Source organism: Chryseobacterium sp. SSA4.19, from assembly GCF_022601875.1.
In the GTDB taxonomy this organism is placed as follows: Bacteria; Bacteroidota; Bacteroidia; order Flavobacteriales; family Weeksellaceae; genus Chryseobacterium.
This window is the reverse complement of record NZ_JAKVIP010000001.1, coordinates 115343-300060: the sequence shown is the minus strand read 5'-3', so window position 1 is coordinate 300060 and position 184718 is coordinate 115343. Positions and strand designations below refer to the sequence as shown.

The following is a 184718-nucleotide window of genomic DNA, read 5'->3' as shown; positions in this document are numbered from 1 at the left end:
TGCAACTCTAAGATAGCTTTTTTAGAGATAATCTCAACAAAAAATTGAGGCTGACCAAACTTTTTGGACAGCCTCTTTTATTTTGGAAATTATTCTTCAATCGTTCTGAAGGTGAGATTGATCCTTGGGGTTTTCACTTTTGTAGTCGGCGGCAGCCGGTGCAGCCAATGATCTTGTGTTTCGCCTTTCATGACCAGCAAGCTTCCGTTTTCTAAAAACAGTTCTATTTTCTCTTGAGTCGCTTTATGTTTGAACAGAAACTTCCTTTCCGCCCCGAATGTCATAGAAGCAATGGCACCATGTTTTTTCAGATCTTTTTCGCCGTCGCTGTGATAGGCCATCCCTTCGCTTCCGTCATGGTATAAGTTGAGAAGGCAGGAATTATAGTTTTCACCGGACATTTCTTCACATTTCTGTTTGAGCTCTAATAATTCGGGTGTCCACAGCTTAGCATATTTCGTCCGTTTTGAATAGGTATATTCAAAGGGTTTCTCGCCGAACCATGCCACTTTTCTTTTCGTTATGATCAGTTTTCCGAAAATTATTGCTTCATCATGTTCCCAGGGAATTTGGTTCAGTAAATAATCATAATAAAAATCGGACTTTTCCTTAGAAAAAACTTTCCCATAATAATGAACGGTGCCGTCTTTGGGAAGAAGATTAAGCGGATGATCTGATATATCTTCGAAAAGGTTCATCATTACTTTCGGTTTAAAATTATAAGTCTGAATAAAGTTTTATGGCAAAATAGAATTTTCAGAATACACCCATGCACTTTCCCATCCCACAATCAGTTGCTTTCTGTCGCTACCCCACCGGTAACCTCCAAGTTTTCCTGATGACTGGATTACCCGGTGACAGGGAATTAAAAAGGCTACCGGATTGCTTCCAATGGCTGTCCCCACAGCTCGTGAAGCCTTGTCATGTCCTATTTTCCCGGCTAAACTCCCGTACGTTGACAATTTTCCCATGGGAATGGACAGAAGACTTTCCCAGACTTTCAGTTGAAAATCTGTTCCTTTTAAATGTAATTTAATGGTATTGAGTTGGGTCCAGTCTTTATCGAAAATGGACAACGCGTTTTTCTGAAGCTCGTCCTGCTTTTCAAAAAAAACAGCGTTGGGAAATTTACGCTTTAAATCTCCCAATGCTGTTTCTGTATCATTCTCAAAAGCCATGTAGCAAATTCCTTTTTCCGTGGAAGCGGTAATGACATTTCCGAAAGGACTTCCGGAAAAACTGTAATTGATGCTCAGGCTTTTTCCTCCGTTTTTATATTCTGCCGGAGACATCCCTTCAATTTTTACGAACAGATCATGCAGTCTGCTTGTACTCGAAAGTCCTGTCTCGTAAGCCGTATCGAATAAGTTTGTTTTTTCTTCCTTCAATAAACCTTTCGCATGTTCAAGACTGATGAACTGCAAAAATTTTTTAGGACTTGTTCCTGCCCAGTCAGAAAACATCTTCTGGAAATGAGCCGGACTCAAATTAATTTTTTCTGCCACTTCATCCAAACCCGGCTGAAGCCTGAAATTACTCCGGATATATTCTATCGCTTTGGCTATCCTTTCATAATCGATCTTATCTTGTATAGACATACATTCTGTTTTACCTTACAAATTTCCACAGAATTTCTGACAGAAAAAATCCGAATCCTGCGAAGTTTTAATCCCGGTTAATGTGATAATAAGCAAGCATTTTATAATATAATTTAGCCGCCAGGAATGCACTTGGTTTTGAGTAGGCAGAATCCATCAGTTCAACAATATCGAAAGCGACAACATTACATTTTTCGAAAACTTTTCTTAGCAGTTCCAGAGTCGGATACCATTGTAAGCCGCCCGGTTCAGGAGTTCCTGTTGACGGAGCAATAGAAGGATCGAACGCATCAAGGTCAATGGTGATATACACATTTCCTGAAACCTGTTCCAATACGTCATTCACCCAGTTTTCATTATTAGCAATCTCGTGGGCAAAAAACACTCTTCCTTCCGGTAAATATTCCGCTTCTTCAATATCCATGGAACGGATTCCCACCTGTACCAGATTATGCTTTTGGTTCGCTTCAAATACGGCACAGGCATGGTTGGAAGCAGATCCGTGGAATTCAGGACGAAGATCGGTATGAGCATCCAGCTGAAGAACCGTCAGGTTCTCATATTTTTCCCCAACTGCACGGATTGACCCGATAGAAACCGAATGCTCTCCGCCAAAAAGGGTAAATAGCTTGTCTGTTGCCAAAAGCTCTTTTGTTTTCTGATATACGGCTTCCGTCATCGCTTCCGGTGAAGAATTTTCAGAAACTTCTCCAGCCATATAAACACCTTCCAGGTAAGGCTCAGTCTGAGTTTCAATATCGTAAAGCTCCATGTTTTCAGAAGCATCCAAGAATAATTCAGGGCCTCTATCAGCTCCTTTCCCCCAGGTCGAGGTTCCGTCATAGGGAACAGTGACCAAAACTACTTTCGAGTTCTCCAATGATGCATTTTCTTCAGGAATTCCTGCGTATGTTTTCATATATAATTATTAATTAAAAATTAAATGATTGAAAGATTAATAGATTTCACAAAGATACAAAATACTCTCTGAGTTATAAATAACGAGTGATGCGTTATGAATTTTTAACTGTATTCTCATTTTAAATACTTTAATCTTTACATTTTAAAAACTATTTTTGTTTAAAATTTAATTTTATGTCATTAAAAGCTGTGCTGTTCGATATGGATGGCGTTATTGTGGACACAGAACCCTTGCACAGAAAAGCCTATTTTAAAACGTTTGAGGATTTGGGAATCCAGGTTTCGGAAGGAATGTACACTTCTTTTACCGGTGCTTCTACTAAAAGAGTCTGCGAAACCCTGATCAACGAGTTTAACCTCAGCCAGACCCGCGAAAATATTGCTTCAATCAAACGGAATTATTTTAAAGATTGTTTTTATAATGATAATGAATTTGATTTAATTCCCGGAGTAAGAGAACTGATTCAACACTACTATGAAAACGGAATCACTTTAATTTTAGCTTCTTCTGCCACGATGACGACCATCAATATGGTGTTTGAAAAATTCGGGCTTGAACAATACTTCAAAGGAAAAATAAGCGGTGCCGATTTAAAGGAATCCAAACCTCATCCTGAAGTTTTTCTGCTGGCTGCGGAAATGGCCGGCGAACCTGCAGAAAACTGCATGGTCATTGAAGATTCCACCAACGGGATCCTGGCAGCGCACCGGGCTCATATTTTCTGTGCGGCTTACAGAAGTCCGCATTCCAAAAATCAGGACTATACTCTGGCAGACACGGTAGTTTCGGATTATACGGAACTGGAGCTGGATAAGATTTCAAAATATTTTTAAATAATAAAGCTCTCAACATTGAGAGCTTTATCTATTTTATAAAGGCTAAGCCTAAATTTTAATGTGGTATCTATTAATATCCTAAAAGCTTCAGTACATCCTGTGGTTCCTGTTTTTCACGGAAAATTTCGTATTGCAATTCACCGTTTTCATCTTTCTGGATTAGGATATGTCTCGGCTGAGGCATCAGGCAGTGATGAACTCCACCATAACCTCCGATGGTTTCCTGATACGCTCCTGTATGGAAAAAACCGATATAAAGAGGTTTTGTATCACTGAAAACCGGCAGGTAGATCGCATTGGTATGCTGTTCGGAATTATAATAATCATCTGAATCACAAGTCAATCCGCCTAAGAAAACCCTTTCGTAGGTATCATCCCAACGGTTTAGCGGAAGCATGATAAAGTGTCTGGAAATCGCCCAGGTATCAGGAAGCGTAGTCATGAATGAGGAATCGATCATATTCCATTTTTCCCTGTCGTTCTGACGTTTCTGAGAAATAATTTTATAAATATTCGCACCGCTTTCCCCAACGGTAAAGCTTCCGAATTCCGTGTAAATATTAGGTTCTTCCACACCTTCCTCTTCGCAGAACTTCTTGATCTGGGAAACAATTTCCTCTACCATATACTGATAGTCGTAATCAAACTGTAAAGATGTTTTAATTGGAAAACCGCCACCGATATTCAGTGAATTTACTTCCGGAGCAATTTTTTTCAAACGTGCGTACACACGGAGACATTTGTAAAGTTCATTCCAGTAATACGCCGTATCCTTGATTCCTGTATTAATGAAAAAGTGAAGCATTTTCAGCCTTGCATTCGGGTGTTCCGCTATTTTCTGGCTGTAATAAGGAATAATATCTTTATATCCGATTCCTAGCCTTGAGGTATAGAATTCAAATTTAGGTTCTTCCTCAGAAGCAATCCTGATTCCGATATCGAAAGTAGTATCAATGCTTTCTGTAAGTTTATCAAGCTCGCGGTAATTATCTAGAATAGGAGTAATATTTTCAAACCCGCTGTTGATCATATCGGAAATTTTTGCCAGGTAATCATCTGTTTTGAATCCGTTGCATATCACCTCGATATTTTTGTCAACTTTACCTTTATGATAAAGCGCTTTTACAATATCCATATCGTAGGCCGAAGACGTTTCCATAGAAATATCGTTCTTCAGCGCTTCTTCAATCACAAAATTAAAATGGCTGGATTTCGTGCAGTAGCAGTATCTGTAATTCTTTTTATAGTCGGTTTTCTCAAAAGCTTCTTTAAACCAGCTTTTTGCTTTCTGAATATTCTGAGAAATTTTCGGGAGGTAACTTACCTTTAAAGGGGTTCCAAACTTTTCAACAACATCCATCAGAGGAATATCGTGAAACAACAAATTGTTTTCAGAAACATTGAATTCTTCTGTCGGGAAATACAATGTCTGATCAATAAGTTCCGAGTATTTTATTTTCATTTCTAAACAAGTGAATTAAGAATACAAAATTGCTAAAAAAGATTGGTTTTTAACGTTAAATCTATTATAAATTTCTATCCTTACCACATGATAAAATCACGGAATGAGCAATAACAAAGTTCTCATATCATTATATTCCAAAATCTCAATATCTTTTAAATATAACCCTCTGTTAAACAGATATTTTTAATCATTTTATAAAATCAGTATACGATTAAACGGCTTTAACCACCTTCCTTTTCAGGAACGGATATTGATAAAAAATTTAAATCACTATAAATTATCGCTTTTTTTACCAATAAAAATCAGCAGGTCTCCTTTTTCATATTCCACGGAAACTTCATCATCAATAGCAAAATTCCTGGTCCCGATTCTCGAGGTCATACTTAAATTTCCGTTAGTAAGCGGCCAGTTCAGGCCTTTTGTAGTAATATTTTCAACCATCGGGAAGGGATATAAGGAAACCATTTTACCTTTAATATCTTTTACCGTAAATTTTTTCGGGATAAAATAATATTCAGAGAATGCATCATAAAACCGGATGCTCACTTCATCTTTGAACCCGAAAGCTACAGTAAGATTCCCTAAAAAATGGTCCTGTTCGCCTCCGCTTCCTCCTAACACATCAACCTGAACAAAACCTTTTCCTGTAATAATCTCCAGGGCTTTCTGAAAATCCGTTTTGTCCTGGTCCGGCGTATAAATGAATTTTTCATCATACACATCATCATCCTTACCGGAGTGTGAATCAAAATCACCTGAAATAAAATCCAGTTTATCCAGTGGAAAATTCAAATTTTTAAGATAATGGAAAGCACCGTCTGTACAGGCGATCAAGCCATATTCTTCAAGGCTTGGGAAAGATGCGGGAGGATCTCCATTAATGAAAAGTAATGCTTTATCTTTCATTCGGATTCCAGTATTCTTCCGGTTCGTTGTTGAGTTTTGAAATATATCTTGCCAGAACAAACAGATAGTCTGAAAGCCTGTTCAGGTATTTAATGAGTTCCGGGCGGACTTCTTCTGATTCATTTAAGAATACAAGAGAACGTTCTGCCCTTCTGCAGATGGTTCTTGCCGCATGTAAAAAAGTTGCTGCCTGTCCGCCACCGGGAAGAATGAAATACTGCAACGGTTCCAGCTGCTCTTCAAAAGCATCCATCCAGTTTTCCAGTTCTTCGATTTCAGTCTCAGAAATAATTACAAGGAGACGGGATTTTCCATTCGCCAGCATCAGCTTATCAACCGGCGTAGCCGCTTCAGATCCCACCGTAAATAAATCAAACTGAATTTGCTTCAATTGCTTAAGCACTTCTTCGTCGCTGATATGGCTTTTTGCTATTCCGATGAAGGTATTCAACTCGTCTATATTGCCATAGCTGTCCACTCTTGCACTGGCCTTTGAAACCCTGGTTCCGCCGTATAATACAGTCTGGCCCTTATCTCCTGTTTTGGTATAAATTTTCATAGGACTAAATTACTTTTTTATCATAAAGCTGACAAGTTATTTTGTTAAGCCTATTTTCAGTTAAAATTCAAAATAAATTCCTTTCGAGCTTTAATATTTATGTTTGCTAATCTATTGTTTATAAGTTCTGAGCCTATTTAAACACAGATGTAGTCGGACTGCGTAGATGATTATTTTTTGAGACTTAGTTAGATTTTCTTTGTTTCAAAAATATTTTTTAATAACTCAATTTAAGGAAGGTTGCCTATCTAAATCTAAAAACTATATTTTTAAATGATCCTGATTTAGTTAAAATATAATGGATATCATTAAATATTTAATCCTGAACTTTTTACTTCCGTTAATAGAAATAAATAATTAAATGATATTGGGTACCATGATATTTTTTAATATATTTGGAATAGATAGATCCTTGCTTTTCTTTTTAAGAAATGATGATGTTTCGTCATCGATGGAAAATTGCTTAGCATACTGCACTACATACTATCTTTATGGTGAAATTGGTACTAGTGCGTGCCTTTTCAGTTCATTTTCCGGGAAAATAAAGGTACGCACTAGTACCCATTTCTGGAGTTGATAGATATAGTCCTTAGAAGATACGAAGGTATATCAGAACAAAGCCCTATTTACCGGTAGGGCTTTTTATTTAAAAAAAACACCAAATGTCACAAAATCTTAGCAGACAACAGATTTATGACCGTATAAAAGAATCCTCCAAAGACAGTTATATTCTGGAGGAAATGAAAAGACTTGGTTTCTGGCAGGAAACTTCCACGCCTTCCCTGCCCGAACAGCTGATCAAAAGAGAAGCCGTTCTACAGCAGGAACTGCAGGAATTATTGGCAAAAGACAGAAAATACGGCAATCAGGAAGCCATGCTTCGCGAAATGCGCAAACAACGTATGCAGGAAGCAAAAGCCAAAAGGGAAATAACCAAACAAAAAAGCGAAAAAAAACAACAGGAAAAAGCTGATTACTGGAAGAATTTACAGCAGCAGCAAATCATTTACCTTGGAGAAAATGTTTCGAAAGGCCTTCATAAAAGCGATTCAGATACAGCAAAACTGCTTCAGTTTTCTCTTCCTGTTTTTGAAAATGTCTTGGATTTCAGTCAAAAATCAGGTTTCAGCCTTTCAGTGATCAAATACCTGGCTTTTCACAGGAATGTTTCAAAAAAATCTCATTACCACGTTTTTGAAATTCCAAAAAAATCGGGTGGAAAAAGAAAAATTTCTGCTCCGAAACCTCAATTGAGATATTTACAGCATTGGATTTTGGAAAATATATTAAATAAAATCCCTGTGGGAGAAATGGTCCATGGTTTCGCCATAGAAAAATCAATTGTCACTAATGCAGAACCGCATCTTAAAAAAGACATCGTCATCAATATAGACCTTCAGGATTTCTTCCCGTCGATCAGCTATAAAAGAGTGAAAGGCCTGTTTTCAAAACTGGGATATTCCGAACAGCTGTCAACTATCTTTGCATTGGTCTGCACACAGGCTCATACCGAAGAAGTATTGCTCGATAATGTTAAATATTTTGTTCACAAAGGAGAACGGTTTTTGCCACAGGGATCACCTGCCAGTCCTGCCATCAGCAATATTATTACTTACAAACTTGATAAGAGATTACAGGGATTGTCCAAAAAATACGGGTTTACCTATACGCGCTATGCAGATGATCTTACTTTTTCTGCCGCTCAGGATAACGAACATAACATCAATACGCTTTTATACTTCGTAAAACAGGTGATCAATCACGAAGACTTTACGATCCATCCTGATAAACTTCATATCATGAAAAGGAAGCATCAGCAGAAAGTAACGGGAATTGTGGTCAATGAAAAACTGAATGTCGAAAGAAAAAAGCTAAGGAAATTCAGGGCACTTTTACACAATATCGAAGTCAACGGATGGCAAAATCAGACTTGGGGAAAAGCGTTTCATCTCATCAATGCAATTGAAGGTTATATCAATTTTGTGAATATGGTGAATCCGCCCAAAGCGTTGGCTTTCAAAGAAAAACTCAACACGATCATTGCAAAACACGGCAAACCAGTTGTAGAAATCAGAAAAACAGCTCCTGAAATTGCAGAAACAATTAAAGTTTCTGAAGACCAAGAAGAAATTATAACACCAGCAGAAGAAAAAACAGACTGGTGGAATATTTTTTAGCCTGAACCCAACACATACTAGCAACCATCTTAATCAATAAGATAGATGAGAATTATCAAACAGACCAAACTGTTTTTCCACGAAGGAAAATCGGATAAAGTTTACGAAATAGACCTTTGTGAAGTCAATCCCGATGCTTTTATTGTCAATTTCCGTTACGGAAAACGCGGGACGGCATTGAAAGAAGGCAGTAAAACTCCCGAATTTGTCTCCAGGGAAAAAGCGGAAAATATTTTTGACCAACTTGAAAAAGAAAAAAGAAACAAAGGATATCAGTCTGAAATCGAAGTATTTGTAGAACTCCCTTCATTAGACACGGTAAATATGAATTCGGCGGAAGGCGTTATATTGAAACGCCTGGAAGATGCCACACAGGGAATCAACTCCTTCAAAACGGAATGGAAAACTTCCCGCGTGATATGGAAAGCCGCTCAAATGAAAATCAAAGAAGCCATTCCTTACATCCTGAAACTGGCGACAAAAGGTGATGAAATGCAGCTGTATGCTTCCATTTTTGCAATCAGAACCTTAAAAATTACCCAGGCTTCTGAACTTCTTCACAGCATTGCACACAGTACAAGGCACAAACAATATATCAGGAATGTAGCTTTTGATGCGCTTTTGACAATTAACGAAGGCCAGGAACTGGAAAAAACGGTTTCGGAATTATTGGAAATTCTGCCTCCCGAAATAAAGTATGCCATCGATAAAGGCGATTACGGCAGTCTGAAGAAGCATTATTCCGAAAAATTCGAAAAAAAAGAAAAAGCAGACGAACTGGCTTATCTTTATCTTTTATCAAAAGCCTACCCTTCTCTGATTCAGGTCATTGAAGATATTCTAGGGCAGATTTCGTTTGAATCGCCTTATTTCAGGAACATCCGTGCGATTTATAAACTCGCCCGTTTCAGAGATGATGCTCAGGTTTTGGGTATGCTTTCATTTTTGTTTGAAAAGAAAACACCGATGTTCAACAGAACGGCCAGCCTGGACAAAGAAGCATGGAATCAGGACCAGTACTTTTATCAGTTCGGAGATTCCGTTAATGTAAGAAAAGAGCTTTCCGATAATGAAAGCAGGCTTGCATTTTCAAATTTTACCAAACTTTATTTTCAGAAGAACGGGTTTTACTATTTACAAGAATTGGGAAAACAAAATAAAGCAAAAGAATATTTAAGATTTGCAGTCAACGTCCTTATTCAATATTCTGATGCAGATTATACTCCCGAAAACAAAAGGCCCTTAAGCACTTACGGAAGATATGACTGGGAAAGCAGACAATATTATTATACGGTGGTCGATTTCCCTGAATGTTACCAGTCTTTGCTTCTTACAACCTTACTTTTCGGAAATGATAAAAACCGTAAAATGGACTCCAAGCTTCAATTCTATTTCAAAAAAGAAGAATTTTGGAGTACCGATTATTATTATCAGGAAAATAAAGTCAATAAAGTAGAGCCAGGAATCAATGGAAACTCAATTCCTTCCGAAAACCCTTCCGTTAAAAATCAACCGCAGGGAGCTTTAGACAATATTATCAGTACATTTAAAAATATTTTTGGATCAAATAAAGAAAAAGAGGCTGTTCCTCAGCCTAAACAGAAAGAATACAGGATAAAGCCTCATCCAGAACCGTCAAGACCTCAATTGTATCCCGGATTCTGGGACGAAATGCCCGAAGCTTATATTCAGCTTTTGATGCAGGCAAAAATGGATCTGGTCATGAAGTTTGCTTACGAAAATGTTTCCGTTCATGGGGATTACGAAGATTTGCTGCACAAAATAGAGCCTGAAATGATGATCCGGCTGCTCTCCAAATCTTCAAAATATCCCCAGAATTTAGGTTTTGATGCTTTGAAAAAAAGACAGGAAGAATTAAAGCAAAATGAAATTTTTGTGGCACAAATTTTAATTTCCGAAAACGAAGAAGCAAGAAACTGGGCAAAAACAACCATCGAAGACAACACACAACATTTTCTTTCTTCCACAGAATTCATCACGATTCTGGTGATGAACTCACGAAAAGAATCCAATGAATTTATCAATCATTTACTTCAGAAAGCATCTTTGCCGGAAGATCAGCAAAAAGCCGTGCTTGGAAAAGTAATTATAGAACTAATTTCTCTGGAAAATAATGAAGAAAATAACAAAATTGCAGAATCTGCCACAAAAAAACTTAAGATAACGGCTTTCTCTAACTTTTCAGAGATCAGTTGGGAAATTATCGCCCAATTACTGACTTCCCCGTTGAATAATAACCGGTTTCTGGCAAGTGAAATTCTGCTTTCCAAATCCCAAAAATACCCCGTAACGGAAACTCCTCTTTCCATTATTGAATTGTTGTTAAACAACGAAAACGAATCCATCAGGCAAAACGGGATCAGTCTTTTAAATCAATATCCGAAAGAAGAAATTGCGAAAAACTGGCAGGAAGTTCTCAGACTGCTTTCTTCCGGTTACAAAGAAGTAGCAGAAAACATACTTTCTCTGAACGATCGGTTTGAATCTCCATCTGAAATTCAGATGCAAACCATTGAAAAGCTGTTTGAGGTATTGATGACCGGGCAAAAATTTGAAAACTCCCATCAGCTATTCAGAGAGTATCTCGAAAAAACAGCTCCGAAATATAGTACCGATATCCCTGTAAAACGGATCATCAGATTACTCTTTGCCAACAGTGTGAAAAACCAGCTTTTCGGCTTCGAACTCCTTAAAAAGGTAAATGATGACAGCAGATTTACTTTGAAACAGGTAATTTCTCTGGCCAGCCACGAATTTCTGGCAGTAAGGCAATGGTCATGGAATTTTTATAAAAATAATGTCCCAAAAATCAAATCGGACCGTAACCATGCCCTGGGAATTCTGGATGCCAAATGGGATGACAGCCGGGAATTTGCCTTTCATTTTTTCCAGACCGAATTCAAAGACGAAGACTGGGATACGGATTGTCTGGTCGGAATTGTGGATTCAGTGCGTCCTGATGTGGAAAATTTCGGCAAAAACCTCATCATGAAATTCTTCAAAAAAGAACACGGATTGGAATACCTTACCAAACTGAGCCAGCATCCGAGTCAGAACATCCAGCTTTTCGTGACCTCCTATCTTGAAGAATATGCAACAGACAATCCTGAAAAACTTAAGGAATTGGAGTTTTATTTCCGTTCCGTGCTTTCAAGGGTAAACAAAGCGAGAACTGCCAAAAACCGGATTTTCATTTTTCTGGAAAAAGAAGGAAGAAAAAATACGGAATCAGCGGAAACCGTCAGTAAAATTTTAGACGATTTATCGGCAACTACAGCACTTCAGGATAAGGCAAAGTGCATCAATATCATTTCCGACCTGAAAATGATCTATCCCCAACTGAATGTTCATCTCAAACTAATCTCTTAAGCCATGCTATTCGATTATAAATTTCATAAAGATACAGCCGTTACAAACTCTGCCACGAGCACGCAAATGAGCTTCTCACCTGATCTGAAAAGAGATCCTACATTTTTTGTAGGTAAACTCAATAAAAGGATTCCTTTCAGGGAAGCCATTTCGGCATTGCATGACGTGGTGGTTTCCGATCTCTGTTTCAAGCCGAAAGACAAAACCGAATACAAGGAATGGGTCGCTGAACAGGAAAAACTCTGGCTCAGCGACTACATGGCAGAATTCCAGATAGAGGAAGTCCGACAGAGAATGGCCGAAGTGAGAGGGGAACTTGGCCTGGTGTATAAAGAAAAAAACCGGGTATTAGGTCCTTTCAATACCGCTAAAAAGACTTATTTCGATTACCTGTACCAAAAAGACAAAGATGCCTGGTTTGTTCTCGATCCTGTCATTACGGTTCATCCTGATGAGGTTTTCTTTGAATGCTTTAGCCAGGACGAATCCACTTACGGAAAATTGAGCAGCAGTTATAATGTTTTCACGGAAATCAGTGAATTCAAGTGTGGGACGACCAATATTGATTATTCGGCTGCGCTTTACAATGAATTCCAAAAAATAAGAGACTATAAAGACACGGAATTTAAAATTGACCCTTCAGGTTTTGAGGCGATTACCACAAACGAAGAAGTGTACAAGGAAGAAAAAATAGATTTGCCCGATTCCTGGGTTCGCGGATTTTTACAGGTGAGTTCTGCAATGACTTTACCGGCAACGACTTTCGATCTTCATCCGATGGATATTTTCAGTATTTGTCAGTTTCTAAGGAGATTTAAGGAAAAAAAAGGACCGAGGGCACTGCGTTTTATTCTTGAGCCCGGAAAACCGGTTCAGGCAGTTTTTGAGCCGTGGTACGAGACATTAACTTTTCACCGTTCCATTTATAAAGGACCGGAAAGTAAAACGATCAGGATTTGGGGGAGAAGAAGGTTGTTGATTCTGGAAAGATTGATTCCTATTGCCAAAAATTTCAGGGTGGTTTTATTAGGAAACGGAATGCCTTCATTTTATATTGCGGATCTGGGAGATATGTCCTTTACTCTGGGACTTTCAGGATGGACCACCAATGATTGGAGCAGGGCAGGAAATTTTGATCTGATGGCTCCGAGAAGCCATGTGGATTTACTGACTCAGGAAAAAGTTTTCAATGCCTTAAAGGAAACATGGTTCGGAACCACTGCTGAACTTTCAAGAAAACTGAATCTCGATACCGCTGCCATTTCATCTTCGCTGACATCTTATACCCAAGCGGGAAGAGTAATTTATGATCTCAATTCGGGATTGTACAGAGTCCGCGAACTGACCCAGGAACCTTTGGACATGAAGCAGCTCCGTTTTTCGAGTCCGCAGGAGGAGAAAGCGGATCAGCTGATTTCGGAAGGCAAAGTGAAAATTGATTACAGTGTGAAAAATGATGTTCTCCATATCCGCGGAACGGTAAAAGAAAATAATTCCACTTACAAAACGGAAGCTTATATCGATAAGGACCAACGATTGACCGACGGAAATTGTCAATGCGGTTTTTACAAAACCAATGGTTTAAAGCAAGGTCCCTGCGAGCATATTCTGGCAACCCGGATGATGCTTAACAGGAAGTAATATTAGAATTTCTACACAAGGATATTAAGCGATATTTATTTTTGTTTGCTAATGATTTAGTAATGCCAGCAGTATAAAAGAGTTCTGGATTTGTATATTTTAAAGTAAATAATTTTAAGTGTTGAAAATCCTGCTGACAAACTGTTGTCACACTCCTGTTTTACCTTTGTCTCAACAATAACAAACAACATTAAAAATTATGACAACTACAGCAATCAACACAAAAAAATTTATGACTTCCGAACAAATCCTGGAACATTGGCAGGGACACAGAAATCTTACCCGAAGAGTAATCGAAGCTTTTCCCGAAAAAGAACTTTTTGAATTTTCAATTGGAAAAATGAGGCCTTTCTCGAAACTTGCCCTTGAACTGATCAGCATAGGCGGACCCGGGTTAAAAGGTATTGTTGAGAAAAATACGGAAGCCTATAATGAAGAAGCATTCAATCCGAAAACAAAAGAAGAACTTCTGAAGAAATGGGATGAAGAAACCGAAACCATTAACAATTATTTTACACAGATTTCAGAAGAGCGTTTCCAGGAAAGCTTTAATTTGTTCGGGCAGTATGAATTTCCGGTTTATCAGAATATCCTCTATTTTGTAGATAATGAAGTTCATCACCGCGGACAGGGATATGTGTACCTGCGGGCATTGGGGATTGAAACGCCTTTCTTCTGGGAGAGATTTTAAGATGGACAGCATTAAAAAAAAGAGCTTTCAGGATTTTCCGAAAGCTCTTCTTTATTATTATTTATTCAGGAAGAATATTTTTAAAGAATCTGATGAGGTTGCCTTTAAGCTTTGTAAACATTTCCGAAGTTCCGAACTCTTTATTGTCGTAGCCGATCGGGAATCCTTTTTCCACATATTCGTTGTTTTTACTCAATGTTAAGATTTTAAAATCTTTATTGACTTCTCCCAGGCTTTCAGTATGAATATCTAAGAATTTCACCGAAGAATTTTTAGAAAAATCCAGTTTTTTAATATCAATTGTTTTTACTTCTTTTTTTAAATCTGAACGGAAAGTGAGGTTCATATTTTTTAGGTCAATAACGGTCTGCCATTCTCCGGGATGAATCGAGTTCAGAATATTCCATGCATAATTTACAGGCTTCCGATCGTACTTATAATTTTTCAGCATATAATAAGCACGGTTGTAACGGTCTTCCCATTTTCCCTGATTTGCGAAATCAAACTTTTCGTCACCACCTAAAAAATCGAATTTCTGAGCCCCCGCAAAATCTTTTTCATATTGATTATTACACAAAATCGGCATCGGCATATCTTTATCGGTCAGTACTTTATACTTCCCGTCAAGCAGAGCAATAGTAGCTGTATTTCCTGCAGCATCGCTCAAAAAGAAATGGCTTCCGGCTGCATTTGGCCACCAGTCGATGTTGGGACCTTCATTCAGATGATCTACCACTTCCTTTACTGATTTATAATGATCCAGCTGGTATTGAATCCATTGTGCCCAGAACATATTCGGTTGGGAAGGGTTTTTAACTTTTGAAGTTTCTTCCAGGTAAAGTTCTACCAGGAAAAGCCCTTTTTCATTAACGCCATAGCACGGAAAATCATAACCCAGAAGATTAAAGCTTACAGAACCGTATTTTGAGATCCATTCCTTTTGGTACTTTGAATTGTCGGTCGTCAGGTTTTCCCAGCTGATATTCCTCTTCTGCACATCACGCTTATTCACTACAATCATTCCAGGCATCGTTTTCCAGTTTTCATTAAAACCGACTACGCAATAGTCTTTCCCTTTCAACAGAAAAGCAGAACAGGCAGAAACAGCCGTTGAATACATAATGACACTTAGTAACAGGCAACGTAAAAGTAAAAACTTCATCATTTTGAATAAATATTTTAGATTTTTTTCAGAATGTCTGCAATCAATTTCTTAACGCTTTCTTTTAAAAATTCAGGCTCCAAAACTTCTGCATAATCTGCAAAGGTAATCAACCAGCGCGGAAAACCCTCATCAATCCAGTCGGTTTCGAAAATAAGTTCTACATTGTCTCCTCTTTCTATCTCTTCAATGAGGCCATAATATTTTTTGGAATTAACCAGATGCCCGATAATTTTTTTCTCCACCAGAAGCCTGACTTTGGTTTTATTCCCGTTCGGGGTTTTGCGGTAGTCGTTAATCTGTCCGTATTCCTGTAAAAACGGATGTTCCGTGATCGAAATTTTCAAAATCCGGTCAACCCTGAATTGCCTGAAGTCATTTCTCAGGGTACAGAATGCCATGATATACCAGAAATTAAACTCAAAGAATACTCCTACGGCCTCAATAGTTCTGACGGATGTTTTGTTATCAACCGTTTTATACTCCATTAACAGCTGCCGTTTTTCTGCAATGCTTTCCAGAATAGTCGGGATCACATTTTTGATAGGCTCTCCGGATTGTGGCTGGTAATTGTAAATATCAATCTGTTTTTCAATATGCTGAATCAGGTTCTTGTCTGAATATTTTAATACGGAACGCAGCTTTTCCATGGCCGTCCTGTAATGGTTTCCTAAGCTCTGATGGGAAAATGTTTCCATTAATTTTTCAGCGGTAATAAAGCTCAGCACTTCTTCTTTCGTAAACATCACAGGCGGAAGCTTATAGCCTTCCATGAGTGAATATCCGCTTCCTGCTTCCCCCACAACAGGAATTCCTGCATTTTCAAGGGTTTTGACATCACGGTAGATCGTTCTTATACTGACATCAAATTTTTCGGCAAGATCCTGTGCCCTGACCAGCGGCTTAGATTGCAGCTGGGTAAGAATCGCTGTTACACGATCGAGCTTTTTGAGATAGTGATCATTCATTATTAAGACTGACAGTTTGAAGTTTACAGTTTAATTACTTTTTACTTTTTACTTTTTACTTTTTACTTTTTACTTTTTACTTTTTACTTTATATCAATTATCTTTATAAGTATTCACGAGTTTGTCAAGGTTTAAACTTCTTGCAGACGCGTCAAAAATTTCCCGGTAGGTTCCGTTGAGCTGTACCAGTTCATCATGGGTTCCATCTTCCACCACTCTGCCTTTTTTCATCACATAAATTTTATCAGCATCTAAAATCTGCGATAAGGAATGGGAAATAATAATGACCGTGCGTCCTTCTTTTATAGCATCCAGAGAGTTTTTAATCTGTTCTGTCGAAATAGCATCCAGGCTTGCCGTAGGCTCATCCAGGAAAATAATCGGCGGATCCTTCAGGAACAACCGTGCAATCGCAATTCTTTGCTGCTGACCGCCGGAAAGCTGGGTGGCATCATGCTGGTACTGATCCGGGAGGTCAAGAATCTGCTCATGGAGATATGCCTTTTTTGCCGCTGCTTCGATTTCCTGAAAAGTGGCATCCATATTGCCGTAGCGGATATTGTCTTCGATACTTCCCTGGAAGATATGGTTTTTCTGAAGCACCAAGCCCAAATCACTTCTTAAAAAGGTATTGTCAAAATTATTCAAATCTACATCATCCAACAGGATTTTCCCTGAATCGGGAAGATAAAATTTACATAAAAGATTAATCACCGTTGATTTTCCGGCACCGCTCAGTCCTACTAAAGCTGTTGTTTTTCCGTTTTTAAATTTCATCGAAACATGATGCAAAGCCTGTGTTCCGTTCGGATAAGAAAAATTAACATCTTTCAGTTCAAAATTTCCTCTGATGTCTTTTTCTACAAAATTCCCGCTCGGTTCTTTCTCATCGTCGGCATTCAAGATATCAAAATAGCCTTCCGCATAGATCATCGCATCATTCATATCATCATAAATCCTGTGCAGCTGCCGGATCGGTGCCGAAACATTATTGAAAAGCATAATATGCAGCATAATGGCACCAATCGTCATTTGCTGGTCCAAAACCAGATACACGGTCAGGAGAATGATCAATACCACACCGAACTGCTCAATAAAGGTTTTCAAACCGTCATAAATGAAATTTGTTTTCCGGGTAAACATCTGGCTTTCCATAAGCTGCATCTGAAGGTCGTACTGCTTTTTCCCCTCGAATTTCTCACGGACGAAACTTTTGATGACCATGATGGAATTAATCAGATTCAACAATCCGGAAGTTTTCTGTTCGCGCTGGTTCCTTAATGTCCTTCTTACTCCGCTCAGTTTTTTTGCCTGTAATGAACTTATGTAAAAATAAATGGGAACAATGATTGTGGAAACCATCCCTACATAGGCATTCTGCATATACATAATCACCAAGGCGATCATTGAATTGGAAAACAGTGGCAGCATATCAATGAAAAAGTTTTGCACCAGCCTTGTCAAACTTTCAATTCCCCTGTCAATTCTGATCTGAAGCTTGCCGGATTCATGGTTTTCATCGTTGAAATAAGCGACCCGGTAAGTCAAAATTTTATCAATTGCCGACTGCGCCAATACGGAACTTACATTGATCCTGATTTTTTCACCGTAAAATTTCTGTCCGAAATTGATAAAAATATTTAACAGTTCTTTCCCCAATAAAATGACGGAAATCAATATCAGAACATGAATTCCTTCAGACATTGGATTCGGAAGATGCGTAAGATTGGTTACTTCATCAATTGTATATTTCAATACAAGCGGATTGACCTGCGCAGCAAGAGCTCCTAAAAAGGTAAGGAATAAAGTTCCGTAAATCATTAACCGGTAAGGCCTGATAAACGGAATAAGCTGCTTATAAATGCCGAATAAAGTAAGTGTTCTGTTAAAAGGCTTTGCCATAAGAACGAATTTAACTAAAAAACGTACCGTTTACAAAAGAAAAGGTACGTTTTATTGTATTTTTAGGCAAGTTTGCCTGTTAATTATCCTTCATAAACATAGGTAGTCACATAATGCAGTTCAGGTTTTGCCGCTGCTTTAGAGTCTGCTTCTGCCTGTTCGAGTGAGTACTGGGTATTGATTTCTTTTTTCTGGAATACGAAAGAATTATTCGCATTTTTATCCACCACATCATTGAAAATATGCTGGATTTCTGAATTCCCAAGTGATGCAAAGCTGATCTCTTCAAATCCATACATCAGTCTAAGGTCATCGAACTGAGCAAAATTTTCATCAACAAAACTTTGAAACTGAGCTTTTGAATCAAAATTTCCAGCCCAGATATTATACGCGTAACTTTTCTTTTTAGGTTTATCTAAAATACTCTGGTAAACAAAATTCTCACCCAGATAAGCTTCCCTTACCTGAGGGTCGTTGGCCAGTTCTTCGGGAAGCCCCTCTTTAAGGATCCTGCCCTCGAACATGATATAGGTTTTATTTGTGATGGCAAGGGTCTGCTGAACATTGTGATCGGTAATTAAGATCCCGATATTCTTATCCACCAGGCTTCTTACAATTTTCTGGATATCTTCCACAGCAATCGGGTCTACTCCGGCAAAAGGTTCATCCAGAAGAATAAAGCTCGGATCAGTAGCCAGACATCGGGCGATTTCCGTTCTTCTCCTTTCCCCTCCGGACAAAAGGTCTCCACGGTTTTTACGGACATGTTGAAGAGAAAATTCTTCTACCAGTTCATCACACTTCATCTGTTGTTCACGTTTTGAAAGCTTGGTCAGCTGAAGAACCCCCATGATATTTTCTTCCACTGAAAGCTTACGGAAAATAGAAGCTTCCTGAGCAAGATACCCGATTCCTTTCTGCGCCCTACGGTACATGGCATCGGTGGTAATTTCCTGTTTATCCAGAAAAATCTTTCCGGAAGTGGGCTTAACCAATCCAACAATCATATAGAAGGATGTGGTTTTCCCCGCCCCGTTCGGACCTAACAAACCTACAATTTCCCCTTGCTGGACCTGTACGGATACACCTTTTACTACTTTTTTGGGACCGTATTCTTTGATTAAGTTTTCTCCGCGTAAAATCATAAGAGCAAAGATAAAGTATTTTTGAATTTAATGTTCAGATTAAAAAACAGTCTTTGAATTTTTATGAAATTTTAAGGCATGAATACGCTTATTTTTTAAATATACGCTCACATATCTAACAGATTCAACAAACCTTTATTTAAATTGATATCTGCATAATCACTACAATCAGCGAGAGACTATATTCCCATCTAAATTTAACCAGACTTTTACTATAAATTTCTGAACGTTCATTTTATTTGACTAATTTTATATCAACCAAAACACTTGTATTACTATGGAAAACAATCAACAACTGACCGAGCTTCTGGCTCTGGATCTGGGAGTGAGTATCATCAACCGGAGGCCTTATGCCAAAGAAGTGTTCAAATGGCAGGATATGGATCTCCTTCCGCATTCTTCCACAGATACGCTGCTCTGTGAAATTTATGAATGGAACGGCAGGAACTGGCGTACCACCAATAATAACCTGATCGGGTATCTTTTTACAGGAGACCCGTTGAATACGGTCAGAAACAAATTAATAAATGTACAGAAGTTTCCGGCACTGATTCCTGATTTTGAGTTTAATAAAGACAGCATGATAGAATTCGGACTTTCCCTGCCATCCCTTTTTAATATCGGAATTAACGGGAATATCAATGGTGTGAATAATTTTTCAGTCCGGGTGAACGGAGTGACAAAATCCAGAATCACCAATATTGACTCGCCGGGAATTGAAATTTTAAGAAAGTATTCTGAATTCACACAGGACCAATCAAGATCATATAGGAAAAATATTAAGTTCAACTATCTGAGTGCTTCTTTATTTTATGCGGAGAGTGTGGAAATCTATCTGGAAAAGGAATCCGGAATTAATTTAAATATTAGCTTTCAGACTCAGGATGTAGACGTGGAAGCTAAGGTGGATACGGATACTAAAAAGCATTTTATATTGAAATATAAAGGTAACCAGGCTCCTTTTGCTGCAAAATTTACAAAAGGAAAAGACTTCAATATTATGTAATCTTAAAGCATTTGCTGATATATCTATCTCATGTGATAAATTTTTATTACTTTAGAGATTGTTAACCAAATACTTATTGATCATGAAAAAATTAACAAAAAAAGATCTGATGAAGATCAACGGCGGAAACATCCGTCCGCCGGATGCCAACGGCAACTGCCAGCCGGGCTGGTATTTATGTCCGTCGAATATATGCGTATATGACAAAGGAGGAGAAAACCCTATTGTTCCCGGATCTCCCCATTACCATGCGTGTTTCGGATAAATGGAAAAAATAACACCTCAGATTGAGGTGTTATTTTTTTAATTATTTATTTAAAAGAATGGCTGCTTCTTTCGCAAAATATGTAAAGATCATATCTGCTCCGGCTCTTTTGAAACATGTTAAGCTTTCAATAATGGTTTTGTCATTATCCAGCCAGCCGTTTTGTGCCGCCGCTTTTACCATGGCATATTCCCCGCTTACATTGTATACGGCAATGGGAAGATCAATTGCTTCACGAACTTTGGATACAATGTCCAGATACGGAAGTCCCGGTTTGATCATGATAATATCAGCTCCTTCTTCGATATCTTTGAAAACTTCATTCAGGGCTTCCCGGGAATTGTGGAAATCCATCTGATACGTTTTTTTATCCTTCGGAATTTCCATGTTGTCTTTCGGCGCACTGTCTAATGCACTTCGGAACGGCCCGTAAAAAGAACTTGCATATTTTGCAGCATAGCTCAAAATCCCGACATCAGTAAACCCGCTGTCTTCCAAAGCTTCACGGATCACCTGAACTCTGCCGTCCATCATATCGCTGGGCGCCACAATGTCAGCACCGGCTTCTGCATGGGATACGGACATCCTGGCCAGCGCGTCATTGGTTACATCATTTACAATTTTTCCATTCTCAATAATTCCGTCATGCCCATAGATGGAATAAGGATCCAAGGCTACATCAGGCATAACCACCATTTCCGGAACGGCATCTTTAATAGCCCTGATCGTATTTTGCATCAGCCCGTTTTTGTTCCAGGCCTCTTTCCCCGTATTGTCTTTCAAATTCTCAGAAACTTTCATGTAAAGATTAACCGCTTTCACTCCTAAAGAGAACAGTTCTTTACATTCTTTTACCGTCAGATCCATGCTTCTCCTGAAAATCCCGGGCATTGACGAAATGGGCTCTTCTTTGTTTTCGCCCTCCATGACGAAAACAGGCATTACAAAATCATTTGTTGTAAGGGAGCATTCTCTTACCAGGCTTCTGACTGAATCACTGACTCTAAGCCTTCTGTTTCTTGAATATATCATTTTTGGAATACTTTTTGAATAAAATTTAATACAAATTTACTACAAGTTCTGCGAAAAAAAATTGCAGGCAATTGCAGAATTGTTTATTTTTGTTTGATTATAGTTAAGAAATTTTAATTTGATGAAAAAACTTTTACTCTTATTTATATTTTTAGGCACTTTTGTTGGATTTTCCAGCAATATGAAAGCTCAGATTAAAGAGCCTAATTCTTTCTCACAAAAATCTGATGACGGAGTATTGGTAGCCTACCCTAATCCTGCAAAGGATTTTCTTATCATCAAGGCTAAAGAGCCTAACCTTAAAATAAAAAGTGTTACTTTTTATTCAATTCTGGGTACACAGGTGGCCAATTATGCTGTAAATATGAATTCAGGCGAGATCAACATTGAGAAGCTTAAACCTGGAAAATATCTTATCCGATATATTTTAAGTGATAATACAATGAAAGTCACTCAAATTGTGAAACAATAAATTAAATCCTGATAAACATCAGGATTTTTTCTTTTAGCTTATTTGTGTTTTAATAATTCCGTAACTTTCGGCACTTTATCTTTTAAAATAAGAAAAACCAATTTAATGCTAAAAGCTGAACATATACGAAAGACGTACAACGCCGGAAAAAAGATAGCTTTGGATGATTTCAGCATCCATGTTCCGAAAGCAAGTGTGTACGGACTTTTAGGTCCGAACGGAGCCGGAAAAACTTCTTTCATCCGCATCATCAACCAGATAACCCAGGCGGATTCCGGAGAGATCACCATTAATGGAGAAAAGCTCAATCCCAATCATATCAAAGACATCGGCTATATGCCTGAAGAAAGAGGCTTGTATAAAAATATGACAGTCGGTGACCAGCTTATTTATTTCGGGGAACTTAAAGGAATGAGCAAGAATGATGCTCTGAACGAAGCGAAAAAATGGTTTGACAAACTTCATATCGACCAGTGGTGGAAGAAGAAATTATCTGAACTTTCAAAAGGGATGGCCCAGAAAATCCAGTTTGTTGTAACTGTTCTTCACAGACCGCATTTGCTGATTCTTGATGAGCCTTTTTCAGGTTTTGATCCCGTAAATGCAAATTTGATTAAAGACCAGATTATCGAACTTAAAAATAACGGAACCACTATTATCCTTTCTACGCATCGCATGGAAAGCGTAGAGGAAATGTGTGATTATGTAGCTTTAATTAATAATGCTGAAAAAATTATCGACGGAAGGGTATTTGACGTAAGGGAAAAATTCAAGAAAAATATTTTTGGAATTACTCTTTCTGAAGTTAATGAACCGAAGCTGGAATATTTCAGGAACACCTATGACATTTCCAATCTCAACTATGAAAACAGCCTGGTTTCTTTCGACTTAAAAAATGAAGCCGACCAGAACCAGATTCTTCTGGATCTTGTACAGGTAGGAAAAGTAAGGTCATTTGACGAAAAAATCCCTAGTATGAATGAAGTCTTTATTAATGCGGTAAGCAACAACTCTTAATCATGAATCATATTTTTTTAATTACCAAAAGGGAATTTCTTACGCAGGTCAAGAAAAAATCTTTTATAATACTGACTCTTTTAGCCCCCATTATGCTGATTGCTTTCGGAGCAGTGGTCGGCCTGATGTTTAAAGCCAATGAATCCCACAGCGTTATTGAAGTAGTAGACAGAAGCGGGCTTTTTAAGGATAAAATGAAATCTACTGATAAACTGAATTATGTTTTTGTTTCGGAAGCTGATGAGAAATCAAAAATTAAAAATTTAAAAGGCAATGAATCAACTGATGGGATCTTAATTTTACCGGAGTTAAGAAACCAAAACTTTACTGAGTTACAACAGGCTGCAAGGCTGATTATTAACAGTAAAATAGGGTTTGATACCAAACAGAAAATAGTTTCGGATATTACTGACGTCATTAAGAAAGAAAAAATCAAACAGCTTGGTATCGCTGAAACCCAGCTGAATGATCTTGATAAAGGCTTTAGTTTAAAAACAATCAACGTCGCTGAAAACAACAAGGAAGATTCTGATCTTGCTTTAGGCGTGAAAAGCGGCTTAAGTATGCTTCTGATGTATGTAACCTTCATGTTTATTATTATTTATGGCGTGAGAGTGATGCGGAGTGTGCTGGAAGAAAAGAATAACCGGGTCGTGGAAATTATTATTTCTTCTGTAAAACCTTTTGAACTGATGATGGGCAAAATCTTAGGGGTAACGCTGGTTGCCCTGACCCAGTTCCTGGTATGGATCACGATGTCTGTAATTGGAGCACTGGTTTTGAATACCGGGTTTTCATCCATTCAGAAAAATATTCCTGGCGGGAATGAAGAGATGGCAAGCAAGCTTGACGTAGCCCAAATTGCCACACAGGTTTCCCACAGCTTACTGGAGCTGAACTTTCCCCTGATTATTTTCGTTTTCATCGTATTCTTCCTGTTAGGCTATATTTTTTACAGCTCGATTTATGCTGCCATCGGTTCTGCAGTGGATAATGAAACTGAAACTCAGCAGTTCACATTATTTGCGATTCTGCCTTTGATGCTGGGGATGTACGGAAGCATTTCTTTAATGAACAATCCGGACGGACCACTTGGTTTCTGGCTGTCAATCATTCCATTTACTTCACCGGTGGCGATGATTGCAAGAATTCCTTACGGAGTTCCGGCGTGGCAGATTGCCCTCTCCATCGGATTATTATTGGGAACCACTATTTTTATGATCTTCGTAGCCGGAAAAATTTACCGTGTCGGGATTTTAATGTATGGAAATAAAGCTACTATGAAAGAGATCTGGAAATGGATCAGAAATTAAAATATTAATTCAATATAATACAAAAATCCCGGAACTTTTCAGTCCGGGATTTTTTATGTTTTAAATGAATAGATCTTAACCTAAAACTTTTGCTACAGTAGCACCAATATCAGCCGGAGAATCTACTACGTTAATTCCGTTTTCTCTCATGATCTGCATTTTAGCCTGAGCAGTATCTTCATCACCACCCACGATTGCTCCTGCGTGTCCCATTGTTCTTCCTTTTGGAGCAGTCTGGCCTGCAATGAATCCAACTACCGGTTTTGTAGAACCGCTGGCTTTGTACCATCTTGCCGCCTCAGCTTCAAGACCACCACCGATTTCTCCGATCATCACTACGGCTTCAGTCTCAGGGTCATTGATGAATAATTCCAAAGCTTCTCTGGTCGTCGTTCCGATGATTGGGTCACCACCGATACCGATTGCCGTAGAAACACCGAAACCTGCTTTTACTACCTGATCAGCTGCTTCATACGTAAGGGTTCCTGATTTTGAAACGATTCCCACTTTTCCTTTTTTGAAAACGAAACCTGGCATAATACCAATTTTAGCTTCTTCAGAAGTAATGATTCCTGGACAGTTCGGGCCGATCAGCCTGCAGTCTCTGTCTGCGATATATGATTTTACTTTTACCATATCCGCTACAGGAATACCTTCAGTAATACATACGATTACTTTGATACCTGCTTCAGCAGCCTCCATAATTGCATCAGCAGCAAATGCAGGCGGTACGAAAATAATACTCACGTTAGCCCCTGCTTTTGTAACAGCATCAGCTACCGTATTGAATACAGGCTTCCCTAAATGCTCGCTTCCTCCTTTTCCCGGAGTAACACCTCCTACAACGTTGGTTCCGTATTCGATCATCTGCCCTGCGTGGAAAGTACCTTCGTTCCCTGTAAATCCTTGTACAATTACTTTAGAATCTTTGTTTACTAAAATTGACATTTTATTATAATTTTAATTTATTTATTATTTTTATTAATGCTCACAAATTTACTTATTTTTCTTTGATTAAAGATCAATCTAAACAATTTGTTTATTTGAGATTCCTCAGCTTCACCTCTTTTTTCAGATAGGTTTTGAAATCTTCTGCAAACATGCCGATATAAGTCCCTTTTTCAAGATCCCTGTTAACTCCTGTTTTACCTAAAATCACAGACCCACTTTCAATAGCATTTCCTGATGCAATGCCAACCTGTCCCCATAAGGTCACTTCATCACCGATCACACAGCATCCTGCGATTCCCACTTGGGAAGCAATCAGGCATTTTTTACCGATCACCGTGTCATGGCCGACCTGAATCTGATTATCCAGCACGGAACCTTCACCGATTATGGTAGAATCTGTAACACCACGGTCAATGGTACATCCGTTTCCGATTTCAACATTATTTTCAATCACCACATTTCCTACGGAGATCAGGCGGTCAAAATTACCGTTCAGTTTCCTGTAATAAAATGCATCTCCGCCTAAAACGGTATTCGACTGAATAACAACATTGTCCCCGATAACCGTTCGGTCACCAATCACAACGTTGGGAAAGATTAAGGTGTTTTTTCCTATGGTTACATTATTGCCGATTACAGCGGAATGATGGATCTTTGACCCTTCGCCGATTTCTACATCATGCAATTCTTCGGTAAAATTATATATTCGTGTAAAATGGGTATTGATCTTATTAAAATCCCTGAAAGGATCATCAGAAACCAACAGTGCTTTTCCTTCCGGACAATCCACTTCTTTATCAATCAGGATGATGGTAGCGGCAGAATTTAATGCTTTGTCGTAATATTTCGGATGATTCACAAACACGATGTCTCCCGATTTTACCCTATGGATTTCATTGGTTCCCAGCACTTCAAAGTTTTCAGGACCAACAAATTTTGCACCGATCAGATCGGCAATGGTTTTCAGTTTTTGAGGAGCATGAAATTTCATAATAACTGATTTTCTTTAAATATATTAATCCGTACCTAAGCACGTTGTAAACTTATTATAAAAATAAAATTCGGAATGCGTGTGCAAACCGAATTAGTGTAAATTTTATCTATAATTTATTCTTTTACTCTTTCTAAATAAGAACCGTCTTCTGTACTTACTTTGATTCTGTCTCCCGGTTCAATGAACAAAGGAACCATTACTCTTGCTCCTGTTTCAACGATGGCATTTTTAAGAGCATTCGTTGCGGTGTTTCCTTTCACACCCGGATCAGCCTCAATAACATCAAGATAAACAGATTGCGGAAGCTCTGCAGAAAGCGGAGTTTCATCAGCTTCTTTCATAATGATCGTTACTTCTTCTCCTGCTTTCATCAATTGAGCATTCTCAATCATCTCTTTGTTAAGATAAAGCTGGGAAAAATCGTCATTGTTCATAAAGTGGAAACCGTTCTCATCATCATAAAGATATTGGAATTTCCTGGTAATCACCTTTACCTCATCAATCTTATGACCTGCAGAAAAAGTATTATCAAGAACTTTCCCGTTGGTTACTGATTTTAATTTCGTTCTTACGAAAGCAGGACCTTTTCCCGGTTTAACGTGAAGAAATTCGATTACTTTAAAAATGTCATTGCTGAATTCTATGCAAAGGCCTTTTCTTATATCGTTACTTGTTGCCATTAATTTTGTATATGTTTATTTTCTTTTTTTTATTTCAATTCCCTGTCCTTGAGGTAACATTCTGTTAAATGAATTATTATTGAATGTATTTACATTATTCTGCAACCGGTTTACATTCATCTGAACATCAGAGTTATATTGCTGAGTAGTTCCGAAAAATGAACTGCTGCTCTTCTGTTTCAATAAATTATTTACATTATTCTTAGCTATACTGTCCTTCGATTTTTCAGGAAGTTTTCTTTCCATAATGGAGGCACGGGTTGTTTTTTCGGTTTTTAATCCTTCTGTCTGCTGTGCCGACAAGAATAATGAAGCGGAAGGCATGATCAAGAGGATTAAATTTCTCATAACAGCTGACTGATGCTTCTAATTACTGTCTTTGGCAGTTCCGTATCCTTTAACGATTCCTCTTGGAGAATTCTGGATAAACTGCAGGATTTCATCGCGTTCAGCAGTTGGAAGCATTTCCTTTTCAATAAGTGAAATAGCCTGCGAAACATTCATTTTCATCTGGAAAATAGCTCTGTAAATCTTCTGAATTTCAAAGATTTTTTCATTGGTAAACCCTCTTCGTCTCAGGCCGACAGAATTAATTCCTGCGTATGACATAGGCTCTCTGGCCACTTTTACGTAAGGCGGAATATCTTTTCTTACCAAAGTACCACCGGAAATCATCACATGTTTCCCGATTTTACCAAACTGATGGACCGCTGATAAACCTCCCATTACCGTATAATCTCCAATTTCTACATGTCCGGCAATACCACACCCGTTAACAATGATCACATGATCTCCGATAACACAGTCGTGCGCAATGTGTGTAGTGGCCATGATAAGGCAGTTCTTACCGATTTTAGTATAGCCCAGCGCTTTAGTTCCCCGGTTTACTGTGACACATTCCCTTATGGTTGTTTCATCATCGATAATAACCCGGGTATCTTCACCATCGAATTTCAGATCCTGAGGAATCGCTGAAATAACAGTTCCCGGAAAAATCCTGCAGTTTTTACCGATTCTCGCACCATCCATGATGGTCACGTTAGGACCGATCCATGTTCCTTCCCCGATTTCCACATCACCCGCAATGGTAGTAAAAGGTTCTACGATTACATTTTTGCTGATTTTCGCACGCTTATCTACGGCTGCTAATTGATGAATCATTTAATCAACTTTATTTTTTGCGACCTGAGCCATTAACTCTGCTTCTACGGCTATGCTGTCGCCAACATATCCATATCCCTGCATATGAACAATCCCTCTTCTGATAGGCTCAATCAATTCAATTTTAAAAATAAGCGTATCTCCCGGAACTACTTTTCTCTTGAATTTCACTTTATCAATCTTGATAAAATAGGTAGAATAATTTTCAGGATCAGGAACACTTGCCAATACCAGAATTCCACCGGTCTGTGCCAATGCTTCAACCTGTAAAACACCGGGCATTACCGGCTCTTTAGGAAAATGTCCAACGAAGAAAGGTTCATTCATCGTTACATTTTTAAGACCTACAACGTGGGAATCTGAAAGCTCAAGGACTTTATCGATTAATAAAAACGGCGGCCTGTGAGGCATTAATTTCATAATTCCGTTAATATCGAAAACAGGTTCTTTTGTCAAATCAAAATCGGGAACATTTTTCTTCTTCTGCAATTTCCACTGACGGTTCAGTTTTTTTGCAAACTGGGTATTTACATAATGTCCCGGTTTATTGGCAATGACCTTGCCTTTTATTTTTACTCCTGCCAATGCCAAATCACCGATTACATCCAGTAATTTGTGTCTTGCGGCTTCATTAGGATAATTTAAGTTCAGGTTATCAAGAATTCCGTTTGGCCTGATAGATACTTCATCTTTACCAAAGGCTTTCTTTAATTTTTCCGTAGTTTCAGGCGTAAGGTCTTTATCTACATACACAATCGCATTGGAAATATCTCCGCCTTTGATCAACCCGTGGTCCAAAAGCATTTCCAGTTCGTGTAAAAAGCTAAAGGTCCTTGCTGAAGAAATCTCATCTTTAAATTCGGAAATATGCTTAAGGGTAGCATTCTGGGTTCCCAGAACTTTAGTCCCGAAATCTACCATGGTCGTCACTTCATATGTATCTGAAGGGATAATTGTGATTTCTGATCCTGTAGCCGGATCATTGTAGGTAAGCACTTCTTTAACCACCAGATATTCTCTGGCAACATTTTGCTCGGCTACGCCTACACTTTCAATCGCTTCTACAAAATATTTTGAGGATCCGTCTAAGATCGGAGGCTCTGAAGCATCCATTTCCAAAACCGCGTTATCAATATCACAGCCTACCAATGCCGCCAAAAGATGCTCACAAGTGGTAATTTTTACGCCTAGCTTTTCTAATGTCGTTCCTCTTTCTGTAGCGGTTACATAGTTAACATCAGCTTCGACCTGCGGGTGTCCCTCAAGATCTGTTCTTACGAATACAAAACCTGTATTTTCTTTTGCAGGTTTCATGGTTAGCTTTACTTCTCTACCAGTATGAAGTCCGATTCCGGAAAGTGTTACTTCTTGCTGAAGCGTTTTTTGCATATCACTCATTAGTTTTATCTTTTGAGTTATTCTCAAGATTATTTATTCTGTTAACAATTTCAGTGAAATTCCTGAAATGGACGTAGTTTCTAAGGTAGTCATTATAGCTGATTGCCGGCGAACCGTATAAGGTTTCTTTATCATTAACGCTTGAATTCACTCCGCTCTGGGCCTGAATTTTCACCTGATTTCCAATTTTGATATGGCCTACTACCCCAACCTGGCCACCAATCTGGTTCCAATCTCCAATGGTAGTAGATCCGGCAATTCCTGCCTGTGCCGCAATCACATTATTTTTTCCGATTTTTACATTGTGTGCAATCTGAATCAGGTTATCAATTTTAGTCCCTTCACCAATAACAGTAGAACCGATAGTCGCCCTGTCTATGCTGCAATTTGAACCGATTTCAACATGATCTTCAATAATCACATTTCCTAACTGAGGAATTTTCTTAAATCCTTCAGGTGTAGGCTGGAAACCAAATCCGTCACCGCCGATCACTGTATTGGAATGAATAATACAGTTGTCACCGATGATACAGTAATCATATATTCTTGCTCCGCTGTCGATCTTACAGTTTTTCCCGATCTTCACCCCTTTGCCAATGTAAACCTGCGGGTAAATCTGAGATCCTTCTCCTATTTTTGCCTTTTCAGAAACATAGGTAAAAGCCCCAATATATACTTTATCACCAATGACAGCCGTTTCATGAATGGAAGATCCATCCTCAACACCTTCTTTTCTGCCCTGCATTTCCTGGTAAAGGTTCATCAGGATCTGAAAAGAAAGATAAGCATCTTTTACAGCGATAATTGTAGAGTTATAGTGGTCTTTCGTTAAAAGGTCTTCTGAAACGATGATTACAGAACACTGTGAAGCATCCAGGTAATGTATAAACCGGTCTTGTGCTATAAAGGAAAGGTGGCCTGCTTCCCCGCTTTCGATAGGCGAAACTCCCGTAATAAGTGCATTTTCGTCACCTATAATTTTTCCATTGATAAAACTTGCAATTTGCGAAGCTGTAAATTCCATATTCTGCAAAGATAAGAAATTCTGTAATTCGCAAACATTTTTTAATTTTAGGATTGCGAATTTTATTATTCTTTAAGAAATTATACCTGACTCGTCTCTGGGAAAAGTGAGGATGTACCGGGTCGTTTTATTTACCATCAGGCCGGACAACAGCTGGTCTTCCGATTCCTCAAGCCTTATTTTTCTTCCGTTTTTCTGCAACAGAAAGATAGGCTGTTTTTTGGTATCATAAGGAAGTAGTTTCCGCTTGATTTCGTGTACAAGCTCATTACCATTGTCGATTCCGAAAAGATGATTGGTTTTTTTTATTTTTTCTTTAACAAACCCAGCATCAAAAGAATGGGATGAAATAATGGTTTTCGGAAGGTTTCTCTGTATCACGCATCTGCACCAATAGGACAAAATCATATCATCCGCATTCTGCCAGCCTTTCATGGCCTGAATGATATCATTGTCATCGAGTCTTGTAAACCTCTGTATATCTTCATCCGTGGCAGCACTTTTCCCCCTGTATAAAAAATAAGTGAGGTTTTCAGTAGCTGGAAGATCGACTCCCTGAGAAACCAGATACTTTGCCCTTTCCAAAATCTTGACCAGAAGAAATTCCGCCAGCGCCGATGTTTTATGATAATATACCTGCCAATACATAAACATTCTTGCCGTCAGGAAGTTCTCAATAGAATACACTCCTTTTGCATCGATAACCAGTTCTCCCTCATCACAAACATTCATCATGGAAATAATCCGCTGGGTGTTGATGCTCCCTTCAGAAACACCGGTAAAGAAACTGTCCCGTTTCAGATAATCCAAACGGTCAACATCCAGCTGGGAAGAAATCAACTGATTAAAAAACTTTCTGTGATATTTTCCCTGAAACATTTCAATAGCACAGGATAATTCCCCGTTGAATTCATCATTCAAACGGTTCATCAGTAACAGCGAAAGGTTTTCATGATGCCAGTCGTCCATCAGCATACATTCCAAAGCATGGGAAAACGGCCCGTGACCGATGTCGTGCATCAAAATTGCCAGCATCGCCCCTTTTTCTTCCTGTTCAGAAATTTTCACACCTTTCTGTTTTAATGTTTCCAAAGCAGTAAACATCAAATGCATGGCACCCAATGCATGATGGAACCTTGTATGCGTTGCACCCGGGAAAATAAGATTCAACAGTCCGGTCTGCCCGATCCTTCTCAATCGCTGGAAGTAAGGATGCTCAATAACGTCGAATAAAATTTCATGGGGTATTTTGATGAATCCGTGAACCGGATCGTTGATGATTTTAAGTTTATTCTGCATTGAAACGTCAGTATTAGTAAACAAATTTAAGGATTTTAAATTTTAACTTAATTAGCTGTACATTGATGTTTTTAAATTATCTTTGATACCATATTAAGTTCTTTTACATTGAAATTTAACCCTGTATAATTTACGTTTAAATTAATAGATATAAAGAGCTGCGAACCGCCTTTTCTCTTAACTAAGATTTAACTATTAAGCCTCTGTTTTTGGGAAGTTTTAAAAGAAATTGGTCAGTAATTTGATACAATAACCATGTAAAAAATAAATTATGTCGGAAAAGATATTATGGATAGATGATGAAATAGATTTACTAAAACCTCATATCGTATTCTTAGAAAAAAAGGGTTATCATGTAACCCCGGTCAACAATGTGAATGAAGCCCTGGAACTCATGGATTCTGAAAAATTTGCGTTGACTCTTATTGATGAAAACATGCCCGGAATTTCAGGGCTTGAAGCTATCCCGATGATTAAAGAGAAAGATAATTCCCTTAAAATCGTTATGGTTACAAAAAGCGAAGAGGAGCATATTATGGAAGAAGCCATCGGATCACAGATTGCCGATTACATACTGAAGCCTGTTAATCCCAACCAGATCCTATTATCATTAAAGAAAAATCTTCAGGAAGATAATCTGGTGGAACAGAAAACAATCCTACAGTATCAGCAGGAATTCAGAAACCTTTCTATGGAACTGTCTTATTTAAGAACTTATCAGGATTGGGCTGAATACTACAAAAAGATCGTTAACTGGGAAATTAAATTTGATAAGGTAGCAGATAATGAATTTGCAGATCTTCTGCAATCGCAGAAAGAGGAAGCGAATATCCAGTTTGCCAAGTTTATCGAGAACAATTATGAAGACTGGCTCCATGATTCTGACAAGCCGATTATGAGCCATACTCTCTTTAAAGAGAAAATAAAATCTGAAGTTGAAAAGGAAAAAGTTCTTCTTTTAATGGTGGACAATCTTCGCTATGACCAGTGGAAAATGATTGAGCCTTTGTTTACAAAATATTATAATAAAATTTCAGAAGATTATTATTACAGTATTCTTCCTACCGCTACGCAATATGCAAGAAATTCCTTTTTTGCAGGATTGATGCCGTCTGAAATTGAAAAACGTTTTCCTAACAAATGGTTTAATGACAACGAGGAAGGAAATAAAAACGAATACGAACGTGATTTCCTTGAAGACCAGATGAAAAGGATCGGATTGGGCTCCAAATCCATGAAATACCTGAAGGTGTTAAACGCTGATTTTGAACGCAAAATCTACGATGATTTTAATCAGCATAAAAACAATGACCTATTGGTAATCGTTTACAATTTTATTGATATTCTCTCTCACGCAAAGACAGATAATCATATTGTAGACCAGCTGATCCGTGATGATAAAACGTTCAGATCTTTAACGTTGAACTGGTTTGAAAACTCGTCATTAATCAAAATCATCAAACTTGCAGCCGAAAACGGCTTTAAACTTGTGATTACGACAGACCATGGAACTGTTTATGTAAAAAAGCCGAGTAAAGTAGTCGGCGACAGGGAAACATCAACCAATATCCGCTATAAAACAGGAAAAAGTCTGACGTATGATGACAGCGATGTATGGGCAGTTACCAATCCTGAAAAGCTGTTTTTGCCTAAAGGAAATTTAAGTTCAAAGTATATTTTTGCGAAAAACAATACCTTCCTGGCTTATCCTAAGAATTACAATCACTTTGTGAATTATTATAAAGAAACCTATCAGCACGGAGGAATTTCACTGGAGGAATGTATTATTCCGATAAGTATTTTGGAACCAAAATAATTTTAATATCATTTAAAAATATAAGGAACGGAAAAAATCTGTAGATTTTTTCCGTTCCTTTTTTAATGTTCCTATCTTCGCAAAAAAGATGAATCTTGATTATTATCAACATAGTAGCGTAATCGTACAGAATTTTATTATCAAATATCATAACCAGTTAAATTTTATATAAGACAATGAAATTAATCACCTATAACGTAAACGGCATCCGGGCAGCCTTTACTAAAGACTTTTTAGGTTGGCTGAAAACGGCTGATCCGGATATCATCTGCATTCAGGAAAGCAAAGCCGGAAACGATCAGATCGATATTGAGAGTCTTGAGAAACTCGGCTACCACAGCTATTGGCATTCTGCCGTACGAAAAGGCTACAGCGGAGTCGGAATTGCATCGAAAATAAAGCCTGACCACGTGGAATTTGGCTGCGGGATTGAAAGCTATGACAATGAAGGCAGGATTATGCGTGCAGACTTTGACGGGTTCTCTGCGATCTCTGTATATGTACCTTCTGCATCCAATATAGAAAGACTCGATTTTAAGATGCAGTTTTGCCATGATTTTTTAGATTACATTAAAAATTTAAAAAAGGAAATTCCAAATCTTATTATTTCCGGGGATTTCAATATTTGCCATGAGGCTATTGATATTCATAATCCGGTAGGTTTAAAAAATACTTCCGGGTTTTTACCCATGGAAAGAGAATGGATGACCCATTTTATTAATGAATGTGAACTGATCGACAGCTTCAGGTTCTTTAATAATGAGCCTGACCATTATACCTGGTGGAGCTACAGGCAAAATGCAAGAGCCAACAATAAAGGATGGAGACTGGATTACAATTTCGCTTCTTATAGCCTAAAGGATAAGCTTACAAGAGCGGTTATCCTGAAAGAAGCCGTACATTCTGACCATTGTCCTGCCTTAGTGGAACTTGATTTATAAAAGTAAAAAGCCAGCTCTCAAGGCTGGCTTTAATATAATCATAGATTAATCGACAATTTCATATTCCACCGGAATAGTACCGCTTCCTGCTCCCCCGATTTCATCGAACGCTGCTTTAGACATATCCAATGCTCTTGAAGAATGGTAAGGTCCTCTATCATTAATCTTCACTATTACCTCTTTTCCATTATTCAGGTTGGTTACCTTGATATTTGTTCCGAATGGAAGCGTTCTGTTTGCTGCAGTAAACTTTGAATTGCTGAAAATTTCTCCGCTGGCTGTTTTTTTACCGTTAAACTTATTGTGGTAGTACGATGCATAAGTTGTTTTTTTTGCATCTATGACATTATTTGTAAATGAATAAATACCAAGTGTTGAAATCATCATGATGATTACGAGAATGAATCTTTTCATCATTTTAAACATTTATTTGTTTGACTGGGCAAATGTATCAGGAATCTTATAAAACACCTATCATAAATGTTAAATTATGTTAATAAATATAAAAATTTATGTTAATAATTATCGTAAAGGCTTGATATTAGGCATCTTATTACACCTTGTTAAAAATTGTTAAAATACAAATATAAAAGTTAATAGAATTAACAATTGTAAGGTAAGTTAAGAAATAACAAAATTTTAACTAATTGAATTCAAATTAATTATTAGCTCTCAACATATGAACTTATAGTCAGAGAATCAAATAAGAAACACACTATTACATTATAAGTAATGACACTTGCATTGTGCATTAAAAAAACAAAAGCTAATGAGTATTCTCATTAGCCTTAATTATATTGTAATAAAAATGAAATTAAATTAATTCCCCATACAAATCAAATTCTTCTGCGGAAGTAATCATCACATCCGCAAATTCACCGATTGAAATATAGGTATTCTCAGCAGAAACCAAAACCGTATTGTCTACATCCGGAGAATCATATTCCGTTCTTCCGACAAAATAGTTTCCTTCCTTACGATCAAAAATACATTTATAAATCTTACCTAATTTCTCCTGATTTTTTTCCCAGGAAACCTGGGATTGAATTTCCATAATTGCTTCTACCCGTGCTTCTTTTACTTCCTGAGGCACACTGTCTTCCAAAACATATGCCGATGTATTTTCTTCATGGGAATAGGTAAAGCATCCCAGTCTGTCAAATCTCTGTTCCTTCACCCAGTTTTTAAGTTCTTGAAAAATTTCTTCGGTTTCTCCGGGATAACCAACGATAAGAGTCGTCCTGATCGCCATATCCGGAACTTTTTCTCTGAATTTAGACAAAAGAGCATCTGTCTTTTCATGGGTGGTTCCTCTTTTCATGGACTTCAATAAGTCAGAATTGATATGCTGAAGAGGAATATCTATATAATTACAAACTTTAGGTTCTTCACGGATAATATCCAAAACATCTTCCGGAAAACCGCTGGGAAAAGCATAATGAAGACGGATCCATTCAATTCCTTCCACTTTTACCAATTCTTTCAGCAGGTCTCCCAATGCCCGTTTTTTATAGATATCAAGACCGTAATACGTAAGGTCCTGAGCTATTAAAATCAGTTCTTTAGTTCCTTTCTTTGCCAATTTTTGCGCTTCAAGTACCAGTTTTTCAATAGGAGTGGAAATATGCGAGCCCCGCATTAATGGGATTGCACAGAAAGAACACGGCCTGTCACAGCCTTCTGAAATCTTAAGATACGCATAATGCTTCGGGGTTGTAGTCAGTCTTTCACCTACCAGTTCATGTTTGTAATCTGCGCCCAGATGCTTTAACAGGATAGGCAGATCACGAGTTCCGAAATATTGGTCAACATCAGGAATTTCTTTAATCAGATCCGGCTTGTATCTTTCGGAAAGACAGCCCGTCACAAAAACCTGCTCTACTTCTCCTCTGTTTTTAGCCTCTACATAATCCAGAATGGTATTAATCGATTCTTCTTTGGCATTATCTATAAATCCGCAGGTGTTAATAACAACAATATCACCCCTGTCTTCATGAACCACTTCTTTTCCGTTCGCTTTCAGCTGGCTCATCAATACTTCTGAGTCATATACGTTTTTGGAGCAACCCAGAGTGACGACATTAATTTTTTTCTTTCCTACCGATTTTGTACGCATCTTTTTGATTTTGAGTTTGCAAAGATACAAAATATTAAAAAGTCCCCATAAAAAATAAAAACTACTTGAATGAAGTGGTTTTCAATAGCTATTAAAAATTTTTCTCACTAAATAAAGAAGCATTTCTATCTTTTTCCGATAGGATCATATCCTTTTCTTCGAGTTTCCAATCCACCTGAAGTTCCGGATCATTAAAAAGTACATTTCCCTCCGATTCTTTACTATAGAAATTGTCACATTTATAAGAGAAAACAGCATGATTACTCAGCACAGAGAAACCGTGACCAAAGCCTCTCGGCACATACAATTGTACTTTATTTTCTGCGGTAAGCTCGATCCCAAACCATTTCCCGTAAGTAGGTGAATCTTCTCTTAAATCTACTGCAACATCCCAAACTTTGCCTTCTAAACATGAAACCAACTTTGCCTGAGCATGTTCTCCTTTTTGTAAATGCAGGCCTCTCAGCACCCCATAAGAAGATTTTGAAATATTATCCTGAACAAAATGTCCATTCATTCCCGTTAGTTCTTCAAACTTTTTTTCATTAAATTTTTCAAAAAAATAACCTCTGTCATCTTCAAATACAGTAGGTTCGATGATATAACAATCTTTTAACGGGGTTTCTTTTATTTTCATAAATAAGTTCTTAATTATTACAGCATTTTATTTATTCAAGTCCTATTATAATTAAATATAATGTTAAATAAATAAGTGATAAGAATACAATTACAAACCTAGTTACTATTCAGAGTAAAAACAATCTTTATGGTTTTAAAGACAATAAGTATGTCGAATAGAAGAGAATAATTTTTGATATAAAACAAATCGTATTCTAATTTTTCAAGGTTATCCTCAGGGGTGGCTTTAGGAAGATTGACCTGTGCCCAGCCGGTAACACCCGGTTTTATTAAATGCCTGAGATCAAACATCGCATTTTCCTCATTTGAAATCTTAACAAAATGAGGCCTTTCAGGGCGCGGACCAATAAGGCTCATATCCCCTTTTAAAATATTCCATAATTGAGGAAGTTCATCAATTTTGGTCATCCTTAAAAATTTTCCGATACGGTTTACCCTGGCATCATTATTTGTAGTAAAATGCCCGTTATGGGATGAAACCATTGTTCTTATTTTGTAAATCGTAAAAGTTTTAGAATTTTTTCCTACACGCTCCTGAGAAAACAAGACATTTCCATTTGAGGAAAGCTTCACTAAAATAAATCCTAAAATGACCAAAGGAATTACTCCGGGCAACAGTAATAAACTTATGGTAATATCAACCAGCCTCTTTATATTAAATTTTTCCTGCTTTTGCCCAATTGTAAAGATATCATCCGCAAGATAAACATTGCTTTCAAGTCGCACGAGAGGAATCCTTCTATTTACGATTTCATAAAACTCATGGGCTTCATACACTTCAATACCATTTTTACGTGCTTTTACAATCTCGTTTGCAACGTCTTTATGCAAATGACTGATATTTGATGTCTCTAAGACAATGCATTTAATATTGAATTTTAATAAATATTCACCAACACTTATCCGTGAGTGGTCGGAATTATATACAATGGGTTTGTATTTACTTTTGAATTTCCTATCGCTAAAGAGTTTTAATGAAATATCACTAATGTTTATAAATAAACAAACCTTTAATAATCCGTTTACTTTAAAAATCGTTCTATCTCTTCTCATTCGTATGGCAATGTTGTTCACGGTATTCAATTTTTTCTCTTTCAAATGTGCGATAAATATACAAAATAGATTTATTCTGTAATACAGAATAAATACCTATAAAATTTATTCCGCGAAGCTAAGAAAGTTTTTTCCCAATAACCAAATTTAAAGGTTTTTTTATTGCATTAGTAACCCATTAAGTATTATTAACAAATAGATCATATTTTTTGTATTAAAAAATAGTGAATAATTATTTGAGTTATTTATTATATTTCATATATGCGTGTATATTCTTCAACCATTACATCTATAGTCAGGCTTTTATTAAAAATATCAAAAGATGCTTTGGAGAACTGGTTATGGATTTCAGAATCCTCTAAAATATAGTTTATTTTTTCTGCAAAAGCAACATCTGAATTATCCAAAACATATCCATTATGATTATTTAATACGATTTCTGAAATGCCACCCACATCTGATGAAACAACGGGTTTTCCATAACTTAAAGCGTCAATCACTACAATCGGGACTCCCTCGTAATTGGTAGGAAGAACAAAGATATCAGCTATCTGTAAATATTTTTTTGCATTGGGAAAGCCCATTAAGCAAAAAACATTATCCGGAAGCCCATCATATTTTTTTTCAGCACCGATCCAGACAAAAGCATAATCAGGAAGCAGTTTTGCAATTTCAATATAGCTTTCAAACCTTTTTTGAGGAGATATCCGGGCAATGCACATGACCACTTTTTTATATTTATCAATTCCGTCTATGTGTAAGCCTGCTTCTTTTTCCGGTTTACAGACACCATTATATACTATATAGAGATTCTTTTTAATTCCTTCATTAATTATATTCTTCCTGTCATAATCACTTGCTAGCACAATAGCTTTACAATGATTTTTGAGCAGTTTTTCGAGCGGAAGAAATTTTCTGTATGCAATTCTGATAGAATCAAATCCATGAACCGAATAAACGACTTTCTTTTTAGGAAATGCGAGTCTTCCCAAAACTCCGATCTTCGAAGAATGAAGATGGATAACATCCGGATTCAGCGTTTTATTTATTTTATAAAGTTTGAATAATGCAATTATATCCTTTACCGATACCTGCCGTACAATTTCCTCTACCTTTATTTTTCTCACCCTATGATCCAATGCCCGCCACATAGGACCATCTTCACCTGCAACCACGGTAACTTCGTGATTGGCGCACATAGAATTTGCAAGATTGATCACTACCGTTTGAGCGCCTCCCAGATCAGAACGTGTGATAACGTGCAGTATTTTCATAAGTTTCTATAATTTAATCTTTGACATCAATGCTAGAATCTTTTTTAAATGTAAAAGCGGTAGCTTTTTTTATCCAGCTTTAATTTATTTCTTTTCTGTATAAGAATATGCTCCAGACCCAATACATTAAAAATATAATACAACATACTTGCAATTAAATATTTCAGGGCAAACATTGAATATTTAATGGAATACCGATGCTTTTTAAGCATATAAAATATCCCGGGTAAACCCTGAAAATATTTTTTATAATACTTATCGCCTATTTCCCTGTAAAAAAGCAGAGGTTCTGATGTTGATTTAAAAACATATTTATGATGGGTTCTTAACCAAAGCTCTGAATCTTCTACCCGTAAAGCGAGCACATCATAAGGATTCTGTAAAAACCATTCCGTTTTTGCAATAATCGTAGGATGTGTAAATGTAGTTACAGAAATGAGAGGATTACCTGAAATCCCCATTCTCTGCCCAACAACATTATTATTTTCATCAATTGAATATGCATTGGTTCCCAATACATCAATATCAGGATTGCTTTTTAAGATGTTTAATTGTTTTTCAATTCTTTGCGGGTGCATGATATCATCTGCATCCATTCTGGCCAAAAATTCGGTTTCTGTCATAGCAGGGATGCTATTGAGCCTATTCCCCAAGTTTATATTTTTACCGTCTGAAATAATTTTAACTCTTTTATCCGACAGGTATTTCTGTGCAATCTTTAAAGATGAATCAGTAGATCCGTCATCAATTAACAATAACGTAAAGTTATCAAATGTCTGAGACAATACAGAAAGAATGGCCATCTCAAAATAGGCTTCAGCATTATAAAACGGTATGGCAATGGTTATTTCCGGCATTAGTTGTTATAAATATTAAAGTCAAATATAATTCTGTGACAAAAGAAAACAGAAATAGAGTCCGCAGCAGAAGAATACACTCTTTTTTTCATTTATTAATTTTTTCACATGCCCTGAGGAATTGCTCTGCAGAAGCTTCCCAACTTTTTTCTCCTGAAAAATACGTTTTTTCTATATTATGGGACATTTCTTCCAACAGGTTTCTGTCGTCATAGAGTGTGGATACAGCATTAACAATAGCTTGAGAATCTTGAGGTTTTATGATAAGTCCTGTTTTCTGATCTTCCACCATTTCAGGTAATCCTCCAACGTTAGTAGCAATAACCGGCTTTTTAAATGCAAAAGCCGACATGATGACACCGCTTTGCGTAGCATCAATATAGGGGCAAACCACTACTGAAGACTGAGATATGAGATTTGCTAATTTTTCAGGATAAATATATTCATTGAGAATTTTAATTTCAGGATATTGTCTGTAAATCTCTATGTCAAAATCAAAACTACCGCTTCCGGCTATGGTAAGACTGATATCAGGATATTTTCCAGTCGCTAAAAGATATGTAAATGCATCTAATAAGAATCTGATTCCCTTATAAGGTGATATCCTTCCAAAAAACAATATATTAAATTCGGAAGAAACAACCTGCTTATCACTCTGATGATATCTTAAAAAATCATAAATACTTAGAAAAGAAGTGTGAATATGATCCGGATCAAAATGATAATGTCTGATAAAATCATTCTGTTGGTTTTTATTTAAAAGTATCTTGTGTTTAATGAGACTGAAGTGGATATTTCTCAAGTACCTGTCAACAACATAATTCTCTCCTGAATGCAAAAAAGGATCATGTACGATCATCAGCATCTTTTTCCTGAACATTAAGGTTGATACAAAATATGTAAGCATGTAATTATCGATAATAATTACATCAGGATTTATCTTCTTGATATACCGGTTAATCTTATATGAGATATAAAGTTTCCTCAGAATATCAACATTTCGTGTCCCTTTGATAACATATGTTTTATCTAATGAAATAAAATCACGAAAACGCTGCAGGTCTTCAACTTCTGTCCCTGAAGTGATGGTTTTTTTTAACTTCTCTTTATCCAGGAAATTATTAATTTCATATAAAGCTTCAATAAAAAAATAAACATCACACTTTTTACTGAGTGCATTAATCAGAGAAGCGTTTGCATCCAGCGCAAATGCGGATAAGAAAGCGATTTTCATGATAATCTAATTAATTGTTTATTTTTTGGGACTTAAAATCTTATCAAGATGTTTATTAATGATATAATAAGCTCTTGTAATGGTAGGTTTATCCCACAAAATATTTTCGTATTTTCTTATAATATTATTGTTGGAATTATACATTTTGTAAAGACCGAACAGAAGCAAAATAAAAGTGAAAACCATTTTAAACATTTTTTCAAGCACCGCATATACATAAGGATATAATATCCAGTAAGACATTACAAAAAGGGTTGTCATTCTGTCTAACAATATGGAATACTCAGACAAAAACAGGTAAGTTACCGTAAATAGAAAAAACAGATTAAAGAAGATATTGAGCAACTTTTCATCTTTTATTAATTCTCCAATCTTAACATATGATCTGTAAAACAGGATGAAAGTAAGAACCTTTTCTATATAGCCCATGGTAATTCCATACCCGGTACTGTATAATTTATTTTCCGAATAGGCTTCTGCCATCAGGGAATAAATACCACCCACCATATTTCCTAAAGCAATAACAATAGGGGTAATAAATTTAATTTGCCCTAAATATAAAACGTTTCCTACAATAAAGGCTCCCCAGACAAACTGATGCGGAATTTTTTTATGCAGAAAGAAATAGAGAGGAAAATAAAAGATTGCAGACGAATGAAAAAACAAACCAATCCCATTGCATATAAAATATTTAAGCGCATTTCTTTCCTTTATGAATTGTAAGGAATAAATAAACAGAAATATCGTTTTTGAATTTCTAATCAAATTAAACTCTATAATGAGACCTGAAAATATCAAAAACATGATAAAACCCAATACATATTGAGGAGAATATTTCTTAAAGAAATAATTCAGAAAAATACAATCTATTAAGGAAGATACGAACTGAAGAAAAAAATAATCTTTTGAAATGCTTTTAAGAATAACCACGAAAACCTTAAACCCTGGTTCCACCTTTAAAAGATAATCTTCAGTAACGTGGGTAAAAAACCGTATCACTCCGCTTGTATCATCAAGGGTGGGTGCTGAATCGTATATTGGATAATAAACAACAAAATCGGTATCCATATACCCTCTAAGACCGAAAAAACCAACAAAAAGCAGCATACAAACGTACCTGATCATGGTGATGCTTCCGTCATTCTTTCTTACTCTGTTTTCCCACAAAAAAAGAAGAAAAAACAGTAAGATAAGAATAAGATATGGTGTTGAATAACTGTAGCTAAATGTAGGCTCCATTAATTATTCTGATTTATTTTAATTTTATTGCAATAATATATCTATTGCACAGGTTTATTATTTAGATATAGCAGCCACCCTTCCTTGTAAGCATTCAAAGCTATTTTCCATTGTTTTACCGGGTACCTGAAAAATAATACAATGAGAATATATAAAAAATTATATACAAGAACATATCCTGCATACAAAAGGTTATAATTTTTTAAAGCAAAATAAACAAGATTCCTCCACAGATACCGTATTGAGAAATCACTCATTTTACCCGTTGAGCTGGATTCATTGTGAGATATTACAGAATCTGAAATATACCATAATGTTTTATTGTTTTTGTTTAATGCTCTGTACACGAAATCTGTATCATCATAATAAACAAAATAATTTTCGTCCATGAACCCTACACTTTCAAATACCTCTTTTTTAACAAGCATAAAGCAGGTAGGAGCATAATCTACTTTCTGATCTCTGTTAAATTGTCCTTTATCTTCCTGATCTTGTCCGTAATGTACGGTAAGGCCATTTTTTTTAATAAAGCCGCCGCCTGCAGCCCAAAGGACCTTAGTTTTGTAAAAATAAATTTTCGGTACTGCTAAATCTGCATGATTACGCTCCATACCAGTCATTAATTTTTCTATGGCCTGATCCTCTAATGCCACATCATTATTTGAAATCAGCAGTAAATTACAGCCGTCTTCAAGCGCTTTTTTTATTCCGATATTATTTCCTTTGGCAACGCCGTAGTTTGCTCCATTTTCAATGATAACCGTCTCAAACTGATATTTTTGTGCTAAACTTTTACTTATAGCAAGTGAAGCATCAGGTGAAAGATTGTCTACGACATACAAAATAAAATTTTTGTAAGTCTGTTTGCCTAAAGTTTCAAAAAACTCTGAGAGAACGGATTCACTGTTATACAAAACAGTAACGATTCCTATTTTGTTACTCATTTGTAAAGCCCTTTGTTTTTCATTTCCTCAATAGATAATTCATATTTATCTTCCGGAATTTCCTGTTCATTAACCCAATCGGTAAAAGCCTTTATTCCTTTATCAAAATCCCATTGGGGCTCAAAACCCAACTCAGATTTTATTTTGCCAATATCTGCAAAGTTATGTCTTATATCGCCCAATCTGTAGTTTCCTGAAATTTGTACCGGAATTTCCAGATTATAGAATTTTGATAAGGTATTAGCTACTGTAATCACGTCAGTTGCACATCCCGTTCCTACATTATAGACCTGCCCGTCCGCTTTTTCGTTTTCTAATCCCAAGAGAGTTGCCTGAACTACATCTTCAATAAAAACAAAATCCCTGGTTTCCTGCCCATCTTCAAAAATGTTGATCGGATTTCCATTTTTGATCCTTGTGGAAAAAATGGATAATATACCTGTATATGGATTTGATAAAGACTGGCCGGGTCCGTAGACATTTTGGTATCTGTACGCTACAGCTGCAATTTTCAAAGATTTGCATACAGTTAAAACCATTTGCTCCTGGTTCTGTTTGGTAATACCATACACTGACGTCGGATGAATTTTGCTGTCTTCAGTAGTGGGCAGTAAAGATACGGTCTTGTTACAGACCGGGCATTTACAGGAGAAATCACCTTCTGCCATTTCCTGATCACGTCTTTCGGTGGGATAGACAATTCCGTGATCCGGACATTCATATCTTCCTTCTCCGTAAATAGCACGGGAAGAAGCCACAATCACTTTTTTAATATGATGATCGTTATTTGCTAAAATATCCAGCATCAGCCCCGTACCTCCAATATTAACATCAATATATTTTTGGATTTCATACATTGACTGCCCTGTTCCTGTTTCTGCAGCCAGGTGGATAATTGCATCCTGTCCTTTGATAGCACTTGCCCAATCTTCTTTTGACGTCACTGTACCTTTGATAAAATTGACCTTGTCAAAAATACTTTTATATAATGGAGAAGAAATTTCCGGATTTTCACCATGAATCTGCGGTGACAGATTATCCAAAACCGTCACTCGTAATCCTTTATCCAATAATTTAAGGGCTATATTGGAACCGATAAATCCGGCCCCTCCCGTAATCAATATATTTTTCATATCTCAATAAAATTCCCTTTGTCATCAGTTTTAATCCAGGCCTGTTTCTCAACTGAATAACGTTTTATAATTTTCGCAGGCGCACCCACGGCTATGCAATAATCAGGTATATCTTTTGTAACCACCGAATTGGCACCAATAATGCTGTTTTTACCAACACTTGCACCGGAAATGCATACATTTTCACCAATCCAGGAACCTTCTTTTATAATAACATCAGCAAGCTGAACAATCGGCTGATCGATAATGGGGCGACTGATATCTTTAAACCCATGCTGATTATCTGAAATATAAACCCGGTCTGCAATAAGCACAGAATTTTCTATGGTTATACTTTTTGTACAGTAAATATGAGCAGAATTTCCAATATAAGTATGATCCCCGATCTTCAATTTGCAATCAGAATGTCCCGTAAGCGGATTTGCCGCTAACCATGCATATTTTCCGATAGACACTTTTTTGCCGATAAATATATTTTTTGGTTTTTCTATACGGATCGCATGGTTAAGACTCGAACGATCTCCAAAAGCTCCAAATTTCCTTTTATTTAAAGGAGATAATATCAGGCGATCATATAATGAAGATAAAATCATTGCAATACTGAATTTAATTTAATAAAATTTTTTATGTCAAAAAGGCTATCAGCATTTGATTCTATCCACTCATCTCCTTTATTCCACCATTTAAAATCCAGCAGAAAATTAATTTCATCCTCATTAAATCTGTATTTTACTAATTTTCCGGGGATACCGACCATAATAGAATACGGTGCAACATCAGAAGTTATTACGGCATTTGCACCGATTATTGCTCCGTCACCAATGCTGACACCATTAAGAATAAGAGCGTTGGCCCCTATCCAGACATCATTTCCTATAGTAATTTCTTTCTTATAATCATAATTATCTTTGGCAGAAAAATTTTTCAACAAATTGGAAGGATTGGAATAAACCGAAGGATGTGTCGTCACGAACGTATGGGTAGGGTGCTTTCCCGGCCCGGTTCTCACATTAGGCCCTATTGAACAAAACTTACCAATGATGGTTTCATTAATCACAGATCCATCAGAAACATATGAAAAATCTCCGATAGACGAATTCATAACCGTAACATTTCGAGCAAGCATGTTGTATCTTCCGAAATTCGCATTCACCAATTTCGACATGTATCCTATTCTCAAATAATCGTATTTTGACTGATACCTGATTTTTGTTTTCAGCCATCTCAAATATTCGAAAATCGGATTTTGCAAAAAGGACCTGTCAAACATTGCTTTCTTTTTTTTTGATAACAGACTTCAGCTGCCTGATATTGTCATTTTTAATAATTACCGGTAAAAATAACAATAAAGACAAAAAGATAATAATTAATTTCATTCCCAGACCCGCTGAAGACAATAACTGAAAAACAACGGTATTGATGCCTATGATCGCTGCACTTATTATAAATAAGCTTAGGTCCTGTTTTCTGAACATTTGTGAAAACCTGATGTTTATTGCCTTGTTGTAATTTAAGATCAGTGCCAAAGAACCTCCGGAAAGTGCGATTCCCCAGGCAATAATGATCCCATGACCTCCGAATAGCTTACCTAGAATGAGCCCTAAAATAATATTCACGATTGCCATGCTTATATGGACAATAACCAGTACATTAAGCCTTCCTTCTCCTAAAGCACTAAAATATGAAGGCCCGCACATCACATTAACAAAGGTCATCGCAATCAAGATGAACATGGAAAACATAAAATCATCATTAAAGCTCCCCAACCATATCAGGGATATAAAAGGTGTGGCAAGGATTAAAACTGTCGATAAGGGTAAAGTAATTAAAAGCAGGATACGATTCATTCTCACATAAAAACTCTGTAGAAAAGAAGAACTGCCTTCTTTGGATTTTTCTGCAATCACAGGAATAACGACCTGGTTGGCATTTGTAAGCAGGGCCCTAAACTGATTTACTGCTTTTGTTGCCATTTCGTAGTGTCCTAAAAGGGCAAGCCCTCCATATCTGCTCAAAAGTAATTTTGTAGCCGGTTCGTATAATAATTGGCTTATGGAAACAAGCTGAAACTTATAACCGTAATTAAATAATTCTTTAAAAGATTCTGAGCTCCACTTCCAGTACCGGATCTTATTATCCTGGTTTATTTTTACCGTAAATAACAATGCGGTAACAAAAATGAAGATGGATTGTATAAGTTGTGCAATAGCGACCCCTTTAAGCTGATATATCGGAGTTAATAAAACCGTTCCTCCGAACATGATAATTCCCGAAACAATATAAATAAAGTTTCTGATATAATTTTTCTGATGACCTTCCAAAACAGAGGTAAACACGCCTCCTACGGCATTAATACAAAGAGACCCCAATGAATAGGGAAGTATTTCCAAAGCAATATTTAAAAATTTCTTTTCTACCACATATCCGAGGAAAAACTGTGCAAACGAAAGAATTATCAAACTTAAAACCCCAAATAATAGAGACATTGATAAGGTTGAAGTAAAAATAAGCTTACCAAGTTTGGTCTTATCTTTTTCTAATAGATATTCTGCTACGAACTTTACCAATCCTGAAGTTAAACCCAGATTGGCCAGGTTGGCAATGGATGAAAATGATAATATGAGAGACCAGACTCCTAACTGCTCTACTCCTATTTTGGCAAGTAGATATTTATATAAAAAAAAATACAATAAAGCTGTAAAAACAACCTGTAAAACAGCCGAAAGGGCATTTATTGTAAGTTTTTTTGAAGAAAAATTCATTTAAGGGTTATTAGAATTATCTGAATCAATATTAGAATAGTTTTTTTTGCCACCATTTTTTTTGATCTGCCTGGTAACCATACCCGAATTTATTTCCGTATCCAAAATTAGACTCATTCACTCCATTTAAGACAATTCCAACATTTTTAAGCTTATGATCTTCAATCGCATTATTCAAGAACTCAAAATAATCTTTTTCTGTTACTTCAGATCTCGTAACGTACAGGATGGCATCACTCTTATCAGCAATCAGGAAGGAATCTGTCACTAATAAAAGCGGAGCCGTATCTAAAACAATATATTTATATTTATTTAAATTTTTTAATGATATCAAAAGTTCATCTAATCTGCCATTTTCCAAAAGATCTGTCGGGTTCGGCGGTATAGATCCGGAATAAATAAAATCACAGTTATCATTATAACCACTTGGATGAATGATATTATCTATCGAAATTTCTTCACCACTCAAAAACTCTGTAAGCCCTTTTGCCGATTTCATCGCAGGATTGTAGCGCTGTAACTGAGGGTTTCTGATATCTGCTCCCACCACCAATACTTTATTACGCGCTGAAGCCAGAATAATGGACAGGTTGGTTGAAACAAATGTTTTGCCTTCTCCCTTTACCGATGACGTTACCATAATTGTATGTGCCGTATCTTTTGCGGGAAGCATAAACTTCAAATTAGTAAGTAATATTCTGAAAGATTCAGCAATTGGTGAAGCATCATTGAAGCTTACCAATATGTTATCTTTACTCTTCAATTTTGGAATTTCTGCAATGACCGGAAGCTTTGTAAGTTTAGCAATATCTGCACGGGTAATTATTGTGCTCTGCAAAAGGCCTCTTAAATAGATAATCGAGAACGGAATTAACATCCCAATTAATAGAAAAACCCCTAAAATCACCACTTTTCTCGGAGCCACAGGCTTTTTAAATATAAAGGCTTTGTCTATTATTCTGGCTTTCTCCGCAGTTATTTCCATACTTATTGCCGCTTCCTCTCTTTTCTGTAAAAGGAGCAGGTAAAGGCTTTCTTTTATTTGCTGCTGTCTTTCTATGGTTCTGAATAATTTTTCCTGAGTCGGTATTTTACCGATCATGTTTTCAGAACCTCCAAGCTGTACTTCTACTTTTCTTTTTCCTAATTCTAAAGTAGTTGCATTTTTCTGCAAGGTTTCAGACAAAGAAGACCTCATTTCATCGATCTGCTTATCAAGATTTTTCACCACCGGGTTATCCGGAGTTGCTTCCTGCAAATATTTATTCCGCTGCAGCACGAGTGCATTGTATTCCTGAATAGATTTGGCAGCAGTCTCGTCGTGTAAACCAATATTAAAAGGCAGAAGGTCCCCGGTTCCCTTTCTATTCAAAGCATTACGCAGAATATTGTTAAGTTCCAATTGAGTTCCTATCTCTAATATCTGAGACTTGCTCTGTTCTTTTAACTGAAGGTTAATTCTGGCTTCAGTAGACAGATCAACAATATTATTGTTCGATTTATAATCTTCTTTCTGAGTTTCGACATCTCCCAATTCTCTTGAAATAAGAACAATCCTTTTATCTATGAAATCTTTGGTTTTCTTAGATTCGATATTCTTATCATTGATTGCATAAACATTGTATTGCCTTACCAATCCATTTAAAAAGTCTTTCGCCCTGTCTTTATTCTGGAAATCCACTGATAGGGTGATGATGGTTCCGTCTTTGTCTAATAAATCCACTTTTAAAGCTTCCTGATAATCATTAACAGCATTATCAAAAGTTGTATAATGAAAATATACATCGGACATATCAACCTTGTAAGGTGCCTTATAGGAAGGATTTTTGCTTATCATAATGATAGCAAAAGGCAGCGTGGTCGTTTTGTTAAAAGTAGTGGTAATATCCTTCTCCCATTCATCGGAAGACAGAATAATCTGATTCCCTTTGCTTTTTATAAAGATGGGTTTTTTGGGTAAATCGATATTCTTTTTTTCCTGAATGACATTCAATATATAAGGATTGGTTTCACCGTACAATTCAATATTGCTGAATGTCTGTTTTGTGTAAAATGTAGTTTGAAAATTCAGGTCTCTCAAAACATCTTCCACAATGCTTTTAGATTCAAAAACACCTACCTCATTTTCAATACTGCTGGTTCCCATCCCGTTAAGGCCTCCCAAGCTTTGAAGTACGCCGATATCACCGGACGCTGCAGACATTTTTTTAGCATCTTTAATTAAAACGGAAGTCTGTGATTTATATACCGGGGCTTGTGTTTTTATATAATAAACTGCCAATAACGCCATCAGGAAAACCATTCCGGCAAAATATTTCCAGTTTTTCAGATAGGGATTTAAGAGTTCTTTAAAATTAATTTCTTTATTGTTCTTTTGATCCATTGGTTGGACTATATTTTGATAATTAGAATTTTCAGATTTAATAAAACTTTGCAAATATATCCATATTTTATAAAAAGCAGGTGTTATTCTTCATTTTTAATTATTATTCTAAAATCAAAACTCGCTTTAGCCTTTTACTGCCCCATCATTCCAATATCTTTTAATCCAACTTATATGTTATCATGACTCCGCCTCTGGTCGGTAGGGTCTCTCCGCTTTTATTCCACTGTTCCGCACCGTCGTACCGTTGATTATTGTCTTTAAAGTATCCTTTATAGATAGACTGGCTGTTTCCGATCCCTGCATAAATATCCAATCCCAGCTTTTCATTGACTGTAAAGTGATATCCTCCGCTTATTCCGATGATAAAAGTAAGGCCTTTCTGATACCTCTCCGTGATCCGTACCTTTCCATCCGCTAGAAGCTGAGGGCTTCCGTCAGCATTCAGGACTGCTTCGGCTTTAAAATAGTTCCATTTCTGAAAATTGTATGCTGCAATACTTCCGTAAGCACCAATATACCAACCTTTCATCATTTCTTTAAAATAATACCTTCCTTCCAATGTTCCCATATAGATCTGGAGATTCTTTCCTGCAAATGATTTCCAGGGTGATATAAAACCTTCTGCCTGCAAAGAAAAATTCTTATTTAAGGATTTTTCGGCGGCGATATTGAACATTCCTACAGGAAGGAAAGCGGCATTTACTTTGATCTCCGCCTGGGCGCTTATTTTCAGGAAGAAAAAGGGAATGGTGAAAAACGTAATTTTAGAAAACAACTGCATAGTACACTTCATATATTTCAGATTAACCTTATTTTTCATAAGGTGGGAAACATGTTAAGCAAAATCCGTGCACTTATTATCAGAGATCTTATGACAGCAGTTCAGATTCATTTTAATTTTCACGAAAAAAACCTGTTATACTGCAGTATGCCGTCTTATGACTTACAATACTATTTCTGGAACGATTTTATTTTCTGAGGATTAAAAATTATGTTATTTTCAATTAAATGATATCATACTCCATATTATAAAATCAGAGGAGCCCCTATAGACTCCTCTGATTCCGGATATTTAATCCAGTTAAAACTTTATGATTTAAAAATTTTTATACCTATTGAAAAAAATCTTTTATCACGTTCTCGATTCTTATTCTGTCCTCATCAGAGAGATTGGATCCCGACGGCAGACAAAGACCATCATCAAATAATTTTTCAGCGACATCAGTTCCGTAATACGGAGCTTCTGCAAAAACAGGCTGAAGATGCATCGGTTTCCACAGGGGCCTGGATTCTATATTGTCTTCTAAAAAAGCAAGTCGTAAACCTTCCCGGTTCTTTCCTGTGATCCTTTCATCGATTACGATGGCTGACAACCAATGGTTGGAATAGAATTCTTCTGTGGGCTCAGTAAATACTTCAACACCCTCAATATTATTGAAAACCCCAACATAGAAATCATGCATTTTTCTTCGGGCTTCTACCCGATCATTTAATACTTCCATCTGTCCTCGGCCAATCCCTGCCACAATATTGCTCATACGATAATTGTATCCGATATGGGAATGCTGATAATGAGGAGCATTATCCCTGGCCTGAGTGGACAGGAAAACAGCCTTATCTTTATCTTCCTGATTATGGCAAACCAAAGCACCGCCACCCGAAGTGGTAATAATCTTATTTCCGTTGAATGAAAGAATCCCGAAACGTCCGAAAGTCCCGCATGCTTTGCCCTTATAAGTAGAACCTAATGCTTCGGCGGCATCTTCAATCACCGGAATCTGATATTTATCTGCAATTGCTGTAATCTCAGCCATTTTTGCAGGCATTCCGTACAAATGAACAACAATAACGGCCTTTGGCTTCTTGCCTTTAGAGATTCTGTCCTGCACCGCTTCCTCCAAGGCAACAGGACACATATTCCAGGTGTCTTTTTCCGAGTCTATAAAAACCGGCGTGGCCCCACAGTAAGCAATCGGGTTGGCAGAAGCTGAAAAGGTCATCGACTGACAAATGACTTCATCGCCATATCCCACTCCACATTCAATTAAAGCCAAATGCAAGGCTGCAGTTCCCGCAGAAAGAACGGCTACCTTCACATCATCATGTAAAAATTTTTCCAGGTCTTTTTCAAAACCATCTACATTGGGGCCTAAAGGGGCTACCCAATTGGCATCAAACGCTTCGTGTACGTATTTTAATTCGGTTCCACCCATATGTGGAGAAGAGAGCCAGATTTTTGTATTCATTATTTTTTTACAAAATTAAAGTTTATGATCTATATAAAGGGAAAAAAGAAGGATGGGTTTTATCTTTTGACAGCTCATCATAAATTTCTTGATCTACTATAAATTTCCATACTGAAAATTGTTTGAAATTTTTTGAGAAAGCAGATTTAAATCTAAACAGCGAATCATCATCCTGACCTCCTACACCGCCTCCTAAGTGTAAATCTTCAGCAGTGGTCTCGTTTCCTAGTAAGCGGGCTTCGTTTAAAATTAATTTCATAGGTGTTTCCGGAATAAACTCTTCTGTTGTCCCGGCCAAATGATATTGCATAATTTTTTCTGTCAACGTGAAAATGGCTCCTGCAATCACCTTTTCATTTTTGACAGCAATCAATAATTTGGATTTAAAATCAGGATTATTTAAAAACTCATAGAAATATTCTTTAGAAAAGTAATAGTTAGAAGCCGCATGTACCCTATCCATTGTTTCATAATAGATTGAAATAAATTGATCTGTTTCTTCCTGACTATCTGCTTCTTTTACATAAATTTCCTTTCTGCCCAGTTGGTTGAGCTCCGATTTTAAAGACTTCCGGTATTCTTTACGCTGTTCTTCAGCAGATTTTTTTAAATCTATAGATACTGTTTTGTTTAAATCTACAATTTCTCCAAGACCTTCAAGAATTGTCTTTTGATCAATGAGCGGATGCAGTCTTGAAAATACTGAAACTATATTGTGTTCCTTACAGAAAGCAACAAAATTTGTTTTAAAAAATAACAACAGCTCCACAGGATCATAACTCTCACCGAATTTATGAACAGGTCCGGCATATCCATATACGGAAGTGACATCAAAAAAAGCAGTATCTTGGATAGGCCTTATAACAATCGGTAAGGCTATAAAATGATCACCATCGGAAAAAAACAATAGTTTTGAAGTAAAAGCAGTATCAATTTTATGAAAATATGATGTGTGATGAAAATCATAAACAGCAGCCTGATTAATGATTTCTTTCCACTTTTCAGAACCGTTCTCAATTATTTCAAATTTAAACATTGTAATGTATTTGTGATTTGTGAAATTTTTCCTTTCATTCTTATAGAGGAATCGATCTCTGAATATTGCATGTATTCATCTTTAGAAGATACCAAATCTCTGCCTTTGTATAGTATATTTTTTTGAGCAGTATATTTTAATGCTATTTTATCATGGGCAATAATGTAAGAGTCATTAATAATAGTGGCGACCTTTTTATTATTATAGAATACACTATTAAAGTTATTATCGTCAACAGCTATTTCAAAATTTGGGTTAATCGTCTTGTTAATACTAATTTGATTTACAAGATACCAAGTATCTTTATTTATTTCAAAGAGGCCTAATTTATCATACCATCTTTTTGCGTTAGGATTTGATTCTAAAACATCAAGTTCCAAAAATTCGAAACCTTCTTCTCCAATAAAAGGCTGATGCAGAATTTTATTTAATACAGAAGTTCCAGTGCCTTTTCCGCGAATCTTCTCATCTATGAAAATATTATTTAGGAAAAGAGAATTTTCATATTTCTTAAAATGTAAAAAACCATTAATTTCACAATCAAAGAAAATTCCAAAAATGTATTGATTTTCATACAATAATACTTTTCGAAAATATTCCCGGAAATTCTCATCAAAATAAATCAATTTATCCTGAAGCGCTGTGTTCAGAAAAATCTCTCTGTGCATCCTGACCAAACTATCTAGTTGGGAATCATCATGCAATTTTTTAATTGTGCATTCTTTCTTCATCTAAATCTTTCATTATGGATCTTGGATCAACAACTATATCTTCTGATTTAAAAACTTTTTTAAATGTTGAGAAAATAATTTTAAGATCAAATTTTAAAGAAACGTTTTGAACATATTGAATATCATAAGACAAACGATCATCCCATTTTAAAGTATTTCTCCCTTTCAGCTGTGCCCATCCAGTAATACCAGGTCTTAATGAATGCCTTAATTTTTCTCTTTCCGTATAGTATGGCAAATATTTTTCAAGCAATGGCCTTGGACCAATCAATGACATATCTCCTTTTAAGACATTGATTAACTGTGGCAATTCATCCAATGACGTTTTACGTATAAAAGCTCCAACAGGAGTAAGTCTTTCTGCATCAGATAATAGATTTCCGCTTGCATCTTTCTTATCATTCATTGTTTTAAATTTGATGATTTTAAAGATTTTTTCATTTAAACCCGGTCGCGCCTGAAAAAAGAAAGGTTTTCCATCATTGGCAAAATATAAGCAAATGGTTACTATTACGAAGATAGGACTTAAAATTAATAACCCTAAAAATGCAATGGTAAAATCTATCCATCTCTTAATAAAATTTTTATACATTTTAAAGTTTTTCTATAATTAGATTAAAAGATTTTTCAACTAAATATTCCTTTTGCAATAACTTCTCTGCATTATTTCCTAATTCATTCAGGTTATCTTCGGTAAGCAACTTCTTAAGTTTTGTTTGCATCTCAGGCTGATCACCTGCGATCACTTTATATCCACACTGCGCATTTTCGACAATATCACCCATATCTGTATTGGGATCCGTTGCAACAATTACAGGCATTTTCATTTCCAGATATGATAATAGCCGGGATGGGAAATTGGGGATCAAAAAGTTTTTATCTAAAAATATCAACCCCACATCACAGGCAGCAAGCAACTGATCATAATCCTCTTTTGGCAGCCGCTGAAGAAGCTTTGCATTGACAGGTTTTTCCTGAGAGAACCAGTTTTGAATCCTTGGAAATTCCGTTCCGTTTCCCACAATCAGAAAAAAGGCATTTTCAATTTGGGTTGCATGAATCGTTTCCAATAAAAAATCCAAACCCTGAGGCTTCCCTAAATTTCCACCGTATACAAGCACTTTCTTATCAGTTGGAACCTGATATTTTTCTCTTATGCTTATTTTCTCTTCATCAGAATAGCTAAAAACCACAGGTTCTATTGTATTGGGATTTATTTCTATTTTTCCGGGGTCAACTTCAGGGTTGTATTTCAATACAAAATCAACATTCGCCTGCGACATACATCCGATCGTATCTGAAATATGATATAATTTCTTTTCCTTTTTTACAAACTGTCTATGTAAAATCCCGCCTTTCTTAAGCATATTCATATCCACGGCATTCTGCGGAAAAATATCTTTCAGCAAAAGATAAGATTTTGCATGGTCTCTTTTCTTCAGATACTCAATTACCTTTACCAAAGTAATGGGTGGTGTCGAATATAAAATAAGATCAAACTTTTTATGAGAAGTAAATCTTTTGATGGCAGAAAGATACTGATATTCTATAGCAAGTGTCCCGATTCCTTTCTCAACAACATTGGTTTTCTGAATATTGAGGGTCTTTACCTGAAGAATGGACACCCCCTCTTTTTTAATGAAATTAGTGGAAATCCCCCTTCTTCTTTCCACCGGAGTTACAATGGTTACTCCATGACCTTCATCACGGAACTTCCGCAGCAGATCCTGATAAATTCCCCGCTCTTCAACAGAGTTCACTTCGGCTAAAGTCAAAAAAATAATTTCCATTTTTCTTAAATTTCTTCTGACCAAACCGTTCTTTTAATGTAATCTGTATAAGAAATGATGATACGGACTACTTTTTCGGATACATTCGGCATAGAATAATCAGCGACCGGTCTGAAGTTTCTTTCTTTTCCCACTGTCTGATGTAAAACCTGCGTGAGACCCTGTAAAATTCTTTCGGGAGAAAGGCCTACCATCATTACGCTGGCCTCCTCCATGGCTTCAGGTCTTTCATGGGCCTGGCGGATATTTAATGCCCGGAAGTTTAAGATTGAGGATTCTTCTCCAATTGTACCTGAATCCGATAATACCGCATAAGCACGTTTTTGCAGGGCATTATAATCATGGAAACCAAGTGGCTTTAAAAACCGGATCTCAGGGCGCATTTCGATCTTCATCTTATCGATCATATTTTTCGTACGCGGATGTGTAGAAACGATAATCGGGTACTGGTATTTTTCTGCAATTGCATTTAAAGAATCCATCAAGCCCCTGAAGTTTTTTTCAGAATTGATATTTTCTTCACGGTGAGAAGACACTACGAAAAATTTCCCTTCTTCAAGATTCAGTTTTTCCAACACGTTTGAAGCTTCAATCTGAGGCAGATAATGATGTAAAACTTCAAACATCGGAGAACCCGTTTTAATAATCCTGTCTGCAGGAAGCCCTTCTCTTAAAAGGTATTCTCTGGCAATATCCGAATAGGTTAAATTAATATCTGCCGTATGATCTACAATTTTACGGTTCGTTTCTTCGGGAACTCTCTGATCAAAGCATCGGTTTCCTGCTTCCATATGAAAAATAGGAATATGTCTTTTCTTGGCAGGAATTGCACATAAGCATGAATTGGTATCTCCTAAAACCAAAAATGCATCAGGATCTACTTCTTCCAGTAAAGGATCTATTTTAATTAAAATATTTCCTACCGTTTCTGTGGCTGTCTTCCCGGCAGCTTCCAGGAAATAATCCGGCTTGCGAAGTCCCAGGTCTTCAAAAAAGATCTGATTGAGTTCATAATCGTAGTTTTGGCCCGTGTGTACGATAATGTGTTCCACTGCTTCAGAACGGTCCAAAGCCATTAATACTCTCGACAATCTTATGATTTCGGGACGGGTTCCTACCACCGTCATTACTTTTAGTTTAGTAATTGGTGATTGGTGATTAGTTATTAGTTGTGAATTATTTGTCATTTTGACTTTAAATATTTTATTAATCCATTTAACAGTTTTCCTACTGTTTCTATTTTTAAAACAATCTCAGCATATTTTTCTTCCGATATATATTTCAGATTTTTAGCAATTAATAGCTGAGTATCTATTTCCTGCTGACTGCCTAGCGAAATATATAAGAAGTGTATAAATTCCTTTGTAGAATTTCTTGCAGCACCTTCTGCTATATTACTCGGTATCGATATTGAAGCTCTTCTTATCTGATTGGTCAAACCAAAGATTTCATCTTTAGGAAAATCTCTTGTTAATTCATAAATTAAAGTAACTAAATCAACACTAAACTTCCAAGCATCTAAATCTTTATGTGTTTTCATATCTCAAATTACATTTTACCAATCACTAGTTACTAATTTATACTTCCAGAAAATAAGTATCTGCACTTTCAGGATTGAATGCTTCATTAATCCAGAAAATCGTGTATAGCTCCTCTTCACCAATGTTTTTAATATTATGAGTATACCAAATAGGCATATCGACATAGGCGGGCTCATTTCCATCCAGATAAAAGTCCAGGACTTCATCCGCATCGATCTTTCTTAACTGAATCAATGCTTTTCCTTTAATAACGGCAAATCTTTCAATTTTCCTGGTATGGTAATGATTTCCTCTGGTAATTCCGGGAACGGTTGTTGAAAATGAACACTGCCCCCCAATTCCCAAACGAACTACCTCCACAAAAGCACCACGCTGATCTGTATGCTGTTTAAATTTTACCGGATAATGAGTTTTATATTCAATGTACGAACGATAGGTATTGAATAAATTATGTTCAAACGAATCATTAAGAACCGGTATTTCTCCGTCATCAAAATATTTTATTTTATAATCGTTGAGCAATGTTAAAACCTCAGATACCTTTTTAGTGGCTGTCGGCTGAATAAGAAATTCAGGTTTACTCCTGCCTTCCCTTATTTCATTAATGATTACTTCAACCAACTCCTGAACATAAATCAATTTCACCTCACCGTCATTGGCAATAGTAGGAGTTTCACTATGTGTTAACTGATAACAGAAAGTGGAAATAAATGAATTGTAAAATGGTTTTCCGAAAGCCCCGAAAACATTTGGAATGATAAGCCCTGTTATTTTCCCCTCATTCTCTTCCGCCCATCTTGCCAAAGCTTCTCTTCCTTCTTTTTTGGACCTCCCGTACAAATTATCTCTTTCTTCCTGAGTGGAGGATGAAATCATAACATGGGCTTTTGAATGTGTTCTTTTCAATGAGTTCACCAGCTGTTGTGCTAAACCTACATTGGTTTCAAAGATAACCTGTTCGCTTTCATGACGGTTCATTGCTGCAAGGTGTATAATGACGTCACACTGTTGTACAAACAGGTCTAACATATCCTGATTTTCAAAATACTCTTTTTTAAAATCAACCTGTTGAAACTCTCCAGGAAACAACTTTAAAGTGTTGTACAAATGTCTTCCGACAAAACCATTCTGACCGGTAATCCCGATTTTTTTCATTCTTATATGCTTTTGACAGTTGGCTGATGACTTGTTAGCTATCAGACTGCTGTTTTTTATTTAAAATAATCTAAACTGAATCTGTATTCATCATTTACTTCCCTCAGACGGTGATCAGATAATACCAATAATTTACTTTCTTCCAGCCTAGCATCAATTGCGGTGATACATCCCGGAGGAATATGGAGATAGGTTAAAGCATCATCAGCTAAAATGTACTTTCTAACTGTAAGATCTTTGGAAGGATTTTCAAAATCATCTACTTCAATAACAGAAATTTCAAAACTTCCTTTCATACAGGCAAACCAACGCTGTTCAACCTTATGGCCCTGCCAGCCACGTACCCGATTTTTAAAATTGTTTTCTATGGTATAGATTCTTTTGATCTCTGATGCATCAAAATTATTATTATAGGTAATTATTCCCCGGCTATCCTGGTGTTTTTTCCCTTCTAACAGCATTGATCTCAGTTTATTTTTTACTTTTATTTAATAAGGATACTGCATTACATTTTCACCGAAAACTTCTTTTCGAATAAGAGGCAGCGTAGAAATCAATTTTTTCAGACCTTCAACACCCTGCTGCTCGGTATTATGTGAATGATAGTCTTCAATCTGTGCTATTTCTTCTTCACCTTCAGAGAAATACTGTGCATAATTCAGGTCACGGTTATCTGCCGGTACACGATAAAAATCTCCCATATCTTCAGCTTTTGCCATTTCTTCGCGTGTACAAAGTGTTTCGTATAATTTTTCGCCATGACGTGTACCGATTACTTTTACCGGAACCTCTTTTCCGGTAAGCTCAATTAAAGCTTTTGCCAGATCACCAATGCTTCCTGCAGGAGCTTTGTTTACAAATAAATCGCCCGGATTCGCATTCTCGAACGCGAATAATACCAAGTCTACCGCATCATCTAATGACATAAAGAAACGAGACATATTCGGATCTGTTATGGTAATCGGTTCGCCTTTCTGGATTTGATTTAAAAATAAGGGTATTACAGAACCTCTGGAAGCCATCACATTGCCATAACGTGTAAGACAAACTACGGTTTCTGTAAGGCTTCTTGATTCTGCAACCGCTACTTTTTCCATCATTGCTTTGGAAATCCCCATAGCGTTAATAGGATATGCTGCCTTATCCGTTGATAAACAAATTACTTTCTGTACTTTATTGGCTGCCGCTGAACGGATGACATTCTGTGTTCCTTCCACATTGGTTTTAACTGCCTGCATTGGGAAAAACTCGCATGAAGGAACCTGCTTTAACGCCGCCGCATGGAAAATGTAATCTACTCCTCTCGTCGCAGGTTCTACACTTGAAAAATCCCTTACATCGCCGATATAATATTTGATCTTATCGTTTTTATATAAATTTCTCATGTCATCCTGCTTCTTTTCATCGCGGGAAAAAATACGGATTTCCTTGAAATGATCAGTTTGTAAAAAACGGTTAAGAACCGCAGTTCCGAACGAGCCTGTTCCGCCGGTAATGAGAAGGGTTTTATTTTGAATTTTCATTTTTATAAATATTAATCCATTTATCTATTTGAGTATTGACATTAAATTCTTTATCTACAAGAAGTGTGGCATTTTCACGCATCTTGTCATATATATTTTGAGGCAGATCAATCATGACATCAATAGTGTCAGCAATGTCCTGAGGCGTATTACTGATATGAAACCCGCACTGATATTGTTCCAAAACCGACCATGGAGTCCCTTTAGAAGCCAATACAGGAGTTCCCTGATTAAGCGATTCGACCACTACATTTCCAAAATTTTCAGTTTCTGAAGGCAGTATCAATGCATAAGATTCAGCATAGGCTTTTTCTTTTTCATCTCCAATCAAATGCCCTCTCCACTCTATTTTATCATATAATCCTTCAGTTTTAATTAATTCCAATAGCTCTTGATAATAATCTGAATGCCTTTCTTCATGCTTTCCAACAATAATAAGCTTAAAATCCGAGTCCATAAATCTTTTGCTTTTCGAAAAGCCCTCAATCATTTTATGTATTGCCTTGATCCTATGAATCCTCCCAAGATATAAAAACTGTTTTTTTATAGTATCTTCTCTTCTTTTACTCGGTTCGATAAAGTTAGGAATTTCTACAATTTTTACATCTCCGAAAACTGATTTTATTTCTTGTGTTTCTTTTTCAGAGGTGCTATGAAAAAGGATATTTTTGGTCATTTTTTTATATAAAAATAAAAGCGGCTTTTTTTTTGCTCGACTAAATTTGAGAGCATTTGGGCTTAATTCTCCTCTTATCGACCATATTATTTTCTTTTTTGGAGAAAAATTTTTGATATAAAAAAAACTGATTATTGAAAGTACATTAAACAAACTATTAAGATGCACCACATCGGCAGATCGAATGCCTGTAAAAATTTGTTTTGCAACTGCCTGAGAAATCGATAAAGTCGAGCCGTAAAATATCGATCCGCATTGTTTTTCCAAGACCTTATCATATTCTATCGTTCCATCTTTTATGCCAAGAGAAGTTGTGGTAATATTGGCATCAATACCGTGGGATTTCAACGCACAAGTATGCCAAAAAAGAGTATTGCAGGGTCCTCCGATTTGTGACGGGTAAAAAGCACCGATTGGGAAATATATTTTCATCTGCCAGAAAAATTATTATGAAGGTTTTGTTTTTTTAAAATCATTTCAGATTTTACGAAGGTCATTAAAGCGATTACAATCCACGAAATTAAAAATACGATCGAGGCAAACTCTATCCCGTATTTCTGTAAAAACAATAAATTTAATCCTAAACTTAGAACCATCGATGAAAATGAAAAAATAGCCAAATACCAGTTTTGCTTGTGATAGATAAGTATCGTAGAATTGAGCCAGTACAACAATTGAAAAAAATTCCCTAAAATAAGCCATTTTAATAATGGTATTCCCTCTGCATATTTTTTACTAACAATGAGTTCGAAACTATAAGAAAGACCTATATAAAATACAATACATACCAATAAGAATGTGGTGGCTGCTGCCAACTGTACTTTTTTCAGCTTTGTGGGGTTTATTTTCTGTTCTAATTTGGAGTATACAAACGGCGTCCAGGCGGTATTAAAAGAAACTGCCAGTATTTGAAGAATTGAAACCAACTGAACGGTTGCATTATATACACCCACACTTTTGGTATCTAGCTCGTTGGCCATTATAAACCGATCTGATAATGAAAAAATATAAGCAAATAAGCTATTGGTAACCAGCGGTAAACAAAATAAAAATGCCAGCTTCAGTAGTTTTTTGTCGTAATAGAAGGTGGCTCTGTATTTTTTGGTCAGCAAAACAATACTTACCAAAACAAACAAAAGAAATGTAGATAGTTCTACGTAAATCAACAAATCAAGCTCTATTTTATGCAAGAAAAATAAGGCCATTACTCCTATGAAAAACGATAAAGTCTGCCCGATCACCAAGATCGAATACAATTTTGTATTATTTTCGCTTCTCAATAAATTTCTTTCGATATTGTTTACAGAAGTACAAAGTGTAATAACTGTGGCAATTAAAAAATATTTTTTGTGGATATGAACAAAATCGTAAACCATATCACCATTAATAAGTGAAAATATAGAAAAAACCAATATACAAACCACAATATTTACCATTAAGCTAATGGAGATTTTCTTACTTAAAGGATATTCATCTTTGGTAAAGTAGTTTTTCATCACATACTCAGAAAGATTGAAGCCGATAAATGGAAGCAATAAACTTGTGGTAGCTCTAAACAAGGCATATTCTCCGTAATCATGAGTCGACAGGCTTCGGGTAAGAATAGGCAGCAAAAAAAACGGAAAGCCTTTATTGATAAAGCTTATTAAGGTATAAATAACGCTATTCGAAAGAAGCTTATTGGAAAAAACCGCTTTTATTCTTTGTAACATGAAGTCAATTTTCATTTATAATTCGATAGAAGAAATCAGGTGTAAATTTTTGTTTTTCAAATAGCTTTCGTAGATATTTTCTACAATTTGAGGGTTCATCAATATTGTTTCTTTTTCAAATCTTATAATGTTCAGCTTTGGCAGGTTTTTATATTGCTGCGATATATTATCCAAAATAGGAGAATAAAACGAATAATAATGTAAAGGCGTATAATTCAAACTTTTATAATAAAATTCAAAAGGTATATTAGATTGAATTATCTCAATGCCTAACTTTAATATTTCGTTTAACTTTTCCGCATTTTCGTTTCTGTGCTGATAATAATATACTTTTTTATCATTAAATTTTTCTCTAATTTTTTTGATAATTTTCATATAATTATCTTTGGTAACAACCCCCACTTCCGCTACCGAGCTTCCCAAAATAAGAGCCGCGTTTTGATCAAACTCTATTGGCTTTTCATCTTTGGTAAATTGATATTTAATAACATCATCTTTATCTGTATTAATATCGAAATCATATTGCGTGTAATAAGTGATTTTTTCGGGAAAATTAATCTTTCTTCTGTAAACAAGGGATTTTATAAGAAATTTGGGATCGAAAGATTTTACAGTTTTTCGTTCTTTTGATACTTTAAAGCTCGCCGTTCCTTCGTCTAAAAGATATACTTTTTCAGGTTTCAAAAATTGATATGCCAATAGTGAATAATCTGTATAATATTGGCTTATATAAAGGTTTTCACAATGCTTCAGCGATTTTAAATATTGTATGTATTGGGAATGCTTTGCCGAAGAAAATATTTCTTTAAAATTCCAATAACTGAATGTTTTATAGTTTTCGTACCCGAATAATTTTAATATCTCCAAAATTGTTTTTTTTGAGGTTTCATTGGTAAGAAAAATAATCGGAACTTCTTTTTTAGGCAAACCTATTTCTTTCACCACAGCTTCCACCTGAATGAGATGATGGATGGCAGATATTACAAAAATATTTTTCATCATTAATGGAATTTGCCTTGTTTTTTAAGTTCATCGTATCTTTCTATATCTCGATACATAATTACTTTTGCTGGGTTTCCGCCTACAATTGCACATTTAGGAACATCTTTGTGTACCATAGCACCTGCCTGTATAATTGCTCCTTCACCAATGGTAACACCACCCAGGATAATAACTCTAGCTCCCATCCAGACGCAATCTCCTATTATGGTTTCTTTTGCCACATGCGTAGCATCGTAAGGTATTTTGTCTCCTTTATAATTATGATTGGAGGTAATCACCAAACATTCCGGACCCGAATGAAAATAATCGCCGATGGTAAGCTTGCCAATTCCGGAAACGATCATCCCATTAAAACTTGTGTTTTCGCCTAAAAAAGTATTTTTGGTAAGTCTGGTTTTCCCGCCTACAAATATTCCGCCTTTATAGCTTCCTACCGTTTTTTTTACTCTATATGCCCTTAATTTGATAAGAGACTTTGCAAGATATTTTTTAATTAAGGTGATCATGAAGTAGTTTTTTGTTTTTTTTATATATCAATGCTTTATTTTCGACGATGCAGATCAAAACCACAATACAGCTTATCGGCCACGAATTGACAAAACCACTGTTGATAAATAAATCGTTCCCCGTCATTCCAATTAAGAAAAAACCAATAAGCCCCAGCCGCAAAGAATTCAGGATTCTTTTATCGATTTCGGAAAGATTGAATGTTCTTTTAAGCCTACCGATTTTCCTGAAAATATAAACTAGCATTCCCACTAAAAAGGCAATTCCTATCAAGCCTCTTTCTACGAGAATATTAATATAGATATTGTGAGCATTAGAAAATCCCATCTTATTGATATGATTAAAACTGCTTATTCCGTTTCCTAAAAATATATTAGAATTTTTAAAAACCTCCAAAGCTTCACCATAAATCGATATTCTTCCGTCTCCTTCGATCGTTTCTGCTACCGAGCCTTTCCCATGAAATCTTGTTTCGTACATTTCAATTAAATCAAAATTCAGTTTTGCCGATAAAACATAATAAGATACCACTAAAAACAGCATTCCTCCGGTGACTAACAACATTTTATTCTTTGCTTTCAATAAGAAAAACAACATCATAAAAGCATATACAAATAAAGCGGTTCGGCTTAAAGAAACCGTGAGAAGTACGAAAAACAGTATCAAGGCAATAATTCTGAAAATATTCAATTTTTTTACAGGATTTTTAATAAGTAGCAACGGGAAAAACAACGCCAAAACCTGCGTAGAAACATTAGACAGCCAAAGCCCACCGCCCGTTCTGTTAAAACCCTCTTCTACATCAGCACCACCAGATGATGTTTTATTATACATTACAAGCCCAATGCTTATGAAAGTGATAATGCCTAAATAAATAGAAAACAGCACATTGCTATTGTTCCCAAAAAAATTTTCGCCCAAAGACATTAATGTTAAATAAAGCAGAATAGGAATAATTACAGAAACTATAAAAAGTGCAGCAGAATTCTGAACATCTATCGAAAAAATCACGTTAAGCAAATGAAACATGATAATTGTAAAGAAAAAAATAAAATGATTGCTGAGATGAGATTTATTCTTAGGATACATCAAAAGAAAAATAAATGTAGCACCCATAATTATATTCGTCTTCAGCCGATCAATTCCATAGACCATATAAGAATCACCAAACATCGTAGGATCTGTAAGTTTTTGGAAAGCAGGTTCCATAAACAACACGACCAAAATGCCCAATAAGTAAAACTTATTCAGCTTTTTTGAGTGATAGGTTATGACTAAGAAAAAATTGATGATTATGAAAACGAGTAAAAACATCCGTAATGATATTTTAATGTATTAACAGCTTTTTGAATACCAATTTTTTAATTTGGCTGCTTATTTCGTTACACATTATTCCTGTTTTGTGTACCTCATTTGGAAATAATATCAAAAAATCTCCCGGTTTCAGATGTACTTCGTGAAGTTTTTCTCCGGCAAACAATTCACAATCGTCTTCATATTCTTTCGTAGAAACCATTGCTTCAATATCGTTTATCAACACGGTTTCTTCTCCTTCTAAGATATAATGTATATCAAGATATTTCCTATGCGCTTCCCAAACCCCGTTTTCACTATTTGAAGTAGGGTAAGACAAACCTATGGCAAAATGATCCTCACCACCGATTTCAATTTTTCCAGGCTGGAATGAGAGGTTTTCTAAAAATTGTGTAACAAATTCTAAATCAATATCATATCTATTTATATTGGTAAGTTGGTCAAAAATCATTTTTCGTAAATTTTTAATTTGAGGTCTAAAATTTTATCTAAATTATCAATGTAAAATTGATTTATTCTTTGCAATACTTCAGGATCCAAAGCCATTTGCTTTTTTTCGGCATTGATCTTCAAAATCTCCGGCTTGTCGTGTAGCAATTGCAAAACACTTTCTAATGATGGGGACGAACAGTGCGGAAACTGATTAAAAATACAGGTCATCATATGAAAATCTTCCTGATAATCATTAGTTAATCTTAAATTAGGAATTTGAAGATAGGTATTGGCTTCAATTCTTTGAACCTTGAAAACTTCAGGCTGATTTAGCAGCGGTCCCCAGATTTCGGTATCTATTTCAGATTTTATTTCGCACACCAGCTCCAATGCTTTAGATTTTATTCCGTACACCGCGCAGCCTATCGGCAAATGATCGATATAAGTAAAATCTGCTTGATTGGCGACCATTTTATCAATCAAAATATTAGCATAATCTACAGAAAACAAGGGGTTTTCGCCTGTGATGCTTACAATATAATCTAATCCAAAAAATTGGCTACAATCATTCAATCTCTGTAAAACGTCTTCTTCCGATCCCAAAAAAGAGTATATATTATTTTCGAGTGCTACTTCTACCAACGGCCTGTCTTGCTTGTTGTTTGAGGTGCAAAGTATAATTGCATCAACATTTTTTATGGTTTTGGCTCTATTGATTACATGCTCGATGATAGAATAGCCATTCAAATCTTTTAATAATTTAAATGGTAATCTTGAAGATTTTAAACGTGCTGTAATTAATAATCCTATTTTCATTACGATTTAATTTTTATCAGACACAAAAAACTGGTCGAAATTTTGTTTTTTAAAAGCATATTCTACATTCATATTGGTAAGCAATGTGTCTTGGGCTATATCTTCCAGCGCTATATTTCCCAATATTTTATAAATATCTTTTTGCAGCAGCGGGCTCGAAGCCGTTGTTCTTTTAAAGGCAATATCTTCTTTAGTGATTATTTCTCCTTTCTTTATTGGTTTTCGGGCAACTAATGCTTTTTTCATAGGACCTGTATTTCCATAATTAAGCTCTGCTTCAGAAAAATTTAAATTATCGCTGCCCAAACTTTGATTTAATGTATTGGCAAGGCGAATGATATTTCCCATCGTTTCTATGCTTACAGCTGCTTGGGCATCTATTCTTTGTTCGCTAAATTTATTGGTAACGTGTTTTTCCAAAATCTTTACACCATTCATCACCGGCAAAACCGAAATTACTTCATTATTAGAATCTTTTGGATCTGTATGGTCTGCATAGCCTATCGGCAGCCCAAAAGCATTAGAAAGCATTTCGATTCTTTTAAAATTAATATCATTATAATTGGTAGGATAACTTTGGAAACCATGCATCAAAACAATATTGTTTTGCTTTTGTGCTTTTAAGAAATCTACAGCAAACTTCACTTCGTCGAAAGTAGAACCGCCTACACCCAGAATAATATCTTTTTTGAAATTCGCAGCTTCTTCTAGCAGGAAAATATCATTCAAACCGGTAGAATGAAGCTCTACAGCGTCGATAGGATATTGGTTTTGGATACTGTTTACAAACTTCAAAGACTTCAAATCGTTGCAAAGCAGAACGATTTTTTTGCCGGTTTCTTTCATATAATCGAAAACCTGAAACCAGCTTTGTTCCGGGATAGAAATTTTTCTTAAAACTTCTTCGGCAGGATGATTTTTAATAATATAATCTTCTAAATCGAACAGTAAATGGAATTTAACGGCATTGATTTCGAGACATGAAATGTCTTTCACCAAATTCATTAAAAACTCCACATCGCCTTCATGATGAAAAGCTGTTTCTGCTATAAAATATATTGAATTGTTTTTGTCCACTTTTTTTAAATTTTTATATGTTTTATGTCTTCTTGTGCTTTAGCAAAATCTTCGTACTTACCGATATCTAGCCAATAACCGTTGATTGGATAAGTTACTAAGTTTAAATTCATTTCAATCATTTTATCCATCAAATCGGTAATATCGAAAAACGTATCCTGCGGAATCATTTTTAATATTTCTTTTTTGATGAGGTAAATTCCTGCATTCGAAAAATACGTATAACGAGGTTTTTCTTTCAGCGATTTCACTTGATTAGTACCATCTATTTCCAAAACAGCATAAGGGATATCTACATGATAAGAAGTGGCAGCCACCGCCATATCTGCATTGGTATCTTTGAATAACTTATAAAAATCTGCATAATCTATATTGGTAAGCAAATCGCTGTTCATTACAATAATATCATCATGCTTGAAGTCTTCTACCAGCAAAATAGAACCTATGGTTCCTAATGGTTTTGTTTCTCTAGCATATCTGATGTTCAATCGTTTACTCGATCCGTCACCAAAATACTTAACCAGTTGATCTCCCAGATAATTGATGCTTAAATTGATGTTTTTAATACCTACTTTAGCAAGCCTATCAATATTATATTCAATAATTGGTTTTTCGCCCACTTTCAAAAGAGGCTTTGGTGTATTTTCCGTTAAAGGTCTTAATCTTTTTCCTTCGCCGCCTGCCATTAATACGGCATCGGCAGGAATCACGGTAGAGGTTTCCCTAAAATTGATAATATCAACAATTTTTTTATCTGAATTTAAAACCGGAACGATCTTAAAATTTTTAGCTTTATAAACGGCAAGCTTGTCTACGGCATCTTCTCCTTCGAAAACAAAAGAAGGGTTAGATTGTACAAATTTCAGAAGCGGATCTTCAAAGCCTAAACCTTTTATAAACCCTCTTCTCAAATCGCCATCTGTAAGAGAACCCAATAAAGTCATACTATCATCCACAATAAACAATATGGTATCAAAGGCCAATTGATCTAATTTCACCAATGCGTCTCTTACGGAAAAGGATTGATCTAAACAATGTTTTTGAATATTACTCATATTAATCTGTACTTTTTAAGTCATAAAATTTTTTGATCAGTAAAGTTTTAAAGTTTGTTTTTTCGAGAATTTGCATTATTTTTTGTGTCGCATGCCCTTCTCCGTAAGGATTACTGAAACTGCGCAATGTATCTCTAAATTCCTGATTTTGGGTTTTCTTAATAGCTCTTTCTATTTCATCTATATTTACAGAACAATTAATCACAGACGGAGCTTGTGTTCTGCCTTTCTGCCTGTTCCCGATATTAATGGTGGCAATAGCGAAGGACGGAGCTTCTATAATTCCGCTTGAACTGTTTCCTATAATTGCATCGCTTTGGCTCAAAACCGACAAAAACTTCAAGCTTCCCAACGAAGTGTATACCTTTGCAAGATCCGGATATTTGCCTGCAAAATCATCAATCATTTTATTAATACCCCTGCCATTGGTATCTGCATTAGCTTTAGTAAAAACAAATAAGCTGTCTTTTTGGTTTTTAATAACATCCAGCAATATCTGAAACTGATTTTCCGCTGAAATATCTGCCAAGGTTTCCGGATGGAAAGTAACCTGATAGTTGTATTTCTTAAACTTCAAAGCAAGCTCGGTTTCCAGTTCTTGCTTCGATAATAGTTTTAATTTTTTAATATTGTCAATCCCTATCGCTCCAACATTGAAAACTGTTTCGGGCTGTTCTCCCAACTGAATTACCCGGTTTCTATAATCTTCTGTAGAAGTAAAATGCATGTGGCTGAGCTTGGTAATTGCATGTCTAAAAGCATCATCATAAGCACCTTCGGTAATCTCGCCACCGTGAAGATGAATAATAGGAATTTTCATGACCGAAGCCGCCGAAGCCACCGCCAGCATTTCGTATCTGTCGCCCAAAATTACAATAGCATCTGGCTGTAATCTGGCAAAAACATCTGCAAAACCAATTAAAGCCACGCCCATTGTTTTTACAACCGAACTTCCCGAATCGGCAGATAAAAGCATTTCTACTTTTTCTGTGATAATGAAACCATCTTGCTCAATTTGGGTATATGTATTTCCAAATTCTGGAGACAAGTGGGCACCGGTTACCAGCAATTGAAATTCAAAATCGGGATGATTTTGAATTTCAAGCATTAATGGCCTCAATAAACCATATTCTGCTCTTGTACCAGTTACAACACAAATTTTTTTCATCATAATATTTCTATTAATTCGTCTTCATTAAAATCTCTAATGGCTATAGTTCCTATTATTTCATCCCATTTCATGGGCGAAATTCCGTTTCCGGGTCTTTTCACGGTAAGATTTTCTTCTGTTAAAATTTCTCCTTTTTTTATATCTAGACTTGCCACAATACTCTTTCTGGCAATTTCCATATTTTTTAATTCTGACGGACTTGGCACTTTTAAACCCGATCCCGAAATAGCTTTTTCTATATTACGGATGGCAGAAACCATTTGTTTCAATTCATCGGGCTCTAATGAAGCTGCATGATCAGGCCCTTCCATCGTATTGTTTAAGGTAAAATGTTTTTCGATAACCGAAGCACCTAAAGCCACCGCTGCCACGGGAACTTCTATTCCTAAAGTATGATCGGAATACCCTATTTCTGCATCAAATTTCTGACGGATAGAAAGCATGGCTTTCAGATTTACGTCGCTCATCGGCGTAGGATATTCTGTATTGCAGTGAAGAATCGTTATATTTTCTTTTACAATTCCTTCTTTCAAAAAAACATTTAGGGCAGCTTCAATATCTTCCATAGTGCACATTCCTGTAGAAAGAATCACTTTTTTGAATAATTTTGCTGCCTTTCTCAAATAAGGAAAATTGGTGATTTCTCCGGAAGGAATTTTTACCAACTCTAAACCTATTTCTTTTAAATATTCTAAAGATTCCAAATCGAAAGCAGTCGAAAAAAATTGTATGTTTTTCTGCTTACAATAGTCGATCAGCAATTCGTGATCTTGGTGGGAAAGTTCTAGTTTTTTCAACATTTCATACTGAGAATCTGTTGAATTTCCTGTATTCTGAATTTGATATTCTGCTTTTTTGGCAGATTTAGCAACTAAATTTTCAGATTTAAATGTTTGAAACTTAACATAATCTACTCCTGCTTCTACCGCAGAATCTATGAGTTTAAAAGCATTTTCTAAATTTCCGTTATGATTAACGCCGGCTTCGGCAATGATTAAAACCTTTCTCATTTACTTAATTTTTTTCGCAGGATTTCCTGCCCATACTTCATGATCAGGAATATCTTTAATAACAACACTTCCGGCACCTATAATGACTTCTTTTCCGATCACCACGCCTTGTTTCACTACAGAATTAGCCCCTACAAAAGAATTTTCTCCCACCGAAACATTTCCTGCTAAAACCGCTCCGGGCGCAATGTGTACCCCGTTTTCGATGATACATTCATGTTCTATAATGCAGCCTGTATTCAAAATACAATAGTTTGCAGTTTTAGCAAAGGCGTTTATCGTTGCATTTACAGCTACAAAATTCCCTATTCCTATTGATGCATAATTGCTAATTATCGATGCAGGATGGAGAATATTCAATATCTGCTTTTTTTTCGATTGCAGAAGTTTCGCTATTTTCTGTCGAATTTTATTGTCTCCGATGCCTAATATAAAATGATCTACAGCATTCCAATCAAAAGAACTGCTTCCTTCATCTCCCAAATAACCAAGATGGAAGGGGTTATCAGACGATTGTTTTTTTTCGCAATAATAAGCAACATTCAGGTTCATTAATTCTGCAGCCTCCAAAACAACAAGAGAATGCCCCGAATATCCTATAATTGCACTATTTTTTTTATCTGGCACTACTTGGGATGTTTACAATTCTTTCTTCTAAATATGCTGCATTTTTTTGTGCATCACGCTGGCAATGCGCATACATCGGAAGGCGATACATCAAATTCCAAATTGGCCGAGTCATTACCCCACAATCGTTTGTATTTTTCAAAAATTCTTCTCTTTCTGTTTTATTGTTAAGTTCCACGCACATCAACCAGTAATTGGCTTTTGTATAGGGTATTTCTTGTCTGAATTTAATTCCTGAGTCTTTAAAAAAACTGGTATATTTTTCGGCTAAAATTCTTTTGTCTGCCAAAAAACCTTCTAATGATTCTAATTGAGCGCAAGCTAAAGCTGCATTTAAATTAGGCATCCTGAAATTGTATCCCATATCATCATGGAAAAATTCGTAAGGATGAGGTTTTTTCGCTGTTGTGGTAAGGTATTTTGCCTGTATTCCCAACTGAATATCATTGGTTACAATGGCACCACCGCCACCGCTGGTTACCACTTTGTTTCCGTTAAATGAAAATCCACTCACCAATCCAATGGTTCCTGTATGTTTTCCTTTGTAAAAGCTTCCTAGAGATTCGGCAGCATCTTCTACCAATGGAATTTTCCATTGGTTGCAAACTCTTATCATTTCATCCAAATGCACCGGAAAACCAAAGGTGTGCATAGGCATACAGGCCGCAATTCTTCTTCCTGTAGATTTATTGTAGCAACCGTTTTCCCGCAATTCGCCGTATTCTTCCAAGAAAGCTTTTACTGCTTTGGGAGAAAGCCCCATTGTATCTAGATCTACATCCAAAAAAATAGGAACCGCGTTATTGTACGCAATAGCATTGGCCGTTGCTATAAAAGTAAGTGCTTGTGTAATAACTTCTTCGTCCTTTTTTACACCTACCAATCTTAAAGCAACTTGCAAAGAAGATGTTCCATTTACTACGGCTACAGATTTTTCCGCACCTGTAATGTTTTGCATCATATTTTCGAACTGATCTACAAAGGTACCCACAGAAGAAACGAATGTAGAATCAATAGTTTCTGCCAAATATTTTTTTTCGTTGCCTCTAAAACGTGGTTCGTGGAGTGGAATGAATTTATCTGAATTAAAATGTTCTCTCACGAAAGAGATCATATCTTGAATACTTTCCATAGTTACATTTTAGAATCTAAATACTTTCCTGTTTCTTTATGCCCAAAATCTGGAATCATTTCGAAGAATAAATCTACAATTTCTTCTTTATTCCATTTTTTAGCAGATTTTAATTCATTTATCCTTGTTTCAAATAAATTAAGTTTTTCCTCTTCAATATTTAGATCATTTTTAATGATACCTAAATTTTCGAAACGGTTCATATCTAAAATCTCTTTATCAGTAAAAAATTCTTCGAAATCTTTCTCGCCAGTTGTATCACTTAAAGTGAATAAACAAGGCCATTTTCCTTCTTGTGGTAAAGTTTCGATTAAAGCTCTTGCTTCATCCTCATCTTTACATAAATAAGGTTTATATCCTATTTCTGCAAGATATTTCACAGCAATTTCTGCAAAAGTAATCAGGTGTAAATTTTCGCTTAATTTAGGAAAGAAAATATCTCTGTTTTCTCCAAAAATGCACGACATTAAACATAACTCACCAGATTCTTTTGGAGTCACAAAATAACGTTTGATATCATTAGGCGCTACAATAGGCTGTTTTTTTTCTATTCTCTTATTAAATCCGTGCAATAATGAACCGTCTGAAAATGCTACATTTGCAAAACGAGCAGTGGAAATTTTAATATCTGTGCTTTTCCGCATTAAAAACATTTCCATAATACGTTTGGAAGCTCCCATCATATTTACCGGATTAGCAGCTTTATCAGTTGAAACACAAAAATATTTTTTCACTCCTTTCAGAATAGACTGATCTAATGTTTTGTCTGTATTGAAGACATTTACATCTATCATTCTCATTAAAGTAAAAGGATCTTTTTCACTTCTTACATGTTTAAGAGCCGATAAATTCAAAACGTAGTCGTAATCACCATCTGAATTCCAAAAAACTTCATATTCTATAGAACCAATATCTAAGGAAAAAGTTTGAAAATCACCATTAATGTAACCATAAGAACTCCGAATATCACGTACTAATTCTACCATATTGTTCTCACTTATATCAACAATATGTAATTTTTTAGGATTACGTTTAAAAATTTCTTTAGTGGTTGCTGCACCAATTGAACCTGCGCCACCAATAACTAAGAATTTAGAAGAAGAAATTATTTTTTTTAGTTCTTCTTCATATTTATTTATATCATTTGAGAACAATTCGGTTGTTCTGCCAATTAGATTTAAAATGTTCATGATCAATTTTTTTAATGATCTATAGCCGATTATCAAATTTACTCAAAACACCTTTTACATCATACATGACACCGTTATTTTTTAAATATTGAGCCCACTCAACATTTAAAAACTCCTCATGTGCCACTGTTAGAATAATTGCATCAAATTGAGAATTTTCAACTTTGTCTAAAACTGACAAAAAGTTTATATCATACTCATGATTTACCTCAACCTGACTTGCCCAAGGATCATAAGTCACTACTTCAGCCTCATATTCTTCGAGCGATTTTATTACATCAACAGCTTTTGTATTACGTACATCGGGACAATTCTCTTTAAAAGTAATTCCAAGATTTAAAATTTTTGCACCTTTTATTTTAATGTCATTTTGAATCATCAGTTTAATAACCTGAGAAGCCACAAACGATCCCATAGAGTCATTTAATCTACGTGCTGCCAGAATAAGTTCTGAGTAATATCCTACTTCCTGCGCTTTTTGTGCAAGATAAAAAGGGTCTACTCCGATACAGTGTCCTCCTACCAAACCTGGTTTAAATTTAAGAAAGTTCCATTTTGTTCCGGCGGCTTCAAGAACGTCATGCGTATCAATACCCATTAATGAGAAGATTTTTGCTAACTCATTTATAAAGGCAATATTAATATCCCGTTGCGAATTTTCAATCACTTTTGAAGCTTCCGCAACTTTAATAGTTGGTGCTAAATGTGTTCCTGCGGTTATTACTGAACGATAAAGATCATCTACAGTTTTGCCAGTTTCTGGTGTTGAACCAGAAGTAACCTTTAGTATTTTATCAACGGTATGCTCTTTATCTCCGGGATTAATACGTTCCGGAGAATAGCCTACAAAAAAATCTACGTTAAACTTTAGACCAGAAACTTTTTCTAAAACGGGAACGCATTCTTCTTCAGTCACTCCAGGATAAACTGTAGACTCATAGATAACAATATCATTAGGTTTTAAGACTTTTGCTACCGTTTCGCTCGATTTATATAAAGGAGTGAGATCTGGACGGTTATTTCTATCTACGGGTGTAGGTACAGTAATAACATAAATATTTGCTTCTCGTATGTCATCTAAATCTTCAGAGCAGTATAACCCGTTATCTAAAATATTTTTTACAGGATTTTCGGATAATGTAACATTTTGTAAAATATCATTATCTACTTCTAAAGTAGAATCTACACCCAGTTTTAATTCTTCAATTCTCTTATGATTTATATCGAAACCAACCACTGGATATTTTGTAGCAAATAATCTTGCTAATGGTAAACCTACATATCCTAAACCGATAATAGCAATTCTTTGTTTTTCTTTCATTTCTTTTTATATGAAAAGTCAATTAATATTAATTATGATTTAATTATTCTTTTCCACCATGGTTCATTAGAATCGGCATTGTAGCCATATCCATATTTATAGCCATATCCATATCCGCTGTTCATTTTACTAACATCATTCAGCATCACACCTACATTTTTAATTTTCTTCTCACTCACCTGTTTATTGATAAAGCCTACCAATTCTTTTTCGGTATAACCGGAACGGGTAACATATACGGTAACATCTGCCACATCAGAAATTAAGAATGAATCTGTAATTAACATCAACGGGGCAGTATCCAATATGATATAGTCATACGTTGATTTTAAGCTTTCTACTAGGTTTTGGTACCTTCCGTTGGATAATAACTCTGTAGGGTTTGGAGCAATAGCCCCTGAATAAATCACATCGCAATAGGGATTAAACGTAGTAGAATGGATAATGTCTGAGCTGCTCATCTTATCATCATACATAAATTCCGAAAGACCCGTTAATCCTCTTCTGCTTTCATTATATCTCTGCAACTGCGGATTCCTGATATCTGAACCGATAATGATTACTTTCTTTCGGGGTGTTGCCAATGTGAGGGCTAAATTTACCGATATAAACGTTTTACCTTCCCCTTTCACAGTAGAGGTTACGAAAATAACATTTCCTTTTTTATCTTTAGGCAACATGAAATTAATATTGGTAATCAAAATTCTGAATGCTTCCGCAAGCGGGGAAAGATCATTCAGCTGTACCAGTTCAGGTTCCCCTTTTTCCAAGCTAGGAATTTCTCCTGTTACCGGTGCATCTTTTAACAGCTTTTCAAGATCGGATTTAGACTGTATCTTATTATTAAGCAATTCTATCAGGTAGATGACAGCAAAAGGTAATAATAAACCAATTATCAAAGCTCCTAAATAGACCATTTGTTTTTTAGGAGAAACCGGTGAAGGTGCCGTCAAAGCATCATCTACAATTCTTGCCTTTGGTGCGGCAATAGCCAGTGAAATAGCAGCCTCCTCTCTTTTTTGTAAGAGCAAAAGATATAACTGTTCTTTGATATTCTGCTGCCTTTCAATGCTTCTGAACATCTTTTCCTGAACAGGAATTTTAGAAATCCTTCCGGACAGCCTGTTCTGTTCACTAAGAATATTATTCCTGGCAATCTGAAGGGCAGACCTGCTTTTTTGCAGGCTTTTTATCACCGAGCTGCGCATGCTGTTGATCTGGCTGGTAATATTCTGAACTACCGGATTCGCATTGGTTGAATTTTCCAGTAAACGGTCTCTTTCAATGACCAACTGGTTGTATGAAGCAATATCTGATGACGTATCTGAGTCTGAAAGACCTACATTCAGTGGTAATACCTGATAAGCTCCCTGTCTGTTAATTGATCCTAATAAGCTATTTATCAATTCAAGTTGAGATTCATTTTCCAGTTGCTTCTGGCGTGAATCTGCTGCTGTCTGTAAAGACAACTCGGCTTCAGCCTGAATATCTGCAATGTTATTTCTTACTTTAAAATCTTCTTTCTGGGTTTCAACATTACCCAGCTCCTTACTTATTAAAGTTATTCTTTCATCAATAAAACTGGCCGTTTTCTGAGCTTCAGAATTTTTATCGAGATTAGCCTCACGGTTATAATTAACCGCTAAACGATTCAATATATCTTCTGCCCTTTCCGGCACAGGATCGGTAATTGCTATTTTAAGCACGGTAGCCTCTTTTTGAGCCAGGCTGATATTAAGTTTATTAAGATAATATCTTGCCCTATCCATTCCGGACATAAACTGAAGCTTATACTTCTTCCCGGAAACATGATTTGATTTAAACTGAGGATTCTTTTGAAAAATCACAACTCCAAAAGGCAGACTAACCGATTTGTTGAAAGAGGTTTCAATATGCTTAGCAAAACTTTCAGATTCAATAATGATCTTATCTCCTTTTATGGTAACGTTTACCTCTTTGGCCGGATATCTTCCTTTTTTCTTTTCGTTGATCACCCTTACTAAAAAAGGAGAAGTTTCTTTGTAGAGTTCCGCATCTTTTACATTTGCTTCGGCATAGACATTGGTTTCCAATGCCAGCTCCCGCACTACAGAAAGCATAAGTTTTTTAGATTTCAGGATTTCGATCTCATTATCTACTGAATTGGTCCCCATACCACCAATTCCGCCAAGTTCAGAAATCACAGACATTTCAGGCTGTGCAGAAGCGGATTTTTTCACTTCTTTGATTAATAATGTGGACTCGGTACTGTACACCGGAACACTATATCTTAAAAAGAACCATGCAACAACAACTGCCACGATACAACCTATAATAAACCAATACCATCGTTGGATATACGGTTTTATTATTTCTCTGATATTTATAGACCCTTCCTGAGTCTCATCCTGTATTTGATTGTAATCCAAAATAAATCTTAATATTAATGTCTGTGAATTGATTGATTGATTATCTTCTGATCAGAGCAAGAATCCCTATGGTAAGAGAAGCAATAACGGATGCTACAGAAATATAAATTCCCGTATTAGGATCAACTCTGGCCGCCTTTTCCCTGTTTTCATTAGGCTGCACATAGATAACATCGTTCTGTTTCAAATAGTAAAATGGTGTGTTTATAAACTGAGCGCTCGTAAGATCTACCCTGTTATGGGTAATCTGCCCATCCACATTTCTGATAATTAATACATTCTGACGCACCCCGTATGTTGTGAGATCTCCTGCTAATCCTAATGCCGACCATACTGTGGCATTACCGTCAGGAACCACGTAGGTGCCGGGTCTTGCCACCTCGCCCACCACGGAAACCCTGAAATTTATCAGTTTGGCATCTACCACAGGATCTTTCACGTATTTTCCGATAAGACCTTCCAGCTTTACTCTCAGACTTTCTATATTCTCATTCTGTACACTGACTTTTCCTATCTGGGGAACAACAATGTTATAATCCGTATCTACCCTGTACGTAGGGCCTGATACAGGCATTTGTTGTGGAAGATTATTTGAACTGGGTGTTGAATATTGGGTTATTGTTGTACTTGATGAGTATACCTGGTTAAAAGGCTTGACTACATCCATATCTTTTGCAGTTACCGTAATGATCAGCTGATCTCCTGGCTGCAAAGTAATGCGGCTGTTTTTTACCGAATTATCCAATGCAATACTTTCGATGTCCTTCATATAATTAATCTCCTGTCTTGGAGTACATGAAAATAGGGCAACACTTAAAAAACCGTAAATAAAATATTTTTTTAAAATCATTTCTGATAAATTTTTCACAAAAATAGAATTAATATTCTTTAAACAAAATTTGCTTGTCACGATAAAGCGGTTTCCACTTTATTTTAAATTGATGACTAAACAAAAGTACTTATTAATCCTTGACACTATCGATAATCAATTTTTCTTTATTATCTAAAATTTCGAATTCAGAATTATTGCTGATAAATTCAGGAACAATTTCCTTTAAAAGCATTACCACCTGCAGTTTATCTCTTTTTACCGCAGATTTAATAATTTGCTTACAAAGGATTTCCACTTCATCAAATCCTAAAGAAGGATCTTTTGAAATCATAATTTTTTCATGATGCGTAGGAATGGTTGTTGCGTTATTACTCAATAATTCCTCATATAATTTTTCTCCGGGCCTTAATCCGATAAATGTAATTTTCATATCTACATCAGGAGTATATCCTGAAAGCCTGATCATTCTTTTGGCCAGATCCAGAATTTTCACGGGCTCACCCATATCAAAAACATAAATCTCACCGCCATTCCCCATGGTACCGGCCTGAAGAACCAGCTCACACGCTTCAGAAATAGTCATAAAATAACGGATGATATCCGGATGCGTAATCGTTATCGGTCCTCCTTTTTCAATCTGTTTCCTGAAATGCGGTATCACAGAGCCGTTTGATCCCAATACATTTCCAAAACGGGTTGTGATAAATTTAGTACTGTTTCCAGGTGAATTTTGAAGCGACTGTACAAATAACTCTGCCGCTCTTTTGGAAGCTCCCATCACATTGGTAGGATTCACCGCTTTATCGGTAGACACCATTACAAAACGGTTGACTTTATATTTTTTAGCCAGCAGAGACAAATTCTTAGTTCCTAAGACATTAACAAAAATAGCTTCGTGAGGATTTTCTTCAATCAGAGGTACATGTTTATAGGCTGCAGCATGGTACACCATAGAAAACTGATAGGTTTCAAATAACTTCTCTAGTCTGTAGCTGTTTGAGATGTCAGCAAGAACAAATTTAAATTTCTGTTCCGGAAACTTTTCGTGCAGTTCCAGCTCCAGCTCATACAAAGGAGATTCCGCCTGATCCAGCACCACAACAAGTGACGGATTAAATTGTGATACCTGCCTTACAATTTCACTTCCTATAGAGCCTGCTCCCCCTGTCACCAGTACAACTTTTTCAAAATGCCTTTTTCTTACTTCTTCGCTTTCTATCTTAATAGGTCTGCGGTTCAGTAAATCTTCGATCTGAAGCTGGCTGATGCCACCCACAAGATCCGAGTCTCTCATTTTGCTGAGTGACGGAGCTTTCAGTACTTTTAAGCCTTTGTCCAGTGCCAGTGTCATCCATTCTTCAATCTCCTGCTTGGTCATGATCTCTTTGATCAATAATAAGGCATCAAATTGTTTTAATATTTTTTCATTACCGAAAAATTGCGTTTTGGTATAGATTTTATGGCCTAATAATATGGCTTTACGGGAATCTGACCTATTGGTAACAAAACCTTCAAGATGATAAGGATAATTAGGATTGTGCTTGATGGCTCTTGCCAATGCAACAGACACATCTCCTACGCCTACTACCCCTACCCTTACTTTGGAAGAAGGTCCTTTAATATCGATCAGTGCATTAAAAAACTGCTTGGTGACCATTCTGAAAAAAAACATAATGGAAACCGAAATAAGAAAATACAGAAAAAGATTGGGATACAGGTATAGAGATTTATCCAACTCTATTTCACTCATGTAATTAATAAAAAGAAGTGTAAAGAGAGTACTTCCTGAAGATAGAATAATCTTAAAAAAATCAAAAAAAGTAGAATGCCTGATGATTCCAGCATAGGTTTTGAATATATACATAAACAAAACATTTACCAGGACAATAAGAAGCCTTTTTTCCATGCGGTATTCAGGAAAATTAACTTTTACATCCAGATTATCTAAAAATATCCGCGAAAGAAATATAGAAAATAAGACAATAAGAATGTCGATTGTAATAACCAGCCATCGGGGCACGTACCTCAATTCTGTGATTTTCACAATATTATCTCCATTATAAAGAGCACTAAAAGCATTATATAGCTTTTTCATCCAGTGTTAATTGGTTTTAATTAATGATGTAAAGTTAACTGATATTATTCAATTTTTACAAGGTGGTATATGATTTATTTTTTAACAGATTATTTTTTAATTAAAAATCGTGCTCAGAAAATCCCAGAACGGTATGCATTAATCGTGCCATCATGTCTAAAAAATAATTTTTTATCCTAAAATATTATATGCGCATCTTCCCAAACCCAAATATATCATAATTCAATGAATTATAAAGACTAATATATGATAATTACCATTGCTGCAAAACATTTATAATCACCTCATACTCAAAACCCTTACTGATCAAATACTGTATGGTCTTCGATTTTCTCTGATATTCTTTCACTCCTTTCTGTTTTTCATAGTAATTATCAAATATTTTCTTTATGGTCTGTTCATAATCTTCTTCATCAATTTCATCAAAGCATTTACTGATTAATTTTTCAGGAATATGCTTTTGTTTAAGGTTCATTTTAATCTTATTTTTTCCCCAGTGTTTGATATAAAACTTCCCCCGGATGTAACTTCGGGTAAACCGTTCTTCATTCAGATAATTTTCCCTTAGAAGATAGAGCATAATCTCTTCCTTTGCTTCATCGATCAGCAGAAACTCCCTCATTTTCTGTTCCACTTCGGCATGGCAGCGGTCCTGGTACACGCAGTAGTTAACCAGTTTCAGTTTTATTTCATCAAACGTATACGATTTCTTTTCCATACTGATAAAAAAAGAATGGGCAAAAGCCCATTCCTATATTTTGATTCAAAGAAGAATATTAATAATTGAATAAAGCTTTCCCTTCCATCAATTCATTTACTTTCTTTCTTACAGAAGCAATTACCTCCTCATTTTTAATATTGTCCACCACTTCAGATATTAGTCCTGCAATGGTATCCATATCATGTTCCCTTAATCCTCTTGTTGTGATTGCGGCAGTCCCTAATCTGATCCCTGAAGTAGTAAACGGAGACTTGTCATCAAACGGCACCATATTTTTGTTACACGTAATATCAGCAAGAACCAAAGCTTTCTCAGTTTCTTTACCGTTTACGTTTTTATTTCGAAGGTCAACAAGCATCAGGTGATTGTCTGTTCCGCCACTGACAATATCAAACCCTCTGTCGATCATTGATTTTGCTAAAGCTCTGGCATTGGACTGAACCTGCTTGGCATACGTTTCAAACTGTACATCCAAAGCTTCACCGAATGCAACTGCCTTACCGGCGATCACATGTTCCAGCGGACCTCCCTGAATTCCCGGGAAAACAGCTCCATCCAGAACCTGGCTCATCATTTTAGTCTCTCCTTTCGGCGTTTTATGGCCATATGTATTTTCAAAATCCCTGCCCATCATGATCATTCCGCCTCGCGGTCCTCTTAAGGTTTTATGCGTAGTGGTGGTTACCAGATGGCAATGTTCAAACGGATTATTTAATAAACCCTTGGCAATCAATCCTGCAGGATGTGCAATATCCGCCCAAAGGGTCGCTCCGATTTCATCAGCCACTGCCCTGAACTTTGCATAATCCAGATCTCTTGAATAAGCTGAGAAACCTGCAATCATCATTTTAGGCTTTTCTCTCAATGCCACTTCTCTCATCTGATCGTAATCGATAAGACCGGTTTCCTGCTGAACGCCGTAAGAAACGACCTCATACTGAATACCTGAAAAATTAACTGCAGAACCGTGGGTAAGATGCCCTCCCATAGAAAGATCCATTCCCATGATTTTATCTCCGGGCTTCAAAACGGCAAGATAAATGGCGGCATTTGCCTGTGAGCCGGAATGCGGCTGTACATTTACATAATCCACTCCGAAAAGCTCTTTTGCCCTGTTAATGGCTAAGGTTTCAACCTCATCTACAACTTCACATCCACCGTAATATCTTTTCCCGGGATATCCTTCTGCATATTTGTTAGTCAGTACGCTTCCCACTGCTTTCATTACATTCTCAGAAACAAAATTTTCTGATGCAATCATTTCAATTCCATGGGTTTGTCTTTGTCTTTCTTTTTCAATCAGGTCGAAAATAATATCCATTATACTTTTAGTTTTTGAAATTTTCCACTCCAAAAGTACGAAATTTCCTTTTAGTGAGAACAGGTAAAATCTGATAAAAGCTGATCATTAAGATAAATCAGCTTTTACATCTTTTTTATTCCGGAAAGGATGAGAATTCCTCAACAGAAAGTTCCCTGTTTACAATAGCTCCGGACATATTTCCCTGTGCCACAGCATTGGCCACGGACCGCATCATAGAAACATTGTCTCCGCATGCAAAAACACCTTCAACATTGGTTTTGTGGAAATGATCAATATTAATGAAGCCATGTTCTGTCATTTCAAGATTCAGATCCCCAGGATTTATATTTTGTTCAAAAGCAATCTTTGCGTACAAAGCCTCTAAAGGGAATTCTTTTCCATTTTTAAAAATCAGCTTCTGAATCTGTCCGTTTTTATGGATGACCTTATCGATTTCATCTTCTACAATACGGATTTTATTTTGATTGAACCGTTCAGCCTGTTCCGGAGTTAACGTTGACATTCCATTTGTAAATAAGGTCAGATCTTTTGTCAGATTGAAAACAATCTTTGAAAACTCAAATGCCATATCCCCGTTAGAGAGAATCCCGGTTGTTTTACCTTTTACTTCATACCCATGGCAATACGGACAGTGAATAACGGAAATCCCCCAGCATTCTGAAAACCCTTCGATATCCGGCATAATATCTTTAACTCCTGAAGCAAGAATTATTTTTTCAGCATACAGTTTTTCATGATGTTCCGTGGCAATTTCAAAACCTTCATCAGTTTTAGAGATTTTTATGACTGTTCCTTCGTAAAATTTCACAGTATCGTATTTCAGTACCTGTTCTTTGGAAAGATCTGAAATTTCTTTCGGCGTATTTCCATCCTGAGTCAGGAAATTATGGGAATGCGGCGTCTGCCGGTTACAGGGTTTTCCACTGTCTATAACCAAAACATTCCGTAAAGACCTTCCCAAAGCCATTGCTGCGGACAATCCTGCATAACTGCCTCCGATGATAATCACATCAAATTTATTCTGCATACTATTAATTTATTGTTAGTGTGAGGTATATGAATTCCGTAATAAAGTATCATATACCGCAAAGTTAAAATAAATTTCTTTAATGCGATATGATCGCAATAATAATTTTATATTTGCTGAATGATAAAAAGAAATACCGTTTCCAAACAAATGATCCTGGAATTTTTAAAAAAATCCAAATCAGCGGTAAGCCCGGATACTTTACAGAAAGAGCTGGGAAAGGCAGTAGACCGGGCAACAATTTACAGGGTACTGAACAGTTTCTGCGAAGACGGAATCATTCATAAAATACCGGGTGACGACGGAAAATTTTATTTTGCGGTGTGTATAAACTGTTCAGAAAAAACACACAGGCATAACCATTTTCATTTTAAGTGTATCGCCTGTGGAAAAATAGAATGCTTGCCTCATGAAATGGAAGTCCATGTACCGGAAGGTTATCAATCGGTTACTTTCAACGGATTGATTTCCGGATATTGTAAGGAATGTTCAGATCAGTAATGTGAACTTACAGCGTATAAAATTCTGATGACCATTTCTGTTTTTTATCTTTAAAATTTGTCCTGTCCGATACTTAACTCTTTCGTTTATCGGAAAATTCTGCTTCGTTTATATCTCGACAGGAAATTAAATGATGTGATATTCATCTGAATATTTTTCAGATATATCTCATAGTCTTTGATTTTGAGAATATAATTAAATTGATTTCAAAATATAATTTTCCACAGATGATAATGATGATGATGATGACGTGGATTTTTAATTTTTAAAAAATTATGGAATTATACATATTTTATTACATTTATTTATAGTTACTGAATTTACAATCAACGGGAACAGAGTTAAAAATTAAGCTTTAAAAGATTCATAAATTTTTGCCGCCGGGAATACATACATATTTTCCATAATAATGTTTATTAATCAACTGAATTACAAAGTTTTTGAATAATCTACCATCTCCGTATCATTACCGACTATCTGCTATTTCACCATAGGGTATACCGGCATTCATACAGCCAGAATTTCTGCCGGTTCTTATCCAGAAGCTTGAAATCCCCAGTTTACGGAATCCGAAAATAAATACACTTTAAATTAATGATTCATCAATAGTAGAAATTAAAATTCCCGTTAGAGATAACCTCCAAAAATGCGAGGATAGTTAAGGTTTTATTCGACACTTGTTCGGTAGTTCTTCGGAAAAAAGATGTTTTTTCCGAAGAACTACCGAAGAAACCCCGAAGCGCTTCCGAAGAAATGCCGGATGATACCTGTCATAGGCTACCAAAACCTGCCAAAACCGGACACAAGCTGCCAAAAACTTTCCGGGCCATTGAAAATTAAAAACCCTGTTCTATCTTCGTTTCGTTAACCAAAAAAAGCAACACCATGGCAAGAATCACAAAAGAAATCATTGAAAGGTTCTCAGCAAGATCAGGAACGGTAGCAGGTGCTAACCGGCGCAGACAGAACATCACGGCGACTGCGCAGTCAGGCATCATTAGGCTGGTGTCGCAGGACAATTCTGCCCTGGGTAGTACTTCGGCGGCGGACAAGACCAAAGCGTTGTGCTACAGTGAAGACCCGGGCATATTTAAAATCTCCGGACCAGTTGCGGGCAGGAGAAACCTTAAAGAGAAGTCACATAAAATCTGCGTGACTGCCTTCATCTGGACGAGCTAAACAGCATCTTATTAAAGTTTAAAACTGATTCTATTACCAAATAGTAGAATTATGGCAAAGTCCTGTCGATGGTTGAAGGAACATCTCTTTTGAAAAAGACGACAACGGTAAACGGGAAACAGCTTCTAAAGAAAGCAATTTGCAGAGGAGAAGATAATAAAAAAGCCCTGAGAACTTCCCAGGACTTCCGCTTACCGCGTATCATTTAGTTTATTATTTTTTGCCTTTTTCTTTCAACTCTTCTTTGTCCTTATCTGAAGGATTCCAGACTTTGATTTCAGAGTCTTTAGTAATTGGTGAGCCGGGAAGAACCTGAACGTTAATTCCATCGCTGGCCCCCAGTTTCACATATATTTTTTTGAACTTGCCGTCTTTTTGTTTTACCTCTACAAACGGAACATCTTTACCGTTTTTCTTTTCATACTGAACTAAAGATTCATCCAATAATAATGCATTTTTCTGGGAATTTAATACAATCTCCCCGTTAGCAGAGAATCCGGCCCTGATGTATTCATTGTTCGGATTATGCACATCACCTTCCACCGGGAATTTGATAGTTCCGTTATTATCTTTTCCTTTCGGTGCGATCATCGTCAGTTTTCCGGGAAATGTTTTATTCTGAAGGGCACCGATCACAATATTCATCTCCATTCCCTGCTTCAGCTTTCCAGCCTGTGCTTCATCAATTTCACCCTGAAAAATAAGCGAGTTAAGATCTGCAATTGAACAGATGGTAGTTCCGGCATTAAATGAATTGGCTTCAATTACCTGGCTTCCTACTTTTACAGGAACTTCCAATACGGTTCCGGATGCTTTGGAACGGATCTGGGTGGTCGCAAGGCCCTGCAGCTCAGGAATAGCTCCTGTTTTCGCAATCTGCAATGCTTTCTGTGCCGTTATCAGCTGCTGGTTTGCATTTTTAAGTGCCTGCTGCTGGGAAAAAAGCTGCTGCTGGGAATTCAGGTATTCCTGTTTGGAAATAACACCCTGCTTGAACAAACGCTCCTGCATTTCGAACTGCTTGCGCATGTTTTCAACATTCATTTTAGCATTGCTGATCTGCAGCTGGGCATTCTGAACGTTCTGCTGGGAATTGTTGACATCCGCCAAGTTCGGGACAATTCTTACCGTGGCAATCAGCTGTCCTGCCTCTACCCGGTCCCCTTCCTCCACTAAGATTTTATCAATAATCCCTGCTATATTCGGTTTAATTTCAATTTCTTCTTTCGGAACAATTTTTCCTGTTGCCATCACCTTGTCATCCATATTCTGAATGGTAGGTTTCCGGGTAAGGAAAGCCTCGCTCTCCTTAGAATTGGATTTCACAAGATACCTGATCCCGGAGAATAAAGCCACTGCAAATAAAAGCCCCAACACAATATAAACGGCTTTTTTCCAAGTGAATTTCTTTTTCATATGTATAGTTTATTTTTTATTTAAATGATATAAAAATTTAATTATTCAAAAATTACGCATTATAAAACCAATGCTCATAACTTCTTCTTTATTCCGTTCTCAGCGCTTCAATCGGCCTGATTTTCACAGCCCTCTGCGCAGGAATCATTCCGATGATCAGCCCTAAAACCACCATTACCGCCATTGCGGCAAAAACATTCCCGTAATTAACGGTGGGATTATAGAAAGGAAACGAATCCTGACCTTGGGTAATCATATCCAGGATCATAAGGACAAAAATTCCGGACATGAATCCGAGCAATCCTGATGACAGCGTAATCACCACACTTTCCAGCAGAATCTGGTTTCTTACTTCTGAAGGTTTCGCTCCTAAAGCTCTTCTGATCCCGATCTCTTTGGTTCTTTCTTTCACAGTGATCAAAAGAATATTGGAAATGGCAATTACCCCTGCAAGAATCGTCAATGTTCCTACGATAATGGTAAGAAGCTGCATGCCGGTTAAAAATCCCGTCAGCTTTTTAAATTCTTTTCCGAGGTTAAAGCTTCCGAAAGCATTGGTATCTTCGGGAGATACTTTATTTTTGGCTTTTAATTCAAGTTTAACTCTTTCTTCCACTGAATTGACACTGGCATTCGGCTTGCTGACAATCGCAAACATATCGATCTGATCTGCCGCATTGTACATTTTAGTATAGGTAGAAAGCGGAATAAATACCGTCTGGTCATTTTCAAAACCTCCTCCTTTCTTCACCCTGAAAACGCCGACCACATTAAAGAAAATTCCCTTGACATTAATGGATTTCCCTAGCGGGTTCTCATTTTTCTTGGCATCGAAAAAGTTTTTATAAATCTCTTCGCCGATTACCGCTACATTTTTATTTCCGGAAACATCCGCATCATTGATATAGCGACCGTAAATAAGTTTTTTCTCAGAAATTTTATTTCCTACAGGATAATCCCCCGTTAATGAATACGTTCCGTTCTTTCCGTTTCTGGACATGGTCTCTCCCGGTGTCCCGGTAAAGCTTCCCCGTGAATTCTGGGGAGAAATGTAATCGATATCCGGAATCTTTCTCTTGAGCATATCGATATCGGAAAGCCGAAGATGTACCTGCCTGCCTTTGGGAAAACCTTCGTAAGGAATCGAAGTATTCTGCGCCCATAGGAAAATAGAGTTGGTGGCAAATCCTGAAAATAATTTATCGAACCCGTTTTCCATTCCTTTGGCCGAACCCAGCAGGACAACGTACAGAAACATACCCCAGCCTACACCGATCATGGTAAGGAAGGTCCGGAGCTTATTATTTTTCAATGAATAATAAATTTCCTGCCAGGTATCTTTTTTAAGTAGTATGTTCACTTTATCTGATTATAAATGATGGTTTATCAATGTTCTTTGCCCGTCAGCTTTTCAGCTTGTTCCAAACATTATTCTGTTCTCAGTGCTTCAATCGGTTTAATCTTGGATGCCCTGTATGCCGGAACAAATCCTGCAATCAGTCCGGAAAATACCAATGCAATGAATGCCATAAAGATCGTTCCCCAGCCTACGCTCGGGCTTTTAATAAAATATTCTTCCAGGTTATCACCAATCAGGTGTAAAGCCAGTACACCCAATCCGACCCCTACAAATCCCGATATGACGGTAATCACCACACTTTCCTGAACAATCAGTGCGACAATGCTTCGGGGTTTTGCTCCGATGGCTTTCCTTACACCTATTTCTTTGGTTCTTTCTTTGACAATATATACCATGATATTGCTGATTCCGATAATTCCCGCCAGCAAGGTTCCCATACCGATAAACCCAACGATTGCGGTAAGAACAGCCATGAAAGTAAAGGTATCGTTCATATTCTGGGCGTTATTCCAGATCCGCACCCCGTTTTCATCCTCAGGGGAAACGTTTTTCCTTGATTTTAGTCTTTCTTTAAGCTCATCTCCATATTTGATGGCCTGTTGCGGATCCAGCTTTTCATCATAAGCAATGTATACGGTACTCACGGTATCAGATCCTTTTTTCATCTGTTGCAGGGTAGAAATAGGAACGGTAATATGCCTTTCGTCCCAGTCTCCACCGTCATCAGAAAAAACACCGACCACTTTAAACATGGTTCCGTTGATATTAAGCTCTTTCCCGACCGGGCTCCCGTTCTTAATCAAATCCCGCTGTACCATTCTTCCGATAACGGCCACATTCTGTTTGTTAGCCATATCGTTAGGTGAAAGGTATCGTCCGTCCAGGATTTTACGGTTCTCGATGTACTGCTCATCCATATTGGCGCCATTGATCTGGTAATTCCCGCTTTCTTTACCATATTTAACCAATAAATTGGAGGTATATCTTGGAGTTGAATTCCCTACTTTCTTCTTATCGACATTGACAAGGAAATCATAATCGTCATTGTTCATGGTAACCACCCTGTCTGACTGAAGCCCTTTGTAGGCCACGGTGGTTTTACCGGTGAAAATGGAAATCAGGTTCTGGGCATCCCTTGCAAATCCCTGTGTAAAAGCATTCTGCAGTCCCGTTCCGATACCGAAAAGCACGATGAAGATAAATAACCCCAACGCCACGGTAAACCCGGAAAGTACCGTCCGTAACACATTGCTGCGGATGGAACTGAATATTTCCTGCCAACGATCTAGGTCGAACATAGTTTTTATTTTTTTTTAATATTGTAAAACAGATTTATTACAATATCAATTCTTTCTTTAAGATTCTCTTCAAAGCCCAACTGAATGTGTACAATTTGCTTATAAAACCAGTTGCTTGATGAATTCATCACTTTCAATAATACCATCACGAAGGATCACATTCCTTTTGGTCTGGGCAGCTACATCAGGCTCATGGGTCACCACAATAATTGTTTTCCCTTCGTTATTGATATCCTGAAGAAGCTTCATGATGTCATGCGTCGTTTTAGAGTCCAAAGCTCCCGTAGGCTCATCGGCAAGCACCACCTTAGGATCTGTGATTAACGCCCTGGCAATGGCAACTCTCTGTTTCTGGCCTCCCGACAATTCATTCGGCAAATGGCCCGCCCATTGTGCCAGACCTACTTTTTCAAGATATTCCATTGCTTTTCTTTCGCGTTCTTTTCTTGGTACGTTCTGGTAATATAAAGGTAACGCAACATTATCCAGTGCCGTTTTATATCCGATAAGATTAAAAGACTGGAAAATAAAACCTAAAAACTTACTTCTGTATTCTGCCGCTTTTACTTCGGATAAATGTTCAATCGGGACATTATCCAGTTCATAAATACCGGAATCTTTCTCATCAAGAATACCAATAATATTAAGCAGTGTGGATTTTCCGGAACCGGAACTTCCCATAATCGAAACAAACTCACCTTCGGAAATATTAAGATTAATTCCCTTCAGAACATGAAGCTTGCTTTTTCCTGTGTCGTACGATTTATGCAGATCCTGAATTATTAGCATTAATGATAATATATATGATGTTTATACGTAATAAGTAGATGATACTTCCGATTTGTTACAAGAATGAAAATTTCTTTACATGAACTATTGTTTAATAGTATTCCTTCTTATTAACAGATGATTATAAAATATTGTTTAATTCCGGAGTACTTATAATGTATATTTTTTTACAATAATCCTGTGTAAGTCAATATCTAAGCGGCATTCATGTAAATGTGGAAAACTTTTAAGGTTAAAATTCAGTCATTTAGTGTTTCGTACTTTCAAATACAGTTCCTGTTGTCTAACTTTGTACTTGTTCATTAAGGATATGTCTAAAATAGTTCAGGATAGCCATCTTGATCCGTAAGCATCAAACAGTCAAACTGTTGGGTATTTTTGAGCATATTCACTTTAATGCAGTATTTAATTTAAGACCTTCTACATATGGGAATTTTTGATAAGAGAGTAAGTTATAAGCCATTTGAATATCCTGAGGTCCTTCAGTTTGTGGAGGCTATCAACAAATCATTCTGGGTACATTCGGAAGTGGACTTTACTGCGGATGTCCAGGATTTTCAGTCGCAGCTTGAGCCACACGAAAAACATGCTGTAAAAAACGCACTTTTGGCGATTGCCCAGATTGAAGTTTCTGTAAAATCTTTTTGGGGAAACCTATACAACCATCTGCCGAAGCCTGAGCTGAATGGTTTGGGTTCTACATTTGCAGAATGTGAATTCCGTCATTCGGAGGCCTATTCCAGATTGCTGGAAGTATTAGGCTATAACCAGGAATTTACCCATGTGGTAGAAGTTCCTGCCTTAAAGAAGAGAATCGATTTCTTATCCAATGTTCTTAAGCATGCCAATTCGGCAACTCCTAAAGAATATGTTTCTTCGCTTCTATTGTTCAGTATCCTTATTGAAAATGTATCGCTGTTTTCTCAGTTTGCAATCATCCTTTCATTCACAAGGTTTAAAGGGTTTATGAAAAATGTCTCTAATATTATTGCCTGGACTTCCGTTGACGAGCAGATCCATGCAAACGGAGGCATCTACCTGATCAATAAAATCCGTGAAGAGCAGCCGGATCTTTTAACAGACTCTGACATTGAAGATATTTATACTTTGGTAGATCAGTCCGTTGAACTGGAAGGCGAAATCCTTGAATGGATTTTTGAACTGGGTGAACTGGATAAATTCTCTAAACAGGATCTGATCAACTTTATGAAATACCGTGTTGATGAAAGTCTGGAAAAAATCAATATGGAAAAACGCTATAACACCACTGCAGAACAATACAGTCCGATGAAATGGTTTGAAGAAGAAGTTTTCGCCAATTCCATGGACGATTTCTTTGCAAAGAGACCTGTGGATTACACGAAGCATGACAAGAGCATTACAGCGAATGATCTGTTTTAATTAAAATCCCTCTAAATTTTATTTAAATGCAGGCGGCAAACAGTTAGCAAAAACTTGTGTATTAAAAATTGTCGAAACATTTAAATGATTAAAATCATTATTCATTAAAATCATAAATACAAAATTCCGGAGTATCAAACGTACTTCGGAATTCGAAAATATAACATCTATGGACGAACAAAACAACAATATATGGTGGCTCAATGAAGAGTCTGAGCAAATGCTTAACAGAGGCTACCTTCTTAAAGGAGAAACCGTAGACGGCGCTATTGACAGAATCACGACCGCTGCAGCAAAAAAATTATACAAACCTGAACTTCAGCCGGCTTTCAAAGAGATGATCATGAAAGGCTGGATCAGTTTTTCTTCTCCGGTTTGGGCGAATATGGGAACGCAGAGAGGTCTTCCAATCTCCTGTTTCAATGTTCATATTCCAGACAGCATTGAAGGAATTACCCACAAAATGGGTGAAGTGATTATGCAGACGAAAATCGGAGGCGGAACTTCTGGGTATTTCGGGGAACTTCGTAACAGAGGAACAGCTGTAACCGATAACGGTAAATCTTCAGGAGCCGTTTCGTTTATGAAATTGTTTGACACTTCTATGGACGTTGTTTCACAAGGTGGTGTAAGAAGAGGAGCTTTTGCAGCCTATCTGGACGTTGACCACGGTGATATTGAAGAGTTTTTATCCATTAAAGATATCGGAAGCCCGATTCAGAACCTTTTTACCGGAATTTGTGTACCTGATTACTGGATGCAGGATATGATTGACGGTGATGCCGATAAACGTAAAATCTGGGCAAGGGTTTTAGAAAGCCGCCAGCAGAAAGGTCTTCCTTATATTTTCTTTACGGATAACGTAAACAGAAACAAACCTCAGGTATATAAAGATCTCGGATTAACCGTGAATGCAAGTAATCTTTGTTCGGAAATTATGCTTCCTTCTACAAGAGAGGAATCTTTCATCTGCTGTTTATCATCTATGAACCTTGAATTGTACGATGAGTGGAAAGATACCAACGCGGTACAATTGGCAATCTATTTCCTTGACGCTGTTTTGTCTGAATTTATCGAAAAAACCGAAGGAAATTATTACCTGAAAGGAGCAAGAGACTTTGCCATGCGTCACAGAGCCCTTGGTTTGGGAGTTTTGGGTTACCATTCTTACTTACAGAAAAATATGATTCCTTTTGAAAGTTTTGAGGCCACGCAGTTTAATGCAAGAGCTTTCAAACACATCAGGACACAGGCAGATATTGCTTCGAAAGAACTGGCTAATATTTACGGAGAGCCGGAACTGTTGAAAGGATACGGAATGAGAAATACAACGGTAATGGCCATTGCTCCTACCACTTCAAGCTCCGCAATTTTAGGACAGACATCTCCGGGAATCGAGCCATTTGCCTCCAATTATTATAAAGCCGGTCTTGCCAAAGGAAATTTCATGCGTAAGAATAAATACCTGGCAAAACTCCTTAGTGATAAAGGTCTTGACAATGAAGAGACATGGAGAACCATTATGCTGAACCACGGTTCCGTACAACATCTGAAAGAATTAACTGACGAAGAAAAAGCAGTATTTAAAACGTTCAGAGAAATTTCCCCAATGGAAATTATTTCACAGGCCGCCCAAAGACAGCAATACATCGATCAGGCTCAGTCGTTGAACCTGCAGATCCCTTCTACCATGCCTGTAAAAGATGTAAACTATCTGTATATCGAAGCATGGAAAAAAGGAGTAAAAACCCTTTACTATCAGAGAAGTTCTTCTGTTTCTAAAGAAATGATGGTAAATTTTGTTACTTGTTCTGCATGTGAAGCTTAGTCATAAACAATATTTAAAATACATTCTAAAACCATAGCCTTTATGTTATGGTTTTTATTTTCCAAACAAATGTAAAATAAACTTTACATATTGTAAAGTATTTATTACATTTACATAATTAAAAATTACAGATATGAATACAATGAAACTTTTTCCTAACCGCTATAAAAGAATTGGCTGGTTTATTTTTATTCCATCATTTATTTTAGGACTCTTATCACTTTCGAATATAATCCATTTTCCGGAAGTATCTTTACCTGTTTTCTACAATTCAGGATTTCCTTTAAGCAATGAAGAGACAGGACTGTTTAAAAATACAGCAATAGATTTTTTTCCGAATCTTTTTGGAATCTTAACAGTTATAGGAGGAATACTTGTAGGATTCTCAAAAGAACAAATTGAAGATGAGTATATTTCGAGCCTTCGTTTGAAATCAGTATTTTGGAGTCTTATTGCGACCTACTCTATTCTTCTGATTTTATTTTTAACGGTTTTCGGAATGCTTTTCTTTACTGCCATGATTCTGATGATGTTTCTGCCTCTGATTTTTTACATTTTAAGGTTTAATTATTTACTGCTTAAAAAATGAAGAATACCATTAAAATTGAAAGAGCTGTAAGAAATATCACACAGGAAGATCTCGCAAAAACAATCGGTGTTTCAAGGCAGACCATTAATGCGATGGAAGCCGGAAAATATGTACCTTCTACAGTACTCGCATTAAAGATTGCCAAACATTTTAATAAAAAAGTGGAAGATATATTTGAGCTTGAATCCGGTGACTAATGAATAGTATCGAAAACATTAAAGACCAACTACAGAAATTTTCTGTAGTTTTTGTTTTATATTTGTTAGAACACTTAATTACTTAAGACTTCACAAACATATGAAATTCGGAAAACTGGAAGATTCCTCTAACATCGATTTTACATTGCCTCAAGACCATCCTGATACAAAGAATGTTCTGAGCAGTAATACAAAAGGTCTTGGTTATATCTCAATCGGGTGTGCCAAATGGAGTAAAACAGACCTGAAAGGCTTCTATCCTAAAGGAACAAAGGATGAACTTTCCTATTATGCTACGCAATTCAATTCCATAGAGCTGAATGCCACTTTTTATGGAATGCCGGCTCCTGCACAGATTCACACCTGGAAAGAGAAAACGCCTGAAGACTTTAAGTTTTTCCCGAAAATCCCCAATACGATTTCCCATTTCAGAAGGCTTATTGATGTAACCGATCCGGTAACCCAGTTTGCTACCTCCATTATGAATTTTGAAGAAAAATTAGGAATGGCTTTTCTGCAGCTCCACGACAATTTCCAGCCAAAAGATTATGAAAGACTGGAAAAATTTGTTAAGGAATGGCCGGAGGAAGTGCCTTTGGCGATAGAACTGAGAAATATAGAGTGGTTTACAGATGAAAATATGTTCAATACTACATGCGAACTCTTTAAGAAGCATAAGATCACCCATATTATTGTAGATACGGCAGGCAGAAGGGACGTTCTTCACATGCGCCTCACCACACCTGATATTTTCATCCGCTATGTAGCCGCCAATACCGAAACTGATTACCGCAGACTTGACAGCTGGGTGGAACGCCTGACCCAATGGAAAGAACAGGGCCTGCGGAATATCTCTTTTTTTATTCATCAGGATATTGAAGCCGCATCTCCGCTTTTATTCGCTCACTTTATCAGAGAGATCAATAAAAAATGGAATACAGATCTTCACATTCCAAAAATGGTAACAGAAAGTACAGGAACCTTATTTTAGGGCTTATTCATTTTAAAAATCTGTCAAAAAGATATGGGAAAGAATCTTAAGTCTGTCGGCTTGGTTCATCTCAGTTTAAATGTAAATAAGCTTCCGGCTTGCTTTGCAAGCCGGAAGCTTATTTTTTTCTTCTGATTAACAATACCACATTCAGAAATAACAGGAGAAAATCCAAAGTGATCCAGATTCCCACTTTTATATTTTCATAATTATAGGCTTCCACCTGCTTTTTAGCCAGATCGGAGAGCTTTACGCTTTGATTGATGTAATTCTGAATTTCAATAATCTGATCTATATTTTTATTCGGAAGAGCGTGCTGTGAGAAATAGACGAGGTTTTTCTTTCCCAGATATCCTACAATCCAGTATTCATCAGACTTATCCATTTTCAGGTATTCTATTCTGTAGTATTCAGGACGTATATTTCCGATATGCTTTGTTTCAATGATTTTACCGGTATCAGAATCGTTTAAAATCACCACATAAAAATCCAGAGGCTGCGGAAGTTTATTAATGACCTGTAATGCCACGGAATCTTCAACAATACCAACAGCACTTTTCTTGATAAACCAGTAAGTAAAAATGGAAATCGAAAAAGTAATGGTAACAATGCGGAACAATTTTGCCCATTCAGCAGCTTTTCCCTTTTTTATTTTTGATAAAAACAGAGAGAAAATTAGCGCCCAGAAGATAAGCAGAATTACAAATGTCATATTGCAAAGATACTTATTTATCTATATTTTTGCACCTAATTTAAAAACGTTCAACTATGAAAAAAATTCTTGGAATTATCTTATTCTTATTTGTATTTTTTAGCTATGCTCAAGTAAAATTTGAAAAGGGCTATATAATTACAAATGAAGGCGAAAAAAAAGAGGTGATAATTAAAAATTTAGATTGGTCAGATAATCCTAAAAGTTTCATTTATAGAGTCGATGATAAATCTTCTGATATAATCGGCACTCCATATAAAATAAAAGAGTTTGGAATTTACGGCTTTGCAAAATATCTAAGCTACACAGGTCCTGTTGATAATTCTTCAGATGATATAACTGCATTATCCAGCACTTATGAGCCTGAATTTCAAAATGAAACAATTTTTATAAAAGAGCTTGTTTCAGGTGATAAGAATTTATACTCGTATAAAAAAACTACCACAAAATATTTTTATTCTGATTCAAAATCTGATATCCAGCAATTAATATATAAAAAATATAATCCGGAAGGTAATCAATCTAAAATTGCAACAAATGAAACATATTTGAATCAATTAAAACTTATTTTTAAAGATGATGCTAAGGTTATAGCTATAATTCCTAAAACAAGTTATACTACAAATAGCTTGACAAAAGTTTTCATGGCTCATAATCAGCAAAATAATCTTAACGATTCAAATAATCAATTTCAACAAAAAAAGCATTCTGCAAAATTTAACCTAATTATAAGACCGGGTATCAACTTTTATTCAGGCTTAAAAACAAAAAATTTGCTTAATGCAGGTGAATTTCCATCTAAAACCAATTTTAGAATTGGATTGGAAGCTGAGCTTGTATTACCATTCAACAAAAATAAATGGTCAATAATATTTGAGCCCACATATTCTTTTTACTCTAATAAAAAAATAAGCATTCCGTCGGGTGATAAATTATATACTATAAATATGGATACTTATTCTTTTATAAATCTCCCTGTAGGAATAAGACATTATATGTACTTAAATGATAAATCCAAATTCTTTATTAATGCAAATGTTAATGCTCTTCATTTAAAATCTGGAAAAGCAAAAAGTATAGATATGGCTTATAATGATCAAACATTTGATAAAGCAAACCTGGCGTCAGTTATTGCATTTGAAAGTTTTTCTTTCGGCGCTGGCTATGTTTATAATAATAAATTTATGGTTGAAGCGAGATATAACAGCCAATTTAATATTATAGATAATAAAGCTTCCCAAAGTGCAGCAATGAGTTATACTTCTATAATTTTAGGATATAATATTTTTTAATCAACATTCCATTCTTTGTAAAACTGGTCGAGGAAGTTCAGCATAAAATCATGTCTTTCCCCGGCTATTTGTTTCCCTTCTTCCGTATTCATCAGATCTTTTAGCAACAATAGCTTTTCATAAAAGTGATTGATGGTGGTTCCGTTCGATTTTTTATATTCTTCTTTGGACATGTTCAGTTTAGGCTCAATATGAGGATCATACATCAGGTTGTTTTTAAAACCGCCGAAATTAAATGTCCTGGCGATACCAATCGCACCAATCGCATCGATCCGATCTGCATCCTGAACGATTTTAAGTTCAATGGGAATATTCTCAGGAACTTCTCCCCTGTTTTTGAATGAAATATTTTTAATGATATAAATAACCTGTACAATCACATTTTCGGGAACATTTTGACCTTCCAGGAATTCCCGGGACACATGAAGCGCAATCGTCTCGTCTCCGTTATGAAATTTAGGATCTGCAATATCGTGGAGAAGGGCTGCCAGTTCTACAACTTCTACATTACAGTTTTCGGTTACGGCAATTTTTTTTGAAAGTTTCCATACTCTTTCGATATGAAACCAATCATGCCCTGCTTCAGCACCCTCCAGTTTTTTCTTTACAAATTCTACTGTATTTTCAATCAGATTTTCCATTTTCATTTCTATTCAATTCAATTTATTTAAAACAATATGCCAGAGCCCTTTATTATACGTTCTGAAAAAATTGATGTGTCCGATCTTTCCTTTCTCCGATTCGGAAGCCTTAATCAATCTGTACGTCGGTTTAAGATTCGGATAGGTATCATCCAATAAACTCCTGACTCCTTTTTCAGTTAACCAGACATCATCTTCCGCACGAAGAACAAAAACTTCCTGAGTTAAATTTTCAGAATAATCATCCGTTTTCTCCAGCAGCCTGTTGGTTGATTTTTTGTTTAAAATTAAGGTTCTCCAGTCATATGCACAATTTTTCGGCAGACTTTCTCCCAATCCGAACCAATGTGAAGGAAAATAGCCCAGCCATGCAGTAGTAAGAGGCTGCGCAACTCCAAACCCCAAATAGGCTTCAATTTTTGTTTTACATTTTAAATTTCCGGCAAAAGCATTCTGAGTAGCTACGAAAATGAACTTCTCAAACATTTCAGAGTCTTTATTCATTCCCAGAATCAATGCTCCTACCGAATGTCCAAGGCAATATTTCCGGTATCCTTTAAAATGGGCTTTAACGTAATTTGTCACCGCCTGATAATCTTCAGTACCCCAGGTTCTCATAGAAGCTTCAAAACCACTCAGTTTCTCAGGTTTTGAAAGTCCGATTCCCTGGTAATCATAGGTGATAACCGTAAATCCCTGTTGACAAAAATACTGTGCAAAAGAAAAATAAACCTGCTGTCTGACGCCTGTTGCAGAATTGATAAGCAAAAGCCGGCCATCATCTTTTTCAGGATAAAAAACATGGGCCGTAACCGGAAAATGATTTGTTGTAAGGAGTACCTTTTCCATAAATGAAAGAAAAAATTCCACTGTAAAAGTGGAATTTTAAATTGTATTACCGATTAAGTTTTGATCTTTTTGATATGCGGAAAATAGCTTAAGAAAAATCAGATACTCTGGGAAGTCCCGTCTGAGATCCTTTTTTACCGGACACACGGGATGAAACCTCATTACCGAATTTCACACATACTTCAATAGAATTTCCGTGGCATAATGCAATGGAAAATCCCGATGTAAAAGCATCTCCCATCCCCATTTTGTAAGTATTTTTTTCATTCTCATTCCTGCAGTATTTCATTTCTGTTCCATCGAAATATACGGTAGAGTTAATATCATCCCTGACAAAAAGCTTATTAAAATATTTCTTAAGAATATCCTCTCTCTGATCTTCACCAAAAACAATATGAAGCTCATTGCTTTTTACAACAATGAAATCAGCAGCTTCCAGCACCTCAGTACTTAATTTTTGTGCAGGGGAAGCATATAAGCCAATCTTTTTATTATATTTTTTAGCTTTTCTGACGGTATATTCAATAACTTCCATGGATACTTCAAGCTGAAGAAGAACGAGATCCGCCATATTAAAATGTGCATCTGCTGCCTCAACATGTTCAATGCTTAAATGATTATTGGCTGCAGGCACTACGACAATAGCAGCGTTTCCGTCTGACGTTGTCACGTAAGCTGTCCCTGTTGTTGCATGATCGGTTTGAACTACAAAATCAACATGGACATTTTCGCTAACCATATTTTTTACAACCTGTTGGCCTAAAGCATCCATCCCAACACATCCGATAAAGTAGACATCAGCTCCTAACCTGGCTGCTCCAATAGCCTGGTTAGCTCCTTTGCCTCCGAAATAACTTCCAGAACTGCGGGCAATAACGGTTTCGTTTCCGCACGGAACTTTTCCCGTTTCTAAAACAAGATCAATCGAGGAACTTCCTACTACGATGATTTTTGGCTGTCTGGATGAGAAATTCATTGCGTTTCGTATTCGTTGTTATTCTATGCTGAATATCATTCATATTTTACTGCAGACCATATTACATATAATCAGCTGATTTCAATAAACTCAGTAATTATTTTTACCGGTGCTCCGTTTTTATCATAAGCAATATAGCTTGCGTAAAAACCTTCACCGTATCCGGTTTCAAACGCAAAAATGGTTCCAGCTTCTTCTTCAGACGGCTTTAAAAAAGCATACTGGTCGATAGCCCCGTTCTCATCAAAGAAATGTTCATGAAAAAACTCTTCATAAATTCCCATAAAATCCACCCCTTTGCTGTGATACAGTTTCTGTTCAAGTGCATTCAGGCTTTCTTGGGTTTCAACATCCATAAAACATCCCATCCCACTTTCCACAGGATATCCAAAAATTTCACCTTCTGCCAGATCTTTAGTCTGCTGTCCTTCCGTTGTTGCCAGTTTCCATTCTGAAACGTCAGAGCTGCTGAATATAATTTCAGCATATGCCACACAATTGCTTTCCCTTTCTTTATGAAGCAAAACAGAAAACGTTCCTTTTGGAAACACCGTAGTAAAAGGCTGCATATCATTGGTAATGACAGGATCACAGGCCACTAATTTCCCACTGGAAAGATAAACTTTTCCCACTTCAAAACTTTCCAGCAAAGGATTCTCTACAAAATCCTTTGAGAATAGTTTCTTTATATTTTCTAAGTGTGTCATTTAATTTTAATTAATCTTTACCATTTAAAGTGATGTCTATATTTTCGTTTCCCACATTCAGACTGAACAAAATATCATTTAGTTCGTCATCTTCACTTTCTATAATAATCAATTGATAAATTTTGGAATCATTTTCAATTTCAATCTCTTCAATGGAAGAAATTTTTGCTGACACGGCCAAGGTTGTGTTTAAAATAACATTAATATAATAATCTACCTTCAAACTCCCTTCCAGCAATTCTCCAATCAGATAAAACTCTTTTTTTCTTCTGATGGTAAAACTGCTCATGACCCGGAATGTTCCAACTTTATCTTTCTGATCCATTACAAACTCTTCAGCTTCTCTTCCAAAATGGCAATTTTATCCTGGGCGTCTTTCTGCTTTTTGCGTTCCACTTCCACTACTTCAGGCTTTGCATTGGCAACGAACTTTTCATTAGAAAGTTTTTTGTCAACAGAAATCAAAAATCCTTTTAAGTATTTTATTTCTTCTTCCGTTTTGATTTTTTCTTCTCCAAGATCTAAGTTTTCACTTAAAGGAATAGAAACTTCAGTGGACCCGACTAAGAACGTAAAGCTCGGCTTATCAGTTTTCTCGCCAAAATAAATTTCAGAAACATTGGCTAACTTTTTAATTACTGCTTCATTTTCAAATTGGGCCGAACTTGTATATACTTCAACCGTTTCTTTAGGTGAGATGCCTTTCGTCTGACGGTAGTTCCTGATTCCCGAAATGATTTCTTCTGCTGTTTCGAAGTTTTTAATGATTTCTTCGCTGAAAGCTTCTGCCTTTTTCTGCTGAGCAATGATTAATGCTTCATCCAGATTTCTTTGAGAGATCAGCTGCCAGATTTCTTCTGACTGAAAAGGCATAAACGGATGTAATAATTTCATCAGTTCTTCAAAGAAAATAATGGTTTTGCCATACACTTCCCTGGAAATTCCATCACCGTAATTTGGTTTGATTGCTTCCAGGTACCATCCGCAGAAATCGTCCCAGATCAGTTTATAGATCAAATGCAGCGCATCAGAAATTCTGAATTTCTCAAACTGCTGATCAATTTCTGTAATCGTTTTGTTTAACTTCTGTTCAAACCATTCAATCGCCTGTACGTCTGCAATATTCGCAGGCTTATCTTCGTGATTCCACATGTTGATCAATCGGAATGCACTCCAGATCTTTGTCATAAAGTTTCTTCCCTGAAGCATTAAATCTTCATCAAAAAGAAGGTCGTTTCCGGCTGCGGAACTTAATAAAATCCCTACACGAACTCCGTCTGCCCCATATTTATCCATCAGTTCCAAAGGATCCGGTGAATTTCCAAGAGATTTTGACATCTTCCTTCTCTGCTTATCTCTTACGATTCCTGTGAAATAAACATTTTTAAACGGAACTTCTTTTCTGTACTCCAATCCTGCCATAATCATTCTCGCTACCCAGAAGAAAATAATATCCGGACCTGTTACCAAGTCAGAAGTCGGATAGTAATAATTAATGTCCTTATTTTCAGGATCCAGCACACCGTCAAAAACGGACATCGGCCATAACCAGGATGAGAACCAAGTATCAAGAGCATCTTCATCCTGTCGAAGATCCGAAATTTGAAGATCCGGATTCTGGGATTTTTCTTTTGCTAAAGTTAAGGCATCAGCAATATTTTCAGCAACAACGAAATCATTTTCTCCTTCTCCATAATAGAACGCAGGAATCTGCTGTCCCCACCAAAGCTGACGGGAGATATTCCAGTCACGGATATTTTCCATCCAGTGCCTGTAAGTGTTTTTAAACTTTTCGGGATAAAACTTTACCTCATCATCCATTACGACATCCAATGCCGGTTTTGCCATTTCAGACATTTTCAGGAACCACTGAACCGAAACTTTAGGTTCGATTACCGCACCTGTTCTTTCAGAAGTTCCTACTTTATTTACATAATCTTCTGCTTTTAATAAAAGATCTTTTTCTTCCAGCTCTTTCGCAATCTGCTTTCTTACATCAAACCTGTTTTTTCCGGCATAATGCAAACCATAATCATTCAGATTTCCGTCATCATCCAAAGCATCAATCATCTGAAGATTATGCTTTTGCCCGATTTCATAATCATTTACATCATGGGCCGGTGTAATTTTCAAAGCACCTGTTCCGAATTCAATATCCACATATTCATCTTCAATAATAGGAATTACACGGTTGACAATCGGTACAATAACTTTTTTGCCTTTCAGGTGAGCATATCTTTCGTCATCCGGATTAATACAAACGGCAGTATCCCCGAAAATGGTCTCGGGACGCGTTGTCGCCACAGAAAGGAATTCTTCTGATCCTTCAATAGCATATTTCAGAAAATACAGTTTCCCGTTCTGCTCTTTGAAAATAACTTCTTCATCAGAGATATTGGTCTTTGCTTCTGGATCCCAGTTAACCATCCGGTATCCTCTGTAGATCAGACCCTTGTTATATAAATCAACAAAACTTTTTATAACCTGTTGGGAAAGCTTCTCTTCCATGGTAAACCGGGTTCTGTCCCAGTCACATGAACATCCCAGTTTCTTCAGCTGATCCAAAATAGTTCCACCATATTTATCAGTCCATTCCCAGGCATGCTTTAAAAACTCTTCCCGGGTAATATCAGATTTATTGATTCCTTCAGATTTCAGTTTGGCAACCACCTTCGCTTCCGTAGCAATGGAAGCATGATCCGTACCCGGAACCCAGCAGGCATTGAAGCCCTGCATTCTTGCACGGCGGACAAGAACATCCTGAATGGTGTTATTCAGCATATGTCCCATGTGCAGGATTCCCGTAACATTTGGCGGAGGAATGACAATCGTGTAAGGCGGCTTGTTATTCGGTTCTGAATGGAAGTATTTGTTTTCCAACCAGTAATTGTACCACTTCTGCTCTGTTTCCTGTGGATTGTACTTTTCTGAAATCTGCATAAATTCTATTACTTTACTTTACAATTTGCAAAAATAGTCTAAAGAAAAAAAATTTTGAGTATGAATTAAAATAATTTTTAACTTTGTTTCTCAAAATTTATCTAACAACATATTTAATATTCAAGAATATGAAAAAATTAATTGCAGGGATTGCATTATTCGGAACATTTGCATTTGCATCTGCACAAACCATCACGTTTGATAAAACCACTTATGATTACGGTACAATCAAACCAAGCTCAGACGGTACAAGATTCTTCACGGTAACCAACACCGGTGATAAGCCTTTGATACTGTCTAATGTAAAAGCATCTTGCGGATGTACAACTCCTGAATTTAAGACAGATCCTATTATGCCTGGAAAATCTGCTCAGATTAAAGTAGGTTATAACACAGCGATCAACGGAGGATTTAATAAATCAATCGAAGTATTTTCTAACGACCCTGTTAACAACAGAACCGTAATCTTCATCAAAGGAAACGTAGATCCGAACGCTCCGGATCCAAAACCTTTAACTCCTGCTGAATTGAAAGCTAAAGCTAAAGCTGACAAAAAAGCAGCGAAGCAGGCTAAAAAAGTGGCTGCAGTGAAGTAATCTCTACTCGAAAAAATAAAGAAACCGTCTCGTTTGAGGCGGTTTTTTTATTATATTTATATTGTAGGTTCTGGATTAAACCAAATCTTAAATATTTAATTAAAAAATGGATACCAATTTCTCAGACGACTTTTTAGTCAAAGGAAAATTTTCAATCAAGAAAGCTTTAACGGAATATAAAGGAAAACTAACTAAAGAAGAAGGCACGCAATTGCTCATTCAGGAAAAAGAAAAGCTCAGGGAATTACAGGAAAGATTGTATGCAGATGGCAGCAAATCTCTTCTGGTAGTTCTGCAGGCCATGGATGCGGCTGGAAAAGACAGTATGATAGAACATGTTTTCGGTGGCGTAAACCCACAGGGATGCAATGTAACAAGTTTTAAGACACCAAGCTCCCGTGAATATTCTCATGACTTTTTGTGGAGGCATTATCTGGCTTTGCCCCAGAAAGGCATGATCGGGATTTTCAACCGGTCACACTATGAAAGTGTACTGGTCTGTAAGGTACATCCCGAATATAATTTAAATGAAAAAACATGGAAGTCTGTTAAAGATTTTGATAAAACATTCTGGGAAAACCGCTATGAAAGCATCAGGAATTTTGAGAAACATCTTACCCAAAACGGAACAACCATTGTCAAAATATTTTTAAATGTATCTAAAAATGAGCAGAAGAAAAGGCTGATCGACAGAATTGACGAACAGGAAAAAAACTGGAAATTTTCAGCTGCAGACCTTCCTGAAAGAGCCTTATTCGATCAGTACATGGATTGCTATGAAACAGCCATTAATGAAACCTCGAAAGATCATGCCCCATGGTTTGTCATTCCCGCAGACAACAAGTGGTTTGCACGGGTTGCTGCCATACAGGTCATTATTGACGCTCTGGAAAAAATGGATTTGAAATATCCCATATTATCCGAAGAAGATAAACTCGGTTTGAAAGAAGCTAAAAAACAACTGGAAAGTGAATAAATAAAATATGACAATTTGGAAAGCAATTATAGTATCAATAATATTAGCATTTTTTAGTACGCTAATTTATTCTCTACTAGACATTTTAAAATTGTTTATGAATTTAGGCCATTATCAATATAAATTTTATCAGATATTTACGAATATAGTAGCACAAACATTTTCTTTTCTTATTATAAAAAAAATATTTTTTTCCAAAGAAGAACTTTCTTTAAAGAAGGTTCCTGTTAATATTTACATTTTCATTGTTCTAATTTTATTTGTATTTGGAGATATTTTTTTTCAATATGGCTTTAACAATATTCAGGATATTATTTTTAAAACGAATGTTATGGGAAATAAGAACGGAGGAAATATACCTTTTTCTTATTTTGTAATTAGATTGGTAAAAGGGTGTTTAGTAGCACCATTAGTTGAAGAACTATTCTTTAGAAAGTTTATTCAGGAAAACTTGGCTAAAAGATATTCTTATATATTTGCAGTAATTAGTGCTAGTGTTTTATTTTCCCTCTATCATAGAGATTTAGGGTCTTTTTTTCAAATTTTTATTTTTGGAATAGGTTTAGGAATGGTATTTCTGGAAACCAGAAGAATTGAATATTCTATTATTTTTCATTCCGTTTCAAACTTTATGATATATTCGTTCAACTATTACTATAAAGATGAAAGTATTCAAAATAATTCTAATAATTTGATCTATACAGCAATAGGTTTAGCAACAATAATTACAGGAATATATATTTTAAAAAGAAAAAATAATTTATATTAAAAACCACGAGAAAATCTGTAAGCCGGATTTTGTACTTTCTAAAAAGTGCCTGTTATTTATCTGCGTTTTACATTGCTGCAAAACTTGAGCTGATTACCCCTCGGCTTTCAGGACGAGCCGCCCCTATTTTCATTGCTGAAAAGAACCGATATACTTATCATTGCACCGCAAAGAGTTTACCTGGTTTCACTACAGCCGAACTGTACCTGCTTTCTGTTGCACTTGTCCTACCCTCACGGGTGACGGATGTTATCCGCTTTGCTGCTCTATGGTGTCCGGACTTTCCTACCCTTGCCGAAACAAGAATCAACAGGCCGACTTTCTCGTGGCTGCAAAGATAATTAAATATAACAATGAATCAGTGTAACAATTTACCAATTAGAATAAATTTCTGATTTTTAAAATTGTTACGCTGTTAAATTTTTAAATTGTTACATTATATTATTATCTTCGTGCCTAGTTTATTACACCAGCATTGACTTCAAAAGAAAAGGAATTTGCGCAGCTTATTAAGGATAATCAGGGTCTGATTATCAAAGTTTCGCGTTTATATACCAATTCTCTGGAAGATGAAGAAGATCTTTTCCAGGAAATTGTCCTTCAGTTGTGGAGAAGTTATGATTCATTTAAAGGGAATTCTAAAATTTCTACCTGGATGTACCGCGTCGCTCTCAATACAGCCATTACTCTCTTCAGAAAGAAAAGCAAAAGCCTTCCTACGAACGAACTCGATGTTAATTATACGGACTATATAGAAGATGATGACGAAAAACAGCAGCAGGTATCGCTTTTGTATACGGTAATAAAGACCCTTCCCAATGTAGAAAGAGCAATTGTCATGATGTATCTGGACGACCTGCCTTACAGAGATATTGCAGAAAACCTCGGAATTACCGAAGTAAATGCCCGTGTAAAAATGAACAGATTAAAGAAAACCCTTAAAGAACAGATGGAAAAATATGCCTGAGTTTGATTTAGACAGCTTTAAGAAAACATGGCAGGAACAGCCTGTTCAACAGAAGTACGACAGCCATGAGATTCTCCAGATGTTGAATAGAAAATCACGGAACTACGTGAAATATATCTTCTGGATCAGTGTGGCAGAATTTTTATGCTTTACACTGATCGGATTATTCTATATTATACAGGGCAATGAATCTAATTCAATCATTAATATTCTTGAAAAGCTGGGCATCCAAAAAACATCTGAGTTAGAAATGACTTTTGATCATATTTACCTTACCATAAAAATACTGAGCTTATCGATAACAGCCTATTTCGTCTATAAGTTCTACCAAAACTATAAAGGCATAAAAATTGAGGAAAACCTGAAACGGTTTATTCTTAAAATCATCCAGTTTAAGAAAACCGTTAATGCTTTCATTTTAATTAATATTGCTCTATTAATTACTTTTACTTCCATATTTACCGTCTTTGCCTTTTATATTATCAACACCCAAAATATAGAAGTTACCAATTCGACAATTGTAGGATTTATAGCAGGACTTATCATCAGTACCGTTTTTACAGTGCTGATCGTCTGGCTGTATTACAGGGTTGTGTATGGGATCATTATTAAAAAGCTGGACAGAAACTTAAAGCAATTAAAAGAAATAGATTCACAGGAGATATAGCAGAAAGACAAGAATTTCAATCAGAGCTTTCGCGATAATAAAATATTATACTAGGCTAAAATAAAAAAGCATTTCGATATGAAATGCTTCTTTTTATACTATTTAGAGTTCTTTTCTAAGCCTCGCCACCGGAATATTGAGTTGTTCACGGTATTTGGCAATCGTTCTTCTTGCAATATTATACCCCTGTTCTTTTAGGATTATGACCAATGCATCATCCGTTAAAGGCTTTCTTTTATTTTCCTTATTGATCACTTCCTGCAGATGCATTTTGATCTCTTTTGTAGAAACTTCTTCTCCGTCATCATTTGTCAGACTGTCTGAGAAAAGATCTTTTAAGTAAATAATACCATTTGAAGTATCTGCGTATTTACTTTTTACAACTCTTGATATGGTAGAAATATCAAAACCGGTAATATCTGCAATATCTTTAAGGATCATCGGTCGTAAAGATTTCTCGTCGCCAGTAATAAAGTAATCTTTCTGAAATTTCACAATAGCGGTAATGGTCTGCAATAAAGTATTCTGACGTTGATTGATCGCATCAATATACCATTTTGCAGCATCGAGCTTTTGTTTGATAAATAATGCCGCCTGCTTATGCTCGGAAGAGTTTTTATCGTGAGAATAAGTGGTTAAAATATCTTTATATTCTTCCGAAACCCTTAAAGTAGGTGCATTTTTGCTATTCAGCATAGGAATAACCTGACCGTCTTTTACCTGAATAACAAAATCCGGAATAATTTCCTGGTTGATGGTAATGGTCTGGGTATCAAAATTTCCGCCCACTTTGGGTGATAATTTAGAAATTTCCTCCAACGCATCTTTCAGGTCTTCTTCTTCGATATCGTACTTCTGGATGATCTTGTTATAATGCTTATTCGTCAATGCATCAAATTGATACCGAAGAATATTGGCAGCCAGAGAAACCGCTTTATTGGCACTCACCTTTTTTTCAATCTGCAACAGCAGGCATTCCTGAAGTCCTCGGGCACCTACTCCCGGCGGATCCAGCTTTTGAACGTAATTTTCAAGAATATCTTCAATTTTTTCCTTTGTTGTATAGATGCCCTGCGAAAATGCAAGGTCGTCAACAATTGATTTTATTTCTCTTCTTAAATAACCGTCCGTATCAAGATTTCCGATAAGATATTCTGCAATTTTTTCGTCCTCAGTACTTATATTGATCAGGCGGATCTGCTCCAGCAGGTAATCATACAGAGACTGCCCTTCCGTTAAGAGGCTCTCATTGTCAAATTCTTCGTCATCAGGAGAATAGTTGCTGGATGCCGTCTTATACGTCGGCTCGTCATCATAAAGATATTGGTCAACATCAAAATCAGTTTCAATACTATCTGTACCTTCGCTCTCGAAAGATTCTTCCAATGAAGAATACTCATCCTCCTTAGATTCTTCTTTTGCAATTTCCAGAGCAGGATTTTCTTCTAATTCTCTCTCAAGTTCCTCCTCAAATTCCAGAGTATGGAGCTGGATCAGCTTCATCAATTGAATCTGTTGAGGGGCCAGCTTTTGTCCTAATTTGAGTTGTAAGTGTTGTTTAAGCATATTTTACTAGATGGTGTTAACATAACATGTGCCACGAATTTAATAAATAATTTTGAAAAAATAACATTTTAGCACGATTTTTGTACTATAGATGCAGTAATAATGACGATTTACATTAAATAAAAAGCCTTACATTAATGTGTAAGGCTTTTTTTATCTAAAATTCAGCATTTTTCGGAGTCCTTGGAAATGGGATGACATCTCTTATATTGGTCATTCCCGTTACAAAAAGAACCAATCTTTCCAATCCCAATCCAAATCCTGCATGTGGTACGGAACCGAATTTACGGGTATCCATATACCACCAGAGCTCATGTTCATCGACATGCATTTCTGACATTTTTTGCTTCAATACGTCTAATCTTGCTTCACGTTCGGAACCACCGATAATTTCACCGATTCCGGGAAAAAGAACATCCATCGCCGCCACTGTCTTATTGTCATCATTCAGTTTCATGTAGAACGCTTTAATCTCTTTTGGATAATCGAATAAAACAACCGGGCTTTCAAAATGTTTCTCAACCAGGTATCGTTCGTGCTCAGACTGAAGATCGGTTCCCCAGTTTTCTACAGGATACTGGAACTTACCTTTTTTATTTTCTTTTGAATTTAATAAAATCTCAATAGCTTCCGTATAAGAAACTCTTTTGAAACGTTTGGCCACTACATTTTCAAGTTTCTCAATAAGTCCTTCTTTAGCTCTTTCTTTTTCCGGCTTTGTTTTTTGTTCTTCTGCAAAACGTTTATCAAGGAAATCAAGATCATCTTTACAGTGGTCTAAAACATACTGAATGACATATTTTAAGAAATCTTCTGCAAGATCGATATTATCTTCAAGGTTGTTGAACGCTACCTCCGGCTCAATCATCCAGAATTCGGCAAGGTGCCTTGTCGTGTTGGAATTTTCTGCACGGAACGTAGGCCCGAAAGTATAAATCCTTCCCAATCCCATCGCTGCTGTTTCTCCTTCCAGCTGTCCCGAAACCGTTAAGTTGGTCTTCTTACCGAAAAAATCCTGGACAAAGTCAATATCGCCCTGCTCATTTCTCGGAATGTTATTTAAATCAAAATTTGTTACTCCGAACATTTCCCCTGCACCTTCGGCATCAGCTCCGGTGATTACAGGTGTATTGATATAAAAGAACTGCTTCTGGTTAAAGAATGAATGAATGGCAAAGCTTACCGCATGACGCACTCTGAAAACCGCTCCAAATAAGTTGGTTCTGAATCTCAGGTGGGCCTGTTCTCTCAACACTTCCAGCGAGTGCTTTTTAGGCTGAAGAATCGTTTTGTCCCTTTCTTCTGTAAAGTTATCCCCTAAAATAACAATCTTTTTAGCGATAAGCTCAACGGTTTGTCCGGCTCCCTGGCTTTCCACCACTTCACCCACTATTTTCAAAGAAGCTGCCGTACTTATTTTATTAATAATTTCTTCGTCGAAATTTTCAAAATCAACAACGATCTGCAAATTATTAATCGTAGAACCATCATTAAGCGCAATGAAGCGATTTGAACGGAATGCTCTTACCCAACCGTAAACCGTAATGTCATGATGTAATACTTTCTTATAATCCTGTAGGACTTCTTTAATCGTCTGCTTTTTCATGTGCTGATAATAAATTTTTATATAAAAATTAATGTTTGCAAAGTTACAAAAAAACAGCGCAATATGATGATTGCGCTGTGCTTTTACAAAATCATTTATCAATTATTTAATCAAGAAAACTGTTTATACAGGATTTAATTGAAGAAAACCGTCTTTTTTCTTGATCTGCCGTTGCGGATCCTCCAGGCATGATAGGAACTGGGAACATCATATTGCCATTTCGGAAGCAGCAAAACAATAAGAATAACATCCATATGGGAAATAAGCCCTAAGCCTATGGCCAGATAAAAAGCCCAGCCTGCCTGTTGAAAGCCTATTAAATAGGTAAATGCAATCAAAAGGCTCAGTCCCCACATTTTTGACAGAAAGGCATGGGTACAGGTTTCTTTTCCGAATTTCAGAAAGCTGATGAGATAACAAAATGCCTCCATAACAAAGATTAAAACAATTCCTTCCCATTCGCTTTTTATTAATTCAGGATGTAAAAAATAGGAAGCACATCCCAGAGAAAGCCAGAAAACCAGATCGGTCTGACTGTCCATCCGTCTCAGTTTTTCAGATGAAACGCCAACTTTTCTGGCGATAATTCCGTCAAAAACATCTGTTATTAATCCGAGATACATTAAACTTAAAATTAAAAATCGGGATTCTGAACCTTTGAAATAAGCAAGAATAATAATGATGGGAGCCAATAGAAATCTGGTGGCAATTAAAATATAGGGTATTATTTTCATGGTAATTTTATTGAATTCTTTTAAACTTTTCAGCATAATTAATTGTATAGCCTGCCCACATAATGAGTAAAGCTGCTCCAGAATTATCATAATAATCCTGAATCAGAAGATTTTTCTGATCTGTAAGACCAATTCTGCTTTGAAAACTTTGACAACCTCCAAATAAGAAAGGAATTCCATGACATTTTGAAGTATAATTACTTAGTGTAACCAGTCCATTTTTAAGTTTTCCCTGATATTTAAATGCATATTTTACAGAATCATTCTTCGACAATTTAAAATCAAATTCATACGTTCTTTTTTTCTTCAGAGAAGTCGATTGTATAATCACTTTATCACAATCGGCAATTCCGGTATTTTTTAAGGCCATCATTCCTGCAAAATCTCTTGTCTCCAAAGATTTCTTATTTCCGGCATTTACATGTTCATATCCTTTAAACTCATATTGCCCGTCAATCATCGAAATATTTTGTTCTGTGATAATTGACAGATCATCTTTAATTGTTTTCCGTTCAAAACTGACACAGGAGGTAAGCATTAAAACTAATACTGAAATAATAACAGACTTTTTCATAGCATCTATTTTTAAAATTATACCTCAAAATTATCTGCAGAAATCACAAAACTAAATGTGAAAAGAAATTAAAATAAATCAATACATTTGTGAAAATCGCAAAACATGTATGAGAACCTTTTGCTCAGAGAAATTCGTAAGAAGATCGGAGAAAAATCTTTGAATGATGAAGTTGCCAACATTTTGAACATAAGCTATGATGCAGCGCACAGAAGAACTTCATTAAAAGCAAAATTCAGTTTTAAAGAAGCAGTGGAACTGGCAAAATATTACCAGATTTCTTTGGATCAGTTTCTGACTTCGGAGCATCAGATTTTAGTGCAAAAAACTTCGGCAGTGATCCAGACAGAAGATCTCCAGTCTTTTTTCGCGAATAACCTCAGCATCTTTGAAAACCTACCTCTTTCTGATGAAATGACGATTTATTATTCAGCTAAAGATATCCCGTTTTTTTATACGCTTTCAGGCACTCTGCTTTCCCGTTTTAAAATTTATGTCTGGATGAATCTGCTGAATGCGAAACAGGTTTTCAGACCATTCCTTCATTTTTCTCCGCCATACTTTGAAACAGACACCAAAGAGCTAAAGAAAAAATATGAAGCACAAAATGTGGTGGAATTATGGAATGACATGACCGTTTCCAGCATTCTGCAGCAGATTTCTTTTTATTATGACACCGGACTGTTACAAAAGAATGAAGCGAAAATTATTCTTGATGAACTTAAAGAATTAATAGAATATATTGAGCAAAAGACGGAAAGCCATCCGAAGTTTCATTTATATGAAAATGAGTTGATGCAACTTTCCAATGACATCTTTTTTCACCATCCGCAACAGTCGCTTTTCGCTTTGCCCACCAATATGTTCGGATATGTTTTGATGAATGATCCTAAAACCTGCCATGAAACCCTGAACTATTTTGAACACCAGATTAAAAATTCAAAATCACTAAACACCTCAGGAAACCGGGACAGGAAAATATTTTTCAATAAAATGTATCGGCAGATTGAAAATTTAAACCAAAACCTATAAGATGAAAAACCTGCATAACGGTGAATTTTTCGGACAAACAAACGAAACCCTCAAATTCGAGGGTTTAACTTTTACAGATACGGAATACACGCATTCTTTTGTCGATTGGCATTACCACGAAAATCCGTATTTTACGTTTCTGTTACAGGGAAATATGATAGAGGGAAACAAAAAGGAAAGTTATGACTGTTCAGCCGGGACCTTATTATACCATCATTGGGAAGATGCTCATTACAACCTAAAGCCAGAGGTTTTTACACGAGGTTTTCACATTGAAATTACAGAAAGCTGGTTTCAAAATTTTCAGCTTTCTAAAGATACAATTGAAGGAAGTTTTAATATTAAAAATCCCTCATTAAAATTACTGACATATCAGATTTTTAAAGAAACAAAATTAAATGATGATTCTTTTGCACTAACTGTCAATCAATTATTAGTAAATATTTTCAGTCAGTTATCCAATCAAAAAAACAATTCGGAAAAGAAACCTGCCTGGGTAAAAAAAGCACATGAAATCCTTCATGAAACCTTTACGGAAAAGTTAAGCCTGCATGAAATTTCAAAAGTACTGGACATTCATCCCGTTCATTTAAGCAGAGACTTTCAGAAATACTTTCAATGTAATTTAGGCGAATATGTAAGAAAATTAAAAGTTGAGAAATCACTAACCATTTTAAATCAATACGAATCTTTATCTGAAGTGGCTTTAGAATGCGGTTTTTCTGATCAGAGCCATTTTATCCGATGCTTTAAAGATAATATGGGAATTACTCCTTTGAAATATAGAAATATTTTGAAATAAATCTGATGTAACGATACAATTAATTGTACAGAAAATTACGGCTTATCATTTATGGAAAATCGTAAACGTTAATTCCATTCTATTTTTTATCACAGCAGAGGCTTACTTTTATGCTGATAAAATAGTACTATGAAAACAATCCTTTTATTTATCCTTATTTTCATTTCTGGCTTTTCTTTCAGCCAAAATATCGTTGAACCTGAAAGGATTGATCATTCTGTTCAGAAAAACCATTTAAACAAAATTGTTTTTTTAGATAAAGTGACTCCTTTGGAAAATCTCAAAGAAACTGACCTTGCCGAAACGATGGTGTTTCAGGAAGATAAAGATTTCGATATCCGGGTTTTTATGGATAATTCTTTGGTGAATTACTTACATCAGCTTGATTCTTCTTTATCCGCTGATGACTTGCTTAAAAAAGGAAATTATCAGTTCAGTTTTATTGTCGACGGAAAATTAATATATACAGAAAATCTAAACTCAGGAGCCGGAACTGCAGACAGTAAAAAGTTTAAAACAACCTTTAGAATTCCGTTTCTCAGTTCAAAAAATGAAGATTCCTGGGGAAAATATATGTGGATGAGATTTTATCTGGCTCATGGCGGAACTGATGCTATGAATGAAGGAAATCATACGATAAAGATTGAAATCAGGCCTTACTTAAAAACTTCATCAGTAAAAGTAGGAAACATAATTGCCGCCGGTGAAATTCACTTAACTGTTCCTCATAAAACCATTTCGGAGAAACAAATTGCCGTGCAAAAAATCCAGCCTGATAGGGATTGGAAAGTTTCTGATGAACAATTTGATAAGGAAAAGATCAAAGCTTTAAATCAAAAAATTGCAGAAACCAGATTCCGTGATATTACAGGAATTGTAGTGATTAAAAATGGAAAACTTTTGGTAGAAGAATATTTTAATGGCTATAAAAGAGACAGTTTACATGACACCCGTTCTGTTGGAAAGTCTTTTTCTTCGGCTTTGATGGGAATTGCTATAAGAGACGGTTATATTAAAAATGAAAATCAGAGCCTGAAAGAATTTTATGATGTAAAGAAATTCAGTAATTATTCTTTTAAAAAAGACAGCGTTACGATTAAAAGTTTACTTACGATGAGTTCCGGCTTTGATGGAAATGATCAGGATGAAGATTCTCCCGGAAATGAAGAAAATATGTATCCGACAGAGAATTGGGTGAAATTTGTTTTGGATTTACCGATGACAGAAAATAAAATAGGTAAAATATGGAATTATTTTACTGCCGGAGTTGTCTTGACAGGAGATATCCTGGATATATCTATTCCTGAAGGATTACAAAATTATGCCAATAAGAAGCTGTTTCAACCTTTAGGAATTACGAATTATAAATGGCAGTTAACACCTCAGCAAAAACCTTCTCTGGCAGGCGGATTACGCATGAATGCTTTGGATTTCGCCAAATTCGGACAGCTTTATAAAAACAACGGAACCTGGAATGGAAAAAGAATTTTAGATAAAAACTGGATTAAGAAATCATTCACTAATTATTTTACTGGTTATAAAGACTTCGAAGGGTATGGATATCTGTTCTGGAGAAAAGTTTACAAAGTCGGGAATAAAAGTTTTGAATCGTACCAATCCAGTGGAAATGGCGGAAATAAGATTATTGTATTTAAAGAAATTCCTGTTGTGATTGTTGTTACTGCAAAAGCCTACAATAAACCGTATGCTCATGTACAGGTGGAAAAAATAGTGGAGGAATATGTATTGCCGGCGATCATTGAGTAACAGGTTATGCTTAAAAAATATCGAATATATAATTTCGGATTTGATGAATGGGAAAAAATGTATCTTTAATAAAAACTAAGAAGATCATGCTTATCTTATCGCTTACCGTATTATCATCTTGCTGTAGTCCCAAAACAGATGTAGAAGAAGATAAATAGGCAAGCTGACTATTTCTGAACAATGGAGCAAGATACCGAATATCAATAATCTTGCTTTTATAGATGATAGAGGTAACCTATATGCCAATAACCGGAAATATATCGCTCCGGATTTCTGTCATAAAAAATTCTGCCTTTTTATGATACGGATGATATCATAAAAAATATGAGCATCTCTTTCATACAGGAGAACCTGAAAAAGATTCTGCCTTATTAAGAAAAATAGTGGCTGAAAAATCTGCTTTTCAACAAATGATTTTGGATAAGACGGATAAGATTCTGTTAGTCTCAGATGAAGTAAGAACAGGAATTTTGAATTATGCAGATTATAGAGACAATTACCTAGGCAACCCTGAACAGGAAGATCCCTATTTTATTTCTTCAAATGTTCTGAAATCCCTTGAAAAATTCTCTGAAGAAGATGATCCTTTATATATAACGCTTCATCCTAAGATAAAGCTTTCCCAGAAAGAGAATATCTTTTCAGCCGACATCCGGAAGGAAAACAGGGATCCTTTATTTTTCAAAATAAAGGATAAGATCGTCTCGGGCAATCAATGGTTCAGTACCGGAAATCACTTTGTAGGATCGTTCGGCTATAATCCTATATATATGTATTATTATGATGTAAAACTTGGCAATAAATCGATTTCTACCAAAGTGGACCATACCAAAATAATTACGTCGGATCCTATAAGGACCGCAACAGGAAAATATTTTTTAGTAAGTAATGTAAAAGAGGGGAAATTTCAGATCTATTATCTGAAAAGTGATAAATAAGATTACTCGTCTTTTTTAGACGGAACCAGAAAAACATCAATAAGACCTTCAGGAAGCTGCATTTTAATGAATCTTTCATCCCTGTTCACTTCTAGGATCCAATCTTTGATCATAGGAATTACTACTTCTTTTCCATCAAGATTCGTAACGAAATACACCTGGGCCGTCTGATCATTTACCGATCTGATAACACCACAGTCATTATCATTTTCGTCAAGGATGCTGTATCCGATGATTTCGTGATAGTAAAATTGTTTTCCTGAAAGTTTTGGAAGAGAAGTCAGGGGTAGGTAAACATCTTTGCCTAAAGATTGGTCTACCAAAGCTTCTGTAGAATTTTTAAAGGAAATATTCAGAGCATCTAATTTGCTCCATGATGACCTTTCAATAAAAAAAGGAACCAATAGTCCGTTGATTTCAACGAATATTGATTCCAGTTTATTGTAAAGCTCGGGCTGATCGGTATCCAGTTTAAGGATAACATTTCCCGCAAGTCCGTGTCTGCGTGTGATTTTTCCTAGTAAATAGCAATCTTCTTTACGCATACGGTTTTGTTTTTAAGCTTCAGTGTTTTCTTCAGCAGACTCAGCAGCAGGTGCTTCTCCTTCCGTAGTTTCTTCAGCAGGTGCGTTTGCAGCTTCTTCAGCAGCTTTAGCATCCGCTGCAGCTAGGTTAGCAGCAGCAATTCTACCCTCGTTTACTTTAGTTTCAGCATCAAAAGCAGCTTTTTTAGCGTCTGCTTTAGCAGTTGCCAAACCTTCTACTTTACCTTGTACTTTTGAATCTTTAGCTTCTACCCAAGCATTGAATCTTTTTTCAGCTTCAGCCTCATCAAAAGCTCCTTTAGCAACACCACCTTGTAAGTGTTTTTTGTAAAGGGCACCTTTGTAAGAAAGGATTGCTCTTGCAGTATCAGTTGGTTGAGCACCATTGTTTAACCACTTTACAGCAGCATCAATGTTCAAATCAATAGTTGCAGGGTTAGTAATTGGGTTGTAAGTTCCTAGTTTTTCGATGAATCTACCATCTCTTCTTGCTCTAGAATCTGCAACCACGATGTGGAAGAAAGGCTTACCTTTTTTACCGTGTCTTTGTAATCTGATTTTTACTGACATAATGTTTGAATTTTACGGGAACTCGTCCCAGTTAAATATTTTAAGAGTGCAAAGATAATCAAAAATTCCAATGCAGCAATCAATAAATGCAACAATTTATCAATCTACATGGTGAGTGTGATGATGAATATTTCATTTAGATACACCTATAGGAATCACCCGTTAGAAGGCTAAGTTTCACCCATGTAAAACAACCCCAAACATTTCTGGTTTTCCTCAATGGTTAAGGATTCTTTCAGATGATCAACGATTTTAGGAGAGCTCCAGTAACAGCCGATACCATTTGCAGTACAGGTCAGATACATGTTCTGAACCGCCATGGAAACGGCAGCAATTTCTTCCCATTCGGGAACCATTCCGCTGAAATTGACCATAATGGAAACTACCGTGTCCGCTTTATTGATTTTAAAGCCGATGTCATTGTATTTTTTTTCCAGGAAAAGATGCCCGGGCTGGGAAGCTTTATAGATAGCCTGCATTTCCGAAGCCAGTGCAGACTTCTCTTCGCCTCTGAATATTTTAAAACGCCATGGTTTCGTCCGTTTATGGTTAGGTGCACAGATCGCTGAATTCAGAATTTCATCAATAAGATCCTGAGGAATTTTTGCATCTGTATAATCTTTTGGGAAGATACTTCTTCTCTGCTCTATGATTTCTTTTAAAATTTCTGCTTTGTTCATGGATGCAAATTTACAGGATGTAATTAATTTATCACATACTTATCATGTTAAGCATTCAATATTAATTTCCGATTTCTATATGCCCTGTAGTTACTTACAGCAAAAGTAGCCAGAACAAGCAAAGCCAACATCACGGAAAACCATTTTGCATAGATGTTTTCATTGACATTCCCCATGAGGCAAAGCATTATAAAACAGATAGCATAAATAACTCCCGAATTCATCCATAAGCGTGAAGGCTCGGAAAAATCATTCATGACATATTTCTGATTAATGATTGGCAGCAATTTATGCTTATCCCAAATCAGCAGGATGACTACCGCAATCATCATTAAGGAAGTAATGATCCAGGTTCCGCTAAATGATAAGCTTAGGGTGATGATCCAGATATTTGTCAGAATGGCAAAAAACATAAGGGCTCCTAAAGTAGCATACCGTTGGGTAATCAGCAGTATTCCGGCAATAACCTGGGCCCAGCCCAGAAAATTCCAGTAAGCTCCCGACTGATATAAAGCCTCAAAGAAATATCCTACCGGATTATCTGCATGGATGGTGGTGAATCTTTCTCCCATTAGTTTTATCAATCCAGACGGAATGAAGGCAAATCCTACGAGATAGCGCAAATGGATTATGACCCACTGATTCATTTTACTTGTTCTTAATTGTTGAAATGTCATAGTTTAGTATTCTGCATTGCAAGGTACTAAATAAAAATAAAAGCCCAAATTAAATTTGAAGTTTTTAGTATAGAAAGAATTTTATAATACTTCTACGATTTTCTGGTAAATATTGTTTAAAGTAAATTCATCACCGGATGTCATTCCCATCATTGTCCTGGCCATAGGACTTTCAGGGGAAATTGCATAAAAACGGTCGCCCTCAAAAAAAAACTCTCCCAGGGAAACTGAAATATAAAACCGGGCTTTGTTGGTAATTACCAGAGATCCGAGCTGAACTCTTTCGGTTGAGTTATTCAGTACTTTTGCCATATTTCTTTTCAAATCATTTAAAGCTGCCAGCTGACGTTGCATCTGGTAAATTTCCTCCTGCATCTCTTCTCTCATGCTGTCGTATTTAGGAGTTTTTTTAATATCCCGGCTTGCTTCAAGGGTGAATTCCATGAAATTTTTAAGTTTCTGAATTTTTTCAGCAATGACGGCTTTTACATAATTTCTTATATTATTTTTTTCAAATATTATCTTCTCCATGAATCTATTCTTTATCATAAAGATAATATTTTTTAAATAACTATAGTTACTATCTGAGAAACCAAAAACACTACTGCAATATAAAGATAATGAGATAATAATGTATACCGGTTTGATATATGGAATTAAAGTATTAGCCTACATCTGATAATTTTTGATGAAGAATTTATTTTATTTTGCTTCTGCCAGTATTTTCAGGTTATTCAGACCTTCCTGATAAGATTTGCCCATCTGATAATCCATCATCGGTCTTATTATTTTCATCATTGCATCCTGTTCGGTATCCATGGTCCAGGTTACTTTGGTGGAATTTCCTTCAGAAGATAAGATAATTTCAGAAGTTGACTCCCCTTCAAAAGGTCTTATAAAAGTCATCTCTGTTTTTTGTTTCTCATTTAAAACCAGATCTTTTATTTCCTGACAGCCCGCTCCCGCGTCATCATTTTTACTGTCCCAGCAATATTTATCTCCCACTTGTCCGGAATTTCCGGTATAAACAATTTTCATGGACTTATCTAATTTCATCCACGGATTCCATCGGTTAAAAGCTTTCATCGAATGTATATTTTGCCACACTTTCTCTCTGGGAGCATTTATCACCAAAGATTTTTCATAGTGATAATTTTTACCGAAGGCCAGCATGGCAATTACTGCATACACAATAATCAAAAGAATAAGAATACCCAGAATCTTTAAAATGGTTTTCATAGTTTACATTGTTTTAAATTAAAATTTTACATTGACAGAGCTGTTCAGCCTGTCTTCCAAAATTAACTATTTGAAGCCTGACTTTACTTTTCCTATGACAAGATTTGTGATCACCAACCATTTTGTCATATCTTTTTGCCAAGGCATTATTTTTGAGCCATTGAACTGTCGGATAAAAACGATTAATTACATTTACTATAATTAAAACATGAAACATGAATATTTTAAAAGAAACGTTTACTACCCCATATGATTCAGCTCCATTTAGCTCCATTAAAAACGAAGATTATCTTCCGGCTTTCAAAGAACTGATTGAAAAATCTGAGCAGGAAATCGAAGCCATTGTCAGCAATCCGGAAGAGCCGACTTTCGAAAATGTGATTGAGAAACTGGCTTATTCGGGAGAACAGCTGGATAGAGTATCCAACATCTTTTTCAACCTGAATTCGGCAGAAACCAGTGATGAGCTTCAGCAGATCGCTCAGGAAGTTTCTCCTATTTTAACGGAATATTCTTCAAAGATTTCTCAAAACGAAGCTTTGTTTAATAAAATTAAAAAAGTGTACGATGAAAAAGAGAAATATAATCTTAATGAAGAGCAGCAAATGCTTTTGAATGAAACTTATAAAGGCTTTGTAAGAAGCGGCGCCTTGCTGAATGAAGAAGATAAAGAAAAGTTAAAGAAAATCAGCATGGATTTATCTTTAAAATCACTTCAGTTCGGACAAAACGTACTGGCTTCAACGAATAATTATTTCAAACATATTACCAATCAACAAGATTTGGCAGGCATTCCTGATGCGATTCTGGAACAGTATGCTGAAGAAGCCAAAGAAAGGAATCTGGAAGGCTGGGTGGTCACCTTACAGTATCCGAGTTATATCCCATTCATGACGTATGCGAAAAACCGTGAACTGAGAAAAGAACTTGCCCTGGCGAACGGTAAAAAATCTTTCGACGGCGGCGAGTTTGACAATCAGAATTTAATTATGGAACTTCTTCAATTAAAACAGCAAAAAGCAGAATTATTGGGTTATACCCATTATGCAGATTTTGTTCTGGAAGAAAGGATGGCCAAATCCCCGACAAAAGTGATTGACTTTTTAAACGAACTTTTGGTGAAGGCAAAACCTTATGCTGAAAAAGAAATTGAGGAATTGAAATTACTGGCTAAAGAAGACGGAATTGAAGAAATTCAGGGCTATGACCATGCTTTTTATGCGGAAAAACTCCGCAAAGCCAAATATGACCTGAATGATGAAGAACTGAAACCTTACTTTCCTTTACATCAGGTCCAGGATGCAGTTTTTGGCTTGGCAAATACCTTATTCGGACTGGCATTTGAAGAAAGAGATGATATTCCAAAATACCATGAAGACGTAAAAGTGTATGAAGTAAAAGAAAATGGCACATATAAATCTTTACTTTATGTCGATTATTTCCCTAGAAAAGGCAAAAGAGCCGGCGCATGGATGACGAGCTATAAAAGCCAGTATATATTGAATGGTGAAAATTCCCGTCCCCATATTTCTATCGTCTGCAATTTCAATAAACCAACGAAAGACGCACCGAGCCTTCTGACCTTCCAGGAAGTGACCACTTTATTCCATGAATTCGGCCATGCGCTCCACGGAATATTGGCAAATACGCAATATCCTTCTCTTTCCGGAACTTCCGTAAAATGGGATTTTGTTGAACTGCCTTCCCAGTTTCTTGAGAACTTCTGTTATGAACCGGAATTTTTAAAAACATTTGCCAAACATTATAAAACCGGAGAAATACTGCCAGATGAAAAAATTGAAAAAATAGCACAGTCCAAGAATTTCATGGAAGGTTATCAGACCATGAGACAGATTGGATTCGGATTGCTGGATATGAATTATCATTCAAAAGTTGAAGAACTTGATCATAAGAGCGTAAAAGAATTTGAAGACCAATATACAAAAGATACGCAATTATATCCTTCCAATCCTGAAACTGCTATGAGCCCGAGTTTTTCGCATATTTTCCAGGGTGGATATTCCGCCGGATATTATTCTTATAAATGGGCTGAAGTTCTGGATGCAGATGCTTTCCAGTATTTTAAAGAAAATGGAATTTTCAATCCTGAAATTGCTGCTAAATTCAAAACCCTTCTTTCGTCGGGTGGTACAAAAGACCCGATGGAACTGTTTAAAAACTTCAGAGGCAGCGAACCAAAAGTAGAGAGTTTGCTTAAAAGAGCGTTCGGATAATCATATTAAGCTTCTGGTTTCAGAAGCTTTTTTTATATCCATGCATGAGAGGATTAATTTTTGCATTGAGAATCTTAAAATATATTCCATGGTAAAACGAATTATTCTCTACGTATTTCTTTATGCAGTATTGATTACGACACTTACACTGACCATGTCACAGACAGGTGACACGTATCTGATTATCATTACTCTCTCCGGGCTTGTTCTGGGAGGACTGATTGTCCGTGAAGTTTATAAAAAATATTTTACGGCAGCAATACCTAGAAATAACAATCTGGAATACGGCACTTTTAATTCCGGAGAGCGATATAAGATTTCCGGCAAGCCATTTTTGTTCGGCTTTGAAAAAAAGATAGTCTCTGGAGATGATTTTTATTTTGATGATGATTATTTTTATGCTGTCAATAAGAACCAACAGGCTGCAAAGTTTGATTTAAAAGATATTACGGAACTCAGCAAAACATCCTATCAAATCAATAACAGCAGGATTTGGCAGGTGAAAATTAACAATATCGGTGAAGAAGTCGCTTTTAAATTTGCCCATAACTATTCAGTCTGGAATAAGAATTTTCTTAATTTTTATAACAAATTAAAAGAAATAAACCCATCTGCAGTACAATCAAAATGGAGTTTATGGAGCATGTAACTTTTAAATGTAAATTATCAATATTATGATAAAAAAATTTACAGATACATTTTTTACGTTCTTAGGATTTGTAGTGATTGCTGCCTTAATGATATTTATCGTATTTATAGAAAACCCTGTAACCTATTTTTTATATGCTTTCTTGATCACCCTTGCTGTTAATTTTAAGAATTTAAAATATTTAAAAAGCAGCTTTCTGTATGTTATCAGAAAATTTTCAATAACTTTAATTGTTGTTTATCTGGTGCTTATTATCGTGATGTCTCTTTCCCCCTTTCTCAGGATTCAGGAATTCAAAATATCCCACTGGAACTGGAAAGCGATTCATCCGAAAGAAATAAAAGCTCTTCCTGACTGGGACAGCGGTTATAAACGTATGGGAAATTCTTACGTGGATATCCAATATGAATATCAGTCTGGCGGAAAGTTATATAAAAATAAAGAATCTGAAGTTTTAAAAAAATATTATCCTTTCTGGAACGGAACTGAGCATGATAAGCTGGTTAGTGAATTTTCTAAATCAGTTTCAGAGAAAATTGAACAGAAAGATTTTATTGCTTTCTATACTCCTGAACATCCGCAGAAAAGTAAATTCTTTTTATCAACGGATTTGTTTTATTTTCAGGGATCCTTATTTTACAATTTCGTCACGAGCTTTGTTATGGTAATCATGGGAATTGCAGGACTAGTTCTTCTCATTATTCTTTCGCAAATAAAAAAATCGAAATAAAAAATCACAAAGAGAAAATAATTACCGGAAAAAAATGATAAGGAATATGAATTACGGAAAAGAAATTCTCTTAGCATGATATTTAGCGTTCTGATTTTATCCTAATTATGTGCCTCATTTTATTACGGATATCCGACAGAATATAATATTTCATCCCTTTAAAAGGAATAATGAAAATGAAATCATTAACAGAAAAATTCTGAATAAAAAGTTCTTGAAGTATTGCAACATGGTTTATGAAAATCTGATTTTTTAAATAACAGAAATGATAAACCTGGGAAGTCAATATTTTAAACAGTTACAAATGATACCTTAATTCATGAAAAATAAAATCAACCTCTTTATCAGCTTTTCTTTACTTTTTATGCTGAACAGCTGTTCAATGCCATTCTATTTTTATATTCAGAATTTCACTTCTGAAGATCAAAAAATAACATTAACATTTTATAAAGATGTCAACAGTGAAGATTTACAACATAAAATCCAGCTTATCTCCAGTAAGGTTACTCAATTCAGAGATTTCAGAAAAGCAAATGATAAAGCAAAGCTGAATTATATTATTGAGGATTACAATAAAATATCGGTTATACTTCCCAGGAATTCTTTAACCTATATTGATTATCGATCTAACAATTACACCAATGTAACCGGGATTGAATATATCAAAAATAAAGTACCTGTACAGATATCGAAAGACCAGCTTATGATGAAAGCAAAATACGAAAGAATGTCGCTTATTTTTGAATTAAAATAATGTCAACAATCTCAATCTTTAGATAACTTTATAAATAATTTGGGTTATATTTTTAATAGCAGATAAAATTTAGAAATAATAAGCATTTACATTTTCGTAATTTTACATCATGAATACGATTATCAAACGGTTAGAAAACGTAAAGAAACTTCAGGCGAAGAGATGGGATCATGAAGATCACTGGGATGCCATCAATGATCTTCTGATTAAGGAATTAGGTGAAATTCTGCTTATTGAGCCTCAGAATACGGCTGCTTTAATTAATATCGGTGCAGTGTATTCGGATATGGGAGAAAATGAAACGGCACTGGAGTATTTAGAGATGGCCTTAAACTTCGGATCGGAAGACAGGAATCTGTTTATCAATCTGTCCATCGTTATGGTTTATATGCAAATGCATCCGGAAGAATACCATGAATATATTGAAACGGCAGAAGAAAAAACGGAAGATCCTCTCACCTTTAGAGCATATTTTGATCCTCAGTCACATTAAAGACATTTCTTTTTGGTTCATAAAACAGCATATTAATTTAATTTTAACATGCTAAAGCCTTACCATTATTCACTTTATGTAGAAAAAAAAAGGATTACTAAAATTATCAGATCCCTGCTTCTGTTCTATTATCTAAATTTTTCGCTACCTTAGTCTTGGAAATACTGTCATAAGAGGTATACAATAGTATGGAAGAAAAGCTCTATTTCATAAAAGTTAATCCTGTTGCTGCAAAGATCAATTTGTATAACAAGCTTTGCCGTGAAGAGGATCAGGTTCTGAAATTTCTTGAAGAAGACAAAAAAACAAGCCTGGAGCTGATCCGGAAAAAAGTTCATGAAAATATAGAAAGCCTTTCACAAGACGAACTGCTGAGTATTTTTAATTGGTTTGATTCAAAATATTCTTCAGATAAGGAAGAAATGAAAATCCAGCTTTTCATACACGGAATTGATCTCTTTTATAAAATCACCTCTTCTGCGAATATTCAGCAACTACAGCAAATCCTTTCAGACTACGAACAACATGGCAAGCTTAACAGCAGCCATGTTATTGATTCTGAAAACTTCAATAACTTCTTAATTTACGGAATATTTTTTACCGCTTTAATGGATAAAAAAACAGAAGAAGATTACATTTTAGCCGATTTGAAATATCAACATACAGATCTTTACTCCTTTGCAGAAGACCAATGCCGTACAAAAAATTCAGAACAGCCTGTTTATAATGACACCTATGAATATTTCAAGAAATTATTTGATTGTACGAAATTTTATAAAGGCTCAATAATCAAACTTGAGCATAAAATCTAATTTCAAATGTTTACTAATAAGTATACGGCACCAAAACATCAATAAAATTGTCCGTTCGGTGCGGTTCACCGATGGCACGGAATTTCCAGTCGCCATTATGACGGTAAACTTCTGCAAAAACCATTGAGCACATTCCATTCATGCCGGCATCACCCGAAAGGCTGAACTTTGTAATCTCTTTCCCTTTTGCATCGACGGCTCTTATAAAGGCATTATCAATCATTCCGAAATGCTGCCTGTTAAGATTACCCTGATAAATGGAAACCACAAAAACAATTTTCCGGTAACGTTCGTCCAGCTGATCCAATTTTACAATAATCTGTTCATCGTCGCCGTCACCTGCACCGGTTCTGTTGTCCCCGGTCAGCCATATCTTTCCGCTGGGATGCCGCATCGAATTGAAATAAATAACATCGCTCTGGTACAGCACCAATTCCTTTCCATGAGCTGAAGGCAAGGTTTTTCCCATATTCGCAACTTTCCCGTTTTTATCCAAAAGGAAAGCGATAGCATCCAGATCATATTCAGCATCACCGCTGCCGTTAAGTAATCTTCTTAAAAAGCCGCCCTGTTTCCGAACATCCCAACCCAAACCGATTGTGACACTTGAAAGATCATAAACAGTATCTCCACTCTCGTTTTTACGAAGGTTAATCGTCTGTCCTTTTTGTAAGTTGATTGCCATCGTTATTTAATGATTTGACCTTTGTAATATTTTTCAAGAAAAAAAGCAAGATCTGCGCGGTAGCCGATCCCGGAAGCTTCAAATTTCCAGCTGCCGTTCCTTTTATACAGTCTCCCGAATTCTACTCCCGTTTCAATAGAGAAATCTTCATCCAGTTCATATTTTGCAATTTCCTGATGGCTGATATTGTCAATAATCCTGATGTATGAATTTCTTACCTGTCCGAAATTCTGTTTTCTTCTCTCAAAATCTTCAATCGTTACCACGAAAAGAATTTCATCCACCCTCTCGTCCACTTTTTCAAGATCTACAATAATGGCTTCATCATCGTCACCATCACTATTTTTACCACTGGGATCATCACCTGTATGGGTAAGTGCACCATCCGGGGAATGTAAATTATTATAAAAAATAAAATAGTCTTCACTAACGAGCTTTCGGTCTCTGTCAATCATAATTGCCGAAGCATCAAGGTCAAAATCATAACCTCTTCCTTCATTCGGATCCCAGCCAAGACCAATGGTCATTTTGGTAAATCCTATTTCTATCCTTTGTCCTTTCTGTAAATTAATCGCCATAATACTATTAATGTTATCTATGTTGCTTCATCTAAGGTATGGCGGTTTTAGAAGTTTTCCAAAATAATTTGACATGAATAATAATGTAAATTGTAAATAACATTAAATTTATTGGTATATATTCAGGTCATAAAAAATCCGGCCTTACAGCCGGATGTTGTATCGTTGAGAAGATTAAGAGAATTTTTAAAATTTATTTTCTACAACCCTGCTGTTCCTTGCTTTTGCCAGCATAGGAATAGAAATAAGGCCCATTGTAAGCATAATGATAATCTGTAATGGCAAAGAAATAAAAGAGTAAGTCAGGCCTATTTCGCCGCCTGCTTCACCGCTTTTTCCCATAGAAATAAACAGTGCCATAAAGCCGTATTTCATTGCAAGATTAAAAGCTCCGATACCCCCGCTGGCAGGAATGATCATCCCAAAAGTACCCACTGTAAGAATAAGGAAGCCGTCATCAAAAGTAAAGCCCGAGGTTTCAGGTAAGGCAAAACATACCAGATAGGCTGCAAAATAATAGGAAATCCAGATGCCTGCCGTATAGAAAATGAATCTGCCTTTCTGTTTTAATTTAAATATAGAGGTCAGGCCTTTAATAATTCCCTTCCCGAAATCAATTAATTTTTCTTTTTTAAATGTATAGAGAAGAATAAGACCTGTAACAATCAACATCCCTATTATAATTTTCAAATAAAAATAAAATATGTCAAAATCATGTATTCCGATTTTCATGATTTGCCTCTCAAAAAAATTAGGAACAAATTCTGACTTTTCTTCTTTTTTTTCCATCACAAAATGATAAAAAGAAAGAATAGTATCATACTTAAATATCACCGTTAATCCTAGAAAAACAGCCATACAAGCCAAATCCACAACCCTTTCCAGAATAATGGTTCCGAAAGACTGGTCAACAGGAACTTTTTCTACTCCATATAATGCTGTTGCACGGGCTACTTCCCCGCTTCTGGGAATAGTGAGGTTCATTAAATATCCAAAAGATATGGACCAGAGTGAATTTGAATTTGAAATCTGGTGACCCATAGGTTCCAGCATCAGGTTCCAGCGGATTGCCCTAAACCAATAGGCCGAAATACCAAAACATGCGGCCAGTAAAACCCACCAGTAATTGGCTTTTGATATGGATTTCTGAAAGGATGCGTAATCAAAATCCTTAAGTGCCAGCCATAAAAAAAAGCCTGCAAAAGCAAGCGAGATTACTATTGTAAGGATTGATTTTGCAGGATTATTTTTTTTCTCCATTGGTTACGTCAGAAGATTGGTTTTTTCATCAGGAAAAACAATTTTCGGCTGAAAATTCTGTGCTTCTTCAAGAGTCATCTGAGCGTAAGCAATTATGATTATAATATCATCCCTTTGTACTTTTCTGGCGGCCGGGCCGTTAAGGCAAACTTCTCCGGACTTTCTTTTCCCTTTGATGACATAGGTATCAAAGCGTTCTCCATTATTTACATTCACGATATATACCCTTTCCCCGACTACCAGCCCAGCTGCTTCAATAAGGTCTTCATCTATCGTTATGCTTCCAATATAATTAAGGTCAGAAGCCGTAACTCTCACCCTGTGAATCTTAGACTTAAAAACTTCTATTAACATCCTGCAAATTTATTAATAAAAATTAATAAAACCGTTTTTTCACAGGAATTTAAAACTGACAGAAACACAGCCATTTAATTTTATTAAATACAATCTTTACATATATTAATTATTAAATCTATAATATTTTGCAAAAACCATTAATGGTTTACACAGAATTCAGGATTTAATAAATATAAAAAATAATTCTTTTTTATTGCTAAAGTCAATAAACATAAGCATTTGGCATGATTTTAGTGGCTTGTAACGTAGATTTTTCGTCAAATGTTAAATTATCATATTTTAACCAATTTAACAAAAAAACAAAAAAATTATTTATTTTTTTTCATATAAATTGCACATTTACAAAATAGTATTATATTTGCTATAATTACGAACTAACTTTAATATTAAAAAAATTATGAACAAGTCTGAATTAATCGACGCAATCGCTAAAGATGCCGGTATCTCTAAAGTTGCTGCTAAAGCTGCATTAGAATCATTTATTGATAATGTAATGACTACATTGAAAAAGAAAGACGGAAAAGTATCTTTGGTAGGATTCGGTACTTTCTCAGTAGCAGAGAGAGCTGCAAGACAGGGTATCAATCCTGCAACTAAAAAGCCGATCAATATCGAAGCTAAAACTGTTGCCAAGTTCAAGGCAGGTGCTGATTTATCTGCTGCTGTTGCTTCAGCTAATGCTCCTGCGGCGGCTGCCGGAAAAAAGAAAAAATAATCCATTACAGATTATAAATAAAGCTGCTTCAATCGAAGCAGCTTTTTTCGTCTTATACTATTAGCAAAATATAACTTGTTTTCTCTGTCACAAATTATTAACAGTTATCTTTCATAATTTCATTTACATTAAGGAGCTAACCGGGAAACTTTCCAGTCCAAACCCTCCAATTGGTAGACAATCCTGTCATGCAGACGGTTAGGCCTCCCCTGCCAGAATTCAATCTCATAGGGTTTTGCAATATATCCGCCCCAATTTACAGGTCGTGGAACTTCAGTATTTTCGTACTGCTCCTCCATTTGTTTCAGTTTTCTTTCCAGGAATTCCCGGTCGGGAATCTCCTGACTTTGCGGGGAGACCGCAGCGCCAAGCTGGCTGCCTTTCGGCCTGGAATGGAAATACCCATCACTCAGGTTTTCAGCAATCCGTTCAAGATGAGCTTTTATAATAATCTGCCTTTCTAAATTCGGCCAAAAAAAGTGAAGGCATGCCGTATGGTTTTTTTCTATTGATCTTCCTTTTTTACTGTCGTAATTGGTATAAAAGATAAATCCTTCATGGGTATATGCTTTAAGCAAAACCATCCTGGTACGCGGACAGCCGTCTTCTTCCACTGTAGAAACCGACATGGCATTGGCTTCAGAAATATCAGGATTTTCCCCGGCTTCCAGAAACCAGTCGCGGAACTGCTCGATGGGATTTTGTTTTATCTCACTTTCAATAAGTTGGGATTTATCATACACTTTTCTTTTATCGTGCAGGTTTTCCATAAATATTTTTATTAAATTTGAGTATGAATTATTCATACAAAGGTAAAATATTAATTTCCACACCTGACATTTCCGGTGATATTTTTTCCAGATCGGTTGTATTGGTGGTTGAGCATAATGAACAGGGTGCGTTTGGCTTAATCTTGAATAAAAAAAACAGCCAGATGAGTAGTAAGTTCAAAGAATTTTTCGATTTCAAAATTGAGGTATATGACGGCGGGCCTGTAGAAAATGATAAGGTATTCTTTATCGCCAGAGGAAAAAAAGTGACTGAAAGTTTCACTGACATTACTCAGGAATTTTACCTTACAGAAGATATAGAAAATATCATCAGCTCCGTTCTGAACGGTGACCTTAGCATCAATGATGTAAAAATTTTCTCAGGATATTCCGGTTGGTCATCTTTACAGCTGGATGATGAAATTCAGAAAAAAGTATGGACCGTCGTGGATATTTATAACCTGGATTACACACTGCCGAATGATCAGACCTTATGGAAATCAATCATGCAGAATTTGGGTGGCGAATATTTGCTTTGGGCCAATTCCCCTGAAGATATTTCTTTAAATTAAGAACAGGTTATAAAGCCTGTAAAACTTTAACTGATTTTAAGATTGCGTTAACTTAATTTAAACCAGCAATTTCCGTTATTTGTTAAACCAAAATTTAATGATATGAAAGGAATTAAACTCTTTGCTTTAGCTGTATTTTCAATTGGATTTCTATCTTTCGCTCCCCCTCCTAAAAAGATCATTGTTATTGATGCCGGACATGGCGGAAATGATATTGGGGCAAGACGTGATGGATTGTACGAAAAAGAAATCACCTTACAGGTTGCAAAAGAAATCCAAAAATACAATGAAAACCAAGATGCGTTTGAAGTAGTTCTTACCAGAGATTCCGACAATGATCTAAGCTTATCGGAAAGAGTTACAAAAATCAATGAATTACAGCCGGAAATGGTTATTTCTTTACACATCAACAGCAGTCCTCAGCAGGAGACTTCTAATGCAGGACCTGAAATCTATACCCAGAATTCACACGAATCAAAAAAGCTGGCTGAAAAAATTTCTACAAAATTTGCGGTTCGTGGCATTCAGGAAAAAAATCTTCATATTTTAAGAGAATCCAAAGTCCCGGCGGTTTTGGTAGAACTCGGATTTATAAATAACACCCAGGACAGGAACTATATTTCCAGTGAAAAAGGAAGAAAAGAAATCGCCCAAAAATTTACTGAAGTTTTCAGTACTTACAATTAGACGAAGCATGATACAATTTCTGATCTATTCAGAATTAAAACCCGGTAAAGGACTTTAACATGTTGTTTACCGGGTTTGTCAATTTTATGAGAAGCTTTTTGTCCAGGCTTCCGTCAGCTCTGCGAAACGATTATTGCCAAATGTTTTATTTCTTATTTTCCCCACGGTAAACAACCCTTTTTCATCGGAAATCAATAAAATTTCTTCCGCCTTTTGGGATTCAAATGCTATGATTTCATGCTCCTGAATATCGGCAAGGTTATTCTTGTGTAAAAAAGTTACAAAATTCTCCATCAGAGGGGAAATGTAGGCGCCTTCAGTCTGTTTAGGGACTTTGATGATATTGCCTTCCAGGAAAAGGAGGTTACCGGAAGTCGTACGGGCAATTCTTTTATTAGGGTTTAAAAGAATGACATCATCCAGATCATTTTCCTGCGCATAAATTCCGGCATAGATATTTTCAGGACTGTGAACCCGGATATTGCTCAGCAGATTATTATTGACATTGATCTCTTTAATCAGATCCAGCTCTAAAGGTCTTGAATGTACCGCAAGAACATCCGTCATTTCAGATACTTCATAAAAGTAAGATACAGGAGCTTTTGATAAAATAATACCATCAGTATTCCGGAAAACCTGAAAATTAATGATCCCGTTTCTGATTTGTTTTAGTTCAATAACTTCTTTCCTGAAAAGAGACTGGAAAAATTCCAATGTATACGACAAGGGAATATTCATTCTCATTTTCCTCATAGAAGCCATTAGGAAGAAATAGCATTCTTCATCCATTATCAATTCAGCATTTCTCACAAAAAAAGCAGCTTTTACTGTGTCGCCCAAAAGAAATGCCCTGTTTTTTACCGGTATTTCGCCAGATGTGAAATATTGATTTTCCAATTTTAATCTGATTTATTTATAAAAAAATAATGAACGATAAATCGTTCATCAGTTTTATCATTCAGTACAGCTTACGTTTAAGCAGCACCTAATTTTATTCTAAGATTCTCAATAAGATTCTCCCAATACAGGGCGTTTTCCTGCTCATCTCCTTCTTCACAGAAATCGGTTATATTGAGTGCTAAATCTTCCGTAATATCATCGATTATAATCGTCATTTCAAAGAAGTTTTTGGTCCCTTCATCTTCTTCCCATCTGAAACGTACGAAACCTTCAGGCTTATACCTGATTAAAGTCGCTTTCTCCGCAGGCCCGCCACCCCAGCTAAAAAAGAAATCATCGCCTTTCTCTATTACATCATCCGCAAACCATTCAGACAATCCTTCAGCAGTGGCCAGATATTCATATAAAATCTCTGATAAACAGTGCATTGGAAATTCGTAATGGACTTTATGTTTCGCCATATAATCTTTGTTTTATCGTCCCGCAATATATAAATTAATTTTTTTATTACACAAAAATGTGTTTATTTTTTTATATATTCTTCATGATATTTATCAGAGAATTTTAAATAAGCGTTTAATAATAACTCCAATAAAAGAATATAGGGTTAGAAACCATTAAAGTATTCAATTTTAATGGTTTATTTCATTAAAATCAACAACTAATTTTTTGAAAAGTAAATTAAACACATCAACAGAATGAATCAGAATATGATATTTATAAATTTTTAAGTAAATATTTTATTATCACGGCAACTCATTTAAAACTTCAATAATCATTTTACAGCCTTCCGTAATCTCTTGCTTTGAAATCGTAAGTGGCGGGGAAATCCTCAGGTATTCATTTCTATACAGCTGCCAGAAAACAATGATTCCTTTTTCCATGCATTTTTTTGCCACTTCCAGCGTATATTCCGGCGAACCCAGGTTTACAGCCAACATGAGGCCCTTTCCATTGATATTTTTTATTTTAGAATGAACTAAAAGTTCCCGGAACAGTTTTTCTTTTTCATCAACCTCTTCCATCAGGCCGCTTTCCAGAACTTCCTTTAACGTAGCATGGCTGGAAGCTGCAATAAGAGGATTGCCGCCAAATGTAGTAATATGACCCAGCTTCGGAGAATGTGCGAGTGTTTCCATAATCTTGCGGGAACTCATAAAAGCTCCTACAGGAACTCCGCCTCCCATTCCTTTGCCCATAACCAGAATATCAGGAACTATTCCGTAATGTTCAAAAGAAAATAATTTTCCGGTTCTTCCGAATCCGGGCTGAATCTCATCGAGAATCAATAAAGCTCCTACCGCTTCACATCTTCTTTTTAATTTAATCAAATACTCATCTGCCGGCACCAGAAAACCCGCCGCCCCCTGGATGGTTTCCATAATCACACAGGCTGTCTTTTCAGTGATCTTGTCAAAATCGTTTTCATTGTTGAATTCAATGAAGGAAATCATGGGCAGCAAAGGGCGGAACTCTCTTTTATGCGTTTCGTTTCCGGAAACACTAAGAGCTCCATGGGTATTCCCGTGATAAGAATTTTTAAAAGATACAATCTCTTCTCTTCCCGTATATCTTTTTGCCAGCTTCAGACTTCCGTCGATAGCTTCTGCTCCGCTGTTTACCAGATAAGTAATTTCTAAAGGATCAGGCGTCGCTTCAGCAAGCAACTTACATAAGGCAACCGGTTTCTCCTGGGCATATTCACCGTACACCATCACATGAAGATATTTTTCTGCCTGTTCTTTGATCGCAGCCACAATTTTCGGATGGGAGTGTCCTAATGTATTAGCCGAGACTCCTGCTACAAAATCCAGATATCTTTTTCCATCAGTTCCATAAATATAACTGCCTTCCGCTCTTTCCACTTCAAAACCCGCAGCAAATCTGGTGGTTTGTGCCTGATATATAAAAAAATCGTTTTGCATGTCTGTTTTCATTTGAAAATTTTAGCAAAACTAAAAAAGATTCACCAAACCCGGAAATTAAACTGAAGAGAATAAAAAAGCCGCTTGCAGTAATCTGCAAGCGGCACCACCAAATCACAAAATATTAATATAATTTCAATTAAATTATACGGTAAATATATAAAAAAAATGAATTCAAATACATATTCAATAAAAAATATTAGCTAATAGCAATTAATAGCTACATAAATCCTATAATAAACCTATAATTAATCACATAAAATACCACATATACCATTTATTTCATATTCACCAATATTTGAATAATTATTTCAAAATATTTTTGGACATGTATATATTGTTTTAAATAATCTTTATTAATAGGTATAAAAATAAAATTCACCACCTTCCATAATAGAAAATGGTGAGTTATTTGTAATAAAAACTTTGTATAAGTTACCTTCTTACCCGCTTTGGTTTTTTGGCTTCTTCTAAGGCTTTTTCTTTTTCAACAGCTTCTCTGGCTTTATCGTAAAGTGTATTGTCAGATTCATATTGAATTTCAGGATAGTTTGGTGTATCAACCAGGATATCCTGCCACTTTAGGATCCTGTCTTTTGTATTCCAGTTAAAATCCGGGAATTTGCGTCTTTCAGGCTCTATTTTACTCATCGGATATGTATCTGAAGCAGCACCGATATTACAGGCAACTATATACAAAGCCTTTTCCTCAAAAAGCGCATCAATAATCCCGCAGGACGTTAATGAAATTCCAATCCTTTCTTTTTTCTTTGTCTGGTTATTGACATCATCAGAATAGGTAATGGACTGTGCGTTCCCTATTACCTTTGCTTCCTTAATGCTGTTGTCTGCTCCATAATAAATGGTCATCAGCTTTCCTTTGACCTGATTGAATTCATCTTTCATGTTAAGGGAATCCACCTTACTGATGGCAAAAGCATTTCCTAAAACTTTTAGTGAATCAATACTTTCAGTCTGTGTATTGAAATATGCTTCCACTTTATCTCCTGTTACCTGTTTTCCGTTACTCCAAAGAATAGGACTGGTATACATATGGAGAACACCGTCAGTTTCATTAAAAGCAATAGAGTCAGCTCTTCCCTGAGCATTGGATTTATAAAACCTGCCTTTCCTGAAGGCCCGGAGAAAACTCTTCTTTACTTTAATATCTGCAGGATCCTGTTTCTGGAAAGAAATGATTTTTTCTGCCGCAAAATACATGGAATCTTTTTCCAACGCTTTTACCGCATATGGGTTTTTCGTCATCATGGCAGAATCTTTTTTCTCAAAAATTTCTCCGTAACCTCCTTTTATCCATCTCCTTTCTTTGGGATCGTCCAACGTGACGTTTCCTGCAGCTTTTCCAAAACCTGAAATCTGGTTATAATACATCTCATCACCGGTCAGGATTTTGTCATTGTAATGAACTCTTGAATTCTTGTATAGAAATGCTTCTTTAGAATTCATATTGTAATTTCCCTTTTCGGTAAAAATATAATTTTTCGGATTTTTCTTATTGGTGATGGTTGTCGGTCCGTTAATATCAACAATATTGGTATTCTGATTCTGGATTACATTCCTGCCTTCCAGCGTATAGTCCTTGTCTTCAATTTTCACATTTCCGGTAAGATCTATCGTACGGGTCGTCAGAAAATAGGTAGCGGACTTGGCGTAGGTTGTACTTTTACCATCGTTAATGGTACCTCCTGTATTGTAATAAGCCTGATTGGAAACCCTGTCATAATACATAGTTTCTGTTTTAATAACGGTTCCTTTCGGATCTGTAAGGACAACATTCTTCCTGGCAATTCCCCGCTGCGTATTCCCGTCATACTCCATTTCTTCCGCGGTTATTACAGAACCGTCTGTATTCTGAAGCTTGACATTTCCTACTGCCTTTACGAAGTTTTGGCCTTCATAAACAATTACCAGGTCAGCATTCAGTAATGACCCCTGATGCTCGAACTGAACATTTCCTGAAAAGTAGTTATTTCCATCGTATTTTTCATCCTTACGAAGCTGGTCAGAGTGGATATGCTTCACTTTTTCTGCAGGCGGAGCATTTTTCTTAGGAACCGCTGTAGGGTTGAAATAGGGATCTTTTTGCAAAGGCTTTTGGTTGTCCTGAGCAAAAATAAACGTAGAAAAAGAGATTAATAAAGCAAATAGCAGCCTCATGAAAAACCGGTTAGTCATTCTTAGTGCCATAGAAATACAGCGAATGGGAATCAATTTTAACACCGAATGCCTCTTCGATAGCTTCTTTAATCCCCTGAATTCTCGGATCACAAAATTCTATTATTTCTTCAATTTCCTTGTCTGAATCCTTTTTGTAAATCACCAGGTGGTCATGTTGTTTATCAAAATAAGATTTCTCGTAAGATGAGGAAGTTAGTGTCTTTTCACCGAACTGGTGCTTACGGATAAGTCCTGCATCAAGGAAAATCTCTATCGTATTATAAATAGTAGCTTTGGAAACATGGTATTTTTTCTGCAGCATAAGAAGGTACAGATCATCTACGTTAAAGTGATGATCCATACTATAAATCTCTTCCAGTATTGTATATCGTTCAGGCGTATTACGGAACCCTTTTTCCAATAAATAGTTCCTTAAAACGTCTTTTATCAGTGTAATATTTTTTTCTTTTTGTATTGTATCCATCAAAAAATTTATCTACAAATTTATTGATTTTTATTTAAATACCTATTGTACTTCACTGTTAAAGAATTTAACTGTTATGACGGATATACTCGCACTGCTGAATTTTAGATTTACCGACACAGTCTTCCGTCATAGGCGCAGATTCTACGACTACGTTATGGGAAGTAATCCCCCAGGCCTTGAAGTCATCACTACCCACATATTTAACAAAATTATAGATATTCATGATAATTTTCTCCTTTACGGTAAGAAGTATATCGTTAATATAGGTATTATCTATAATCACATATTTAAGATCAGGCGGAATATTATGGGCTCTTAGAGAAGGATGGCTGCTTCGTGAAGGAATAACTCCATCGGCCATTAAATCTCTTAATACCATGTCAAAATAATCATTAATCCTTCTGTCCATTTTAAATCCAAGCATGAAATTGATTTTATATATCGTTCCTGGAAGCACTTCATCCACTGAGTATGTAAAGGTATAAGGATCTTCCTGATTCGTAATGCTTAAGATGAAATAATGATCTGCTCTTTTCGGCTGTTTTTTAATAATGGAATAGATGATTTTCGATTCTATTTCATCGTTTCTTTTGGCCCTGCTCAGATAAGCCAGATTGGTAGCGTATTTAGGAATCGTTTCATCAAGCTTCATATCCTTGATAATCGGAATATAATTTTCCAGTTTAATGAATTTAATGAATTTTGTTTTAATAAGCCTTCCGTTGAACCATGCATACATACATACTCCGATGAATCCTGCCAAAATAACGGTAATCCAGCCTCCGTCAAAGAATTTAATAATATTTGCACTGAAGAATCCAAGCTCAATGGCCATGTAGACCAACGCAAAAACAAGGATTAATCCTTTATTAACTCTTCGTTTTAACAACCAGAATACGAGCAGAACAGTGGTCATCAGCATGGTTACAGTAATAGAAAGACCATATGCGGCTTCCATTTTACCGGATTCCCTGAAATGGAGAACCACTACAATGCAGAGCAACAAAAGGCCCCAGTTAATTCTTGGAATATACATCTGCCCTTTCACCCCGGAAGGGTAATCAATTTTTTGATTGGGCCACAGATTTAGCGACATGGCTTCAGAAAAAATGGTGAATGAGCCGGTAATCAATGCCTGACTGGCGATAATCGCCGCTGCTGTTGCCAGAATAACTCCCGGAATTACCATCCATTCTTCCATAATCCCAAAGAAAGGGTTAACTACTGAAAAACCGGGTTTATTATAATTGGTTAAAAGCCAGGCTCCCTGTCCAAGATAATTTAAAATCAACATGATCTTTACAAATACCCAGCTCACCCTGATATTTTTTGCGCCACAGTGTCCCAGGTCGGAATAAAGTGCTTCCGCTCCTGTTGTACACAAGAAAACCGCACCTAAAATCACAATAGCACTTGGTGAGTTAGCAATCAGTTTGTAACCATAGTATGGATTAAAAGATCTTAAAATTTCGAAGTTCTCACTCAGATGTGACAATCCTAATCCACCTAAAACCAAGAACCAGACAACCATCACAGGACCAAAGAACTTTCCGATAAAGCTGGTCCCGAACTGCTGGACCACAAAAATGACAATTAAAATACCAATGGTAATGGGTACTACCGGAGTATGAGGATTATATATTTCCAATCCTTCAATTGCTGACATCACCGTAAGTGAAGGTGTAATCACACCATCTGCAATAAGCGCCGCAGCTCCTACGATGGCAATCAGATACAACCATCCTTTTTTAAGATTCTTAACCAGAGAAAATAATGCTAGAATCCCACCTTCGCCTTTGTTATCTGCTCTAAGGGCAATAATAACATATTTAATGGTGGTTTGAAGCGTAAGTGTCCAGATAATACAGGAAAGCGCTCCTTCTATATATTCGTTGAAAGGCATCGTGCTTCCGCTTTCTCTGGCGTTAACGATTGCTTTCATTACATAAAGCGGTGAAGTACCTATATCTCCGAAAACAATCCCAAGAGAGACCAGAATTCCAATGAAAGAAAGCTTTTTAATGTCAATATGATGACCGCCTTCCATACCTTCTGCCATATCAGCTAATTTTATTTTTAAATGCGCAAATTTAAATCAAATTTACAATCCCATGAATTTTTATTCATGAATATAATAAATGAAAAAACTTCCTTTCGGAAGTTTTTCTCTATAATCGGTACCTACTTTACGTACATTGCTTTTTTAATTTCTTCTTTTACTTTTTCAAGTTTCGGGAACCATTCGGCGAATAAAGCAGAAGAATAAGGAGCAGGAGCATCAGGCGTTGTAATTCTCTTAATAGGAGCATCCAGATAATCAAATGCTTTCTGCTGTACCATATAAGTAATTTCAGAGGCTACTGAACCAAACGGCCATGCTTCTTCCAATACAACCAAACGGTTTGTTTTTTTAACCGAGGCAAGAACGGTATCATAATCTAAAGGACGAACTGTTCTAAGATCGATTACTTCTACAGAAATACCTTCTTTAGCCAAATCTTCAGCCGCCTGAATAGCCAGCTTCATAATTTTTCCGAAAGAAACCAAAGTAACATCAGTTCCCTCTCTTTTGATATCTGCTTTTCCGATCGGCAAGTAATATTCTTCTTCAGGAATCTCCATTTTGTCACCGTACATCTGTTCAGATTCCATGAAAATAACCGGATCATTATCCTGAATAGCGGTTTTCAGCAATCCTTTTGCATCGTAAGGATTTGAGGGAACCACAACTTTAAGGCCCGGGATATTGGCAAACCAGTTTTCAAAAGCCTGCGAGTGCGTTGCTCCCAACTGTCCTGCTGAAGCAGTAGGGCCACGGAAAACGATAGGACAATTCCACTGTCCGCCGCTCATCTGACGTATTTTAGCTGCGTTATTGATAATCTGATCAATACCCACCAGTGAGAAATTGAAAGTCATATACTCTACAATGGGTCTGTTTCCATTCATTGCAGCCCCTACAGCAATCCCTGTAAAACCAAGCTCGGCGATTGGCGTATCAATTATTCTTTTAGGACCAAATTCATCCAGCATCCCTTTGGAAGCTTTGTATGCACCATTGTATTCTGCCACTTCCTCCCCCATTAAAAAGATGGATTCGTCTTTACGCATTTCCTCGCTCATTGCCTGTGCAATTACCTCACGAAAAGTATATTCTGCCATATTTATTTGAAAAATTTAGACTACAAAAATAGTGTTTTTTATTATTTTATCACAAAAAAAGACAACTCATTACTGAATTGTCTTGTATTTAATACCGATCGTCTGTTTCTTAATCTACCTTGTGCCAGGTTTGCGTTTTCATAGCAATCCCCAGAACAATAGCTTTCACTTTCAAAGTATTTCCTTCTCTTACGATTTCATTTTTGTAGCTTTTACCGTCTTTAGGATTGGTAATGGTTCCTCCGCTGAATTCATTTCCGTCTTTAGATAAACCTCTGATAATCTCCAGACCAATTAAAGGTTTGTTCTTTCGGTCATCTTTACATTTTACACAATTGTTATTTTCAGGCTTAATCAAAAGCTGAACGATTTTACCGTAATACTTACCATCGTTTTTTTTGAAAATTTCCACAATAGATTTCGGCTTTCCGGTTTCGTCATCTATTGTTTTCCATTTTCCTTCAATCTGAGCGAATGACAAAACACCTGCAAAAGAAAGAACGAATGTTAATAATAATTTTCTCATATTCTTATAGTTTTAATTGTAATACACCAATACGTTTGTCTATATATTGCTAAAAATATAAAATAATTTCCAGATACAAAAGAATTTTATTATCCTGAACATATATTACAATAGATAGACTTTAAGTCAAATAGTTAAAGATGGATACATTAATTTTAACATAACTAATACAGCTTCCTGCCAACGACCCTTTTCATATAATCCTGATACCACGCTTTGGCAGTCAGTATTCCTTTTTTGACTTCAGGATTATTTTTCAGCTGATCCATCATGTTTTTTTCCATTCCTAAATCTTCTTTATCAAAAATGCCCACTACCTCTTTTCCGTCAAAACGGTAAATATAATTTCCGATGATAAACTGTTCTACAGTACCGTCTGAATTGGCAATAATGGGAGCATATTGCTTATCACTTACCAAACTCCTTCCCCAGCTTCTTATTTGTTTATTATACCCGATCAGGTCTGCCAATGTTGGGTAGATATCGATCTGTTGCGCAAATTCATGACTGACCCCTTTTAAGTGGTATTCAGGATTCGGGGAATACAATATCAGCGGAACGGCAAAATGGTTCATGGTCTTTTCATATTCCTGATAATACACCTCGTTGGTATGATCGCCCGTAAAAACAAAGATCGTATTGTGAAACCACGGCTGTTTTTCAGCAGTTTCAAAATACTTTTTAATTGCATAATCCGTATATTGAATGGGCTCGTGCATCTGGTTTTTCCCTTTTTTGAACTTTCCGTTGTATTGTTCAGGGATTTTAAACGGATGATGGGAGGATGCTGTAAAAACCGTTGCCATAAAAGGTGTGGTTTTCCCTACATTTTTTGCGAAATACTGTAAAAAAGGCTCGTCCCAGATCGCCCACATTCCGTCAAAATCTTTATCATTGTTATATTCTGTCTTGCCAAAATAATGCTTGAATCCGAGAATATTTCCAAAACCCAAAAATCCCATCGAACCGTTAGGAGCACCGTGGTAAAAAGAAGTATCATACCCCATTTCATTACAGACTGAAACAATAGACTGTATTTTCTGGTTGGCATATGGCGAGCTGGTAAATGCATCCGTCAAACTGGGTATTCCCGCCAATACGGAACTCATCCCGTGAATCGATTGCCTTCCATTGGCAAATGTATTCGGGAAAATCAGGCTTTCATTCGCTAAACTGTCAATAAAAGGAGTATAGGAAACGTAATCCTTGATATTTTTTTCCTTATTAAAAGCTCCGGAATACTCCCTGCTGAAAGATTCTACGATAAAAATCACGATATTGGGTTTATCGGCCACTTTCCTGTTATACATCTTATAAGGATGAATCTGATCATCAATGAATTTTTCATCCACGAAATGAACTTCCTTAAAATTATTGGTATTTAACGTCCTGAAGAATGAAAATGTACTGTTCAGCACCATATTTCCCTGAGAGGGAAGCTTAACAAAACGGTTGGCATCTACCAGATTAATGGGTCTTGTACTATGTCTAAAGTCGCCGCGAATCCCGCCGACTGCTAAAACAGCCGTCAGACAGAGGGTAAGTACCGACCAGATAAAATAGGGCAAAAGTTTTTTCGGTGTATTGGCCTGAACATTCACTTTTTTGTACAGGAATATCCAAAGTGCCATCAGAACCAGAAACCATATGAGAACAAAAGGATTCTGCACCAGTGAAGCAGTAAAGACTTTAAAAATATTATTTTCATGCTGTGCTACCTGAAATGCGGCAGATGTTAATCGGGTCTGAGAAAATCTGAAATAAACAAAATCCCCGAAATTCATGGCATACGCAATCCCATTGGTGATAAAATAAACCCAGAAAAGGACTTTTTGATAGGCTTTTTTGGTATTGATGATCACCGGGATGATGCTTAACAAAATAAACAGTGCATTAACATATAAAATCGCTGTCGTATCAAAGGCAATTCCATGGTAGGAAAGACTGAAATAATCTGACACAGAATCGATCTTTATTAATCCCCTATTGAAATACCAAAACAGAAACCTTGCAATCTGATAAAAAAAGTACGCTAAAAAAATCCGGTACAACAGTACCAGAACTTCCTGTGTTCTAAATTCTTTAAACAATTTCATGCGGCAAATTTACATCAAATTCAAATAAAATTAACGCAACCCTCTGAAAATGCCATAATAATTGATACATGATTACATAGGCATATTGCTACATTGATATATTGTCTTAATTTTGCAGGTATGAGTTTTATTAAAAATAATTTTGCCAACGCTATTACCTTAGGAAACCTTTTTTCAGGCTGTACAGGTGCGATCCATCTTATTTTAGGAAACTATGAGATCACGGCAATCTGCCTGATATGTTCACTGATTTTAGATTTTTTTGACGGTTTTGTAGCAAGAGCCTTAAAATCGAATTCCAATCTGGGTGTGCAGCTGGATTCTCTTGCCGATATGGTAAGTTTCGGATTGGTGCCGGGTTTAACGATGTTTAAAATTCTTGAACCATTCGGAAGCCATCTTGCAGGACTTTCACTGCCTTTCGAGATTAAATACTTCGGTTTATTAATCACTTTATTTTCCTGTCTCAGGCTGGCTATTTTCAACCTGGACGAAGAACAGAAATATTATTTTAAAGGATTGAATACTCCTTCAAATACGATTTTGATTTTCGGATTATATTATGCATTCAAAGAAAATCAAAGCTTTGATTTTTTACTAAACAGCGATATCTTATTGATTATTTTAACCATTGTTTCATCCTGGCTTTTGATCAGTCCCATTAAAATGATTGCCATGAAATTTAAATCGATGAAACTGCAGGACAATTATCCTAAACTTGCCTTATTAATAGGTTCTGTTATTATTCTGGTTATTTTTAAAACAGTCGGAATTCCGCTGGTTATCCTATATTATATCTTAATTTCGATTATCTTTCAGAAACAATTGAATAAATAAGGCTGCAGGATTAGAAAAGCCTTGAAACCAAACATTCATAATTATACATTCCCAATTTTTTCAACTTAAAAAATGAACTTAAAATTATATAAACCGCTCTGCATTTTTGATTTAGAAACCACAGGAACGAATATCGGGAAAGACCGGATCGTAGAAATCTGTATTTTAAAGGTAAATCCTGATGCTTCACGGGAAAGCAAGACCTGGAAGGTCAATCCTGAAATGCCGATCCCGAAAGAATGCAGTGAAATTCACGGAATTTATGATGAAGATGTAAAAGATGCACCTACTTTCAGAGAAATCGCACCCAAAATACTGGAGATGATTACCGGTACGGATCTCGCAGGATATAATTCGAACAGATTTGACGTCCCGTTATTAGCCGAAGAGCTGCTTAGGGCTGATTTCGATTTTGATTTGAACAAATTTAAACTGGTAGATGCACAAACAATCTTTTTTAAGAAAGAACCGAGAAACCTGGGGGCTGCCTATCAGTTTTACTGTGGAAAAACATTAGAAAACGCCCATTCTGCAGAGGCTGACGTTATGGCCACTTTTGAAGTGCTGGATGCCCAGGTCGGGAAATATGATGATGTTCCAAAGGAAATTACTGACCTAAGCGAATTTTCAACCCAGAATAAATTTGCAGATCTGGCAGGTATGATTCATTTCAATGAAAAAAATGAAGAAATTTTTGCTTTCGGAAAATACAAAGGCCAAAGCGTGAAAGCCATTTTCAAAAAAGATCTTGGCTATTACGGATGGCTTCAGAATGCCGACTTTCCTTTATACACCAAGAAAGTGTTCACCAAAATTCAATTATCCAGTAAATTTTAAAAATGAGTGAGCTTGTTAAATTCAAATTTTATGAGAACGCGCTTCAGGCCAACAGGGATAAACAGATCCTGGCTGAAAGCGGCATTAACAGCTTTATTGCGAATGAACAGCTGATTCAGTCGGACTGGCTGCTTTCGCAGGCTGTAGGTGGAATCCAGCTGCAGGTTTTTGAAGACGATCTTGAAAAAGCGCAACGGGTTTTACAGGATTATAAGGAAAACGAAGAATTCCCATTGGAAGTGGAACATACGATTGAAAATCCCGCTTTCGATTTTGTATGCCCGAAATGCGGTTCCAATCATATTTACAGAGACGACAGTGCCACAAGTTTCTTTGGAATCTCGATTTTGACGAGCCATAAATTCGTCTGCTATTACTGCGGTAATGAGTTTGAGCATTAAACATCCTTTATAAACGAAAATTTCCCTTTATTGTATAGGCGGCGAAAATTCGGATTATTTTGATGAGTGATCAGCATAGTCATTTCTTAGCCCCGATAGGAACGGTTACCCCGCAGCAGGCGTTGGAAAAATATACCCGCGCGAGGAGTAAAAGTGGATAGCGGGAAAAAGCTTCAAATAAAAAATAAATACATATGAAAATAATCTGCATAGGAAGAAACTACAGCGAACATGCAAAAGAACTGGGAAATGAAATTCCTGAGAAACCTGTTATCTTTATCAAGCCGGATACAGCCGTTCTGAAAGGGAATGATTTTTATATCCCGGAATTCTCTGATGACGTTCATTATGAACTGGAAGTGGTCGTGAAAATTTCAAAAGGCGGGAAATATATCCAGAAAGAAACTGCGCCTAAGCATTATGAAGAAATCGGTCTTGGAATTGATTTTACAGCCAGAGGCCTTCAAAGCGAACTGAAATCCAAAGGACTTCCCTGGGAGCTTGCTAAGGGATTTGACGGTTCAGCTGTGGTAGGAAGTTTCTATAAAAAAGAAAATTTCAATCTTGAATCTTTACATTTTAGCCTGTTGAAAAATAAGGAAAGGGTTCAGGACGGAAATACAAAAGACATGATCTTTACGATCGATGACATTATTGCTTTCGTCTCCCAATATTTTACATTGAGAGTGGGAGACCTGATTTTCACAGGAACTCCGAAAGGTGTCGGAAAAGTAGCAGAAGATGATATCCTTGAAGCCTACCTTGAAGATCAAAAGGTTCTTGATATCCGGATATTGTAGTATTTAATCTCTTTTTCATTATAATTTTCTTATCTTTAGTAAACAAAATTAGAGGTCATGATAAATATTGTATTACCCGTGGATTTTGGGGACAGAACAGAAGAACTCGTAGATCGGGCGGTAAAATTTGCAAAACAGATCCAGGGAAGGATTTTTCTTATCCATGTTGCTCCTTCGGATATCGGTTTTGCCATTGGGGATATGGGCTTCCAATATTTCCCGGAAGTTGAAGAAAATGAAATCAGGGAAGAACTCGTACAGCTGAACAATATACAGCAACGTATCCTGGCTCAGGATGTAGAATGCGAGCATATTCTGAAACAGGGAATTGCAAAAGATATTATCCTTGAACACTCCAAGGCTAAGAATGCAGACTTTATTGTTATGGGCTCCCACGGAAGAAGCGGGATCTATGATGTATTCGTAGGAAGCCTGACCAAAGGAATTACCAAAGATGCTGATATCCCTGTGTTGGTACTTCCGATCCATGATCATAAATAAATTACGTTCAGCACAAATTATAAAAAAGCCGATCAAATAATTTATTTGATCGGCTTTTTACTATATAACCAATTAATTAACCTTCTCTTTTGTAGATATTCGGATCATAGTAAGGATTCTTACCTTCTGTTGGAGAATAGTAGTCTTTATCTTTATCTCCACCCAGGGTAACTACTAAAACGTAGCACCAATACGTAAATAATACGCAGCAAACGATAAACAGAATCCAGTTTAAAACATTACCGAAAGTATCAAAGAAACCGAAAGACCATTTGAAAACTTTGCTTAAGAATAGAAAGAAAGACGTCATTATTTTCCTTTTTTAAATTAACTTTGTACAAATTTATAAAAAATGTTTAGATTACTTTCAAAAGAAAGCAATATTTTTTCAATCCCTGTTTATATTGGCTTTCTTCTGTTAATAGTAATATCTTTTAACTTTCTGAATTTCAATACCTATGAAGCCATTGTTGCAGGAATCACTTTTGTCGGGATTGCTTTGGGATATTTTTGTTTTCACAGTATCGCATTGAATTATCAGAGCCACCTTCCTTTATTTTTATATACATTTTTTATTTTTGGACTATACCCCGGCAAGATGGATGTCGGACTTGCCGTTTCGCTGCTTACGAATTCCTTTCTTTTGCTGCTTCTAACCAGCACCAATGAAGATATAAGAAAGAAATCATATGTTTTGGTAGGGTCTATCGTAGCACTTAATTTTATTTTTCTTCCGACTACATGGCCGATGGCTGTTTTCGTTATGATCCACGTCGTAGCAACCTCTGAAAGAATCGGCCTGAATATCTTCAGGTTCTTACTGGGAATTGTTTTAATTGCATTCAGTTATTTCTCCGTTATGTTTTTCATCAATTACACCTCCTGGAATACAGATTATTTTCCTTTTGGAAAAATGAAAATGGTAACCGATTATGAAGAGTTAATCCCTTTGGTGCTGATTGCATGTATGCTGATCTATGCGGTATACGACCATTTTAAGAATTACAATAAAAAAAGCCCGGTAAGCAGATATAAATATACCTTCTTACTGGTTTTCTCCATAGCGCAGCTTATTACGATTATTCTTTACATGAATAAAAGCTATGAATATTTGCTGCTTCTCGCTTTTCCTTCTACCATTATCATCAGCAGAATGCTGCGGTTCTTACCTAAATACTGGATGCAGGAAGTGAGCTTATGGGTAATTATTTTCAGTTTAATCGGTTTTAAAGCCGGAACTTATTTTGATTTATTTTAAAGATTATGATTCAGATAGACGATAAATTGATCTCCGAAGATATTTTTTCTGAAGAGTTTGTGTGCAACCTTACCAAATGTAAAGGAGCCTGTTGTGTGAAAGGAGATGTAGGAGCTCCGTTGGATAAAGAAGAACTGATCATTTTAGATAATATTTATGATAAAATTAAGCCTTATCTAACTGAAGCAGGAATTAAAGCATTAGATGAACAAGGGACATGGACAACAGATCCGATGGACGGAATGTATGTAACGCCTATGATTGAAGGCGCAGAATGTGCGTATGTTACTTTTGATGAAAGAGGAATTACCAAGTGCGGAATTGAAAAAGCCTATGAAGACGGTGCTGTAGACTGGCAAAAACCGATTTCCTGCCACCTGTATCCGATCCGGGTGACGGAATATTCTACTTTTACTGCATTAAACTATCATGAATGGAGTGTGTGTAATGATGCCTGTACACTAGGAAAAGAATTACAGGTTCCGGTTTATAAATTCCTGAAAACACCGCTGATCAGAAAATACGGTGAAGATTTTTATAATGTCATGTGCGAAGCAGCTGAAGAATGGAAGGAAGAGTATGGCTCTTAGTTGATTTGAGCTTTTGAATAACATTAAAAAAGAAACCGCAGAAAAAATTTCTGCGGTTTCTTTTTTCATTGAAAGTGGTTAATTTGCCGTTCCTACTGTAACAGCAGTTGGCTTTGCCTCTTCTTTTTTTGCTTTTTCCCAACCGTCTTCCGGCATCAGGGTAGCAACAATTCTTCCTTTCGTAAGGTATTTTTTACCTACATCCTGAAGATCTTTTACAGTTAAAGCTTTTACTTTTTGCTCATAATTAAGGATTTCATATTTGTCGCTGCCGTCCATCTGGTTTTTAGTCAGGGCATTCATCCAGAACATATTGTCTTTCAGGCTTGTTTTAAGATCATTGTATTCTCCTTCCTTATATTTATCAAGATCTTTCTGCTCCGGACCTTTATCAATCAGTTTCTGCAGCTCAGCCATTGCGCTTTTTGTCAGTTTTTCAGCATTTTCAGGTCCGCATGGGAAACTGATGCTGAAGCTGTAATTGTTATAAGGAACCCGTGACATTCCGCCTCTTGCGCCGCCACCGTAAATTCCGCTTTCATCTTCTCTCAGCTTCTCAATAACTTTAATCGTCGCCACTTCACCTAATGCTTCTAAAGCCAATGCTTCTTTTTCATTGTATGGAGCTTCTCCCAGATAGGAAATGGTCACCATACTTTTAGGATCTTTTCCTTTTTTATACGTTTTGGTGAAATCTCCTGTCATCTGCCGGTATCCTGTATCTTTAAAACTGGCTATTTTTCCAGTCGACGGCAGGCTTGCAATATACTGTAATACTTCACTCTTGAATGCAGCTTCCTCGATATTCCCTACAAAATAGAAATGGAAGTTTCCTGCATTTGCAAATCTTTCTTTATAGACATCATATGCCTTCTTATAATCCGTTCTGGCCCAGTCTTTTTCCATTGGAATCAGTCCAATAAACCTCGGGTTTTTCTGATTCATAAATTTCGCATGTTCGCTGGAAAAGTAAAATTGCGGATTAGACAATAAGTTGTCCAACATTGCAGACTGCTTGGTTTTATAGGCATTGAATGCATCAGGATTGTAATTTAATCCGGTAAAGTAAGCATACATGAGTTCCATTGCCGTACCCAGATCTTTCTGACTGGTTCTTCCTGAAATCCCTTCATATAATGAACCTATGGAAGGATTTACATTTACCTGTTTTCCTGCCAGATAATTGGTAAGATCTGTTTTTGAGAAGCCATTGACTCCTGCTTCAGTCAGCGCCTGGAAAGCAAACTGGGTGGTTGCAATATCCGCATCCGATACTAAAGAGCTTCCTCCCATACTCCTTGCAGAAAATACAACCTCATCATCCTTGAAATCTGTTTTTTTGAATGTTACTTTTGCTCCGTTGCTCAGGGTCCAGGTGGTTGTTCCTAATTTTGCGTCAGTTTCAGTTTTAGCAATTTTGCCTTCAGACTTAAATGGCTTAACTAGATTTTTAATAGCTGCTTTTTCCTGGTAAGGCTTAAGGTCTGCCATTTTTACATCTTCAAAAGTGTTTAAAACCATTGCTTCTGTAGGCATGGTCACATTATCTTTTTTAGGTCCGGTAATAACCACTACCCGGCTGTCATCTTTTACAAAGCTTCTAATAACATCGTTGGTCTGAGCCAGTGTTACGGTAGGTAAAAATTTCTTCGTATCCTCATATTCCCAGGCAATTCCAGGCATAGGCTCCTGCTCCAGGAAATTTCTGACGTATTCATCCACCAGCATATCACTTTCCGTTTTATCACGGTTGTTGTAAGATCTTTCAAGATTTGAAAGCACCTGAGCTTTTGCACGGTCTAATTCAGTTTGGGTAAATCCGAATCGTTTTGCTCTTTCCGTTTCTTCCAGCAGCACTTTTAATGCATTAAGCTGATTACCGTCTTTAACCATGGCAAATCCCTGAAACCCTTCTTTGCTTCTGGCATATGTCCCACCGTGATATACAGAGCCGTATGTAAAAGGAGGATTGGTAGAATTCACCAGTTCGCTTAACCTGTTATTTAACATCGTAGAGGTAAGACTTTCAATAATACTTTGATTGTACTGCTCTACTGTAACATCCGGCTGGTAAGCTTCGGAATCTTTCATAATAAACTGAACCATCGACCTTGTAGCATCAGGATCCGTTTCTACCGCTACTAAAGTTTCTTTATGGTTTGGCAGATCGAATACCTTTCTTTCCTTCGGCTTTGACGGATTCTTATATTTGCTGAAATTGTCTTTGATTTTCTTTTCCACTTCATCTACATTGATATCTCCTACGACTACAATCGCCATTAGATCCGGTCTGTACCAGTCTCTATGAAACTGCCGTATCACTTCCGGCTTGAAGCTCTCCAGTACCTCTTTCTTGCCAATCGGAAGCCTGTTTGCATATTGGGAATTGTATAATAACTTCGGAAGGTATTTATCTGACATCCTTTTGTCAGCACCCAATCCAAGTCTCAATTCTTCCAGCACAACTCCTCTTTCCTTATTGATCTGTTCGTCTGAAAGTGTTGCATTGAATGCCCAGTCCTCCATTACTTTTAGCCCGGCATCCATATTTCCCGGCTTATCCAAAGGAACCGGAAGCATATACACCGTCTCATCAAAACTTGTATACGCATTAAGGTGCTGTCCGAATTTTACTCCGATCGACTGCAGGAAGTCTACCAGTTTATTATCCGGAAAATTTTTAGTTCCATTAAAATTCATATGCTCCATAAAGTGGGCCAGACCTCTTTGATTTTCATCTTCAAGAATAGATCCTGCGTTAATGGCAAGCCTGAAATCGACCTTCTTTTCAGGTAATGTATTTTTCTTAATATAGTATTTCATTCCGTTGGCAAGAGTCCCTGTTTTTACAGAAGGATCTGTAGGAATGTTTTGCGCGAAACCATTTGCAGATACTAAGACCAGTACCGCAAATGAAGATAGCATTTTTCTCATATGGTTTTGATTATTAATTTTTAAATAAAATTTAAATTATTTATTATAAAGGACATACAATAAATGGAATTTTAAGTCCTTTTTATATAAGGCTCATATTGAATTTTTTGAATCAGGAAAATTCAGGTTTTCAGAAGGTTTGTTCTCATTATTTGTTTTTTATGGTATGTTTTTGACAAAAGTATACATTATCACAAAATGATAGTGATTTTTTTAGTTAAACTTGCGTTAAAATATGATATTAACAAAAAAGCCGAGCAAAGCCCGGCTAATTATATTATGACATCATTATTTATTTAAAATCTGCATCCGTAACACCATCATTCAAGATTACTTTTGTTGTTTTAATCGTAATCTTCTGTCCGTTGCCTTCAGCTTCGATTTCCTGTGGAAATTTTATTCCGTCTACTGTCATATAACTTTTTACCACTGCACTTCCTTCAGTTGCAGAAGATTTATATAACAATCCCGTAGCCGTGTCAAAATAAAATTTTCCTTTATTGGAATTCAGTACATTATATTCTTTTCCGTCCAGTTTTTCAACGGTCACACTGGTGTAATCAGCAGGTTCATATGCTAATGCGTCGATCACCTTACTTTTCTTTAATTCAGCAATTTTATCAGCAGGGATTTCCTTCTTATTTCCCATCTGATCAAAATATCCTTTTTCACCATCAAAAAGCTGGATCATTTTCTGCCCCATTACAGATTGTTCAGATCTGAATTTATTGCCCATTTTTTTTGTTATCATGGTAACTTCTGAAGGCAGCCCGGGTATAGTCAGGGTATTTTCAATAACAGTAGTCTTAATGGCCTGGAGCTTATCTTTACCACCAAGAGCCTTCATATAATTATCAATCACTTCTTTCGGAGAAAGTTTGGATTTTACAGTTTCCGTTTTAGCAGAAGCTGAAGTAGCCGTCTGTTGTGCTGTAGCGGAGGCTGAAAAAAGTACAGCGCAGAAAAACGGGATGATGATCTTTTTCATATATTAAGTTTAGATCGTAAATATAGGAATATTGACTGATAAATATTTATGATTTTTCAATAAAAAACCACCGGATAACCGGTGGCTTTCAAATATTTATAGAAAAATAAGATTATTTCTTAAGTTCTTCCAAGAACTCATCGTGAGAAATAGCCGTTTCTTTCTTCGTTGCTTTCTCCAGGATAACGTCTTTTAATTTCGTCATCGCCACTTCAGAAGAGATCTGTCTTACCTGCTCCTGGTCTTTCAGCATTTCAACCGCATATTTCTGGATTTCCTCATCACCTAAATGGTGGATTCCATAAATTGCTAACTGGTTTCTTACCAACTGTTCTGCCTGACCTAAAACATCTGCATAGTCTAACTGGATGTTGTTGTCCGTCATTAGTTTTCCTTCGATGATCTGGTGCTTCAGCTGGTTTTTCTCAGATTCAAGGATTTCTTTAGCCTGCTCTTCAGACTGGATATTCTGGTTAGAGAATAATAACCATTTTACAAGAAATTCTTCAGGAAGCTGTACTTCTTCTTTTTCAGAAACCTGCTCCAATACTTTGTTCACAAAGTGAACGTCAGCATTTTGCTGGAAGTATTCATCCAATTCCGATTTTACTTTTTCCTTAAGCTCTTCTTCAGACTTGATATTTCCTTCTCCGTATACTTTATCAAAAAGATCCTGGTTAAGTTCTGAAAGATTTAAAGAATAGAAATCTTTTACTTTAACTTCTACTTCGTTATGATGTAAATGCTCAGCTTCTTCTTTAAAGAACCCTAATTGTTTAGCTAATTCTTCATCACCGGCAAGCGTTTCTTTAGACACTTTTACAGATCCATCCATTTTCAGACCCTTTACCAATTCGAAAGCCTCTTTGTTTTCGGCAGTAACGGTAACATTTTTAGGCTGGTGGTGGTGCTCTCCTTCAGCATCTTCTTCAACAACCTGAGAAACTTCCAGAACGATATAAGAATCGTCAGTAATTTCATCCTGAGGAACCTGCTCTGCAAAACGCTTCTGCATGTTCTCGATACTTTTGTTGATTTCTTTTTCAGAAGCTTCCACTTTGTAATGTGGCGCTTCATATTTAGCTAAATCTATAGTGAATTCAGGCTCATACCCTACTTCGAAAGCAACTTCCAACTGATCAGCATTGTAATCGAACTCGTTTACTGGCTGGGGAACAGGCTGACCAACTAACCTTAGCTTGTTGTCATTAACATATCCATTCAAAGCATCAGAAACCTGCTTGTTGATTTCTTCGAATGCAATACCTGCCTCATATTGTTTTCTAACCATACTCAAAGGCACTTTTCCCTTTCTGAAACCAGGAACCTGTGCGTTTTTAGCATAATTAATCAATTGCTTTTCTACTTTATCTTTGTAGTCAGATTTTTCCAATGTTACTGTAAGCAATGCACTTACATCATCATGGTTTTTTGCGGTAACCTTCATTATTGATTAAAATTTTAGGTTGCAAAAATATGAATTTTTTATGAAAATCTCTCATTTAAAGTCAACTTAAAAGCTAAATAGTGTTAAAATAAAAAACCACTGAATGATCAGTGGTTTTACTAACAAGATTAAAGGTTATATTAATTGATAATATTATAATTTGCCTGGGCATCAGTTTCACCTCCGGTGTGGGCTCCGTACACCACTCCATTTCCGCTTACTGAAGAAGCTTCATAAACTGTTACCGGTTCGTGATAAAGCGTAAGAACAAGCTGCGCAGGGGCAGAAGTATTTTTTATCGCTGTATTGACTACCCATTGTGTTTTTAATCCCACATGCTTTCCGTCTGCTCGTGTGGAAGATGCATCATCCGTACGGGTAAGGGTAATATCTGAGTTCGGGAAATTATAGACTAAAAAGTGTTCGTCTTTGGCATCCCTGATTTCCTGCGTCGCATCTTCGTCCCCGTTTTTGAAGATCACCTCAACGTTATACGTATGACCATTAGTCAGTTTCACATTAGGATTCGTAGTGCTGTTCACCTGATAATCATACACCATGGAGGTTCCGGTGGATGCGTCCGTTACTTTAAGAAGGACATCAGACAGTTCTTCCTGAGGAAGATCATCCGCTTCATCGTCGCTTCTGTTACAAGATGTTAAGCTGAAAGAAGATGATAAGAATAATAGTCCTGCGATAAGTGTTGTATTTTTAAAAATATTTTTCATTTTTTTGATTTTAATAATTAAAACTGGTATTTAAGAGTTAAGATAAAATTTCTTCCCATATCGTTGGCAAAGAAACGAAGCCTGTTCAGATAATCTCTGTACGGCTTATTGAACATATTGCGGACTGAAAAATCTACTCCGAAATTTTTGGACAGTCCCACGCCGGTCTGAAAGTTCCAAAGCGAATATCCGTTTGGAGGCGTGGAAATATCCACTTCCTGATTATACGCATTACCATTTGAATCAAATAACCTGATCGGAACATTGTAAACAGGGAATCTCGTTTGCTTCAGGTAAGTGTTGTTGCTTACATTAAAGTAAAAGTTTTTCCATTCTTGTTTATTGAATTCCAATGTATTATTAAAATTCGGAGGCATCATCATAATCAGAGGGACATTATGGGTAAGGTCCTGCCCGTAAACAGAGGCCGCACTTCCTTTGTAGGTCAGATTATCATTGATTTTAAGTTGGACATCCAGGTCCACGCCATACATTTTCGCATCAATCTGCTCATATTTGTACACGACAAAAGCACCGCCCCATTGCGTATTCTGATATCCCGAAGGAATTTCATTAATAAAATTTTTGGTGTAAAAGAAATAAGGATTCACAGAAACATTCAATCCTTTTAAAAAATCGGCTCTGAAATCAGCTACCAAGTTAAACTGATTTCCTGTTTCATTTTTAATTCTCATGTCTCCCCTTTCAATAATGGCTGCCGAATGATGCAGTCCATCCGCAAAAAGTTCAGCCACATTAGGAGCCCTTGAAACCCTCGCATAATTGAATTTCAGGTCAAAATTCTGTGAAGGCCGGTAAACGATCCCTGCATTTGCCGAAATGTTGTTATAACTTAACGACGGCTTAGTAAGGATCCTGTTTTGGTTTATCCTTACTACAAAATCTGAATAATCTGAAGCATAAAGCTTATTCCAGTCGCTCAGGTCATACCATTTGGTAACTTCATAATGATCAAAATCATATCTTCCGCCTGCTTCCAGATCAAGATTAGGACTAAGTTTATATTTAAAAACAGAATACATTCCCGCATAATACCTGTCATAATTCGGCACAAGACGTCTTGCTTCAGTTTCCGTATTGGAATAATTATTCTGATATCCGATATTTATCCCCGATTCAAGGTTCCATTTTCCTCTTTCGATGATATGATCAATAGTAAGATCGTTGGTTATCAGTTCCAGGTCCAATGCAGGCTTTTTGCTGAGTTCTTCACTCCGTCGGATGTCAAACTCTTTTCTGTGATTATACTGGAAGCTGTAGGTAGCTGTAATTTTCCCGAAATCTTTGAATCTCTGATAGGCTGAAATTTTAGCAATATGGTGCTCAATATCCTGTTTCGGGTTATCAATACTATAGCTGAAATCCCTTTGATAGATCGGTTCCGGAGAAGTAAGCGCAAGATAAAGGTCTTCTGAATTTCCGACGTGAGAGCTTCTCAGAATTCCTATAGAGCTTTTTGTAAGATAATAATCAAAAGAGAAACCTCTGTTAAACGTCATCTTCTGAACTCCGAAATTAAATCCCGAACTCTGCAATCCTGCGTTCATCAATCCGTACATCGGCGAATCAAGATCTCCAAGTTTCTTGAAACTTCCATTGGTTTTGATGGCCCATCCGTCTTCCCAGGTTTTCGCCAATTTGACATTGAGGCCTGCACCGCGGCCATTTGAAATCCCCGAGAGTGCAACCGCACCCATGATTGTATCTTTCTTCGGCAGAACCTGCGGCTGCAGCACGACCACTCCTCCTACGGCACCACTCCCATATTTCAGGGCAGAGGCTCCTTTAACAACGTCAATGTGTTCAAAATTATTGACATCCACGTTAGGAGCATGCTCAACACCCCATTCCTGTTCCGCCATCTTAACACCATCATTAAGAATAACTACACGGCTTCCATACAGACCATGGATGATGGGTTTTGCAATATTATTTCCGGTTTTTAAAGTATTCACTCCGGAAATATTGGTGAGCAGGTTACCGAGATTTTCGGTAATATTCCGTGAAATGGTAGATTTATCAATTGTTTTCACGACCATGCTTCCATTATTTTTATGGCTTCCATGAACCGTAACGGTCTCAATATCTTGGATGTGGTGCTCAAGCGTTATGGCCAAATGCAGATCCTTTGTAACTCCTATATTTTCAGTATAATCATTACAGTCAGGATGTTTGGCAGTAAGTATATAGTTTCCTGCGGGAATTTCACCGAACGAAAACTTACCATTTGAATCTGTCCTGGCAGAAAAATTCCCGATTTTCACCACCGCATCTACCAGCATGGTTTTATCGTGAAAATCCTGAATAGTTCCTTCTACGGTATAATTCTGCTGTGCATTTACGGCTATAAATCCGTAAAAGATCAGCATAAAGCTGTATATCAATTTCATTATTAGATAGATTGATGAGATACTTCTGTGAAGTATTTTTTTGTAAAATTTGTCAAGAGAATTTTTGAGACGTATACCATATCATGGGTTTAACATGAATATTGTATCATGCTTAATGATTCTCAATATCTTACTAATATGAGGCTCATTAAAATCGTTACATCTTAAGAATGTAAGTCCAAAAATCCGAAAAGAATCTATATTATGAAATGGCGGGCGGACCGCGAAGCTGAAAAGTAAATTTTGTCTGAGACCAGATTTTTTCCTGTATAGCAATGATCTGACGTACTTCATGCGTGTAGCTTTCAAGAGAAAAGCTGAATTCTTCAGGAACCAAAGTATGACCGGTAGCCAAGAAATGACAGGCCAGACAGTCTCCGGCTTTTTCTTTAGCCAGAGATTTTGAAATTGTATTTTCTGTCTTTTTAAGATTAAGATCTTTAAAAATTCCTACTGTGTCGTGGTGGTGAAAGCTTTGGGAAAACAGCGCCAGAAAGTAAATTCCAAACAGGAGTTTGGAAATAAAACTTTTCAGATTTCTGCTTTCTTTAAAAATCATGTGTCAAAATTATAAAAATAATTTATAAAACCGTATTAAAGTTTCCTTAAAATGCTTTTATGGGTCGTTGATATTATATCTTAAACAAATATGCTTTATTACAAGGCAGGATGACCGTATGATAACTTATATAAGCTGGGTTCCCAGATATTCCCATTCCTGTAAGGCTACTTCAAGCTCTTCTTTGGTTTTGTTATATGATTCCATAATTGTATCAGAAGGGTTTTCCTTTGTAAAAGAAACTTCCATTTCTTCTATTTTAGATTCAAGTTCAGAAATCTTTTCTTCTACTTTTTTTATTTTGTTCTGGATGTTTTTCTGTTCTTTACTGATAATCGGCGAGGACTGCGCGGTATTCTCAGCAGTTTTTTCTTGAACTTTTGCTTTTACCTCAGCTTTTGGTTCTTCATGAAGCTTTGCTTTTTCGGCAGAAATTTCCCTGATGCTTTCTTTTTGTCTGTATTCCAGATATTCATTGATATCACCCAGGAATTCTTTCATGTGCCCGTCACGGAATTCATAAATTTTGTCGCAAAGGCCCTGTAAAAATTCCCTGTCGTGAGAAATCACAATCAGCGTACCTTCAAACTTTTGAAGCGCCAGCTTGATGATTTCTTTCGATTGGATGTCGAGGTGATTGGTAGGCTCATCCATGATTAACGTATTGAATGGGCGCAACAACAGCTTACAAAGTGCCAGACGATTTCTTTCTCCTCCGGAAAGCACTTTTGTTTTCTTATTTACGGCTTCACCCTGGAAAAGGAAAGAACCGAGAAGATCCCTCACTCTTGGCCTGGTTTCTTCGGTAGCAGAATCTTCAGCTTCTTCCTGGACGGTTTTATTGGGTGTTAAAACTTCTTCCTGATTCTGTGCAAAATACCCGATATTCACATTATGTCCAAGATTCCATGAGCCTGAGTATTCCTTAATGTCTCCGGCCAGAATTTTAGCCAGGGTAGTTTTTCCCTGCCCGTTCTGGCCAAGAAGCGCAATCCGGTCTCCTCTCTGAACAATGAAATCCACATCATCAAAGATCTGTTTGTTTCCGTATGCTTTTCCTAATTTTTCTGCTTCAAAAATAATTTTTCCGGGAACCTGCGACTGTACAAAACGGATATTGAATTTCGATACATCTTCGTTATCCACTTCAATACGCTCAATTTTATCCAGCTTTTTAATAAGCGACTGTGCAAAAGATGCTTTGGTAGCACTGGCACGGAACTTATTGATGTTATCTTCCATCTGCTTGATTTCCGCATCCTGATTCTTTTTTGCTTGAATCAGTTTTTCACGACGGTCTTCACGCATCACCAGGTATTTGGAATAATTGGCTTTATAATCATCCACCTTTCTGTTATTCACATCAAAAGTACGGTTACAGACCGCAGTCATAAACTGCTTGTCGTGACTCACCAAAACGATGGCTCCGGGATAATCTTTCAGAAAGTTTTCCAGCCAGATGATGGATTCCATATCCAGGTGATTGGTAGGTTCATCGAGAAGCATGATATCATTTTTCTGAAGAAGCAGTTTTGCCAGCTCAATTCTCATTCTCCAGCCTCCTGAAAATTCATCGGTAATCTTCCGGAAATCGTCAGCTTTAAAGCCAAGACCAAATAAAACTTTTTCAATATCCCCTTCCAGATTATAAGCATCATGGTGCATCAAAAGGTCATTCAGTTCCGTCATCCTGTTAATGATATCGGTATAGGCATTACTTTCATAATCGGTTCTGGTAGCCAACTGGTGATTCACTTCTTCCAGTTCATTTTTCCAGGCATTAATCTGTTCAAAGGCCTGCATGGTTTCATCCCAGACTGTTCTTCCTTTTACAAAATCAAGATCCTGTTTAAGGAAACCAATTGTAATACTTCCTTCCGGAACCACATTTCCTTCGTAAAACGTAATTTCTCCCGAAAGCATTTTCAGCAAAGTGGATTTCCCTGCTCCGTTTTTACCGACCAAACCGATTTTATCATCTTTTTTGATAGTGAAATTTACGTTTTGAAACAGATAGTTCCCTGAATGATGTAATCCTAAACCTTGAACCGAAAGCATGTGTAAATGATAATTAAAAGTGAATAATGTCTACTGAATATTTCAAGGCGCAAAAATACGGAAAAGAAATGAATCGGAAAGATTAAGATCTTGATCTGCCTGGAATTCATATGAAGAAAATAAAAAGAGCTGCCTGTAACAGACAGCTCCACACCTAAATTTAAAACTGAAAAAGTACTAATATTTATTAAAAACTTTCTTTAAGCAATATGGTACGACTCCAATTATCGTTATTGGGAATATTCATTCCGTATGCATAATCCACCTCAGAATTTTCTATGTGGTGAATCTCTGAGTATAATTTTGACTGATTTGTACTGAACTGGCCATCAGATTGCGTAGCCACATTCAATCTATTATTAATCAATTCTTTATTAATCCGGGAATTTGATTGTATTCCGCCCTTGAACAATCCGAAATTAGCCGAAATATGCATATACTCCACGAGATTTTCATAGCTGTAATCAGGCTTCATTTCCGGAGAAAGATTTTCTGCATATGCTGTAAGCTTTTGATAAAGCTTTATCAGATACGGATGATTTTCAGCATTTATTAAAAAATCAGACTCCTCAAAATCAGTTTTAAAAACCTTATGGTTTTGATTGGATTCTTCCAGCATTAATCTTCCATACATTTTAGACATCTCACTGTAAACACAATCTCTTTCAATATATGCCTGTGGGAAAACATTTCCGTTACCCAGTTTTATGTGCTCCAGAAGATAATCCCAAAAACTGCTTCCTTTCTTAACAGCCGCAGTTTTCCTGATATTCTCCACATAGGAAAAAAGCTTTCCATTCATAATTTCCGGAGAAATATATACCGATTCTGAGCTTTCCAAATATCCTCCGCCAACATCTGCATGAGCTCCCGGCACAAAAATTTCTTTCCATATATGATGTTCGGTCTCATATTTTGAATCGTTCATCTCCCTGGAATCTTCAAAAAAGCCAGTTAAAGGAAAAAAATACCGGCATTCATCCTTAGCACAAAGATGAAGCGACCTTTGCACCATTGGTAAAATGGTAACACTATAATCACTGAAGGCACAGGATTCCACCGTATCAAAAACTCCCAGAAACCTGATGGTGATATCTGCCTGCACAGAATCTTCCGATTTCAGCAATTCATGACAAAAGTGCCTTGCCAGCATGGCCCCTCTGCTGAATCCGTAGATATACAGTTCGTATTTCCTGCTCTTATCAGCTACTATTTTTTTGATAAAAGAAAGACCCTTATTCAGTTTGTCATCAGAAGAATAACCCTCGAGTTTTTCAGGATTCCGGCAGGTAGCCATAGCAAAATCGCTGTCTTCCTGACCCATAACAGTTCCTATTCCTTCAATATACAGCTTTTCGTCACCGCTGAACAGCCTGAACAATTTATAAATATTGGTTATATTACTGTGATAGCTTTCGTTATTCGTCAATGGTTTCCGGTAAGCCGTCGCGTTAACCCCGTTATTTCCGGTTCCGTCAAAGAAAATACCGATAGAGATAATGTTGTTTTCCATGCCACTTTGTGGTTTATCTTAACCCTTCCTATTAATAACACTCTGCTTATTAATGAATTTACCAAAGTAACGATGGAAAAAGACGGAATGATAGAGTAAAAAGTACCAAATAAAAAATTCCGTATTTCTACGGAATCAGATTTTTTCTAAGGAATATATATTATTGATAATTGCATAGATTACGATTCCTACCGTATTCTTAGCGCCTATTTTTTCTGCAATTCTCTGTCTGTGACTTTCCACTGTTCTCGGGCTTATAAACAGTTTCTCTGCAATTTCATGATTGGTGCATTCCTGGCATATCAGTTTTACAACATCTTTTTCACGGTCAGACAGCTCATCATCCATATCAAAAAGTGTCCTTTTCTTCGTTGGACTGTTCATATAGGAAAAAATCATCTGATGATCTTCCGGTGTGAAGAAGATTCCGTTTTTATAAACAATGGTAATTGCTTCTATAAAGGCATTCCTGTTCGAATTTTTAGGAAGAAAGGCAGATACACCCAACTTCACCATGTATCCCAGGATTGTGGTTTTATAATGTGAAGAGAGGATGATGATCTTAAGATCCGGATATTTTTCTTTCAGGATCTCCACGAGCTCGAAGCCGTTCATGGGCTGCATCTGGACATCCACCAAAGCGATATCGGGGAAATCCTCCTTAGAAGTATGCTCTAAGGTTTGTAAAAAATCCGGCCCGTTGTTGGAAGTAAATCCTACTGTGATATTCTGTTCGGATGACAATAACATCTTTACACCTTCAACGATCAGTTGCTCGTCATCAATCAGTGCTATTTTGATCTGGGAATTCATTGCTGTATGGAATTTTAATAATTAAACGGCTGCCTTCATTCAAAACATTCTTCCATTTGTGAGCCGCATTCATAGATTTTATTCTGGATTCTATATTTTTAATTCCCATCCCTTTTTTCACTTCTTCATAATCAAAGCTTTGACCGTTATCGGAAATAACTACTCCAAGATGGTTTGTATACTCTTTCATATAGATCCTTACTTTTGATGCTTCCGAATGCTTGAGAACATTGGTGGTAAACTCCTGAATAATTCTGTATAACTGCACTTCTATAAAGATATTTTTCTTCTGAAATTTCGGGCTTACCGTCAGTGAGATATTGATTCTGCCTGAAAGATTAGCAATCAGTTCTTCTATATATAATACCAATCCTACAGCTTCCAGATTCACAGGATATAATGAGTGCGAAATGCTTCTTGCAGAATCTATGAGAGAAGACATTTGCGTTGTGATATTTTTCTTGATCAGCTCATCACCTTTTGTATCCAGGTTATTTAACCATAGTGAAAGAATATTAAGCCGGTTCCCGATATCGTCATGAATCATTACTGCAATTCTTTTTCTTTCAGACTCCTGAGCCTTAATATTTTCCAGTGCCAGCTTTTTCTGGTGTAACACTTCAGCTTCATACTGTGCATCCTTTTCTCTTACAATCCTCTGGATAAAGCTTCTGTATGCTAAAAGAATAAAAGACATTATGATCACCAGAACGACAATCAACACAATAAAAAAGGTAATATTTAAGGTTATTTCTTTAATTTTAAAAAGGTATAAATAATTGATAAATACAGAAAGCTGCAGAGAATATTATTCATCCCCCAGATAATTTTGGCTTCTTCCTGTCCGAATGCCGGAAGCTGACGCAGAAGGAAAAACAGAAAAACCGAAAGTGCATAATACAGAAAGATAAAACTGTCCGCCAACATAAAACGATCATTGATTTTACTGTTTTTAATTTCCATAAGTAGTGCAGAACCTGCAAAACAAATCACCACAATATTGGATATTACTTTCTTTACCTCATTGGTAATACCATTGGTATCAATTAAGAAATAACCTGCCATTAAAATGATCGGGATATACCAATAATATGACATCCTGAGTTTCCTGATAAACAAAATCCCCAATAGCAGGAGTTCTCCTGAGACAAAATAACGAAAAATAAAACTTAAATCTTGTACCTTAAACTGGTAAAGAGCAATTTTAACAATAGCTTCTATCAAAAAAAGAAAAATGATATAATACACATACCATTTTTCTGTATTTTTAAAATATTTGTACTTGAAAAGTCCGATAAAAGCACAAATTACAAGTAAACTATTATTGAGATAAATTATGGTCTGATAAATATCCACAATATATTAAAGTTAAAAAATTAGTTTTACTTACAAAGCGGCGGACATGCTTCTGACCAGTCGTAAGTATTTGAGATCGTCTGGACGCTTCCTGAATTTTGAAGATCTTCATAAAAGGAGATAAAAATAAGGGTAGGCAAAAGTCTCTGGTAAACATCGGAAAACTTAAGACCGAATGAACACACAACATGAGTAAATCCGCTTTTTGTAGCAGTGATATCTTGAGTTGGAACAAAAAACCTTTTGAATATCCTGCTCCCCTTAAACTCAGTACACTCTCTGTAAAACCAGATCATTGCTTCATCTCTCCAGGATTCTATAGCGGTAACCGCTTTATCCTGTTCCAGCATAGGTTTGCTGGAAACGGGAAGATAAGTATCTGAATTATCGTCAATTCTCTGTAAATCTTTTGAAAGAACAGCATTTTTTACAACGATATACTCTTCTGTTTCCATTAGCCTAAGATCTCTATCCAATTCCTGCAGTGGGCTGTAAGGGAATTTGTCTACAACAAGCCTCTTCCCACTACCATCTAACGGGCATAATATAGCGACAAGCTGACCCTTATACACGCCTATTTCAGTACAAAACTCTTTATACCTATTCAGGTTTCTCATCCAGTCCATCTGTTCAGCATCGAAAGTAAAAACGTGATTGGTGGGAATAATTTTCGTGATTGCGTAAAAGTCCGAACAACTTGTGATCCATTGTGCTACAGCTGCATCAAATTGTTCCCTGGTGAATGTATTCATATTTCATGGTTTTTAAAGTGCCATAAAATTAAAAAAACTAAATTATCTGTGCAACTATATCACGTATAATCGAAAATCGGTTAATAGTTTTTTACCGTTATATGAAAGCAGCTCTGCTGTTTTTCTTTAATATAATAAATCTTTCCCGCATTGGTGTAATATTCTAAAATCTTCTCCAAAGCTTTCTCCAGCTTAGCATTATGTTTTAAAACATCATTAAAACGGACATATGAAATATCAAAAGAGTTTCCGTAATTATGCGAACTGATCCCTAAAGAGGCATTCGTATTAATTTTTCTTAATCTGCACTGGTCCTCAAGTGTCCTTGTAAGGGAAGAAACGGTAAAGGTGCTGCCTTTCGTATCCCTGCTGAAACGTGCACCTATTCTTTCCAGCATCAGTTTGCCTTTGGAGACCATCCATGGCCTGCTGTAATCAAGTTTATGTATGCGGTATCCTTTCCCGGCTTTTTTTATTTTATGGAGTTTTCCGGTATTGATATACTTCGTTATTGATTTCTGGTCCTGCAGAAGTTTAATCCCGAACTTTCTCGAAGCATCCAGATGCGGTTTATAGAGAGGGGTTGGCGTTACTTTTAAGATTTGTGTCAGATCATAGCAGGGTACTGTTTCTTTTCTCACCTGGGAAAAATAAGACCCGTGAATACATGATGCAATAACCACACACAAAAACTTTATCATTAAAGCGCTTTTTTAAATTCAACTAAAAATAATGATTTTTATGTACCCATCAACTATCCAAATGGTAGATCTGTCAATTTTTCAATTATTCTAACCTCAATCAAAAGCAGCTATCTACAGTATTGAATATACACGATGTGGCATCAGCTTGTAAAAAAACCGAAAAAATTTATTTAAGCTTTTTGATATCAAAAGGATTTCTGAAAATCAACTCATCCTGTTTTCCTTTGATTTCCATTTTCCGCTGTAGTAAATTCAACGCCATTTTGCGCATAAAAAAATCTTTGTCGATAAGCTTCCAGTAAGAATCATCATGCACACGTTTAGGATGCCGGATGATGTAAAATTCCGTATCCCAGGAATCCACATTATGATAAAACTCTATGATCCCACAATATTCAGGAATCAGCGAATGGTCTACCATTCCCATCGGAAGAAGGAAACTAAAAGCATTGCATACATAATCTCCACAGCATATTTTGTCATGCTTCAGAAATTTCTCCCCTGTACTGATGTTGGTGTATGATTTTTTAAAATCATTTTTAAAATCGCTTTTTGAGAGTTTGATTTCTATTTCATGGCTGAAACCTTCAGGGTCAACAATCAGGATATCCGCTTCCCAATCAGCATGAAAGTGGTTAGTTAACACAATCTCTTTTTCAAAATTGCATTGAGAGTGAATAAAGGCATGGACTAATTCTTCAATTTTTAATTTCATAAATTTTACCTTACATTATGAAACCAGCAGACTGCACCCCCGAATATCCGAATGGTCTATCCGTCCCAATACCTGGAATTTATTTCCTGTTAGTTTTCCCAGATCCTGTGTTGCGATAAATGCACACGAATGAATATTGGCCAGATCAATGATATTGATAGCTCCTGTTCTTTCCTCTTTTTCATACGCCAGCGGATCTTCGGCATTTCGTACCATGATTTTCATCCATTTAGGACATTCATATTTATTATTTCCTAAAGAATAGGCCTGCGAGAGCAGTTCCGTCATAGAATATTCAGAATAAATTTTATGGGTTTTAAAACCTTCCTGCAAAATTTTCAGCAGTTCATTTTTCGTCATTTCTTCTTTCCTTCCTTTCATTCCTCCTGTTTCAATAACGATCAGATTTTCAGTAAAACTTAGAGATTCTCCATTTTGTGTACAGTAGTCAAGGAAATCTAATAATGCAAAGGAAACTCCGAAAAGAATTATCTTTTTATCTTTTAAAGTATTCAGCAGCTTTAGTAAATCTGAATGATTATACAGAAAATATCCGTTTTCCGGCCGGGCAGATTTTTTCATAAGATAATCCACCATATAAATCAGGGAAGAATGTTGCTTTTCCAGATAACTGGGAAGCAGCCCTAAAAAGATAAAATCTTCAGGCCTTCCTATAAACTGCTCAAAACTTTTATAAATGCTTTCTTGATAGATGCTTTCATCAGCGATCCAATGGGTGGACAGGTTCATTTGCGTAGTTCCGGAGCTTCGGAAAAACAAATCCGCTGTTATATTTTTATCCAGAATCTGATGATTTTTAAACATTTCAATCGGCAGAAACGGAATTTCTGCCAGACTGTTGACTTTTTTAGGGCTGACTTTTAAATAGTCTACAAACTTTCTGTAAATCCCAGAGTTTTCGTATTGATAGTGAAAAGTCTCCAGCGAAGCTTTTAAAAAATCCTGTTCTGTCTGTATATTGAATATATTTTTCACTTCTTAAATAATAAATTTTATATTCTTATTACCAATCAGTTAACCGATGACCTCATATTTTTTATTCTTTTTTAATGTAAAAATAAATTTTGGTCGAATTATTGTAATTGAATATGCGGAATATGGATTAAAAACAAGAGCGGACTTCGGTTCACTCAAAGAATTATCTCTTTATGGGGTAATTCTTTTTGCATTATCTCCAAAGGTTTTAAGCTCAAATTCATGCTCGAAAACGCCGTACGTAAAGTAAGATATCCAGTCTCCGAGATTGATATATTTTGCATTCTGCCCCAGATCAAGAACCATAGGAAGATGCCTGTGTCCATAAATAAAATAATCAATCTGCTGTGTTCTGAGCTTTTCTTTGGAATAAATAATCAGAAATTCTTTGTCTTCCCCTAAAAACTCTTTGTCTTCATCTCCTGAAATCATCTTGTTTTTCTGGGACATGTATAAAGCAATTCTCATAGACACATCCGGATGAAGCCATTTGAACAACCATTGCGCTACAGGGTTTGTAAATACTTTCTTCATTCTTTTATACCCTTTATCACCAGGTCCCAAACCATCTCCATGGGCCAGCAAAAACTGCTTCCCGCCCATTTCAAAGTATTGTTTTTTATAGAAAACAGTACATCCTATTTCTTCTTCCAGATAATCTTTCATCCAAAGATCGTGGTTCCCTACAAAAAAATAAATATGAATCCCGCGGTCCTTCAGCTCTGCGATCTTCCCTAAAACCCGCACATACCCTTTTGGGATCACATGCTTCCATTCATGCCAGAAATCAAAAAGATCACCCATTAAAAAAAGTACCTGAGCATCATGCTTTATTTCATCCATCCAACGGATAAAGCGTTCTTCACGCACCTTACTTTCCTTTGGTGTAGGGGCACCGAAATGCTGATCTGAAGCAAAATATACTTTCTTTCCCGGCTCTAAATTAATGGTCGTTTTTAACACGTTCTTCTATTTTTACTGAATAGAGTTACTGATTATCTTCTGCAAACCATTCTCCGTAAGAATTTTCGGTTTCATGAAGTTTCAGGTAGGCAAGAGAAATTCCTTCCGGAAGGCTCCGCTTTATTTTTGAGGCAATGGCATACAGCATATTTTCACAGGTCGGCTGAAAGCTGCAATAGATTACTTTATGTCCTTTATTTTCCAGGTCTTCCCCAAGCTCCCGATGGGGAGTCAGCGCATTGATCAATACGGCATGATCCCAAACATCTACGATCTCGGCTTTTACAATGCTCTTGATATCTCCGAAATCTACTACCATCCCATTTTTGGGGCTCTCCAAATCATTAATCGGTTTTCCTTTCACCGTTACAAACAGTTTATAGGAATGTCCGTGCATATTTTTACATTTCCCATCATAATTATACAACACATGAGCGGTCTCGAATGTAAAAATTTTTGTAATACGTATCATGATACAAAGATAGGGAATTTGGTTTGTTTGAATGATCTATTTAGAGATCGTGGTATATTTTCGACTGCAACAGTCATCATTAGATACCGTTATTTTAAAATGAAACTAATAACTTTATTATTACTGACAAGTTTAATTTCCTGCATAGAACAAATTCCAGAAGCCAACGGAAATTTTATTCCGTTATTAAAAACCCGATAATCTTCATTTTCAATAAAGCGGCATTGTCAAAGAAATCACCAAAATGATTGATGAAGCAAAAGCAGACATTATTTTGAAAATATTAAATGAATAATTACAGCTTATCCAGCCAGTCATTCTCCAGCCTTTTAATTTTCTTTGTTTCTTGATCTATAAAAACCCAAAGTGTCAGTGAGTCCACAACCAGCTCATCATTACAGTAAAACTCAACTTTTCTCGGCTGACGGATTCCTTCCGGAGGTTTGGGATAGGTTATGATCGTAATAAGATCACCCAGATACACCTGTTTTTTATATTGAATATGATGATCGAGAAGCATCCAGACATCATCAGGATAATCCGTACTGTCTTTTACAAGATCCCAATGTTCTGCGGCAGCCTCCTCTACCCAATGGACATACTGAACATTATTAACATGATTATTTTTGTCAATATGCTGTTCTGTTACAGTTACCTTTTTTTCATATATCAAACCCATTGTCAAATATAAAAATTTTAAATATAAGTAATTATCTTACATGATACAGCTAGCAAAATACAAACCAGAAAAAGGAATATTTGATAAGATTACGCTCATCATTAAGGGAAAATATTTATTTTAGCAACAAATACACATCGATGATTCTTGATATCTTCTTCCCGAACCGCTGCCTGGAGTGCAGCCGGATTATTGACGGCAGTTTATTAGTCTGCAATCTCTGCTTTGAACATATTCACTTTACCCACAATTCGTATGCTGATCACAATTATATGCAGGAAAGATGCCGGCTGATGTTTCCCGTAGAGCATGCTTTTGCACTGATGCATTTTGAGAATGAAAATGTCAGCCGCAAAATCATTCATGAATTAAAATATAAGAGCAGGGAAAGAACCGGGAAGATCCTTGCAGGCTGGACGGCTGAACGAGTGGATTTTCAACATGAAAAGCCGGATCTGTTCGTGACGGTACCGCTGCATCCGAAGAAATTAAAAGAAAGAGGATACAACCAGCTGCATCTGTTTACGGAAACGTTATCTGAATTTTATAATATTCCGTATGATCATGAATTAATCAAAAGAAACCATTACTCAAAAGCTCAGGCGTTGAAAGATAAGCAGCATCGCCTGGAAACCCAAAATACATTTTCTACCACGAAAAACATTTCCGGAAAACATATTTTACTGGTTGACGATGTTTTTACGACTGGGAATACAATTGCTTCAGTAGCATGGGAAATCCTGAAGGTAGGAGACAATAAAGTAAGTGTTCTGGTAATGGCTGTAGATGCATAACCGCTTTAAATATGAATTGAAATCTTTTTCTTAATTTTCAATAAAACTAAAATTATGCTGAATCTTATTTTATTGCATGGGGCATTAGGTCACAGTGATATTTTTAATCCTTTTCAAGAAGAGCTTTCAAAATATTTCACGATTCATACGCCTTTATTTTCAGGACACGGCAATACTGAAATTCCGGAAGACGGGATTACCATTGACAAATACACCCATGAATTAAAAGAATTTATTGAGAAAGAAAATTTAAAAGACGTTTATATTTTCGGACACAGCATGGGAGGATATATCGCTCTCTGTTATGCAATCAAGGATCCTTCAAGTATCCATTCAATCATGACTTTGGGAACAAAATTTGAATGGACAGAAGAACAGGCTCTGCGAGAAAGCAAAATGCTGAACCCTGATATTATTGCTGAAAAAGTCCCTAAATATGCTGAATTGCTGGAAAATCAACACGGTTCTAAATGGAAACAGTTATTACCCGGCATTGCCGGAATGATGATTTCTTTAGGTAAAAACCCGCCTTTAAAAGATCATTTATCAACGATACCCGTTCCTGTTCAGATTATGGTCGGCGATCAGGATAACATGGTGACTCTTGAAGAAAGTATTGAAGCATATAAAAGCCTTCCGGAGGCAAGGCTGGCTATACTTCCGGGCACGAAACATCCTTTGGATAAAGTAAGACCCGATATATTGTTAAACTTAATGAAAGATTTCTGGAACCTTTCTTAATTTATCTTTGAAGTTTTTCTCCATAACTTAAATCCCCGGCATCGCCCAGACCTGGTGTAATATATCCTTTAGGAGTCAGATCTTCATCAATGGCTCCCAACCAGATTTTTGCTTGCGGATATGCAGTTCGGATGGTTTCAACCCCCTGCCTTGATGCAATGGCGGAAACAATATGAAGCTGAGAAGGATTTCCGTTGTTTAAAAGATCTTTGATAGCTTCAATTAAAGAAGCACCTGTTGCCAGCATCGGATCCGCAACAATTAAAGGTCTCCCCTCGATATTGGGGCAGGTAAGGTAATCCTGTTTAATTGAAAAATAATCGTTCGCTTCATGTTTTCTGTACGCCGCTACGAAACCGCAGTCTGCTTTATCAAAATAATTTAAAATCCCTTCAAATAAAGGAACTCCCGCTCTTAGAATAGTCGTAATCACAGGCTGAACAGCGATTTCTTTCACCTTAATTTTATCCAAAGGCGTCTGGATTTCAATTTCTTCCTGTTCAAGGCTTTTGCTGATCTCGAAAGCCGCAATTTCCCCTATCCTCTCCATATTCCTTCGAAACCTCATCCGGTCCTGCTGAATTTCAACATTTCTGAGTTCGTTGATCCAGGAATTGACAAGTGAAAACTGTTCTGATAATATAACGGTATGCATGATTTTGAAAAGCTTAATCTAAAATTACAAAATTTAACTGAGAGTAAAATCCCTTTTAGAAAATCTAAAAGGGATCATATTATTATTTTTGTCTGAAATACACTTCAATCGGAACGCCCGTAAACCCGAATTCTTTTCTCAATTGGTTTTCAGTAAATCTTTTATACGGTTCTTTTACATATTGCGGCAGGTTGCAGAAAAATACAAACTGCGGCGATGGTGTCGGAAGCTGTACACAATATTTGATTTTTATATACTTTCCTTTATTTGCCGGCGGCGGTGTGCCCTCAAAAATAGGAAGCATGATTTCATTTAATTTTGAAGTCTTGATTTTCTTTTTGCGGTCTTCGTATACTTCCATGGCCACTTCAACAGCCTTCAGGATTCTCTGCTTCGTCAATGCTGAAATAAACAAAATCGGAATATCATTAAACTGCCCGATTTTATCTTTGATATGCTTTTCAAAGTCGCGCATAGTATTGGTTTGCTTGTCTTCAATCAGGTCCCATTTATTCACCAGGATGACAATTCCTTTCCTGTTCTTCTGAGCCAGTCCGAAAATATTCATATCCTGAGATTCCCAACCTTGGGTAGCATCCACCATGATAATTACCACATCCGAATATTCGATAGAACGGATGGAACGCATCACGGAATAAAACTCCAGATCTTCATTCACTTTGGACTTCCTTCTCATTCCTGCGGTATCCACCAACACAAACTCATGACCGAATTTATTATAAAGCGTCTGGATACTGTCTCTTGTAGTTCCAGCCACATCCGTTACAATGTTTCTTTCCGTATCAAGCAGTGCATTTGTTAAGGTAGATTTTCCTACATTCGGACGGCCTGCAATGGTAATTTTAGGCAATCCTTCAAATGGATCTTTATAGTCTGTTGTCGGGAAATCTTTAACGATATCATCCAGTACTTCTCCTGTTCCGGAACCTGTTGCAGAAGATAAAGTATAATATTTCTCAATTCCCAACTGATAAAATTCTGTGGCAGCGACTTCTTCTTTTGAAGAATCCACTTTATTGATGACAATATAAACAGGTTTATTGGACCTCCTCAACATTTCATGAATTTCATAATCCGTATCGGTAAGGCCTTCTTCCACGTTAAGCATAAAGATAATTGATGTAGCTTCATCAATAGCCAGTTGAACCTGTTTTGAAATTTCTCCCTGGAAGACATCATCGTTATTTACATCATACCCTCCGGTATCAATTACGGTAAAATCTACTCCGTTCCAATCGGATTTCCCGTAATGACGGTCTCTGGTAACTCCGGCAGTAGAGTCTACGATAGCTTCTCTTCTTTCCAGTAAACGATTAAAAAGTGTGGATTTTCCTACGTTGGGGCGCCCAACGATTGCGACAATATTCGACATAAAAATGTTTAATAATCCTTCGACGGTGCTCAGGATGAGTTATTAATGGGTTTCTCCAACTTTTGGAGCCCAATTTTTTGCAAAGATATGATTTTTATTTAAATTGATTTTCAGCGATAAAGAATCTGTTATCCAAACATCTTCTTAATTTGTAATGTCCACTATGTATTGCCGCATAAGGAAAACTCTAATGTGAAAATTTCCCATTTTTCAATTTTAAAATTTTTGTTAAAATAATTCTTTGACTATCAATAAATAACATGGCAGGCTATCTATTTTCGTAAACGGATATCAGCTTTTGGCTTTTATATGTAAAATAATTTCTATAATTTCGCACTGTTGAACACAGACCCATGGTGTAGCGGTAACACTACTGATTTTGGTTCAGTCATCTGGGGTTCGAATCCCTGTGGGTCTACATAATAGGAGAAATGGTACTATCATTCCTCCCGTTTTTTTTACAACTTGTTATACATCCGTGGAATATGATGAGCCATGATATTAATCGGGTAGTGCCAATACCTATTTCCGACAAATTCATTTTTTTGGAAAATAAAAATTAATAATTTACATTTATCTCAGCCGTTCATTCTTAATACAATTTGAAAATATTTATCAGATTACAACAGCTTCTCAATGAGTTTTGAATATTCTTATCGTTTGTACTTTATTGAATCCAGATTATGCACAAAAGTTGAGGACTAAGCAAAAATTTTTGTTAATCTGAACAGAAAGAAAATTCTGTCTTTCACTTCCGGAGCTGCATCCTGAAGTTTTAATTTTCGCATTGAAAGATTCAGCAGCTTCATTAGTGCTTCTTTGATTAAAAATAGTTTAAAATATCCCCGTAATGATTCTTAATTGTTTTTATTAAAGTAAAAAAGATTTAAAGTCTGATTCTTCAACCTCGTTGAACCAATGGACAAACTTGATCACGGCCAAATTGTTTTGGAATATTCTGGTTATAAATCTTTCGAAGTCATAGGTCCATTGTTACGCTTTTTCCAGATCCGGATATTGAGCAAAAAGGATGAAGACTCTTTGTCTTTGGGAGCGTGTCCATTTTTCGCGGCTTTTATAAAGCAGATACCTGCTTCCGGCCAAAAGTTGTTTGCGGGAATCTCTGTTTTCAAATATTCCCATACCTGGAATTTGTTCTCCACCCACTGCTTCCATTATCTTATTTATTGCGTTCCAAATGATTCTAAGATTATATTTGCTTTTTCGATTATCTAAAGGTATTTTTAATAAATTCCATTGATTGTCAGTAATGTTTGTAGGATATTTTCATGTAGCTTAATTGATTAGACGCCAAAAATTCAAGAAAATGAACAGCATAAAAAAAATGACAATCAATTCATTATTTTTATTCGTTAAGTTTGAAATATATTCATAAACATTTTTCTGATTTAATTTTTAAACAGGCCCATATATTAGTCATGGTCGGAAGAAAATGCCGGCCATTTTTGTATTTTTAAGTTTTAAACACTTTATCGGGATCACCACCTGCAAAAACGATTAGAATTGCTGTTATCATATCCCGAAGTTCCATTCCCATATGTATTTTTGCTGTTTTGTAGCCTAAATTATTTGCTTTTTTGTAAATCAAAAGTAACATGGAAGCAATCATTGTCATGTAAAGCATTACTTCAATTCTATTCTTGTTGAGGGAAACAAGATGGCTTAAAGTCAGCTCCTGTTTCATAAATCTGAAGAACACTTCAATATCCCAACGTTTTTTGTAATAATCTGAAATCTCTTTGACAGAAAGTTCAAACTCATTCGTTAAAAACCAAAATTCTTTGTTCGTTTTTTCATTTTTGATGACTATCATCCGAAAATCCGTTTCTACTTTTTCTTCCCGATGATAGATGTTTCCGCGTTTGTTTTGTATAGGTTTTCCGGTATAAAGTTGTACTTTGCTGTCTTTAATAACTTCCCAGTCATCCTATTTTACAGGAGTTGCTACTGTAAGAAAAGATTCAATCTCTTCAAATTTTCTGTTTTCTTTGGAACGAACAATAAATTTGATACGCTTTTCTTCAAATTCTCTCATCGTTCTTGTAGACTGCAAACCTCTGTCTATAACATAAATATTATCATGATGTTCTTCTTTTTTCAACTGCTTTAAAACAGCCTCAGCAAGGGCATTATCTTCTTCCGAATATTTCTGTCCTGATACTCCTCCATGACAAAATCATGCTGAGAAAAAGAGCATTAATTGAATCTGTAAATGATGAGCTTAAGAATATCTGCCAGGTAGAGAACACCAGGCACAGAAGCGTTGATAATTTTGTTTTGAATATTATATGCACTCTGGCAGCGTATTCTTTCTTTGATAAAAAACCTTCTATTAATTCCGGTAAGGATATCATCGATAAAAGTAGAATTATAGCTGCTTAGACCGAACTCACATTAAATAACACCTATTTAAACATCACATGAGATTCTCGGTCATCTAAATGGTACACATATAGAGTATAAAGATAATTTATTAATATAGATTCAGGTTTTTCAAAACTCTACTGAACTAGAAGAAATGCAGGAATATAAAAATAACCCCTCAACGGAGACATAAACTATGAATATATTTTAATCACAAGTTTTATAGAAGAATGTTTAAGATAGGACGAGGAACAACTACCTAGATAATTTTGAGGCTTTACTGATAAGATATGAAACAAAAATATCACATAGACCAACCTTATATTACTGTTAAAAATTAATGGAATATGTTTGACATGAAATTTTTATCACAAAATATAGATTTTTTTTATATATTTGGCCCTGTTATTTCTATTGAATCTGTGATTAAAATTTTCACTTCATCAATAGGAATAAAATTTTTTTTATATTAACATTGGATTTTTCTTAACAATTTTAAGAAGAAGATAGAAAAAATTATAACAGATCGTTCCTAAATATTGCTTTTGCAACTTTGATTGACAAGAATAAAAATAGAAGAAACGTCTCGATAAAAGAATTCTGTTTATAAATTTTTCCAATTAAATAAATATTAATTATTAAAAACTATTTAAATGAAAACATTATTCAAATTTATGTTATCTGCAGTTTTATTGACTGGATTATCTTGTAATACGGATAATAGCTATGCTGATATGGATCAAGCTAACGCTAAAATTGTAATGGCATCAAAAGCAGGAACATCAAATCCTTTCGATTATCTGGGTGAGTTACATAACAATTTTATGACGGATATGCATAATTTAAAACCTTCTAAAGATAAAATACCCGACTTAGCCTTGAATTTTGTTACGGAAAACGGTTATGAATATGATACATCTGTATTTAACTCAAATACTGTTTCGGAAATTATGAATGAATCAATGACAAGTGAATTTACAGAAGAAAAAATAGATGAATTAGGAAAAAGATTTCAATATTCTGATGAATATAAGAAAGAACTACATAAATTATCTAGCTTTTTTAATGCAGATTCTTATGAAAATACAAATGATATTGTAAATCAATTAAATGAAATCGAAGCAAGCTATCTCCAATCCAAGTTATCGGAAAAAGAGAAAGATCAATTATTAGCAACAATAGCAATTGCACGTCATAGTGCGGACTATTGGATTTCTTTTTATCCAAATGATTCCAACTCCAATACTGTAGCTTCAAATAGAATCAGATGGTGGGCTCGTATATTTGGAGGAATTGTAGCTGACACAATGGGAGCTGTAATAGGCCTAGCGGGAGGTCCTGTGGGAGCCGTTATAGGAGGAGTAGCAGCTTCTGCAGGAGTTCAGACTCTAGTTGATGATAATTTATAAACAACAATATTAATCTATTTACAGAAAAAGTCGCCAAATTGGCGACTTTTTCTGTAAATATTTGAAGACAAAGCAATATATACCTCTATGATTCAAGATTTCTTTGACTACATAATAGAATAAATAACTATTATTATTTGTTATTTTTTAACATTGGTCAATATTGCGTCAGTAATTATAATCTAATTTAAAATAATAAATTACTAGTTCTGAAGCATATAAATAATATCAATCTGATTAATAGTTTTCCAGATTAATATTTATTCTAGCACTTAAATATCTAATGGTTTAAATTTTCAACAATATCAGTCGAAGCTATTACCGTAAGTATAAATCACTACAATTAGTAATAATTAGTAATAATTATCAATTTTTCTTTTAACTCGGTAGAAATTATCAATATTTCTGATAGATTATGTAAGTATTAAAATAATTCAAATAAAAAGATATAAATTTGCAAAAAATTGCTATTTATTTTATGCGGAAAACGTTACAACTCCTACTTATTTTAAATTTTTTGATTCTTTTAAGCGCTCAGAGCAAATCTGCACTTAGCATAAATTCAGGTTCTTTACATGTTCTGGCAACAGATTACCGGAAAATATATGTGTCAACAAAAGAAATTATTTCAAACCTGTTGGCTGATAGCAAAAGCCATGAAAATACAGCGCCTTATAGTTTTGCAACAGCAAATGTTTCGCTGACTCATGATGTACTTGATATCTCACACGATAATTCAGCAAATAAAAATACTCTGAATATCAACTGGATTTCTGAAGTTAATTATAATTTCAGCCCGGGTTTTTCAGATGATGACAATATTTTTTACCGTGCAAGGGTATCGTCGGGATTAGACTGGCTGGCTTTAGGAGAAGGGAGTTCAAAAAACCAAAGGATACAGAACTCATTAAATGAAAAAGCCAGAAAGATGAATGTTCTGGAAAAGCTGCAATATAAAAAAGAAATAAACTACAGGGAAAACCTGGATGCAATCAAAATGCTCTTTGATGAAAAAAGAATATCCATTTTGGCTGATTATGAAAAAATCTTAAAACTTCTGAATGAGTTTGATATAAAACAAAATAAAAGCGGAATTGCCAATGATACTGAACTGGCCAATAACAGATACCGTTTGGAAAAAGTGTCCATTGAAAAAAAATCATTGGAAAACCTGCTTAAAAGCTCATTCACAACCTCTTTTGGCAAAGAAATCTTAAATGCCTCCATTCCTGATCTGACTCCTGTTGAACAAATAGACCTTAACGTCCTGGTAAAGGATAAAGAGCAGGCTCTAAAAATGGAAAAAGAAATGCTGAGCATCAGAACCAAAAGAGACCGGCAACCTGACCTGAGATTAAAATTACGGTATAATTACTACTCTGCGTTATCAAGAGACAGAAATTTTGCCAGCCTGGGCGCTTCCCTTAACCTGCCAGTCAGCAGAAGCAAGAGCAATCTTGGCAATGAAGAGGATCTGAAGTTTAAAGAAAACATGCTGAATGATTTACAGCTGATCTACCGTGACAGGCTGAATGGTATTTACAGAGACTATTATTTGTTAAAATCAGAAATAGATATACTGCAAAGGGAAAGTGAGTACCTGGAATCTGAGCTCAAACTGAAATCAACCAATGAAAACAGCAATACCTTCAGCCCTGCCGGATATTTGGGTACAGCTGAAAAGTTCCTGAATAACCAATTACAGATTTACGATAAAAAATCTCATTTATACGAAAAGTATCTTGAATACAGAATGACAGCAGGCATAGATTATAAAACAGAACAGCTGCAGAACAGAACCGACATAGATAATGCAGGACACGAAACCTATATCTGGAGTGCCTTATTTAACAACTACTCAAATGCTTATATCATCGATCTGATGAACCACTGGCATATCAACAGGGTTTTCCTGTCTATCGGGAAAGTTCCTGATATGGTAAAGGTTGAAGATTTCAAAACACAGGCAGCAGCAAATAATATCCAGGTATACCGATTAATAGGAGAAAACTCCTATGCAAAAACAGATGATGGATTTACAGATCTGCAGCAAGCCCTGATCGATGCGAAAAATATGGGTTTCGCCGGAGTACATCTTGATATTGAGCCTCATACGTTTGACGACTACAAGGAAAATATTGATGTTTATTCGCAAAGACTTATCAATCTTTTTACCAATTCAAAAATATGGTGTGACCAGAATAACATGGATATGGGGGTAAGCATTCCGATGCACCTACCCTTAAATGTAGCCACTGCATTGAATGACAATAATGTAATGAGCTATATCATGGCATATGACGTTCTAACTCTTGAGAAAAAGATGAATAAAACAGCTGCCATAAGAAATATTCTGGGAACCAATTATGTATGGGTATTCAGGATTAACGATTTCCAGACTTTCAGCAATTTACTGGATGCCGAGACAACTGTTCAGAGCAACGGTATTTCAAAAATAGGATATTATGACCTGTCACAAATGAATAATTTTAAGCCCTAATGGAGATCAATTTCAATAATGATAATTTAACAAGTGAAGTCTATGAAAAACCTGTTAAAAAAAGAAAATGGGACCGATGGATTTATTTTGCCATTTTACTGTTGATTTTATTTTCTTTACTCCGATGGATCATATCATCATGGATTTTTGACTATGCTGACGGCTTCCTGAAACAACAGCAATTTGATGTTAAATTTACAAATGACATCAGTATTCTCAATTATAATATCAAGGAAGGATCGACCGTAAAAAAAGGTGACACCCTGTTCAGTTATGAATTTTTCTCTGATGCCAATGCCCGTAAAAAGTCTGAGCAGGACTCTATAAAAAGTCTGATAGACAACACAACCTTTGAAAACCGCCTAGCCTCAATTGATGCAGAAATTTCAAAAAAGAATTTTCTTCTGAATGATCTCCGCAAAAGAATACAGTTCTGGAGAAGTGAAAAAGTCAGAAAGGAAAAACTTGTCTATATCAATCAAATTACCCCTAACGAGCTTGCCAATGTAGACCGGTCAATCGATGACGTGCAATATGCACTTCAATCTGTACTGGCAGATATTAAAGCATTAAATAATGAAAGAGCAAAAATATTATCCATAAATAAGGTTAAAAACTCCCTACTTACTGAAGACAATAAAATTTCTAAGGTCCGGAACTATTACATCTCACCAGTAAGCGGAGTTGTGGACCGTTTCCGTATCGCGAATGGTCAGGTGGCCTATAAATCGGATATAGTCACTTCGCTTATTCACGAAGGACAGTTTGTAAGAGCTTATGTAGATATCAATGACCTTGATGAATTTAACGAAGGAGACCACGTTGAAATAAAACTGCCGTACGGCTTCAACAAAACCCTTAAAGGCAGAGTAAGAAAAATTTATTCGCTTTCAGAATTAAAGGACACTTCGCTGCTTAACAAAAACATAACCGATAATAAATATGGAGTTGTAATCGATATAGTACCTCTCGATGGAAAATCATGGAAAGCTGTAAAAATAAGTAACATCCCGGTAAAAGTAAAAAAACTAAAATTTTCATAAGGAGAGTTATCATGTCAGACAAAATTCTAACACTGGACAACGGGATCACGGCTTTAATGCTGGAAGAACAGATAGATCATAACGAAGTGCCGGATCCGGATCTTGCAGACATCTGGATCATTAATAATGATAAAGCATGGAATGTGAGAAAATTCTTAGTGCATATGATCAGGCATCACGATCCAAAAGTTTTCCTCAAACCTGTTTTTTTACAGAAAAGTTTTAAAAAAACCTATAAAGAATATAAAAATTATAATCTTAAGCATCTTTGTGACGGTTATATTGATGAACTGGATTTGAAGAGCAAATCAGGATACATCAGGTTCATTTTAGACTTTATAAAAAAAAGCCATCTGAACCCGGCCATCTTTCAGGACAATGATCTGCTTAAAAAAATCATAACCTACTATTATTCAAGGGATAAAAATATTGAATTTCATGAAAGTCCCAATTCGCTAAGCGGATATTCCTATCCGCGCATTGAAGCCTATTATGACAGTGCCGCGGATGCTTATGAATATACACGGTTGATTCTGAACAATGCCTATAAAAATGATTATCTCAGCAGACATTATGTAGATACCTCGCACATTTGTAAAAAGTGCAGTTCCGGTTTCCTGAATTACAGAGAAGAATGCCCAAAATGCAGAGAACATAATTTGCAGGCAAGGGTCTTATTACACCACTTCAGGTGTGCCTTTGTTGCTACGGAAAATACTTTTCAGCAGGATGACAAATTAATATGCCCAAAATGTAGCAAAGAACTTAGAAATTTGGGCGTAGATTATGACAAGCCCGGGAAAATATTTTACTGTAAAAACCATACATGCGGACATGAATTTCAAAAACCTTTAATAGGTGTTCATTGTATCAACTGCAAAACGGAGCAGGCACCTTCAGAATTAAAGCTGGAAAAGATTTATAATTATGAGCTGACCCATAAGGCAATCACTGAAATATTAAATTAAAAGGAAAGTGGATAGTCTTTGGGAAATGATTTTTTCTAATCTGCAGTATTCAGACTGGAACAAAATTCTGAATTGGGGATGGTATGTATTTATTATAGACGTACCCAGATTTCTGATTCTTGAAATTATTGTCCTGTTCGTAAGCTTGAGAAATCGTTTTACCAATCAAGGAGAATGGAGGACTGCCCGGGAAAAACTAATGAAAGAATTCCCGCTGGTCACTATTTTGGTTCCTGGACATAATGAAGGAAAGCATCTGCATAAAATGATTACTTCCATGCAGAAGCAGACCTATAAAAACATTGAGATCATTGTTGTTGATGACGGTTCCACAGATCACACGAAAATCATAGGCCAGTCTTTTGAAAAAATGGGTGCTATCTCAAAATTTTTAAGATCCGGAATACGTGGAGGCAAAGCTTCAGCTGCCAATCTGGGCCTGAAATATTCAAGAGGTAAATATATCGTTCATATTGATGCAGATTCCTCTCTTGATAATGATGCGATTGAAAAAGCATTGTTGCCATTTTATATGTATGAAAATATTGGAGGTGTTGGAGGAAATTTAATGGTAAGAAATGATGACGATTCGTTGGTATCAACAATGCAGTATTTGGAATACCAGCAGTCCATAAGCATTTCCAGGATTGTCCTTTCAAAACTCGGCATTTATAAAATCATATCCGGGGCATTTGGGGTTTTTCCCAAAAGAATATTGGATCGCGTGGGCGGATGGGACGTAGGGCCCGGCTTAGACGGTGACTTAACCGTTAAAATCAGAAAGATTGGCTACAAGATATTTTTTGAAGAAAATGCAGTCTGTAACACCCATGTCCCCGTAGAATGGGGCAAATTAGCTAAGCAAAGATTACGCTGGTCCCGTTCTCTTATCCGTTTCAGGCTCAGAAAACACAGTGATGTATGGTTCCCCAATAAAAATTTCCGGCTTTCAAATTTCTTCGCTTTTTTTGAAAATGTCTTCTTTGGGCTAGTTCTGGATATCACCTGGTTATTTTACATGCTAAGAATAATAATTGAGAATCCGGAATTTCTTCTTTTTTGGTTGCCATTCAAATATTTACTATATTTGCTGCTGTATTTTATGCAGTTTTTAGTCTGCTTGATAATTGTGAAGAATAAGAAGAAATTTTTGTCTAAAATTATATACATTCCGCTCTATCCGATATATATGGGATATTTCATGCGAATTGTAAGGACAATTGCCTATATGGACGAATTATTTTTTTACGATTCTTATAAAGATCCCTGGAACCCTCAAAAAACGTCTAGAAAAGCAAAAGAGTTTGGCGCCTGATCCGCGTTATTCTCTTTCTACTCCATTAAAATTTACAATAATACATATTTCATTAATGATTAAAAAACTAACCGCTGCAATAGGTATTTTAGTGCTTGTTGCTTCAACCGGATGTTCTTCAGAAGATAACTTAATGTCTGAGAACAACGAAAGCTCAAATTCCATAACCAATGGAGACATCACCCTTCGGTATGGAGGTGTAGAACTCAGCAAAAGCATTGAGTTAAAGAATACCAAGGTTAATTTCATAACATTTGATCCGGGTGTTCAGAAATTATCTTCTGCTCAGAAAACAATTTCCTATACGCCAAATCTATCAGGAGCTATTGCTGCTGTAGGAAGCAACTGGTACAACATCAATAGCGGAGAAACTTACTATATTCCTGAAGGAACCACTTTTACCGGTGGATTTAATTTTAATTCCGCTGGGAAAATCATCGTCTTGGGTAATCTTGGAGGTTCAAACTGGATTAATGTTCCTAACGGAGGTAAAGTGGAAGTTGGTACCAACGGTCAGATCCTTAGCTCAGCTAATTTTCATCTTAACTCTGGAGGAACACTTAACAACTATGGATATGTGGATTATACTACTTCATCTGTGGATGGAATCATCAATAACTATAACAACATTAAATTTACAAAAGATATCAGCTTAAACGGAAGTTCTACTGTAAACAACTATTGCCGAATGGTTTTTGAGATGCAGAATAATTATCTGAATGCTACTCTTAGTAACGAAGGATACTTAACATTCTCAAAAGGCTTCCATATCAACGGTTCAGGAGTACTGAATTTAAAGCCACAGTCATTCACTGATGTGACCGGAGGTTCTGTTTCGATTGATGGCAAAATCAGCAATACAGGAAGCAGCTTTGCAAGAATGGATTTTGTTAATATGTCTTTTGGAAACATGAATGCGTCGCCTGCAGTAACAGGACTTATTGATCTGAACTTTACCAATACCTCTTATTCGGTATTACAGAACAATAATAAAATCAATAATCAGGTTACATTAAATGGAAATACATTTATCCCTGCTGAAGGGTGCAGACCACAAAAAGGTATTTCTCCTTGTACGGACAGCCAGCTCCAGTTCACACTTGTAGCGAACGCGGTAAGCCCTTCTATCAACAATAATGTACTGAGCGCAACCGGTGTTACTGTAAATAATGGTTTTGCTTATGTCTCTTATCATACCAATGACGCTGCTTTCGGAAGCGATACTCAGGGAGCCGTTAGAATCTTAAATGTTTCTGATTATAATGCTCCAACTCTAGTAAGTGAAGCATTGTTTAATAATGTTGAATTTAATAATGTTGATGTTGCTGATAATAAAATATTTGCGACAGGTGGAGATAAAAACGGAGCAAGATTGATCACGGCGCCGCTTTCTAACAATGTATTCAATACACAGGATTTATCATTATTCTCCAGCTATAAGCTTCCAAGCTCTACGGCAAAAAATTCTTATTTTTATAATAATTCCCTGTATGCAGTAACAGGAACAACAGGAGGTGGTTTCTTCAAACTTAATCCTGCTAACGGATATTCTGTATCTGACCAGTTTTATTCTTCAGGTGAAAGAGCAAAATATATTGCACATAATAATACCTATCAGGTATTTTTAGCCACCGAAGCTACCGGCACTTCATTGAGAATAGCAAATGTAGACGGAAGCAATCCGAAAACATACACTTACAATACTCTTGTACAGTCTGTTACTGACGGAAAGAATGTCATTACTTTAGATGATGAATATGTATATCTTGCTTTAAGTGATAAAGGGGTTGCGAAGATTAAACTCAGCAATGGACAGCTGATGAATACTTTCGTTCCGAGAAACTTCAAAGTAAATAACCAGAATGTATTCAGTCAGACAGGGCTTACCAATGCAGTAGCTGTAAATAACTGCTATTTGTATCTGGCTAATGGTACAGACGGTGTGATTGTTCTGAATAAAAATACCTTCAATGTAGTAGGATATTATAAACTTAACGGTTCAGCCAACTATATATACATTAATAACAACCTTGCATTTGTTGCTACAGGGAAGGCAGGATTGAATATTTTAAAGATCAATTAATCCTTAGAATATACTTCATATAAAAAATAAATCCGGAAATGTACATTTCCGGATTTATTTTTTACCACACAAAGGAAGAATGGATGTAACTGATCGGATAACTGATTATTCATTAAGATTACTTAAGCCACAAAAAAGAGAATATTATTAATATCCAGGCTCTTATTTATCAATAGCTGTTGAGTCCTAAGTAATATAATTATTAAACAGGCTTTTAATAGATATTCTTTGTACTGTACGCATTCTTTATTTTCTTCCATTTAATTATCAAACAAAAAAAGCAGATAACAATAAATGTCATCTGCTATACTTTAAATAAAGAAAAAGGTTACCCTTTCTTCAATTATGCTATGCGCACGTTAACTGCATTAACGCCTTTTGCACCGTTTTGTAATTCGTAAGTTACGACATCATTTTCACGGATAGTATCTACTAAACCTGAAGTGTGTACGAAAACATCCTGACCACCGTTTGAAGGTGTGATAAAACCAAATCCTTTGGTATCGTTAAAGAATTTTACTGTTCCTTGTTGCATTGTTAATGTATTATAAAATTATTGTATTAATAAATTTTGACTATTGTCATTGTACTGATCATTGGACCAAAACAATCATAATCTTATTTGTTAACAAAAAATGATGTGGGTATTTTTAGAATCTTGAGATGTTATATTCAAGTTGAGAAAAGATACTGCACCTGTTATTGATGACAAAATTAGCGTCTGAAAAAGCAATAACTGAATAAAGAGCAAACTCAATGGTTTCAGCAGAAGCAGTGGCAGTAGCCTGATTATTTTACAAATATACACATAATTTATTGGAAATAAGGAATTTTATTTATTTTCTGGATAACAAGCGAGTCCCGGTGCTATTTATTTTATCAATTGTACTTGTTTAAAAAGGTAAGTAAAGTATTAGTATTTTCCTAAATGTACATTTTCATACGCTAGATAAAAAACAATAAAAAAGACAGCATTTCGCTGTCTATATAAATGATCTGTATATAAATAATCTGTGATCACCTATTTTAAATCAAACCTATCGGCATTCATAACTTTTACCCAGGCAGAAATAAAATCATTTACAAATTTCTCCTGAGCATCAGAACTTGCATAGACTTCAGCAATGGCTCTCAGCTCAGCGTTTGAACCGAAAACAAGATCCGCACGGGTGGCTGTCCATTTTTTTTCTCCTGTTTTACGGTCTGTTCCTTCATACAGTTCGTTATCAGGAGAAGCCGCTTTCCACTGAGTACTCATATCTAACAGATTAACAAAAAAATCATTGGTGAGCACACCCGGACGTTCTGTAAAGATGCCATGTCGTGAACCATCAAAATTT

General features: G+C 36.2%; 177 protein-coding genes, 1 tRNA gene, 1 other RNA gene and 3 pseudogenes (1 of these 182 cut by a window edge). 55 read left to right on the top strand and 127 right to left on the bottom strand.

All coding sequences use genetic code 11. The features are described from left to right. Nucleotides 1-89: 89 nt before the first annotated feature. From MKJ01_RS01430 to speB, 3 genes are all read right to left on the bottom strand, one after another. Nucleotides 90-698, bottom strand: coding sequence for an alpha-ketoglutarate-dependent dioxygenase AlkB (locus MKJ01_RS01430; RefSeq protein ID WP_241632429.1), 609 nt, complete (start codon nt 696-698; stop codon nt 90-92). Between the two features lie 39 nt (nt 699-737). Beyond that, nucleotides 738-1598: a methylated-DNA--[protein]-cysteine S-methyltransferase gene (locus tag MKJ01_RS01425; protein ID WP_241611168.1), complete on the bottom strand. Its 861-nt coding sequence runs from the start codon at nt 1596-1598 to the stop codon at nt 738-740. 67 nt (nt 1599-1665) lie between these two features. After that, the gene (gene speB, locus MKJ01_RS01420; protein WP_241611167.1) at nt 1666-2517 is read right to left on the bottom strand and encodes an agmatinase; all 852 of its coding nucleotides are present in this window, start codon (nt 2515-2517) and stop codon (nt 1666-1668) included. A 176-nt stretch (nt 2518-2693) separates the two neighbouring features. On the opposite strand from speB, the gene MKJ01_RS01415 reads away from it, so the two are divergent. Next, complete coding sequence (locus MKJ01_RS01415; RefSeq protein ID WP_241611166.1) at nt 2694-3353, top strand: HAD family phosphatase; 660 nt, start codon at nt 2694-2696, stop codon at nt 3351-3353. 73 nt (nt 3354-3426) lie between these two features. Here the strand turns inward: MKJ01_RS01415 and MKJ01_RS01410 are convergent, their stop codons facing one another. The 3 genes from MKJ01_RS01410 to MKJ01_RS01400 form a co-directional block, all read right to left on the bottom strand. Next, nucleotides 3427-4818 (bottom strand): hypothetical protein, encoded by a 1392-nt coding sequence (locus MKJ01_RS01410; RefSeq protein ID WP_241611165.1) that lies wholly within the window; start codon nt 4816-4818, stop codon nt 3427-3429. Between the two features lie 273 nt (nt 4819-5091). Then, nucleotides 5092-5727 (bottom strand): thiamine diphosphokinase, encoded by a 636-nt coding sequence (locus tag MKJ01_RS01405; protein WP_241611163.1) that lies wholly within the window; start codon nt 5725-5727, stop codon nt 5092-5094. Further along, nucleotides 5717-6286: a cob(I)yrinic acid a,c-diamide adenosyltransferase gene (locus MKJ01_RS01400; RefSeq protein ID WP_241611161.1), complete on the bottom strand. Its 570-nt coding sequence runs from the start codon at nt 6284-6286 to the stop codon at nt 5717-5719. Before MKJ01_RS01400 ends, MKJ01_RS01405 begins: the two co-directional genes overlap by 11 nt. A gap of 662 nt (nt 6287-6948) precedes the next feature. Between MKJ01_RS01400 and MKJ01_RS01395 the strand changes: the two genes are divergently transcribed. From MKJ01_RS01395 to MKJ01_RS01380, 4 genes are all read left to right on the top strand, one after another. Next, entirely contained in the window at nt 6949-8463 is a 1515-nt protein-coding gene (locus MKJ01_RS01395; RefSeq protein WP_241611159.1) for a retron St85 family RNA-directed DNA polymerase, read from the top strand. A 45-nt stretch (nt 8464-8508) separates the two neighbouring features. Beyond that, nucleotides 8509-11853 carry a WGR domain-containing protein gene (locus MKJ01_RS01390; RefSeq protein WP_241611158.1) on the top strand — a complete coding sequence of 1115 codons (3345 nt, stop codon included), beginning with the start codon at nt 8509-8511 and terminating at the stop codon, nt 11851-11853. A gap of 3 nt (nt 11854-11856) precedes the next feature. Continuing rightward, on the top strand, nt 11857-13494 hold the full coding sequence (locus tag MKJ01_RS01385) for an SWIM zinc finger family protein (protein ID WP_241611157.1): 1638 nt from the start codon (nt 11857-11859) through the stop codon (nt 13492-13494). Nucleotides 13495-13693: 199 nt separating this feature from the next. Next, the gene (locus MKJ01_RS01380; protein WP_241611156.1) at nt 13694-14185 is read left to right on the top strand and encodes a DinB family protein; all 492 of its coding nucleotides are present in this window, start codon (nt 13694-13696) and stop codon (nt 14183-14185) included. Nucleotides 14186-14246: 61 nt separating this feature from the next. Here MKJ01_RS01380 and MKJ01_RS01375 read toward each other — a convergent pair whose 3' ends face one another. The 4 genes and pseudogenes from MKJ01_RS01375 to lptB all read right to left on the bottom strand — a co-directional run. Further along, nucleotides 14247-15350, bottom strand: a complete 1104-nt coding sequence (locus tag MKJ01_RS01375; RefSeq protein ID WP_241611155.1) for a linear amide C-N hydrolase — start codon at nt 15348-15350, stop codon at nt 14247-14249. 14 nt (nt 15351-15364) lie between these two features. Next, nucleotides 15365-16315, bottom strand: coding sequence for a YafY family protein (locus MKJ01_RS01370; RefSeq protein WP_241611154.1), 951 nt, complete (start codon nt 16313-16315; stop codon nt 15365-15367). A 93-nt stretch (nt 16316-16408) separates the two neighbouring features. Next, entirely contained in the window at nt 16409-18136 is a 1728-nt protein-coding gene (locus MKJ01_RS01365) for an ABC transporter ATP-binding protein (protein WP_241632427.1), read from the bottom strand. Nucleotides 18137-18636: 500 nt separating this feature from the next. Beyond that, nucleotides 18637-19362 (bottom strand): annotated as a pseudogene (gene lptB, locus MKJ01_RS01360) (LPS export ABC transporter ATP-binding protein); the annotation flags it as partial. Nucleotides 19363-19639: 277 nt separating this feature from the next. Between lptB and MKJ01_RS01355 the strand changes: the two are divergent. Continuing rightward, nucleotides 19640-20368 carry a hypothetical protein gene (locus MKJ01_RS01355; protein WP_241611150.1) on the top strand — a complete coding sequence of 243 codons (729 nt, stop codon included), beginning with the start codon at nt 19640-19642 and terminating at the stop codon, nt 20366-20368. 82 nt (nt 20369-20450) lie between these two features. Then, a complete protein-coding gene (locus MKJ01_RS01350) occupies nt 20451-20633 on the top strand; it encodes a bacteriocin (RefSeq protein WP_027385722.1) in 183 nt (60 codons plus the stop codon). Nucleotides 20634-20675: 42 nt separating this feature from the next. On the opposite strand, the gene hemB is transcribed toward MKJ01_RS01350, so the two are convergent. Then, nucleotides 20676-21665: a porphobilinogen synthase gene (gene hemB / locus MKJ01_RS01345; RefSeq protein WP_241611149.1), complete on the bottom strand. Its 990-nt coding sequence runs from the start codon at nt 21663-21665 to the stop codon at nt 20676-20678. Between the two features lie 121 nt (nt 21666-21786). Between hemB and MKJ01_RS01340 the strand changes: the two genes are divergently transcribed. The 3 genes from MKJ01_RS01340 to MKJ01_RS01330 all read left to right on the top strand — a co-directional run bounded on the left by MKJ01_RS01340 (nt 21787) and on the right by MKJ01_RS01330 (nt 24467). Next, the gene (locus MKJ01_RS01340) at nt 21787-22137 is read left to right on the top strand and encodes a T9SS type A sorting domain-containing protein (RefSeq protein WP_241611148.1); all 351 of its coding nucleotides are present in this window, start codon (nt 21787-21789) and stop codon (nt 22135-22137) included. 105 nt (nt 22138-22242) lie between these two features. Beyond that, nucleotides 22243-23154, top strand: coding sequence for an ABC transporter ATP-binding protein (locus MKJ01_RS01335; protein WP_241611147.1), 912 nt, complete (start codon nt 22243-22245; stop codon nt 23152-23154). Nucleotides 23155-23156: 2 nt separating this feature from the next. Then, nucleotides 23157-24467, top strand: a complete 1311-nt coding sequence (locus MKJ01_RS01330) for an ABC transporter permease (RefSeq protein WP_241611146.1) — start codon at nt 23157-23159, stop codon at nt 24465-24467. A gap of 75 nt (nt 24468-24542) precedes the next feature. Here the strand turns inward: MKJ01_RS01330 and sucD are convergent, their stop codons facing one another. The 8 genes from sucD to MKJ01_RS01290 form a co-directional block, all read right to left on the bottom strand. Next, a complete protein-coding gene (sucD, locus tag MKJ01_RS01325; RefSeq protein ID WP_241611145.1) occupies nt 24543-25415 on the bottom strand; it encodes a succinate--CoA ligase subunit alpha in 873 nt (290 codons plus the stop codon). 91 nt (nt 25416-25506) lie between these two features. Continuing rightward, nucleotides 25507-26409, bottom strand: a complete 903-nt coding sequence (locus tag MKJ01_RS01320; protein ID WP_241611144.1) for an LpxD N-terminal domain-containing protein — start codon at nt 26407-26409, stop codon at nt 25507-25509. Between the two features lie 116 nt (nt 26410-26525). Beyond that, nucleotides 26526-27092, bottom strand: coding sequence for an elongation factor P (efp, locus tag MKJ01_RS01315; RefSeq protein ID WP_241611141.1), 567 nt, complete (start codon nt 27090-27092; stop codon nt 26526-26528). A 15-nt stretch (nt 27093-27107) separates the two neighbouring features. Next, a complete protein-coding gene (locus tag MKJ01_RS01310) occupies nt 27108-27440 on the bottom strand; it encodes a hypothetical protein (protein WP_241611139.1) in 333 nt (110 codons plus the stop codon). Nucleotides 27441-27458: 18 nt separating this feature from the next. Then, a complete protein-coding gene (gene lpxA, locus MKJ01_RS01305; RefSeq protein ID WP_241611137.1) occupies nt 27459-28253 on the bottom strand; it encodes an acyl-ACP--UDP-N-acetylglucosamine O-acyltransferase in 795 nt (264 codons plus the stop codon). After that, nucleotides 28254-29651: a bifunctional UDP-3-O-[3-hydroxymyristoyl] N-acetylglucosamine deacetylase/3-hydroxyacyl-ACP dehydratase gene (locus MKJ01_RS01300; protein ID WP_241632416.1), complete on the bottom strand. Its 1398-nt coding sequence runs from the start codon at nt 29649-29651 to the stop codon at nt 28254-28256. Further along, nucleotides 29644-30675, bottom strand: a complete 1032-nt coding sequence (gene lpxD, locus MKJ01_RS01295; RefSeq protein WP_241611133.1) for a UDP-3-O-(3-hydroxymyristoyl)glucosamine N-acyltransferase — start codon at nt 30673-30675, stop codon at nt 29644-29646. The genes MKJ01_RS01300 and lpxD overlap by 8 nt, the downstream gene beginning before the upstream one ends. Nucleotides 30676-30747: 72 nt before the next feature. Next, nucleotides 30748-31974 carry an HD domain-containing protein gene (locus MKJ01_RS01290; RefSeq protein ID WP_241611131.1) on the bottom strand — a complete coding sequence of 409 codons (1227 nt, stop codon included), beginning with the start codon at nt 31972-31974 and terminating at the stop codon, nt 30748-30750. Between the two features lie 271 nt (nt 31975-32245). On the opposite strand from MKJ01_RS01290, the gene MKJ01_RS01285 reads away from it, so the two are divergent. Both MKJ01_RS01285 and MKJ01_RS01280 read left to right on the top strand, forming a co-directional pair. Further along, nucleotides 32246-33790 (top strand): bifunctional response regulator/alkaline phosphatase family protein, encoded by a 1545-nt coding sequence (locus tag MKJ01_RS01285; RefSeq protein WP_241611129.1) that lies wholly within the window; start codon nt 32246-32248, stop codon nt 33788-33790. A 176-nt stretch (nt 33791-33966) separates the two neighbouring features. Next, nucleotides 33967-34731, top strand: a complete 765-nt coding sequence (locus MKJ01_RS01280; RefSeq protein WP_241611127.1) for an exodeoxyribonuclease III — start codon at nt 33967-33969, stop codon at nt 34729-34731. A 45-nt stretch (nt 34732-34776) separates the two neighbouring features. On the opposite strand, the gene MKJ01_RS01275 is transcribed toward MKJ01_RS01280, so the two are convergent. The 46 genes from MKJ01_RS01275 to MKJ01_RS01050 all read right to left on the bottom strand — a co-directional run bounded on the left by MKJ01_RS01275 (nt 34777) and on the right by MKJ01_RS01050 (nt 83839). Then, nucleotides 34777-35148, bottom strand: a complete 372-nt coding sequence (locus tag MKJ01_RS01275; RefSeq protein WP_241611125.1) for a septal ring lytic transglycosylase RlpA family protein — start codon at nt 35146-35148, stop codon at nt 34777-34779. A 397-nt stretch (nt 35149-35545) separates the two neighbouring features. Beyond that, the gene (gene rimO / locus MKJ01_RS01270; protein WP_241611123.1) at nt 35546-36847 is read right to left on the bottom strand and encodes a 30S ribosomal protein S12 methylthiotransferase RimO; all 1302 of its coding nucleotides are present in this window, start codon (nt 36845-36847) and stop codon (nt 35546-35548) included. Nucleotides 36848-36938: 91 nt separating this feature from the next. Next, on the bottom strand, nt 36939-37484 hold the full coding sequence (gene rfbC / locus MKJ01_RS01265; RefSeq protein WP_241611122.1) for a dTDP-4-dehydrorhamnose 3,5-epimerase: 546 nt from the start codon (nt 37482-37484) through the stop codon (nt 36939-36941). 98 nt (nt 37485-37582) lie between these two features. Continuing rightward, nucleotides 37583-38317: a sugar transferase gene (locus MKJ01_RS01260; RefSeq protein ID WP_241611121.1), complete on the bottom strand. Its 735-nt coding sequence runs from the start codon at nt 38315-38317 to the stop codon at nt 37583-37585. 470 nt (nt 38318-38787) lie between these two features. Further along, entirely contained in the window at nt 38788-39813 is a 1026-nt protein-coding gene (locus tag MKJ01_RS01255) for a glycosyltransferase (RefSeq protein WP_241611119.1), read from the bottom strand. 44 nt (nt 39814-39857) lie between these two features. After that, nucleotides 39858-40670, bottom strand: a complete 813-nt coding sequence (locus MKJ01_RS01250; RefSeq protein ID WP_241611117.1) for a glycosyltransferase family 2 protein — start codon at nt 40668-40670, stop codon at nt 39858-39860. A gap of 88 nt (nt 40671-40758) precedes the next feature. Beyond that, a complete protein-coding gene (locus tag MKJ01_RS01245; RefSeq protein WP_241611115.1) occupies nt 40759-41904 on the bottom strand; it encodes a glycosyltransferase family 4 protein in 1146 nt (381 codons plus the stop codon). A gap of 18 nt (nt 41905-41922) precedes the next feature. Then, a complete protein-coding gene (locus MKJ01_RS01240; protein WP_241611113.1) occupies nt 41923-43143 on the bottom strand; it encodes an EpsG family protein in 1221 nt (406 codons plus the stop codon). 41 nt (nt 43144-43184) lie between these two features. Further along, on the bottom strand, nt 43185-44087 hold the full coding sequence (locus tag MKJ01_RS01235; RefSeq protein WP_241611111.1) for a glycosyltransferase family 2 protein: 903 nt from the start codon (nt 44085-44087) through the stop codon (nt 43185-43187). Further along, a complete protein-coding gene (locus tag MKJ01_RS01230; RefSeq protein WP_241611109.1) occupies nt 44084-45220 on the bottom strand; it encodes an NAD-dependent epimerase/dehydratase family protein in 1137 nt (378 codons plus the stop codon). Before MKJ01_RS01230 ends, MKJ01_RS01235 begins: the two co-directional genes overlap by 4 nt. After that, entirely contained in the window at nt 45217-45813 is a 597-nt protein-coding gene (locus MKJ01_RS01225) for an acyltransferase (RefSeq protein WP_241611107.1), read from the bottom strand. The genes MKJ01_RS01230 and MKJ01_RS01225 overlap by 4 nt, the downstream gene beginning before the upstream one ends. Beyond that, nucleotides 45810-46490, bottom strand: a complete 681-nt coding sequence (locus MKJ01_RS01220; RefSeq protein ID WP_241611105.1) for a CatB-related O-acetyltransferase — start codon at nt 46488-46490, stop codon at nt 45810-45812. Before MKJ01_RS01220 ends, MKJ01_RS01225 begins: the two co-directional genes overlap by 4 nt. After that, nucleotides 46483-47982: a lipopolysaccharide biosynthesis protein gene (locus MKJ01_RS01215; RefSeq protein WP_241611102.1), complete on the bottom strand. Its 1500-nt coding sequence runs from the start codon at nt 47980-47982 to the stop codon at nt 46483-46485. The genes MKJ01_RS01220 and MKJ01_RS01215 overlap by 8 nt, the downstream gene beginning before the upstream one ends. Before the next feature lie 31 nt (nt 47983-48013). After that, nucleotides 48014-50365, bottom strand: coding sequence for a polysaccharide biosynthesis tyrosine autokinase (locus tag MKJ01_RS01210; RefSeq protein ID WP_241611100.1), 2352 nt, complete (start codon nt 50363-50365; stop codon nt 48014-48016). Nucleotides 50366-50525: 160 nt separating this feature from the next. Continuing rightward, nucleotides 50526-51188: a DUF3575 domain-containing protein gene (locus tag MKJ01_RS01205; protein ID WP_241632413.1), complete on the bottom strand. Its 663-nt coding sequence runs from the start codon at nt 51186-51188 to the stop codon at nt 50526-50528. A gap of 292 nt (nt 51189-51480) precedes the next feature. After that, on the bottom strand, nt 51481-52614 hold the full coding sequence (locus MKJ01_RS01200) for an aminotransferase class I/II-fold pyridoxal phosphate-dependent enzyme (RefSeq protein WP_241611096.1): 1134 nt from the start codon (nt 52612-52614) through the stop codon (nt 51481-51483). 22 nt (nt 52615-52636) lie between these two features. Beyond that, nucleotides 52637-53650: a peptidogalycan biosysnthesis protein gene (locus MKJ01_RS01195; protein ID WP_241611094.1), complete on the bottom strand. Its 1014-nt coding sequence runs from the start codon at nt 53648-53650 to the stop codon at nt 52637-52639. Beyond that, a complete protein-coding gene (locus MKJ01_RS01190; protein ID WP_241611092.1) occupies nt 53632-54381 on the bottom strand; it encodes an N-acetyltransferase in 750 nt (249 codons plus the stop codon). The genes MKJ01_RS01195 and MKJ01_RS01190 overlap by 19 nt, the downstream gene beginning before the upstream one ends. Further along, nucleotides 54359-54973, bottom strand: a complete 615-nt coding sequence (locus tag MKJ01_RS01185; protein WP_241611090.1) for a sugar transferase — start codon at nt 54971-54973, stop codon at nt 54359-54361. The genes MKJ01_RS01190 and MKJ01_RS01185 overlap by 23 nt, the downstream gene beginning before the upstream one ends. Nucleotide 54974: 1 nt before the next feature. Continuing rightward, nucleotides 54975-56171: a glycosyltransferase family 4 protein gene (locus MKJ01_RS01180; protein ID WP_241611088.1), complete on the bottom strand. Its 1197-nt coding sequence runs from the start codon at nt 56169-56171 to the stop codon at nt 54975-54977. Nucleotides 56172-56176: 5 nt separating this feature from the next. Continuing rightward, nucleotides 56177-57316 carry a non-hydrolyzing UDP-N-acetylglucosamine 2-epimerase gene (gene wecB / locus MKJ01_RS01175; protein ID WP_241611172.1) on the bottom strand — a complete coding sequence of 380 codons (1140 nt, stop codon included), beginning with the start codon at nt 57314-57316 and terminating at the stop codon, nt 56177-56179. Between the two features lie 38 nt (nt 57317-57354). Further along, a complete protein-coding gene (locus tag MKJ01_RS01170; protein ID WP_115951740.1) occupies nt 57355-57711 on the bottom strand; it encodes a four helix bundle protein in 357 nt (118 codons plus the stop codon). Nucleotides 57712-57748: 37 nt separating this feature from the next. Continuing rightward, nucleotides 57749-58867, bottom strand: a complete 1119-nt coding sequence (locus MKJ01_RS01165; RefSeq protein ID WP_241611087.1) for an NAD-dependent epimerase/dehydratase family protein — start codon at nt 58865-58867, stop codon at nt 57749-57751. Nucleotides 58868-58923: 56 nt separating this feature from the next. Beyond that, on the bottom strand, nt 58924-59328 hold the full coding sequence (locus MKJ01_RS01160) for a WxcM-like domain-containing protein (protein WP_241611086.1): 405 nt from the start codon (nt 59326-59328) through the stop codon (nt 58924-58926). A gap of 27 nt (nt 59329-59355) precedes the next feature. Next, the gene (locus MKJ01_RS01155; protein ID WP_241611085.1) at nt 59356-60390 is read right to left on the bottom strand and encodes a polysaccharide biosynthesis protein; all 1035 of its coding nucleotides are present in this window, start codon (nt 60388-60390) and stop codon (nt 59356-59358) included. Next, nucleotides 60374-61498, bottom strand: coding sequence for a glycosyltransferase family 4 protein (locus tag MKJ01_RS01150; protein WP_241611084.1), 1125 nt, complete (start codon nt 61496-61498; stop codon nt 60374-60376). Before MKJ01_RS01150 ends, MKJ01_RS01155 begins: the two co-directional genes overlap by 17 nt. Next, on the bottom strand, nt 61495-62778 hold the full coding sequence (locus tag MKJ01_RS01145) for a lipopolysaccharide biosynthesis protein (RefSeq protein ID WP_241611083.1): 1284 nt from the start codon (nt 62776-62778) through the stop codon (nt 61495-61497). Before MKJ01_RS01145 ends, MKJ01_RS01150 begins: the two co-directional genes overlap by 4 nt. A 15-nt stretch (nt 62779-62793) precedes the next feature. Next, nucleotides 62794-63780 carry an alpha-2,8-polysialyltransferase family protein gene (locus MKJ01_RS01140; RefSeq protein WP_241611082.1) on the bottom strand — a complete coding sequence of 329 codons (987 nt, stop codon included), beginning with the start codon at nt 63778-63780 and terminating at the stop codon, nt 62794-62796. Next, complete coding sequence (locus MKJ01_RS01135) at nt 63780-64286, bottom strand: acyltransferase (RefSeq protein WP_241611080.1); 507 nt, start codon at nt 64284-64286, stop codon at nt 63780-63782. Before MKJ01_RS01135 ends, MKJ01_RS01140 begins: the two co-directional genes overlap by 1 nt. Further along, complete coding sequence (locus MKJ01_RS01130) at nt 64270-65601, bottom strand: O-antigen ligase (RefSeq protein ID WP_241611079.1); 1332 nt, start codon at nt 65599-65601, stop codon at nt 64270-64272. Before MKJ01_RS01130 ends, MKJ01_RS01135 begins: the two co-directional genes overlap by 17 nt. Before the next feature lie 13 nt (nt 65602-65614). After that, a complete protein-coding gene (locus MKJ01_RS01125) occupies nt 65615-66052 on the bottom strand; it encodes a YhcH/YjgK/YiaL family protein (RefSeq protein ID WP_241611077.1) in 438 nt (145 codons plus the stop codon). Next, nucleotides 66049-66849: a hypothetical protein gene (locus MKJ01_RS01120; protein ID WP_241611075.1), complete on the bottom strand. Its 801-nt coding sequence runs from the start codon at nt 66847-66849 to the stop codon at nt 66049-66051. The genes MKJ01_RS01125 and MKJ01_RS01120 overlap by 4 nt, the downstream gene beginning before the upstream one ends. A gap of 6 nt (nt 66850-66855) precedes the next feature. Continuing rightward, a complete protein-coding gene (locus tag MKJ01_RS01115) occupies nt 66856-67926 on the bottom strand; it encodes an N-acetylneuraminate synthase family protein (RefSeq protein ID WP_241611073.1) in 1071 nt (356 codons plus the stop codon). Between the two features lie 5 nt (nt 67927-67931). After that, nucleotides 67932-68981 carry a nucleotidyltransferase family protein gene (locus MKJ01_RS01110; RefSeq protein ID WP_241611071.1) on the bottom strand — a complete coding sequence of 350 codons (1050 nt, stop codon included), beginning with the start codon at nt 68979-68981 and terminating at the stop codon, nt 67932-67934. A gap of 1 nt (nt 68982) precedes the next feature. Next, nucleotides 68983-70152, bottom strand: a complete 1170-nt coding sequence (neuC, locus tag MKJ01_RS01105) for a UDP-N-acetylglucosamine 2-epimerase (RefSeq protein WP_241611069.1) — start codon at nt 70150-70152, stop codon at nt 68983-68985. After that, nucleotides 70149-71162 (bottom strand): N-acetylneuraminate synthase, encoded by a 1014-nt coding sequence (neuB, locus tag MKJ01_RS01100; protein WP_241611067.1) that lies wholly within the window; start codon nt 71160-71162, stop codon nt 70149-70151. The genes neuC and neuB overlap by 4 nt, the downstream gene beginning before the upstream one ends. Next, entirely contained in the window at nt 71163-71789 is a 627-nt protein-coding gene (locus tag MKJ01_RS01095; protein ID WP_241611066.1) for an acetyltransferase, read from the bottom strand. After that, on the bottom strand, nt 71779-72921 hold the full coding sequence (locus tag MKJ01_RS01090; RefSeq protein ID WP_241611063.1) for a LegC family aminotransferase: 1143 nt from the start codon (nt 72919-72921) through the stop codon (nt 71779-71781). Before MKJ01_RS01090 ends, MKJ01_RS01095 begins: the two co-directional genes overlap by 11 nt. A gap of 2 nt (nt 72922-72923) precedes the next feature. Then, nucleotides 72924-74111: a UDP-N-acetylglucosamine 4,6-dehydratase gene (locus MKJ01_RS01085; protein ID WP_241611062.1), complete on the bottom strand. Its 1188-nt coding sequence runs from the start codon at nt 74109-74111 to the stop codon at nt 72924-72926. A gap of 19 nt (nt 74112-74130) precedes the next feature. Beyond that, nucleotides 74131-75432 (bottom strand): nucleotide sugar dehydrogenase, encoded by a 1302-nt coding sequence (locus MKJ01_RS01080; protein WP_241611061.1) that lies wholly within the window; start codon nt 75430-75432, stop codon nt 74131-74133. 32 nt (nt 75433-75464) lie between these two features. Next, on the bottom strand, nt 75465-77840 hold the full coding sequence (locus MKJ01_RS01075; protein WP_241611060.1) for a polysaccharide biosynthesis tyrosine autokinase: 2376 nt from the start codon (nt 77838-77840) through the stop codon (nt 75465-75467). A 40-nt stretch (nt 77841-77880) separates the two neighbouring features. Further along, nucleotides 77881-78690 carry a polysaccharide biosynthesis/export family protein gene (locus MKJ01_RS01070; protein WP_241611059.1) on the bottom strand — a complete coding sequence of 270 codons (810 nt, stop codon included), beginning with the start codon at nt 78688-78690 and terminating at the stop codon, nt 77881-77883. 112 nt (nt 78691-78802) lie between these two features. Further along, complete coding sequence (locus MKJ01_RS01065; protein WP_241611058.1) at nt 78803-80767, bottom strand: nucleoside-diphosphate sugar epimerase/dehydratase; 1965 nt, start codon at nt 80765-80767, stop codon at nt 78803-78805. A gap of 253 nt (nt 80768-81020) precedes the next feature. Next, nucleotides 81021-81485, bottom strand: coding sequence for a regulatory protein RecX (locus MKJ01_RS01060; RefSeq protein ID WP_241611057.1), 465 nt, complete (start codon nt 81483-81485; stop codon nt 81021-81023). 58 nt (nt 81486-81543) lie between these two features. Continuing rightward, nucleotides 81544-82812, bottom strand: coding sequence for a serine hydroxymethyltransferase (gene glyA, locus MKJ01_RS01055; RefSeq protein WP_368366189.1), 1269 nt, complete (start codon nt 82810-82812; stop codon nt 81544-81546). A gap of 112 nt (nt 82813-82924) precedes the next feature. Continuing rightward, nucleotides 82925-83839 carry an NAD(P)/FAD-dependent oxidoreductase gene (locus tag MKJ01_RS01050; RefSeq protein WP_241611053.1) on the bottom strand — a complete coding sequence of 305 codons (915 nt, stop codon included), beginning with the start codon at nt 83837-83839 and terminating at the stop codon, nt 82925-82927. Between the two features lie 120 nt (nt 83840-83959). Between MKJ01_RS01050 and MKJ01_RS01045 the strand changes: the two genes are divergently transcribed. Beyond that, entirely contained in the window at nt 83960-84340 is a 381-nt protein-coding gene (locus MKJ01_RS01045; protein WP_241611051.1) for a Fur family transcriptional regulator, read from the top strand. Nucleotides 84341-85176: 836 nt separating this feature from the next. On the opposite strand, the gene MKJ01_RS01040 is transcribed toward MKJ01_RS01045, so the two are convergent. Next, nucleotides 85177-85338 (bottom strand): hypothetical protein, encoded by a 162-nt coding sequence (locus tag MKJ01_RS01040; RefSeq protein ID WP_241611049.1) that lies wholly within the window; start codon nt 85336-85338, stop codon nt 85177-85179. A 249-nt stretch (nt 85339-85587) separates the two neighbouring features. Between MKJ01_RS01040 and MKJ01_RS01035 the strand changes: the two genes are divergently transcribed. Next, a complete protein-coding gene (locus MKJ01_RS01035; RefSeq protein WP_241611046.1) occupies nt 85588-85728 on the top strand; it encodes a hypothetical protein in 141 nt (46 codons plus the stop codon). A 4-nt stretch (nt 85729-85732) separates the two neighbouring features. Here the strand turns inward: MKJ01_RS01035 and MKJ01_RS01030 are convergent, their stop codons facing one another. From MKJ01_RS01030 to MKJ01_RS01015, 4 genes are all read right to left on the bottom strand, one after another. Next, entirely contained in the window at nt 85733-86935 is a 1203-nt protein-coding gene (locus MKJ01_RS01030; protein ID WP_241611044.1) for an efflux RND transporter periplasmic adaptor subunit, read from the bottom strand. An 88-nt stretch (nt 86936-87023) separates the two neighbouring features. Next, a complete protein-coding gene (locus MKJ01_RS01025) occupies nt 87024-88295 on the bottom strand; it encodes an ABC transporter permease (protein ID WP_241611042.1) in 1272 nt (423 codons plus the stop codon). 68 nt (nt 88296-88363) lie between these two features. After that, nucleotides 88364-89593 (bottom strand): ABC transporter permease, encoded by a 1230-nt coding sequence (locus MKJ01_RS01020; protein WP_241611040.1) that lies wholly within the window; start codon nt 89591-89593, stop codon nt 88364-88366. 99 nt (nt 89594-89692) lie between these two features. Beyond that, nucleotides 89693-90382, bottom strand: a complete 690-nt coding sequence (locus MKJ01_RS01015; RefSeq protein WP_241611038.1) for an ABC transporter ATP-binding protein — start codon at nt 90380-90382, stop codon at nt 89693-89695. Nucleotides 90383-90808: 426 nt separating this feature from the next. Here MKJ01_RS01015 and MKJ01_RS01010 point away from each other — a divergent pair, with 426 nt between their 5' ends. From MKJ01_RS01010 to MKJ01_RS00990, 5 genes are all read left to right on the top strand, one after another. After that, complete coding sequence (locus MKJ01_RS01010; RefSeq protein WP_241611037.1) at nt 90809-91783, top strand: ribonucleotide-diphosphate reductase subunit beta; 975 nt, start codon at nt 90809-90811, stop codon at nt 91781-91783. Between the two features lie 133 nt (nt 91784-91916). After that, complete coding sequence (locus MKJ01_RS01005; protein ID WP_368366188.1) at nt 91917-93611, top strand: ribonucleoside-diphosphate reductase subunit alpha; 1695 nt, start codon at nt 91917-91919, stop codon at nt 93609-93611. A gap of 133 nt (nt 93612-93744) precedes the next feature. Beyond that, a complete protein-coding gene (locus MKJ01_RS01000) occupies nt 93745-94200 on the top strand; it encodes a hypothetical protein (protein WP_241611035.1) in 456 nt (151 codons plus the stop codon). Beyond that, a complete protein-coding gene (locus MKJ01_RS00995; RefSeq protein ID WP_241611034.1) occupies nt 94197-94397 on the top strand; it encodes a helix-turn-helix transcriptional regulator in 201 nt (66 codons plus the stop codon). Before MKJ01_RS01000 ends, MKJ01_RS00995 begins: the two co-directional genes overlap by 4 nt. A 100-nt stretch (nt 94398-94497) precedes the next feature. Further along, nucleotides 94498-95388 (top strand): DUF72 domain-containing protein, encoded by an 891-nt coding sequence (locus tag MKJ01_RS00990; RefSeq protein ID WP_241611033.1) that lies wholly within the window; start codon nt 94498-94500, stop codon nt 95386-95388. Between the two features lie 118 nt (nt 95389-95506). Here the strand turns inward: MKJ01_RS00990 and MKJ01_RS00985 are convergent, their stop codons facing one another. Then, nucleotides 95507-96100, bottom strand: coding sequence for a hypothetical protein (locus MKJ01_RS00985; RefSeq protein WP_241611032.1), 594 nt, complete (start codon nt 96098-96100; stop codon nt 95507-95509). A 56-nt stretch (nt 96101-96156) separates the two neighbouring features. Between MKJ01_RS00985 and MKJ01_RS00980 the strand changes: the two genes are divergently transcribed. Further along, nucleotides 96157-97392 carry a hypothetical protein gene (locus MKJ01_RS00980; RefSeq protein ID WP_241611031.1) on the top strand — a complete coding sequence of 412 codons (1236 nt, stop codon included), beginning with the start codon at nt 96157-96159 and terminating at the stop codon, nt 97390-97392. On the opposite strand, the gene MKJ01_RS00975 is transcribed toward MKJ01_RS00980, so the two are convergent. From MKJ01_RS00975 to MKJ01_RS00950, 6 genes are all read right to left on the bottom strand, one after another. After that, nucleotides 97389-98033 (bottom strand): HD domain-containing protein, encoded by a 645-nt coding sequence (locus MKJ01_RS00975; protein WP_241632425.1) that lies wholly within the window; start codon nt 98031-98033, stop codon nt 97389-97391. The genes MKJ01_RS00980 and MKJ01_RS00975 overlap by 4 nt on opposite strands. A 12-nt stretch (nt 98034-98045) precedes the next feature. Continuing rightward, nucleotides 98046-98882 (bottom strand): alpha/beta fold hydrolase, encoded by an 837-nt coding sequence (locus MKJ01_RS00970; protein ID WP_241611027.1) that lies wholly within the window; start codon nt 98880-98882, stop codon nt 98046-98048. An 88-nt stretch (nt 98883-98970) separates the two neighbouring features. Next, nucleotides 98971-99858: a PfkB family carbohydrate kinase gene (locus MKJ01_RS00965; protein WP_241611025.1), complete on the bottom strand. Its 888-nt coding sequence runs from the start codon at nt 99856-99858 to the stop codon at nt 98971-98973. A 71-nt stretch (nt 99859-99929) separates the two neighbouring features. Then, on the bottom strand, nt 99930-100565 hold the full coding sequence (locus MKJ01_RS00960; RefSeq protein WP_241611024.1) for a DUF4241 domain-containing protein: 636 nt from the start codon (nt 100563-100565) through the stop codon (nt 99930-99932). Between the two features lie 10 nt (nt 100566-100575). After that, nucleotides 100576-100890, bottom strand: coding sequence for a hypothetical protein (locus MKJ01_RS00955; RefSeq protein WP_241611023.1), 315 nt, complete (start codon nt 100888-100890; stop codon nt 100576-100578). Beyond that, complete coding sequence (locus MKJ01_RS00950; protein ID WP_241611022.1) at nt 100890-103505, bottom strand: valine--tRNA ligase; 2616 nt, start codon at nt 103503-103505, stop codon at nt 100890-100892. Before MKJ01_RS00950 ends, MKJ01_RS00955 begins: the two co-directional genes overlap by 1 nt. A 128-nt stretch (nt 103506-103633) precedes the next feature. Here MKJ01_RS00950 and MKJ01_RS00945 point away from each other — a divergent pair, with 128 nt between their 5' ends. The 3 genes from MKJ01_RS00945 (at nt 103634) to MKJ01_RS00935 (ending at nt 105846) form a co-directional block, all read left to right on the top strand. After that, nucleotides 103634-104101, top strand: a complete 468-nt coding sequence (locus MKJ01_RS00945; protein ID WP_241611021.1) for a DUF1573 domain-containing protein — start codon at nt 103634-103636, stop codon at nt 104099-104101. Between the two features lie 106 nt (nt 104102-104207). Continuing rightward, nucleotides 104208-105077 (top strand): polyphosphate kinase 2 family protein, encoded by an 870-nt coding sequence (locus tag MKJ01_RS00940; protein ID WP_241611020.1) that lies wholly within the window; start codon nt 104208-104210, stop codon nt 105075-105077. A 7-nt stretch (nt 105078-105084) separates the two neighbouring features. Then, complete coding sequence (locus MKJ01_RS00935) at nt 105085-105846, top strand: CPBP family intramembrane glutamic endopeptidase (protein WP_241611019.1); 762 nt, start codon at nt 105085-105087, stop codon at nt 105844-105846. 2 nt (nt 105847-105848) lie between these two features. Here the strand turns inward: MKJ01_RS00935 and rnpB are convergent. Beyond that, nucleotides 105849-106172, bottom strand: an RNA gene (gene rnpB / locus MKJ01_RS00930) — RNase P RNA component class A. Between the two features lie 149 nt (nt 106173-106321). On the opposite strand from rnpB, the gene MKJ01_RS00925 reads away from it, so the two are divergent. Both MKJ01_RS00925 and MKJ01_RS00920 read left to right on the top strand, forming a co-directional pair. After that, entirely contained in the window at nt 106322-106813 is a 492-nt protein-coding gene (locus MKJ01_RS00925; RefSeq protein WP_241611018.1) for an RNA polymerase sigma factor, read from the top strand. Then, nucleotides 106806-107480, top strand: coding sequence for a hypothetical protein (locus MKJ01_RS00920; protein ID WP_241611017.1), 675 nt, complete (start codon nt 106806-106808; stop codon nt 107478-107480). Before MKJ01_RS00925 ends, MKJ01_RS00920 begins: the two co-directional genes overlap by 8 nt. A gap of 102 nt (nt 107481-107582) precedes the next feature. On the opposite strand, the gene rpoN is transcribed toward MKJ01_RS00920, so the two are convergent. The 4 genes from rpoN to MKJ01_RS00900 all read right to left on the bottom strand — a co-directional run bounded on the left by rpoN (nt 107583) and on the right by MKJ01_RS00900 (nt 111960). Beyond that, nucleotides 107583-109046 carry an RNA polymerase factor sigma-54 gene (rpoN, locus tag MKJ01_RS00915; protein ID WP_241611015.1) on the bottom strand — a complete coding sequence of 488 codons (1464 nt, stop codon included), beginning with the start codon at nt 109044-109046 and terminating at the stop codon, nt 107583-107585. Between the two features lie 157 nt (nt 109047-109203). Continuing rightward, on the bottom strand, nt 109204-110652 hold the full coding sequence (asnS, locus tag MKJ01_RS00910) for an asparagine--tRNA ligase (RefSeq protein ID WP_241611013.1): 1449 nt from the start codon (nt 110650-110652) through the stop codon (nt 109204-109206). Between the two features lie 134 nt (nt 110653-110786). After that, entirely contained in the window at nt 110787-111386 is a 600-nt protein-coding gene (locus MKJ01_RS00905; protein WP_241632424.1) for a CDP-alcohol phosphatidyltransferase family protein, read from the bottom strand. A gap of 7 nt (nt 111387-111393) precedes the next feature. Continuing rightward, nucleotides 111394-111960 carry a hypothetical protein gene (locus tag MKJ01_RS00900; protein WP_241611009.1) on the bottom strand — a complete coding sequence of 189 codons (567 nt, stop codon included), beginning with the start codon at nt 111958-111960 and terminating at the stop codon, nt 111394-111396. Nucleotides 111961-112065: 105 nt separating this feature from the next. Between MKJ01_RS00900 and MKJ01_RS00895 the strand changes: the two genes are divergently transcribed. From MKJ01_RS00895 to MKJ01_RS00880, 4 genes are all read left to right on the top strand, one after another. Beyond that, a complete protein-coding gene (locus MKJ01_RS00895) occupies nt 112066-112992 on the top strand; it encodes a hypothetical protein (RefSeq protein ID WP_241611007.1) in 927 nt (308 codons plus the stop codon). A 1-nt stretch (nt 112993) separates the two neighbouring features. Beyond that, nucleotides 112994-113794 (top strand): AraC family transcriptional regulator, encoded by an 801-nt coding sequence (locus MKJ01_RS00890; protein WP_241611005.1) that lies wholly within the window; start codon nt 112994-112996, stop codon nt 113792-113794. A 129-nt stretch (nt 113795-113923) separates the two neighbouring features. Beyond that, nucleotides 113924-115561, top strand: a complete 1638-nt coding sequence (locus MKJ01_RS00885; RefSeq protein WP_241611003.1) for a serine hydrolase — start codon at nt 113924-113926, stop codon at nt 115559-115561. 410 nt (nt 115562-115971) lie between these two features. Further along, a complete protein-coding gene (locus MKJ01_RS00880) occupies nt 115972-116499 on the top strand; it encodes a hypothetical protein (RefSeq protein WP_241632411.1) in 528 nt (175 codons plus the stop codon). A gap of 2 nt (nt 116500-116501) precedes the next feature. Here MKJ01_RS00880 and rimM read toward each other — a convergent pair whose 3' ends face one another. The 6 genes from rimM to MKJ01_RS00850 form a co-directional block, all read right to left on the bottom strand. Further along, nucleotides 116502-117044: a ribosome maturation factor RimM gene (gene rimM / locus MKJ01_RS00875; protein ID WP_241610999.1), complete on the bottom strand. Its 543-nt coding sequence runs from the start codon at nt 117042-117044 to the stop codon at nt 116502-116504. 12 nt (nt 117045-117056) lie between these two features. Further along, a complete protein-coding gene (locus MKJ01_RS00870) occupies nt 117057-117614 on the bottom strand; it encodes a 30S ribosomal protein S16 (protein WP_241610996.1) in 558 nt (185 codons plus the stop codon). Between the two features lie 170 nt (nt 117615-117784). Further along, entirely contained in the window at nt 117785-118294 is a 510-nt protein-coding gene (locus MKJ01_RS00865) for a nitroreductase (protein WP_241610994.1), read from the bottom strand. Between the two features lie 47 nt (nt 118295-118341). Then, complete coding sequence (locus MKJ01_RS00860) at nt 118342-118941, bottom strand: DoxX family membrane protein (RefSeq protein WP_241610992.1); 600 nt, start codon at nt 118939-118941, stop codon at nt 118342-118344. 111 nt (nt 118942-119052) lie between these two features. Next, entirely contained in the window at nt 119053-119502 is a 450-nt protein-coding gene (locus tag MKJ01_RS00855; protein ID WP_241610990.1) for a hypothetical protein, read from the bottom strand. Nucleotides 119503-119673: 171 nt separating this feature from the next. Beyond that, on the bottom strand, nt 119674-120210 hold the full coding sequence (locus MKJ01_RS00850) for an SRPBCC family protein (protein WP_241610988.1): 537 nt from the start codon (nt 120208-120210) through the stop codon (nt 119674-119676). Nucleotides 120211-120425: 215 nt separating this feature from the next. Here MKJ01_RS00850 and MKJ01_RS00845 point away from each other — a divergent pair, with 215 nt between their 5' ends. The 6 genes from MKJ01_RS00845 (at nt 120426) to MKJ01_RS00820 (ending at nt 125882) form a co-directional block, all read left to right on the top strand. Next, on the top strand, nt 120426-122444 hold the full coding sequence (locus MKJ01_RS00845) for a M3 family metallopeptidase (protein ID WP_241610986.1): 2019 nt from the start codon (nt 120426-120428) through the stop codon (nt 122442-122444). Nucleotides 122445-122532: 88 nt separating this feature from the next. Continuing rightward, a complete protein-coding gene (locus MKJ01_RS00840) occupies nt 122533-123093 on the top strand; it encodes a hypothetical protein (RefSeq protein WP_241610984.1) in 561 nt (186 codons plus the stop codon). A gap of 25 nt (nt 123094-123118) precedes the next feature. Beyond that, entirely contained in the window at nt 123119-123823 is a 705-nt protein-coding gene (locus MKJ01_RS00835) for a hypothetical protein (protein ID WP_241610982.1), read from the top strand. A gap of 319 nt (nt 123824-124142) precedes the next feature. Further along, nucleotides 124143-124577, top strand: coding sequence for a hypothetical protein (locus MKJ01_RS00830; RefSeq protein ID WP_241610980.1), 435 nt, complete (start codon nt 124143-124145; stop codon nt 124575-124577). A gap of 109 nt (nt 124578-124686) precedes the next feature. Next, nucleotides 124687-125070 (top strand): tetratricopeptide repeat protein, encoded by a 384-nt coding sequence (locus tag MKJ01_RS00825; protein ID WP_241610977.1) that lies wholly within the window; start codon nt 124687-124689, stop codon nt 125068-125070. A 188-nt stretch (nt 125071-125258) separates the two neighbouring features. Continuing rightward, the gene (locus MKJ01_RS00820) at nt 125259-125882 is read left to right on the top strand and encodes a hypothetical protein (RefSeq protein WP_241610975.1); all 624 of its coding nucleotides are present in this window, start codon (nt 125259-125261) and stop codon (nt 125880-125882) included. A 13-nt stretch (nt 125883-125895) separates the two neighbouring features. Here the strand turns inward: MKJ01_RS00820 and MKJ01_RS00815 are convergent, their stop codons facing one another. From MKJ01_RS00815 to panD, 4 genes are all read right to left on the bottom strand, one after another. Then, a complete protein-coding gene (locus MKJ01_RS00815; RefSeq protein ID WP_241610974.1) occupies nt 125896-126567 on the bottom strand; it encodes a TerD family protein in 672 nt (223 codons plus the stop codon). A 2-nt stretch (nt 126568-126569) separates the two neighbouring features. Further along, nucleotides 126570-127145, bottom strand: a complete 576-nt coding sequence (locus tag MKJ01_RS00810; RefSeq protein WP_241610972.1) for a TerD family protein — start codon at nt 127143-127145, stop codon at nt 126570-126572. A 186-nt stretch (nt 127146-127331) separates the two neighbouring features. Next, complete coding sequence (locus tag MKJ01_RS00805; protein WP_241610970.1) at nt 127332-128405, bottom strand: lysylphosphatidylglycerol synthase transmembrane domain-containing protein; 1074 nt, start codon at nt 128403-128405, stop codon at nt 127332-127334. Between the two features lie 3 nt (nt 128406-128408). Beyond that, nucleotides 128409-128759, bottom strand: coding sequence for an aspartate 1-decarboxylase (panD, locus tag MKJ01_RS00800; protein WP_241610969.1), 351 nt, complete (start codon nt 128757-128759; stop codon nt 128409-128411). Between the two features lie 400 nt (nt 128760-129159). Here panD and MKJ01_RS00795 point away from each other — a divergent pair, with 400 nt between their 5' ends. Next, nucleotides 129160-129477 (top strand): HU family DNA-binding protein, encoded by a 318-nt coding sequence (locus tag MKJ01_RS00795; protein WP_241610966.1) that lies wholly within the window; start codon nt 129160-129162, stop codon nt 129475-129477. Between the two features lie 128 nt (nt 129478-129605). Here MKJ01_RS00795 and pdxH read toward each other — a convergent pair whose 3' ends face one another. Further along, nucleotides 129606-130247 (bottom strand): pyridoxamine 5'-phosphate oxidase, encoded by a 642-nt coding sequence (gene pdxH / locus MKJ01_RS00790; RefSeq protein WP_241610965.1) that lies wholly within the window; start codon nt 130245-130247, stop codon nt 129606-129608. A gap of 23 nt (nt 130248-130270) precedes the next feature. Between pdxH and MKJ01_RS00785 the strand changes: the two genes are divergently transcribed. Further along, complete coding sequence (locus MKJ01_RS00785; protein WP_241610962.1) at nt 130271-130819, top strand: YqgE/AlgH family protein; 549 nt, start codon at nt 130271-130273, stop codon at nt 130817-130819. Nucleotides 130820-130921: 102 nt separating this feature from the next. Beyond that, nucleotides 130922-131506, top strand: a complete 585-nt coding sequence (locus tag MKJ01_RS00780; protein ID WP_241610961.1) for an N-acetylmuramoyl-L-alanine amidase — start codon at nt 130922-130924, stop codon at nt 131504-131506. Nucleotides 131507-131590: 84 nt separating this feature from the next. Here MKJ01_RS00780 and MKJ01_RS00775 read toward each other — a convergent pair whose 3' ends face one another. From MKJ01_RS00775 to MKJ01_RS00735, 9 genes are all read right to left on the bottom strand, one after another. Further along, nucleotides 131591-132403, bottom strand: coding sequence for an aminotransferase class IV (locus MKJ01_RS00775; RefSeq protein ID WP_241610960.1), 813 nt, complete (start codon nt 132401-132403; stop codon nt 131591-131593). Between the two features lie 77 nt (nt 132404-132480). Next, the gene (locus tag MKJ01_RS00770) at nt 132481-132867 is read right to left on the bottom strand and encodes an START-like domain-containing protein (RefSeq protein ID WP_241610959.1); all 387 of its coding nucleotides are present in this window, start codon (nt 132865-132867) and stop codon (nt 132481-132483) included. 285 nt (nt 132868-133152) lie between these two features. Next, nucleotides 133153-134331 (bottom strand): aspartate aminotransferase family protein, encoded by a 1179-nt coding sequence (locus tag MKJ01_RS00765; protein ID WP_241632422.1) that lies wholly within the window; start codon nt 134329-134331, stop codon nt 133153-133155. A gap of 435 nt (nt 134332-134766) precedes the next feature. Then, nucleotides 134767-136509: an OstA-like protein gene (locus MKJ01_RS00760; RefSeq protein ID WP_241610957.1), complete on the bottom strand. Its 1743-nt coding sequence runs from the start codon at nt 136507-136509 to the stop codon at nt 134767-134769. 10 nt (nt 136510-136519) lie between these two features. Next, on the bottom strand, nt 136520-136993 hold the full coding sequence (locus MKJ01_RS00755) for a Fur family transcriptional regulator (protein WP_056217878.1): 474 nt from the start codon (nt 136991-136993) through the stop codon (nt 136520-136522). 67 nt (nt 136994-137060) lie between these two features. Next, nucleotides 137061-139055, bottom strand: a complete 1995-nt coding sequence (locus MKJ01_RS00750) for a KUP/HAK/KT family potassium transporter (RefSeq protein ID WP_241610956.1) — start codon at nt 139053-139055, stop codon at nt 137061-137063. Nucleotides 139056-139177: 122 nt separating this feature from the next. Beyond that, entirely contained in the window at nt 139178-140158 is a 981-nt protein-coding gene (locus MKJ01_RS00745) for a pyruvate dehydrogenase complex E1 component subunit beta (protein ID WP_241610955.1), read from the bottom strand. A gap of 109 nt (nt 140159-140267) precedes the next feature. Continuing rightward, the gene (locus tag MKJ01_RS00740) at nt 140268-140684 is read right to left on the bottom strand and encodes a DUF2147 domain-containing protein (RefSeq protein ID WP_241610954.1); all 417 of its coding nucleotides are present in this window, start codon (nt 140682-140684) and stop codon (nt 140268-140270) included. A 164-nt stretch (nt 140685-140848) separates the two neighbouring features. Next, entirely contained in the window at nt 140849-142780 is a 1932-nt protein-coding gene (locus MKJ01_RS00735) for an LTA synthase family protein (protein WP_241610952.1), read from the bottom strand. 120 nt (nt 142781-142900) lie between these two features. On the opposite strand from MKJ01_RS00735, the gene MKJ01_RS00730 reads away from it, so the two are divergent. The 5 genes from MKJ01_RS00730 to MKJ01_RS00710 all read left to right on the top strand — a co-directional run bounded on the left by MKJ01_RS00730 (nt 142901) and on the right by MKJ01_RS00710 (nt 146156). Next, nucleotides 142901-143617 carry a phosphatidylcholine/phosphatidylserine synthase gene (locus MKJ01_RS00730; RefSeq protein WP_241610951.1) on the top strand — a complete coding sequence of 239 codons (717 nt, stop codon included), beginning with the start codon at nt 142901-142903 and terminating at the stop codon, nt 143615-143617. Nucleotides 143618-143689: 72 nt separating this feature from the next. Beyond that, entirely contained in the window at nt 143690-144454 is a 765-nt protein-coding gene (locus MKJ01_RS00725) for a 3'-5' exonuclease (protein ID WP_241610949.1), read from the top strand. Between the two features lie 2 nt (nt 144455-144456). After that, a complete protein-coding gene (locus MKJ01_RS00720; protein ID WP_241610947.1) occupies nt 144457-144855 on the top strand; it encodes a DUF2007 domain-containing protein in 399 nt (132 codons plus the stop codon). A 194-nt stretch (nt 144856-145049) separates the two neighbouring features. Continuing rightward, complete coding sequence (locus MKJ01_RS00715) at nt 145050-145655, top strand: fumarylacetoacetate hydrolase family protein (RefSeq protein ID WP_241610945.1); 606 nt, start codon at nt 145050-145052, stop codon at nt 145653-145655. 57 nt (nt 145656-145712) lie between these two features. Further along, on the top strand, nt 145713-146156 hold the full coding sequence (locus tag MKJ01_RS00710) for a universal stress protein (protein WP_241610943.1): 444 nt from the start codon (nt 145713-145715) through the stop codon (nt 146154-146156). A gap of 76 nt (nt 146157-146232) precedes the next feature. Here the strand turns inward: MKJ01_RS00710 and MKJ01_RS00705 are convergent, their stop codons facing one another. Continuing rightward, nucleotides 146233-146466: a hypothetical protein gene (locus MKJ01_RS00705; protein WP_241610942.1), complete on the bottom strand. Its 234-nt coding sequence runs from the start codon at nt 146464-146466 to the stop codon at nt 146233-146235. A 42-nt stretch (nt 146467-146508) separates the two neighbouring features. Between MKJ01_RS00705 and MKJ01_RS00700 the strand changes: the two genes are divergently transcribed. Then, complete coding sequence (locus MKJ01_RS00700) at nt 146509-147414, top strand: DUF6427 family protein (protein ID WP_241610941.1); 906 nt, start codon at nt 146509-146511, stop codon at nt 147412-147414. A gap of 5 nt (nt 147415-147419) precedes the next feature. Further along, entirely contained in the window at nt 147420-148004 is a 585-nt protein-coding gene (locus tag MKJ01_RS00695; protein ID WP_241610940.1) for a DUF3109 family protein, read from the top strand. A gap of 78 nt (nt 148005-148082) precedes the next feature. Here the strand turns inward: MKJ01_RS00695 and MKJ01_RS00690 are convergent, their stop codons facing one another. The 18 genes from MKJ01_RS00690 to MKJ01_RS00605 all read right to left on the bottom strand — a co-directional run bounded on the left by MKJ01_RS00690 (nt 148083) and on the right by MKJ01_RS00605 (nt 168092). Next, nucleotides 148083-150938, bottom strand: a complete 2856-nt coding sequence (locus MKJ01_RS00690) for a pitrilysin family protein (protein ID WP_241610939.1) — start codon at nt 150936-150938, stop codon at nt 148083-148085. Between the two features lie 292 nt (nt 150939-151230). Further along, entirely contained in the window at nt 151231-151926 is a 696-nt protein-coding gene (locus MKJ01_RS00685) for a hypothetical protein (RefSeq protein WP_241610938.1), read from the bottom strand. Between the two features lie 112 nt (nt 151927-152038). After that, nucleotides 152039-153373, bottom strand: a complete 1335-nt coding sequence (locus MKJ01_RS00680) for a trigger factor (protein WP_241610937.1) — start codon at nt 153371-153373, stop codon at nt 152039-152041. Between the two features lie 140 nt (nt 153374-153513). Beyond that, nucleotides 153514-154101 carry a hypothetical protein gene (locus MKJ01_RS00675; RefSeq protein WP_241610936.1) on the bottom strand — a complete coding sequence of 196 codons (588 nt, stop codon included), beginning with the start codon at nt 154099-154101 and terminating at the stop codon, nt 153514-153516. 17 nt (nt 154102-154118) lie between these two features. After that, nucleotides 154119-156512: a TonB-dependent receptor gene (locus MKJ01_RS00670; RefSeq protein WP_241610935.1), complete on the bottom strand. Its 2394-nt coding sequence runs from the start codon at nt 156510-156512 to the stop codon at nt 154119-154121. 202 nt (nt 156513-156714) lie between these two features. Next, nucleotides 156715-157071: a hypothetical protein gene (locus tag MKJ01_RS00665; protein WP_241610934.1), complete on the bottom strand. Its 357-nt coding sequence runs from the start codon at nt 157069-157071 to the stop codon at nt 156715-156717. A gap of 126 nt (nt 157072-157197) precedes the next feature. Beyond that, nucleotides 157198-159129 carry an ABC-F family ATP-binding cassette domain-containing protein gene (locus MKJ01_RS00660; protein ID WP_241610933.1) on the bottom strand — a complete coding sequence of 644 codons (1932 nt, stop codon included), beginning with the start codon at nt 159127-159129 and terminating at the stop codon, nt 157198-157200. A gap of 187 nt (nt 159130-159316) precedes the next feature. Continuing rightward, entirely contained in the window at nt 159317-160642 is a 1326-nt protein-coding gene (locus tag MKJ01_RS00655; RefSeq protein ID WP_241610932.1) for a DUF2235 domain-containing protein, read from the bottom strand. A gap of 135 nt (nt 160643-160777) precedes the next feature. Next, the gene (locus MKJ01_RS00650) at nt 160778-161455 is read right to left on the bottom strand and encodes a response regulator (protein ID WP_241610931.1); all 678 of its coding nucleotides are present in this window, start codon (nt 161453-161455) and stop codon (nt 160778-160780) included. Then, complete coding sequence (locus tag MKJ01_RS00645) at nt 161424-162179, bottom strand: sensor histidine kinase (protein ID WP_241632409.1); 756 nt, start codon at nt 162177-162179, stop codon at nt 161424-161426. Before MKJ01_RS00645 ends, MKJ01_RS00650 begins: the two co-directional genes overlap by 32 nt. A gap of 23 nt (nt 162180-162202) precedes the next feature. Beyond that, complete coding sequence (locus MKJ01_RS00640) at nt 162203-162553, bottom strand: hypothetical protein (RefSeq protein WP_241610929.1); 351 nt, start codon at nt 162551-162553, stop codon at nt 162203-162205. Nucleotides 162554-162837: 284 nt separating this feature from the next. Next, a complete protein-coding gene (locus tag MKJ01_RS00635; protein ID WP_241610927.1) occupies nt 162838-163563 on the bottom strand; it encodes a hypothetical protein in 726 nt (241 codons plus the stop codon). Nucleotides 163564-163643: 80 nt separating this feature from the next. Beyond that, nucleotides 163644-164264, bottom strand: coding sequence for a DUF5715 family protein (locus tag MKJ01_RS00630; protein WP_241610925.1), 621 nt, complete (start codon nt 164262-164264; stop codon nt 163644-163646). Between the two features lie 169 nt (nt 164265-164433). Beyond that, the gene (locus MKJ01_RS00625; protein ID WP_241610924.1) at nt 164434-164982 is read right to left on the bottom strand and encodes a hypothetical protein; all 549 of its coding nucleotides are present in this window, start codon (nt 164980-164982) and stop codon (nt 164434-164436) included. A 15-nt stretch (nt 164983-164997) separates the two neighbouring features. Further along, the gene (locus tag MKJ01_RS00620; RefSeq protein WP_241610923.1) at nt 164998-165978 is read right to left on the bottom strand and encodes a hypothetical protein; all 981 of its coding nucleotides are present in this window, start codon (nt 165976-165978) and stop codon (nt 164998-165000) included. Nucleotides 165979-166149: 171 nt separating this feature from the next. Continuing rightward, nucleotides 166150-166941, bottom strand: coding sequence for a UDP-2,3-diacylglucosamine diphosphatase (locus MKJ01_RS00615; RefSeq protein WP_241610922.1), 792 nt, complete (start codon nt 166939-166941; stop codon nt 166150-166152). A 25-nt stretch (nt 166942-166966) separates the two neighbouring features. Beyond that, on the bottom strand, nt 166967-167413 hold the full coding sequence (locus tag MKJ01_RS00610) for a 6-carboxytetrahydropterin synthase (protein ID WP_241610921.1): 447 nt from the start codon (nt 167411-167413) through the stop codon (nt 166967-166969). Between the two features lie 295 nt (nt 167414-167708). Further along, on the bottom strand, nt 167709-168092 hold the full coding sequence (locus MKJ01_RS00605) for a thioesterase family protein (RefSeq protein WP_241610920.1): 384 nt from the start codon (nt 168090-168092) through the stop codon (nt 167709-167711). A gap of 140 nt (nt 168093-168232) precedes the next feature. Between MKJ01_RS00605 and MKJ01_RS00600 the strand changes: the two genes are divergently transcribed. Together MKJ01_RS00600 and MKJ01_RS00595 are read left to right on the top strand one after the other, a co-directional pair. Continuing rightward, complete coding sequence (locus MKJ01_RS00600; protein WP_241610919.1) at nt 168233-168886, top strand: ComF family protein; 654 nt, start codon at nt 168233-168235, stop codon at nt 168884-168886. A 54-nt stretch (nt 168887-168940) separates the two neighbouring features. Next, nucleotides 168941-169627 carry an alpha/beta fold hydrolase gene (locus MKJ01_RS00595; protein ID WP_241610918.1) on the top strand — a complete coding sequence of 229 codons (687 nt, stop codon included), beginning with the start codon at nt 168941-168943 and terminating at the stop codon, nt 169625-169627. 1 nt (nt 169628) lies between these two features. Here MKJ01_RS00595 and upp read toward each other — a convergent pair whose 3' ends face one another. Further along, entirely contained in the window at nt 169629-170282 is a 654-nt protein-coding gene (gene upp, locus MKJ01_RS00590) for a uracil phosphoribosyltransferase (RefSeq protein WP_241610917.1), read from the bottom strand. 82 nt (nt 170283-170364) lie between these two features. Beyond that, entirely contained in the window at nt 170365-171675 is a 1311-nt protein-coding gene (gene der / locus MKJ01_RS00585; protein ID WP_241632407.1) for a ribosome biogenesis GTPase Der, read from the bottom strand. A 347-nt stretch (nt 171676-172022) separates the two neighbouring features. On the opposite strand from der, the gene MKJ01_RS00580 reads away from it, so the two are divergent. Further along, nucleotides 172023-172093, top strand: a tRNA-Gln gene (locus MKJ01_RS00580). 575 nt (nt 172094-172668) lie between these two features. On the opposite strand, the gene MKJ01_RS00575 is transcribed toward MKJ01_RS00580, so the two are convergent. Then, nucleotides 172669-172851, bottom strand: coding sequence for a transposase (locus MKJ01_RS00575; RefSeq protein WP_241632405.1), 183 nt, complete (start codon nt 172849-172851; stop codon nt 172669-172671). 298 nt (nt 172852-173149) lie between these two features. Then, nucleotides 173150-173827 (bottom strand): annotated as a pseudogene (locus MKJ01_RS00570) (transposase); the annotation flags it as partial. Nucleotides 173828-173850: 23 nt separating this feature from the next. On the opposite strand from MKJ01_RS00570, the pseudogene MKJ01_RS00565 reads away from it, so the two are divergent. From MKJ01_RS00565 to MKJ01_RS00535, 7 genes and pseudogenes are all read left to right on the top strand, one after another. Next, nucleotides 173851-174078, top strand: a pseudogene (locus MKJ01_RS00565) (transposase); the annotation flags it as partial. A gap of 635 nt (nt 174079-174713) precedes the next feature. Next, nucleotides 174714-175469: a hypothetical protein gene (locus MKJ01_RS00560; protein WP_241610913.1), complete on the top strand. Its 756-nt coding sequence runs from the start codon at nt 174714-174716 to the stop codon at nt 175467-175469. A gap of 607 nt (nt 175470-176076) precedes the next feature. Then, the gene (locus MKJ01_RS00555; RefSeq protein ID WP_241610911.1) at nt 176077-177969 is read left to right on the top strand and encodes a hypothetical protein; all 1893 of its coding nucleotides are present in this window, start codon (nt 176077-176079) and stop codon (nt 177967-177969) included. Beyond that, complete coding sequence (locus tag MKJ01_RS00550; RefSeq protein WP_241610910.1) at nt 177969-179012, top strand: HlyD family efflux transporter periplasmic adaptor subunit; 1044 nt, start codon at nt 177969-177971, stop codon at nt 179010-179012. The genes MKJ01_RS00555 and MKJ01_RS00550 overlap by 1 nt, the downstream gene beginning before the upstream one ends. A gap of 11 nt (nt 179013-179023) precedes the next feature. Continuing rightward, a complete protein-coding gene (locus MKJ01_RS00545; RefSeq protein ID WP_241610909.1) occupies nt 179024-179980 on the top strand; it encodes a hypothetical protein in 957 nt (318 codons plus the stop codon). A 7-nt stretch (nt 179981-179987) separates the two neighbouring features. Further along, nucleotides 179988-181295, top strand: coding sequence for a glycosyltransferase (locus tag MKJ01_RS00540; protein WP_241610908.1), 1308 nt, complete (start codon nt 179988-179990; stop codon nt 181293-181295). 55 nt (nt 181296-181350) lie between these two features. Further along, nucleotides 181351-183378: a hypothetical protein gene (locus MKJ01_RS00535; protein WP_241610907.1), complete on the top strand. Its 2028-nt coding sequence runs from the start codon at nt 181351-181353 to the stop codon at nt 183376-183378. A gap of 343 nt (nt 183379-183721) precedes the next feature. On the opposite strand, the gene MKJ01_RS00530 is transcribed toward MKJ01_RS00535, so the two are convergent. Continuing rightward, nucleotides 183722-183913: a cold-shock protein gene (locus MKJ01_RS00530; protein ID WP_241610906.1), complete on the bottom strand. Its 192-nt coding sequence runs from the start codon at nt 183911-183913 to the stop codon at nt 183722-183724. 486 nt (nt 183914-184399) lie between these two features. Next, nucleotides 184400-184718 carry the 3' end of a catalase/peroxidase HPI gene (gene katG, locus MKJ01_RS00525; RefSeq protein ID WP_302850467.1) on the bottom strand. It continues 1967 nt past the right edge of the window, so the window shows 319 of its 2286 coding nt (coding positions 1968-2286); its start codon lies off the right edge, out of view; it ends in the stop codon at nt 184400-184402.

Coding starts and splice junctions, on each gene's coding strand:
- MKJ01_RS01430 (WP_241632429.1), bottom strand. CDS start 698: ATGAACCTTTTCGAAGATATATCAGATCATCCGCTTAATCTTCTTCCC.
- MKJ01_RS01425 (WP_241611168.1), bottom strand. CDS start 1,598: ATGTCTATACAAGATAAGATCGATTATGAAAGGATAGCCAAAGCGATA.
- speB (WP_241611167.1), bottom strand. CDS start 2,517: ATGAAAACATACGCAGGAATTCCTGAAGAAAATGCATCATTGGAGAAC.
- MKJ01_RS01415 (WP_241611166.1), top strand. CDS start 2,694: ATGTCATTAAAAGCTGTGCTGTTCGATATGGATGGCGTTATTGTGGAC.
- MKJ01_RS01410 (WP_241611165.1), bottom strand. CDS start 4,818: ATGAAAATAAAATACTCGGAACTTATTGATCAGACATTGTATTTCCCG.
- MKJ01_RS01405 (WP_241611163.1), bottom strand. CDS start 5,727: ATGAAAGATAAAGCATTACTTTTCATTAATGGAGATCCTCCCGCATCT.
- MKJ01_RS01400 (WP_241611161.1), bottom strand. CDS start 6,286: ATGAAAATTTATACCAAAACAGGAGATAAGGGCCAGACTGTATTATAC.
- MKJ01_RS01395 (WP_241611159.1), top strand. CDS start 6,949: ATGTCACAAAATCTTAGCAGACAACAGATTTATGACCGTATAAAAGAA.
- MKJ01_RS01390 (WP_241611158.1), top strand. CDS start 8,509: ATGAGAATTATCAAACAGACCAAACTGTTTTTCCACGAAGGAAAATCG.
- MKJ01_RS01385 (WP_241611157.1), top strand. CDS start 11,857: ATGCTATTCGATTATAAATTTCATAAAGATACAGCCGTTACAAACTCT.
- MKJ01_RS01380 (WP_241611156.1), top strand. CDS start 13,694: ATGACAACTACAGCAATCAACACAAAAAAATTTATGACTTCCGAACAA.
- MKJ01_RS01375 (WP_241611155.1), bottom strand. CDS start 15,350: ATGATGAAGTTTTTACTTTTACGTTGCCTGTTACTAAGTGTCATTATG.
- MKJ01_RS01370 (WP_241611154.1), bottom strand. CDS start 16,315: ATGAATGATCACTATCTCAAAAAGCTCGATCGTGTAACAGCGATTCTT.
- MKJ01_RS01365 (WP_241632427.1), bottom strand. CDS start 18,136: ATGATTTACGGAACTTTATTCCTTACCTTTTTAGGAGCTCTTGCTGCG.
- MKJ01_RS01355 (WP_241611150.1), top strand. CDS start 19,640: ATGGAAAACAATCAACAACTGACCGAGCTTCTGGCTCTGGATCTGGGA.
- MKJ01_RS01350 (WP_027385722.1), top strand. CDS start 20,451: ATGAAAAAATTAACAAAAAAAGATCTGATGAAGATCAACGGCGGAAAC.
- hemB (WP_241611149.1), bottom strand. CDS start 21,665: ATGATATATTCAAGAAACAGAAGGCTTAGAGTCAGTGATTCAGTCAGA.
- MKJ01_RS01340 (WP_241611148.1), top strand. CDS start 21,787: ATGAAAAAACTTTTACTCTTATTTATATTTTTAGGCACTTTTGTTGGA.
- MKJ01_RS01335 (WP_241611147.1), top strand. CDS start 22,243: ATGCTAAAAGCTGAACATATACGAAAGACGTACAACGCCGGAAAAAAG.
- MKJ01_RS01330 (WP_241611146.1), top strand. CDS start 23,157: ATGAATCATATTTTTTTAATTACCAAAAGGGAATTTCTTACGCAGGTC.
- sucD (WP_241611145.1), bottom strand. CDS start 25,415: ATGTCAATTTTAGTAAACAAAGATTCTAAAGTAATTGTACAAGGATTT.
- MKJ01_RS01320 (WP_241611144.1), bottom strand. CDS start 26,409: ATGAAATTTCATGCTCCTCAAAAACTGAAAACCATTGCCGATCTGATC.
- efp (WP_241611141.1), bottom strand. CDS start 27,092: ATGGCAACAAGTAACGATATAAGAAAAGGCCTTTGCATAGAATTCAGC.
- MKJ01_RS01310 (WP_241611139.1), bottom strand. CDS start 27,440: ATGAGAAATTTAATCCTCTTGATCATGCCTTCCGCTTCATTATTCTTG.
- lpxA (WP_241611137.1), bottom strand. CDS start 28,253: ATGATTCATCAATTAGCAGCCGTAGATAAGCGTGCGAAAATCAGCAAA.
- MKJ01_RS01300 (WP_241632416.1), bottom strand. CDS start 29,651: ATGAGTGATATGCAAAAAACGCTTCAGCAAGAAGTAACACTTTCCGGA.
- lpxD (WP_241611133.1), bottom strand. CDS start 30,675: ATGGAATTTACAGCTTCGCAAATTGCAAGTTTTATCAATGGAAAAATT.
- MKJ01_RS01290 (WP_241611131.1), bottom strand. CDS start 31,974: ATGCAGAATAAACTTAAAATCATCAACGATCCGGTTCACGGATTCATC.
- MKJ01_RS01285 (WP_241611129.1), top strand. CDS start 32,246: ATGTCGGAAAAGATATTATGGATAGATGATGAAATAGATTTACTAAAA.
- MKJ01_RS01280 (WP_241611127.1), top strand. CDS start 33,967: ATGAAATTAATCACCTATAACGTAAACGGCATCCGGGCAGCCTTTACT.
- MKJ01_RS01275 (WP_241611125.1), bottom strand. CDS start 35,148: ATGATGAAAAGATTCATTCTCGTAATCATCATGATGATTTCAACACTT.
- rimO (WP_241611123.1), bottom strand. CDS start 36,847: ATGCGTACAAAATCGGTAGGAAAGAAAAAAATTAATGTCGTCACTCTG.
- rfbC (WP_241611122.1), bottom strand. CDS start 37,484: ATGAAAATAAAAGAAACCCCGTTAAAAGATTGTTATATCATCGAACCT.
- MKJ01_RS01255 (WP_241611119.1), bottom strand. CDS start 39,813: ATGAAAATACTGCACGTTATCACACGTTCTGATCTGGGAGGCGCTCAA.
- MKJ01_RS01250 (WP_241611117.1), bottom strand. CDS start 40,670: ATGCCGGAAATAACCATTGCCATACCGTTTTATAATGCTGAAGCCTAT.
- MKJ01_RS01245 (WP_241611115.1), bottom strand. CDS start 41,904: ATGAAAATCGCTTTCTTATCCGCATTTGCGCTGGATGCAAACGCTTCT.
- MKJ01_RS01240 (WP_241611113.1), bottom strand. CDS start 43,143: ATGGAGCCTACATTTAGCTACAGTTATTCAACACCATATCTTATTCTT.
- MKJ01_RS01235 (WP_241611111.1), bottom strand. CDS start 44,087: ATGAGTAACAAAATAGGAATCGTTACTGTTTTGTATAACAGTGAATCC.
- MKJ01_RS01230 (WP_241611109.1), bottom strand. CDS start 45,220: ATGAAAAATATATTGATTACGGGAGGGGCCGGATTTATCGGTTCCAAT.
- MKJ01_RS01225 (WP_241611107.1), bottom strand. CDS start 45,813: ATGATTTTATCTTCATTATATGATCGCCTGATATTATCTCCTTTAAAT.
- MKJ01_RS01220 (WP_241611105.1), bottom strand. CDS start 46,490: ATGTTTGACAGGTCCTTTTTGCAAAATCCGATTTTCGAATATTTGAGA.
- MKJ01_RS01215 (WP_241611102.1), bottom strand. CDS start 47,982: ATGAATTTTTCTTCAAAAAAACTTACAATAAATGCCCTTTCGGCTGTT.
- MKJ01_RS01210 (WP_241611100.1), bottom strand. CDS start 50,365: ATGGATCAAAAGAACAATAAAGAAATTAATTTTAAAGAACTCTTAAAT.
- MKJ01_RS01205 (WP_241632413.1), bottom strand. CDS start 51,188: ATGAAAAATAAGGTTAATCTGAAATATATGAAGTGTACTATGCAGTTG.
- MKJ01_RS01200 (WP_241611096.1), bottom strand. CDS start 52,614: ATGAATACAAAAATCTGGCTCTCTTCTCCACATATGGGTGGAACCGAA.
- MKJ01_RS01195 (WP_241611094.1), bottom strand. CDS start 53,650: ATGTTTAAATTTGAAATAATTGAGAACGGTTCTGAAAAGTGGAAAGAA.
- MKJ01_RS01190 (WP_241611092.1), bottom strand. CDS start 54,381: ATGAAGAAAGAATGCACAATTAAAAAATTGCATGATGATTCCCAACTA.
- MKJ01_RS01185 (WP_241611090.1), bottom strand. CDS start 54,973: ATGTATAAAAATTTTATTAAGAGATGGATAGATTTTACCATTGCATTT.
- MKJ01_RS01180 (WP_241611088.1), bottom strand. CDS start 56,171: ATGGAAATTATTTTTTTGACTTTAGCCGAAGTGAACTCTGTTGAAGAG.
- MKJ01_RS01170 (WP_115951740.1), bottom strand. CDS start 57,711: ATGAAAACACATAAAGATTTAGATGCTTGGAAGTTTAGTGTTGATTTA.
- MKJ01_RS01165 (WP_241611087.1), bottom strand. CDS start 58,867: ATGAAAAAAATCGGGATTACCGGTCAGAATGGTTTTGTCGGAAGACAT.
- MKJ01_RS01160 (WP_241611086.1), bottom strand. CDS start 59,328: ATGCTGTTAGAAGGGAAAAAACACCAGGATAGCCGGGGAATAATTACC.
- MKJ01_RS01155 (WP_241611085.1), bottom strand. CDS start 60,390: ATGAAAATTCAAAATAAAACCCTTCTCATTACCGGCGGAACAGGCTCG.
- MKJ01_RS01150 (WP_241611084.1), bottom strand. CDS start 61,498: ATGAAAATATATTTCCCAATCGGTGCTTTTTACCCGTCACAAATCGGA.
- MKJ01_RS01145 (WP_241611083.1), bottom strand. CDS start 62,778: ATGTTACAAAGAATAAAAGCGGTTTTTTCCAATAAGCTTCTTTCGAAT.
- MKJ01_RS01140 (WP_241611082.1), bottom strand. CDS start 63,780: ATGATGAAAAATATTTTTGTAATATCTGCCATCCATCATCTCATTCAG.
- MKJ01_RS01135 (WP_241611080.1), bottom strand. CDS start 64,286: ATGATCACCTTAATTAAAAAATATCTTGCAAAGTCTCTTATCAAATTA.
- MKJ01_RS01130 (WP_241611079.1), bottom strand. CDS start 65,601: ATGTTTTTACTCGTTTTCATAATCATCAATTTTTTCTTAGTCATAACC.
- MKJ01_RS01125 (WP_241611077.1), bottom strand. CDS start 66,052: ATGATTTTTGACCAACTTACCAATATAAATAGATATGATATTGATTTA.
- MKJ01_RS01120 (WP_241611075.1), bottom strand. CDS start 66,849: ATGAAAATAGGATTATTAATTACAGCACGTTTAAAATCTTCAAGATTA.
- MKJ01_RS01110 (WP_241611071.1), bottom strand. CDS start 68,981: ATGAGTAATATTCAAAAACATTGTTTAGATCAATCCTTTTCCGTAAGA.
- neuC (WP_241611069.1), bottom strand. CDS start 70,152: ATGATGAAAAAAATTTGTGTTGTAACTGGTACAAGAGCAGAATATGGT.
- neuB (WP_241611067.1), bottom strand. CDS start 71,162: ATGAGAAAGGTTTTAATCATTGCCGAAGCCGGCGTTAATCATAACGGA.
- MKJ01_RS01090 (WP_241611063.1), bottom strand. CDS start 72,921: ATGGAAAGTATTCAAGATATGATCTCTTTCGTGAGAGAACATTTTAAT.
- MKJ01_RS01085 (WP_241611062.1), bottom strand. CDS start 74,111: ATGAACATTTTAAATCTAATTGGCAGAACAACCGAATTGTTCTCAAAT.
- MKJ01_RS01080 (WP_241611061.1), bottom strand. CDS start 75,432: ATGAAAGAAAAACAAAGAATTGCTATTATCGGTTTAGGATATGTAGGT.
- MKJ01_RS01070 (WP_241611059.1), bottom strand. CDS start 78,690: ATGATTTTAAAAAAATATTTTATTTACGGTTTTTTAAGTGTTGCCCTA.
- MKJ01_RS01065 (WP_241611058.1), bottom strand. CDS start 80,767: ATGAAAAAGCTATATAATGCTTTTAGTGCTCTTTATAATGGAGATAAT.
- MKJ01_RS01060 (WP_241611057.1), bottom strand. CDS start 81,485: ATGGAAAAGAAATCGTATACGTTTGATGAAATAAAACTGAAACTGGTT.
- MKJ01_RS01050 (WP_241611053.1), bottom strand. CDS start 83,839: ATGCAGAATAAATTTGATGTGATTATCATCGGAGGCAGTTATGCAGGA.
- MKJ01_RS01045 (WP_241611051.1), top strand. CDS start 83,960: ATGATAAAAAGAAATACCGTTTCCAAACAAATGATCCTGGAATTTTTA.
- MKJ01_RS01040 (WP_241611049.1), bottom strand. CDS start 85,338: ATGATGCCTGACTGCGCAGTCGCCGTGATGTTCTGTCTGCGCCGGTTA.
- MKJ01_RS01035 (WP_241611046.1), top strand. CDS start 85,588: ATGGTTGAAGGAACATCTCTTTTGAAAAAGACGACAACGGTAAACGGG.
- MKJ01_RS01030 (WP_241611044.1), bottom strand. CDS start 86,935: ATGAAAAAGAAATTCACTTGGAAAAAAGCCGTTTATATTGTGTTGGGG.
- MKJ01_RS01020 (WP_241611040.1), bottom strand. CDS start 89,593: ATGTTCGACCTAGATCGTTGGCAGGAAATATTCAGTTCCATCCGCAGC.
- MKJ01_RS01015 (WP_241611038.1), bottom strand. CDS start 90,382: ATGCTAATAATTCAGGATCTGCATAAATCGTACGACACAGGAAAAAGC.
- MKJ01_RS01010 (WP_241611037.1), top strand. CDS start 90,809: ATGGGAATTTTTGATAAGAGAGTAAGTTATAAGCCATTTGAATATCCT.
- MKJ01_RS01000 (WP_241611035.1), top strand. CDS start 93,745: ATGAATACAATGAAACTTTTTCCTAACCGCTATAAAAGAATTGGCTGG.
- MKJ01_RS00995 (WP_241611034.1), top strand. CDS start 94,197: ATGAAGAATACCATTAAAATTGAAAGAGCTGTAAGAAATATCACACAG.
- MKJ01_RS00990 (WP_241611033.1), top strand. CDS start 94,498: ATGAAATTCGGAAAACTGGAAGATTCCTCTAACATCGATTTTACATTG.
- MKJ01_RS00985 (WP_241611032.1), bottom strand. CDS start 96,100: ATGACATTTGTAATTCTGCTTATCTTCTGGGCGCTAATTTTCTCTCTG.
- MKJ01_RS00980 (WP_241611031.1), top strand. CDS start 96,157: ATGAAAAAAATTCTTGGAATTATCTTATTCTTATTTGTATTTTTTAGC.
- MKJ01_RS00975 (WP_241632425.1), bottom strand. CDS start 98,033: ATGGAAAATCTGATTGAAAATACAGTAGAATTTGTAAAGAAAAAACTG.
- MKJ01_RS00970 (WP_241611027.1), bottom strand. CDS start 98,882: ATGGAAAAGGTACTCCTTACAACAAATCATTTTCCGGTTACGGCCCAT.
- MKJ01_RS00965 (WP_241611025.1), bottom strand. CDS start 99,858: ATGAATTTCTCATCCAGACAGCCAAAAATCATCGTAGTAGGAAGTTCC.
- MKJ01_RS00960 (WP_241611024.1), bottom strand. CDS start 100,565: ATGACACACTTAGAAAATATAAAGAAACTATTCTCAAAGGATTTTGTA.
- MKJ01_RS00955 (WP_241611023.1), bottom strand. CDS start 100,890: ATGGATCAGAAAGATAAAGTTGGAACATTCCGGGTCATGAGCAGTTTT.
- MKJ01_RS00950 (WP_241611022.1), bottom strand. CDS start 103,505: ATGCAGATTTCAGAAAAGTACAATCCACAGGAAACAGAGCAGAAGTGG.
- MKJ01_RS00945 (WP_241611021.1), top strand. CDS start 103,634: ATGAAAAAATTAATTGCAGGGATTGCATTATTCGGAACATTTGCATTT.
- MKJ01_RS00940 (WP_241611020.1), top strand. CDS start 104,208: ATGGATACCAATTTCTCAGACGACTTTTTAGTCAAAGGAAAATTTTCA.
- MKJ01_RS00935 (WP_241611019.1), top strand. CDS start 105,085: ATGACAATTTGGAAAGCAATTATAGTATCAATAATATTAGCATTTTTT.
- MKJ01_RS00920 (WP_241611017.1), top strand. CDS start 106,806: ATGCCTGAGTTTGATTTAGACAGCTTTAAGAAAACATGGCAGGAACAG.
- rpoN (WP_241611015.1), bottom strand. CDS start 109,046: ATGCTTAAACAACACTTACAACTCAAATTAGGACAAAAGCTGGCCCCT.
- asnS (WP_241611013.1), bottom strand. CDS start 110,652: ATGAAAAAGCAGACGATTAAAGAAGTCCTACAGGATTATAAGAAAGTA.
- MKJ01_RS00905 (WP_241632424.1), bottom strand. CDS start 111,386: ATGAAAATAATACCCTATATTTTAATTGCCACCAGATTTCTATTGGCT.
- MKJ01_RS00900 (WP_241611009.1), bottom strand. CDS start 111,960: ATGAAAAAGTCTGTTATTATTTCAGTATTAGTTTTAATGCTTACCTCC.
- MKJ01_RS00895 (WP_241611007.1), top strand. CDS start 112,066: ATGTATGAGAACCTTTTGCTCAGAGAAATTCGTAAGAAGATCGGAGAA.
- MKJ01_RS00890 (WP_241611005.1), top strand. CDS start 112,994: ATGAAAAACCTGCATAACGGTGAATTTTTCGGACAAACAAACGAAACC.
- MKJ01_RS00885 (WP_241611003.1), top strand. CDS start 113,924: ATGAAAACAATCCTTTTATTTATCCTTATTTTCATTTCTGGCTTTTCT.
- MKJ01_RS00880 (WP_241632411.1), top strand. CDS start 115,972: ATGATTTTGGATAAGACGGATAAGATTCTGTTAGTCTCAGATGAAGTA.
- rimM (WP_241610999.1), bottom strand. CDS start 117,044: ATGCGTAAAGAAGATTGCTATTTACTAGGAAAAATCACACGCAGACAC.
- MKJ01_RS00870 (WP_241610996.1), bottom strand. CDS start 117,614: ATGTCAGTAAAAATCAGATTACAAAGACACGGTAAAAAAGGTAAGCCT.
- MKJ01_RS00865 (WP_241610994.1), bottom strand. CDS start 118,294: ATGAACAAAGCAGAAATTTTAAAAGAAATCATAGAGCAGAGAAGAAGT.
- MKJ01_RS00860 (WP_241610992.1), bottom strand. CDS start 118,941: ATGAATCAGTGGGTCATAATCCATTTGCGCTATCTCGTAGGATTTGCC.
- MKJ01_RS00855 (WP_241610990.1), bottom strand. CDS start 119,502: ATGGAGAAGATAATATTTGAAAAAAATAATATAAGAAATTATGTAAAA.
- MKJ01_RS00850 (WP_241610988.1), bottom strand. CDS start 120,210: ATGAAAACCATTTTAAAGATTCTGGGTATTCTTATTCTTTTGATTATT.
- MKJ01_RS00845 (WP_241610986.1), top strand. CDS start 120,426: ATGAATATTTTAAAAGAAACGTTTACTACCCCATATGATTCAGCTCCA.
- MKJ01_RS00840 (WP_241610984.1), top strand. CDS start 122,533: ATGGTAAAACGAATTATTCTCTACGTATTTCTTTATGCAGTATTGATT.
- MKJ01_RS00835 (WP_241610982.1), top strand. CDS start 123,119: ATGATAAAAAAATTTACAGATACATTTTTTACGTTCTTAGGATTTGTA.
- MKJ01_RS00830 (WP_241610980.1), top strand. CDS start 124,143: ATGAAAAATAAAATCAACCTCTTTATCAGCTTTTCTTTACTTTTTATG.
- MKJ01_RS00825 (WP_241610977.1), top strand. CDS start 124,687: ATGAATACGATTATCAAACGGTTAGAAAACGTAAAGAAACTTCAGGCG.
- MKJ01_RS00820 (WP_241610975.1), top strand. CDS start 125,259: ATGGAAGAAAAGCTCTATTTCATAAAAGTTAATCCTGTTGCTGCAAAG.
- MKJ01_RS00815 (WP_241610974.1), bottom strand. CDS start 126,567: ATGGCAATCAACTTACAAAAAGGACAGACGATTAACCTTCGTAAAAAC.
- MKJ01_RS00810 (WP_241610972.1), bottom strand. CDS start 127,145: ATGGCGATTAATTTACAGAAAGGACAAAGGATAGAAATAGGATTTACC.
- MKJ01_RS00805 (WP_241610970.1), bottom strand. CDS start 128,405: ATGGAGAAAAAAAATAATCCTGCAAAATCAATCCTTACAATAGTAATC.
- panD (WP_241610969.1), bottom strand. CDS start 128,759: ATGTTAATAGAAGTTTTTAAGTCTAAGATTCACAGGGTGAGAGTTACG.
- MKJ01_RS00795 (WP_241610966.1), top strand. CDS start 129,160: ATGAACAAGTCTGAATTAATCGACGCAATCGCTAAAGATGCCGGTATC.
- pdxH (WP_241610965.1), bottom strand. CDS start 130,247: ATGGAAAACCTGCACGATAAAAGAAAAGTGTATGATAAATCCCAACTT.
- MKJ01_RS00785 (WP_241610962.1), top strand. CDS start 130,271: ATGAATTATTCATACAAAGGTAAAATATTAATTTCCACACCTGACATT.
- MKJ01_RS00780 (WP_241610961.1), top strand. CDS start 130,922: ATGAAAGGAATTAAACTCTTTGCTTTAGCTGTATTTTCAATTGGATTT.
- MKJ01_RS00770 (WP_241610959.1), bottom strand. CDS start 132,867: ATGGCGAAACATAAAGTCCATTACGAATTTCCAATGCACTGTTTATCA.
- MKJ01_RS00765 (WP_241632422.1), bottom strand. CDS start 134,331: ATGCAAAACGATTTTTTTATATATCAGGCACAAACCACCAGATTTGCT.
- MKJ01_RS00760 (WP_241610957.1), bottom strand. CDS start 136,509: ATGAGGCTGCTATTTGCTTTATTAATCTCTTTTTCTACGTTTATTTTT.
- MKJ01_RS00755 (WP_056217878.1), bottom strand. CDS start 136,993: ATGGATACAATACAAAAAGAAAAAAATATTACACTGATAAAAGACGTT.
- MKJ01_RS00750 (WP_241610956.1), bottom strand. CDS start 139,055: ATGGCAGAAGGTATGGAAGGCGGTCATCATATTGACATTAAAAAGCTT.
- MKJ01_RS00745 (WP_241610955.1), bottom strand. CDS start 140,158: ATGGCAGAATATACTTTTCGTGAGGTAATTGCACAGGCAATGAGCGAG.
- MKJ01_RS00740 (WP_241610954.1), bottom strand. CDS start 140,684: ATGAGAAAATTATTATTAACATTCGTTCTTTCTTTTGCAGGTGTTTTG.
- MKJ01_RS00735 (WP_241610952.1), bottom strand. CDS start 142,780: ATGAAATTGTTTAAAGAATTTAGAACACAGGAAGTTCTGGTACTGTTG.
- MKJ01_RS00730 (WP_241610951.1), top strand. CDS start 142,901: ATGAGTTTTATTAAAAATAATTTTGCCAACGCTATTACCTTAGGAAAC.
- MKJ01_RS00725 (WP_241610949.1), top strand. CDS start 143,690: ATGAACTTAAAATTATATAAACCGCTCTGCATTTTTGATTTAGAAACC.
- MKJ01_RS00720 (WP_241610947.1), top strand. CDS start 144,457: ATGAGTGAGCTTGTTAAATTCAAATTTTATGAGAACGCGCTTCAGGCC.
- MKJ01_RS00715 (WP_241610945.1), top strand. CDS start 145,050: ATGAAAATAATCTGCATAGGAAGAAACTACAGCGAACATGCAAAAGAA.
- MKJ01_RS00710 (WP_241610943.1), top strand. CDS start 145,713: ATGATAAATATTGTATTACCCGTGGATTTTGGGGACAGAACAGAAGAA.
- MKJ01_RS00705 (WP_241610942.1), bottom strand. CDS start 146,466: ATGACGTCTTTCTTTCTATTCTTAAGCAAAGTTTTCAAATGGTCTTTC.
- MKJ01_RS00700 (WP_241610941.1), top strand. CDS start 146,509: ATGTTTAGATTACTTTCAAAAGAAAGCAATATTTTTTCAATCCCTGTT.
- MKJ01_RS00695 (WP_241610940.1), top strand. CDS start 147,420: ATGATTCAGATAGACGATAAATTGATCTCCGAAGATATTTTTTCTGAA.
- MKJ01_RS00690 (WP_241610939.1), bottom strand. CDS start 150,938: ATGAGAAAAATGCTATCTTCATTTGCGGTACTGGTCTTAGTATCTGCA.
- MKJ01_RS00685 (WP_241610938.1), bottom strand. CDS start 151,926: ATGAAAAAGATCATCATCCCGTTTTTCTGCGCTGTACTTTTTTCAGCC.
- MKJ01_RS00680 (WP_241610937.1), bottom strand. CDS start 153,373: ATGAAGGTTACCGCAAAAAACCATGATGATGTAAGTGCATTGCTTACA.
- MKJ01_RS00675 (WP_241610936.1), bottom strand. CDS start 154,101: ATGAAAAATATTTTTAAAAATACAACACTTATCGCAGGACTATTATTC.
- MKJ01_RS00670 (WP_241610935.1), bottom strand. CDS start 156,512: ATGAAATTGATATACAGCTTTATGCTGATCTTTTACGGATTTATAGCC.
- MKJ01_RS00665 (WP_241610934.1), bottom strand. CDS start 157,071: ATGATTTTTAAAGAAAGCAGAAATCTGAAAAGTTTTATTTCCAAACTC.
- MKJ01_RS00660 (WP_241610933.1), bottom strand. CDS start 159,129: ATGCTTTCGGTTCAAGGTTTAGGATTACATCATTCAGGGAACTATCTG.
- MKJ01_RS00655 (WP_241610932.1), bottom strand. CDS start 160,642: ATGGAAAACAACATTATCTCTATCGGTATTTTCTTTGACGGAACCGGA.
- MKJ01_RS00650 (WP_241610931.1), bottom strand. CDS start 161,455: ATGAATTCCCAGATCAAAATAGCACTGATTGATGACGAGCAACTGATC.
- MKJ01_RS00640 (WP_241610929.1), bottom strand. CDS start 162,553: ATGTCATATTATTGGTATATCCCGATCATTTTAATGGCAGGTTATTTC.
- MKJ01_RS00635 (WP_241610927.1), bottom strand. CDS start 163,563: ATGAATACATTCACCAGGGAACAATTTGATGCAGCTGTAGCACAATGG.
- MKJ01_RS00630 (WP_241610925.1), bottom strand. CDS start 164,264: ATGATAAAGTTTTTGTGTGTGGTTATTGCATCATGTATTCACGGGTCT.
- MKJ01_RS00625 (WP_241610924.1), bottom strand. CDS start 164,982: ATGAAATTAAAAATTGAAGAATTAGTCCATGCCTTTATTCACTCTCAA.
- MKJ01_RS00610 (WP_241610921.1), bottom strand. CDS start 167,413: ATGATACGTATTACAAAAATTTTTACATTCGAGACCGCTCATGTGTTG.
- MKJ01_RS00605 (WP_241610920.1), bottom strand. CDS start 168,092: ATGGGTTTGATATATGAAAAAAAGGTAACTGTAACAGAACAGCATATT.
- MKJ01_RS00600 (WP_241610919.1), top strand. CDS start 168,233: ATGATTCTTGATATCTTCTTCCCGAACCGCTGCCTGGAGTGCAGCCGG.
- MKJ01_RS00595 (WP_241610918.1), top strand. CDS start 168,941: ATGCTGAATCTTATTTTATTGCATGGGGCATTAGGTCACAGTGATATT.
- upp (WP_241610917.1), bottom strand. CDS start 170,282: ATGCATACCGTTATATTATCAGAACAGTTTTCACTTGTCAATTCCTGG.
- der (WP_241632407.1), bottom strand. CDS start 171,675: ATGTCGAATATTGTCGCAATCGTTGGGCGCCCCAACGTAGGAAAATCC.
- MKJ01_RS00575 (WP_241632405.1), bottom strand. CDS start 172,851: ATGGAAGCAGTGGGTGGAGAACAAATTCCAGGTATGGGAATATTTGAA.
- MKJ01_RS00560 (WP_241610913.1), top strand. CDS start 174,714: ATGAAAACATTATTCAAATTTATGTTATCTGCAGTTTTATTGACTGGA.
- MKJ01_RS00550 (WP_241610910.1), top strand. CDS start 177,969: ATGGAGATCAATTTCAATAATGATAATTTAACAAGTGAAGTCTATGAA.
- MKJ01_RS00545 (WP_241610909.1), top strand. CDS start 179,024: ATGTCAGACAAAATTCTAACACTGGACAACGGGATCACGGCTTTAATG.
- MKJ01_RS00535 (WP_241610907.1), top strand. CDS start 181,351: ATGATTAAAAAACTAACCGCTGCAATAGGTATTTTAGTGCTTGTTGCT.
- MKJ01_RS00530 (WP_241610906.1), bottom strand. CDS start 183,913: ATGCAACAAGGAACAGTAAAATTCTTTAACGATACCAAAGGATTTGGT.